This is a genomic window from Bordetella holmesii, from assembly GCF_020735985.1.
GTDB classification, from domain to species: Bacteria; Pseudomonadota; Gammaproteobacteria; order Burkholderiales; family Burkholderiaceae_B; genus Bordetella; species Bordetella holmesii.
Genome location: NZ_CP085973.1, coordinates 2,848,757 through 3,076,287 on the forward strand (window position 1 = coordinate 2,848,757; position 227,531 = coordinate 3,076,287).

Genomic DNA, 227,531 nt, shown 5'->3' on the forward strand with positions numbered 1-227,531 from the left:
CGTAGAAAAACGCCTGTTCGTCGACCTCCTCGGCATTGTCGGTATGCCGGATGAACACCACCTCGACTGTCTCGTACTTACGCGAAAGAAAGAGATAGAGCAGCGTAAAAAACCGTTTGGCTAGATCTTTCTTGCCCTCGTCCATGGAGCCGGATACGTCCATGAGGCAAAACATCACGGCGCGGGCCACCGGCGTGACCACCGGCACCCGGTTGCGATAGCGCAAGTCCAGCTCGTCCAGAAATGGCACCCTCGCCGCCCGCGCGCGGCACTCTTCGAGCAAGACGCGTAACGGCGCAAGTTGCGCCTCACTCTCGTGTTCATCGATGGCTTGTTGCAGGCGCGACTCGGCCTGCCCGACCTCGCTGCGGGCATTGAGGCCCAGCGCCACTCTGCGCGACAGCGACGCGCGCAGTGTTCTGTTGACCGACAGCAGACTGGGCGAGCCCGTCGTGGTGTAGCCGGAGCGCTGCCATTTTTTCTGCGAAACATCCCCCAGTTGCGTACGCACCAAATGCGGCAGTTCCAGATCATCAAAGAACAGATGCAGAAATTCCGCCCGGGACAGGCTGAACGTGAACTGGTCCACCGACTCGCCCTCGCCGGGCTCGCCGCGGCCGCCTTCGCCGCCGCCGCCCTGCGGCCGGTCAAAGGTGTCCCCCTTGGCAAACTCCTTGTTACCCGGGTGCACCATCTCGCGGTCACCGCCCTCCCCATGGCGGAAATACGGCTCGGAGATGTCACGCGCGGGCAGATTGATCTCTGCTGACTGATCCATGTCCGCGATGGATCGATCGCGGACCATATCCTGCACGGCCTTGCGGATTTGATCCTTATAGCGGCGCAGAAAACGCTCGCGATTCACTGCGCTCTTGTTGCGGCCGTTCAGGCGACGATCGATGAGCGAATTCATGATCCACCTCAGCTCAGGACGACTTCCTCACCCGCAGATACCACTCGCACAGCAGGCGGACCTGCTTCTCGGTATAGCCCTTGTCGACCATGCGATCGACGAAGCTCTGATGTTTGCTCCTATCCTCGGCAGAAGCCTTGGCGTTGAACGAGATCACCGGCAACAGATCCTCGGTGTTGGAGAACATCTTCTTCTCGATCACCTCGCGCAATTTCTCGTAGCTCGTCCAATTTGGATTGCGCCCGCCATTGTTGGCGCGGGCCCGCAAGACAAAATTGACAATCTCGTTGCGAAAATCCTTGGGATTGGCGATGCCGGCAGGCTTTTCGATCTTCTCGAGCTCGTCGTTGAGCGCACTGCGGTCGAAGCTCTCTCCGGTCTCGGGATCGCGGAATTCCTCATCCTGTATCCAGCAATCGGCAAACGTCACATAGCGGTCAAAGATGTTCTGACCGTACTCGGAATAGGACTCCAGATAGGCCGTCTGGATCTCCTTGCCAATGAACTCGGCATAGCGTGGCGCGAGGTAGCCCTTGATGAAGTCCAGGTACCGCCGCCGCACATCCTCCGGAAAATCCTCGCGGCCGATGCGCTGCTCCAGCACGTACATCAGATGCACCGGGTTCGCCGCCACCTCGGTCTGATCGTGATTGAACACGCTCGACAGGATCTTGTAGGCAAAGCGGGTCGACACGCCATTCATGCCTTCATCGGTGCCGGCGTAATCCTTGTACTCCTGCAACGCCTTGGCCTTGGGATCCACATCCTTGAGGCTCTCGCCGTCGTAGACGCGCATCTTCGAGTAGATGCTGGAGTTTTCCGGCTCCTTCAGCCGCGTGAGCACGGAGAACTGCGCCATCATGTCCAATGTGCCTGGAGCGCAAGGCGCGCGCGACAGCGAGCTGTTGCGCAAGAGCTTTTCGTAGATGTGGATCTCTTCGGTTACCTGCAGGCAATACGGCACCTTGACGATGTAGATACGATCCAGAAACGCTTCGTTGTGCTTGTTGTTGCGGAAGGTCTGCCACTCGGATTCGTTGGAGTGTGCCAGAATCGCGCCGTTGAAAGGGATGGCCGAAAAACCTTCGGTACCCTTGAAGTTGCCTTCCTGCGTGGCGGTCAACAACGGATGCAGCATCTTGATCGGCGCCTTGAACATCTCCACGAATTCGAGCAGGCCCTGATTGGCCAGGCACAATCCGCCCGAATAACTGTAGGCATCGGGGTCATCCTGCGAGTAGCGGTCGAGCTTGCGTATATCGACCTTGCCCACCAGCGAAGATATGTCCTGGTTGTTTTCGTCGCCCGGCTCCGTTTTTGCAATGGCGACCTGACGCAACACCGAGGGGTTGAGCCGCACGACGCGAAATTGCGAAATGTCGCCGTCGAACTATTTCAGTCGCTTTACGGCCCAAGGCGACATGATGCCGCTCAGATAGCGCCGTGGAATGCGGTATTCCTGCTCCAGCGTATCGCCGAAACGCTCGGGGTTGAACAGACCAAGCGGCGACTCGTTGACGGGTGAGCCCTTCAGGGCGTAGATGGGATGGGCCTCCATCAGGACTTTCAGCCGTTCGGCGATGGAAGACTTGCCCCCGCCCACCGGCCCCAGCAGATAAAGAATCTGCTTGCGCTCTTCGAGCCCCTGCGCGGCGTGCTTGAAGAACGACACGATCTGATCGATGACGTCCTCCATGCCATAAAACTCCCGGAATGCCGGGTAGCGCCGGATCATCCGATTGGAAAACAGACGTGAGAGGCGGGAATCATTGCGCGTATCGACAAGCTCTGGCTCCCCTATGGCTGCGAGCATGCGCTCGGCCGGACTGGCATAAGCCATGGGATCCTGCTTGGCCAGCGTCAGATACTCTTCCAACGAGAGTTCTGTTTCCTGGTCACGCGCATACTGCGACTTGAAGCCTTCGAGGATGCTATGCACGGCAAACCCTCCTACAGTACTGAGAGCACGGGTCCAACACGCGGGTCCGTTGGGCCATTGTGTTCCTCCTATACCTGCCTCGCCAGTCATTATTGCGATCGCACAACACACATCATGTGGCCGTCGTACTTTCACCACACACAATAGGCAGGATAGAAGACCTACGATTTACTTAGGGTCAGCCTGTGCGCAACAAGTTCCGCACGATTGGCGTACGCACGAGAAAAAGGCCATCGCTGCGATGGCAGCCATGGCCTTGGAGTGCTAGCAATCGGGGTCAGCCCACGTGCATATTCATGCACGATGCACGCATAAGCTTATGTCCTCATGTACGCACACGCAGGGGTTCTACAGCCAAGCTGGCGCGCGGCCATCGACTGCACCGGAGGCGCTGAGCATGCGCTCGACATAGCGCGCGATCATGTCGATTTCGAGATTGACTTGGTCGCCGGCATGCACGTTGCGCAAGGTGGTGACGGCCTGGGTATGAGGAATGATGTTGATGCTGATCTCGCAGCCATCGGCGCCATCTTCGACGTGATTGACGGTCAGGCTGATGCCGTTGACAGTGATCGAACCCTTGTAGGCCAGAAAGCGCGCCAAGGCCCTGGGTACGGCAATGACGAGCTCGCGCGACTCTCCCGCATCGGAAAACCGCAACACTTCGCCCAGGCCATCGACATGCCCTGACACCAGGTGCCCGCCGAGCTTATCCCCCAGATCCAGGGACTTTTCCAGGTTGACTTCGCCCTCGCGTTGCAAACCCACTGTGCGGTTTAAGCTTTCGCGCGACACGTCCACCTCAAAGCCCTGACCCGTCAGATTGACCACGGTCATGCACGCGCCCTGCACGGCGATAGAGTCTCCGATGGCGACGTCCTGCAGCCCCAGATCCCCCGCGTCGATATCCAGACGCACACCCGCATCCTCGCCGGCCAAGGGCTTGACCGAAACAATACGGCCAACCGCAGCCACCAAACCCGTAAACATATGAATCTCCCAGAGATGTGACTATTGTTCGGAGGCGCGCCGTGCGCTGGCCAGAAGCGCCAGCCAGCGTGCGTGATCGCGCGCCTGCAGGCGCACGTCTTCGCCCACCCGGACAAGATCGGTAAAACGAAAGCGGCGTGCCGCATCCAGATGCTCGAGCATGGGCATCTGCACCATGCCTGCCGCATCGCTCAGCATCACGGGCGCCAGGTAGACGAGCAATTCGTCCACGCAATCGGCAGCCAGCAACGCGCCCGACAATCCCGCACCCGCCTCCACATGCACTTCATTGCAATCCTGGGCCGCCAGCCAGCGCATCATGGCGGCGAGATCCACGCGCTGGCCGCCAGCATCGGGCAGGCACACGACCTCGACATTCTTGTCTGCCAGGCGCGCCGCCTTGGCGTCGTCCCGGATCGCGGTAAACACCCAGGCCGGTGTGCCATCGAACAAGCGCGCGTGCTCAGGCACCTGAAACCGCCCATCCACCACGGCTTTGCGCGGCTGACGCGGCGTCTGCACGGCGCGCACCGTCAACTGCGGATCGTCCTTCAACACCGTACCCATACCGGTGAGCACGACATCGGCGCGCGCGCGCCAGGCATGCCCGTCCGCACGCGCGGCCTCGCCGGTAATCCATTGCGACACGCCGTTGTGCAGTGCGCTGCGGCCGTCCAGCGATGCAGCAAGCTTAAGCCATAACCAGGGCGTGGCCCGGCTCATGCGCGCCACGAAACCGGCATTCAGGGCCAATGCCTCCTGCTCGCAGATGCCCGAGGTGACCGCGATGCCTGCCGCGCGCAGGCGTGCGAAGCCCTGGCCCGCCACACGCGGATTGGGGTCGCCCAGCGCCACCACCACCCGCGCCGGAGCGGCCGCCACCAAGGCGTCGACGCAAGGCGGGGTCCGGCCGTAGTGGCTGCAGGGCTCTAACGTGACAAAGACCGTGGCGCCGGCCAGGTCATGCCCTCCGGCTTGCGCCGCACGCAGCGCCATGACCTCGGCATGCGGTCCGCCCGCAGGCTGCGTCGCCCCCTCGCCCAATACCTGTCCGTCGCGAACGATGACGCAGCCCACGCGTGGGTTGGGCGACGTGGTGTAGATCACGCCCCGGGCAAGCTCCAGGGCGCGGCGCATCCAGTAGATATCTTGGGGGTCGCTCATGGCAGCGATTGTATCCGCCCGCCGCGCCCAATGCGGCGCTGCGCCTGCGACCAGCCATCCCGGCATAGGATTGTCCGTTTCAGGCCCATCCTGGTCTTCGCTGGCATGGCCCCAACGGTGATCGACGCGCAAAATGGGGCTACTCTCTCCTCAACGACAGGTTGACCATGAAACAAGCGCTTCTCTTTATCGACGTCCAGGAATCCTTCCGCCAATGTCCGTTTTGGGATGAAACCGAACTGACCGTCTTTGCACGTAATGCCCAGAGCCTGGTCGATGCCGCGCAGGCACGCGGCATCGACGTGCTGCAGGTCTTTCATGTCAACACCACCAACCCCGAGTCTGTCTTTGCCCCCGAATCCGGCTACGTCCGCACTCTGGCCGAGGTCCGCGTCACACCCACGGCCATCTTCCACAAAAACGTGCACTCCGCACTGTTTGCGCGAGATGCCGAGGGCAACACCCTGCACGCCTGGCTGACCGGACATGGCATCGAAGAGGTCATCATCGCCGGCATCCGCACCGAACAATGCTGCGAGACCACGGCACGCCACGCCTCGGACAGCGGCTACAAGGTGCGGTTTGTCACGGACGCTACGCTGACCTTCGCCATGCAAAGCCCGGCTGGTACCGCGTACACGCCCGCCCAGATTCGAGACTGCACAGAGCTCGTCCTGGCGACACGCTTCGCCCGCATCGTGCCGGCCGCCCGGGCGCTGGAGGACTGATGACGAGCACGCCGGTCTACTTCGTCGTCCAGGAGGACATCGTGCTCCTGGACCTGGCCGGCCCTGCCGAGGCCCTGCGCATCGCCAACCACTACGTACCCGGACGCTATGCACTGCATTACTGCGGCCCGCAGCAGGAGGTGCAAAGCGGTTTGCAGGGGCTGTATCTGTCGCGCCTGGCGCCGCTGCCTCAGAGCCTGCCATCGCACGCGCTGGTGGTGATCAGCGGCCAGGTCAACGCGCGCCACGCGCTGGAGCGCCCCGACCGCCAGGCGCTCATCGCCTGGCTTGCGCGCCGCGCTGCGGCCGATGGCTTCGGGCTGATGTCCGTCTGCGCCGGGGCCCTGATGCTGGCTGCGGCCGGCCTGCTGGGCGGGCGCGAATGCACTAGCCATCACAGTTGCCTGGAAGCCCTGCGCGCGCTGGCACCCGATGCACGCGTGCTGGAGAATCGCATCTTCGTCGAGTCCGCCGGCCTGTGGACCAGCGCGGGCATTACCGCCGGCATCGACCTGGCCCTTTACCTGGTCGCGCGCGACTGCGGCGCGCGCGTCGCCAGCGCCGTGGCGCGCGAAATGGTGGTCTATATGCGCCGCGCAGGCAGCGACGCCGCACTCTCGCCGTGGCTGGACCACCGCAATCATCTGCACCCCGGGGTGCACCGCGTTCAAGATGCAGTGCTGCGCGAGCCCGCTGCGCAGTGGTCGGCGCAGGGCCTGGCCGAGCTGGCACATACCAGCGCACGCCACCTGAACCGGCTGTTTGCCGAGCATGCGGGCTGCACGCCCATGGACTATGTCTATCAGGTTCGCCTGACCCTGGCCAAGGAGCTGCTACGCGAGACGCGCCTGGATCTGGAACGCGTGGCCGAACGAACCGGATTCAGTTCCGCGCATCATTTGCGCCGTGTCTGGCGCCGCCACGAGGCCGGCCCGCCCAGCGCCGTTCGAGCCGGGCCATGATGGATCATTCCTTGCGCAGCTTTCCGCTGCCCGGCCGCAAAGGCCCCTGCATTTCCCGGATGGCTTCGACGAACTCGCCGATATCCTCAAAGCTCTTGTAGACCGACGCAAAGCGTACGTAAGCCACTTTATCCAGGCGCTTGAGCTCATTCATGACGAGCTCGCCGATGTGTTCACTGGGCACCTCGCGCGCGCCGCTGGCCAGCAAGGTCTCTTCGATGCGGGCCACCGCCGCGTCGACCTCTTCGGTACTGACCGGACGCTTGCGCAAGGCCAGCGCCAGACTGCCGCGCAATTTGGCGGCATCGTAATCGCTGCGGCTGCCATCGCGCTTGACCACCGTGGGCATGGCCAGCTCGATACGTTCATAGGTGGTAAAGCGCTTGTCACAGGACAGGCAGCGCCGGCGCCGCCGTATGGTGTCGCCCTCTTCGGATACCCGGCTGTCTACCACCTGAGTATCTGCATTTCCGCAAAATGGGCACCTCATGTCGCGCTCCCCCGTGCCTGTAATCGCCGTATTGTAATGACAGCGGCGTCTGCACCGCGTGCGGGCGGCAAGTTTTGTTGCATCGGAGCACGCGCCGCAGGCCCGTCCAACGAAAACGGGCCCCCGCAGGGGCCCGTAGATACCGCAATGCCGGCAGGAATTACTTGGTGCCGTAGACGGGCAGACGCGACGTCAGCTCGTTGACCTTGGCGCGCACGGCGGTAATATTGGCCTCGTCGCGCGGGTTCTCCAGCACGTCGGCAATCAGATTGGCGGTCAATTCCGCCTCGGCTTCCTTGAAACCACGAGTCGTCATGGCCGGCGTACCCAGACGAATGCCGCTGGTTACGAAGGGCTTTTCCGGATCGTTGGGGATGGCGTTCTTGTTGACCGTGATGTGGGCCTGGCCCAGCACCGCCTCGGCTTCCTTGCCGGTGATGCCCTTGGCGCGCAGGTCGACCAGCATGACGTGGCTTTCAGTACGACCCGAGACGATGCGCAGCCCACGCTTGACCAGGGTTTCGGCCAATATCTTGGCGTTCTTGACGACCTGGGCGGCGTATTCCTTGAAATCGGGCGACAACGCTTCCTTGAAGGCCACGGCCTTGGCGGCAATGACATGCTCGAGCGGACCACCCTGGATGCCCGGGAAAATAGCCGAATTGACGGCCTTCTCGAACTCGGCCTTCATCATGATCACGCCGCCGCGCGGGCCGCGCAGCGATTTGTGCGTGGTCGAGGTGACAAAATCCGCGTGCGGCACGGGGTTGGGATATTGGCCACCCGCCACCAGACCGGCGTAGTGGGCGATATCGACCATGAACAGCGCGCCATTATCGTGCGCGATACGGGCCATGCGCTCGAAGTCGATATGCAGGGCGTACGCCGATGCACCTGCGACGATCAGCTTGGGCTTGTGCTCTTTGGCCAGCGCCTCGACCTGGGCATAGTCGAGGACTTCGTTCTCGTCCAGACCATAGGGCAGGAAGTTGTACAGCTTGCCCGAGGCATTGACCGATGCGCCGTGGGTCAGGTGGCCGCCTTCGGCCAGACTCATGCCCAGCACGGTATCGCCTGGCTTGAGGACAGCCATGTAGACGCCCTGATTGGCCTGCGAACCGGAATTGGGCTGCACATTGGCCGCTTCGGCGCCAAACACCTGCTTGAGGCGGTCGATCGCCAGCTGCTCGACGATGTCCACGTACTCGCAACCGCCGTAATAACGCTTACCCGGATACCCTTCAGCGTACTTGTTGGTCAACTGCGTGCCCTGAGCCTGCATGACGGCCGGGCTGGCGTAGTTTTCGGAGGCGATCAGCTCAATGTGCTGCTCTTGGCGGACGTCTTCTTTCTGGATGGCGGCCCAAAGGTCGGGGTCCACCTTGTCGAGGGTGAGCTTGCGGTCGAACATGGAGGGGGTTTCCTGGAACGGAGAAGAAGCAAAAACAATGCGCTTAGTGTACCCCGTCCAGCGCCGTTTCCCTTGCCGCAAACGAGGCAAAACCCCGTGAACCGTTGGTAAAAACCGCCAACCCGACGTTTACTGGAGCGCGACTCATGACAGGCATGAGCCACGCTCATATCGTACCGGCGCCACAGCGCCGGCCCCGCTCATCAGGATGCCGAGGTCGCGCCAATCTGGCGCGGCGCCAGAGCGGGGTTGAGCGTGTACGTCCCCGTGACAGCCGCCTGCGCCAGCACATGGCCTTGCATTGCCTTGAGCGCGTCGGCGCCGGTGAACTTGCCATGCACGTTCAGCTTGGCGACGTCCAGCGCGTACAGCGTGAAAACATAGCGGTGCACGATGGCGTCATTCCAGGGCGGGCAAGGGCCGTCATAGCCGAAATAATCGCCACTCATGTCGCGATCCGCGGCAAACCAACCGGTGTAGTCGTTCAAGCCCTGGCGCGCTTCGTGGGGCGCCAATGGCCCGCCCTTGCCCCGGGGGGTAATGCCATCCGAAAAGGCGCCTTCCTGGATTTCACGTAAATTGGGGGCCAGGTCAATCAGCACCCAATGAAAAAAATCCACCCGCGGCAGCGCGGCAGGCACTTCTCGGCCATCCTGATTGACGTCGTCGGGCTTGGAAGGCACGTCCGGGTCATGGCATAGCAGGGCGAAAGACTTCGTTCCTTCGGGGACATCATCCCAGGAGAACTGCGGATTGAAATTATCGGCCAGGGCAATACGGGATTGCGGGTCGATCCTGCCGAAGGCATAGCGCTCGGGGATGGACTCGTTATCGGTAAACGACAGGCTCGCGAGTTTCATGATCGTGCTCCTTAACAAAACCGCTGGCGCCAGGCCAGTCACGCTACCAAGTTAACACGCGCAAACTTCCGTTTGCCCACTTGCAGGACATAGGAGCCCGGCTCCAATTGCAACGACCGGTCTTCGATCTTGACGCCGTCGACCTTGACCCCGCCCTGCTCGACGGCGCGCTGCGCCTCGGAGCTGGACGCGCACAGGCCGGCCTCACGCAGAATGCGCAGCACGCCCATGGGCGCGCCGGCCAGCTGGACCTCGGGGATATCGTCCGGGATGGCGCCGTCCCGGAAGCGCGCCTCGAAGTTGGCCAAGGCCTGCTGGGCATCCTGCTGGCTGTGAAAGCGGGCAATGATCTCCTGAGCCAGCGCCACCTTGGCGTCGCGCGGATTGCGCCCGCCTTCGACCTCGGCCTTGAGCGCCGCAATGTCCTCCAGCGACCGGAAGGACAACAGATCGAAATAGCGCCACATCAGCGTATCGGAGATCGACATGAGCTTGCCGAACATGGAGTCCGGCGACTCGGAGATCCCGATGTAATTGCCTTTGGACTTGGACATCTTTTCGACGCCGTCCATGCCCACGAGCAGCGGCATGGTCAGGATGCACTGCGGCTCCTGGCCATACTCTTTCTGCAACTCGCGGCCCACCAGCAGATTGAACTTCTGATCGGTGCCGCCGAGCTCGAGATCGGCCTTGAGCGCGACCGAGTCGTACCCCTGCATCAGCGGGTAGAGAAACTCGTGCACGGCGATGGGCACGCCAGACTTGAAGCGCCGGGTGAAGTCCTCGCGCTCCATCATGCGGGCCACTGTGTAGCGGGAGGCAAGCTGGATCATGCCGCGCGCACCCAGGGGATCACACCACTCGGAGTTGTAGCGTATCTCGGTTCGGGCCGGATCCAGCACCAGGCTGGCCTGGGCGTAATAGGTTTTGGCGTTGTGTTCGATCTGCTCGCGCGTCAACGGCGGGCGGGTGGAGTTGCGGCCGCTGGGGTCGCCGATGGTCGAGGTGAAGTCGCCGATCAGAAAAATGACGTTATGCCCCAGATCCTGCAACTGGCGCATTTTGTTCAGGACCACCGTGTGGCCCAGATGGATGTCGGGAGCCGTCGGATCCAGCCCCAGCTTAATGCGCAGTGGCACGCCGGTGGCACGGCTGCGGGCCAGCTTGCGGGCGAACTCTGACTCGACCAGGAGCTCATCGCAGCCGCGCCGCGCCACGCGCAGATCTGCTTCGACTTCGGGAGTAATGGGAAATTCGGCTTGCGGCATGATGATGAGCCCCGGAAGACGGGAGTTAGGCGAAAAAAAGGTGTAAAAACTGTAGAAATTGGTCGAAAATTCTAGCTTATTCCGCTAGGATACTGCCCTAATCATACGCAACTGTCATATTCATGGCCGTTGACGTCCCTGCTAGCCGCTCCGTTCTTCCAAAAGTATTTCCACGATATCGCCACCCCGGCGCAACCTGCCTCCGGCCCACAGGCCTACAGGGGGAATAGCCGCGGTCAGGCGCCATTCGTGCATCTGTACCCATCTAAGGTCCGCCCAATGAATCGAGGCTTCAACAGTCTGGTGCGCAGCCTGAGCCGCAAGGTTGCCGCCCTGTTTACTCCTGCCGTCGAAACCCGCTCGTCCCGTGGCGGCTCGCTAATGCGCCGCACTCTGGTGGTTTGCGCTCTTGGCCTGTTTGCCGGTGCTGCCGCGCTGGGCATGGTGCAGCAACCCGACCGCACCGAACTGCCCCCTCTGCGCCTGATCAACAGCGAACTGCCGCTGCTGCCCGAGCAGCTTCAGGTCAGCGCCAGCGCCCCGGCGCCCTACATCAGTGAAACCCGCATCCGCTCTGGCGACACCCTGGCAAGCGTGCTGCAGCGCCTGGACCTCGACGACAGCAAGCTGCAGACCTTCCTGACCCACGAGGCCAGCGCTCGCAGCATCTACCGCCTGTATCCGGGCCGCGCGGTGCAGGCCGCCACCGACGAAGAAGGCAAGCTGGTGTGGCTGCGCTACATCCATACGCCGGGCAACGAAGTCGACGGACAGGTCTACACCAAACTGCTGAACGTGCAACCGGCCGGCGACAGCTTCAAGACCGAAGAAATCACCGAAAGCACCGATCTGCAAACCCGCGTGGCCGTGGGGACCATCCGCTCTTCGCTGTTTGCCGCCACCGACGCGGCCGGCATCCCGGATTCGATCACGATGCAGATGGCAGACATCCTCGGCGCCAAGATCGACTTCCTGCGCGACCTGCGCCAGGGCGATCAATTCCGCGTGGTCTACGAAGTACGATCGCATGACGGCCGCTATGCCGGCGCGGGCCGCCTGCTGGCCGTCGAGTTCGTCAACAACGAAAAGGTCTACAGCGCCGTCTGGTTCAGCGCCGACAACAAGAGTGGCAGCTACTACGACTTCGACGGCACCAGCCTGCGCGGCGCCTTCCTGCGCACGGCCCTGAAGTTCAGCCGCATCAGCTCCACGTTTGGCATGCGCATGCATCCCATCCACCGCACCTGGACCGGTCACAAAGGCGTCGACTACGCCGCTCCTTCAGGCACGCCCATTCACAGCACCGCGGATGGCACGGTGGAATTCGCCGGCTGGCAAAACGGCTACGGCAACGTGGTCATCGTCAAGCACTACGGCAAATACTCCACGCTCTACGCGCACCAAAGCAGCATCCGCGCTGGCCTGAAAAAAGGCGACAAAATTGCGCAAGGCGACCTGCTGGGATACGTGGGCGCGACCGGGTGGGCCACCGGACCGCACCTGCACTACGAATTCCGCATCGACAATCAGCCGGTTGATCCGCTGTCCGTGGACCTGCCCGTGGCACGCAAGCTCGAGCCCGCCGAGGCCCGTGCTTTCGCCACGACCGTGGCACCGTTCAAGCAGCAGATCCAGTTGCTCACCGAATTCCAGCACACCCTGCCGGAATCCATGACCAACGTGGCCAGCCGCTGAGCGCCCCAATGACGCCCCCCATCGACGGCCCGAGCAGTTCGCTGCCGGGCCGTTGTTTCATCGGTCTGATGTCAGGCACCAGCATGGATGGTGTGGACGGCGTGCTGCTGCAACTGGAACCCGGCCTGCGCCTGCTGGCCACCGCGTCCCTGGACATGCCCCTGGACTTGCGCGGCGCGCTCCTGGCCTTGAACACCAGCGGGCCTGATGAGCTGCACCGTGCGGCCTTGGCGGCCAACGACCTGGCCCGCCTGTACGCGGCGATAGTCGAGCGCCTGTTGGCCGCCAGCGGCCTGCGCCCTGAACAGGTCCGCGCCATCGGGGCACATGGGCAAACCGTGCGGCATCGCCCCGATCTGGGCTACACCCTGCAACTCAATGCCCCCGCCCTGCTGGCCGAGTTAAGTGGCATCGATGTCGTGGCAGATTTTCGCAGCCGCGACGTCGCTGCGGGTGGCCAAGGTGCACCGCTCGTGCCGCCCTTTCATGACGCCATGTTCAATCGGGGCGCACCGCGCGCCGTGCTCAATCTCGGCGGCATCGGCAACGTCACGCTGCTCGGACCGGGCCGCGCTCCACGCGGCTTCGACACCGGCCCGGCCAATGTGCTGCTTGACGGATGGTGCCAGCAGCATACAGGGCAAGCCTTCGACCAGGACGGCCAGTGGGCCGCCGGCGGGCGGGCCGATGCCGGGTTGCTGCGCCATTTGCTCGACAGCGAGCCCTGGTTCGCCTTGCCCGCGCCCAAGTCCACCGGACGCGATCTATTCGGCCTGCCGTGGCTGCAGCGCCGCCTCGACAGCTATACGGCGACGCTGGCACCCCGGGATGTTCAGGCCACCCTTGTCGCCTTGACGGCACAGACCGTGGCGCAAGCCGTGGCTGGCGACCCCCTGCAAGACATGCTGGTGTGTGGCGGTGGCGCCCGTAATCCGAGCCTCATGGCGGCCCTGGCTCAGGCCCTGCCTTACCCGGTCGCCGCCACCGATAGCGAGGGCGTGCCCGGACAATGGGTCGAAGCGATGGCTTTCGCCTGGTTGGCGCGTGCCTTCGTCGAGCGCCAACCTGCCGGCGTCCCCGCCGTCACGGGAGCACGCGGGCCTCGCATTCTGGGCGCGCTGTACCCCGCCCGCTAGCTGTGAACTGTCAATAGGTTGTATTCGTCCAGGTTGAGTCTGGAGATGGGTACAGCGCGCCCGATGCCTTGGTGGGGTCGATGCTAGTTGTAGTGGTGTAGCCAGGATTTCATGGCATCGGCTCGGTGTTGGGAGTTCTGGTAGGTGTGAGCGTAAGCCCACTCACGCAAGGCCGACTGGATGAAGCGTTCGGCCTTGCCATTGGTCTGTGGGCGGTAAGGTCGGGTAAAGCGGTGCTTGATGCCCAGCTCATGGCACAGCGCGGCGAAGGCGCGGCTGCGAAAGGCCGAGCCATTGTCGGTGAGCAAGCGCTGGATGGTCACGCCCAGGCGCTGGTAGTAGGCCACTGCGTCCTTGAGGAACTGGACGGCGCTGGGGAAGCGCTCGTCGGGGTGGATGTCGGTGAAGGCCACGCGGGCGTGGTCATCGATGGCCACGAAGACGAAGTCCCAGCCGGCCCCCTCAACGGTATCGCGTCGGTTGCCCGTGACCCGGTGGCCAGGGCGCTGGATACGTCCCAGCTTCTTGATGTCGATGTGCAGCAGATCGCCGGGGGCCTGATGCTCGTAGCGCACCACCGGCTCGGCCGGCTCCAGGTCGGCCAGGTGCGACAGACCGGCGCGGGCCAGGACGCGGCTGACGGTGCTGGCTGACACGCCCAGCGCCTGGGCGATGCGCGCTTGGGTCAGCCGCTTGCGGCGCAGCTCCACGATAGCCAGCGCCTTGGCCGGCGCAATCGCTCGGGGCGAGACCGTCGGGCGCGAGGACGCATCGGCCAAGCCCGCCTGGCCCTGAGCCAGGAAGCGGCCCAGCCATTTGCGCACAGTCGGCGCGGTGACCCCATAGGCGCGGGCCGCTTCAGGCACACAAACTTGATGGGCGATCAATTGCTGGACCATTTCGAGGCGACGTAGGAAGGTCAATCGGGCATGCTTATGGGTGTTCATCCGGCCGGGCTCCTTGAGTGAACTGGGGGGTTGGCGATTTCCAGTTTCTCAAATCCGGTTCGGATGAACCATGCATACAACCTATTGAATCTTCACAGCTAGCCCGCCAAACAAAAAACCCCCGAAGGGGCTTGATGTACCGGGCAGCGCGCCTTAAACCGAGAACGACGAGCCGCAGCCGCAGGTCGTGGTCGCATTGGGATTGCGAATGACGAACTGTGCGCCTTCGAGGTCTTCTTTGTAGTCGATCTCGGCGCCGACCAGATACTGGAAGCTCATCGGATCAACCAGCAACTGCACGCCTTCTTTGTCGAGCACGGTGTCATCTTCATTGACGACCTCATCGAAGGTAAAGCCATACTGAAAGCCGGAACAGCCCCCGCCTTGGACGAACACGCGCAGTTTGAGCTCGGGGTTGCCCTCTTCGGCCAACAGATCCTTGACCTTGGCGGCAGCCGAATCGGTGAAGACCAACGGCACCGGCGGAGGGGCTTGGAGATCCACGGTTTCGGTAACAGCATTCATGATTACACTCCTGGCCGCGAGGGCCGAATTCCGGATGGCGGCCGAGGCCGCACGAATAAGATCACTATAGCGCAGCCAGGCCGCGCGTCAAAATTCCAATTTGACATTTCTCGTGGCACGCACCGTGCCTTCTTCGAGAACCGTCACGGTCACACTTTCGGGGACAAATCCCTCAGGCAGCGCCAACACTCCCTGACTGCGCTGGAACTGGTCAAAATGCAGGGCCAAGACTCCCGCCCCACTGGTGCCATTGGGCGGGGCCAGGGCGGCCGTGCCGCCAGCTTTGCTGGTGGCGGCCTCATCGCCGGGCAGCGCGTGAGCCGCGGCAGGCGGCAGAACAGCCACAGGCGCAGCCGCCTCGTCCGTCTTGACCTGCTGCGGGCTGAGCTCAACGGTCACCGTCTGTCCTTGCTGGATCCCGATGGCCTGAAAGCGCAATTCGCCGTTAAAGGCGCTGTCGTTGCCACGGCCGCTACGCATCAACAGTACCCGGTAGCGCAGGCCGTTACCCGCGCGCGAGAACTCCGCGCCGCGGACATCGATGGAGCCGGCCGGTCCGGGCGGAAGCTACTGCTCATAGAACGCCAATTGATCCCGCACCCGGCCCACTTCGGTCTGCGCGGTACGCAACTGGGTTTCCAGCTCTTGGCGCGCGGCACGTTCGACCGCGATTTCACCGTCCGCCGTATCGAGTTGGGCGCGCAGAAAGCGCGCCTCGGTTTCTCGCTGTCGAAGGCTGGCGTCCTGAGCGTCCACCTGCGCCTGCGTGAGCATCACCATGTGCGCCGGGCGGCCAGGGCCCAGCGCATACTGGTACCCCACCCCTACGCCCGCTCCCAAGCCCAGGCCGAGCATGAGCGCCATCCAGGCGGCGCGCCGCCAGCCCCGCTTGCGGGGCGGAACGACGAAGGCGGCGGGCTCGGGCATCGACATTCGGGGGGTCAGGGGCGTGACGGCCGGCGGCTGAGCATCAAGGAAGAATGGCGACCTGATCCAGACCGGTGGCTTCCGGCAGGCCGAACATCAGATTCATGTTCTGTACCGCCTGACCTGCTGCGCCTTTGACCAGGTTGTCCTGGATCACGAGGATGACGAGCTGGTCGCCATTGCCCGGACGCTGCACCGAGATGCGCAGGTTGTTGGAGGCGCGCACCGAACGGGTTTCAGGCAGGCTGCCAGCCGGCATGACATCAATGAAGGCCTCGCCCGCATAACGCGACTCGAACAACGCCTGGAAATCGGTGTCCCGTGCCTCGGGAAGGATGCGCGCGTAGATGGTTGAGAACATGCCTCGGATCATCGGCACCAAGTGCGGCACGAAGGTCAGGCCCACCTTGCCTGCGGCCAGTTTTTCGAGCTGTTCGGTGATCTCGGGATGATGGCGGTGACCCGCCACGCCGTAGGCTTTGAAATTGTCGCTGGCCTCGGAAAAGAGCGAGCCGACTTCGGCCTTGCGGCCAGCGCCTGAGACGCCGGACTTGCAGTCGGCGATCAGGTTCTGGGTATCGATCAGTTTTTTGCCGCCTTCGAGCAGCGGAGCCAGGCCCAGGATGACGGTTGTCGGGTAGCAGCCGGGATTGCCAATGACTTTGGCGCTGGCGATTGCCTCCCGATTAAGCTCGACCAGACCATAGGCCGAGTCGTTGGCCAGGATGTCCGGGCAGGTGTGCGGCATTTTGTACCAGCGCTCGAACACAGCGGTGTCCTGCAGGCGGAAGTCCGCCGCCAGGTCGATCACGCGCGTACCGGCCGCGGTGAGTTCCTGCGCCTGGGCCATGGCCACACCGTGGGGCGTGGCGAAAAACACCACGTCGCAATCGGTCAGGGTCGCTTTTTCTGGAGCGCTGAAGGCCAGCTTCACGCGGCCGTGCAGGTTCGGATACATATCCGCGACGGGCAGGCCGTCTTCTTTGCGCGAGGTGATGGCAGTCAGTTCGACATTGGGGTGCTGCGACAACAAGCGCAGCAGTTCGACGCCGGTATATCCGGTGCCGCCGACGATGCCGACCTTGATGCGGGAATTCGTTGCTTGGGCCATGGTAGCTTCTTCCTGGGTGTGAGGCACGCTGGGGTGCGGCACGGGGCACGACACGCCTGAATGAATTGTATCGCTCCGGCACCTGCCACCATTGCTAGAACAGGCGCAAGTTGGAACAGATCGTGTGGTCCGGAGTTCCCTGCCCGCGGGCAAGCGCCGGCCCCAAAAGCAAAAAGGCCGCTTGCGAGGCCTTTTTGCATACAGCGATTAACGCTTGCTGAACTGCTTGCGGCGGCGCGCCTTGCGCAGACCGACCTTCTTACGTTCAACTTCGCGGGCATCGCGGGTCACAAAACCAGCTTGCGACAGTGCGGGCTTCAGGGTCGCGTCGTAGTCGATCAGGGCACGCGTGATGCCGTGACGAACTGCGCCGGCCTGGCCGGTCTCACCGCCACCGATCACGTTGACTTTGATGTCGAACGATTCGAGGTGACCGGTCAGCGCCAGAGGCTGACGCACGACCATGCGGCCGGTTTCGCGAGCAAAAAACTCGTCGACGGGTTTGCCGTTGACGACGATGTTGCCCGTACCCTTCTTGATGAAAACACGAGCCACCGAGGTTTTGCGACGGCCGGTTCCGTAGTTCCAGTTACCGATCATGGCGTTTCCTTAGAGATCCAGCGGCTTGGGCTGCTGAGCGGTGTGCGGATGCTCGGCACCGGCGTACACTTTGAGTTTCTTGATCATGGCGTAGCCCAGCGGACCCTTGGGCAGCATGCCCTTGACAGCCTTCTGGATGGCGCGGCCGGGAAAACGCTCTTGCATTTTCTCGAAGTTCGTTTCGCGGATACCGCCCGGGTAGGTGGTGTGGCGGAAGTACTTCTTGTCTTGCGCCTTGGTACCCGTAACGACGATATCGGAAGCGTTGATGATGACGATGTAATCGCCCGTATCAACGTGCGGCGTAAATTCAGGTTTGTGCTTGCCACGCAGACGACGTGCGACTTCGCTGGCCACACGACCGAGGACTTTGCCCTTGGCGTCGATCACAAACCAGTCACGCTTGACTTCATGCGGCTTGGCCACAAAGGTCTTCATGATGGTTCCTAGAATGAATAGAAAAAGTTTGCCCGCCAGAACATCCTGGCCGGGTTCTTTCCCTTGCGGCAAACCCGAAAGCGCGCTTCTGGCGCATCAGGTACTGGCCCCCTGTCTAAGCGTTATTACCCGCCCGTACTGGTGCCCTAGCCAACCTCTGGCGCAAAGCCAGATAAAGGGAAAGCTAGCTAGTTTAGCACGCCTGCTCAATTTTTGTGCAAAACCCGGCCGCAAGGGGTTCCGGGCCCCGCCCGAATATCAAGGGACGGATACACGGAGCCCGAGCAGGCCGGACGGATCAAGCGCCGGCGATGGACATCTGCTCGATCAGAATGGAGCCCGTCGTCTTGGTGCCGCGCGACAGCGTGTCCGCACCCACGGCCACGATCTGCCGGAACATGTCAGCCAGGTTGGCGGCGATGGTGATTTCTTCCACGGCGTGCTGGATCTGGCCGTTCTCGACCCAGTAACCGAAGGCGCCACGAGAATAATCGCCGGTCAGGTAGTTCACGCCCTGGCCGATGAGCTCGGTGACCAGCAGGCCAGTGCCCAGCTTTTTGAGCATGGCGCGAAAATCATCCGTGGGACGCGTCAGCCGGGAGGTCAAGGAAAGATTGTGCGAGCCGCCTGCGTTGCCGGTGGTGCTCATGCCCAGCTTGCGCGCCGTGTACGACGACAGGAAATAGCCTTCGAGCGTGCCGCCGGCCACCACGCGGCGAGCCTGCGTGCGTACGCCTTCGTCGTCAAAGGCCGACGAGCCCATGCCGCCGCGCACATGCGGATCTTCCTGCACGTCGATGTGATCGGCGAATATCGGCTTGCCCAGCGAATCCACCAGAAAGGTCGCCTTGCGGTAGAGCGCGCCCCCGCTGACGGCTTGCACAAACGCGCCCAGCAGGCCCAGAGCCAGCGGCGCCTCGAACAACACCGGCGCCTTGGTGGTGCGCAAGCGCCGCGCCGACAACCGGGCCAGGGTGCGCTCGGCGGCGTAACGCCCGACGTCTTCCGGCGAAGCCAGCAAGGCTGGGTCGCGCTCGGAGGTGTACCAGTAGTCGCGCTGCATCTTGCTGCCGCGCCCTGCAATCGGCGCCACCGACAAGCTATGCCGGCTGTAGGGATACCCCCCCATGAAGCCGCGCGTGTTGCCCATGACGAACTGGCCCTCGTAGGTGTTCACCCCCGCCCCATCGGTATTGGTGATGCGGCTGTCGACCGCGCGCGCCGCGCGCTCGCCGCGCAGCGCCAGCTCGGCGGCCGCCGCGGTGTCGATGACCCAGGGATGATGCAGGTCCAGATCGAGGTGTTCGGTCGCCAGCATTTCGGCATCAGGCAGGCCGGCGGCCTCGTCGGCGGCTGTATGGCGCGCGATATGCCAGGCGGCCTCGACGGTCTGGCGCAGGGCCGCCTCGGAGAAGTCGGAGGTCGAGGCCGAGCCCCGGCTCTGGCCGGCGTACACCGTCAGGTCCAGCGAGCGGTCGCGGGTCTGCTCGACCGTTTCGATATCGTTTTTGCGTACCGACACCGACAGACCCAGACTTTCGGAGACTTCGGCAACCGCATCGCTGGCGCCGATCTGGCGCGCATAGCCCAGAACCTGTTCGACGAGTTCGGAAAAACGCGCGTGATTCGCCGCGATCGGCAGGGAGGAAGAGGAAGTGACCATTGCTGTCCAATGTGCAGAGACGGTTATCATAGCCAAGTCCGTCTTTTAGCAGTGTCCCATGAGCTTTCCAGATTCCGAAAATACCGTCGACGACGACGGCTACGATGAAAACGGCTATGACCGGCCCAGCAAGTCCCAGATTAAGCGTGATATGCACGCCTTGCTGGACCTGGGTAAGCAGTTGATCGAGCTGTCTCCCGAGCGCCTGCGCCAGTTGCCCATTGAAGAGCGGCTGTACGAGGCCATCCGTGAGGCCCAGCGCACGACCAGCCGCGAAGGCTTGCGCCGCCAGACCCATTTCGTGGGCAAACTGATGCGCGCTGCCCCTGCCGACGAAATCCGTCACCAGCTCGATGTCTGGGAGAACGGTTCCCGCGAGGAAACCGCCTCCATGCACCGCCTGGAAGGGCTGCGCGAGCGCCTCATCCAGGACGACAACGCCCTGACCGAGCTGCTGGAGCGCTATCCCGTGGCCGACGTGCAGCATCTGCGCGCCGTCATCCGCGCCGCACGCAAGGAAGCGCAGCACAACACCGCGCTGCTGCAGGGCCAGGAGCCGCAGCGCAAGCAATACCGGGCCCTGTTCCAGGCGCTCAAATCCCTCACGAAATAAGGCCCCATGAGCCAAGATCTGCTGGAATGCATCGAAGTCGAAACCGGCGCCAACCCGACCCATGCGGTGATCTGGCTGCATGGATTGGGCGCCGACGGCAATGATTTCGTCCCCATCGTGCCCGAGCTGGGCCTGACCCAGCCGGTGCGCTTCGTTTTCCCCAACGCCCCGGTCGCGCCCGTGACGATCAACGGCGGCATGGCCATGCGTTCGTGGTACGACATCCTGGTCATGGACCTGGTGCGCCAGGAAGATGCTGCGGGTATCCGCGCTTCGCAGGCTGCCATCCAGAAGCTGATTGCCCGCGAAAATGCGCGTGGCATTCCAACCTCGCGCATCGTGCTGGCCGGCTTTTCGCAAGGCTGCGCGATGACGCTGCACACCGGCTTACGCCTGGCCGAGCCATTGGCCGGGCTGGTGGGTTTGTCTGGCTATCTGCCGCTGATCGATATGGCCGAGACCGAACGCCACCCGGCCAATGCCCAGACGCCCATTTTCATGGCCCATGGCCTGTACGATCCGGTGGTGGCACTGGCGCGCGCCGAAGCCTCGCGCGACAAACTCCAGAGCCTTGGCTATGCGGTCCAGTGGCACAGCTATCCCATGCCGCACTCGGTGTGCCTCGAGGAAGTGCAGGACATCGGCAAGTTTCTGCGCGCGGTCCTGCGCTGATCAATACGTCTCGAAATGCATGCGGCCTTCGCGCCGCAGCGTTTCGGATAGCACCGCCCAATCATGGCCGCCGTCCTGCGCGATATCGGCCATGACCTGCAGCACGCCCTGTTCCATGCCTTTGAGGCCGCACACATAGATATACGTGTCGCCCGAGGTCAACAACCCGAGTACCTCCTGCGCCCGTTGCCGTATGGCATCCTGCACATAGCGTTTGGGCTGGCCCGGGTCGCGTGACAAGGCCAGATTGATGTCGATGAAGTCCGCGGGCAGCTTCATCAGCGGCCCGAAGTACGGCAGCTCGCGTTCGGTTCGCGCACAAAAAAACAGCATCAACCGGCCCAGCCCGCCCTGGGCCAGGCGACGGCGGCTGTTTTCGGTCATGGCGCGCATCGGTGCCGCCCCCGTTCCCGTACAGATCATCATCAGGTTGGCGCCCGGATGATTGGGCATGAGGAAGGTATTGCCGAACGGCCCGATGACCTGCACGACGTCGCCTTTGACCAGGTCGCACAGATAATTGGAGCAGACCCCGCGCACGGCCTGGCCATCATGCCCTTCGGTGACGCGCTTTACCGTGATGGAGAGATTGTTGTAGCCGGCGCGCTCGCCGTCTCGCGGGCTGGCCAGCGAGTACTGGCGCGCATGATGCGTACGACCATGCACGTCCGTGCCAGGCGGCAGAATGCCGATGGACTGCCCCTCGAGCACCGGAAACGGCTGCGCGCCAAAGTCCAGCACGATGTGCCGGATATCGCTGTCGGTGTCCGTGCCCGTTACCCGGTAGTTGCCCACCACGGTGGCCGTCACCGGCGCTTTGTGGGTGTAGAGGTTGACATAGGGGTGAGCCGCCGACCAGGGCGGCACCGTTGCACTCGGGCCGGCTGCCGTGGCCATCGGGAGCTCGGCGGCGACGGCAGCAGCAGCCATCTCGGACGCTTCGGTCAGCGGCTGCTCGGCCGGCAGCTCGTCCCACCCCAATTGCTCATCCAATCCATAGGCCTGCGCCCGCGCCACCAGACGCCAGCTGTCGATCGCGCCGGTCGGACATGGCGGCACACAGGCCATGCACCCATTGCAGATATCCGCGTCGACGACGTAGTTGCGGCTGTCGTGCGTGATCGCATCTATCGGGCACGTCTCCTCGCAGGTATTGCAACGGATGCATATCTCGGGATCGATCAGGTGCTGTCTCAACAGCTCGGCGGCCGCATTCATGGCGGGACTCAGCTGAAACGGACGTACTCGAAATTCACCGGCTGGCGATTGACCCCCATGACCGGCGGCGCGATCCAATTGGCGAACTTGCCCGGTTCGCTTACGCGGCCCATCAACGAGGCCACGAATGCGCGGTCCTCGGGAGTTGGCAACCACTTGTCGCGATTGGCCTGCCACTGGCTTTCGCTGAGCACTTCGCCCTCGGGCGAGACACGGATACCGGCCAAGGTGCCGATCTGGCGGTTAAAGGCTTTGTGCGGCACCGACAGGCGGAACGGGATGCCGTTTTTTTCGATCACTTTGTTCCAACGGCCCACCCCGGCCATGGAGTCGCGGATGAAGTCGTCACGCAGCACCTCGTTGAGGGCGTTGAGCATGGGCACTTCGATTTCGCGCAGGCGACCGTCGGTCACGCTCAGCACGCGGTAGGTGTCGTTCTTGAGTTGGTGATCGTCATTGCGCTTGCCCTCCTCATAACGGCCCTTCAGTCCTGAGCTGTAGAAGATGGCGGCGTTGGACGATTGATCCGCACCGAACAGGTCGATGGTCACGCTGTAATGGAAGTTCAGGTAGCGCTGGATGGTGGGCAGGTCGATTACGCCGGCGGCCCGGATGGCAGCCGGATCGTCAGTCTTGAGTTGATTCATCACTTCGCAGGTGCGCTGAATCACCCGCGAGACGCCGGACTCGCCGACGAACATATGATGCGCCTCCTCGGTCAACATGAACTTGGTGGTACGCGCCAGCGGATCGAAGCTGGACTCGGCCAACGCGCAGAGCTGGAACTTGCCATCGCGGTCGGTGAAATAGGTAAACATGTAGAACGCCAGCCAATCGGGCGTTTTCTCGTTGAAGGCACCCAGAATGCGCGGATTGTCTTCGTCGCCGGAGCTGCGTTGCAGCAAGGCATCGGCCTCCTCGCGGCCATCACGGCCGAAGTAGCGATGCAGCAGATAGACCATGGCCCAAAGGTGGCGTCCCTCTTCCACGTTGATCTGGAACAGATTGCGCAGGTCATACTGCGACGGCGCGGTCATACCCAAGTGGCGCTGCTGCTCGATCGACGCCGGCTCGGTATCTCCCTGGGTGACGATGATGCGGCGCAGATTGGCACGATGCTCACCCGGCACGTCCTGCCAGGCGTCGCGGCCCATGTTTTCGCCGAAGTGGATCTTGCGCTGCCCATCTTGGGGCGCCAGAAAGATGCCCCAGCGGTAATCCGGCATCTTGACGTGGTCGAAATGCGCCCACCCATCAGGTTGCACGCTGACGGCCGTGCGCAGGTAGACGTCAAAGTCCTGCGAGCCGTCCGGCCCCATGTCGCGCCACCATTGCAGGTAGTTGGGCTGCCAGTGTTCGAGCGCGCGTTGCAGCGCGCGGTCGCCCGACAGATTGACGTTGTTGGGAATTTTGTCGCTGTAGTTGATACCGCTCATGTCTGTCTCCTGAGGGCGGCGCCTGGCCGCCGGATGATTCCGCTGCCGGTCGGGTCAGACCCGGTTCCAGTCGAAGTTGGCCTGCTCACCCTTGCCATAGAGCTTGAGCGCGCCCTTTTCTCCGGCGGCATTGGGGCGGTTGAAAATCCAGTTCTGCCAGGCAGTCAACCGTCCGAAGATGCGGGTGGCCATGTTTTCTCGACCGCCAAAACGCAGGTTGGCCTCCAGACCGGTGAGCGCATCGGGCGACAGCGCACGGCGCTCTTCCAGGGCCAGGCGCATCTCGTCGTCCCAGTCCAGACTATCGGGCGTAAACGTCACCAGGCCCAGATCAAGCGCCTGCTGCGGCCCTATCGGCTGACCCGCGGCCGCCCGCACAGCTTCCAGAGGGCCCGCCTCTTCGTAGAAACGACGTTGCAGGCGCGACTGACCGTTGACCATGGGATAGGCGCCGAAATTGCGCTCGTTCAGCGTAAGTGCCACTGGCTGATCGTCGTCGTCCAGCATGTAGACGCGGTCGGCGGCCAACGCGAGCTCGAGCAACGTTCCTGCAAAGCAGGATCCGGGCTCCACGCAGGCATACAAGGTGCGCGAGGTCACGTCCAGGCGCGCCAGCGTGCGGCGCAACATGCCGGCGGTCTCGCGCACGAACCAGTGTTCGGCATGGCGCTGGAGGACATCGTCGGCAGCCAGCACGGCAGCCGCATCGCCCTCGGTCTTGATCACCCAGGTGCCGATGTCCAACTCATTGGTGCGCATGTAGAGAATGGCGTCGTCCAGCTCGCGCGCCATGGCCAGCGGCCACCAGTCCGCGCCTGCGGCAAGGATGGCATCGATCTCGGTCTGCACGGGAGCAGCGGGTGCGCGCACCACCCAGGTGGCCAGACGCTTTTCACGATCGATGCTGACGTCGACATGGCGATAGCGCAGACCCTGCGGCCCCTCTTCGCGCTCCAAGCGTTTCAGATGCACGCCGGCGCCGCCAGGCCTGTCGCTGCCGGCGGCCAGCTCACGCACGCGTGCCTGCACGGCCTGTTGGAATTGGGCCGGTTTGACCACCGCATCGACCAGCCGCCATTCCTTGGCGCGCTGCCCCCGCACACCTTCGACCAGTGTGCAGAAGATGTCGGCCAGATCGTGACGCACCCGGCGCTTGTCAGAAACCCGCGTCAATCCCCCGGTGCCGGGCAGCACGCCCAACAGGGGCACTTCGGGCAAGGCAACGGCCGATGAGCGGTCATCGACCAGAAAGATCTCGTCGCAGGCCAGGGCCAGCTCATAGCCGCCGCCGGCGCAGGCACCATTGAGCGCGGCAATGAATTTCAGACCGCTGTGTGCGCTGGCGTCTTCCATGCCGTTGCGGGTTTCGTTGGTGAACTTGCAGAAATTCACCTTCCAGGCGTGCGAGGACAGGCCCAGCATGAAGATGTTCGCACCCGAACAGAAAATGCGGTCTTTCATGCTGGTGACCACGACGGCGCGCACTTCAGGGTGCTCAAAACGTATGCGCTGCAAGGCATCGTGCAATTCGATGTCCACGCCCAGATCGTAGGAATTGAGCTTGAGCTTGTAGCCCGGGCGCAGGCCGGCATCTTCGGAGACATCCATGGCCAGAGTGGCCACATCGCCTTCGCAATTCAAACGCCAATGACGGTAAAGCTGGGGTTCGGTCCGAAAATCCACCGCGGGGGTGCTCATGCTCTGTCTCCTCAAAACCTTCCGGATCTGCGTGTTGGCCCGGGTGGCTCACGCATAATACTGCATATGATGAATTAAAATGCAGAATAGTGCAGAAAAAAAATGCACGTCAATATCGACGTGCACTAAAACGCAGTTTTTGAAGAAACGTCAGAGCGGCAGACTGCAGGCTTTGCGCACCTGCGTGCGCAAGCCGCCAAAACTCTCCGGCAGACTCAGGTCACTGGTCACCCAGGTCAAGTCCGCCTTGGCGTAGAAAGCCTCACGTCCGGCCAAGATGCGCTTGAGGTCGGCCATGGCCTCGCCATTGCCCGACATGGGGCGGAAATCCCCCTGCGCCATGACCCGGCTCATATGCTCTTCGGGCGTGGCACGCAGCCACACGGTGTAGCAGTGCGCCAGCAGCAGATTGAATGTGGCAGGTTCGGAGACCAACCCCCCCGGCGTGGCCAGCACCATTTCCGGGTAGATCTGCACGGCCTCCTCCAGCGCGCGGCGTTCGTAGCGGCGGTAGGCGTTGGGGCCATACAGATTATGAATTTCGAGAATGCTGCAGCCGGCCACGCGCTCGATCTCGCGGTTGAGCTCGATGAAGGGGTAGCCCAGATCATCGGCCAACATCTGCCCAAGCGTGGATTTACCGGCGCCGCGCAGGCCGATCAGCGCCACCCGCTGGTAGCGGTTGGGACGTTGTGCGCCAGCGCCCACGCCAAACAATTGGGACAAGGACTCGCGGGCCCGCTGCAGATCGGATTCGCTGCGGCCGCTCAATAACTCCCGGATGAGCAACCATTCGGGTGACTCCGTCGTGACATCGCCCACCAGTTCGGCCAGCGCACAGTTAAAGGCACGGGCGATCTGCAGCAACACCAGGATGGAGGCGTTGCCCACCCCATGCTCCAGATTGGCGAGATGGCGCTCCGAGACACCCGTGGCCTGCGAGAGGCTTTTGCGCGTCATGCCGCGAATGGCGCGCAGCCGCCTCACCCGCTCGCCCAGGGCAATCAGAAATAGGTCACGTCGCGGCTCCTCCGCGATCGGCTCCAGCGCTGGCTCCATAGTCTGCGACTCCGCACTAACCCTTAAGAAAATATGAACTATAGTGCTTGACGCTTGCGATATAAAGCACTATTTTTCCATCAACAGGAGCCAACTACCGTTTGCCGCTGTCAGCCCCGCCGGCCACACGCACTCTGATGCATGTTGCCAAGGCGCGGGACGATAAGTGTATAGGACGACACCATGAGTACACCTGAACAGTTCCATGCGCTGATGCGCGAGGTCACCGAACAGATCGGACCCGCCGATCTGGATCAGGCCCTGGAGGATCGCCTGAATCGCGACCTGGGTGCAGGCAGTGACCTCTACCAGCGCATATTCGAAGCCTGTCGCCAGGGGGCGGCTGCGGGCTGGATGTGCCAATACGAAGGAGGAGGCATCCGCTACGGCCGGGTCTTCAAACCCGACCCCGCTCTGTCCGGCTACTCGGTCGACGTCGTAGACATGAACGATCTTGCCGGCCCTCATCATCGCCATCCCCAGGGCGAGATCGATCTGGTCATGCCGCTGAGCGGCGAGGCCCGTTTCGATGGCCGCGGCGCAGGCTGGCTGGTCTACGGGCCGGACTCGGCGCACCGCCCTACGGTAAGCGGCGGCCAGGCGCTGGTGCTCTATCTGCTGCCGGCCGGCTCCATCGAGTTCACTCGTCAGACCGCCTGAAGGAAGCACCATGCATATTCTGGAGAACTACGTCGCCGGACAATGGCGCCGGGGAGAAGGACAGCCCGCCACGCTGCGCGACCCGGTGCGAGGTACTGTCCTGGCGGGCGCGAGCAGCGCGGGCCTGGACCTGCCGGCCGCGTTCGCCTGGGCGCGCGAGCAAGGCGGCGCGGGCTTGCGCGCGCTGAGCTACGCGCAGCGCGCCGCGCTGTTGAGCCGCGTGGGCGAGGTGCTAAGCGCCAATCGGGAAAAGTACTTCGACATCGCGCTGGCCAACAGCGGAACGGTGCAGGCTGACTCGGCCATCGATATCGATGGGGCCATTTACACGGTGGGATATTACGCCAAACAGGGCTCCCGCCTGACTGAGGATGCCTGGCGCATGGATGGCGCGGCCGAGGCACTGGCGCGGGACGACGCCTACGCCGTGCGCCACGTCTGGACTGCGGCGCGCGGTCTGGCGCTATTCATCAATGCTTTCAATTTTCCCTCCTGGGGCTTATGGGAAAAAGCCGCCCCGGCGCTGCTATCGGGCGTGCCCATCGTCATCAAACCGGCTACATCGACGGCCTGGCTTACCCACGAGATGGTCGCGGATGTGGTCAAGGCCGCAGCACTGCCGGAAGGCGCGATCAGCCTGATATGTGGGGGCTCGGCAGGTCTGCTCAATGCGCTGCGCCCCCTTGATCTGCTTTCGTTTACTGGCTCGGCCGACACCGCCGCCCAACTGCGAGCCCATCCCGCGTTGATGCAAGGCGGCGTGCGCCTGAACGCCGAGACCGACAGCGTCAACAGCGCCATCCTTGGCCCGGACGCCGCTGTCGGCAGCCCGGCCTTCGATGCCCTGGTGCGGGAAGTCGTCCGCGAAATGCGCGCCAAGTCCGGCCAGAAATGCACGGCCATCCGGCGCATTATGGTGCCAGCCGAGCACTATGACGCGGTGGCGCAGGCCGTCAGCGCCCAATTGGCCCGTATCACCGTCGGTGACCCGCGCAACCCCGACGTGAAGATGGGCTCGCTGGTCAGCCGCGTCCAGTTCGATCATGTGCAGTCAGGTCTGAGCACTCTGCGCAGCGCCACGCACGTCCTGTTTGACGGTGCGACCCAGCCACTGATCGATGCCGATCCCGCCATAGCCGCCTGCATGGCGCCCACCCTGCTCGGTTCACGCGAGCCCCAGGCGCTCCTGCACCGCACCGAGGTGTTCGGGCCGGTGGCCACCCTCATGCCTTACCGCGACACGGCGCAGGCCTGGGCCATGGCAAGACAAGGCGAAGGCTCGCTCGTCGCCTCTTTATATAGCGACGACACCACGTTTCTGGCCCAGGGCGCGCAAGCCTTGGCCGAGAGCCATGGTCGGGTGCATCTGGTCACTCCGGAAGCCGCCAAAGCCCATACCGGCCACGGCAACGTCATGCCGCAATCGCTGCACGGCGGGCCTGGCCGCGCCGGAGGCGGCCAGGAACTGGGCGGCCTGCGCGCCATGGAGTTTTACCACCGCCGCAGCGCGGTGCAGGGCGCTCCCGCCAGGCTGGAGGCATTGCCCTCGGCCCGAGTGCAGGAGTTTGCCAGCTAGCCACGTTACACCGCCCAGCAGAGCCATCAGGCCGCGGGCCCGCCTCTCGAGGAGACTGACATGCATGACTGCCCCGCCGAGCTGAATTTCGCCAGCCACTTGGCCGCATTGAACGCGCCCCGCGCCGCCAAGACGGCCTATATCGATGATCGGCGCGAGCTAAGCTACGGCGAACTTGCCGAGCGCGTGGCCCGCTTTGGCGGCGCGCTGCGCAGACTCGGCCTGCGCCGCGAAGAGCACGTACTGATGGTGATGCACGACACGGTGGACTGGCCGGTCGCCTTTCTGGGCGCGCTGCACGCGGGTGTGGTCCCGGTCGCCGTCAACACCCTGCTCACGCCGGATGACTACGCCTACATCGCGGCCCACTGCCGGGCACGCGCGCTGGTGGTGTCCGAAAGCCTGCTGCCGCAACTGCAGCCCACGCTGGACAGCGGCCAGCACGACATCGAACACGTCATCGTCTCCGAGCCCACGCAGACCGCTGCCGGCAGGCTGGGATTTGAATCGCTGTTGGCCGACGCCCCCATCGTTGCGGCAGCGCGCACGCTGGCCGACGAGATCGCGTTCTGGCTGTATTCGTCAGGCTCGACGGGCAAACCCAAGGGCGTGGTCCACACCCACGGCAACCTCTGGCATACCGCCGAGCTCTACGCCAAGCCGGTGTTGGGCATCCGCGAGGAAGATGTCGCGTTCTCGGCCGCCAAACTGTTTTTCGCTTACGGCCTGGGCAACGGCCTGACATTCCCGCTATCCGTGGGTGCGACGACCATCCTGATGGCAGAGCGGCCCACGCCCCAGGCGGTATTCAAGCGCCTGACGATGCATCGCCCGTCGGTGTTCTATGGCGTGCCGACGCTGTATGCCAGCATGATGGCTTCGCCCGATCTGCCAGCGCGCGACACCGTTGCCATGCGCATCTGTGCGTCGGCGGGCGAAGCGCTGCCGCGCGACATCGGCGAGCGCTTTACCCGCCACTTTGGCTGTCAGATCCTCGACGGCATAGGCTCGACGGAGATGCTGCATATCTTCCTGTCGAATCAGTTGGGCCAGTTCCGCTACGGCACCACCGGCAAACCCGTGCCCGGCTATGAGGTGCAGCTGCGCGACGACGCCGGATCACCCGTGGCCCCGGGGGCCATCGGCGACCTCTACATCAAAGGACCCAGCGCGGCGCTCATGTACTGGAACAATCGCGACAAGACGCGGCAGTGCTTCCTGGGCGACTGGCTCAAGAGCGGTGACAAATATAGCTGCGATGAAGAGGGCTATTACGTCTACGCCGGTCGCAGCGACGACATGATCAAGGTCAGCGGCCAGTATGTCTCGCCCGTCGAGGTCGAAAACGTGCTGGTGCAGCACGAAGCCGTGCTGGAAGCCGCCGTCATCGGCGTGCCCGACCACGACGGCCTGATCAAAACGAAAGCCTATGTGGTGCTGCGTCCAGGCTATGCGCCCGATGCATCGACCGGCGCGGCGCTGCAGGATTACGTCAAATCGCATCTGGCGCCCTTCAAGTACCCACGCCAGATCAACTTCACCGAAGAACTGCCCAAAACGGCAACGGGCAAGATTCAGCGGTTTCGCCTGCGCCAGATGGAAGAGGCCAGCCTGTGACCATGCCGGCCACCTCGCGAGTCGCCATCTCGGCGCATGGGCAGCAATTCGACCTGGAATATGCCTGGATCGACACACACCGGCGCGACCGCCCGTTGCTGATCTTTCTGCACGAAGGACTGGGGTCGGTGGCGATGTGGCGCGACTTCCCGGCACGCCTGTGCGCTGAAAGCCGCTGCCGGGGTCTGGTCTATTCGCGCCGTGGCTACGGCCAATCGACCCCTCGACCGAAAGATGAGCCATGGCCGGCCGACTTCATGCATCGCGAGGCCGACGAGGCGCTGCCCGCTTTACTGCACGCATTGCAACTCGATGCGCAGCGGCCTGTGCTGTTTGGCCATAGCGACGGCGGCTCCATCGCGCTGCTCTATGCCGCCCTGAACCCGCAACGGGTAAGCGGCGTCGTGGTTGCCGCGCCGCACATTTTTGTCGAAGCCGTCACGCTACGGCATATCGCCGCGGCACGCCAAGCCTACCAAGATACCGATCTGCCCCAACGCCTGGCACGCTATCACGCCGACGCAGACGGGGTCTTCTGGGGGTGGAACCGGGCCTGGCTGGACCCCGGCTTCGGACAATGGAGTATCGAAGATCACCTCCCTGCCCTGCGCTGTCCCGCTCTGGCCATACAGGGCTTGGAAGACGAATACGGCAGCCTGGCGCAGATTGAAGGCATCCAGCGTCTTGCGCCGCAGACGCAGTTGCTGACGCTGCCGCAGTGCCGTCACTCCCCTCATAAAGATCAACCCCAGGCCGTCATCCGGGCCGTCGCCGACTTCGTCGGTGGCCTGGCCGGCCACTGATAACACGCCCAGGAGACTCGCGATGCCATCCACCCCCCTTCTCCGCGCCCGGCTGGCCGGCGCCGCTTTGCTCGCACTTGCCGCCTGCCAGGCGCAGGCGGCCGACCCCATCAAGGTCGGCTTCATGCTGCCATTTAGCGGCACGTATGCCGCATTGGGTACGGCCATCGAAAACGGCTTCAAGCTCTATGTGCAGGAGCAAGGCGGCAAGCTGGGCGGCCGCGAAGTCCAGTATTTCAAGGTCGACGACGAATCCAACCCGGCCAAGGGACCGGAGAACGCCAATCGCCTGATCAAACGCGACAAAGTCGACGTGGTCATCGGCACGGTGCACTCCGGCGTGGCCATGGCGCTGGCTAAAGCCGCCAAAGACAGCGACACGACGCTGATCGTTGCCAATGCCGGCGCCGACGCCATTACCGGCCCGATGTGTGGACCGGGGATTTTCCGCACGTCGTTCACCAATTGGCAGCCCGCCTACGCCATGGGCCCGGTCGCCGCGGCCAAGGGCCACAAAACGGCGATCACCGTCACCTGGAAGTACGCCGCTGGCGACGAAGCCGTGGCCGGCTTTCGCGAAGGATTCGAGAAAGCCGGCGGCAAGGTCGTCAAGGATCTGACGGTACCCTTTCCGAATGTGGAGTTCCAGTCCGTGCTGACCGAGATCGCGGCCAGCAAGCCCGATATGGTCTTCACCTTCTTTGCCGGCGGCGGCGCCGTCAAATTCGTGCAGGACTATGCCGCTGCAGGCCTGGGCAAAAACATCCCGCTGTACGGATCGGGATTTCTGACCGACGGGACGTTGCAGGCTCAGGGCGAGGCCGCACAGGGGCTGCTGACCACGCTGCACTATGCCGATGGCCTGAACACGCCGCGTGACCAGGCCTTCCGCGCCGACTACAGCAAAGCCTACAAGCAGACCCCCGATGTTTACGCCGTCCAGGGGTATGACGCGGCGCAGTTGCTGCAGGCAGGGCTGAAGTCCGTGCAGAGCGACACCACCAGGAAGGCGGACATGCGCAGCGCCATGCGCGCGGCCACCATTGACTCGCCACGAGGTCCCTTCACGCTCTCGGCTGCCGGCAACCCTGTTCAGGACATCTATCTGCGCAAGGTCGATGGCCTGGAGAACAAGGTCGTCGACGTTGCCGTCAAGAAACTGGCCGACCCGGCCCGCGGCTGCAAGCTCTGACCCGGACGCTGCCATGGATCCAGGCATTTTCCTCATCCACGCCCTGAACGCACTGCAGTACGGGCTGCTGCTCTTTCTGGTGGCCAGCGGACTGACGCTGATCTTCGGGATCATGGGCATCATCAACCTGGCGCATGGCAGCTTCTACATGATCGGCGCGTATATGGCGTTCGCGCTCGGGCCGCTGGTGCAGGCCCATCTGGGCGGCGGTTTCTTCGTCACGCTGGCCGTTTGCGTGGCCGCCGCGGTCCTGTACTGGGTCGTCACCCGGACCCGCATCGGCATGATGGTGCGCGCCGGAGCGAGCAATCGAGAAATGATCGGCAGTCTGGGCGTGAACATCAATCGCCTCTACCGCTGGGTGTTTGCCGTCGGCGTGGCCATGGCTGCGCTGGCTGGCGCGTTGGCGGCACCGGTCTCCTCGGTCTATCCAGGCATGGGTCAGGGCGTACTGATCATCTGTTTCGTCGTGGTGGTGATCGGCGGCATAGGCTCGATCCGCGGCACGTTTCTGGCCGCCATGCTGGTGGCTGCGATCGAGACCTTCGGCCAAGTACTGTTTCCGGCAGCAGCCGGCGTGCTGGTCTATCTGCTGATGGCAACCATCCTTCTGTTCCGGCCGGAAGGCCTGTTTCGCCAAGGCTGAAGGAGATTTCATGCCGCATCCATCAACCAGCCGTTTCGTGCACCAAGGTCTGCCGTTGCTCTGCCTGCTGGGCCTAGCTGTGAAGATTCAATAGGTTGTATGCATGGTTCATCCGAACCGGATTTGAGAAACTGGAAATCGCCAACCCCCCAGTTCACTCAAGGAGCCCGGCCGGATGAACACCCATAAGCATGCCCGATTGACCTTCCTACGTCGCCTCGAAATGGTCCAGCAATTGATCGCCCATCAAGTTTGTGTGCCTGAAGCGGCCCGCGCCTATGGGGTCACCGCGCCGACTGTGCGCAAATGGCTGGGCCGCTTCCTGGCTCAGGGCCAGGCGGGCTTGGCCGATGCGTCCTCGCGCCCGACGGTCTCGCCCCGAGCGATTGCGCCGGCCAAGGCGCTGGCTATCGTGGAGCTGCGCCGCAAGCGGCTGACCCAAGCGCGCATCGCCCAGGCGCTGGGCGTGTCAGCCAGCACCGTCAGCCGCGTCCTGGCCCGCGCCGGTCTGTCGCACCTGGCCGACCTGGAGCCGGCCGAGCCGGTGGTGCGCTACGAGCATCAGGCCCCCGGCGATCTGCTGCACATCGACATCAAGAAGCTGGGACGTATCCAGCGCCCTGGCCACCGGGTCACGGGCAACCGACGCGATACCGTTGAGGGGGCCGGCTGGGACTTCGTCTTCGTGGCCATCGATGACCACGCCCGCGTGGCCTTCACCGACATCCACCCCGACGAGCGCTTCCCCAGCGCCGTCCAGTTCCTCAAGGACGCAGTGGCCTACTACCAGCGCCTGGGCGTGACCATCCAGCGCTTGCTCACCGACAATGGCTCGGCCTTTCGCAGCCGCGCCTTCGCCGCGCTGTGCCATGAGCTGGGCATCAAGCACCGCTTTACCCGACCTTACCGCCCACAGACCAATGGCAAGGCCGAACGCTTCATCCAGTCGGCCTTGCGTGAGTGGGCTTACGCTCACACCTACCAGAACTCCCAACACCGAGCCGATGCCATGAAATCCTGGCTACACCACTACAACTGGCATCGACCCCACCAAGGCATCGGGCGCGCTGTACCCATCTCCAGACTCAACCTGGACGAATACAACCTATTGACAGTTCACACCTAGCCGCCTTCGCCTTTGTGGGCGGCGACTATTACACCGGCCTGGTGCTCAAGATCATGATCTACGGCATTTTCGCGCTGGGCCTGCAACTGCTGGTCGGCAGCGCGGGCCTGGTGAGTCTGGGGCAGGCGGTGTTCTTTGGTCTGGGCGCCTATGCCGCGGCCCTGCTCTCGCCTGCCGGGTCTGCGGCTTCGTTATGGTGGCTGCTGCCCGCAGCGCTTGCGGCCGCCGGCCTGTATGCGCTGATTACCGGCGCGCTGGTGCTACGCACCAAAGGCATCTACTTCATCATGGTGACACTGGCTTTCGCACAGATGGCCTACTACGTCATGCACGACACCAAACTGGGCGGTGGCAGCGACGGCATCTATCTCTACTTCCGGCCGCAGCCATCCATCGGTGGCTGGCTGCCGTTTGACCTTAGCGACGCACGGACGTTTTATTTCTTTGTGCTGGCCTGCCTGGCCATCAGCTGGGTTTTCCTGGCGCTGCTGCGCCGCTCGCCTTTCGGGGCCGCGCTCACCGGTATCGGCATCAACGAGCAGCGCATGCGCGCGGCCGGCTATTCCAGCTATCCCTACAAGCTGGCCGCCTATGTCATCGCCGCGATCCTGGCGGGACTGGCCGGCTTTCTCTATGCCCTCAAAGACGGATTCGTCACGCCGGAACTGCTGGCCTGGGAACAGTCGGCGCTGGTGCTGCTGATGGTCATCCTCGGCGGGCAGACCCGCCAGGCAGGCGCCGTACTGGGCGCGGCCGCCCTGCTGCTCATGCAGGAAGCGTTTCAATCGCAGGATATTTTCGGCGACTTCGCCGACCACTGGCATCTGCCGCTGGGCATTGCCATCATCGCCCTGGTGGCCTGGCTACCCCAGGGCCTCATCGGCCTGGTCAGCCCGACCCGGCCCAAGCCGATCCAGGCCGCCGACCCGCTGCCCATCTCGGGAGACTCTCATGCCTGACATCCTGCTGCGCGGCCGCGACATTACACGGCGCTTCGGCGGCCTGGTCGCCGTTAACGCCGTGTCCCTGGATCTGCCGCGCGGCACCGTGCACGCCGTCATCGGCACCAATGGCGCTGGCAAATCCACCCTCATCAACATCCTGTCCGGCGAGCTGGCCGCCAGTTCGGGCAGTGTCGCCCTGGGCTCGAACGATGTGAGCGCCTGGTCCCAACCTCGCCGCGCTCAAGCCGGGCTGGGGCGTACCTATCAACGGTCCACCATTTTCCCGTCGCTGTCCGTGTTTGAGAACTGCCGCCTGGCCGCCCAAACCCGCCGCCAACGCTTCTGGCACTGGACGGCCAAGGCGGCAGGCTGCGCCCACAGTGCCGCGCACGCCGATGCGGCCTTGGCGCGCACCGGCTTGCGCCAGGCCGCTGACCGCCCCGCCGGACTGCTGCCCCACGGCCACAAACGTCAACTGGAGATCGCCATGTGTCTGGCCGGGCTGCCAACCGTCCTGTTGCTGGATGAACCACTGGCCGGCATGGGCCCCGAAGAGACCGAACGCATCCTCGCTCTGCTGCAGGCCCTCAAGACCGATCACGCGATCCTCTTGGTCGAGCATGACATGGACGCCGTGTTTCGCGTCGCCGACCAAGTGACCGTCATGGTCAACGGCACCGTGCTGGCCAGCGGCGAGCCGGCCGCCGTGCGAGCCGATCCTCAGGTCCAGACGGCCTATCTAGGAGATCACGCATGACCGCGCCCCCCTTGGTGCAGGCGCATGACCTGCATGTGCATTACGGCGCCAGCCACGTATTGCGTGGCGTCGATATGGCGATCCAATCGGGTGAAGCGGTCGGGTTGCTGGGGCGCAACGGCATGGGTAAGACCACCTTGATCCGCAGCCTGGTCGGACTGCTGCGCCCCACGCGCGGGTCGGTCCGCGTGCAAGGCCAGCCCGCAGGCGCTGCCCATGCCATCGCGCGCCAGGGCCTTGCCTATGTGCCCGAAGGCCGAGGCGTGTATCCCAACCTCAGTGTGCGTGAGAACCTGCTGGTGGCAGCCCGTCCGGGCAAACGGCGGGCCTGGGACTACGAGCGCGTGCTCAAAACCTTCCCCCGGCTGGCCGAGCGGCTTGGCCATGGGGGCCATCAACTCTCGGCTGGCGAGCAGCAAATGCTGGCCATCGGACGCGCACTGATGACCAACCCGGACCTGCTCATCCTGGACGAAGCGACCGAAGGCCTGGCACCGCTCATCGTCGCCGAGATCTGGAGCATCATCGCGTTGATCCGCGCCTCGGGCATGTCTACCCTGGTGGTCGATCGCAATTTCCGCGCGGTGCTCGCCCACACGGACCGCTGTGTCGTGATGGAAAAAGGCCAGCTGGTCGAGGCTGGCAACAGCGCCGAACTCGCCGGCCAGCCCCACCTGCTCACCCGCCATCTGGGCGTTTAATCCGCTCCGTCTACGTCGCCCCCGGCCTCGGTATCCGGGTCCGGCCGCAGAAACAGCCAGACCCGCCTCATGGTCGGGTCCTCGGGGTCGACGTCATTGACAAACCCCAGCCGGGTCATCAGCGTCAGCATGGGTCGGTTGGTCGACAGCACCAGTCCGTCGATGTACTCCAGCCCCTGCGCGCGCGCTTCGGCAATGAGCGCACTCATCAGTTGCCCGCCCAGACGCATGCGCTGCCAGTCATCACCGATGACCAACGCGTACTCGGCCCCACGCCCATCCGGATTGCGCAGATAGTGCGCAAAGCCGATGATCACCTCGCGCGGGTGGCCGCGATTGGCCGGATTGGGCACTTGGGTGGCGGCCACCAACGCCAGCTCGCGGTGGTAATCCACCTGCGTGTACCGGGCGACCATGCGGGGCGTGAGCTCACGCATCATCGACACGAAGCGCATATAACGCGAGCGCTCCGACAGCCCACGGATGAACTCCTGCAAAGACTCCCCATCCTCGGGACGGATAGGCCGGATCATCCAAGGCGTGCCATCGTCGAAGCGACGCATCTGCACCAGGCGCGCCGGATAAGGATGGATGGCCATATGCGGGTAACCGGACGTCTGCGGCGATGCGCATGCCGGCGACTCGGTCAGCGTCACGCGCACACCCCCGGCGCGCAGGCTGCTTTCGCCGGCGTATAGCGGGTCGATGTCCAACGACTCGATGTCGGGCATTTCGCAGACCAGCTCCGAGACCTGCACCAGCGCATGCTGCAACGCCTCGGTGGCCGCACCGCTGACCTGTGGCGCCAGGACCCGGCGCCAGATCCGGCTGCGCTCGACCAACTGCCGGGCCAGGAAGTTGTTCAGAGGCGGCAGATCCATGCCCCGCTCGGCCACCGACAACACCGCGTCGGGCCCACCCGCGCCAAAGCGGATCACCGGGCCAAACGCGGGGTCCGTGCGCATTCGGATGGCCATGGGCCGCGACTCAGGCTCTACTGGCCGGATATCCATGGGGCCTTCGCGCAAGGGAACGTGGAAGGCATCGAGCAGTATCCTGCATTCGGCCGGGGTCAGATCCCGCCTGCCCGCGCTGCGCGCCGCCTCGATCACCGTTCGGGCGACGTGTACGTCGGGCAGCCGCCCGGGCGGCTCGGGCGGCTGAGTCTGCAGCAACAACTGCTGGTTGTAGTAGTGCGTGGCCAATACGCCAAATGCATCAGCGGCCGATTCCGGTGTACGAAACGCCGGCGTGCCCGCGTCATCGAGCATGCGCCGCAACGGCCGCATGCCCGCATCCCCCATGAAGCAACTCACCACGGGTTTGCGCGCCTTGGGTGCGATTTGCGCCAGCTGGCGTGCCACGGCTGGCATGTCTGCCAGCGCGTCGGGCGCCAGCAGCACCAGCACGCCGTCGACGCCGCCATCGTCGAGCAGGCAGTCCAGCAACTGCTGCAGCCGCTCGGGCGTGAGCGGAGGATAGGTGATGACCGGGTTGCCGGCGGCCGCGTCGGGCTCAAGCAGGCCGGCCAGCGTGCGCTGCGTCGCCGGCGACAGATCAGCCTTCAGTACGGCGGCCTCGGGGCCGATGAGATCGAGCGCCAATTGCGGCGGGCCGCTGCCATTGGACAGCAAGGCCACGCGGCGCCCCCGCGGGCGCCGTGCATAGCCGAGCACCTTGACCGCCGAGAACAACTGCACGAAGTAACGCACACGCACTGCCCCCGCGCGGCGCAGGGCGGCGTCGAACACCGCGTCGGCGCCACCCGGCTCGCTACGCCCAGCCTTGAGCACGATGACCGGCTTGACGCTGGCTGCCGCTCGCAACGCGCTCATGAACTCGCGCGCCGGCCCGATGTTCTCCAGGTAAAGCACGATACTGTCGCTGCGGGGATCGCTGGCAAGATAGTCCAGCACCTGCGTCGGGCCCACCACGGCCTCATCGCCCAGCGACACCGCCAGCGAAAAACCGATGTGCACGTCCTCGGCCCAATCCATGACGGACGCCATGATGGAGCGCGACTGCGCCACCAACGCTACGCGTCCGGCGCGCGCCAATGTCGGGTGCTGGCTGAGGTTCAGCCCGGCGTGCGGCCGCTGCGCGCCAAAGGAGCGCGGCCCCAGCAACGGGCAATCGTGCTCGCGTGCCCAGTCCTCGCACAAAGCCAGGGTGCCGCGCGGATACGGGTCGGGCAACTCATGGGGCAGCAGGATCAGCCCGCGTGGGGCCAGCGGCGTGAGGCGGCGCAGCGTCTCGGGCAGCACGGCGGGAGACACGCACACCAGGGCCAGGTCGACACGCTCGCCTTCGGCCAGCCCGGTACAGCGTTCGGGTAGCTGCGGAGCTTCGCCTGGCGGGCTGTCGACCAGCGTGGTGCGGGCACGCAAAGGACCCGGCAGCACAGCCGTGGCGGGAAGATTGCGATCGGCCACGATCAGCAGGGACCGGGGCTCGAAAAGCGGTGCAAGCACGTGTCTGAGCATCGGGTTTTGGCGCTATTCTAAAATGCTGTCATCGTAACAATACAACCAGCCCACCATCCACGGTGAACCGAGCGCGCCTAGCGCCATTTTTATGGAGGGCCGCCGCGGCCAACGCGGCGCCAACATCGGCTTATGACTTCCGCCAAACCCGTTCGTACCCGTTTCGCCCCATCGCCCACCGGCTTTCTGCATCTGGGCGGCGCGCGCACGGCGCTGTTCTCGTGGGCTTTCGCCCGCCATCACAAGGGCACCTTCGTGCTGCGCATCGAAGATACCGACGTGGAGCGCTCTTCCGATGCCGCCGTTCAGGCCATCATCGACAGCATGGATTGGCTGGGCATGCAGCCTGACGAAGGTCCCTTCTATCAGATGAAGCGCCTGGACCGCTACGCCGAAGTCCTCAAGGACATGCTGGCCGCCGGCACCGCTTACCACTGCTACTGCACCCCAGAAGAGGTGGAGGCCATGCGCGAAGCGGCGCGCGCCAAAGGGGCCAAACCCCGTTACGACGGCACCTGGCGTCCGGAACCGGGCAAAACGCTGCCGGCCATTCCGGCAGACCGCAAGCCAGTGATCCGCTTCAAGAATCCGCAAACCGGCGTCACGGCATGGGACGACATGGTCAAAGGGCCGGTCAGCTTCGACAACGAAGAGCTCGACGATCTGATCATCGCCCGTCCCGACGGCACGCCCACCTATAACTTCTGCGTGGTGGTCGACGACTGGGACATGGGCATGACGCACGTCATCCGCGGCGACGACCACGTCAACAATACCCCGCGCCAGATCAATATTCTCAAGGCGCTGGGCGCCGAAGTGCCGCAATACGGCCATGTGCCCATGATTCTCGGCCCCGACGGCCTGAAACTGTCCAAGCGCCACGGCGCGGTCAATGTGATGGAGTATGACGACGAAGGCTATCTGCCCGAAGCCATGGTCAATTACCTGGCGCGTCTGGGCTGGAGCCACGGCGACACCGAGCTGTTTAGCCGCGAATCGTTCGTCGAATGGTTCGACACCCGCCACCTGTCCAAGTCGCCCTCGCAATGGGATCCCAAGAAGCTGAACTGGGTCAACGCCCATTACATCAAGGGCATGGACAACGCCGAACTGGCTCGCCGCGTGGCCCCGCGCATTGCCAAGCGCGGCGGCGACACCACGCGCGCCGATCTACCCGAGATCATCGGCCTGTTCAAAGACCGCGCCGAAACCCTTGAGCAATTGGCCGATGACGCCATGCTGTTCTGCGGCGCCTTCAAGCCGGCAGAAGCTGACCTGGTCGCGCAGCACCTGACACCGGCCGCGCGTGAAGCCCTGGCGGGTTTTGCCGCGGCCGCCAGCAGCACGGAATGGACCCGCGACGCCGTCTCGGCCCTGATCAAGACGCAACTGGCTGAGCGCGGCCTGAAAATGCCGCAATTGGCCATCCCGCTGCGGGTAGCCGTCGCCGGCCGCGCGCAGACGCCGGCCGTCGATGCCGTCCTGGTGCTGCTGGGCAAGGACGTCGTGCTCGAACGCCTGGCCAAGCTGCCTGCCTGAGTCCGGACCTCGCTGCTCAGGCGGTCGGGCAAAAAAGAGCCCAAGCAACGGCAGGCCCGCGGCCGCCAGGGCGAACAGGGCGTGCGCGCCCACCGCGTCAACCAGGCTGCCCGCCAGGGCCACGCCGGCAGCCTGCCCCATGAACAGGCAGGACGCAAACCACGCCACTGCCGTGCCCCGGACATCGGGCACCATCTGCGTGGCATTGGTCTGCAAGGTCGCGTGCAGCAGGTAATAGCCAAAGCCGGCCAGCACGCTGGCCACGATCGCCCACCCCCAGGCCGGGGCCAGCAGATAAATCAGAAACGCCAGACTCAGCACGAATCCGCCGGCCATGGCCAACCCGCGCTCGCCCAGGCGGCGTAACACCCGGCCCGCCACCACGGTATAGATCAGGCCGCCCACCGCATACAACGCCACCAGGGCGCCGGCCATGGTCAGCGACACATCGAAACGGACATGCAGATAGGCCGGCGCGAAGGCCAGCGTGCCAAAGACCAGCATGCCTTCGAAAAATACCGTCACCAGCACCACGCGGGCCCAGCGCACGCTCAAGACGCGCCGCGCCTGAGCCAGAAAGCCCTGCCCGGCCGTGCCGCGCTGCACGAACAATCCTTGAGCCCGTTGCCGGCGCAACTCGACCAGCAGGCACACGCCGACCACGAGATAGCCCACCACCAGAACCAGAAAGGCGCGCCGCCAGCCGATGGTGTCTGCAAACAGCCCCCCCGCCAGGCTGCCCGCGGCCATGCCCAGAATGGTCCCGGTCAGAAAGCGCGCCAACGTGGCCTGGCGCCGCTCATAAGGCACGTTGTCACCGATCCAGGCCATGGACAGGGGCACGATGCCCGCGCCGGCCGCTCCCGACAGCATGCGGCAGATCACCAGCATGTCCAGACTGTCGGCCATGGCCGCGCCCGCACTGCCGATGGCACAGGCAAACGTCGCCACGCAGACCACGCGGTACTTGCCATAACAATCGCCCACCGGGCCGAAGAACATCTGCAACAGACCGTACGCCACGGCAAACGCCGTCACGGCGTGACCTGCCTGTCCTGTCGTGGTGGAGAACTCCTGCGCCAGTTGAGGCAGCATGGGATCGCAAATGCGGAAAGCGCTGGCGCTGACGAAAGCGGCCAGCGCCAGGAGAGCGATGGCTCGTCCCTCGGAATGGGCGGCGGACATAGCGACTAATAAAGGAGAAAGTCCGAAACCTTACTCCACGCCCGCCGCCTTGGCGACCTGGGCCTGCCAGGCGCGGATACGGCGCGAGCTCAGTTAGGCAAACGGTAACCGGCCGGCATGCGGCGCGCGGTGAGCTGCTGCCCGCCGTTTTTGAGCTCACGCAGCATCAAGCGTGTCTGATCCACACTTTGCACCTGATAGCGAGTCTGGTAGATGGGGTCATCGGCATCGACCGGCTCACCGTTGGATTTCGTGGTCTGCAGCGTATAGATCCCGTTGGCCACGGTCCAGCAGCCGCTTTCACGCAACGCGGGCCGGATACGCTTGCCGACCTTGAGCTGGGTTTCGTAGGTCATGCTGCCATCGGCGGCCAAGATCGTCAGCGTCTGCAGATCCCCACCAAAGCCGCGCGGCCGCGACACGGAATACCACGTTCCCACCATCTGGCTGCCCGCCTCGGCGGGGGTGCACGCCACTTGCTTGGGCGCGGGCGCCTGCGCCGGCGTCTCGGCGGAGGACGGTTTCTTGGCAGCGCAACCGGCCAGCGCCCCCCCCACGATCAAACCGCCGCAGATAGCGCGCGCGAACGACACATACGAATACATCATGACTTCCTCGAAATCTCCCCGGCACGATACGCCGCGCACGCCTGATGATGCGCATGCCGCGACTGCAGGCACTCTAAAGAGCGCCCCGGCACAATGCAATGCGCACCTGCGGCCTAGTGCATTTGCGCAACACTCATGGTCGCAAACCTGCGTGTAATCGCCGTGCGACCGCAGTTTCGCGATCTCTGCCACCCGCTTACATAGAGGCTGCAGGCCGCTCACAAGGGCAGTCGCACCTCGTGCTTGATCTCGCGCAACGCCACGATGCTGCGCGTCTGCCGGATCCCGGGCAGGTTGAACAGAAAGCGATGCAGAAAACGATCGTAGTCCTCGGGGCTTTCGACCAGTATCTTCAGCAGAAAATCCGAGTCACCGGTCACCGAATAACACTCCAGAATTTCCGGGGCGTCGCGCACCGAACGCTCGAAGTTGGCCACGGTCTCGGCCGAATGCCGCTCCAGGCTGATCTGCGCGAACACGCAGCCGCCCAGTCCCACCTTGCTGCGATCGACCTGGGCGCTGTAACCCTGAATGACGCCGGCTGACTCCAGCGCCTTGACCCGCCGCCACACCGGCGCGGGCGACAAGCCCACCTGGTCGGAGAGTTGCTGCGCCGAGGCCCGGCCATCTTGCTGCAGCGCACGCAGGATGGCAAAGTCGGTTTTATCCATCGTGATGTCTCCCCTTCTTCCCAAAACGAAATGTTTATTTCAAATTATAGGGAATGCACGATCCTATAACGCAAAAAAACCGCATGCCCGCGCTCCTATCATGGTCGAAATAAAGGAGCATTCATGGACGGCACCCCCGCGGTCGACCCTCACATCGATCTGGACTACCAACTCGCAGACAACCTCAGCCGCCGCCAGGGCCGCATTTTCCTGACCGGCACGCAGGCTTTGGTGCGCCTGATGCTCGCGCAGCGGCAGGCCGACCGCGAGCGCGGCCTCAATACCGCTGGCTTTGTCTCCGGCTACCGCGGCTCGCCCCTGGGCGGCGTCGACATGGCCATGTGGAAAGCCCCAAAAGCGCTCGACGCCAACCAGATCACCTTCATGCCGGGCATCAATGAAGATCTGGCCGCCACGGCCGTCATGGGCACGCAGCAGGTCGGCACACGCGACGATCGCAAGGTCGATGGGGTCTATGCCATGTGGCCATGTGGTATGGCAAGGGACCGGGCGTGGATCGTGCCGGCGACGCCCTGCATCATGGCCACGCGGCCGGCGCCTCGCGCCACGGCGGCGTGTTGATGGTCGTGGGCGATGATCACACCGCCGTGTCCTCGTCCATCCCCCATGCCAGCGAAACCTCGCTCATCGGCTGGCATGTGCCTATCGTGCATCCGGCATCGATCGACGAGTACGAGACCTTCGCCCTCTGGGGCTGGGCATTGTCGCGCTACAGCGGCGCCTGGGTGGCGTTCAAAGTCACCTCGGAGTCGGTGGAAACGGGCCAGTCCTTCGACGTCCGCCCTGCCGAGCACTACGACATGCCCGATGACGCCGAGGCAGCCGAGCGCCACTACAACGCCGGCGACTTTTTGTCTCCGGCCATCGAGACGCGAATGGCGCGGCGCCACCGCGCGGTGGCCGCCTTCGCCGCGCGCCACAGCATCGACAAACTCATCTCCGCCGCGCCCGAGGCGACAGTGGGCATCGTCACGGTGGGCAAGTGCCACCTCGACGCCATGGAGGCACTGGACCGCCTGGGCGTGGACCTTCGCGGGGTGCGCGTCTACAAGCCTGGCCTGGTGTGGCCGCTGGAGCGCGAACGCCTGCTGGCCTTCGCTCAGGGCCTGCAACACATCCTGGTCATCGAAGAAAAAGACGGCATCGTCGAAGCACAGATCAAGGATCTGCTCTACAACCAGCAGCAGCGCGCGTCTGTCTGCGGCAAACAGGGCTTCGACGGAGAGACCCTCATTCCCGCCGCCGGCCAGCTTCGCCCTTCCATCCTGGCCGCCCCGCTGGCCGGTTGGCTGCGACGCACCAGCGGCCTGGCTCTGGCAGCCGACCCCGCAGCGTTCGCCTGTACCGAGGCACTGTCCAACGCGGCCGACGGGATGCGCCGCCGCCCCTATTTCTGTTCGGGTTGCCCGCACAATAGTTCGACCAAGGTGCCCGAAGGCAGTCAGGCCCGCTCCGGCGTGGGGTGCCATTACATGGCGGCCTGGATGGACCGCGATACGGGCGGTCTGACCCAGATGGGCGGCGAGGGCGTGGACTGGATAGGCGTGGCGCCCTACATCGAAGCGCCCCATGTGTTTCAGAACATGGGCGAAGGCACTTACTACCATTCCGGTTATCTGGCCATCCGCCAGGCCGTGGCCGCGCGCGCCAATATCACCTACAAGATTCTGTTCAACGACGCAGTGGCCATGACCGGCGGCCAACCCGTCGACGGCCCGATCTCCGTGCCGCAGATTTGCCAGCAGTTGCGCGGCGAACACGTCGCCCGCATCGTCGTGACGACCGACGAACCGGAAAAGTACCGCGGCATCGACCTGGGCCCGGGCATCGCCGTGCATCACCGGCGCGAACTCGACGCCTTGCAGCGCGAACTGCGCGAGACCGCCGGCGTCACCGTGCTCATTCACGATCAGACCTGCGCGGCCGAAAAACGCCGCCGCCGCAAGAAAAAGACCTTCCCCGATCCGGCGCGCCGCATGTTCATCAACAGCGCCGTGTGCGAAGGTTGCGGCGACTGCGGCACCCAGTCCAACTGCCTGTCCATCGTGCCGCTGGAAACGCCCTATGGCCGCAAACGCGCCGTAGACCAGTCCAGCTGCAATAAAGACTACTCCTGCGCCGAAGGCTTCTGCCCGAGCTTCGTATCGGTCGAAGGCGGCCAACCGCGCAAACGCCGTGCCGCGGCCCAGGACGACTGGCAGGCGCAGCTTGCCAACGTACCGATGCCTCGCATCGACGAGGTGCATACGCCCTATCGCCTGCTGGTCGCCGGTATGGGCGGCACGGGCGTCATCACCATCGGCGCGTTGGTCTCCATGGCCGCTCACCTGCAGGGCCTGTCGGCCTCGGTGCTCGATCTGACCGGGCTGGCTCAGAAAGGCGGCACCGTGATCAGCCACATCCGCTTGGCGCCCCCACACACGCCCGCCGGCCCCGCGCGCCTGGATTGGCAGCAGGCCGATGCCGCCATCCTCTGCGACCCGGTGGCGGCCGTCTAGCTGTGAAGATTCAATAGGTTGTATGCATGGTTCATCCGAACCGGATTTGAGAAACTGGAAATCGCCAACCCCCCAGTTCACTCAAGGAGCCCGGCCGGATGAACACCCATAAGCATGCCCGATTGACCTTCCTACGTCGCCTCGAAATGGTCCAGCAATTGATCGCCCATCAAGTTTGTGTGCCTGAAGCGGCCCGCGCCTATGGGGTCACCGCGCCGACTGTGCGCAAATGGCTGGGCCGCTTTCTGGCTCAGGGCCAGGCGGGCTTGGCCGATGCGTCCTCGCGCCCGACGGTCTCGCCCCGAGCGATTGCGCCGGCCAAGGCGCTGGCTATCGTGGAGCTGCGCCGCAAGCGGCTGACCCAAGTGCGCATCGCCCAGGCGCTGGGCGTGTCAGCCAGCACCGTCAGCCGCGTCCTGGCCCGCGCCGGTCTGTCGCACCTGGCCGACCTGGAGCCGGCCGAGCCGGTGGTGCGCTACGAGCATCAGGCCCCCGGCGATCTGCTGCACATCGACATCAAGAAGCTGGGACGTATCCAGCGCCCTGGCCACCGGGTCACGGGCAACCGACGCGATACCGTTGAGGGGGCCGGCTGGGACTTCGTCTTCGTGGCCATCGATGACCACGCCCGCGTGGCCTTCACCGACATCCACCCCGACGAGCGCTTCCCCAGCGCCGTCCAGTTCCTCAAGGACGCAGTGGCCTACTACCAGCGCCTGGGCGTGACCATCCAGCGCTTGCTCACCGACAATGGCTCGGCCTTTCGCAGCCGCGCCTTCGCCGCGCTGTGCCATGAGCTGGGCATCAAGCACCGCTTTACCCGACCTTACCGCCCACAGACCAATGGCAAGGCCGAACGCTTCATCCAGTCGGCCTTGCGTGAGTGGGCTTACGCTCACACCTACCAGAACTCCCAACACCGAGCCGATGCCATGAAATCCTGGCTACACCACTACAACTGGCATCGACCCCACCAAGGCATCGGGCGCGCTGTACCCATCTCCAGACTCAACCTGGACGAATACAACCTATTGACAGTTCACATCTAGCCCGAAGCCCTGGGGACCTTGCGCCGCGGGTACAGCCGCGTGACGGCCAATACCTACGTCGCCCCGGTATCGGATTTCACACGCCAGCCCGACGTGCCCATGCGCGGCGACGCCCTGCTGGAAAAAATCCGTCATGCCGCTGGCAGCGAGCAGACCGCCGCGCTGGATGCGCATGGCGCCGCGCTCACCCTGTTTGGCGACAGCATCCTGTCCAACATTTTTCTGCGGGGCTATGCCTGGCAGCGTGGCGACGTACCGTTGACGCTCGCCGCGCTGACCCGCGCCATCGAACTCAACGGCGTGGCCGTGGCCAGCAACCGTGCCGCCTTCGACGCCGGCCGGCTGGCCGCGCACGCGCCGCAGACCCTGGCCTTCGCGCTCAAGCCGCCGGCTCAGGTCATCGCGCTGCATCGCCCCGAGCGGCTCGACGACGCCGTGGCGCGCCGCGTGGCCGATCTGACCGCCTACCAGAATGCGGCCTACGCGACGCGCTACCGCCGGCTGATCGAGGAGGTCGCGGCCCGCGAGCGGGAACTGGGTGCTACGCCCGGGCGCCTGGCATTGGCCGTCGCGCGCGGCCTGTTCAAGTTCATGGCCTACAAGGACGAGTATGAAGTCGCCCGTCTGTACACCGACGGCAGCTTCGCGGCGCAACTGAAGGAGCAGTTCGAAGGCGACTACCAATTGCGCTGTCACATGGCGCCGCCCCTGCTGGCGCGCAAAGACCCGCGCACCGGCGTGCCGCGCAAAATGGCGCTGGGCCCGCGCACCCTGTCGGCGCTGCGCTGGCTGGCGCGCTGCAAAAGCGTGCGCGGCACCTGGGCCGACCCCTTCGGCTACACCGCCGAGCGGCGCATGGAGCGCGACCTCATCGTCGAGTACGAAAGCCTGGTCAAACGTCTGCTTGCCGGCCTGACAGTGGACAATATCGGCGCGGCGGCTACAATCGCTGCCCTTGCGGAAAATGTGCGCGGCTACGGTCATATCAAGGCCGCGGCAGTTACGCGCTTTCGCCAGGACCGGGACCGTCTTCTGGAAAGCTATGAGCAGCCTGGCTTTGCGCCGAGCGAGGTCCGAAGAAGCGCGTAAATCCTCACGCTGAGCACTCACTTCGGCGGGCGCGCCTTGATCGGCGCGCCCTTCGCATTTCGTAACAACTAAATTTGAACATCACCCAACCCCCAGACTTGTCCAGCGTACCGAGCCTCACTAGAATTAGTGGCACGCGAGGGGGTGGTACACTATATCTTGTGGTCGATTTGATCAGCCGTTGAACCGCTGACCACTGTCTCAGGGCCGCGCGCCCGGACGATTCCCCCCCCGCAAGACCGAATTCTTTCTGATCCGACATGGCTCGGCCATGTCTCGTTTCCGCTATTCGCACAGGAGCTTCCATGCAGACTTCGATCGCCTCTGTGACTCGGCCCACGGCCGTGCCGCCCGAATCCAATGAACACCAGGCCAATACCGGCCAGGCTGGCCAATGGGCCAGTTACAACATCATCCGCCGCAATGGTTCGGTCGTCGGCTTTGAGCCGGGCAAGATCGCCATCGCCATGACCAAGGCCTTCCTGGCGGTCAACGGCGGCCAAGGCGCCGCCTCGGCGCGCGTGCGCGAACTGGTCGAACAATTGACCGTGCAGGTCGTCAGCGCCTTGGTGCGCAATCGTCCCAGCGGTGGCACCTTCCATATTGAAGATGTGCAGGACCAGGTCGAGCTGTCGCTGATGCGCTCGGGCCAGCATGACGTCGCCCGCTCCTACGTGCTGTACCGTGAGCGCCGCGCCCAGGAGCGCGCCGCCGCGGCCGATCTGCAGGAAAAATCCGCACCCGACGCCCAGGAAAGCACGCTCAGCGTCAATGACGGCGGCGTGCGCCGTCCGCTGGACATGGCGCAGTTGCGCGCCACCATCGAAGCCGCCGGCGTCGGCCTGACCGAGTTCATCGACACCGAAACCATCCTGAAGGAAACGGTCAAGAACCTGTACGACGGCGTGCCGGTCGACGAAGTCTTCAAATCCGCCATTCTGGCGGCCCGAGCGCTGGTCGAGAAAGATCCGGCCTACAGCCAGGTCACCGCCCGCCTTCTGCTGCACACGATCCGCAAGGAAGTGCTGGGCCAGGAAGTCTCGCAGGCCGACATGGGCCAGCGCTATGCCGACTATTTCCCGACTTTCATTCAGCGCGGCATTGAGGCCGGTCTGCTCGACGCCAAGCTCGCCGAGTTCGACCTTGCGCGCATCGCCCGCGCGCTGGACGCCAGTCGCGATCTGAAATTCGGCTACCTGGGTCTGCAAACGCTGTACGACCGCTACTTCCTGCACGTGCGCGGCACGCGCATCGAACTGCCGCAAGTCTTCTTCATGCGCGTGGCCATGGGGCTGGCGCTGCGCGAAGCCGATCGCGAAGCACGCGCCATCGAGTTCTACGAGATTCTGTCGTCCTTCGACTTCATGAGCTCGACGCCGACGCTGTTTAACTCCGGCACCCTGCACTCGCAGTTGTCGTCGTGCTATCTGACCACGGTCTCCGATGACCTCGAAGGCATCTACGACGCCATCAAGGAAAACGCGCTGCTGGCCAAGTACGCAGGCGGTCTGGGCAATGACTGGACGCCGGTGCGTGCGCTGCGCAGCCACATCAAGGGCACCAATGGCGAGAGCCAGGGTGTGGTTCCTTTCCTGAAGGTCGTCAACGACACCGCAGTGGCCGTCAACCAGGGAGGCAAGCGCAAGGGCGCAGTGTGCACCTACCTCGAAACGTGGCACCTGGATATCGAAGAATTCCTGGAACTGCGCAAGAACACCGGCGACGAGCGCCGCCGCACCCACGACATGAACACGGCGAACTGGATTCCCGATATGTTCATGAAACGCGTGATGGAAGGCGGAGACTGGACGCTGTTCTCGCCCTCGGACTGCCCCGACCTGCACGACAAGTACGGCCGTGAATTCGAGCGCGCCTACCTCGGCTATGAAGCCAAGGCAGCCAGCGGCGAACTGAAGCTGTTCAAGAAAATGCCGGCGCTGTCGCTGTGGCGCAAGATGCTGTCGATGCTGTTCGAAACCGGCCATCCGTGGATCACGTTCAAGGATCCGTGCAATATCCGCTCGCCGCAGCAGCACGTCGGCGTGGTGCACAGCTCCAATCTCTGCACCGAGATCACGCTGAACACCAACGAATCCGAGATCGCCGTGTGCAACCTCGGCTCCGTCAATCTGGTCGCTCACATGAAGCCCACCGCCAACGGTAGCTTCGAACTCGATCACGACAAGATCAAGCGTACGGTGAGCATCGCCATGCGCATGCTCGACAACGTCATCGACATCAACTATTACGCCGTGGAGAAGGCGCGCAACTCCAACATGCGCCATCGCCCTGTCGGCATGGGCATCATGGGCTTCCAGGATTGCCTGCACATGATGCGCGTGCCGTACGCGTCGCAAGCCGCCATTGAGTTCGCTGATCGCTCGATGGAAACCGTGTGCTATCAGGCGTATTGGGCATCGAGCACGCTCGCCGAAGAGCGCGGCCGCTATCAATCGTATGAAGGCTCGCTGTGGTCGCGTGGCATCCTGCCGCAAGACTCGATCGCGATGCTGCGTGAAGAGCGTGGTGGCAATGTCGATGTCGATGAATCGAGCGCACTCGATTGGAATACGTTGCGCGCGCGCATCAAAGAACACGGCATGCGCAACTCGAACTGCATCGCCATCGCCCCAACCGCGACGATTTCCAATATCATTGGTGTATCTGCGTGCATCGAACCCACTTTCCAGAACTTGTACGTCAAATCGAATCTCTCCGGCGAGTTCACGGTCGTAAACGATTATCTCGTTCGTGATCTGAAGAAACTCGGTCTGTGGGACGAAGTCATGGTCGCTGACCTCAAGTACTTCGACGGCAGTCTGTCCCGCATCGATCGCGTTCCAGCTGAACTGCGCGAACTCTATGCCACGGCGTTCGAAGTCGAACCGAGCTGGCTGGTTGAGTGCGCCGCGCGCCGCCAGAAATGGATCGATCAAGCCCAATCGCTGAACATCTACATGGCAGGCGCATCGGGCAAGAAGCTGGACGACACGTACAAGCTCGCATGGCAGCGTGGTCTCAAAACCACCTACTACCTGCGCACCATGGGCGCCACCAGTGCCGAGAAATCCACGGGCCGCGGCGGCGAACTGAACGCCGTCAGCGCTGGCAATCACAACGCCTCGGCCTCCGCATCCGCAGCACCTGTTTTGCCCGAACCCGAGATCGTCGGGGCGGTTTGCACGATGCGGCCGGGTGACCCCGGCTTCGAAGAGTGCGAAGCCTGCCAGTAACGACTATCGGAGAATTCGATCATGCTTAATTGGGAAGACGACAATCTAGCCGCGCAGGCCGCCAAGGCTCCCGCCACCCATGCGGGTGCCGGCGGCGCTGCCCCCGAGCCGCTGCGCCCCTCCACGGGTGTGTTCGGCGATTCGGCAATGCCCACCGCCGCCGCGCCGCAAAGCGCCGCGGACCTCAGTGGCACGACGGCACGTCGTGTAAAGGTTGCCGACAAACGCATCATCAACGGCGAAACGGACGTCAACCAGTTGGTGCCGTTCAAGTACAAGTGGGCGTGGGAAAAATACCTCGCCACGTGCGCCAACCACTGGATGCCGCAAGAAATCAACATGTCGCGCGACATCGCCCTCTGGAAGAACCCCAACGGGTTGACCGAGGACGAGCGCCGCATCGTCAAGCGCAACCTGGGTTTCTTCGTGACGGCCGACTCGCTGGCCGCCAACAACATCGTGCTGGGCACCTATCGCCACATCACGGCCCCCGAGTGCCGCCAGTTCCTGCTGCGCCAGGCCTTCGAAGAAGCCATCCACACCCACGCTTATCAGTACATCGTTGAAAGCCTGGATTTGGATGAGTCGGAAATCTTCAACGCGTACAACGAAGTCCCATCGATTCGCGCTAAAGATGAGTTTCTGATTCCGTTCATCGAGGCCATTGCCGATCCCAACTTCAAGACGGGCACGCCCGAAGCCGATCAAACGCTGTTGAAGTCGCTGATCGTGTTCGCGTGCCTGATGGAAGGCTTGTTCTTCTACGTCGGCTTCACCCAGATTCTGGCACTGGGCCGGCAGAACAAGATGACTGGCGCGGCCGAGCAGTACATGTACATCCTGCGCGATGAATCCATGCACTGCAATTTCGGTATCGACCTTATCAACACCGTGAAGCTCGAGAATCCTCACCTGTGGACGCCGGAATTCCGCGAAGAAATTCGCGAACTCTTCCGCAAAGCAGTCGAACTCGAATACGCTTACGCAGAAGACACCATGCCGCGAGGCGTGTTGGGGCTGAATGCGCCGATGTTCAAATCGTATTTGCGCTTCATCGCCAACCGTCGTTGCCAGCAGATCGGCATCGAGCCGCTGTACCCACAGGAAGAAAATCCCTTCCCGTGGATGGCGGAAATGATCGACCTGAAGAAGGAACGCAACTTTTTTGAGACTCGCGTGATCGAATACCAAACCGGCGGTACGCTGAGCTGGGAGTAAGTGGCAGGGCCTGGTGGCCCGCCATGGTTGTGCTCCCGGTTATGGTGTATTCGGACACGTAGGACGTAACGGTAGGCTGCCGGTTCGCTGGCGCCTACCGATGCCATTTGAAATGGCTCGCGCTCCGCTTATGGCGGGGGCCATATCAAATGGCTGTGCTGAATTCATTAGCGCAAGCCGTAAAGCACTGCCGCCCGCAAGGGGCAGTGGCATGCGCCGATGAATAGCCCGGGTGCAGTTCGCCGTTGGCGTTCTGTGACACGGGTTTAAGTTCTGGGACCCCTGAACCTAAGGAGCATAACCATGGCAACTGCCAAGAAAGCCGCCAAGAAAGCGGTGAAGAAACCCGCCGCCAAGAAGGTCGCCGCCAAGAAGCCCGCAGCCAAGAAGGTAGCCGCCAAGAAACCGGCTGCCAAGAAAGCTGTCGCCAAGAAGGCCGTGGCCAAAAAAGCCGTAGCCAAGAAGGCCGTCGCCAAAAAAGCGCCTGCCAAAAAGGCTGTCGCCAAGAAAGCCGTAGCCAAAAAGGCCGTCGCCAAAAAGGCCGTCGCCAAGAAGGCCGTCGCCAAGAAGGCGCCCGCCAAGAAGGCTGCAGCCAAGAAGCCGGCGGCTAAAAAGCCTGCTGCAAAGAAGGCTGCCCCCAAGAAGCCCGCCACGCCGCCGTCCACGACGGCGGCCCCGGGTGCCAAGACCGTGCTGAATCCAGCCGCGTCGTGGCCCTTCCCCACGGGTGGCCGTCCTTAAGGGACAGGCCAGCCTGAGGCAGGCATCAAGCCGCCCGACGAAAGTCGGGCGGCTTTTTCATGCGCCGACCCGTCGCCGGCATCATGCCGCCTCCATCACGACAAGCGCATTGTTTTCACATCATCATGCGACAATAGAACGCGTTACTTCTGGTAGATAGTTCATGATCGGCGATATCCTGCGTTTTCTTATCGACATTCTGTTCACGCTTTTCGGAGCGGCCCTGCTTCTGCGCGCCTGGATGCATGCGGTGCGGCTGCACCCCTTCAATCCCCTGGCGCGCGCGATCTACCAGGCCACCAACTGGCTCATTCTGCCATTGCGGCGCGTGATCCCGGCCACGGGCAGCGTCGACTGGACCAGTCTGTTTGCCGCCTGGCTGGCGGCGCTACTGTTCTTTGTGCTGGTCATTCTTGTCACCCTCGGCATGCTGCCGCCGGCCAGCGCGTTGCCGCGCATCCTGCTGACCGCGCTGTTTACCGAGATGCGCTGGGCGCTCAATCTCATTGTGTGGCTGACGCTGATTCAAGCCGTGCTGTCCTGGATCAACCCCATGTCGCCCCTGATGGCCCTGCTGCAAACGTTGACCGCACCGCTGCTCGATCCCATCCGCCGCATCCTGCCGCGCACGGCCATCGATTTCTCGCCGCTGGTGTTGCTCATCGTGGCGCAGATCGCGGCGATGATGCTCACTCGCCTGTCTTATGGCGGCATCTGACCGCTGAACGGACACGAAACAAGGGCGCCGTGGATTCGCACGGCGCCCTTTTTTATCGACAACAGTCCTCAAAGGCTGGCGTAAATTTCCAGCAGCTTCTTGCGGTCCGTCTTGTGATTGTTGGAAACAGGCAAAGACGGGCACAACACCCACTCGGTAGGCACCATATAGGGGGGCAGGCGTTCGGCCAGCAGACGTTTCCAGTCTGCCTGGACATCGGCGCCGGCATACGCAGGCGCACTGACGTCCACATCCAGAAAACCGATCAACCGCACCGCGGTGCCGTCAGGCCGGCGCAGCACCGCGCAGGCACCGCCGCGCACGCCGGTCAGGCCATGCAGGGCAGCGTCGATCTCCGAGAGCTCGATGCGATAACCATTGAGCTTGATCTGGTCGTCCATGCGGCCGCGGCAGAACAGCAAGCCGCCCTCACCCTGCTCGCCGAGATCGCCGGTGCGAAAACCGCGACGGCCGTCGGCGGCGCGAAAGCATTTCGTCTCGTTCAGGTCGGGACGGTTGAGGTAGCCACGCATGACGTGATCGCCCACGATGCACAGTTCGCCCTCTTCCACATAAACACGCGAATCCGGCTTGGCATAGCCGATGGGCAAGGGGTCGTGCGCGGCAATGACCGCATCGTCGACCACGATGGCCGTGGTGGCCACCGTCGCCTCGGTCGGCCCATAGGTGTTGATAATGCGAGCCAGCGGAAAACGCTGACGCAGTTTTTTGGCCAGCGCCACGGTCAGGGGCTCGCCGCAAAAAAGAAACGTATCCAGCGCCGGCAAGGTGGCCGGCGAAAAATCGCGATTGACCAGCTGTTGATGCGCAAAGGACGGCGTCGACACCCAGCACCGGATGCCATGCGCGGCCAGGCGCGTGTACCAGTCCGCGGGTGCGGCGATCTGCTCGCGGGCGCTGAGTACGCACGTGCCACCCAATGCCAACGTCCCGAAAACCTCATACATGGACAGATCGAAACTGAACGGCGCCTGGTTCATGAAGACCGGGGCATCCCCCAGACCGAAGGTGCTCATCCACTGCCCTAGCAAGGCTACGCTCTCGCGGCCGATCTGCACGCCCTTGGGGTCGCCCGTGCTGCCGGAAGTGAAGATCACATAAGCCAGGCTCTTCTCATCGAGCGCTCGTGGCTGCGCAGCACCCGGCTCGAACCGATCGGCGGCCGCATCATAGACCGTACCGGCACCGACAATCTCGACGATGCGGCGCAGGCGCTCGGCCGGATAGATGGTATCCACCGGCACGAAGGGTGCACCCAACATCAGTGCGCCGACCATGGCCACGAAAAACCCGGTCTGCTTATGGCCGTAGACCACGACCGGCACATCGGCGGTAATGTTGCGCGCACGTGCCCGTTCGACCCAGGCTGCGGCGGCCTGCTCCAACTCGGCCCAGCTCAACTGGCCATCCGCGCCGACGACTGCCAGCGCCTGCGGGTCACGCTCCGAGGCGACGAATTCGAAAGTACTCAGATCAAAACGCATGGCAAAGGGACTCAGATCGGGCTGCGGCCGCTGAAGACGTAGAGTGCCAGCGCGGCCAGGATAAGCGTGATGACGCGGCCGGCAAACTTGACCCAGGCATGCGCCAGCCAGGCAGCCAGAGGCGGACGACTGCGCGCAGCATTGATGAGCAAGTTATGGCCCACGGAATACGAGCCGAACATCAGCCCGCTGACCACATAATGCCAGGTCAGGCCATTCCAGATACCCATGGCCAGCAGCGTGGCGAAAATGCCGACATTCTGCGCCGCCAGACGGTGACGTCCGAAAAAAGCCGTTTTGGCCAGGGCTTTGTAGATGGGCATGAAGACCACATCGCGCAGCCACTCCGACAGGCTGATATGCCAGCGGCGCCAGAAATCCTGCGGATTGGCACTGGCCAGGGGATTGCGGAAGTTGGTCGGCAACACGAACCCGAACAGCATGCCGATGCCGATGGCCATATTGCTGTAGCCCTCAAAGTCAAAGAATAAATAAAAGCTGTAGAGCGTTGCGTTGGACACGACACCCGTGAACGAATAGTCGTGCGCGTCCAGCGTCGACAAGCCGTAGCGCCAGATGGCTTCGGCCAGGCCGAACTTCTGAATGATGCCCAGTAGCGTCAGCTCCAGACCACCGAGCCAGGTATCGAGCTTGACCCCATCGTAGCCGCGCCTCAGATCGGCCTGAAAACTGCGCCAGCGGTACATCGGGCCGGCCAGTAAGGTCAGCGGGAAGAACAGATAAATGAAGTAATCGAGCGGCGACAGAGGCTCGTCGCGATGCGCAAACAGCAGCACATCGATGGCGCGAAACGTTGCAAACGACAAGCCCAGCATGGCAGGCAGATGGGTCGTGCCCGTCTTGACCAGCAGTAGCGGCGTCATCGTGATGATCACCGCCATCCAGGTGCGCAACCAGCCGCGGCGGGTGGCCCACAGAGCCCCCCCGGCGATGAGGAACAAGGCCGCAGGCTGCCAAGGACGCACGCCAAACACCGCCAGCCAGATCAGCACGGACAAGCCCGCGATGACGTGGCGGTACCCCAGGCGCCAGGGCGCGGCCAGCGAGCGGTAAATCAACAGGCCCAGGCCACCGATGATGGCGCCGCCGAAGAAACTCAGGCTACCGAACAATTCCATGGCAGCCTCAGAACTGTTGGTATTGAAATTCGACTTTGATCGGCCAGCCGCTACCCGTCGTGGGCTGCGCTTGCAGGATGAACACCAGAATCAGGCCAAGATAGAGGCAAAGATGCCAAAAAAAACGCTTCATCGCGAGAAGAACTCCGCAATGCCCCGGTCTGCCAGGGCCCAGCCCACTTCGGCCAGATGCATGTCGTCACGCACCATTCCCGGCTGGAAAGGGATGCTGTAGAGATCCAGACAACCCATGTCATAGCGTTCGCACATGCCCATGATGGCCGTCACCACGGGATCGAAACGCTCGACGTCCAGAATCAACTTGGGATTGAAGGGCTGGATGACGAAATAAGCACGTACTTTTCGCTGCTGCAACAAGGCCATAACACGCGCCAGATCGCCCAGCTCGGGACGGGTCATGGGCGGCACATCCGGAAATTCATTGCGCGCCGGCGATGGCAGCATCGCCAGGTATTTCTCGTAATAGTCGTCGCGTACGTCGTAGGGGTTCTTGCTGCCCAACTCGCGCTCGACATCGGTCGCCTGATCGATCAGCTCGCTCCAGTGCTGCCCCGACAGGCGTGCCGACGACGGCCAACTGACGAACTTGTGCGCGGGTACCGCCAATGCGCTGCGCGGCATATCAAGCTGAGGCTGCGCGCGCGCGTGCCACCAGGCCGCGACCTTGTCCTTGAACTCCGAGACCTGCCCATTGGCCAGCAGCCACAGCAGCCCCCAATTGGCGTTGTCGCTGATCCAGGTCTGCATCTGCTCGCGGGTGGCCTGGCGATTCCAGAGCCTGTCCCAGACCGGGCCGGTGACATGCTCGGCAAACGCCGAGCGCGGCAACTGCCCGCCGGAGGCAAACCAGGCAGGCGATATCATCACCACCAGACGCGTATTGGGTGTGAGCGAGTCGGCCACCGACTCCAGCACACTCACTATCCCGTACGACTGAAACATGGCGTGCCCGTAGGCCAGCGTCGGTACTTTCAGTTCGCGCGGAAAGAAGTGATAGGGGACAAACCGGAGGTCGTGGCTGGACAACTCGGACGACCCCAGCACGACGAGCGTGCCGTCGCTCAGTGCACGCGACAGACGGTTCAGGTTGACGTGCTGCGTGCCCCAATCCGGGCCCAGATTGGGCAGGTAGTTGTCCGTGACCGAAGGCGCATTGGAGATCGGCTGGACGTTACTGTCCAGAAAACGATCTGCTATCCAGTAAAGCGCTGCGGCCAGCACACAGGCGGTGAAGGCCGCCGCGATATGCGACAGCAGCCGGCTGTTACGTATGAGCAGCGACATAGTCGGCGAGCGTGCGGACCGACTGCATGTGCTCAGCGATTTCGGGCGCCGGAATGCTACAGCCGTACTCGGACTCGACAGCCAGAGTGATATCCACCGCGGCCAACGAGTCGACCAGGCCAGATGCGATAAGGGGAGTATCGGCGGTAACTTTTTTCAGAACGATCGATTCGACGATCTCGGCGATACGGGTATGGAGTTCTTGCTCAGTATGCATAGTCTGTGTTGCTGTGCCGCCTCAGCGAGGCCGATTACCCCCGCCCCCGGAGTTAGCAGCGCGACTATACCAAGGGATGCTGACGGCGTTCTTAAAATCTTGAAACTTTTTTCCGAACCCCGCCCGCTTTGTCGGGCGGCCGCAACAGTAGGCCCGGCAGCCAGTCGTTACAGCAAAACACCCCCCGGGCGTTGCCGCCCGAGGGGTGTGGAAGGTCTACCTGCCGCCGAGAACGGCTTAGTAAGGCACGACGCGGGTCGGGCCGCTGCCGCTGATGACCTGCACGCGTTGACCAACGCTGACCGGCACATCGGCTTCCTGAGCGACGACGCGGGTTTCGCCGTTGTCCAGTCGCACCGTGATTTCATAGCCGGAATTCTTGCCGACCCGGTTTTCCACCGCGTTGCCCGCCAGGGCACCCAACAGGGCGCCGCCGACCGTGGCGATCGTGCGGCCCGTGCCGCCGCCGATGGCGTTACCCGCCACACCGCCCAGGGCACCGCCGGCCACCAGACCGACACCGCTGGATTTGTCATTCTGAATGGTGATCGGGCGCACGCCTGTCACCGTACCCGTGCGAACGATCTGCTCGCGCTGGGCCTGATCATAGCTATAGACACCGGCCGACGCACTGCGATTGGCGCAACCGGCCAACGTCACCATGCCAGCAGCCAGCGTCAACACGACGATTCCGCGAGCAATGCGGCCAGCCGAAACAGACGAAGAAATAGTTGTGCTCATTGAGACTCCTCGATCGGGATGTACCGACACATTCGATAATACTCCCCCGCAACACGTTTCGTTGCCGGGCGAGAAACAGGGTGCAACCAAAATCAGGGCCTGCGGGCCCTGTGCCCTGCTCACAGTATAAAAGGACGCCGCAGCCGCCGGGGCGGTCACGGCCGAAGACACTCAAACCGGCAAGGTCAGTCCATAGGCTTGCTGCAGGCGGCGGCTGATCTCGGCGCGGTCTGGCGCATGATTCTGCGGCCCCTTCGAGGCGATTTTGAAAGCGCCCATCAGATTGGCCAGGCGCGCGCTGTCGGCCCAGCTCCAACCGGAGATCAGGCCATAGAGCAAGCCGGCGCGGTGCGCATCGCCGCAGCCGGTCGGATCGACCACGTCTTCGGCCTGCACCGGCTCGATCTGGATTTCCTGGCCGTCGGTGTAGAGCGTGGCGCCGTGCGCACCACGCGTGACGATGACCGCGCGCAAATGGCGGGCAATGTCGGCCATCTTGCGGCCGGTGCGTTGCTCGACCACGCTGGCCTCGTAGTCATTGACCGTCAGGGCCTGGCACAACCCGAGCATGCGCTCGAGATCGGCGCCGTCGAACAAGGGCATGGCCTGCCCCAGATCGAAGATGAACGGAATACCGCGCGCAGCCAGCGCCTGGGCATGGGCGAACATCCCCTCTTTGGCGTCCGGCGCGACGATGGCCCAGGCCGCCTCGGCCTGGCTCAGGTCATTCTGGGCCGAGAAAGCCATCGCTCCCGGGTGAAAGGCGGTGATCTGGTTGTCATCCAGATCGGTGGTGATGAAGCACTGCGCCGTGAAGGTTCCCGGCACGGTCTTGACGCGGCTGGTGTCGATGCCCAGGCCCGACAAGCGCTCGAGGTAATCACCGGAGTCTTCGCCTACGGTGGCCACCGGCACCGGTTGGCCGCCCAGCAGTTTCATGTTGTAGGCGATGTTGCCGGCGCAGCCGCCATATTCCTTGCGCATACCCGGCACCAGAAACGACACGCTCAGCGATTGGATGCGATCAGGCAGGATGTGATCCTTGAAGTGGCCTTCAAAGACAGCGATGGTGTCAAACGCCATCGAACCGCATACCAGCACAGAAGAAGCCATGATCATCCTTCAGGGGAAAAATTTATCGAGTTGGTAACCGTTGACATTGATGCCCTGTATCTCGATGGGCACGGCCAACGTGACCTCGGCGCCCGCAGCAAACGGGCCTGCGGCCTGGGCGGAGTCGAGGTAATCCTGGGGCATGAGCACTTTGCGCGCCACCACGGTATCTGAAATATCGGTCAACTCCAGGACCAGCGCCGGCCACGGTTGGGGCTTGTCATAGCGATTGCGCATGACGACATTGAGCACCATGAGCGAGCGGCCTTCCGAGGCGCTGGAGGACGCACCCTGGGGTGTGCGCAGCGACGAAGAGGTAATGGCAATGCGCTCGAGCCGCCGGCCGTAACCCACCGTGCATCCCAGCGGTTTGCAAGCGACCTCCAGGACGGGCCGCAGCCAGGGCACGGCGCTAGCCACGCTGCTGCGTTGCACATAAAGCAGCTGCAAGCCCAGCGCCAGCGCGGCCAGCAGGCAGGCCAGCGCCCAGATACGGCGGCCCACACCGCGCGCACGCTGGCGGTCATCGTCAAGAAACTCGGGCGGCGTGCGGCCACTGCCCGTGGCACTCGAATAACGCGTGCGCCGCTCCCCCGGAATCGAGGGCTCCTGCTCGTTGTCCAGCGCCGGTTCATCGTGCAGCGACTCGGCCGCCTCCGCGCCCAACCCAGGCTCGCGCGGCACGCGCCGCCAGACTTGCGGCTCGGCGCTGAGCGCCCAACCCTGCGAAGTCGTCTCACGACGCTCACCGCGCAGCGCATGGCGCCAGCCATCCGCCTGCGGCGTCTGGCCCGGCTCATCTTCCGCGGCGTCATCGCCGGTGTCATCGGCCTGGCCTGGCTCGACGTCATCGTCATGCCATGGAACTTGAGCCGGTTCAGCCTCGCGCATGGCCTGACGGGTGCGCAAAACGGCCGGCGGCTCGACAACGGCAGCAGGCTCGACGGGTGCCGCGGCCAGGCGGCTCTCCACGGTCGTGGCTGCACGGGTAGCCGGTTCGGGTTCGGGTTCCACCGGCGCCGGCCAGACCGGCAGCGCCACGGCCTGCTCGACGACGGGTAAAGGTGGACGATGAGCCCCATCGGGCTCGCCGGGTGTCACCAGGCAGGCACGCCCGTCAAAAACCGTATTGCAGACGCCGCAACGCACCAAACCATTGCGAACTCGCAACTGGTCGGCGACCACTTTGAAGGCCGTGGCGCAGTGGGGGCAACGTGTCACCAAGGACATGATCTTGCCTCGGTCCGTGGATCAGGCCTTGCGTCCGTGCAGGCAGACCCACCCGTCGCGTTCTCGCCAGACCGACATCGACATCCAGGGGGCATAGGCTGCGGCGACTTCTTCGGCCTGCCGCTGCAACACGCCGGACAACACCAGATCGCCCCCCGGCGCGACGCGTCCGGCCAGCATGGGGGCCAGCACCTTGAGCGGATTGGACAGGATATTGGCGACCACGACCTGGAACTGACCGTCGATGAGACCCTCGGGCAATTGGGCCAAAAGGTCGACCTGATTGACCAGGGCGTTGTCACGTGTGGATTGCACGGCCTGCGGATCGATGTCGACCGCCGTGGTCTGGCCGGCGCCGAGCTTGCGGGCCGCGATGGCCAGAATGCCGGAGCCGCAACCGTAATCGAGGACGTCGGCGCCAGCAGGCAATTCGGCCTCCAGCCACGCCAGGCAAAGGTGGGTGGTCGGATGGCTGCCGGTACCGAAGGCCAAACCCGGATCGAGTTCGATGCGGATCCCCCCTTCGGGCGTCTGCACGCTATCGTCGTCGCGATGCCAGCTTGGCACGATCCACAACTGGTCGGAGATGCGGATAGGGCCGAACTGCGATTGCGTCAGGCGTACCCAATCGGCGTCCGGGACATCGCGCAGACTCCAATCGGCAAACTCGGCCACGTCCAGGCTGACCGACTGGGCCGCCTCTTCGAGCAGCTGCGCCGGATCCGCCCCATCGGGCAGAAGCGCCACGACACGATTGCGATCCCAGGCTTGCACGGTTGGCTCGGTGCCTGGCTCGCCAAACAGCGGGCGTTCGTCGTCCGTGCCCAGATCGGCGTCTTCAACGGAGACTGACAACACGCCAGCTTCCAGCAGTGCGTCGGACAGTGCCTCGGCCTGGGCCTCGCGGCAATAAAGGACCAATTCACGCATGTGTGCTTCTTCCTTGCAGCAAGGCCCGCGTCACGCGGGCCCTGTCGCCATCAATACAAAAAACGGGGCCACGTGGGCCCCGATTGCCGCTCAGGGACGCTGAGCCAGCTTGTTTTCCAGATAATGGATACTCGTGCCGCCCTCGATGAAGCGGGCGTCCTGCAAAAGCTCGCGATGCAGCGGGATGTTGGTCTGAATGCCTTCGACCACCATTTCCGACAGCGCAATGCGCATCCGGGCCAGGGCCTGCTCGCGGGTGTCACCATAGGTGATGACCTTGGCGATCATCGAATCGTAATTGGGCGGCACGAAATAGCCGTTGTAGGCGTGCGAATCGATACGCACGCCCGGGCCGCCCGGTGTATGCCAATTCGTGATCCGGCCAGGGCTGGGCACGAAGCGGAAAGGATCTTCCGCATTGATGCGGCACTCGAGCGCATGGCCCTTGAAGGCCACGTCACGCTGACGCAGGGTGAATTTCTCGCCCGCGGCGATCAGGATTTGCTGCTGGACCAGATCCACGCCAGTGATCAGTTCGGTCACCGGGTGCTCGACCTGGATCCGGGTGTTCATTTCAATGAAATAGAACTCGCCGTTTTCGAACAGAAACTCAAACGTGCCGGCGCCGCGATAACCCATTTTGCGGCAGGCATCCGCACACCGATCACCGATGCGCTCGATCAGACGACGGGGGATACCCGGCGCCGGCGCTTCTTCGATGACTTTCTGGTGGCGGCGCTGCATGGAGCAGTCGCGCTCGCCCAGCCAGACGGCATTGCGTCCGCCGTCGGCCAGCACCTGGATTTCCACGTGACGCGGATTCTCCAGAAACTTCTCCATATAGACTTCGGGGTTATTGAAGGCCGCGCCCGCTTCCGAACGCGTCATGTTGACCGCGTTGATCAGCGCCGCCTCGGTGTACACCACGCGCATGCCACGGCCACCGCCGCCGCCTGCAGCCTTGATGATGACCGGGTAGCCGACCTCGCGGGCAACGCGCATGATTTCCTGCGGATCGTCCGGCAATGCGCCTTCCGAACCAGGCACCACGGGCACGCCGGCTTCGATCATGGCGTGCTTGGCGCTGACCTTGTCGCCCATCAGGCGGATGGTTTCCGGGCGCGGGCCGATGAAGACGAAGCCGCTTTTCTCGACACGATCCGCGAAATCGGCGTTCTCGGACAGAAAACCGTAGCCAGGGTGTATGGCCTCAGCGTCGGTCACCTCGGCAGCCGAAATGATGGCCGGCATGTTGAGGTAGCTTTCGCGCGACGGGGCCGGCCCGATACACACGGATTCGTCCGCCAGCCGCACGTACTTGGCTTCACGGTCGGCTTCCGAGTGCACGACCACGGTCTTGATGCCCAGCTCACGGCAGGCACGCTGGATGCGCAGAGCGATCTCGCCGCGGTTGGCGATCAGGATTTTCTCAAACATTTTTCGCTATCAGCCAATAACGAACAGCGGTTGACCGTATTCGACCGGTTCGCCGTTCTCGACCAGGATTTCTTTGATCACGCCGGATTTGTCGGCTTCGATCTCGTTGAGCAGCTTCATGGCTTCGATGATGCACAGCGCATCGCCTTCCTTGACGGTCTGGCCGACATCCACGAAGGGCGCGGAACCCGGATTGGGCGAGCGGTAGAAGGTGCCAACCATCGGAGCCTTGACGACATGACCCTGTACAACAGGCGCGGCGGGCGCAGCGGGCGCGGCCGCAGGCGCGGCAGCGGCCACGACGGCAGCGGCCTCGGGGGCCTGATAGGCGACCGGCTGCAGCGTCTGGGAGAACTTGACGATGCGAACCTTGCCTTCGCCTTCGGTGATTTCAAGCTCGGCAATGCCCGATTCCGCCACGAGGTCGATCAGGGTCTTGAGTTTTCGGAGGTCCATGGAAGCTGCTTCCCGATAATGTTGGCGGCACCCGTGCTGGACGAGTGCTCGTGATGTTTTGCTAAGGAAAAACGTGGGTCCGAGTGAGTTTCAATGCCGTGCTGCGTAGCGCAAGGCTGCCTCGTAGCCGTTCGCTCCCAAACCGCTGATAAGGCCAATGGCGATATCGGAAAGGTAGGAATGATGCCGGAAGGATTCGCGCTTATACAGGTTGGACAAATGTACTTCAATAAATGGGATCGCCACCGCGGCCAGCGCATCGCGCACCGCCACGCTCGTATGCGTGTAGGCTGCCGCATTAATGATGATGAAATCCGTACCATCGCGAGCTGCCGCCTGGATACGATCCACCAAGGCCCCTTCATGATTGCTCTGCAACGCGGACAAGGTAACGCCGAGTTCCGTCGCCACGGATTCGAGGCCTTCATTGATCTGGGCAAGCGTAAGGCTGCCGTAGATCTCGGGCTCTCGTGATCCGAGGAGATTCAGGTTCGGGCCATGCAATACCAGTATGCGTCGCGCCATTTGGCCTGCCAGTTGCTGGCAAAACAATCGATAAACCGCCTTTTTACGCCAATTTGAACTATTTGTGCAACTAGCTCAGGCAGGAAGACTCAGAATTGACTTTTCCAGCGCGGCCGGGTCGATTTGATCGAGCATCTTCTGCCTAATGCTGCCATTTGCATTCAAAACCAGGGTAAACGGCAGGCCGCCCGCCGGATTACCCAGCCCGCGCAGCACATCAACAGCCCCTGCGCCCATCACCAGCAAAGGGTAGGAAACCGGTATTTTCTCGACAAATTTTCGCATGTTGTCGGCAGTATCGACGCCGATCCCGACAAAGCGCACGTTGGGCGTCTTTTTCTGGAGTTCGTCAAGTTCGGGCATCTCCTTGACGCAAGGCGCACACCACGTCGCCCAGAAATTGATCACCATGAGTTGCCCCCGCCATTGCGACAGCGCCTGGGCATTGCCGTCGAGGTCGGGCAGCGACATGGCCAGCAACGCGGCCAGCGGGTCGGGCGCCGCAGGCGCTGCGGCGGCAACGGCCGGGGGGGTGCTGCGCGAGCGCGTATAGAGATAGCTGCCCGCTGCCGCCGCGGCGGCAGCCACACCCGCACAAACGAAGATACATCGGTTCATGGCGTCCATCATATACCGCCCGCCTCCACGCCGGCCACGGCCATCCCCTCTACAATGCCTGCAGGAGAACCCCATGCATCTACATATACTTGGCATTTGCGGCACCTTCATGGGCGGCCTGGCGTTGATCGCGCGCGAGGCCGGCCATAAAGTGACGGGCTGCGATGCAGGCGTCTACCCGCCCATGAGCACCCAGTTGACCGAACAGGGCATCTCTCTGATAGAGGGGTTCGGGGCGGATCAACTGTCGCTCAAGCCGGATTTGTTCGTGATTGGCAACGTCGTCAGTCGGGGAACCCCCCTGATGGAAGCCATCCTCAATAGCGGAGCGCGCTACGTTTCTGGCCCGCAATGGCTGGGCGACACGATTCTGCCCCACGCGCACGTGCTGGCCGTGGCCGGCACGCACGGCAAGACGACGACCAGTTCGATGCTGGCATGGATCCTGGAAGACGTGGGCCTGACCCCCAACTTCCTGATCGGTGGCGTCGCCCCCGGACTGCAGGTCTCGGCGCGGTACCGCGCCGGCGTGCGCCCCTTTGTCATCGAGGCGGACGAATACGACACCGCGTTTTTCGACAAGCGCTCCAAATTCGTGCATTACCGGCCGCGCACGGCCATCCTGAACAACCTCGAGTACGATCACGCCGATATCTTCCCCGATTTGGCGGCCATCGAAACCCAGTTTCATCATTTGGTACGCACCATACCCTCTGAGGGCCAAATCGTTCTTCCCACTCGCTGCGAGGCGCTCGAGCGCGTGCTGGCGCGCGGGAACTGGTCCCGCACGGTGCGCTTTGGTGCGGGCGGCGCCTGGCAGGCAGGGCCGCCTGACGACGATGGCGCCTTTACCGTGCTGCGTGACGGCCACGGCGTCGGCACAGTGCACTGGACGCTGGGCGGAGAGCACAACCGGATGAACGCGCTGGCGGCATTGGCCGCGGCCGAAGACATCGGCGTGCGGGCTGCCGACGGCGTGGCGGCGTTGAGCCGCTTTGCCGGTGTCAAACGGCGCATGGAACTGCGTGGCACGGTCAACGGTGTGGCTGTCTACGACGATTTCGCGCACCATCCCACCGCGATCGCCACCACTGTCGAGGGCCTGCGCCGGCAGGTCGGATCGGGCCGCATCCTCGCTGTCCTCGAACCGCGCTCCAACACCATGAAGTTGGGCACCATGGCGGCCCGGCTGCCGCAGGCCCTGGCAGGAGCCGACCTGGTGTTCTGCTTCGGCGCGCACGAAGGCAAGTATGCCCTGGGCTGGAATCCCGCCGACGTGCTGGCGCCACTGGGCACACGGGCCAGCAGCTACGATGACCTCAACACCCTGGTGCGGGCCGTGAGCCAGGCCGCCCGCCCGGGCGACCATGTCCTGGTCATGAGCAACGGCGGCTTTGGCGGCGTGCACGACAAACTGCTCGCCGCCCTGGCGCATCCGCAATGAGCCCGGCCGCCGTATCCGAGGCCAAGATCCTGTATCTGCATGGATTTCGGTCGTCACCGCTATCCTTCAAGGCGCAACTGATGGGGCAGGCCATGGCCGATCTGGGCCGCCAGCAGGATTACGCCTGCCCGGCGCTGCCTGCCAGTCCGCGTGCGGCCGCCGAACTGGCGCAGCAAACCGCACGGCAGTTGGTCGGCGATGCCGCGCCGCAGCAGTTGACCGTGGTTGGCTCATCGCTGGGCGGTTATTACGCGATCTGGCTGGCCGAACGGCTGGACTGCAAGGCGGTACTGATCAATCCGGCCGTCAACGCGCCGCGGGACCTCGCCACCCAGGTAGGCGAACACACGATGTATCATTCGGCGGCCCCCTTCGTCTTTCTGCCCGAGTACGTGCAAGAGCTAAGCGAGCTGCATGTCCCGGGTTTGACCCGTCCGCAGAGATATTTCCTTCTGGCGGCCACCGGCGACGAAGTCCTCGACTGGCGCGAAATGCGCGACCGCTTCGAGGGTTGCCGGCAACGAATTATTCCGGGCAGCGACCATGGCCTGTCCGACTTCGCGCATTGGCTGCCCGAAGTGCTTGATTTTGCCCTGGTTCACCCCCACTGATTAAACTCCCGCTTTGCCCGGCAGCGCCTGGCCCGATGGACTGATATATGTACGTGTTTTACGAAGATGACGGCAGTTTCAAAGCCGGCAATATCCTGTCGGAAACCGACGCCAGCCTGCAGGTGGAGTCGGAGTCGGGCAAGCGCAGCAAAATAACGCGCGCCAATACGCTGTTCAACTTTGCCGCGCCCGAGCCGGCCGTGCTCATGCGCGAGGCCTCCGCTCTGGCCGAAGGCATCGATCTGGCGTTTCTATGGGAATGCGCGCCCCAGGAAGAATTCGACGCACCGGTGTTGGCTGCCGATTATTTTGGCCACGCCCCCAGCGCCGTCGAACAGGCGGCCCTGCTGATGCGGCTGCATGGCGCGCCGGTATATTTTCATCGACGCGGCAAAGGCCACTACCGTCCGGCGCCGCCCGACATCCTTCAGGCGGCGCTGGCTGCGCTGGATAAAAAGCAGCGCCAGGCCGAGCAGCAGCAAGCCTGGGTCGACGACATGGCCCAGGGCAAGCTGCCCGAAGAAATCGGCCAGATGGCCGAAGCCCTTCTGGTGCGCCCGGACAAGAACACCATGCAATGGAAGGCGCTGGATGCCGCTTGCGCCCGCTTGCAGAAAAGCCCCGACCGGCTGCTGCTGGAGCTGGGCGCCTGGCCCAATGCGCTGGCGCTGCACAAGCAACGCTTTCTGGCGGTCAATTTCCCGCGTGGTGTGGGTTTCCCGGAGATCAGCATCCCGCCGGTGCAGCAGGACCTGCCGCTGGCCGACGCCGAGATCTATTCGATCGATGACGTCACCACCACCGAGATCGACGATGCGCTGTCGGTGACGCGCCTGCCCGATGGCCGCGTGCGCGTGGGCATCCACGTCGCCGCGCCGGGTCTGGCGGTCACGCGCGGCAGCGACCTGGACAAGCTGGCGCGCCAGCGCCTGTCCACGGTCTACATGCCGGGCGACAAAATTCCGATGCAGCCCGACTCGGTCATTCAAACCTTTTCGCTGGACGCCGGACGCGAAGTTCCGGCGCTGTCGCTCTACGTCACGGCCGACCCGGTCACCGGCGAGATCATCGCGTCGGACACGCGTGTCGAACGTATCGTGGTGCGTGAGAACCTGCGCCACAACCAGCTCGACACCCAGGTCACCGAGGCCGCACTGGCCGATCCCGACGCCGCATTGCCCTACGGCGACTGGCTGCGCCCCTTGTGGCAACTGGCTCAGGCTCTGTCGGCGCAACGCGAGATCGTGCGCGGCAAGCCCGAGAACAACAGCCGCGTCGAGTACAGCTTCTACCTGGATGGCGACCCCGACAACCCGGATACCCCGGTGCGTCTGGTGCCGCGCCAGCGTAATGCGCCGCTCGACCGCATGGTGGCCGAGTACATGATCCTGGCCAATAACCTGTGGGGCGGTTTGTTGCACCAACACGGTGTACCGGGCATCTATCGGTCCCAGCAAGCCGGCCGAGTACGTATGAGCACCCAGGCGCTCCCGCACGAAGCCATCGGCGTGCCGCAGTACGCCTGGAGCACTTCGCCGTTGCGCCGCTATGTTGACCTGGTCAATCAATGGCAATTGATCGCTGCCGTGCAGAACGGCGTCTCGGCACGATTGGTCGCGCCCTTCAAGCCCAAGGACGCCGACCTGTTTGCCATCATCGGCGCCTTCGACGCGCAGTACGCCGCCTGGGCTGACTTCCAGAACGCCATGGAACGCTACTGGTGCCTGCGCTGGCTGCGTCAGCAAAACATCAGCCGAGGGGTCGCCCATGTGCTGCGCGACGATCTGGTGCGGTTGGGCAATGCGCCGCTGGTGACACGCGTGGGCGGCCTGCCCGAGCTCGAGCGCGGCGCCGCCGTGGAGATCGACATCATGGGTATGGACGAACTCTCGCTGGAGCTGGACTGCCGCTACCTCGGTCCGGCATGACGCCAGCCTGAGCGAGGAGTGGGCGGTTCACCTAAAATGCACCGGTGCACCGCCCCAACCTCCCCTCCTCCTGGGTGTCCGACCGGCGCTATCTGCTGGTGGCCATCGCCATTTCGCTACTAGTCCATGCCGGTCTGCTGGCCTGGCGCTTCACCGCGCCGCCTCTGCGGCGATCGCCGGCTGCCAGTCTCGAAATCACCCTGGTCAATGCCCATACCGACACGGCACCGCTGCGAGCCCAGGTCCTGGCTCAGGCCGCCGTCGATGGCGGCGGAAATGCGTTGGCCGGCGTGGCCAGCACGCCCCTGCCCCGCACGGCCGACTCGCCCGACACCATCGTGCTGCAGGCCATGCGCAAGCGGCAAGCCCAGTTGGAAGCCGAGCAGGCCCGCCTGTTGACCCAATTAGCTGCGGCCGCCGCAGCCGGCGCGCCACGCGAGCCCGTCCATCCCTGGGACGAAACGCAAGACCCAGGCGATAGCGTCGAAGATCAGGCCGGCACGGTGCAGAATGCCCAGGTCGCCACCCTGGCCCATCGCGTGCAGGCGTACAGCGCCTTGCCGCGCAAGACCTTCGTCGCGCCCGCCGCACAAGCCTCGCCTCACGCCGCCTATCTGGATGCCTGGCGCACACGCATCGAAACCATCGGTACGCAGCATTTCCCGGCTCAGGCTCGCGGCCGCGTCTATGGCAGCCTGCGCATCACCGTGAGCATCCGCCCGGACGGCAGCCTGGCCGGCTTCGATATCGATCAGCCCTCGCCGCATGCCGTGCTCAATCAGGCTGCGCGACGCATCGTTCAGATGGCGGCCCCCTTTGCCCCGTTTCCGCCCGAGCTGGCCCGCGACACTGACGTGCTGGTCATCACGCGGACCTGGCATTTTGTAAACGACACCCTGGAAACCTCCGCACCATGAGCCTTCCGCAGGCCGGCGCACCGCTGCGCTATGCCGTCATCGGCAACCCCATCTCGCATAGCCGCTCGCCGCAAATCCACGCGATGTTTGCCGAACAGACTCGCATCGTCATCGACTATGCACGGCTGGCTGCGCCCCTGGATGGTTTTCGTGAAACCGTAAAAGACTTCTTCCTGCAAGGCGGGCGCGGGCTCAATGTCACCGTACCCTTCAAGCAGCAGGCCTACGCATTAGCGCAGGAAAATCTGTCGACCCGTGCTCGCCTGGCCGGCGCGGTCAACACCCTGACCTGGCGCGATGGTGTCGTGCAGGGCTGCAATACCGACGGCGTGGGGTTGGTCGATGATCTCAAGCGCCTGGGCGCCGCGCTGCAAGGTGCCCGGCTGCTGCTGGTCGGTGCGGGCGGCGCGGCCCGCGGCGTACTGCACCCTCTGGCCGAGGCCGGCTGCGCCGAGATCCGCATCGTCAACCGCAGCCCGGCGCGGGCCACGGAGCTGGCGGCAGCCTGGCAGGCCGCTGGCCTGAATCCCGCGACACGCGTGAGCGCCGGCGGCCTGCCCGAGGCAGCCCGGCCCGGCGGCTGGGACGTCGTGATCAATGCCACGGCCAGCAGCCTGCTCGATGAAGCTCCCGCGCTGCCCAAGGGGCTGTATGCCGGCGACGCGCTGGCCTACGATATGGTCTATGGGACCCGCCCGACGGCGTTCATGCACCAGGCCACGGCTGACGGTGCCGCGCGCACAGCCGACGGCCTCGGTATGCTGGTCGGCCAAGCTGCGGAAAGTTTCTTCATCTGGCACGGCCTGCGCCCCGACCCTTCGGCGGTGTTGACGGCGCTGCGCGCCGAACTGCTGGCCGAGGGCTAGGCCCGACAGGAGATTCGCATGGCTCGTCCCCGCTCCTGGTTTCGCATCGTCACCGGCGCCATCATGGCGCTACTGAGCCTGCTGCTCATCTATGAGCTGGCGATGTTTTCGATGGTGGTCTGGTATGCCTATCGCGACCCGGGCAGCAGCGCCATCATGCGCCAGGAGCTGTCCCGTCTGCGCGACGCCAACCCCAAGGCCGAGCTGAGCTATACCTGGGTCCCGTACGACCGCATCAACACGACGCTCAAGCGCGCCGTCGTCGCCTCGGAGGACGCAAACTTCACCGAGCACGACGGCGTAGAGTGGGACGCCATCCGCAAGGCCTGGGAGTACAACCACGAGCAGCAGGTCGAGGGACGCGGCAAACTGCGCGGCGGCTCGACGATTACTCAGCAATTGGCAAAAAATCTGTTTCTGTCCAGTTCGCGCAGCTATGTGCGCAAAGGACAGGAACTGGTACTTACCTATATGATCGAACACGTCATGTCCAAGGAACGCATTCTGGAGCTCTACCTGAATGTGGCCGAATGGGGCATCGGGGTGTTCGGCGCGGAAGCGGCGGCGCGCCACTACTATGGAACCAGCGCAGCCAATCTGGGCGCCTCCCAATCGGCCCGGCTGGCCGCCATGCTGCCCAATCCGCGCTACTACGACAAGCACAGAAACACCAGCTATCTGAACTCCCGTACGGCAACACTGTTGCGCCGGATGCGCATAGTGGACATTCCGTAACACCCAACGGGCGGCGCTGGCCTCATATTTGTTAAAGTTTTGTGTTTTACGCGCCGCAAGAAGCGCCCTGAAGGTTTTCAAGATTCATGCGTACAGCCCGCCGCTATCTGGCCCGCGAGATTTATCGCTCCTGTGCAGTGGTTCTTTTGGCCCTGCTGGGGCTGTTCACGTTCTTTGCCCTGGTCGATGACCTGGACAACGTGGGCGACAAATTCAGCATGCTCGCCCTGCTCTACATGCAGGCGCTGGCTCTGCCCACTCGCCTGTACGATCTGCTGCCGATCGGCCTGTTGATCGGCGCCATCCTCGCGCTGGCCGGCCTAGCGCAACGCAATGAGTTGGTCATCCTGCGCGTATCCGGTGTCAGCGGTATGCGCCTGATGCGGATGTTGTGGACGATCACCATCCCGTTGATGATCGGGGCGACGCTGCTTTCGGAGTACGTCACTCCCATTGCCGAAATCAAAAGCGGCGAGGCCGACCTCACCTTCCGGGGCAAGGCCGGCGGCGGACGCCTGAACAGCGGCTATTGGTTCAAAGAACCAACCCGCGACGGCGGCACGCGCATCATCAATATCAAAACGCTATTGGCCGATGGACAGGTGCGCGACGTCACGCTCTACGAACTCAAGCCCAATCTCGAACTCGAATCGCTGTCGACGGCAGCTACCGGCAAGTTCACCGGCGGCGATCTGGTCCTGACCGACGTCGTGCAGACGCGTATCGATGAGAAGGCCGCCGAAGCGCTGGCCAACGCCAAACCGCCCGCAACGCCGCCAGCACAGGTGAACAAGCAGGCCAGCCTGCGCCTTGACACCACGCTCAGCCCCGAACGGCTGCTGGCACGGGTGCTGACACCCGAGCGCATGTCGGCCGTGACCCTGCTGGACTACATCGACTATCTGCACCACAACCAGTTGCAAGCCGACCGGCAGATCGTCGCCCTGTGGCGCAAGTTCGTCTATCCCTTCACGCTGCTGGTGATGATTACTATCGCCGCGCCTATCGCCTTCATGCAGACCCGCCGTGGCGGCGTGGGCGTGAAGGTGTTCATCGGCATCCTGATGGGCGTGGCCTTTTTCATGATCAATCAGCTCTCTCTCAACGTCGGGATGCTCAGCCGCTGGCCGCCCTGGCTGACGGCGCTCGGGCCCAATGCCGCCGCCATGCTGCTGGCACTGGGTGCGCTGGTCATGATGGAATACCGGCACGCGTTTACGCGGTACAGACAACAACGCAAGGTTGCCTGAGAGCAGCCCTTTCACGAAGACTCCTCAACGCGGAGATGAGCGTCGGCATGACGACTGGCAGCATCTGGATGATCGGTGACGTGCAAGGGTGCTGCACGCCACTGCAACAACTCTTGGCGCACCCGGATATCGCAGGCGATCCGGACTCGCACTTCTGGTTCGCGGGAGACCTGGTCAACCGTGGCCCGGAGTCTCTCGCGACGCTGCACCGCATCATGGCCCTGGACGAGCGCGCCGTAGCCATTCTCGGCAACCACGACCTGCATCTGCTGGCCGCGGCGGCGGGGGTTCGCAAACCCTCGCGCTCGGACACGCTCAATGACATTCTCAATGCGCCCGACGCCGCCGATCTGATCGACTGGCTACGCCACCGTCCGCTGGCGCACTATGCACACGATCACCTGATGGTGCACGCCGGGGTATTGCCCAAGTGGGATGTCCAGAAAACGCTGGCTCTGGCCGCAGAGGTCGAGGCGGCGCTGCGCGGCCCGAACTGGCAGAAGGCCCTGCAGAAAATGTATGGCAATGAACCGGTCACCTGGAAAGACGATCACAAAGGCGGCAAGCGCTTGCGTGTGATCATCAATGCTCTGACCCGCATGCGGCTGTGCACGCCTGCCGGCCATATGGAGTTCGACACCAAGGTCGCGCCCGGAGCCTGGCCGCAGGGCCTGGTGCCGTGGTTCGATGTCCCGCGCCGTGCCACCCGCGATGTGACCATCGTCTTTGGCCACTGGTCCACCCTGGGACTGCTGATCCGACCGCATCTGATCTGCCTGGACACCGGCTGCGTCTGGGGTGGCGCGTTGACCGCGATGCGTCTGCAGGATCGCAAACTGGTGCAGATCAAATGCAGCCAGTTCCAGGACCCTCTGTCCGAATAACGCTTCAGAGCTGCGTGAGAATGGCCTCGCGCGTCAGGCGCGAGAGCTCCAGGCGCGTATAGGGCGTGCCGTCTTCGCGCACGGTGGCCACCGGCGGCAAAAACACCACGTCGACCGCAAGCCCCGTCGCGCCCAGGACGCGCCAGAGATTGGCCACCAGGCTCTCTTCGCCGACGAACGCGGCAAAACCGCTGCGTTTGCCGTGATGCAGATAGCGCAATGCCACCGGCTGGATATCCACGCCATCGGCGCGGGCCGGCTCGAACAGACTGGCATGAAAAGGCTTGAGATCCAGCCCTTCGGTCGTGGTGCCCTCCGGAAACAGGCCCACCGCGTCCCCACGAGCGAAACACTCATGTATGGACTGCCCCATTGCGTGCACGGCATGGCGCTGGGTGCGCTCGATGAACAGCGTGCCGGCACCGGCAGCCAGCGAACCGATCACCGGCCAGCGGCGTATTTCGCTCTTAGCCACGAACGAGGTGGCGCGCACCGCATTGACCACGAAGATATCGATCCACGATACATGGTTGGCCGCCCAGAGTACCGCCGCTTGCATGCGCGGCTCGCCACGGATGGTCAGCCGCACGCCGCACAGCCGCATCAGCCAGCGTGACCAGAACCGGTTGAGCGCAGCGCGCCTGGCAATCGACAGCGCCCGGTACACCACGCTCACGCAAAATAGCCCGAACAACAGCCAAGGCAGCACCAGCAAGGCGCGCAGTACAAAGCGCAAGAGCTTCAAGCCGGTATCTCCCAAAGTAGGTTCCCGCCAATCACGGTGGCACGGACATGGCCGGGCAGCATCATACCCGTGAACGGGGTCTGTTCGCTGCCGCTTTGCAGCCCCGCTACCGCCCGCTCCGCCTCCAGATCCACCAGGCACAAATCGGCAGCACCTCCCGGCTTGAGGCTGGGTGCGGGCAGGCCCAGCACCCGGGCAGGCCCCAGCGTCAGGCTTGCCAGCGCACGCGCCGGCGCCATCGCCCTGGACCGCGCCCACTTCAGCACCGCCGGCAAGAGCAGCTCCACGCCGCTGGCACCGGGCGTCGTGCCCGCAAACGGCCCGGCCTTCTGCTGCGCACTCACCGGCCGGTGATCCGAGCACACCGCATCCAGCGTACCGTCGGCCAGGCCTTGGGACAGCGCCTCGCGATCACGCTGCCCACGCAAGGGAGGCCTCAAATGGCAACGGCTGTCGTAGAAACCAATGTCCAGATCGGTCAGATGCAAATGGTGCATCGACACATCCGCAGTCACCGGCAACCCTTCTGCGCGGGCCGCCCGCAGCAGGGCCACGCCGGCGGCGCTCGTCAAACGGCACAGGTGCAGACGCACGCCACTGGCGCGCTGCAAGGTAAATAGGGTGTGCAGCGCAAGGACTTCGGCCTACTCGATAATGCCGGGCAGGCCCAGGCGCGTCGCGTAGGCACCCGCGGCCATGACACCGCCGCCGGCCAGGCCCGCATCCTCGGGGTTCAACCACAAGGTGGCATTCAGCCCGGCGGCATATTGCATGGCGCGCCACAGCAGGCCGCTGCCAGGCAGGGGCTCGTCGCCCTGAGCAATGCCCACACATCCCGAATCGAGCCAACCCGCCATATCGGACAGGCCACCCGTCGGGGCGAGCAAGGGCCCCAGACGCAGACAGTAAGGCATGCCGTCCTGCTGCGGCGTAGCGTGGGGCAACACCAACCGCACAACCCCTCCCGACAATGCCGCGCGGCCCTCCTGCTCGGGGTGCTGTCCCAATTGAGCCGCGATGTCGGTCAGCCCCGGCAGCACGGCCAGCCCGGTCGCTTCGATCGTCCGGTCGGCACGAAAATGCTCCGGCATCTGGCCACGAGCAAGAATCCGGCCGTCGGCCAGAAACAGATCAACGACCTCATCGCTGCCATCGGCAGGATCGATCACGCGGCCCGCACGGATATGTATCTTCATGCCATCCCGGCCATCAAGTGGCTCAATACGGCTCGCGACGCCATATCCAACGCGTGGCGATCGATCGCCCCGACGCGAAGCACGCCATCGGCCAACGGCCCGACCGCCCAGCGGCGCGCGTAATCCGCCGCCGATGGTAGTACAGACAACGCGGCTTCGGTCAGACCCAAATCGACCACGACGTCCGCCCCATCGAGGGCCTCGGCCAGGCTTGCGCAGGCGCGCAGGCCCAGTTGCGGCAGGCCGTCAGGCAACAGCGCGCGGGGCCCGGCCGCGCGCAGCTCGGGCGCGCCCAGCGTGGTCAGGGCGTGCGCTAGCGAACGCGCGCGCCCTGAATGGGCGAAATCGCCGACAAACGCGACGCGCAACTCGGTAAAGCCCCCTTTTGCCTGCCGGATCACCCGCAGATCGGCCAAGGCTGCCAGCGGCTCCGCTGGCGGGATGGCGCAACACATGGAAATCGGCCTGACTCGATGCCGGCGCCGCAGACAGCCGCTGCGTGCGAGCGCCCAAGGCCTGAGCGGACTGCTCCAGCCCCTGCAAAGCGGTGCCGTCCGGGCCGATCAGGCAGACCTGACAACCCGCCAGACGGGAAAGGGTGTCGTCGGCCAGCAGCGGCTCGAGCAGGCGCTTGGGCAGCCCTTCGGTCGACAACAAATGCAGCAGCTCGCCGCGTGGGCTCAGTTGAGGGTTGAACATACGCCTTAAAGCAGCCGGTCGAGAAAACGCTGCAAAATAATGGCGGCTGCCATGGCATCGTCGGGCGCGTGGCTGCCCAGCTCGGCCTGCGCCTCCATGCTGGAGCCGCGCTCGTCGACCAGTTCTACCGTCAGGCCAAAGCAGCCGTGCAACTGGTTGGCAAACCGGCGGCAACGCTGGGTGGCGGGCTGCTCGCCGCCGTCGCTGGCCAAGGCCAGACCCACGACCACGCGCTGCGGCTGCCACTCCTTCAGGAGCTGTTCGATCCGGCCGAAACGCTCGTCGCGACGCTCGGAAAAAATGATTTCCAAGGGCCTGGCCTGCCGCGTCAGGGTGTTACCGATGGCGACGCCGATTTTCTTCTCGCCAAAATCAAAGGCCAGCAGTGCTTCCTCAGGCATGACCTGCTTCGCCAGCCAGCATGATCGGGTCGATTCCCAGCAGTTTCATGGCAGCGGGGTAACGCTCCTGAGCGGGCACGTCGAAAATGACGGACGGATCGGCTGCGACGCTGAGCCAGGCATTCTGGCTCATTTCACTTTCGAGTTGGCCGGCGCCCCAGCCCGCATAGCCCAACGTAATCAGCATGCGCGCCGGCCCGTTGCCGTCGGCCACAGCCTGCAATACATCGCGCGAGGTGGTCAGGGCGAGCTCGCCCAGTTTGATGCTGGAGCTGTAATCGCCCACAGGCGCGTGCAGGACAAAGCCGCGATCGGTCTGCACCGGCCCGCCAAAAAATACCTTCTCGTCCCCCACGGGCCCGATTTCGAGTTCCAGCTCGATGCGCTCGAACAAGGAGGCCAGCGTCAGATCAGTAGGCCGGTTAATGACCAGGCCCAGTGCCCCGCGTGCGCTGTGCTCGCAGATGTAAATCACCGTGCCGGCCAGATTTTCGTCGACCATGCCAGGCATGGCCATCAGAAACTGATTGGCAAAACCCGGCGAGGATGTCTGGACGCCGTCGCCGTCCTCGGGAAGCGGAATTTCATTCATGGGCGGTCTCCAGAACCTGCATGTAGCGGCCTGCCAGGCCACCTGTTAGGCCAGGGACCGGGTCAGATTTCCATCAGTTCGAAGTCTTCCTTGCGCGCACCGCACTCCGGACAGACCCAATTTGGGGGTACATCTTCCCAACGGGTGCCCGGCGCGATTCCCTCGTCCGGCAGACCTGCCTCTTCATCATAGACCCAACCACAGATAAGACACATCCAAGTACGCATAGTTCTCTCTAGTTCACGGAGTGCTTGACCCCGATCGGGGTCAGGCACGAATGGCATCCATTAGAATGGGCATATCTTACCGAAACCCTGTCGGGATGCCGTCTGATGCAAAGCAAAGAAAGCATCTCTTCCTGCCCAGTCCAACCCTCCGTGACCGCTGTTACTCCCCCTCTCGTACTCATTCTGGGTCCCGTGGACCCCACCGGCGCCGATGGCCTGCCGGCCGACGCCGTGACCTGCGCGCAGCTGGGCTGTCATGGCCTGGCCACCGTCACGGCCGTTACGGTGCAGGACACCGCCGGCATCGAAGACATCCACCCCGTGTCGCCGGAGCTGCTGGACGACCAGGCCCGCTGTCTGCTCGAAGACATGCCCGTACAGGCGATCAAGGTCGGGGGCATGTTCTCGCCCGAAATCGCCAGTGTGGTCGCGCAACTGGCCGCCGACTACAGCCAGGTGCCCCTGGTGCTGCACCTGGGGCCGCGCGCGCTCACGCCGCAGGACGCCGTCGAGCAAGACAGCGCCGAGGAGCTTCTGGCTGCCACACTGGAGCTGGTACTGCCGCAGACGGACCTGGTCGTGGTCGAACACATGCGCCTGGCGCAATGGCAATCCGACGGCAGCATCGACACCTCCGGCTCACCGTCGCCCGCCCACGCCCTGCTGGCCGGCGGCGCACAGTGGGCACTGGTGCTTGCCAGCCCGGTACGTCCGGGCCACCTGGCCAATGTGCTCGTGGGCCAGGACGGCAGCAGCTACAGCTGGCCCTGGCAGGCGCCCCCGCCCCGTAGCGGCGACACAGGCGGCTTGCTGGCCGCTGCCGCGGCCGCTCTGCTGGCCAGCGGCAAAGACATCCCGGCCGCGGTCGAACAGGCGCTGCCCCATGCCGAGCGCGGCCTGGCCGCCAGTTTCACAGCGGGCATGGGCCGCCCGCTGCCCAACCGCCTGCCTCAGCCATGAGCCAGACCCGCTTTCCGGCCGGCTTGTACGGTGTCACCCCCGAGTGGGACGACACGGCGCGCCTGCTGAAGGCCGTCCAGGAGGCTGCCGCCGGCGGCATGCGGGCCCTGCAATTGCGCCGCAAGCATCTGCCGCAGGCCGAGCGACGGGCGCAGGCGCGCGAACTGGCAGCCCTGTGCCGCGAACTGGGCGTGGTCTTTCTGGTCAACGACGACTGGCAGACGGCGCTGCACGTCGGCGCCGACGGCGCCCATCTGGGCCACGATGACGCCACGCTGGCCGACGTGCGTGCGGCCGCCCCCGGCCTGATCCTGGGCGTGTCCTGCTATGCGGATCTGAACCGCGCTCGTGACCTGATGGACCAGGGCGCGGACTACGTTGCCTTTGGCGCAGTGTTCCCGTCATCCACCAAGCCCGAGGCCGTCCATGCCCCCCTCGCCCTGCTCGCTGAGGCAGCCGCCCTGACGCGCACGCATGGCCAGCCCCGGCCAGCCGTGGTCGCCATTGGCGGCATCACCCCGGCCAATGCCGGGCAGGTCGTCCGCGCCGGTGCCGACAGCATCGCGGTCATTACCGGCCTGTTCGAGGCCCCTGACATCCGTGCCGCGGCCCAGGCCTGCGCCGCGCCCTTCCCTTCTTCCCGAGGCTGAGCCATGTCCCAAAACGCTGAACTCTTCGAACGCGCCTGCCGCAGCATTCCCGGCGGCGTGAACTCGCCCGTTCGGGCCTTTCGGTCGGTAGGTGGCACCCCGCGCTTTATCAAACGCGCGCTCGGCCCGCACATCTGGGACGCCGAGGGCAAGCAATACATCGATTACATCGGCTCATGGGGGCCGGCCATTCTGGGTCATGCGCATCCTGAAGTCGTGCGCGCCGTGCAGGATGCCGCCACCGGCGGGTTGTCATTCGGCGCACCGACCGAGGCCGAAATCGAATTGGCCGAACTGCTGATCGAGCGGCTGCCATCCATGCAACAGGTGCGTCTGGTCAGCTCCGGCACCGAAGCCACCATGACGGCCATCCGTCTGGCCCGAGGCGCCACCGGACGCAACAAGATCATCAAGTTCGAAGGCTGCTATCACGGACATTCGGACAGCCTGCTGGTCAAAGCCGGCTCGGGCCTACTCACGCTGGGCAACCCGAGTTCCGCGGGCGTTCCGCCGGAGTTTGTCTCCCACACCATCACCCTGGACTACAACAACCTGCCCGCCGTGCAGACGGCCTTTGCCGAGCATGCCGCGGACATCGCCTGCATCATCGTCGAACCCGTCGCAGGCAACATGAATCTGATCAAGCCGGCGGCCGGGTTTCTGCAGGGCCTGCGCGATCTATGCACCCAGCACGGCAGCATCCTGATTTTCGACGAAGTCATGACCGGATTCCGCGTCGGCCCGCAGGGAGTGCAAGGCCTGACTGGCATCCAACCCGACCTGACGACGCTGGCCAAAGTCATCGGTGGGGGCATGCCGGTCGGCGCTTTCGGCGGCAGCGCCGAACTCATGCGCCATATCGCTCCGCTGGGAGGGGTCTATCAGGCGGGCACGCTGTCGGGCAACCCCGTCGCGGTGGCCGCCGGTCTGGCCACCATGCGCCTGCTCGGGCAGCCGGGCTTTTATGAGGACCTGTCGGCACGCACGCAACGCCTGGCCCTTGGCCTGACCGAACGCGCCCGCGCCGCGGGCGTGCCCTTCAGCGCCGATGCCATCGGCGGCATGTTCGGGCTGTATTTCATGCCCAGCGTGCCCAGCACCTTCGCCGAAGTGTCCACCGCCGATACCAACGCGTTCAAGCGTTTTTTCCACGCCATGCTGGATCGTGGCGTGCATTTCGCCCCCTCGGCCTTCGAGGCCGGTTTTGTCTCGGCCGCTCACGATGACACGGTCCTGCAAGCCACGCTGGACCACGCCGAAGAGGTGTTCAAGCTGCTCAAACAGCCGGCCTGAACGGCCCCGCCTCACCTCCCGCCCTCGGCTGCTGCCGGGGGCATTTTTTTGGTTCATCGAGGAATACCGGGGAATGCAGACCGGATCTTGAGGAAGAAGTACTCCTGATCGCGGTAGCCGTAGGCGCGGCGCTTGATGACTTTGATGGTGTTGTTGATGCCCTCGACGATGCTGGTGTTGAGCCGGTGGCGACAGCGAGACAGAATCCCGTGCAGATAGGCTTTTAGCTTGAGCGCGAAGTGAGCCAAGGCGGCGATGCCGCTGCCCTGAGCCTGTTGCAGCCAGTGATCCCATGCCTGGCGGGCGTAGCCGGGGTGTTGGTAGAACCACAGCTGTTTGAGCTCATCGCGCATCAGATAAGCGGTGAGCAAGGGCTGGTTGGCCTGGAGCAACTCGTCCAACTTTACCGATTGGCACGGATCGAGGTTTTTGCGATTGCGCAGCAGTAGCCAGCGACTGGACTTGATCACCCGGCGGGCCGGCTTGTCGTGCCGCAACTGGTTCGCTTGGTCTACACGCACCCGGTCTATCACTTCACGGCCGTACTTGGCCACGACGTGGAACAGGTCGTAGACGATCTCGGCGTTGGGGCAGTTGGCCTGGATCTCCAGCTCATAGGCCGTCGTCATGTCGATCGCTACGGCCCGGATCTGCTGGGCAACCCCAGTTGGCAGTTGTTCGAAGAAGGCTCTGGCCGTCTCGCGCGAGCGGCCATCACCGATCCATAGCACCTGACGGCGGATCGGATCGACAACGACCGTGGCATAACGATGGCCCTTGTGTAGAGCGAACTCGTCCATCGCTAGGTAGTGGATCTGGCTCCAGTCCGGCTCTTGGATCGCCCGTCGCAGCAGGGCCTTGTCCAGCGCCTTGACCGTGTGCCAACCCAGTTGGAAGAAGCGCGCCACGGCCAGAATGTTGCTGGACTCAAGCAACTGGCTGACCGCCTCGGCCAGCCGGTCGGTCACTCGCTGGTAACGGCCCAGCCAGCTCAGCCTCTCCAGATGCGGTCCACCGCACTGCTCGCACCAGACCCGCCGACGCGGCACTACCAGCGTCACTCGCAGCGCCATTAGCGGCAGATCCCGCACCCGGCGCGTGGTCGTCTCATGCACCTGCCGACATCGGTTGCCGCAGTGCTCGCAGTGCATCGTTCGCGCTGAAGGCTTCAGGTAAATCGTGACCGTCCGGCTCTCACCTTCAGGCCACACGACCCGCTCCACCCGATAACCTTCCCACCCACCCAACCTCTCGATCGTCTTGCGGTCCAGCATGATCCCGGCCTTGATCCTTGAAAAATCAAGGATCAAGCGTAACGGCAATCAAGCACGGCTCCACGCTATTCCGCGATGAACCATTTTTTTGGGCGCATTCGGCATCGGGGGTCTCGAAGACCCCTATGAAAAAGCGCTTAACTGGCAACATCACATAGCCTAATATGTCCTTATATTTCTAGTTATTGCTTATCGAGAGCGCCTATCCAATCGCGCAGCCGATTCGAAGCCCGCGCCACCTAGGGGAAAGACATGCCGCCCGTCGAACACGCTTTTCGTCTGGAACTGGACGAGAACACTCGCGCCCTGATCGCCAGCTACGTCCCCGCCGACCACGATGCGCAGCCGCCCTCCTGGGACACCCTGACCCGCGTGGCGCAGGCGCAGGGATGGGGCAGCGAGGCGTTGGATCACGCCAGTGCGGTGAACTTCATCGAAGCCTGCCGCGAGGCCAAGGAACCGGTGCTCGCCTCGGTGGACGAGGTGCGTGACGGCGGCTTTGAGCTGGACCTCTCGCCAGACCGGATGGCCGCGGTGCTTGCCGTCAGTCCGCCGCGCGGCGGCCGCCGTGTGACACTGGCTGATGTCCAGGCGCATTTGCTGGAAGTGGGCGTGGTTTACGGGGTGCGCGAAGACGCCATCCAGAACGCTGTCTCAGATCGACGGACCAATACCGTCATGATTGCCCAGGGCACCCCGCCCACCCGCGGCACGCCGGCTCGCTTCGAGAGCCTGCTCGACGCACTCAGGGTCCGCGAACAGGAAGACGACGACAATGCCATGGTGGACTACCGCGAGCTGGGAAATCTGGACCTCGTGGCTCCCGGCATACCGCTGATGCGCCGGATCCCGGCCGTTCAGGGCAAGCCGGGCCTGAACGTGCTGGGCGAATCGGTACCGCCGGCGCACGTGCCGGACACCCAGTTCGCCCGCAATCTCTCGGGCGTGACGGTCGATGAGCATGATCCCTGTCTGCTGCGTGCGGCCCAGTCAGGCTCACCCATGGTGGTACCGCAGGGGGTACTGGTCAATTCACTGGTCGAGGTCGACCGCGTGGACCTGTCTACCGGCAACATCATTTTTGACGGCACGCTCAAAGTGCGCGGCGACATCACCGCCGGCATGCAGGTGCGTGTCAGCGGCGACGTCGTGGTCAGTGGAACCATCGAGGCCGCCCAGGTGCAGGCCGGCGGCAACATCAGCGTCAACGGCGGGGTCATTGGTCTGGCAGCGCCCAGACAGCCCGCGTTGCGCGGCCAGATCAGCAGCGCTCATCCCGTACAGATGCGCACCGCCCAGCTTACCGCCGGCGGCACGGTCAAAGCCCGTTTCATCGAAAACGCGGTGGTCAACGCCGAACGCAATATCGCCGCCGAGCGCGAAGTCCGTCAAAGCCGACTCTATGCTGGCGAAAGCGTGACCGTCGGGCCACCCAAATCCAGCCTTGGCGTGATCACCGGAGGTGAAACCCATGCCACCAAATCGGTTCACGCCGGAACCATCGGATCGATGGCGGGCATACCCACCGCCGTCAGCGTAGGCCTGCACCCGCATGGGCAAGCCAAACGTGCCTCACTGCATCAACGTCGCGCCACGCTGCAGGAAGAACAGAGCAAGCTCGAAAAGCTCATCGTCTTCCTGCACTACAATCCGGCCAAAAACGTCAACGGCATGACCGACCGGGCTCGAAGCACGTACGCGCGCGTGACCGATGACCTCAATCTTCTCGAAAGCGAAGAGGAGCAACTGAACGACGCGCTGCAACCATTCGCCAGCGCCACTATCGTGGCCTACAAACGGTTTTGTTGCGGTGCCAGTCTGCGTATCAATGGCAAGCTGCTCGAGGTCATGGAAGACGTCCCGGGTGGCCACGCCGTGCTCGATCCCGAGCTCGGCCAGGTACGGCTGAGCGCCCGCGCCGGGCACTAGCCTTGCACCACCGCCGTCACCTCGATTTCGACCTTGGCGCGGTCTTCGACCAGATCGGCCACCTCCACGGCGGTCATGGCCGGGAAGTACCGGCCGATCACCTCGCGGTAATGCTTGCCGATCTCCGGATAGGCCGCCACGTACTCCGCTTTGTTCTTGACGTACCAGGTCATGCGCACGATGTGTTGCTGACCGGCGCCGCCTTCCTGCAGGATGGCGACGATATTCTCCAGCGTCTGGCGAACCTGTAGCGCGAAATCATCGGTCTCGAACTGCTGCTGGCCATTCCAGCCTATCTGGCCGCCGACAAACAGCAGGCGCGAGCCGACCGTCATTTCGGTCATCATGCCATTGGAATAGCCGCGGGGCGCCAGCCAGTCCGGCGGTTGGAGAATTTTCATGTCAGTATCTTCCTTTGGTAATTACGCTTGCGCGGGCGACAAAAATTCCTGCATGGCCGCGCGCAAATCGTCCGGCAATGCCGTGGCGCGCATACGCGCCAGATCGACGGTGACGATGGTCACCTGGGCGCTCAAGCGCATTTTTCCGTCCTGCCCTTCGAAGCGCACCTGCGCCAGAAAGGACGACCCACCGATATGCTGCAGCTCCAGCACCTGGCGCAGGCGCTCATGCCAGCGGCTAGGCAGCTTGAAGTCGCATTGCACCGCAGCCGTCGGCGTGCCGATGCCCCGCTCGGTGTGCAAGGTGTGAAAACTCACCCCCAGGCTCTTGTCGAACCACTCCTCGATGAAGTCATTGATCATCTCGAAGTAACGCGGGTAGAAGACGATGCCCGCCGGATCAAAATGCCGGAACAGGATCTCCACCTCGCTGACATAGGACCGGGACATCAGCGCCCTCCCGAGGCGAGTTGGCGCAGCACGAAGCGCTGCAGCTTACCGGTTTCGGTGCGCGGCAGCGCCACGACAAACCGGATCACGCGCGGGTACTTATACGGCGCAATACTTTCCTTGACATAGGCCTGCAAGGCGGCGGCCATCTGAGGCGAGTCGGCGCAGCCCGGTTTGAGCACAACATAAGCGGCCACCACCTGGCCCCGCTCATCGTCGGGCATACCGACCACACCACACTCGGCGACGGCCTCATGGCGCATCAATGCGTCCTCGACCTCAGGGCCGGCGATGTTGTAGCCCGCCGAAATGATCATGTCGTCGTTGCGTGCCTGGTAATACAGGTAGCCCTCGGCATCCTGCACAAAGGTGTCGCCAGGCAAGTTCCAGCCCTGCTGCACGAACTTCATCTGCCGCGGATCGGCCAGATAGCGGCAGCCCGTTGGCCCCTTGACGGCCAAGCGGCCCGGCGTGCCGTGCGGCACGGGCTGCATATCATCATCGACCACTTGCGCGATGTAGCCCGGCACCACCCGGCCGATGGCTCCCCGCCTGACGGACTCCGGCGGGCTGGAGACGAAAACATGGATCATCTCCGTGCCGCCGATGCCGTCTATCATCTCTATGCCTGTGGCGCGCTTCCAGAGCTGACGCGTCGCGTCCGGCAGCGCTTCGCCCGCCGAGACGCTTTTTTGCCGGCTGTCGAGCCGGAACCGGCTCGTCAGCGGCGCCATTTGCCGGTAGAAGGTCGGGGCCGTAAATACGATGGTGGCCCGGAAGTCCTGAATCAGCTGCAACAGCGACTCCGGCGTGAGTTTCTCGGCCAACACGGTGCTGGCACCGACGCGCAGGGGAAAGCACAGCAAACCTCCCAAGCCGAAGGTGAAAGCCAACGGCGGCGTGCCGCAAAAAACATCCTCCGGGCCGGGTCTGAGGACATGGCGGGGAAACAGATCACACATGGCCAGCACGTCGCGGTGAAAATGCATGCACCCTTTGGGTGCGCCAGTCGTTCCACTCGTAAAGGCAATCAGGCACACATCATCGGCCGCCGTATCGCAGGCAGCGAAATGCTCGGGCTTGCCGGCCGCCAGACGATCCAGCGCATCGGGCGCGTCGTCGTTAAACAGCACGATCTGCTTGAGCGTCGGGCAGAAGTAGTCGCTCGCGGCGTCCTGGCAGTCGAGCGCTTCGTCTTTCAACCTGACGTCGCAGAGCATCGCCTGCACCTGCGCCTTGTCGATGATCTGCTTGAGTTCTTTGGCGCGCAGCAGCGGCATCGTCGGCACGGTGACCAGGCCGGCTTTGATGGCACCTAGCCAGGCCGCCGCCATCATGGGATTGTTGGGGCCGCGCAGCAGGATCCGATTGCCTGCCGCCAGCTTCATGTCTTCCACCAGCACGCGCGCGATGCGGTTGGTCAGCGCCTGTAAACCGGCATAGCTCATACTGCCCTGGCCGCTCTTGTCCGGCCATCGTAGTGCGATGCGCTCGCCGTGGCCCTGGCGCACCATGGCATCGACCAACTCGACTGCGCAGTTGAGCCGCGCCGGATAGGCGGTGTCGGGTTGATCCAACAACAGTTGTGGCCACTGCTGCGCGGGCGGCAGATTATCGCGGGCGAATGTATCCGAATGTGCTGATGCTTCCATGGTGTTCCCCTGTCGCTATAGGTGTCGCGTCAACCGGAATCAGTTTTTCAACAATTCCCGGGCAATGATCAACTTCTGCACTTCGGTGGCGCCTTCGTAGATGCGCAACGCTCTGATGTCCCGATACAGCTTCTCGACCGTCTGGCCGCTGACCACTCCTGCGCCTCCAAACATCTGCAAGGCGCGGTCTAACACCTGCTGAGCCGACTCGGTAGCAGCCATCTTCGCCATCGCCGCTTCTCGCGTACTGCGCTCGCGGCGCACATCCCGCGTCCATGCTGCGCGATACGTCAGCAGGGCCGCGCTATCAATGTCGCAGGCCATATCGCCTAACGCAGCCTGTGTCAGTTGCAGATCAGCCAGTGTCTGGCCAAACATGCGGCGAGTCCGGGCGCGGTGCAGACCTTCATCCAGAGCGCGGCGCGCAAAACCCAGCGCGGCGGCCGCGACCGAGGCGCGAAAGATATCCAACGTCATCATGGCCAGCTTGAAGCCCTGGCCGGCGTCACCGAGCCGTTGCGCTGCCGGAATACGGCATTGCTCGAAAACCAGGGTGGCCAGAGGATGAGGGGCCATCAGATCGATGCGCTCAGCAATGCGTAGCCCAGGGGTATGGGCATCAACCACGAAGGCACTGATGCCACGTGCGCCAGGCGCCTCGCCGGTGCGCGCGAACACGCAATAGAAATCGGCGATCCCCCCATTGGATATCCAGGTCTTGGTGCCGTCGAGCACATAGCTGTCGCCATCGCGCCGGGCCGAGCACTGCAGAGCCGCCACGTCGGAGCCGGCGTCGGGCTCGGACAGCGCAAAGGCGGCAATGGCCTGCCCACTCGCCACACGAGGCAGATAGCGCTGGCGCAATTCAGCCGAGCCCATCAGCGAAATCGCCCCACTTCCCAAACCCTGCATGGCCAGCGCGAAATCGGCCAGACCTTCGTGACGCGCGAGGGTTTCACGCAAAATGCAGACTGCACGCGAATCCACGTCGGGCAACTTACCTCCCCAGGCCCCGCCGGGGCCGGCGGGCACGCAATAACGCAGCCAGCCCGCCTTGCCCAGCGCAGCCACCAACTGGCGGCAAGCCGCATCCGTGTCCTGGTGATCGATGCCGGGCAACTCGCGCGTGCACCAGTCATCCAGCTCACGGGCCATGTCTGCGTGCCATGACTCGAAAAACGGCCAGTTCATCCACGTGGTATCGGGCACGGCTCAATCTCCTTCGAACACAGGCTTGCGCTTATCCACGAATGCCTCATAGGCACGACGGAAGTCATGGGTCTGCATGCAGATAGCCTGTGCCTGAGCTTCGGCTTCGATCGCCTCATCCAGGCCCATATTCCACTCCTGGTGCAACAGCTTTTTGGTCATGCCATGCGCAAACGTGGGGCCTGCAGCCAACTGCCCGGCCAAACGGGCAGCCGCGTCATGCAGCTCTTCCGGTGCATGCAAGGCGTTGAAGAATCCCCAGGCCAAACCTTCGTCGGCACTCATGGCGCGGCCGGTATACAGCAGATCGGAGGCTCGGCCCTGACCGATCATGCGCGGCAACAACGTGCATGCGCCCATGTCTGCACCGGCCAGGCCCACCCGAGTAAACAAGAACGCCGTGCGCGTGACCGCCGTCGCCAGCCTCATGTCGGCAGCCAGGGCCATCATGGCTCCGGCACCGGCACACACGCCATCGACCGCCGCCACGATGGGTTGCGGGCAGGCGCGCATGGCTTTGACCAGGTCGCCGGTCATGCGCGTGAAAGCCAGCAGTTCGGGCATGCTCATGCGGGTGAGCGGCCCGATAATTTCATGCACATCGCCGCCGGAGCAAAAATTGCCGCCCGCCCCGGCCAACACTACGACTTTGATGTCCGTGGCGTAGACCAGCCCGCGGAACAGATCGCGCAACTCCGCGTAGGAATCGAAGGTCAATGGGTTTTTGCGTTCGGGGCGGTTCAAGGTGATGCTGCCCACCTTACCGTCAGCGCTGACCTCCCAGCGGAAGTTCCGCGCCTGGTAGCCGGCCCATGGCTGGGTATGATGTTTCATGCTGTGCACGTCGTTCGTCATGCTGTCTCCTTTGTGCTTAGGCGGCCGCTTCGCCGCCGTCGACCGCGATGGCCTGGCCGTTGACCGACGCGCTGGCAGGCAACGCCAGCCAGGCCACCGTGTCGGCGACCTCGGCCGCGGATACCAAACGCCCCTGCGGGTTGCGTTCGGCCAGCCGCGCACGCGCGGCGGTCTCGTCCATTCCGGTCTTCTTCATGATGTTGTCCACGGCTTGGCGCACGATGTCAGTCTCGGTGTAGCCCGGACATACAGCGTTGACAGTGATACCCTTGCGCGCGACTTCCTGGGCCAGTGCGCGCGTCAGGCCGACGACGCCGTGCTTGGCCGCACAATATGCCGTGACGTATCCATAACCGATCAGGCCCGCCGTACTGGCCACATTGATGACGCGCCCCCACCCCCCTTGCAGCATGTCCGGCAGCGCCGCCTGGGTGCAGTGAAACGTTCCGCTGAGGTTGACCTGCAGCATCTGCTCCCACAACTGAGCCGAGGTGCGCTCGAAGCGCTCGCTCACGGCCTGGCCGGCGTTATTGACCAGGATCTGGATGGGACCGTGCGCTGCACGCGCCTGCTCGAAAGCAACGGCGACTGCATCGGCTTGCGTGATATCGGCCGCGACCACTCCCGCCTCGATGCCTTCGCCAGCCAGGCTGGCGCGCGCGGCCTGTAGTGCCTGTTCATCACGCCCCAGCAAGGTGACCGCCGCTCCCCGAGCGGCAAGCGAGCGGGCGCATGCCAGGCCTATACCCCGTGCCCCACCGGTGATCAGCGCGTGCCGCCCCTGAAGTTCTGTCGAGTCGCTCATTACATATCCCGTTGCGCCAAGCTGGCGGCGCGTTCGAAATGGGTCTCAAGCTGGCGCTTGCCAGCCACATACTGACGCGGCCACGCCACGTCGCGATATCCCACTTTTGCGGCCTCATGCAGCGTCCAGGCAGCGTCGGCAAGATGCGGACGCCCCACCGCGCACAGATCGGCGCGGCCCGAGGCGATGATGCCGTTGGCATGGTCGGCCTCGGAGATCGCCCCCACAGCAATGGTCGGAATTCCCGCTTCATTGCGCACCCGGTCAGCGAAAGGCGTCTGATACATGCGCCCATAGACCGGTTTCTGTTCCGGACTGACCTGCCCGGACGAGCAGTCGATCATGTCGGCGCCAGCCAGCTTGAACAGGCGCGCGATCTGCACCGCCGCGTCAGCGTCGACACCGCCCTCGACCCAGTCGTGGGCCGAGATCCGGACCGACATCGGCCTGTCGGCGGGCCACCGCTGGCGCACGGCGCGAAACACCTCCAGCGGATAACGCAGGCGGTTATCCAGACTGCCGCCGTACTCGTCGGCGCGCGCATTGGTCAACGGCGAGATGAAGCTCGATAACAGATAGCCATGAGCGCAATGCAGCTCCAGCCAATCGAAGCCGGCCTCGGCAGCCCGTCCGACCGCGGCCACGAACTCGTCGCGCACCGCGTCCATGTCAGCGCGTGTCATCTCGCGCGGCACCTGGGACACGCCCGGCAGATAAGGCAGCGGCGAGGCCGACAGCAACGGCCAGTTACCCTCCGGCAACGGATGATCCATGCGTTGCCAACCCAGTTGCGTCGAACCTTTGCGCCCGGCGTGGCCGAGCTGGATACCGATGCGAGCCGGGCTGTTGGTGTGGACGAAATCCACGATCCGGGCGAAAGCGCGTGTCTGCGTGTCGTTCCACAGCCCCGGGCATCCCGGAGTGATACGCGCCTGCGGCGAGGGGCAAGTCATCTCCACCATGACCAACCCCGCCCCACCCATGGCGCGCGCGCCCAGATGCACCAGATGAAAGTCACCGGGCACACCGTCCTGGCAGGAGTACATGGCCATGGGGGAGACTACGATACGGTTGGGCAAGGTGACCGAGCGCGCCCTAAAGGGGGTCAACATGGGCAAGGGCGGGCGCGTGCCGTCATGCGGCGTCGCGGCGTCCTGCCCGGCCAGCCAACGCTCATATCCCTGCAACCAATCCGCGTCGCGCATGCGCAGATTCTCGTGCGAAATGCGCTGCGATCGGGTCAGCAGCGAGTACGCAAACTGCTCGGCAGGCAGATCCGCATAGCGCGCCACATTCTCGAACCATTCGGTGGAGTTGCGCGCTGCGTTCTGGATTTTCAATACTTCGACGCTGCGCACCGCCGCATACTGCTCCAGCACGGCAGGCAGGTCGCCAGGCGCGGCATCCATGCAGCGGGCCAGTTCGATGGCGTCTTCGAGGGCCAGCATGGTGCCTGAACCGATGGAAAAATGCGCCGTATGCGCGGCATCCCCCATCAACACGACGGGGATATCGCGTACGCCACGAGCCGTCTCAAGGGTATTCCAATGCACCCACGTGTTGCAGATGACTCGCGGAAAGCGTATCCAGATAGCTGATCCGCGCAGGTGCGAGGCATTGCTAATGAGCGGATTGCCGTCCAGCCAGGGCGCGAAAAGATTTTCACAATAGGCAATGCCCTCTTCCTGGCTCATCTTTTCGATACCGGCAGCCTGCCAGGTCTCTTCCGGGGTTTCGACGATAAAGGTCGACAGGCCGTCTTCGAAGCGATAGGCGTGCGCCTGGAACCAGCCGTGCTCGGTCTGCACGAAGGCAAACGTGAAAGCATCGAAAACCTTGCGCGTGCCAAGCCAGACAAACCGGTAGCGCCGCTGATCGATGTCCGGTTCGAAGGTACTGGCGTAGCAGCTGCGCACGACACTGTTGATACCGTCAGAAGCGATGATCAGGTCAGCGTCATACTGGCGCGCGATCTCCTGGTCATCCTGCACCAGCGTCTCGAACACCAGCTTCACGCCAATCTCCTCACAACGCGCCTGGATAATATTGAGCAGATGCTTGCGGCCTATGCCAATGAAACCATGGCCACCACTGCGTACCATCTGGCCCTTGAAGTGGATGTCGATGTCATCCCAGTGATTAAAGACATCGCTGATCGTGCGCGCCGAGACAGGATCGGCCTGGCGCAGATTCTCCATCGTGGCGTCGGAGAACACGACGCCCCAGCCAAAGGTGTCGTACGGTCGATTACGCTCGATCACGGTGACATCGTTGTCCGGGGCGCGCAGCTTCATCAGCAGACCGAAGTACAGCCCGACCGGACCACCACCAATGCATACGATCTTCATCGCCTCTACTCCTTTCGGCCCACCGCCATGACGGTAGTTTTTTTAGGCCTTGATAGTTTAGGCTTGAAATATATACCGCAAAGAACACCGGCGCCAGTGGGGAAAATCCCCCGGTAACATTCAGGGACGGGATTGCCAGGCCGCGAAGCAGATCAACGCGCGGCGCCGGTCAACGCGACGCGGTCGCGGCCATCGTGCTTGGCCAGATACAGCGCCTGGTCTGCCCGGCTCAGGGTCTCGGACAGACTTTCGCCCATTTGGTGATCAGCCATGCCAATGCTGACCGTCAGCCGCAGCACGTCGCCACTGACGCCGATGCTCAGCGCACGCACCGCGCCAACGACTCTGTCCATGGCCAGTTGGGCGGCAGCAAGATCCGTATCGGGCAACAGCAGGAGAAACTCCTCTCCGCCCCAGCGTCCGCAATGATCGCTGTCGCGCATGCTTTGCTGCAGAACCCCGGCCAGCTCCACCAGCACCCGGTCCCCGGTCTCATGCCCAAAACGATCATTGACCGATTTGAAATGATCGACATCCAGCATCGCGATCACGAACGTCCTGCCGCTGGCATCCGAACGCTCGACAGCTGTGCGGATGATGTCCATGAGCGCACGGCGGTTGAACAGACCGGTCAGGGGATCGCGCCGCGAGGTTTCCTCCAGCGTATGGTTCAGATCTCGCATCATGCTCTGGTAGTGATCAGAGATGCGTGCGATGCGGGCCAGCCGTTGCAACTGGCGGTCAAAACGCTCGTACAGCCCCTGCTCGCGCTGCAGGGCCATTGACTGATAGGCATCGGAGATCTGCGTAACCCGCTCGATACGGACCATATGCTCGTTGGCCTGTTTCCAGAGCGCCTCCAGCGCCACGCGCAGAGGATGGCCCTCATACGCCGGGTCCGCCAACAAATCGGCAATCTGCCGGTCGAGGTCGGACTTGGCGGCCATCATGACCGCCCGACGACCGAGAACGGAAAGGTGCAGTCTTCCTTGAATTCTTCGGCCAGCTCGCCCACCCGCTCATTGCGCGTGTCGTAGTACCAGGTGACAGCCACGCTGTGCCCTTTCTGGTGGAAGGATTCCAGGATGTCGAAAATATCCATGACCGACTTTATGCTGCTCGTATTCAGATACAGCAACTCCAATTCGAGGCGCAAGGGTTGGCTGGTGCCGGTCAGGAAGTTCTCCACCCATTCGATCACCGGCCCGAAAAGCTCAAACGAGTTTTCAGGATAGGAGTCGCCGGCCATGACCAGCAACCCGGCGCTGCTGTCCGTACGGATAGCAGGCGTGGACTGAGTCCCGGCGATGTTCAAGTCACTACTCATAGATCGCTCCATAATTGCTTGCGAGGGCGCTTGCATGGCCTCAGATCTCCACGCTGAGACTGAAGAAATCCCAGCCCTGCTGCGCACTGGGACTGAGGCTGGCCCGCAGCGGGGCGCCAGCGCGACGCGCAATATCTATCAGGCCAAGGCCTGCGCCGCTGGCCGCGCCTGGGTCGCGCGGCTTATGCAACTGCGCCTTGTAGGCGGCTTTCAAGGCGGCCTTGTCCAGGGTTGCCAACTCGGCAATACGGCGCACCAGCGCCTGCCCGTCTTCGGATCTCACCAGGTTGCCCGCCGAGACTTCATAGCGATTCTCTCCGCCTCGACCGATGACCACCGTGGCACGGGCCTCGGCCGCGTCATTGGCGGCCGCATACTGACGTATGTTCTGGACCATCTCGATATAGACCGAGAATACATCCATGGCCTCCGCCGGCCGCGCATGCTCGGCACTCAGGTAGTTCTTGAGCGCATTGCCGATCTCTTCGATCAAGCTGCGGGAGATCGGACCGTTGAAGCACAGGAGGACGCGGTTCTGATCGAACCGCTCACCCAGCGCATAGAGATCGGCAGCGTTCATGCATTACCCCAAGAAAAAATTCAATCGAAACGGAAAGACAACAAAGTGATGTCGTCTCGCTGCGGCAGCTCTCCCTGATACTCGGCAAGAACCTGGGAAAATGCCTGAGCCTGCTCGTCCATCGAGCGTCGCGCATGGCGCTTGAGCATGGCCGCGAAGCGGGTATTACCAAATCCGAAACCAAACTCGCCGCCGGCCTGGTCCAGAAAACCGTCGGTCACCAGGTAGTACGTCCAGCCCGATTGCAGTGGCAGCTCGAGGTTCTCGTACTCTCCGATGCGCTTGTCTCCCAGAGCCCGGCGCGCGCCGTGGACCTCACGCGCGTCCTCGCCATTACTGGCATACAGGGAGATCTTCGCGCCAGAATAAATAAGGCGGCGGTGTTCGCGGTCAATATAAACCAGTCCGGCGTCCGTATTGGTCGCCAGCGCCCGCGGCAGTTGCGCGTCGGTCAACATGGCGCGGATGGCCCCATCGGTGCGCTTGAGAATGGCAGCCGGGTCTCGCGGCCCGGCTTCGCTGACCGCAAGATCGATGGCTGCCCGCGCCAGCATCGTCATCAGGGCACCCGGCACGCCATGACCGGCGCAGTCCATGATGCCCAACAGGCAATTGGCGCCGTCGGAGCGAAAGACGTAGAAATCACCGCCGACGACATCGCGCGGCTTCCAGAGCACAAAATGGTGTGCCCCTAGCGATTGCGTCATCTGACGATCCGGCAAGATGGCCCGTTGTATCAGGCTGGCGTAATCGATCGACGCATCGATCTTCTTGCGCGCCGCAGCCATTTCCCGATTGGCCATCTCCAGCGCCGAGGTACGCTCGCGCACCTTGCTCTCCAGCTCGGCAGTGTGCTTGCGCACCTTCTCGGCCATCACGCCGAAGGCCCCGCTCAGGTCGCCGATTTCGTCCTGACCACCGGGCGGCAGGCTTACCTCATAGCTGCCGTCGGCGATGGCGCGCGCCGATTGCTGCAGACGCCGCAGCGGCCGCAGCATGAGGCGCTCGATGGCAAACCCGAAGCAAAGCACCAGCGCTATGAACAGCGCCGCCAGGCCGATGATACCGGGCCACAGCCATCCCGGATCCACCAGGCGGGCCGCGCCAAAATCGACCAGCGTGACGGCATGCCAGCGCAGCTCCGGCATATAGGCCACGGCCACCAGTTGGCGCACGCCGTCTATCGTGGCCCAGGTTATGGCCACGCCGTCGGGCTCCTCCTTGGCCTGCTGCATGGCCGCCTCGAGATTGCGGCGGCTATCGCCTGCATCGAGCAGGCTGAAGATCTGGCCGTGCTCCTTGGCCTGCCCCTGCGCGCCCGAGTTGTAGGCGATGCGCGTGGCGTCCTTGTAGGCTTGTATGGCGCCTTGTTCATCAATGATGACAGGTGTGACCCCGGCTCTGCCGCTGTCGACGAATTCGCGCAGAAAGCCCCCCACATCCAGCCCCGCTCCGCTCAGGCCCAGCACCTGATCACCGTCGCGGATCTGCACATTGATCCACACCTTGGTGGTCTTGATCTTGAGGTCGGGGTTGACGTTGATGTTGTAGCTGTCGGGCGACTTCAGCGAGGCGTAGAACCAGCCGTCATCCGTGGCATCCCGGCTCAGCGTGTAGCGGGGCAAGTCGGATTGTCCGGTGGCGTCGCTGTAGTAACAATTGCCGCTGTCGGCGCTGGCAATGAAATAGGCGTGGCCCATGAAATCACGCCGATAGCCCTCTGCTTCGCGAAAGAAAAGCTCACGGGCGGCCGGATCGTTTTCATTGTGCAGCCAGCGCCGGGTCACTTCGCTATTGGCCAGCCGCGTGGACAAAGCCATCTCGCGCGATACCGGCGCCAGAATGCGCTGCCGGCTCAGCTGCGTGAAATTCTCGGCGAAAGCGCGGCCAAAGTGATCTCGCACGCCATCGAAGACAAACCAGGTGATCAAAATCGCCGGCGCGAGCATCACGATGCATGCCAGCAGCAGCGCCATGAAGGACTTCTTACGCAAACCCCACTTCGCCATACATTCTCCGAGCGGCCACCAAAACCTGCCACGGCGGGGACCGTCGGCCGGGCCTGCCTATATCCCCACCTACGTTGTGCCTGCGCGATTTGACCGCTAGGTGTGAAGATTCAATAGGTTGTATGCATGGTTCATCCGAACCGGATTTGAGAAACTGGAAATCGCCAACCCCCCAGTTCACTCAAGGAGCCCGGCCGGATGAACACCCATAAGCATGCCCGATTGACCTTCCTACGTCGCCTCGAAATGGTCCAGCAATTGATCGCCCATCAAGTTTGTGTGCCTGAAGCGGCCCGCGCCTATGGGGTCACCGCGCCGACTGTGCGCAAATGGCTGGGCCGCTTTCTGGCTCAGGGCCAGGCGGGCTTGGCCGATGCGTCCTCGCGCCCGACGGTCTCGCCCCGAGCGATTGCGCCGGCCAAGGCGCTGGCTATCGTGGAGCTGCGCCGCAAGCGGCTGACCCAAGTGCGCATCGCCCAGGCGCTGGGCGTGTCAGCCAGCACCGTCAGCCGCGTCCTGGCCCGCGCCGGTCTGTCGCACCTGGCCGACCTGGAGCCGGCCGAGCCGGTGGTGCGCTACGAGCATCAGGCCCCCGGCGATCTGCTGCACATCGACATCAAGAAGCTGGGACGTATCCAGCGCCCTGGCCACCGGGTCACGGGCAACCGACGCGATACCGTTGAGGGGGCCGGCTGGGACTTCGTCTTCGTGGCCATCGATGACCACGCCCGCGTGGCCTTCACCGACATCCACCCCGACGAGCGCTTCCCCAGCGCCGTCCAGTTCCTCAAGGACGCAGTGGCCTACTACCAGCGCCTGGGCGTGACCATCCAGCGCTTGCTCACCGACAATGGCTCGGCCTTTCGCAGCCGCGCCTTCGCCGCGCTGTGCCATGAGCTGGGCATCAAGCACCGCTTTACCCGACCTTACCGCCCACAGACCAATGGCAAGGCCGAACGCTTCATCCAGTCGGCCTTGCGTGAGTGGGCTTACGCTCACACCTACCAGAACTCCCAACACCGAGCCGATGCCATGAAATCCTGGCTACACCACTACAACTGGCATCGACCCCACCAAGGCATCGGGCGCGCTGTACCCATCTCCAGACTCAACCTGGACGAATACAACCTATTGACAGTTCACAGCTAGGCAAAAGGCGCCGCTAGTGTAGATGGCTCAAACGGGTATGGAAACATGCGAACACAATAACTGTTGACTATATCAAGTTATTGCGCAAAAACTGGCTCAAAGCCGCAATTGTTTCGTTAAATATCAGATTTAAACGATTTTTTCGCCCACCGGGTCATCCGTTCTCAAACCCCCAGATAGCGTTCCCAGAGCGTACGATCCGCGTCCAGCGCGCGCGAGTCCCCACTCCAGACGACCTTGCCGCGCTCGAGGATGACATGGCGGTCGGCCAGCGCCAGCAAGCGCTCCACATATTTGTCGATGACCAGAATGGTTTGTCCGGCAGACCGCAATCGCGCCAGGCATTGCCAGATCTCTTCGCGGATTTTCGGCGCCAGACCTTCGGTGGCCTCATCGAGGATCAGCAGCCGGGGGTTGGTCACCAGGGCGCGACCAATGGCCAGCATCTGCTGCTCGCCACCCGACAATTGATTGCCCATGTTGCCTGCGCGTTCAGCCAGACGCGGAAAAAGCTCGAAGACGCGTTCCGGCGTCCAGGGCAGACCGATGTCCGGATTGCGGCGCGCCACGAATGCCGTCAGGTGCTCGCGCACAGTCAGATTCGGGAAGCACTGCCGCCCTTCGGGCACCAGCGCCAGCCCGCTGCGTGCGACACGGTCCGGACTCCAGCCGCTCACATCGCGGCCGGCGAACTCGATGCTGCCGGCCCGCAAGGGGAGCTGGCCAAAGAGTGTGCGCAACAATGTCGTCTTGCCCATCCCATTGCGGCCCAGCAACGTCACCACTTGGCCCGCGCCTATCTGCAAATCCACGCCAAACAACACCTGGCTGGCACCATAACCACTGGCTGCTGCGCGAATGTTCAGCATGTCCTCTCCTGCGCGTGCTCGCCGTCGTCACCCAAATAGGCCTGGCGCACCTCGGCGTTGGCGCGGATTTCGTCGGGAGTGCCTGTTGCGATGATGCGGCCATAGACCAGCACCGAGATCCGATCCGCCAGCCGGAACACCGCCTGCATGTCGTGCTCGACCAGCAGCATCGCCGCCTGGCCGCGCAAGGATTCGATCAGCTCCGTCAGGCGCAACGTCTCGTCCGGCCCCATGCCCGCCATGGGTTCGTCCAGCAACAACACACGCGGTTTCGCCGCCAACGCCAGCGCGAACTCCAGCTTGCGCTGTTCGCCATGGGGCAACGTGCCAGCCTGGCGATCCATCAGGCTGGCATCGATGGCGCATTGCAGGGCAAGGGCGTTTGCCGCCTCCTGAAGACCGGGCTCGGCCTGACGTGGACGCCAGAAACGGAAGCTACTGCCGGCGTGCGCCTGCACGGCAAGCAGCAGATTCTCTCTGACCGTAAACGCGCGGAAAATATTGGTGATCTGGTATGAGCGCGACAGACCGCTGGCTACGCGCTCATGCGCCGAGAAGGACGTCAGATCGGTGTCACCCACCATCAGGGTGCCGGCATCGGTGGCCAGGGTGCCCGACAGCAAATGGATGAGCGTGGACTTGCCCGCTCCGTTCGGGTCTATCAAGGCATGGATCTCGCCCGGCTCCAAGGTGAGGTTGACGTTATCGGTGGCCAGCAAGGCGCCGAAGCGTCGCACCAGCCCCGTAGCGCGCAACGCGGGGGTCGTCTGCAGGGTCATGATGGTGCCTTCGATTGGCGGCTGGCAAACCACGGTGCGGCCAGGCCGGCCAGACCGCGTGGCGCACCGAACACCACGGCCAGCAGCAACAGGCCCAAAGGCAGATGCCAGTACTCCGTCCATTGACGCAATACCTCTTCCAGCACCAGCATGACCGTTGCCCCTGCCACGCCGCCATAACGCAGGCCGATGCCGCCGACCAACACCATGATGAGCAGGTTGGCGGATTGGGTCCAGTGCATCAGAGTGGGGGAGATGAACAGGTTGTGATTGGCCAGCAACGCCCCGGCCAGACCGGCCGCCGCGCCGCTCAATACAAAGGCGGTGAGCTTGATGCGGTAAACGGGATAACCCAGTGCTTCCATGCGGCCTTCGTTTTCGCGTACGCCCTGCAACGCCATGCCGTAACGCGACGCCACCAGCCGGCTAAAGCCGGCCATCACCAGCATCAGAACGGCCAGCACCACGTAATAGAACACGACGTCATTGCTCAGGTCCAAGCCGGGCAAGGTCGAATAACCGCTCAAATTGAGGCCGTCCTCGCCACCATACTGCCGCAACGAGATGAAGATGTAGTACACCATCTGGGCAAAGGCCAGCGTGATCATGATGAAGTACACACCGCGCGTGCGCAGCGAGATCGCCCCTATCACCCAGGCCAGTAGCGCGGCCAGCAGCATCGCCGCTGGCCAGACGATCAGCGCGGACATGACACCGGCGGCACCCAGCATCCCCACGGCGTAGGCGCCAGCACCGAAAAAGGCCGCGAGCCCCAGCGCCACCATGCCGCCATAGCCCAGCACCAGATTCAGGCTGGTGGCCGCCAGGGCATAGATGAGCACGCGGCGTACGAAGGAAATGTAAAAATCCAGGCCCAGGGCCGGAGCGACCAGCGGGAAGACGGCCAAGGCGGCCAGAAGCAGCACACTGCAAATCAGGCTTCTGCTCATCATCAGCCCCGCGCCGGAAACAGACCCGATGGACGGAACACCAGAATCGCGGCCATCAGCACGTAGATCAATATTGCCGCCAGCGTCGGTCCGACACTGGAGGCGACCGCCGGCGAGAAAACCTGGCGCAGCAGCATGGGCAGAAAGGCCCGGCCAGCCGTATCCACCATACCTACCAGCAAGGCGCCGACAAAGGCGCCGCGTATGGATCCGATGCCGCCGATGACGATGCACACCAGCACGAGGATCAGAATTTCCTCGCCCATGCCGATCTGCACGGCGGTCACCGGCCCCAACAAGGCGCCAGCGACCGCGGCAAGCATGGCCCCCAGTGTGAAAACGCCCAGAAACAGTACCGGTACGCGCACGCCCATCAGCGTCGCCATCTGCCGGTTGGATGCCCCGGCGCGCACCAGTATGCCGGCGCGAGTGCGGGTGACGAACCAATAAAGCCCAGCGGCCGCGGCAAGCCCGAAAACGATGATCATCAGGCGATAGGCCGGATACAGCAGGTCGGGCAAGAGGCGCACCGGGCCGGACAAGGCAGCAGGCATGTTGAGCATCATGGGCGCCGGGCCCCAGATCATTTTGACCAAATCATTGGCGATCAGGATGACGGCATAACTGCCCAGCACCTGAGCCAGGTGGTCCCGCACGGCCAGCCGGCGGATGAGAACCAGCTCGAGCAAGGCGCCGACCACGCCGGTGGCAATGGCCGCCACCGCCACGGCAGCGGTAAAAGAACCGGTACGCTGCATGGTTTCAGCGGCGACATAAGCGCCCGCCATGTAGAGCGAACCATGCGCGAGATTCATGATATCCATGATCCCGAACACCAGCGTCAAGCCTGCCGCGATCAAAAACAACATCAACCCGAACTGGAGACCATTGAGCAGCTGCTCGACGACCAGCGTGAACGTCATGAACCCTTTCCCCGTGTGCCGCGAGCGGCGGTCACGCCGCCCGCTTTCCTCCCCTTATGGGATTACAGCTTGCACTCGCCGACGTAGACGTCCTGGTAGTTGTCGAACACCTTTCCGGCGAGTTTGTTGGTAATGCGGCCATTGCCATCCTTGTCGACCACGCGCACGTAGTAAGACAGGATGGGATAGTGGTTCTTGCCGTAAGTGAAGGGACCGCGCACGGAAGAGAAATCGGCTTTCTGCAGGGCGGCAACCACCGCATCACGATCGCTGGCCTTGCCGCCGGCCTGCTTGACTGCGGCGTCCATCGCCATGATGACGTCATAGGCCTGGGCGGCATACACCGAGGGATAACGCCCGTTGTATTCCTTGCGGAACGCCTCGACGAATTGCTTGTTCTGCGCATTGTCGAGGTCGTGAGCCCATTGCGCCGTGTTGTACATGCCGAGCATGGGTTCGCCCACGGCCTGGATCACGTCCTCGTCGGCAGAAAAGCCCGGGCCGATCAGGGCCGTGCCCTGGGCCAATCCTGACGAGACGAATTGCTTGACGAAGTTGATTCCCATCCCGCCGGGCAAGAAGATGTAGACCGCATCCGGCTTGGCCGCACGGATCTGCGCGATTTCGGCGGCATAGTCCAGCTGGCCCAACTTGGTGTAGAGCTCTTCGCCCACCGCGTTCTTGTAGCCGCGCTTGAAACCGGTCAGCGCATCCTTGCCGGCCGGATAGTCCGGCGCCATGATGAATACCTTCTTGAAGCCGCGGTCGGCGGCGACTTTTCCTGCCGTCTCATGGAAGGCATCGTTCTGGTAGGACTGTCCAAACCAGTAGCGATTGCATTGCGAGCCGGCAAACTGGCTGGGGCCGGGATTGTTCGACAGATACGGGACCTTGGCGGCAAACAGCGCCGGGCCAACGGCCAGCGCAACGTTCGAGCCGATCGGACCGGTAAAGAAATCGATTTTGTCGCGTTGCAGATAACGCGTGACGAGCTGCCGGGCCTGATCGGGATTTCCGCCCATGTCGGTCTGCAGAAACTCGGCCTGCTGTCAGCCCAGCTTGCCGCCGAGTTGCTTGATGGCCAGATTGAAGCCGTCACGGGCCTCGGCGCCCAGCGCCGCGAACGGGCCGGAAATATCATTGGCGATACCGACCTTGACACTCTCGGCCGAAGCCAGAGCGGGCACCAGCATGGCAGCGGCCAGAACGGAGGGGAGAAAACGCATGGTGGAGCTCCTTGCGCCTGAGCGCGGCAGAGATATTGTTCGCGGCGTTCGAATGGTTGGGCGAGTCTTGCGGCAATGCCCGCAGCGCCCGCGTTGCGATCCCCGGGGCGGCCCTCCGGGCGGCAATCCCGGAGAAAAACTGGCATCCGGCATAGTTTAGGTTTAAAGTATTCGACAAAACAAGTCTAGGGTTTGCCCGAAGACTCGGCAGATTTCCCTGCCCCGAGACCCGCCTTCAATGCCAGGTACACGCGCCGATGAACATGCTCTACCGTAACTACGACCGCAGTGCACTGGACGTGCAATACAACGCACGCGCGACAGTACCCGACATCCAGGCGATACTCAAGCAGTACACCGACGAAAGCCGCCAAGCCAGGCATGCCCTGCACTGCCTGGCAGACATTTCTTACGGACCTCATCCCGACGAGCGGCTCGACATCTTCCCAGCCGCGCAATCAGACGCTCCGGTGTTCTTCTTCATCCATGGTGGATACTGGCGCGCGCTATCCAAGGATGACTCCTGCAATATGGCGCCAACCTTCACCGCCGCAGGAGCCACCGTCGTGGTCCTGAACTATTCGTTGGCGCCCAGCGTCACGCTGGATCGCATCGTGGATCAGACGCGGCGCGCACTGACCTGGGTGTACACCCATATCGCGCAGTATGGCGGCGACCCGCGGCGCATACATATCTGCGGCAGTTCTGCCGGCGGCCATCTGGTCGGTATGCTGCTGGCGGCTGGCTGGCAGAACGCTCATGGGCTGCCCGACGACGCCATACACGGCGCCTGCGCCTTGTCCGGCCTGTACGATTTGCGGCCCCTGATCCACACCCATATCAATGCCTGGATGCACATGAGCCAGGCCGACGCCGAACGCAACAGTCCCGCGCTCTTGCCGCTGACCGTGCGTGGCTGCCCCCTGATCGTCGCTTACGGCGAATCCGAAACCGATGAATTCAAACGCCAGAGCCGCAACTATCTCTCACAATGGCAAGCTGCCGGCTATCCCGCGCACTACGTCGACGTGCCCGATAGCAATCACTTCGACCTGGTGCTCAAGCTCAACGACGCGCAAGCGCCTCACACCCGCGCCGTGCTTGAGCAGATGGGTCTGCGTGCATAGCCAGCAGAACTCTGACTTTCCGCCGAGACTCCTATGACAGATACGCCCGATCTGGAAAGCCGCGCCGCGCCGCAAGACCATCATGCCCTGCGGTTGTGGCTGCGCATGCTGACTTGCTGCAACCTGATCGAATCGGAGATCCGTAGCCGCCTGCGCAACGAGTTCGACACCACGCTGCCGCGCTTTGACCTGATGGCACAGTTGCAGCGCGCGCCCAAGGGCATGAAGATGGGCGAACTGTCACGCCACATGATGGTGACCAACGGCAACATCACCGGCATCACCGATCAGCTCGAAAAGGAAGGCTTGGTAGTGCGCACCAAGGTCGAGACGGACCGGCGCAGCTCCCTGCTCAAACTCACTCCGCAAGGCAAACGGGTGTTCGCCCGTATGGCCCGTGCGCACGAGAACTGGGTCAAGACCATGTTTGGCGACCTGCCCGAAGGCAGCCGCGATGCCCTGTACAAGGCACTGGGCGAACTCAAACTTCAGGTCGTGGCGCGGCAGGGGCAACAATAGGGCCGACTGCCGCTGCCCACACCGGCAGACGGCAAGCAAAAAAGCGCATAATGCCCCGCATGATTCCGGTATCCCTGCCTGGCGGTAATTTCTATGTGACCATGGGTTTGTCCCTGGTCTGTCTGGCGACCCTGCTCACCTGGGGGGCCACGCTGGTGCGCAGTCTCGACGCACGCCTCTGGCTGGCTGACCACCGCCGGATCGGCGCGCTGCTCATGGCACTGTTGGCCGGCGTCGGCGCCATCTTCCCGTATCAACAGCTCAGCAACTGGGTCGAGGGACAACGCGAGGCGCGGGCCGAGGCAGCACGCCGCACCGTCCTGGAGCAGGCGCGTGATCTGGCCGGCGTGCACATGCCGGCCGGCACTCAATTGCGCCTGCGTACGGCCGGCCAGCCAGACAGCTTCGATCAGGCCATTTTCCCGGCGCCGACTCCGGTAGCCGGAATCAAGGCAGCGCAACTCGTACGGCACTTCGATGCCGATGGCACGGCCACATCCTGGTCAATCGGGTTGGCCGGCGACGCGTCAGTTTCAGGCTGGACATGCAGCCGCGGCCACCGGGTTGAATTTCGCGTCGACCACAACACCCCGCAATTTGCCAGTTGCCATCTGGCCTCCGGCAATGAGCTCGACGCCCAGAAGCTGCCGACTGGCACCTGGCTGCAGTCCACCCCCGAAGGCTGGCTGTTGCGCACTGATGGCAGCGAAGCGTTCCGCGTGGACGGTTTGGATCTGCTCAAGACCGATGTCCGCCTGGCCCCGGATCGTCGCCGCATTGGATTCGAAGGCCTGCTGGCCCATGAATCCGCGCGGGGTGAGATGACCTACCCCGCGGGCACCCGCGTCACGCTGGCCGGCACCCACGTCCCCGGCGCCCAACCCGGCGACCTGCTGTTTTCGCCATCGCGCGGACGCAGTGCGCGCCGCAGCGGCGGCAGCGACGTGGCCGCGGGCCAGTCGGTGCTGCAAGCCCCGGATGGCCTGGTGCGGGCGGTGCTGGACAATCGCGCCGCAGGCGTGCTGGATGTCGCCAGCATGCGCGTAGGCCCCTGACGGCCCCCGTCTTCCAGCGATGGGATAATAATGACTTTGACCGCCGCCCCCTTCGGGCGGCCGCAACCGCCCAGCCCAGCGAGACGTACCCATGGCCGTTAATCTCCAGATTCCTCCCGAATCCGAAATCTTTCCCGTTGCCGGTGTCGAAATCGGCGTAACCGAAGCCGGCATCCGCAAAGCCAACCGCCGCGATTTGACCGTCATGCGTCTGGCGCCAGGTGCCACCGTGGCGGGCGTTTTCACGCGCAACCGCTTCTGTGCGGCCCCCGTTCAGGTCAGCAAGGCCCATCTGGCCAAGGCCAGCGCCATCCGGGCACTGGTCATCAATACGGGCAATGCCAATGCAGGCACGGGCGAGCCCGGCCTGAAGAACGCCGAGGACACCTGCGCCGAACTGGGCAAACTGCTGGGCGTGTCCCCCGATCAGGTACTGCCGTTTTCGACCGGTGTGATTCTCGAGCCCCTGCCGATGGACCGCCTGCTGGCCGGCCTGCCCAAGGCCGTGGCGGCGCTGGGCCCGAATGAGTGGTTCAACGCCGCCCACGGCATCATGACCACCGATACGCTGCCCAAGATCTTCTCGCGCCGCGTTCAGATCGGCGGCAAAACCATCACCATCACCGGCATCAGCAAGGGCGCCGGCATGATCCGCCCCAATATGGCGACCATGCTCAGCTTTCTGGCTACCGACGCAGGCATTGTCCAGCCGTTGCTGGACACGCTGGCGCTGGATCTGGCCAATCAATCGTTCAATCGCATCACCATCGACGGCGACACCTCCACCAACGACTCGTTCATCGTCGTGGCGACGGGTCAGTCCGGCCTGCAGATCGACTCGGCCAGCGATGCCGATTACGCCGCGCTGCGTCAGGCGCTGACCGAAGCAGCGGCCGATCTGGCCCAGAAAATCGTGCGTGACGCCGAAGGCGCCACCAAGTTCATGACCATCCGCGTCGAAACGGCGGGCAATACCGAAGAGGCCCTCAAGGTCGCCTATGCGGTCGCCCATTCGCCTCTGGTCAAGACGGCCTTCTATGCCTCCGACCCCAACCTGGGCCGGATTCTGGCGGCCATCGGCTACGCCGGCATCGAGGACCTCGACGCCAGCAAGATCCAGCTCTGGCTCGACGATGTGCTGGTCGCCAAGGACGGCGGCCGCAATCCCGAGTACCGGGAGGAAGACGGCCAGCGCATCATGAAGCAAGCCGAAATCCTGGTCCGCATCGCCCTGGGTCGCGGCCAGACCTGCGACACCGCATACACCTGCGATTTCTCGCACGAGTACGTCAGCATCAACGCCGACTATCGCTCCTGATCCGCTTGCGCAGAACGGGCTCCAAGCCTGTTCTGCGCGCGTCGCACGACCCGTGCAGCGCGCGCTCGCCGTCGCGTCCTTTGCAACCTCCTGGCCGGCGCCGGCGTCCTCATCAGACCCGCTGTGGACACCTCCCAGCGCTGCCCTCCTAGGAAACACCGTGACCGCAACTGACTTCACTCAATTGATCGCCCGCGCCGAGCGGGTGCTCGCGCAACTGGAGGCGTGGCTGCCGCCCGCTCCGCCCGACATCGACTGGAGCGCCCAGGCGTTTCGCTGGCGCAAGCGCGGCTCCCGTGGCTGGCTCGATGCGGTGCGCCATGTCGCACGCATCCAGAAAGACGACCTGCAGCACATCGAACGTCAAAAAGACATCATCGATCGCAACACACGCCAGTTTCTCGACGCCAAACCGGCCAACAATGTCCTGATGACCGGGGCAAGGGGCACCGGCAAGAGTTCGCTGGTCAAGGCCATGCTGGCCACTTATGGCGAACGCGGCCTGCGTCTGATCGAAGTCGACAAAAGCGACCTCGGCGACCTTCCCGAAATCGTCGAGCTGGTGGCCAACCGTCCCGAGCGCTTCATCGTATTCTGCGACGACTTGTCGTTCGAAGAAGGCGAAGCCGGCTACAAAGCGCTCAAGTCCGTGCTCGACGGATCCGTGGCCGCAGGCGGCGACAACGTGCTCATCTACGCCACCTCCAATCGCCGCCATCTCATGCCCGAGTACATGAGCGAAAACCTTCAGGCCAAGCACCAGGCCGATGGCGAAATCCATCCTGGCGAAACCGTCGAAGAAAAGATTTCGCTCTCCGAGCGATTTGGCCTGTGGCTGTCTTTCTACCCGTTCAAGCAGGACGACTATCTGGACATCGTGCATCATTGGCTGCGCGAACTGAACTGCCCGGCCGATCAGATCGAGCCGTCGCGCGCCGAGGCCCTGCAATGGGCGCTGGAGCGCGGCTCGCGCTCCGGACGCGTGGCCTATCAGTTCGCCCGCGACTGGGCCGCCCGCCATGTCTGACAACATCATCGACGTAGCCGCGGGCCTGATCCTGCGGCCAGACGGCCAACTGTTGCTGGGGCAACGTCCTGAGGGCAAGCCCTGGGCAGGCTGGTGGGAACTCCCCGGCGGCAAACTGGAGCCGGGCGAGACGGTGCTCCAGGCGCTGGCGCGCGAGCTGCAGGAAGAACTCGGCATCACCGTGACCGACTCGCGGCGCTGGGTCTGCTACATCCATGCCTACCCGCACACCACGGTGCGGCTGGCCTTCTGCTTCGTCACGGGCTGGACAGGCGAGCCGCGCGGACTGGAAAACCAGCGCCTGGCCTGGGTGGACCCGCGCCATGCCGCCCAGGTGGGAGAGCTCTTGCCGGCCACCCTGCCCCCCTTGCGCTGGCTGCGACTGCCCCAGACGTATGCCATCAGCGCCGTGGGCTCACCCGAAGCCATGCCGACCTTCACGCAGCGCCTCGAACGCGCGTTGGCAAACGGACTCAAGCTCCTGCAGTGGCGCGAACCTGCCTGGCCGGGCGGGCCGGCGGCGTCTCGTGCGGGCTTTGAAACGGCCCTCGATCTCTGCCGCCGGGCCGGCGCGCAACTGCTGGTCAACAGCGTGCATCCGCAGGACTGGTGGCAGCAGGCGCACGGCGTGCATCTGCGCGCCAGCGACGCGGCGGCTCTGCATAGCCGCCCGCTGCTGCCCGAGGGCAGTCTCGTCGGGGTCTCGGCGCACAACCACGCCGAGATCGTTCACGCCCGAGAGCTCGGCGCCGATTTTGCCGTGCTGGGCCCGGTGGCCGACACACTCAGCCATCCGGGCCAGACTCCACTGGGCTGGGCGGGCTTTGAGGCTGCCAACCGTGATGCCGGGCTACCCGTCTTCGCGTTAGGCGGCCAGTCGCTGGCGACGCTGGACCAGGCCCAGGCACATGGCGCTCACGGCGTGGCAGGCATACGCGGCTTGCTAGGCTGACGCGGCCGCGTCCGATTCGACACGGGGCGGCCTCCCTTGAGGTCGCGGATTCAGCGAGGCTTTTCCGCTGTTTCCGAACCCCGCTGCGGCCATACTGGATTGCCCAACGGTTAGACAGCAATGAAAAAACCATGCAATCCGCAATCCGCAATCCGCAATCCGCAATCCGCAATCCGCAATCCGCAATCCGCAATCCGCAATCCGCAATCCGCAATCCGCAATCCGCAATCCGCAATCCGCAATCCGCAATCCGCAATCCGCAATCCGCAATTGAATGCGTGAAGTACGTCGCCGCCACGTTGGCGATCATGGGCATGATGCCCACCCCCGCGCGCGCAGTCGACGGCACCATCACCATCAATGGTGAGATCACCGATCAGACCTGCAAGATCAACAACGCCGACCCGCCGCACAATCTGATCGTCAACCTGCCCAAGATTGGCACCAAAGCGCTCAAAAACACCCATGACACCGCGGGCGCCACGCCTTTTATCATCCAACTCACCGATTGCCCGCAAACCTTGAACAACCAGAAGGTCAAAGCCTTCTTTGAATCCGGCTCAACGACGGATTACGGCACAGGCAATCTCATCGCCTACACCGAAGCCAATGCGCAAACCAATGCCGCATCCAGCATCCCGGATCGCACAGGCGCGACCGTCTTCAACAATGTGCAGATCCAATTGGCCAACCCGACGGGCACGACCATCAAGGTGGGTCAACCCGAAGCCTCACAGGCGGCACAGGACACGACCATCACCAACAACAAGGCCACCCTGCAGTATCTGGCGCGCTATATCAAGACCGGCAGCAGCGCCATCAGCGCGGGAAAATTGGTGAGTTACGTCCAATACTCCATCGTATATCCCTGACCATGGCGGGGCTCCATGCCGATGATCTTATTCCGCCGGCAGCACACACCTCGTTGGGGCCGGAACTGACGCCATCCTCGGCCCCTTCCGAAGCCACGCTGCGGTGAAATCTGCATCTGGTCACTCGCGACATGAAGGAATCGCTTCTTGAACCTAGCCCCCGCAACTCGTCTACAAACACGCGGCGTCTGGCTGATGGCGGCCCTGTGCATCGCGCCCGCTGCGCAAGCCGTCGATGGCACCATCACCATCACGGGCGAGATCACCGACCAGACCTGCAAGATCGACAGCAAAGATCCGCCGCATGACCTTGTGGTGACCTTGCCTCGTATCGGCCCGCTGGCCCTCAAGGAGATCAACAGCACGGCCGGTGCAACGCCTTTTGCCATCCGGATTTCAGATTGCCCCGACTCGTTGAGCGGTACAGTAAACGCCTACTTCGAACCGGGTGCCACCACCGACTACGGCACGGGCAATCTGATGGCCTATAACGAGGTGCTGCCTACCGGTATCCCCAGCAGCATCCCCGATCGCAGCCAGGCCATCCTGTTCAACAACGTCCAGATACAGTTGACCAATCTGAATGGCAGCGTCATCAAACTGGGCCAACCGGTCCAAGAGCAGAACGCGCAAAGCGTTCCGCTGTCGGGCAACACGACCAAGACTGCCACCCTGCGCTACCTGGCGCGCTACATCCGGACCACGGCCAACCCACTGCACGCCGGCAAACTGCTCACCTTCGTGCAGTACAGCGTCGTCTATCCCTGACAGCGACTTCAGGGCCGGCCCGGCGGGCCGGATTCGGTCGGCGTCAGGCCATCCCAGCCGCCGCCCAGCGCGGCGACCAGTTGCACACTGGCGATCAAACGATTGCCCAGCAAGCTGATGGCATTGCGCTCGCTGGACAAGGCGGTGGCCTCGACCACGGCCACGCTCAGATAGTCCACGAGCCCGGCCTCGTACTGGTTGCGCGTCAGGCGCATGGACTCGCGCGCAGACTCCAGCGCGCGACGCTGCACTTGCTGTTCCTGCTCCATGACGCGCAACTGCACCAGATAGTCCTCAACCTCGCGCAGTGCGGTAAGCACCGACAGCCGGTAAGCCGCTGCCTGGGCGTCATAGCTGGCGCGCGCCGACGCAATCTGCGCCTCGCGGGCGCCGCCATCGAAAATCGTCAGCGCCAGCGCCGGACCTAGCGACCAGAAGCGAGCCGGTGCAGTCAACCAGTCAGCGAATTGCCCGCTGCGAAAACCACCCGATGCAGACAAGGTCAGATCAGGAAACCAGGCTGCCGTGGCTACGCCGATCTCGGCATTGGCGGCCGCGGCACGCCGCTCGGCCGCGGCGACATCCGGGCGGCGCTGCAACAACGCGGCGGGCAAACCTACCGGGATCTGCGGCAATTGCTGGGTAAAAGGTGCCACCGCCAATGAGAACTGCGAGGGCGCCGTACCAATCAATACGGCAATCGCGTTTTCATATTGGCCGCGTTGCCAATCCAGATCCAGCGATTGCGCGCGCGTGCTTTCCAGCTGCGTCTGCGCCACCGCCACATCGGCCTTGCCGGCCACGCCCGCCTCATAACGATTGCGGGTCAACGTGAGCGAGCGCTCATAGGCCTGCACCGTTGCCTGGAGCAAACGCTTCTGCTCATCCAGCACGCGGACCTGCAGGTAGTTTTGCGCCAGGGCGGCCTGGGCCGACAGCCGGGTCGAGGCCAGATCCGCCGCGCTGGCCGTTTCGCTGGCACGGCTGGACTCCAGCTCGCGCCGCACGCGCCCCCAAAGATCTGGCTCCCAGCTCACGCTACCACTGAGCGCGTATTGGTTGCCCACCGTGGTGGCACTCGAAGATGAACCACCTCCGGATCGGGTCAGCCCCGAGGACGCACCCACCGTCGGGAAAAAGCCGGCCCGCGCCGTTCCGACCAGAGCCTGAGCTTGACGGTAATTGGCCTCGGCCTGGGCGATGGTCTGGTTGGCCTGATTCAGCCGCTGCATCAGACCATCGAGCACCGGGTCGCCATAGATCGACCACCACTGGCCACGCACCACGCCATCGGCGGGCTGCGCCTGCCGCCAGCCTGGCACCGTCTGCTGGCCCTCTTTGAAGGAAACGCCCACGTCGATCTCGGGCCGCTTGTAGTCGGGACCCACGGCGCAGCCTGCCAGCAGGACAGCCAGCGCCAAAGGCAATACTCGCGCAGGAAGGAGCTTAGGCATCATGAATGTTCGGGTTCAGGACGGGCCGCACGCTGGCGATTGGCCCAGATACGAAAACGGTCGAGATAAAGGTAAACAACCGGCGTGGTGTAGAGCGTGAGCACCTGACTGAGCACCAGGCCGCCGACGATGGTAATACCCAGCGGCCGGCGCATTTCCACTCCGGCACCGGTGGCCAGCACCAGTGGCAATGCGCCAAAAATGGCCGCCAGCGTCGTCATCATGATCGGCCGAAACCGCGTCAGGCAAGCCTGATAGATGGCGTCGCGTGGCGTCATAGCCTGCTGGCGCTGCGCCGCCAACGCGAAATCGACCATCATGATGGCATTTTTCTTGACGATGCCGATCAGAAGAAATACGCCGATCAGTGCGATGAGGGTGAACTCAGTATTCAGCGCCATCAAGGCCAGCAGCGCACCGATCCCGGCCGAAGGCAGCGTCGACAGGATGGTGATCGGATGGATATAGCTCTCGTAGAGCACGCCCAGCACGATATACATGGCGACCAGCGCGGCCAGGATCAGCCAGGGTTGGCGCGCCAGGGTTTTCTGCAGCTCGGCCGCCGTCCCCTGAAAACCTGCCTGAATCTGATCTGACGGCAATCCGATCCGGGCCACCGCCGCATCGATGGCTCGTGTGGCCTGCTCCAGCGAAACACCTGGCGCGGTGCCAAAAGAGATCGTATCGGCCACGAACAGGCCCTGATGGCTGACGCTCAAGGGGGCATTACCCACCTCCAGCCGGGCAAACGCGGCCAGCGGCACACGGCTGCCGTCAGCGGCCACGACCGTCAGCTGCTTGAGCGACTCGGCATCCTCGGCAAACTTCTGATCCACACCCATGACGACGTGATACTGATTGAGGGGCCCGTACATCACGGACACCTGACGCTGGCTGTACGAGTTGTTCAGCACGGCGGCGATGGTCGCCATATTGATACCCAGACGGGTGGCACTCTCGCGGTCGATGACCAGGTTGATCTGCCGCCCCTTGTCCTCGACATCGGCATCGACATCGGTGAGCTCCGGCAACTCGGCCATGGCACGCTGCACCTTGGGCATCCAGGTGCGCAGCAGGGCCAGATCGCCCGACATGAGGGTGTAGTCGTATGAACCGGTGCTTTGCCGCCCGCCAATGCGAATATCCTGCTGCGATACCAGAAACACCTGTGCGCCGGGCTCGCGCTGCAGCCGGCCCCGCAGGCGATTGATCACCTCTTCGGAGCTGACGCCCCGCTCCGATTGCGGCTTGAGCTGAATCTGCATGAAACTGGTGTTGCTGCCGCCACGCCCGCCCGCATAGGCGGTCAGACTTTGCACGGCGGGGTCCGCCGTGATGATCTTGCGGAAATACTCCAGTTTGGGCACCGTGGCCTGAAACGATGTGCCCTGGTCCACCCGGAAAAAGCCCAGCAGTTGCCCCGTATCCTGTTGCGGCAGAAACCCTTTGGGGATGACGGTATAGAGGTAGACGTTCAAGGCGATCGTACCCAACAGGATCGCGATCATCAGCCTGCCGTGGTTGAGCGCCCACTGCAGGGAACGGGCATAACCGTCGTGCAGCCCATCAAAAAAGCGTCCGATGGCAGCACCCGCGCGCCCGACGGGCTTTTTCGCCTCGGGCGACTCGGCGCGCAGCAAACGCGCGCACATCATCGGCGTCAGGGTCAGCGACACCACCAGCGACACCAGAATCGCCGCCGACAGCGTGACGGCAAACTCTCGGAACAAGCGCCCCACCACGCCGCCCATCAGCAAGATGGGGATGAATACCGCCACCAGCGACAGGCTCATGGACAGCACCGTAAAGCCAACTTCCCGTGAGCCGCGCAGCGCCGCCCGCATGGGCGAGGCGCCCAACTCGACGTGTCGCATGATGTTTTCAAGCACGACGATGGCATCGTCAACCACGAAGCCGGTGGCCACGATGAGCGCCATCAACGAGATGGTATTCAGCGTATAGCCGCACAGATACATGATGCAGAACGTCCCGACCAGAGACACGGGCACGGCCACCGATGGGATGATGGCCGCGCGCCAGCGCCTCAGAAACAGCAGCACCACCAGCACCACCAGCCCCACGGCAATCACCAGGGTAGCCTCGGCCTCGTGCAATGAGGCCCGGATGCTGGGCGTACGGTCCTGAGCCACCAGGAGATCCACATCGCCAGGCAGCAACGCGGCCAGTTGCGGCAACTGCGCGCGCACGGCATCGACGGTCTCGATAATGTTGGCGTCGGCCTGCCACCGCAGAATCAGCAAGATGGCCTGACCGTCGTTGTAGAACCCGGTCTGGAACAGATCTTCGACCGAATCCTCGACCGTCGCCACATCCGACAGCCGCACCGCCGCGCCATTGACCCAGGCGACGATGAGCGGCCGATACTGCTCGGCGCGGTTGAGCTGGTCACTGGCCAGGATCTGCCAGTGATACTCGTCGTTCTCCAGAACACCCTTGGGCCGCAAGGCATTGGCGTTGGACAGCGTCTGCCGCACCTGGTCCAGCGATACGCCCCGATTGGCCAGCGCACCGGGATTCAGACTCACGCGCACGGCCGGTAACGAACTGCCGCCCACCGTGACCTCGCCCACCCCGTTGACCTGGGCCAGCTTCTGCGCCACGATGGTCGAGGCCAGGTCATACAGCTGGCCCTGGCTGAGCGTCTTGGACGTCATGGCCAGCGTCATGATGGGCGCGGCCGACGGGTTGGTTTTGTGATACGTGGGATTGCTGCGCAAGCTGGTGGGCAACAGCGAACGCGCGGCATTGATCGCGGCCTGCACATCCCGTGCGGCGCCGTCGATATTCCTGTCGAGATCGAACTGCAGCGTGATCCGGGTCGAACCCTGCGTGCTGCGCGAGGTCATCTCGGTCACGCCAGCGATACTGCCGAGCGACCGCTCCAGCGGCGTGGCCACACTCGAAGCCATGGTCTCGGGGCTGGCGCCCGGCAGACTGGCCGACACAGAAATCGTCGGGATATCCACCTGAGGCAGGGGCGCGACCGGCAACAGCCGGAACGCCAGCGTACCCGCCAGCACCACGGCCAGCGCCAGCAAGGTGGTGGCAACCGGCCGGACAATGAACGGCGCCGACAGAATCATGGCTGGGCCCGCGCCTGCGTGTGCGCGCCGCGCGGCCGTGACAGGCGGTCAAACATCAGATAGATCACCGGCGTCGTAAAGAGCGTCAGCACCTGGCTCACCAGCAACCCGCCCACCATCACCAGCCCCAGCGGCTGGCGCAGCTCAGCGCCGGTGCCGTTCGAGAGCATCAGAGGCAAGGCGCCGAACAGCGCGGCCAGCGTGGTCATCAAAATAGGCCGAAAGCGCAGCAAGGCAGCCTGATGGATGGCTTGGCGCGCTGGCAGGCCCTGCTTGCGCTCGGCCTCCAGCGCGAAGTCGATCATCATGATCGCGTTTTTCTTGACGATACCAATCAGCAAGATGATGCCGATGATGCCAATCATGTCCAGCTCGGTGCCGGAGATCATCAGCGCCAGCAAGGCGCCCACGCCCGCCGAAGGCAGGGTCGAGAGAATCGTGATCGGATGGATGTAGCTCTCGTAGAGCACGCCCAGGACGATGTACATCGTCACGATGGCCGCCAGAATCAACCACAGTGTGCTGGTCAACGAGTTCTGGAATGCCAGGGCCGCGCCCTGGAACCGCGTCTCAATCGCCGTCGGCATGCCGATATCGCGCTCGGCGGTCTTGATGGCTTCGACAGCCGATGACAACGAGGCCCCCGGCGCCAGGTTGAAGGACACCGTCACCATGGGAAACTGATCCAGCCGGTTGATGGCCAGCACCGTATGCCCTTCCGAGATACGCGCCACTGAAGACAGCGGCACCTGCCCCCCGCTGGAGGTCGGCACATGAATCTGATCCAACGCCGAGGCATCACGCCGGAATTGCGGCAGCACCTCCAGCACGACCAGGTACTGGTTGGACTGGGTGAATATGGTCGAAATCAACCGCTGCCCGAAGGCATCGTAGAGCACCTCATCGATGGCCGAGGCCGTAATGCCCAGCCGCGAAGCGGCATCGCGGTCGATGTCCACCCAGGTCATCAGCCCCTGGTCCTGCAGGTCATGCGAGACGTCGGCCAACTCGGGCAGTGTGCTGAGCCGGTCCACCAGCTTGGGCGCCCATTCGCTGAGCTGGGCCAGGTCCGGGTTCGACAGCGTCAACTGGTATTGCGTGCGGGCCACACGGTCCTCGATCGTCAGGTCCTGCACCGGCTGCAGATAGAGGGTCACGCCGTTGTTCATGCTGTTTACGGCATGCTGCAGCCGCTGCATGATGCTCTTTTGATCGGCGCCACGCTCGGCCTGGGTCTTGAGCGCGATCTGCATGCGCCCGGCGTTGACCGTGGCGTTGCTGCCGTCCACACCAATGAACGACGACACGGCGGCGACGTCAGGGTCCTGGGCGATGCGATCGGCGATCTGCTGTTGGCGTTGCGACATCGCCGCGAACGAAATCGACTGCGGCGCCTGCGTGATGCCCTGGATGAGCCCGGTGTCCTGCTGCGGGAAAAAACCCTTGGGGATCACGATGTACAACAGCACGGTCAGGGCAAAGGTCGCCAACGCGACCAGTAGCGTGGCCGTCTGATGGCGAAGCACCACCGTGAGCATGCGGTCATAGCTGGCGATGATGCGGTCGATGAGACGGCCGGTCCATTGATGAAACCGCCCGTAATGCTGCGCCGACTCGGGTTTGAGCAGGCGCGCGCACATCATGGGCGTGAGGCTCAGCGACACCACCAGCGAAATCAGAATGGCCACGGCCAGCGTCACCGCAAACTCGCGAAACAGCCGCCCCACCACCTCTTGCATGAACAGCAACGGGATCAGCACGGCAATCAGCGAGAACGTCAGCGAGATCAGCGTAAAGCCAATCTGCGAAGCGCCTTTGAGCGCCGCCTGCATGGGGGACTCCCCCTCTTCGATATGCCGCGCGATGTTCTCTATCATCACGATGGCGTCGTCGACCACGAAACCGGTGGCGATGGTCAGCGCCATGAGGGTCAGGTTGTTGATGCTGAACCCGGCCAGATACATGATGCCGAACGTGCCGACCAGCGACAGAGGCACCACCACGCTGGGGATGAAGGTCGCGGTGGCGCTGCGCAAAAACACGAACGTCACCATCACCACCAGGGCAATGGCCATGAGCATTTCGTGCTGGACATCCTTGACCGAGTCGCGGATGGTCTGGGTGCGGTCGGACACCACCTGCATGTCCAGGGTGGCAGGCAGGGCGGCCCGCAACTGCGGCAGCATTTCGCGAATGCGATCTACCACCTCGATGACGTTGGCGCCCGGCTGGCGTTGCACATTCAGCAGAATCGCCGGCCTGTCGCCCGCCCAGGCCGCCTGGCGCGTATCCTCGGCGGCCTGCACGGCTTGTGCCACGTCCGACAGGCGCATGGGTGCGCCGTTCTTATAGGCAATGATGAGGTCGTTGTAGTCCGTAGGCGACTTCAACTGATCATTGGCGTCTATGGTGGTCGAGCGCAGCGGGCCGTCCAGATTGCCTTTGGGCTGGTTGACGTTGGCTCCCACCACCGCCGTGCGCAGATCGGACAAGCTCATGCCCGCTGCGGCCAGGGCCTGGGGATTGACCTGTACCCGCACGGCAGGGCGCTGCCCGCCCGCCACACTGACCAATCCCACGCCTGGCACCTGCGACAGCTTCTGCGCCATACGGGTGTCGACCAGATCGCGCACCTGCGGCAACGGCATGGTTGGCGACGAAATCGCCAGCGTCAGCACGGCCGCATCGGCCGGATTGACCTTGTTGTAGACCGGCGGCACCGGCAGGTCGCTGGGCAGCAAATTGGACGCGGCATTGATGGCCGCTTGCACCTGCTGCTCGGCGACATCGAGCGGCAGACTCAGGCTGAACTGCAGCGTAATGACCGACGCGCCGCCTGAGCTGGTCGATGACATCTGGTTCAAGCCCGGCATCTGCCCGAACTGCCGCTCAAGCGGCGAGGTCACCAGCGACGTCATCACATCGGGGCTGGCCCCAGGGTAAAGCGTCACGACCTGGATGGTCGGATAATCGACCTCAGGCAGCGCCGAAACCGGCAACAGGCGATAGGCAATCAGGCCGGCAATCAGAATGGCCACCATGGACAGCGTGGTGGCGACGGGCCGCAGGATGAACAGGCGTGAAGGGCTCACGGCGCGTTACCTGGCGGCGTGAGGGCGGCCGGCCTGCGCCGCTTGGGGTTGGCCCGCGGCAGCAGGCGCACGATTGGGCGACGGCGTGTTGATCTGGACCTTGGAGCCGGCGCGCAGCCGGTCGGTGCCCTCGGTCACCACTCGATCCCCTGGCGCCAGCCCTTCATTGACGGCTACCCACCCGGCATTGATCGCGCCGAGCTTCAACGGCTTGACGGCCACCGTATCGTCGGCAAGCACCTGAAATACAAAAGAGCCCACCGACCCTTGCTGCACGGCGGCCGTGGGAAGGGCGGTCACGCCGCTGCGCGTCTCGACCAGCAGATGCACGTTGACGAACTGATTCGGAAACAGCGTCTGATCCGCGTTGTCGAAACGCGCCTTGAGTTTGACCGTACCCGTGGAAACATCGATCTGGTTGTCGATGGTTTCGAGCACCCCGGAGGCGATGCGGCGGGTATCCGCACGGTCATATGCCTGGACCGGCAGGGTCTTGCCTGCCCGGACCTGCTCGAGCACCTGCTGCAACTGCGTCTCGGGCAGGGTGAACACGACAGAAATCGGTTGCGTCTGCGTGATGACGACCAGGCCGTTGGTATCGCTGCTGGACACCAGATTGCCCTGATCCACCTGGCGCAGACCCAGCCTGCCGCTTATTGGAGCCGTGATACGCGAATAAGCCAGATTCAATTTGGCGCTGTCCACGGCAGCCTGATCGCTTTTGACCGAGCCTTCATATTGACGCACCAGCGCGGCCTGCGTATCGAGTTGCTGCCGTGCGATGGAGTCCTGCTTGAACAAGGTCTGGTAGCGTTGCAGATCGCGCTTGGCGTTTTCGAGTTGCGCCAGGTTCTGCTGCTGCTGGCCCTGTGCCTGAGCCAGCGCGACCTCGAAGGGACGCGGATCGACCTGGGCCAGCAGATCTCCGGCCTTGACCATCTGCCCTTCGGTGAAGGCGACCTTGACCAGCTCGCCGCTGACCTGCGGCTTGACCGTAACGGTGTTGTAGGCCGTCACCGTACCCAGCGCGCGCAACACGATATCGATGTCCTGCGAACGTGCCTCGGCCACCTTGACCGGAATGGCCATGTTCATCATTCCGGCTGCACCGCCGGGCCCCGGACCGCCGGGCCTGCCCATCCGATTGGCCTGCTTGGCCGGTTTGAGCACCACCCATGCCACCGCAGCCAATACGATGACGACCAGCGCAATGCCGATCCAGCGGCGACGGTGCGAGGCGGGGAGGGAAGATTCATGCATAGGACGGGCCCAGGATGCGAGAAATAAAGAAGAAGGGACGGGAGCGGCTATTCTCCCTCAGACCCGCGAGAAAAGGCAGTGTGGCAGCGGGCATCTGAAATCTCGCGCAACATCTTCGACCCGGGGAAAATAGGGAGCCCCTACTTATTGGGGACAAACCAATTGGCAGCGCCCGCTCAGGCTGAGCACAACGACATTTTGAAGTCGACGTCCCGACCCAGCTGCTGCGGTTTGAGATCGCCATCCTGGGTGGAAAAGCGTATCCAGACCATGTATTTATTGGCGCTGATTTCCGGGAAGCAGCCGGTCTGCGGATCGACCCAGACCCGCAGCAACTGGAAGGTCTTGCCCCCCAGCATCTGCTGATAGGCACCCTGCTCGGCCAGGGCATCGCTGCGCCGGCCGGCCTCGCGCAACAGACGCAAGGCCAGGCTCAGCCCCTCTTGCAAGGGCTGAAAAGGCTGCATCCAGCCTTGCAGATCCGCCAGGCGTACGGCTTCGGCTTTGTTCTGCCAGGCGTAGTAAGAAGGCATGTCGACCTGCGTAGCGCCACCGGGCACGGCCAGCCGGCCGCGCAGGCTGGCCAACCATTCGTTCTCGCGCAGCCCTTGCCCTGTCTTGCCAACCACGGACAACGCCCCGAACACACTGTCGATCTCCCGCAGCATGGCCTCCAGCGCATCCTGATCGACGCTGGGATGATCCCGCAGGCCATTGAGGGCCATGCGCTGGCGCTCAAGATCCTGCAGCACCGCGCCTTTCATGTCCGTACGCTCGCAAGCATCCAGAATGTCGAACAGCGAGGTGACCGCGACCTGGTGCTGACGCGCATCGCCTTCACGCGCAAAGAAAGCCAGACGGTCGAAAAGGTACTCCAGCCGCAGATAGGCCCGGATGCGTTCGTTGAAGGGGTATTCGTACAGAATCACGCTGGCTACAGGCCCGTCTTGTATCGGCCGCAAGGCCGAGGTTGGTCAAGGATTGCCGGCGGCGGTCTGTCCGGGCCGGTCCTGCATGCGCGCCAAATCCAGATAACGCTCGTGCAGACGTCTTGTCCGCGCGAGCAAGGCTTCTGCCGTGGTGGAGCCATCGTTATTGATGACATCATCGGCGGCCTCCAGCCGTGTGGATCGCGCGGCCTGTGCTGCCATGATACGCCGGATGTCGGACTCCGTCAGCCCACTGCGCTGCTGAACCCGAGCAATCTGAGTGTCGGGATCGCAATCAACCACACATATACGATCAATCCGCTGGCGCCAGCGTCCGGACTCGACCAGCAGCGGCACCACGAACACCAGATAACTGCCCTGGGCGTCATCGGCCGCGGCCTGCGTCTGCGGGCCAATCAGGGGATGCAGAATGGCTTCGAGACGTGCCCGCGACGAGGGGTCGCGAAAGACCCGTGCGCGCATCCAATCGCGATCCATGGCGCCGTCGGGTCGGGCCGATGGCGGGCCGAACTCCTGCAAGATGGCTGGCATGGCCAGGCCGCCGGCCTGCGTCAGGGCGTGAGCGATGGCGTCGGTGTCGATCACACATGCCCCCCATTGACCCAGCATATCGGCCACTCGCGTCTTGCCTGATCCTATACCACCGGTCAAACCGATCTTGAGCATCCCGTTTCCGTTCAAAAGAACCCGTTCCAGTGGGGCGGCCACATCAAGGCCATGATGCCAGCCAAGGCCAGAAAAGGCGCGAACGGCTGGGGCCTGTCGGGCCCGCCGCGTAGCCTGCCGGCCACACCGACGACCAGGCCAGCGACGGCCGCCAGCAGCAACAGCGGCGCCAACTCGCCCACGCCCAGCCACGCTCCCAGCGCGGCGGTGAGTTTGAAGTCGCCAAACCCCATGCCCTCGCGGCCCGTGAACCACTTGAACACATGATAGAAAATCCACAGCACACCATAACCGACGACAGCGCCCAGCACCGCGTGCGGCAGCGGCGTCAACACCCCGTCAAGGTTGACCAGCAACCCCGCCCAAAGCAGGGGCAGTGTGAGGATATCGGGCAGGATATAGCTGCGGCTATCGACCCAGGCCATCAGCACCAGAGCCAGGCAATACCCCATCGCGCTTGCCGCCAGCCAACCCGGTCCGAAGCGCCAGATGCACGCCATGAACAGCGCCGCCAAGAGCAATTCGGGCCACGGGGTGCGCCAGGCCGCGGTCTGCCGCGTTGCCGCGCGCGACGCCAGGTACCAGCCTATCACCGGCCACAGACGACGGCGCGCCCGCAGGGGCAGGCTCAGCTGCTCAGACCGGCCTCGCCAGGCACGCCGCAGGTGCAAGGGCAGATAGTGGCTGACCACGGTCGCGCACCCGCCCAGCGCCAAGCCCGCCAAGGCAGCCAGGAGATAAACGGCGGGAAGTGACATGCGGGCAGCCTTATGGACGTATCAGAGACAGAAAGCGACAAACGTGATCCGCCAGTGTATCGAACCGAAATGTACTCTGACGTACACGCAGGCGTCGTAAAACGCCGTCAAAGCTCCATGCCGGGCAGTGCACCGTATCGAATCACGGCAATCCTGCGTAAAATCAGGACAGACCAACAAACTCCGGACACGCTGCCATGTCAGCCCTCACGCTTGCCTCCCGACTCCGCCCCCTTACCCTGGCCAGCACGCTGCTGGCTGCGGCACTCATGGCCGGTTGCGCGCAACAGCGCACCGAGGGCTACTACAACCCGCCGGCCGCCAGCACGGTCACGGACGCCCAGGCTCAGGCCCAGGCCGCCAACTATCGCACGGTCTTCAACGCCCCGTCTCAATTGCAGATCGAGCTCAAACCGCGCCAGCCGGGTCGCCAGCAGGCCGTGCAACAAGCCACGGCCAGCAACGAGCAAGGGGTAACGGCACCCAGCTACGACGGCGCAGAAAGTGCCGACGCGGCCGCGCCAGCCACGGCCTCGACCGCCGCGCGTGAGCTCATCCCTCAGGCTCAGACGTATCAAGGCACGCTGCCCTGCCTGCATGCCGACATGAACTGCACCGCGCAACTGGTGACGCTGACGCTGGCCCCCTCCGGCCAGTGGCGCGCTCGCATCTCCTACCTCAATGGCCACCCCAACGCTGGCAAACCGGCCTTCGAACAAGGTTGCTGGAGTGCCCTGCACGAGCGCCCGCCGCGTGTGCTGCTGATGGAAGCCAACGGCAACGTCCGTGCGGACTTCACAGTCCCGGCCAACAATACGCTGCGGGTGCGCGCCGTCAACGGCCATATGCCCAACCTCAACTACACCCTGACCCGTCAGCCGGATCTGAATCCGGTGTCCGAGCTGGACAAACAGCCGGCGCCGCACTGCGGACAATAAGCCCCAGCCTGAAGCACGCCGGCGCGGGCTCAGCCAGCGCCGGCCGGTAGGGGCAGAGGTGGCACACCAGCTCCAGCACATTACGCACCCCGAGCTTACGGAAGATACGCGCCCGGTGCGCATCGAGATGCCCAGTTCGATGGCGATGACCTTGTTTGCCTGGCCGCGCGCCAGATAGGCCAGAACCTCGCGCTCACGCGGAGTGAGTGCGGGCGTTGAAGAACACTCGGCAGAAAAATCAGCTCGCATGACAACCACCTGCAATCCAGCGTTGCAGGCAGTGTGTCAGCAGTGCCCGGCCCGGGCCATCTGATTGTTCCGAGGCCCGAGCGGTTTTGCGACAGCGCTAGATTTCGAGATTGTCGATCAACCGCGTCGCACCCAGCTTGGCGGCGGCCAGTACCACCAGGGGCTCGCGCAGGCGGAAATCCTCGGCGCCGGGCGCCTTCAGGTCGCGCTGCCGGCGCAAAGACACATAATCGACGTTCCAGCCATGCGCAGACAACTGCGTCACGGCCTCCTGCTCCAGTGTTGCGAGGTCGCTCGCGCCATCGAGCACACGTTGGCGCAGTGCACCCAGCACCGCATACAGGCGCGGTGCCTCGGCGCGCTCTTGGGCCGACAGATAACGATTGCGCGAGGACAGCGCCAGGCCATCGGCAGCGCGCACGGTTTCATGCGCCAGAATTTCCACCGGCAACTGAAACTGGCGGCACATGGCGCGCACGATCATGAGCTGCTGATAGTCTTTTTTGCCGAATACCGCCACACGCGGCTGCACGCAGGACAGCAGCTTGAGCACGACCGTGCATACGCCCTGGAAAAACCCCGGCCGAAACTCCCCTTCGAGGATGTCGCCCAGATCATCGGGCGGTTGGACCCGGTAGCTCTGCGGCTCGGGATACATTTCGCGCTCGTCTGGCGCGAACACCATATACACGTCGCGGTCGCGCTCCATCTTCTCGACATCGGCCTGCAGGGTGCGCGGATAACGATCGAAATCCTCGTTCGGGCCAAACTGCAGGCGGTTGACGAAAATACTGGCCACGACGGGATCGCCGTGCTGGCGAGCCAGCTTCATGAGCGCCAGATGGCCCTCATGCAGATTGCCCATGGTGGGCACGAACGCAATACGATTTTGACCGCGCAAATGATCGCGCATGTCCTCGATGGTATGGACGACTTTCAAGAAACTCTCCGGAGTCTAGGCTGCGGCGGTCGCGCTGGTATAAGCCAGGCGCACGTAGATAGGCGCGTAGGGTTCGGCCTGAGTGATATCCAGCAAGGACTCGCGCGCGAGTTCCAGCATGGCGATGAAATGCACCACCACCACCGCCACCGGAGCCCCTTCGGTGATGCGCTCCAGAAAGAGGTCCGTGAACTCGATGAAGCGCACATCGTTGAGGCGGCGCAGGATGTGCGTCATGTGATCGCGCACCGAGAGCTGCTCGCGGGTGATGTGGTGATGCTGGTTCAAGCGGGCGCGCTTGATGATGTCGGCCCAGGCGCTGCGCAGATCGTCGAGACTGACCTCCGGCAGGGCGCGCTCGACGCTGATGTCGGCCACGCCCTGGGCGCGCTGGAAATCGCGGCCCAGTTGCGGCAAGGCGTCCAGCCGCTGCGCGGCCAGCTTCATCTGCTCATACTCGAGCAGGCGGCGCACGAGTTCGGCGCGTGGATCCTCGGGCTCTTCACCGGTGTCGCTCTTTTTGACGGGCAGCAACATGCGCGACTTGATCTCGATCAGCATGGCCGCCATCAGCAGGTACTCGGCGGCCAATTCGAGATTGTGCGTGCGGATCTGGTCTACATAAGACAGATACTGCCGCGTGACATCCGCCATGGGGATGTCCAGCACATTGAAGTTTTGCTTGCGGATCAGGTAGAGCAGCAGATCCAGCGGTCCCTCGAACGCCTCGAGAAAAATCTCCAGCGCGTCGGGCGGAATGTACAGATCGGTCGGCAGCTGAAACAACGGCTCGCCGTAGAGGCGGGCAAAAGCCACGCTATCGACGGTATCGGGCGTGCTGTCGACAGGCGGCTGAACCAGAGCCTGCAGATCCTCGCCCGGGATCATCGTATTTTGCGCCATTCGGGCCCGCTGCCGGCCAGCCTCAGTCGGCCTGATACACGTACGGCTTCTGCGGCACACGGGCCGAGCGGAAGCCTTCGAGCAGTTCGGTGTCCTGCGGCTTATCCCAGAGCCGGGCACGGCCTTCACGCTGCCCCTCTTCGGTGCCGGGGTGGCTGGCCTTGTAGTCTTTCAGGAACTTGGTGATTTCGGATTCGTAATTCTTGGCCATGGCGGAGCAAGCAGATAGTTTACGGAATAGTACATAGTGTACTGTAGCCAGACCGGGCCGCCTGCGTCGCCGGCGGTACAATCGTCCGGCACATTGCCACCCGTCTCCCATGCCCGCCGAACCCGCCTCAGCCGCTTCGTCTTCCCTGACCGATCCCAAGGCCGCCCGCGCGGCACGCATGATCCCCTTTATCGTCGGCTGCGCGCTGTTCATGCAGATGCTGGACTCCACCGTCGTGGCCACTGCCCTTCCGGCCATGGCGGCGGCGCTGGGCTCGACCCCCGTACGGCTGAACGTGGCCATTACCTCCTATCTGCTGGCGGTGGCCGTCTTCGTGCCCATCAGCGGCTGGGCCGCCGACCGATTCGGCGCACGCCGGGTTTTTGTCAGTGCAATCGCGCTGTTCGCCCTCAGTTCGGTCGCCTGCGCACTCTCGCAAAACCTCGCTCAACTGGTTGTCGCCCGCGTGGTGCAAGGTCTGGCTGGGGCCATGATGGTGCCGGTGGGGCGGGTCATTCTGTTGCGTACCGTGCCCAAGCAGGACCTGCTCAAGGCCATGTCCTTTCTGTCCATTCCCGCGTTGCTGGGGCCGGTCATCGGGCCGCCGCTGGGCGGCTTCATGGTCACCTACATGTCCTGGCATTGGATTTTCCTGATCAATGTGCCCATCGGTATCATCGGCATCTACCTGGTGTTGCACTTTGTCGAAGAGATCCGCATGGATGACACGCCTCGGCTCGACGGCATCGGCTTTATCCTGAGCTCGGTCTGCCTGGCCGGTTTGGTCAGCGGCTTCGAAGCCCTCGGCCATGGCCTGCTCAGCCCGGCCATGCTGGCGCTGCTGCTGATCGGCGGCCTGGCTTGCGGCGTGCTCTACCTGTGGCACGCCAGGCGCGTGGCGTATCCCATCCTGGATCTGACGCTGTTGCGCATCCCGACCTTTGCCATTTCCACGCTGGGCGGAAACCTGTGCCGTTTCGCCGTGGGTGCGGTGCCGTTTCTACTGGCGATGCTGCTGCAGGTGGGTTTCGGCCTCTCGCCCTTTGAGGCGGGCATGATCACCTTCGCGAGCGCGGCTGGCGCATTGCTGATGAAGTTCGTCGCCACCCCCATCGTGCAGCACTTCGGTTTCCGCCGCGTGCTGACCATCAACGCCGTGCTGACCGGCCTGTTCATCATGTGCTGCGCGCTTTTCACGCCGCAAACGCCGGTCTGGCTGATGATCCTCATTTTGCTGATCGGCGGATTTTTCCGTTCGCTGCAATTCACCGGCGTCAACACCCTGTCCTATGCCGACATCCCGGCCGAAAAAATGAGCCGCGCCAGCAGTTTCTCAGCCATGGCGCAGCAACTCGGCATCAGCCTGGGAGTGGGCGTGGCCGCCATCACGTTGAATCTGAGCATGCGCGTGCGCGGCGACGACCACCTGGCCGTGCCGGACGTCATCGTGGCTTTCGTCACCATAGGCGTGCTGTGCGCGCTTTCCACATTGTCCTTCCGCCGCCTGGCACCTGACGCCGGCGCGCAACTCAACCGGAACAAGGTGCAACGTGACGACGAGTGATTATGTGCTTGCGCTGGACCAGGGCACCACCAGCTCGCGAGCGATCGTTTTCGACCGCAAAGGCGCCGTGCGCGGCGTCGGCCAGCGGGAGTTTCGCCAATACTATCCACGCCCGGGCTGGGTAGAGCACGATGCCCTGGAGATCTGGAGCAGCCAGCTCGAAGTCGCGCGTGAAGCCATCCGCAATGCCGGCGTGAGCGCCGCCGACCTGGCAGCCATCGGTATTACCAATCAGCGTGAAACCACGCTGCTTTGGGAGCGCAGCACCGGGCGCCCCCTGGCGCGCGCCATCGTCTGGCAGGACCGCCGTACCGCACCCCTGTGCGAGCACCTGCGCCGCGACGGCCACGCCGACTGGCTGCAATCGCGCACGGGACTTGTCGTGGATGCGTATTTTTCCGGTACCAAGCTGGCCTGGCTGCTCGACCATGTGCCGGGTGCGCGTCAGGCGGCCGAACGCGGCGAGCTGGCTTTCGGCACCGTGGACACCTGGTTGATCTGGCAACTGACCCACGGCGCGGTTCACAGCACCGATCCCAGCAATGCCTCGCGCACCATGCTCTTTGATCTGCACACGCAGGCCTGGAACGAAGACATCCTGGCCTTGTTGAACATCCCGCCGTCCGTATTGCCCCAGGTCGCGCCCAGCAGCGCCGTCATCGGCCAGGCGCACCCCCAGTGGCTGGGGGGCCCCATCCCGATTGCCGGCGTAGCGGGCGATCAACAGGCGGCCACCTTCGGCCAGGGATGCTTTGCGCCAGGCATGGCCAAAAACACCTACGGCACAGGGTGTTTCATGCTCATGAATGTGGGCGACAAACCCGTGGCTTCGCACAACCATCTGTTGTCCACCGTCGGTTGGGGCCTGCCCGATGGCGACCGCTAGCTGTGAACTGTCAATAGGTTGTATTCGTCCAGGTTGAGTCTGGAGATGGGTACAGCGCGCCCGATGCCTTGGTGGGGTCGATGCCAGTTGTAGTGGTGTAGCCAGGATTTCATGGCATCGGCTCGGTGTTGGGAGTTCTGGTAGGTGTGAGCGTAAGCCCACTCACGCAAGGCCGACTGGATGAAGCGTTCGGCCTTGCCATTGGTCTGTGGGCGGTAAGGTCGGGTAAAGCGGTGCTTGATGCCCAGCTCATGGCACAGCGCGGCGAAGGCGCGGCTGCGAAAGGCCGAGCCATTGTCGGTGAGCAAGCGCTGGATGGTCACGCCCAGGCGCTGGTAGTAGGCCACTGCGTCCTTGAGGAACTGGACGGCGCTGGGGAAGCGCTCGTCGGGGTGGATGTCGGTGAAGGCCACGCGGGCGTGGTCATCGATGGCCACGAAGACGAAGTCCCAGCCGGCCCCCTCAACGGTATCGCGTCGGTTGCCCGTGACCCGGTGGCCAGGGCGCTGGATACGTCCCAGCTTCTTGATGTCGATGTGCAGCAGATCGCCGGGGGCCTGATGCTCGTAGCGCACCACCGGCTCGGCCGGCTCCAGGTCGGCCAGGTGCGACAGACCGGCGCGGGCCAGGACGCGGCTGACGGTGCTGGCTGACACGCCCAGCGCCTGGGCGATGCGCGCTTGGGTCAGCCGCTTGCGGCGCAGCTCCACGATAGCCAGCGCCTTGGCCGGCGCAATCGCTCGGGGCGAGACCGTCGGGCGCGAGGACGCATCGGCCAAGCCCGCCTGGCCCTGAGCCAGGAAGCGGCCCAGCCATTTGCGCACAGTCGGCGCGGTGACCCCATAGGCGCGGGCCGCTTCAGGCACACAAACTTGATGGGCGATCAATTGCTGGACCATTTCGAGTCGACGTAGGAAGGTCAATCGGGCATGCTTATGGGTGTTCATCCGGCCGGGCTCCTTGAGTGAACTGGGGGGTTGGCGATTTCCAGTTTCTCAAATCCGGTTCGGATGAACCATGCATACAACCTATTGAATCTTCACAGCTAGCGCAGCACCTACATGCTCGAGGGAAGCGTCTTTGTCGCCGGCGCAGCGGTGCAATGGCTGCGCGACGGGCTGGGCATCATCCAGCATGCCGAAGACATCGAGCCTCTGGCCGCGAGTGTGGCCGATACGGATGACGTCTTCATGGTGCCAGCCTTTGCCGGACTGGGCGCCTCGGAATTGCGGGTCGATGGAGGCGCGGCGCGCAACGATCTGCTGATGCAGATGCAGGCCGATCTGCTGGGCGTGCCGGTGGTGCGCCCCCGTATTGCCGAATCCACCGCCCGAGGCGCAGCCGGCCTGGCCGGGCTGGCGGTCGGTTTCTGGAGCGATCAGCAAGAATTCGCCGCCCAGTGGCAGGCCGAACGCCGCTTCGAGCCGCGCTGGCCAGCCGATGTCCGCCTGGCGCGCATGCAGCGCTGGCGTCAGGCCGTCGAGTTGTCCAAGCATTGGACGCTGCCGGCCTGATGCACCTCAGAAAAATGGCTTGGCCACGGCCAGCGTGATCGCCAGCGCAGTCAGCAGAAAGACCGTGGCACCCGCCAGACTCATCCACTCCGGCGCGCGATACTCCTGCTTGTCGAGCATGCGGGTCAACACCCGGGTCTGCCACAGTTGCAGCAAGGTCAGCAGGACCACCAGAGCCACTTTCACGTCCAGCCACAACTGGCCAAACCAGCCCACCATGCCGCCCATGACCAGGCCACAGCACCAGGTCAGCGCCATGGCCGGCAGCACCAGCCGATGATTCCAGCGCGCCATCCGGCGCAGGCTGGCCGCCGAAGCGGCCGAAAAGCCCGTGACCGACGATAGCCAGAGCAAGCCCAGGACCCAGACGGTAATCGCCAGCACATGCACGATCTTGATGACGGAATACAACTCCATCGTCTGCTCCAAGCCTGATGGATCAGTTCAGGCTGGCACCCGAGATACTGACGATCTCGCCGTACTTGTCCTTTTCGGCCTTGACGAAAGCGGCAAAGTCTTCCGCACTCATCGGCGCCTGCTCCGAACCCATGGTCAGCAGACGCTGACGCACCTCGGGACGATTGAGCGCATCGGTGTAGGCCTTGTTGAGTTTGGCAACGACAGGAGCCGGCGTGGCGCCTGGCACGAACACGCCAAACCAGGTGCCCAGGTCAAACCCCTTCACGCCCGACTCTTCCACCGTCGGCACATCCGGCAGCAACGAGGAGCGCTTGGCCGTCGTCACTGCCAGCGCCTTGACTTTGCCATCCTTGATGAGCGGAGCCGAGGCGGCCAGATTGTCGAACATGAAGTCCGATTGACCGGATAGCAAGGCCAGTTGGGCCGGCGCGGCGCCCTGGTAAGGGATATGCTCGGCGGCGATACCGGCGCGCGCCTTGAGCAGCTCACCGGACAAATGGCCCGCACTGCCATTGCCGCCCGAGCCGTAGTTCAGACGACCAGGATTCTTCTTGGCGTAAGCGACCAGATCAGCCACGTTGTTGATGTTGTTCTTCTGCGCGAAGTCGACGTTCATGACCAGCACATTGGGCACCGACGCCACGATGGTGATGGGCGCGAAGTCCTTGACCGGATCGTAGGGCAGGTTGGCAAACAGGAAGGGATTGATGGCGTGCGTGGCTACGGCCCCCATCACCAGGGTATAGCCATCGGGCGCGGCCTTGGCCACCAGATCTGCGCCGATATTGCCCCCCGCGCTCGCCTTGTTCTCGACGATGACGGGCTGGCCCAGGGAGTCGCGCACCTTTTCGGCCAGCAGGCGAGCCATAGTGTCGAGCGGGCCGCCGGGCGGATAAGGAACGATGAAACGCAGGGGTTTATTCGGGAAATCGGTCTGTGCCGCAGCCGGTGCGAGCAGCGACAGGCCTGCAGTCAGGGCGAGGACGCCACCGAGCAGCGCTCGGCGCGAGGTGGACACGAGGGAACGGGTCATGAAAGTCTCCGGACAGGGATGTTTTATATGCGTACGTTGCGTTTGGCCCGTAGCATAACGCAGCCATCCCGTCCGGGAGAGCATGCGCACGGCCGACTCCGGCCGCGCGACGCGTCAATGAAGGATCTGGCTGAGGAAAAGCTGGGTGCGCTCGTTTTTGGGGTGGTCGAAGAACTCGTCGGGCGTGTTTTCTTCGATGATCTCGCCGCGGTCCATGAAGATGACCCGATTGGCCACCTTGCGCGCAAAGCCCATTTCATGGGTCACACACAGCATGGTCATGCCGCTTTCCTGGGCCAGGCTGACCATGACATCGAGCACCTCCTTGACCATTTCAGGGTCCAGCGCCGATGTCGGCTCATCGAACAACATGATCTTCGGGCTCATGCACAGCGAACGCGCAATCGCTACCCGTTGCTGCTGCCCGCCAGAAAGCTGGCCAGGAAATTTGTGCGCCTGGTCAGGGATTCGCACCCGTTCGAGATACTGCATGGCCGTGGCCTCGGCCTCGGCGCGTGATTTCTTAAGCACCCAGACCGGCCCCAGCGTCAGGTTCTCCAGCACCGTCAGATGCGGAAACAGGTTGAAGTGCTGAAACACCATTCCGACATCCTTGCGGATGGTTTCGATCTGCTTGAGGTCGTTGGTCAGCTCCGTACCGTCGACGATGATCTTGCCCTGCTGATGTTCTTCGAGGCGGTTGATGCAGCGGATCATGGTCGACTTGCCCGAACCCGAAGGGCCACAGATCACGATACGCTCGCCGGATGCCACGTCCAGATTGATGTTGCGCAGGACGTGGAACTGGCCGTACCACTTGTTGACGTCCTGCAGGCGGATGATGGCATTGGACATGCCTGTACTCCCGAAAAAGTGACCGGCCAGCGCGAGGTTGGCCGGCGCGTTTCTATCGTTGATGACCGGTCGCCAGGCGGCGCTCCAGCCGCTGGCTGTATTTGGACATCGAGAAGCAGAAGACGAAGTAGATCAGCGAAATAAAAATATAGGCTTCCACGCTGAAACCCCGCCAGGCCGCATCCGACAACGCCGCCTTGGCCGCCAGGGTCAGATCGAAGATACCGATGATCACCACCAGCGAAGTGTCCTTGAACAGCGCGATGAAGATGCTGACCAGGGGCGGAATGACGATCTTCAAGGCCTGCGGCAGGATGATCTTGCGCATCTTCTGCCAGTACGACAGGCCAAGCGAATTCGCTCCCTCGTATTGCCCTTTGGGAATGGCCTGCAGACCGCCCCGCACCGTCTCGGCGATATACGCCGCCGCAAACATGATGATGGCGATCTGCGCGCGCAGCAGCTTGTCTATCGAAAAGCCTTCGGGCAGAAACAGCGGCAGCATCACCGACGACATGAACAGCAGGCTGATGAGCGGCACGCCACGGATGAGCTCGATGTAGACCACGCAGAGGGTCTTGATGGCCGGCATATGGGAACGACGCCCCAACGCCAGCAGCACGCCGATCGGAAATGCGAAAGCGATACCGAAGGTCGACAGTATCAAGGTCAGCGGCAGGCCGCCCCAGCGGCTGTTCTCAACGTAAGTCAGGCCCAGGACACCGCCCCACATGAGCACGGCGACCAGGGTCAGGCCGACGATCCACACCAACGCCAGCGCCGGCCTCCAGAAGCGGCGCATGCCACTGATGATGATGACCGCGATCAGGATGAGGCTGGCGATCAGCGGCCGCCACTGTTCATCGTAGGGATACGTACCAAACAGGATGAGCCGGTGCTTCTCGACGATAAACGCCCAGCAGGCGCCGCCCGAGGCACGGCACTCCTGCGCCGAACTGGCCGTGAAGTCGGCTTTGATGAACGCCCACTCCACCAGCGCGGGCACCGCCATGATCAGCAGCCAGGCCAGCAGCACCGTGGCCAGAATGGATAGCGGCGAGGAGAAAAGACGCGTCTTCATCCAGGCCCAGGGGCCGACGTGGTGGGACGGCGGCGGCAAGTCGGAGCGCGGGGTTTGCGTAGTGCTGCTCATATCAACGCTCCACCAGCGCGATGCGCTTGTTGTACCAGTTCATGAAGATGGAGATCGACAGGCTGACCGTCAGATAGGCAGCCATGATGATGAGGATGCCCTCGATGGCCTGCCCGGTCTGGTTCAGCGTGGTGTTGACCACCGACACGATGTCCGGATAGCCGATCGCAACGGCCAGCGAACTGTTTTTGGTGAGATTGAGGTACTGGCTGGTCATGGGCGGGATGATCACGCGCAGCGCCTGCGGCAGCACGACCAAACGCAGTACCTGCGAGCGGCGCAAACCCAGCGAGCTGGCCGCCTCCCATTGACCGCTGCTGACGGCCTGGATACCGGAACGCACCACTTCGGCGATGAATGCCGAGGTGTAGATAACCAGACCGGCCAACAGTGCGGCAAACTCGGGAGTCAGAGTCAGGCCGCCCTGGAAATTGAATCCTTTGAGTTCCGGCAGCGACAGCGACAACTGCATGCCGCTGACGATCCACCCCACCAGCGGGCAAGCAATCAGCAGCGCCACCGCCACACGGCCCAGCGGAAACACCCGTCCGGTTTCATGTTGGCGCTTCTTGGCCCAATGTCCCAGCACCAACGTGGCGATGATGGCCAGGCCCAGCCCAAGCAGAATCCAGTCCAGCGAGGCGCCGACCGCTTCGGGCACTTTGACGCCACGGTTGGACACGAAAACCCCAGGCAACGGGTTGTGCGCCTGACGCGGCCCCGGCATGTTTTCGGTGATCAGTGCATACCAGAAGAAAAGCTGCAGCAGCAGCGGCACATTGCGCATGACCTCGACATACACCGACGTCAAGCGCGCGACCAGCCAGTTCTTGGATAACCGGCCGATCCCGATCAATGTACCCAGGATGGTGGCCAACACGATGCCAAGCACGGCCACGCGCAGCGTATTGAGCAGCCCCACCAGAATGGCGCGGCCGTAGGTATCCGAGGGGGAATAGGAGATGAGTGTTTCGCCTATCGCGAAACCTGCTTCACGATTGAGAAATCCAAAGCCGGTGGATATGTTGCGTACAGCCAGGTTATGCAAGGTGTTCGACACCAGGAACCAGACCGTCAGCGCCACCAGCCCCACTGCAACCACCTGGTAAATCACGGCACGAAAGCCGGGGTCATTCCAGCTGATCCGACGTCGCGGCGCCTGGGCCGGGGCGTTTTTCTGGGTTGTCGCCATAGATGCTTCTGCCAATAACGGATTCAAGGCGGCGTCATGCCGCCCGTAGCTACCCGCTCCGCACGGGCTCGGCCGGGTGCGCTGCACCCGGCCGTGATGCCTGCGCTTAGCGCACCGGCCAGCCGTACATCAGGCCGCCCTGCTTGTAGGAAGCATTGAGGCCACGATCCAGCTTCATGGGACCGTTCTTGCCCAAGGTGGACTCGAAGCTTTCGCCATAGTTGCCCACTTGCTTGATGACGTTGTAGGCCCATTTGTCATCCACACCCAGGTTCTTGCCCATGCCCGGGGTCACGCCCAGGATGCGCTGCACGTTGGGGTTGGAGCTCTTGAGCTGCTCGTCGACGTTCTTGGAGGTGATGCCGTATTCTTCGGCCTCCAGCATGGCGTTGAGCGCCCAGCGCACGACGTTGAACCACTGCTCATCGCCCTGGCGCACCATGGGGCCCAGCGGTTCCTTGGAGAAATCTTCCGGCAGGATGATGTACTTTTCCGGATTCTCGAGCGTCGTGCGGGTCGAGGCGAGTTGCGACTTGTCGGTCGTGAAGGCGTCGCAACGGCCGGCCGAGAAGGCGCGCACGATTTCATCGTACTTGTCGATGACCACGGGCTTGAATTCGATCTTGTTGGCGCGGAACCAGTCGGCCAGATTCAGTTCGGTGGTGGTTCCCGGCTGCACGCAGATAGTGGCGCCGCCCAGCTCCTTGGCGCTCTTGACGCCAAGATCCTTCGACACCATGACGCCCTGGCTGTCGTAGTAGTTCACGCCCACGCCAATCAGGCCCAGGGTGGTGTCGCGCGTCTGGGTGACGGTCGTATTGCGGGTCAGCGCATCGATTTCACCCGACTGCAGCGCGGTGAAGCGTTGCTGAGTGTTCAGGGGAGTGACCTTGAACTTCGTCGCATCGCCAAACATGGTCGCGGCGATGGCGCGACACAGATCGACGTCGATACCTTTCCATTCGCCCTTGCTGTCTGCGATCGAAAAACCAGGAATACCGGTAGACACGCCGCACTGGACATAACCCTTCTTTTTCACGTTGTCGAAGGTTGTGCCGGCGTGCGCGGCCGAACTCGCGGCCAGCAATGCAGCACCCAGTGCGGCAAATTTCAGTGCTTTCATGGTGATCTCCGTGTAAGGATGACATCGAAGCGCCAGCCTGGTGGGCCAACGTGCTTTGGCGGATGGTAAAGGTTGGTTAAATTTGGGGACATGGGGGAAATCCCTTTCCGTATTTTCCTTATTTAAGGGACACAAACCACGGATCCGCAACCCTTGCCGGAGCCCGCCTCTGGCCACTGACCGCAACGCGTCTTCCATCCTGGCATGGTAAGATAGGGCGGAGTTACTATTGCAGCTTCTTCTGCCTGCTCGCCATGATCGAATTCCAGCACGTATTCAAATCCTATGGTCGCGGCCGGAACATTCTGGCCGACATCAACTTCCGCGTGGACGCGGGGGAATTCGTCTTTGTTTCGGGCCCGTCGGGCGCCGGCAAATCCACCCTGCTCAAGCTGATCGCCGGCCTGGAACCGCCCAGCCGCGGCTCGATACAGGTCCATGGCCAACGCCTGGACAAACTCTCCAGCCGCGCGCGTCCCTACTTACGCCGGGCCGTCAGCGTCATCCTGCAGGATACGCATTTGCTCTATGACCGCAGCGCGCTGGCCAACGTCATGTTGCCCCTGTCGGTGATAGGCCAGGCGTCCGACGCCGCCGCGGGCCGGGCGCGGGCCGCCCTGGACAAAGTCGGTCTGGCCGGCAAGGAAGACCTCAACCCCATCGAGCTATCCGGCGGCGAGCAACAGCGTCTGGCCATCGCCCGCGCCATCGTCAACCGTCCGGCCATCCTGATTGCGGACGAGCCCACTGCCAATCTGGATGACGACAACGCCCAGCGCATCATGAATGTGTTCCGTGACTTCAACCGGGTAGGGGTCACCACGCTGATCGCTTCCCACGACCAACAGCTCATGGCACGTTACACGCGGCGCACACTGCGCATTGATCACGGCAAATTTCACGACTCCCAAGGAGAGGCCGCATGAAGGCCTGGTTGCGGCAGCACCGTTACGCTCTGGCCATCACCTTGAAACGCCTGGGGGCTCAACCTTTCTCCTGGCTGGCCAACCTGCTGGTCATGGCGCTGGTGCTGGCCCTGCCCCTGCTGGGCAGCGCCGTGCTGGTCTCCGTCCAGCCGCTGGCGCGCCAGATTTCCGTCACGCCCGAGCTCACCCTCTACGTGCAACCAACGGCCCCCGCCGGCACGGCCGCCGCCATTACCGAGCGTATCGGCCGGGAGTTCGGCGACCAGATTGCCGCGGTGCGGCTGATGCCGCGCGATCAGGCGTTGAAGACACTGCGCCAGAATCCTGCCTGGTCAGGCGCGCTGGCCGTTCTGCCTGAAAATCCCCTGCCGGACGCCGTGGTGGTCACACTGGCCGGCGGCGACGACCTGGCTCAGCGCGCGGGTGTGCTGGCCGACGGTTGGCGCAAATGGCAATACGTCGATCAGGTACAGCTCGACAGCGCCTGGGTCCAACGCCTGGAGGCCATTCTGCGGTTCGCCAGTCTGGGACTGGGGTTTCTGGCGATCTGCGTAGCCGTGGTCGTGCTGGCCACCGTCTTTAACACCGTGCGCATGCAGGCCCTGACCCAACGCGAGGAGATCGCCGTGGCGCGCTTGGTTGGCGCCACCGAATCCTTCGTCCGGCGGCCCTTTCTCTACCAGGGCGCCTTGTCCGGCGCACTGGCCGCCCTGTTGGCCATCGCCGCGGCTGCGGCCGCATTGGTGCCGCTGAACCAGGCCGTGCTGCGCCTGGCCCGTAGTTACAGCACCGAGTTTGCGCTGCATCTGCCAGAGGTGCCTGCTCTGGCGGCCGCCGTCATCGCCGCCGGCGTGCTGGGTGCGCTCTCGGCGCGCTGGTCAGTCACGCGCAGTACCCGCTTTTAAGCTTCTTGATCCCCGAAAAGCCCGCGCCCGTTCGGCACTACAGTGCCTGAACGGGCGCTTCGCTTTGTGGCCCGGACGCACCACGCCATCCAGTGCAAGACAAAGGTCATGCTTGTACGGCAGAATATTGCGAACGACGATAACAATTTGAAACCTGGCCCCGTTTTGCGGTCCGAACCCGCTGAGTCTGCCCTATGACAGCCCGCCTCGACGCCCGCGCCTCCCGCCACTACTACGACAGCACCTTCGGCAGCCATGCCGTCAAAGTTCTACCCAACGAGTACTTCGTCACAGCCGGCGAGGACATCATGCTGTCCACCGTGCTGGGCTCCTGCGTGGCGGCCTGCCTGCGCGATCCGGTCACCGGCGTGGGCGGCATGAATCACTTCATGTTGCCCGAAGGCGATGCCCAATCGCCCGCCTCGGCCACCATGCGCTACGGTGCGTTCGCCATGGAGGTGCTCATCAACGAACTGCTCAAGGCCGGCGCCGCCCGCGAACGATTGCAGGCCAAAGTCTTCGGCGGCGGCGCCGTCCTCAGCGCCATGCAGCAGATGAACATCGGTGAGCGCAATGGGCGTTTCGTTCTGCAATACCTCAAGACCGAGGCGATCCCGGTACTCGCCCAGGATCTGGGCGACATTCATGCGCGCCGCATCCACTACTTCCCGCGCGAAGGGCGGGTGCTGGTGCGCAAAATGCCCGCGCATCATGCGCGCGCCGAAGAAATCATTGCCCACCGCGAACACCTGGCCGCTCAGTCCGCCCGGGACAAGGCGCGCTCAGCCCCGCGTGTCGAACGCTTCGACCGGCCCAAAATGAAGGTCGAACTGTTCAATATGCCGCGGCGCCCGGTCGGGCAGGCGTAGCGGAATCGGGAGCCAGGGTGCTGGGTTAGTCGTCCAACGCGGTTTGCGCTCGACGACATGCCCGCGCGAATAGCGCACGCATATTCGTGCGGTAACAGGCCCAGTAAAAAGCTTGTTCGGGCAAGAAGAGCCCGGCACCTGACATGGCATCAGGGCCGGGCCCGGCTCAGGCCGCGCGCGCGCCTCCCAGAGGCAACACGGCCGCGCTGAACTCACGCAGCAACAGCTCGCGCTTGTGCGCGGCGCGGGCCATCGCGGCCTCCTTGACATGACCGTAACCGCGAATCTCCTGCGGCAGGCTGGCCAGCGCCACGGCCTGCTCCAGGTTACCGCGATTCAGTTTGCCCATTACCGCCGTCATGTGCTGGGCATACTCGCGGATCAGCTCGCGTTCGGCACGGCGCTCTGCACTATGGCCAAAGACATCCAGAGCCGTGCCCCGCAGGAAACGCAGGCGCGCCAGCAGCGCGAAAACCCGCAACATGCCGGGGCCGTAGGCCCGTTTCTGCAAATGCCCCTGCTCATCCCGCTTGGCCGTCAGTGGCGCAGCCAGGTAGAACTTTAGCTTCCAATCCCCTTCGAACTGCGCGGCAACTTTCTTGAGAAATTCGCCGTCGCTATACAGCCGGGCCACCTCATACTCATCCTTGTACGCCATGAGTTTGAAATAGTTGTGGGCCACTGCCTCGGCCAGGCGCGTGGTGCCCGTGGCCGTTCGTTCGGCTTGCGCGACCTGATCAACCAGGTCGGTATAACGCTTGGCGTAGGCAGCGTTCTGATACGCCGTCAGAAAATCGCGCCGGACTTGAACCCGCTGCGCCAGCTCGTTTGCCGGGCGCTTGAAGTCCACTACGGCGTTGTCGCCACGCCGCACCTCAACGATCTCGGCCTGCGGCTTGGCCGCAGCCAGGCCGATAAGCGCCTGCACCGCGGCCAGATCGGCTGCCGCGCGGCGGCCCCACGCAAATGCCGCCAGGTTGTTGGGTACCTGCTGCCCGTTGAGCTCGATGGCTCGCAACAACGCTTCTTCGCCCAGGGGCAGCCAGCCCTTTTGATAGGCATAGCCCATCATGAGCGGATTGGCATAGATGGCGTCGCCCAGCAATCCGACGGCCAATGCCGCGGCATCGATCTGGGAGACGGTGGCGCAAACCCGGGACAGGTCGCCCTGGAGATCGGAGCCCGGCAAGGTCCAGTCGGGATTGTGGACAAAGGCCGCAGTGGGAGCGACATCAGTATTGACAAGCGCGCGCGTGCGGTCCGGACGCATGCGCGCAACCGCTTCCTGGCTGGTTCCCACCACCAGGTCGCCGGCCAGCACCAGATCCGCCTCGCCCATGGCCACGCGGGTGTTCATCAACTCGCCCGGCGTGGGAGCCAGCACCACGTGGGAATAGACGGCGCCGCCCTTTTGGGCCAGGCCCGCCATGTCCAGCACCGAGCAGCCCTTGCCTTCCAGATGGGCCGCCATGCCGATCAACTGCCCAATGGTGACAACGCCAGTGCCGCCGACACCGGCAATGAACACGCCGTAATGGCCCTCGATGCTGGCCGGGCGCGGTTCGGGCACGCCCGCCGCGATATCCCCTTCGGAGGCCAGCGCGCGAGGCTTGCGCAGCTTGCCGCCCTCGACGGTCACGAAGCTCGGGCAGAACCCTTTGAGACAGGAGAAATCCTTGTTGCAGCTGGACTGGTTGATGGTCCGCTTGCGACCGAACTCGGTCTCCAGCGGCTCGACCGACAAGCAATGCGACTTCTCGGAACAATCTCCGCACCCTTCGCACACACGCTCGTTGATGACTACGCGACGCGCGGGATCGGGATAAGCATTGCGCTTGCGGCGGCGCCGCTTTTCGGTGGCGCAGGTCTGGTCGTAAATGAGAACGGAAACATCCGGGTACTCGCGCAGTTCGCGCATGACGCCATCGAGTTCATCACGATGCTTGACCGGCACGCCCGGCGCCAGTCCGGTGACGCCCTGATACTTTTCCGGCTCATCGGTGACGATGATGATTCTCTGAATGCCCTCGGCCGCCATCTGCTGCGTGATCATGGGCACACTGATGGGACCGTCGACAGGCTGCCCCCCGGTCATGGCCACCGCGTCGTTGAAGAGAATTTTGTAGGTGATGGGTGCCTTGGCGGCCACCGCCGCCCGTATGGCCAGCAAGCCTGAATGGAAATACGTGCCATCGCCCAGATTGGCGAAGACGTGTTTTTCTTCGGTAAACGGCGCCTGCCCCAACCATGGCACGCCCTCGCCGCCCATCTGCGTAAAGACCTGGGTATTGCGGCCCATCCAGGTCACCATGTAATGGCAACCGATACCCGCCAGCCCGCGCGATCCCTCCGGCAGGCGGGTCGACGTATTGTGGGGGCAGCCTGAGCAGAACCACGGTTTACGATCGACCACCAGACGCGGTTTGGACAGCGCCGTCTCGCGCTCCTCGATGAAGGCCAGTCGCGCCTGGATGCCAGCGCGTACGTCTTCGGGCAACTCCAGGCGCAGCAGGCGCGCGCCTATGGCCTTGGCCACCATGGCCGGTGAGAACTCATAGTGAGCCGGCAGGAGCCAATTCCCCTGCGGCACCGACCATTCGCCGCCGTCCTTGTCGTCGAACTTGCCGACCACGCGCGGGATTTTCTTGCCCGTGCCGATCCAGGAAAACAACTCTTCCTTCAACTGATACTCGATGACCTGGCGCTTTTCTTCCACCACCAGGATCTCATCCAGACCCTCGGCAAACTGCTGCACCCCGGTGGCCTCCAGTGGCCACACCATGCCTACCTTGAACAGCCGCAGGCCGATGCGCTGACAGGCTTGCTCTGACAGACCGAGATCCGACAAGGCCTGCCGTGTATCCAGATAAGCCTTGCCCGAGGTGATGATGCCAAAACGTGCGCGGTCCTGCGGCACGCTCCAGAGTTCGCGATTGAGTTTATTGGCGCGCGCATAGGCCAGCGCGGCGTAGAGCTTGTAGTCGAGCAGCCGCGCTTCCTGTTGCAACGGCGTGTCAGGCAGACGGATATTCAGGCCGTCTGGCGGGAGGATGAAGTCCTGCGGCAACACGATGCTCACCCGGTCGCTGTCGATATCCACCGAGGCGGAGACTTCGACAATGTCCGTGATGGTTTTCAAACCCACCCACACCCCGGCATAGCGGCTCATGGCCCAGCCATGCAACCCGAAATCCAGCACCTCCTGGACGCTGGACGGAAACAGCGCGGGGATCATGCACGCCTTGAGGATGTGATCGCTTTGATGCGGCAGGGTCGACGACTTGGCAGGATGGTCGTCACCGGCTACCACCAGTACCCCACCATGGCGCGAGGTGCCTGCAGCGTTGGCGTGCTTGAACACGTCGCCACAGCGGTCCACACCCGGCCCCTTGCCGTACCACATGCCGAATACGCCGTCGTACTTGGCGCCGGGAAACAGATTCACCTGTTGCGAGCCCCACACTGCGGTTGCGGCCAGATCCTCGTTGATACCCGGCTGGAATTCGATGTGATGCTCTTTCAGGTACTTGGCGGCCTTCCACATGTTCTGGTCCACACCACCCAGGGGCGAACCGCGATAGCCTGAAATGAAGCCCGCGGTGTTCAGGCCGGCGCGGACGTCTCGCTCGCGCTGCATCATGGGCAGGCGCACGAGGGCATGGATGCCGCTCATCCAGGCACGGCCGGTTTGCAGGGTGTATTTGTCGTCCAGATGCACGGACTGTAGCGCGGCGCGCTGCGCCGGCGTGAGAGGGGCATTCATGTCTACTCCGTTGGTGAGGATTGCCGACACTAGCGCTCGAAACAGCCCTTATGGGGCACACGGACCGCTGCGTCGGGCGCTTACGCCTTTTGTTTTCTCCCTTAGTACTCGTCCCCAACCGTCCCCGCAATAGGGCAATGCGATAATCCCCCCATGGAATTCGCCGCTCTCATCGCCGACTGGCAGGCCCGCCACGGCCGCCACCGCCTGCCTTGGCAGAACACCCGGGATCCCTACCGCATCTGGCTGTCAGAGATCATGCTGCAGCAAACCCAGGTCGCCACGGTCATCCCTTATTTCGAACGCTTTCTCGGCCGATTCCCCGACGTCGCGGCGCTGGCCGCCGCCAGCCAGGAAGACGTGATGCCGTATTGGGCTGGCCTGGGGTATTACGCCCGAGCACGAAATCTGCATCGTTGTGCGCAGGACATCGTGGCGCGCTGGGCGGGCCGCTTCCCGCCAGATGCGCAGACCATCGCCACGCTGCCCGGCATCGGGCGGTCCACTGCGGCGGCCATTGCCGCCTTTGCTTATGGCGAGCGCTCGCCCATCATGGACGGCAACGTCAAGCGCGTCTTCACGCGCCATTTCGGTATCGAGGGCGATCCGTCCAAACGCGAGCTTGAGCAGAGGCTATGGCGCCTGGCTGAAGACCTCGTCAGCGCTGTGCCCGGCCTGGACATGACGGCCTACACACAAGGATTGATGGACCTGGGCGCGACACTGTGCACACGCGGCAAGCCTGCCTGCGACCGCTGCCCGGTTGCTGCATCCTGTATCGCGCGCCGCGACGGGCGCCAGCAGGAGCTCCCCACCCCCAAGACACGCCGAGCCGTGCCCGAGCGGCAAACCGCCATGCTGGTGCTAGAGCATGACGGCGCAATATTTCTGCAGCAGCGGCCGTCGCCAGGAATATGGGGAGGGCTGTGGAGCCTGCCGGAGTTCGACGCCGGCGGCGACGCCAGGCTGGCCTGCCGCGCGCTCGGCCTGGAGCCGCAAACCCATTACGAACTGGCCGCCTTCGCGCATACGTTCTCGCATTACCGGCTGCACGTTCGTCCCTGGTACGTGACGGCCGCCCCGGCTGGCCTGCGTGCCGGGACGCTGCCCGAACGCTGGGTGCCGTCAAACGAGCTCAACGCCATCGCGCTGCCGGCTCCCATCAAAAAGCTGTTGCTCGGGCTGGCCGAAGCCGGGCTGCCCGGCACGCTGCCGCTGCAACCCTCGATCCTGGATCGCTAGGCCGGTGTGGCTGGGTCGTTCTCTGTGTCGCGCAGCAACATCACCAGTTTGAGTTCGGGATGGGTCGCCAGGCGGAAGGTGACTTGCTGATAGCGCAGCAAGCCGCGCGCCGGATGATTGAAGTCACGCAGCCCTCCCTCGCGATCCACCACGGCATGGCGCGTCCACCAGTGCGCAAACACTGCGCTGGAGCGTTCGAGCTCATCGATCAGGCCACGCACGTCCGGTTCATCGAGATGCGCGCCGGCGTCGGCGCGAAACTCGGCCACCACCCGTCTGGCGCGCTGCTCCCAATCCACGACCAGCGAACGCGCCGCCGGATCCAGAAAGATGTAGTGCAGCAGGTTGGGCTCGGGGTCACGCGCGGGCCAATGATCGAATAACTCGCGCATGGCAACGTTGCTGGCCAGGACACGCCATGCGCGGTCGAGCACGTAGGCTGGCGCCATGACGGCGTCCACACAGCCTTGCAACAGCAGACCCGCCGCCCCGGCAGGCTCATCGCGGGGATGCTGGGGATCGGCGCACTCGGCCAACTCGAACAGATAAGCCCGCTCGGCGCGCGCCAGCTGCAGCACGTTGGCGATGCGCGACCACACGGCCGGTGACACCGACACTTCCCGGCCCTGCTCGATCCACGTATACCAGGTCACGCTGATGTCGGAAAGCTGCGCCACCTCTTCGCGGCGCAAGCCTGGCGTGCGGCGGCGCGATCCGGCCGGCAGGCCGGCCATTTGCGGGGTGATGCGTGAGCGGGCACTACGCACGAATTCGCCCAGATTCTGTCGGCGCAGGGATGAGCCCGGGGTGGCACTATTCATACCAGGATGATCTATGGTCTTGTACGGGTACTGTCGATTGCCTATCTTAGCCCGCATCCTCCACCCCCGCAGCAAGGAAACACCATGACCGCACCCAGCCACGACGCTGCCGTCCAACGCCAATTCAGTCCGCAGGCTTCGGCCTACCTGACCAGCGCCGTCCACGCCCAGGGCGAAGATCTCAAGCAGATAGCCGGCATCGCCGCAGCTCACCCACAGGCCAGGGTGCTGGATCTGGGCTGTGGTGGCGGGCACGTCAGCTTCAACGTAGCGCCCCTGGTGGCCTCGGTGGTGGCCTATGACCTGTCACAGGCCATGCTCGATGTGGTGGCGGCCGAAGCGGCCAAACGCGGCCTGGCCAACCTGGGCACCTGTCAGGGAAAGGCCGAGCGCCTGCCTTTTGACGATGGCGAATTTGACCTGGTGATGAGCCGCTACTCGACGCATCATTGGGAAGATCCTGGCCTCGGCCTGCGCGAGGCGCGCCGGGTGCTCAAGCCGGGCGGCATCGCGGTCTTCACCGATGTGGTTTCCCCCGGCCAGGCGCTGCTCGACACCTGGCTGCAAACCATCGAAGTGCTGCGCGACACCTCGCATGTGCGCGACTACTCCCAGGCCGAATGGATCACGCTGCTGACCGATGCCGGCTTCGTGCTGCAAGGCATGACCTTGCGCCGCCTGCCGCTTGAGTTTGCGTCCTGGGTGGCGCGCATGCGCACTCCGGAGGTGCTGATGCGCGCACTGCGCGACCTGGGCGCCATAGCGCCCCAGCCGGTGAAGACACACTTCGAGATCCAGGACGATGGCTCCTTTACGAGCGACAACGCCGTCATCGTGGTCTACAAGCCCTGAGGCCACGCGCCGCACGGTATTGCTGCGGCCCGTCAGCCGCGGCAATACCGCCGTCTCAATTGCCCAGGTTGGGCGCCAGCGTGCGGCGCACGTCTTCCTCGCTGCGGCCACTGCGGGCCACATAATCGGCCAACTGGTCTTCGCCGATGGTGCCCACGTTGAAGTACTGCGAGTCCGGATGGCTGAAATACAAGCCCGACACACTTGAGGCCGGGAACATGGCATAGCTGTCAGTCAGTTCCATGCCTATTTCCTCGGCCTGCAGCACGCGGAACATATCCGTCTTGACCACGTGCTCCGGGCAGGCCGGATACCCCGGCGCCGGGCGTATGCCCACGTATTCTTCAGCGATGAGCGCAGCGTTATCGAGCTGCTCGTCAGCGGCGTAACCCCAAAGATCGCGCCGCACGCGCGCATGCAGGCATTCGGCAAACGCCTCGGCCAGGCGGTCGGCCAGCGACTTGAGCATGATGCTGGAGTAATCGTCCAGCGCGGCCTCGAACTCGGCCTCTTTTTTCTCGATGCCCAAGCCCGCGGTGACGGCAAACACGCCGATGTAATCCAGCTTGCCGCTGTCTTTCGGCGCGATGTAGTCGGCCAGGCACTTATTGCTCACGCCTTCACGCTTGACACCCTGTTGCCGCAGATTCCGGTAGGTGAACAGGACCTCGCTGCGCGACTCGTCACGATAGACCTCGATATCCTCGTCGTTGATGCGATTGGCCGGATAAAAGCCCACCACGCCATTGGCGGTCAGCCAGCGGCCTTCGACGATGCGCTTGAGCATGGCCTGCCCCTCGGCAAAGACCTTGCGCGCCTGCTCGCCCACGACCTTGTCGTCCAGGATGGCGGGGAAAGCGCCAAACAGGCTCCAGGTCATGAAGAACGGGCCCCAATCGATATAGCGGGCGATCTCGGCCAGGTCGTAGCTTTTAAACGTGCGCCGCCCGATGAACTTGGGGCGCGGCGGCGTGTAATGGGCCCAATCGATTTGCGGCCGTGCCGCGCGCGCTTCGGCCAGCGGCATGAGCGACGTAGCCTTGCGATTGGTGTGGCGGCGGCGCACGTCTTCGTACTCCTGCGCCAGCTCATCCAGATAGGTCTGCGCCTGATCAGACATGAGATTGGTGGCCACGCCCACCGATCGGCTGGCGTCGGGCACGTAGATCACCGGGCCTTCGTAATGGGGCGCAATCTTCACCGCGGTATGCACGCGGCTGGTCGTCGCGCCACCTATCATCAGCGGCGTCTTGCGTTCACGGAAGTACGCATCGCGCTGCATTTCGGAGGCGACATAGGCCATCTCTTCGAGGCTGGGCGTGATCAGGCCGGACAGCCCGATGATGTCGGCGTTTTCTTCCTTGGCCAGAATCTGGGCGCACGGAACCATCACGCCCATGTTGACGACTTCGAAGTTGTTGCACTGCAGAACCACCGACACGATGTTCTTGCCAATGTCGTGCACATCGCCCTTGACCGTGGCGATGACGATCTTTCCCTTGGCGCGAACGTCGCCGCCGGCCGCGGCGATCTGGCGCTTCTCTTCCTCGATGAACGGGATGAGGTGCGCGACGGCCTGCTTCATCACGCGGGCGGACTTGACCACCTGCGGCAGGAACATCTTGCCGGCGCCAAACAGATCGCCCACGACGTTCATGCCGTCCATGAGCGGCCCTTCGATGACCTCGATGGGTCGGCCGCCGCGGTCGGCAATCTTCTGGCGGACTTCTTCGGTGTCTTCGACGATGAAGGCGGTAATGCCATGCACGAGCGCATGCGACAGGCGATCTTCGACCGGCCGCGCACGCCAGGCGAGGTCCTCTTCCTTCTTGGCGCCAGAGCCACGCACCGTCTCGGCAAACTGCACCAGCCGCTCGGTGGGCGTCCGTTCGTCATCGGCGTCTTTTTTGCCCACCGGCTCGGCCCGATCCAGAATGACATCTTCGACCAGATCACGCAGCACCGGGTCCAGATCGGCATACACGCCCAACTGCCCCGCGTTGACGATGCCCATGGTCAGGCCTTCGCGGATCGCGTAGTACAGGAAGACCGTATGAATGGCCTCGCGCATCGGTTCGTTGCCGCGGAAGGAAAAACTCACGTTGGATATGCCACCGGAGATGCGCGCGTGCGGCAGGTTCTGGCGTATCCAACGCGTGCCTTCGATGAAATCGACCGCATAATGATTATGCTCGTCGATGCCAGTGGCCACGGCGAACACATTGGGATCGAAAATAATGTCTTCGGGCGGGAAACCCTCTTCCTCGACCAGGATGCGATAGGCGCGGCCGCATATTTCCTTGCGCCGCTGCAGCGAGTCGGCCTGACCCTGCTCGTCAAACGCCATCACCACTACGGCCGCGCCATACAGACGGCACAGGCGCGCGTGTTCACGAAAGGGCGCTTCGCCTTCCTTCATGGAAATCGAGTTGACCACCGGCTTGCTCTGCACGCACTTCAGGCCCGTCTCGATGACCTCCCACTTGGAGCTGCCGATCATGATGGGCACCCGCGCGATGTCGGGCTCGGAGGCGATCATGTTCAGGAACCGGTGCATGCAGGCCACCGAATCCAGCATGGCTTCATCCATGTTGATATCGATGATCTGCGCCCCGTTTTCGACCTGTTGACGCGCCACGGCCAGCGCCTCGTCGTACTTCTCTTCGCGGATCAGGCGCGCGAACATCTTCGAACCGGTGACGTTGGTGCGCTCGCCCACGTTGACGAAGAGCGTTTCTTCGTCGATGTTGAGGGGCTCGAGGCCAGAGAATCGGGTCTTGACCGCCACCTGCGGCACGACGCGCGGGGTCAGGCGCTCGATCTTGTCGGCGATGGCCCGGATGTGCTCGGGTGTGGTGCCGCAGCAGCCGCCCGCCATATTGACCAGACCGGATGCGGCAAACTCTTCCAGCAGCGCCGAGGTATCGGCCGGCGTCTCGTCAAACCCGGTTTCGGCCATGGGATTGGGCAGACCCGCGTTGGGATAGACGCAGACGTACGTATCGCAGATCTTGGACAGCTCGGCTACGTAAGGCCGCATCAGCGCCGCGCCCAAGGCGCAATTCAGGCCCACGGTCACCGGACGCACATGGCGCACCGAGTTCCAGAAGGCCTCCACCGTCTGGCCGGAGAGGATGCGGCCGGACGCATCGGTCACCGTGCCGGAAATCATCACCGGCAAACGCACACCGCGCTCGGCGAACACCTGCTCGACCGCAAAAATGGCCGCCTTGGCATTGAGGGTGTCGAAAATGGTTTCGATCAGGACGATATCGATGTCGCCGTCGAGCAGTCCGTTGAGCTGCTCGACGTACGCCAGACGCAACTCGTCGAAGGTCACGTTGCGCGCGCCCGGGTCATTCACATCCGGCGAGATCGACGCTGTCTTGGGTTGAGGGCCCAGGGCCCCGGCCACGAAACGCGGCCGCTCGGCAGTGCTGTACGCATCACAGGCTTGCCGCGCCAGTTGCGCCGACACCAGATTCAGCTCATAGGCCAGTTCGGGCAGGTCATAGTCGCCCTGCGCGATGGCGGTCGCCCCAAAGGTGTTGGTTTCGATGACGTCTGCGCCGGCCTCGAGATACTGGCGGTGGATCTCGGAGATCACATCCGGGCGCAACAAGGACAGCAGCTCGTTGTCGCCCTTGAGATCCTTGTGGTGCTCCGCGAAGCGTTCGCCACGGAAGTCCGCCTCGCTCAACTTGTAGCGCTGGATCATCGTTCCCATGGCGCCGTCCAGGATGAGGATGCGCTCGCTCAGAAGACGAACGAACTCAGCGCCGCGTGTATAAGCGTCCAGCGGATAAGGCATACGAGGATAAGACACTACAAGGTCCCAGTGTGGCAAAAAGGCAAAAAACGCCCGAAATAGACCCTAGATGGTAACAAAACGGGGCTATTTCCGGCAGGACGGTGATACAGTTCCGACCTCGAACCGGTACTTGCCGCGTCTTCCAGGCGCGCAGGATTAAACGGGAAACAGGAAGGCCGAGCCGCATGACGCCCGCCCAGCCTGTGCTGCCCCCGCAACGGTCCCCACGGCATATGTCCCGTGGCAGCCCGATACCGGCCGGTTCGCCAGCCGGGCCATGTCTCTTACGAGCGTGGCCCATATCCCGAGAACGACGTGCGGGGTCGCGCGTCAACCGAGAGCCTGTCCATGTATACCCGCTCCCTCCGGCGCTACGCCGGTGTCATTGCCGTGGCCGCCCCTGTTGCCGCCGGCGCCCAGCAAGTTGCCAACCCGACGCCCGAGCTCGCGCCTGTCGTCGTCACTGGCAGCCTTACCCAGCAAGATCAGAAGAACGTCCTCGGCGACGTCAGCGTCATCGATCGCGCCACCATCGAACGCGCCGGCCAAAGCAGCGTGGCAGATCTGCTGCAGCGCCAGCCCGGCGTGGAAATCAACAGCAACGGCGGCCCGCAAACGGCCACCAGTGTCTTTCTGCGCGGCGCCAACTCCAATCAGACACTGCTGCTGATCGACGGCTGCCGTATCAACACCGCCACCCTGGGCAGTGGCGACTTCCAGGGCATGCCGCTTGGCAATATCGAGCGCATCGAAATCCTGCGCGGCACGGCCAGCAGCCTTTACGGCGCCGACGCCATCGGTGGGGTGATCAACATCATCACGCGCAAAGGCGGTGGCGATCGCCCCCTGAGCGTCTACGGCAACGTGGGCTACGGCACGCATGACACCAGCCGCGTAAGCGTAGGTCTGGACGGCGCCGCCGATAGCTGGCGCTATGCCCTGAATGCCGGCTACGGTCACAGCCGCGGCTACAACGCCACCAGCAAGACCATCGGCGGGGCCGCCAACTGGAGCTACAACGCCGATCGCGACGGCTACGAGCAGAACGATGTGTCGGGCTCGGTGGGCTACACCTGGGCTGCCGGCCAGGAAATCGCCTTCGATTTCTACCACACCAAACTCAACGGGCAATTCGATGCCGGCGGCGGCATGCCGCCCATGAACGAATACGACGACCGCCTGCGTCAGATCATCAATCTGTACACGCTCAGCAGCACCAATCAACTGAACGACTGGTGGCGCAGTACGTTGCGCCTGAGCCAGAGCAATGACACCCAGCGCAACCTCGTGGCGCCGGGCAGCTATGGCTACCCGGACGACGGCCGCACACGCTTCCGGACCCGCCACCGCCGGCATCGAGTATCTGTGGTCCGGCTCGCGTTATAGCGATGCGGCCAATAACCAGGAACTCGGCGGCTATGGTCTGGTCAATCTCACCACCTCCTACGAGGTGAACAAGAACCTGACCGCCCAACTGCGCTGGAACAACGTGTTCAACAAGGACTACACCCTCGTGCGCGGCTACAACACCCCGGGCTCGACCGTGTTCCTCAACCTGGCCTGGCGCATGTAAACCGGGCCGAGTAGGATGGCAGCGCCTCTTCCCCCTGCGAGCCCGAGCTTGTTCAGTGCCATCCTTCTCGCCGCCCTGGCGCTGGCCGGTTCTCCGGCCGGCGCGCAGCCAATCAGTCTGACCGATGACGCCGGACGCCACGTCCGGCTGCCGGCCCCGGCTCGGCGGGCGGTCACGCTTACCCCTCATGCCACCGAATTGGCCTACGCCGCTGGCGCGGGCAGCTATCTGGTCGGCTCGACCCGGGGCAGTAACTACCCTCCCGCCGCACGCGCGCTGCCCAGTGTCGGCGATGCCTTCCAGCCTGATCTCGAACGGCTGCTGGGCCTGCGTCCGGACCTGTTGATCGCCTGGCAACCCTCGGCGGCCGGCTCCCTGGCCGGGCTGCCCGCCAAATGGGGCATACCGGTCTACTACAGCGATCCGCGCAAACTCGACGATATCCCGAGCGCCATCGAACACTTCGGCACGCTGTTCGGCACCGAGTCCATCGCCCGGGCCGAAGCCGGCCGGCTTCGCGACCGCCTGCAACAGTTGCGCCAGCGCTACGCGCACAAAACACCCGTGCGGGTATTCGTCCAGGCTGGCGTGCGGCCGCTCTACACCATCAACGACAACAGCATCATTGGCGATGCCCTGCGGTTGTGCGGGGCCGTCAATGTCTTTGGTGCCTCGCAATTGCTCGCGCCACAGGTCAGTATCGAAGGGGTGCTGGCCGCCGCCCCCGAGGCCGTGATCGCCGGCGTGGACTCCGCCCGGCAAGCTCAGGCCCTGCAACAGGACTGGCGGGCCACGGGGCTGCCCTCCGCGCGCGCCGGACATATCTACGCGCTGGATGCCGATACCCTGTACCGTCCGGGTCCGCGCCTGATCGAAAGCACAGCGACACTTTGCGAACAGATCGACCGGGCCAGGCGTTGACGCCGCCCTCTGTCTTGGGGGAGCACCGGGCGGTGCTTTATCATTGGGGCATCCTTTGCCAATTCAGGCGCTCCGGGCCATGCCCGACGCCTCGTCCCGCACAGCCATGAGCTCACAAGACCTTCTTACCATCGCCGGCCAACACTATCAGTCCCGCCTTCTGGTGGGCACCGGCAAGTACAAAGACTTCGAACAGACCCGCGCCGCGCTGGATGCCAGCGGCGCGCAGATCGTCACCGTGGCCATCCGCCGCACCAATATCGGCCAGAACCCCGGCGAGCCCAGCCTGCTGGACTATGTCCCGCCGTCACGCTTTACGCTTCTGCCCAACACCGCCGGCTGCTACACCGCCGAAGACGCCGTACGCACCCTGCGCCTGGCGCGCGAACTCCTCGACGGCCACGACCTGGTAAAGCTCGAGGTTCTGGGCGACCCGACCAATCTCTTTCCCAACATGCCCGAGACGCTCAAGGCCGCCAAGACCCTGATCGACGATGGCTTCAAGGTCATGGTGTACTGCACCGACGATCCCATCCAGTGCCGCATGCTCGAGGATCTGGGCGTATGCGCCATCATGCCGCTGGCCTCGCTGATCGGTTCGGGCATGGGCATCATCAACCCCTGGAACCTGCGCCTGATCATCGACCAGACCCAACTGCCGGTCATCGTCGATGCCGGTGTGGGCACCGCCTCGGATGCCACCATCGCCATGGAAATGGGCTGCGATGCGGTCCTGATGAACACCGCCATTGCCGGCGCCCAAGACCCGGTGCTGATGGCCAGCGCCATGAACAAGGGCGTTCAGGCCGGCCGAGAGGCATTCCTGGCCGGTCGCGTACCGCGCAAGCTCTACAGCGGTGCCCCCTCCTCCCCGACCGAAGGCATGATCGCCGCCGCCAAATGAGCCCGACCTCCGCATCGGCCCAGGAGCGCCGCATCCCCAATGCCCTGACCATCGCCGGCGTGGACCCCTCGGGGGGAGCCGGCATCCTGGCAGACGTCAAGGCCATGAGCGCACTAGGCGCGTACGGGTGCGCCGTCATCGCCGCGCTCACGGCCCAGAACACGCAAGGGGTAACGGGCATCCTGCCGGTCGACCCCGCTTTCGTCGGCCTGCAGATCGATACCCTGTTTACCGACGTGCGCATCGACGCCGTCAAGATCGGCATGGTGGGCCAGGAGCCCGTCATCCGCGTCGTGGCGGAAAAGCTCGCCCGCTGGACGCCGGCGCATGTCGTGCTCGACCCAGTCATGGTCGCCAAGAGCGGAGATCTGCTGCTCGAGCGCGGCGCAGTAGGTGCCATGCGCGAGTCCTTGCTGCCGCAGGCGACGATGCTCACGCCCAATCTTCCCGAAGCCGGCGTGCTGCTCGAAGAGCGCCCCGTCGAGACCATCAAGGAAATGCGCCGCGTCGCTGAAAAACTGCGCAACAAGCTGGCCTACTCCGGCCAGCGCTGGGTACTCCTGAAAGGAGGCCACTTGCCTGGCAACGAGACCGTCGATCTGCTGCACGACGGCGACCGCATGCTCGAGCTGCCCGGGCGCCGCATCGACACCGCCAATACGCACGGCACCGGCTGCACCCTGTCGGCCGCACTGGCCGCGCTTCTTCCCCAAATCGGGGACGTACCTGAGGCGGCCCGCCGCGCCAAAACCTATCTGACCGAAGCCATCCGGCACGCCGACAGGCTGTCGGTCGGCTCGGGACACGGCCCGGTCCATCACTTCCACGCCTGGTGGTAACACTGCCGGCCCCCGCCCCGGGGAGCCGGTACAATGAGCCATTAGTTCACTGTCCATTTTTTTCAGCCGTCATGAACGCTTCAACCCTGCCCGACGTAGAACAAGCCCGTTTCAACATGGTGGAGCAACAGATCCGCCCCTGGAATGTCCTGGATCCGCGCGTCCTGGATGCCCTGTTCACCGTGCGCCGGGAACAGTTCGTGCCGCCGGCACTGCGTGCGCTGGCCTTCTCCGATCTGGAGCTGCCGCTGGAAATCAACGCCGTGGACACCCGCCAGAACATGCTCGCTCCCAAGATGGAAGCCCGCCTGGCCCAGGAACTGCAACTGCAGCCCACGGACTGCGTACTCGAAATCGGCACCGGCTCGGGTTACCAGGCCGCGCTGCTGGCGCATCTGGCGCAACAGGTCACCACGGTCGAAATCGACAGCCGGCTGGTTGCCTTCGCGCAGCAGAACCTGCAGCTCAACAACGTCATCGACGTCAAGATTGAAACCGGCGACGGCCGTAATGGCTGGGGCTCGACCGAGTACGACGCCATCCTGCTGACCGGCTCCGTGCCTGTCGTGCCCGATGCGCTCAAGTACCAGTTGCGCGTGGGCGGCCGTCTGGTCGTGATCGTGGGCGAAGCCCCCGTCATGACCGCCTGTCGCATCACCCGCAGCACGGCAGCCAGCTTCGAGACCGAAGAGCTCTTCGAAACCGTCATCAAACCGCTGCGCGGCACTGCCGTTTCGCACTTCAAATTCTGACAGAATGCGCGTCCGGACCGTTGCGGCAGTACTGACCCTGTTCTGCGCCACGGCAACCGGCGCGTCGGCCCAGGACCTGATGCAGGTCTGGCGCGATGCTCTGGCGCGCGATCCCATCTATGCGGCCGCACGCGCCGCCTACCGGGCCAACAACGAAAAACTGCCTCAGGCCCGTGCCGGCCTGCTGCCGCAGCTCAACGCAGAGGCCGGCGGCCTCTACAACGAAATGCGCAGTACTCGCAGCCTGTCGTATGACAGCAGCGGCGGGCGCGGCACCTGGGATCTCGTCCTGACCCAGCCTCTATTCGACTGGAGCCGCTGGCAGCGTTTCGAGCAATCCAAACTGGTCGTGGCCGATGCCGAAGTCCAGTTGCAGCAATCGCTCCAGGGACTGCTCCTGCGCGTGGCCGATGCCTACTTCGGCATCCTCAGGGCGCAGGATGCCTTGAGCGCGACCGAAGCCGAAAAGGCGGCCATCGCCGAGCAACTGGCCGCGGCGCAGCGCAAGTTCGAACTGGGCACCGCCACCATCACCGATACCTATGAGGCCCAGGCACGTTACGACCTGGTGATGGCCGAAGAATTGCGCCTGCAAAACGCCGTGCAGAACCAACGCGACGTCCTGGCCAAAATCGTCGGCCAGGCCCCAGGTGCTCTGGCCGAGCTGCCGCCCACGGTTGCCCTGCCTGCGCCGGTGCCCGCGCGTCTGAGCGACTGGTCGCAACAAGCCCAGGATGCCTCGCTCGACGTGCTGCGCGCGCAACTGCAGACCCGTATTGCCGGCCACGATATCGAGATCGCCCGTTCGGGCCACTATCCCACGCTCAACCTGCGCGCCTCCAGTGGCAGTGCGTCGGATGGCGCACTCAGAGGTCCTGGCCCCGGCCGGCCCATCGACAACAGTGTAGGAGTGACCTTGTCCATTCCTCTATACGCTGGCGGTGGTGTGTCCTCTCAGGTAATAGAAAAAGTCCAACTTGAACAAAAAGCTCGCCAGGACTACGAGACCGCCCGGCGCGAATCCCTACGCGCCGCGCGCGAATACTTCAATGGCGTGATTACTGGTCTGGCGCGCGTGCGCGCACTGGAGGCCGGCGAAAAATCGAGCCGGGCTGCCGTGCAGGCCAACCAGACCGGTTATGAACTGGGCGTACGCATCAACCTCGATGTGCTCAACGCCCAGCAGCAGCTCTACGCCACGCAACGTGACCTGGCTCAGGCGCGCTACCAGACCCTGCTGGACGGGCTGCGGCTGAAAGCCACCAGCGGGATGCTGGTCGAAACCGATCTGGACGCCATCAACCGGCTGTTGCGCTCGCCGTCGCCTTGAGCGAGGCGCGGCTCACGTGCCGCGGATCTTGCGCACCAGGTTGGTGGTGGAGCGCTCGAACTGAAACGGTATTGCCACGGCTTCGCCACCCCAGCTGCGCACCAGCGCCGATTCGGGCAGCTTGTCCATATCGTAATCCCCGCCCTTGACGATGATGTCCGGACGCAGCTCGGCAATCAAGGCTTCGGGCGTGTCTTCGCCAAACGCTGTCACCGCATCGACGCATTGCAGCGCAGCCAGCAATGCCGCGCGGTCGGCCTCGGTATTGAGCGGACGCTCATCGCCCTTACCCAACCGCCGCACCGACGAGTCGGTGTTGACGGCCACGATCAGGCTGGCGCCCAGACGGGCCGCCGCGTCCAGATAGGTGGCGTGCCCGCGATGCAGCAGGTCAAACACGCCATTGGTAAACACCAGCGGACGCGGCAGCTTCCCGGCAGCCACTGCGGCCACCAGGTCTGCACGCGCATAGATCTTGGATTCGAATCGGGCTTGGGACATGGCGCCATTGTAGCGGGCGGGCCGTGCTGCGCTCTCAAACCCCGATCAGCACACCTTCGTCAGGCTCGCCACGCACCGAACGCACCAGCCGGGTCGACAGATCTTTGCGATAACGATTCAGATCCTTGACGCTCTCGAACGAACTGTCGAGCAGCTTGGACAGGATGTGCAGGATGCGGCTGCTCACCTTGTTTTCCCATTGCCCGTCAAAGCGGATCTGCGTGTCCAGCCAATGCTCCAGCCAACCGGGTTCGGGCAGCCGCGATTGCACCGTATCGTTCGGAAAGAGCGCCTTGTTGACGTGCAGATTGGTCGGATGCATGGCCTGGTTGCTGCGATGCGCCGACGCCATCAGCACGCCAATCTTGGCAAAGGCGTGACGGGCATCGCCGCTGACCGACTCGCCCCGATCATGCAAGGCGCGGCGCATATATTGCAGATAGGCGCCGGCGTGACGCGCCTCGTCCTGAGCAATGGTGCGGTAGACGGCCTGAATGACCGGCTCGGTGTGCCAGCTCGCAGCGCAGCGGTACCAGTGGTTCAGTCGGATCTCGCCACAAAAATGCAGCATCAGCGTCTCCAGCTCCGGGGCCGGGTCAAACTCGAAGCGAACTTTGTGCAGCTCTTCCTCGGTGGGCATCAGGTCCGGGCGGAATCGACGCAGATACTCCATCAGCACCAACGAATGCTTCTGCTCTTCAAAGAACCATACCGACATGAACGCGCAGAAATCGCTGTCGCCGCGATTGTCGCGCAGGAACATTTCAGTGGCAGGCAGGGCTGCCCACTCGGTGATGGCATTCATCTTGATAGTGAGTGCCTGTTCTTCGGACAACTTGCTGCGATCAAAGTCGTCCCAGGGAATGTCGGTCGCCATGTTCCAGCGCACGGCTTCCATGGTCTTGAAGAGTTCAGGATAAATGACCTGCCCCCAGATTTAGTACGGCACCGACATAGAGCCCAGGGGTAAAAGGCCTTCTTTCTGATGAGCCTGCACGAATTGCGCCGGCGTTAAATATCCGAGCGCGCTGTGAGGCCGATCGGTGTTGTACTCGACTCGCCAGTTTTCGATCAAGCTTTTAGCCTGTCGCAGGGACAAGAACCAGTGCTAGTTAAGGCATTCGTCGCGGAACTTGCCGTTGAAACTTTCGATATAAGCGTTCTCCACCGGCTTACCCGGCCGAATAAACGACAGCTTTACGCCTGCTTGGTAGGCCCCCAGGCGTCCAAGGCTCTTCCGGCGAACTCTGGCCCGTTGTCCACGGTAATAGATCGCGGCAGGCCACGCATCTCCGCCAGCCGTTGCAGCACCATGGCAACACGCAGTCCCGGCAACGACGTATCGACCTCGATGGCCAGGCATTCGCGAGTGTAGTCATCGACGATAGTCAAACAGCGGAATCGGCGGCCATAGGCTAGGCCGTCGGCCACAAAGTCCATTGACCAACTCTGATTCGGCGCGATTGCCGCTGGGCGAACCACGCGCTCGGTCGCCGCGATTCGCTTACGCTTTCGTTTTCGCACGCTTAACCCTGCCAGACTGTACAGCCGCCAGATTCGCTTGTGATTTGCTTGCCAGCCTTCGCGACGTAAGAGCACATGGATCCTCCGATAGCCGTAGCGTCGTTTCGCCACTGCCATCTCTTTCATGCGCTCGGTCAGCGCAGCATCGCCTGAGCGTGTGCTCTCGTAGGCAAACAGCGACCGCGAAATTCCTACCAGCCCACAGGCCCGGGTAACACCCATGCTGCGCTCGGTCATTAATGTCCTGACCGCCTCGCGTTTGGCCTGCGGGCTGACTACTTTCGGCTTAGCAGATCCTGAAGCGCCGCCTTGTCCAGCATCGACTCGGCCAACAGCTTCTTGAGCTTGTTGTTCTCCTGCTCCAGCTCCTTGAGCCTCTGAGCGTCCGACACCGTCATGCCACCGAACTTCGCCTTCCAGTTGTAGTACGTTGCCTCGGAGATTCCGTGCTTGCGGCACAACTCTGCGGGCTTGGCACCTGCATCGGCTTCCTTGAGCACGCCGATGATTTGCTCTTCCGTAAATCGTTTCTTCATTGCCATTCCTTTGGGAACGGACTCTACATCGATTTCGTACTAATCACGGGGAGCAGGTCATAAAGCATGAGTCGCCCTTTTTGGATTTCCCGCAGAAAGCTCAGGATGTGGGAGAGACGCTCAGGTCGAGGTCTGCCCTGTTCCACAGATTTATAAAAATGGTTCTAGTTATCGCTCGTCAACACGAAGCTGTCGTGACAACTCAATGACGAAGATATGACAGTGCAACAGCGACAACACGTGCACCGCCCTATCTCGTCAGCGCCCACAGCGCCACCGCGATCCCCACGGCGAGCACCGCGGTCAGTGCGGCTACGAGGCGATTGCCCTGCTCCTGCGCACGGCGCAGTCGCCGCGTCTCGGCCAGCATTTGCGGCGAGACATCGGGGCGATTCAGATAGTCGTGCATCAAGCGAGGCACGGCCGGCAATATCTGCGACCACTGCACCGCCTCCTTGGTCAGGCTGCGCTTGAGGCCGCCCCAACCCACCCGATCGCGCATCCAGCGCTCCAGATAAGGTTTGGCCGTCTTCCACAGATCGAGGTTGGGATCCAACTGACGTCCCAGGCCTTCGACATTGAGCAAGGTTTTCTGCAACAACACCAGCTGAGGCTGGATTTCGACATTGAAGCGTCGCGAGGTCTGGAACAGACGCAAGAGCACCTGCCCCAGAGAAATCTCGGCTAGCGGCCGATCGAAATAAGGTTCGCAGACGGCGCGCACGGCGCCTTCGAGTTCTTCTTCGCGTGTGTCAGCCGGCACCCAACCCGACTCGATGTGCAATTGCGCCACACGCCGGTAATCCCGGCGGAAGAAGGCCAGAAAATTCTGCGCCAGATAGTTTTTGTCGAACTCCGACAACGAACCCACGATGCCGAAATCCAGGGCAATATAGCGCCCCAGCGTGGCCGGATTGTCGGAAACATAAATGTTGCCCGGGTGCATATCGGCATGGAAAAACCCATCCGCGAACACCTGAGTAAAAAAGATCTCCACGCCGCTACGCGCCAGCGTCGGGATGTCGATGCCTGCAGCCCGCAGACGGTCGATCTGCCCCACGGGCACACCATACATGCGCTCCATGGTGAACACCGTACTGGCGGTGAACTCCCAGATGACTTCCGGCACGATCAAGACATCGCCGCGGCCGGACTCGGGGCCGAAATTACGCCGTAACTGGCTGCAATTGGAAGCCTCTCGCACCAGGTCCAGCTCATCGTGCAGGTAATTGTCGAACTCGGCCACCACTTCACGCGGCTTGAGCCGACGCCCGTCCGGCCCCAGCCGCTCGATGATGCGCGCCACGATGCGCAGCAACGCCATGTCTTTCTCGATGACGTCACGCATCCCTGGACGCAAGACCTTGACGGCCACTTCGCGCCCGTCATGCATCACGGCGAAGTGCACCTGGGCGATGGATGCCGACGCCACGGGATCGGTCTCAAACTGCGCAAACAATTGCGTCGGCGGCGCGCCCAGTGCCGCCTCGATGGAAGCGGCGGCCTGCGCCGACGGAAACGGTGGCACACGGTCCTGCAACAACGCCAACTCATTGGCGATGTCCGCCGGTATCAGGTCCCGCCGGGTCGACAGTACCTGACCAAACTTCACGAAAATCGGCCCCAGCGACTCGAGCGCCCGGCGCAGGCGCTCACCGCGTGGCGCGCTCGGCCGCGTCCCCAGGCGCATGACGCGCAGCAAACCGTTGGCCAAGGGGTGATTGAGACTGGAGAGCACCAGCTCATCCAGACCGTAGCGTAACGACACGCAGATAATGCGCAGCAGCCGCAGAAACGTCATCATGGGTGGGCACCTCGTGCCGCCATGCCCGCCAAGCGGCCCTGCAACGCGGCAATCGCGCGCGCCACCCGGTCCGTCTCGCGCTCCAGATCAGCCTGATCCAGACGCCACTGCTCCAGCGCTGGCCGGCCGGCCAGCACACCGCTTTCTTCAGCCAGATACTCGGCTGCGTTGCCGGCCAGCCGATCGGCGGCCTGCCGCGCCCCTTGCACCAAGGCTTTTGCACCCGAGATCAGGCGCAACGCAGGAATATCGCCCACCAGGCGAGCCAGATCGTCCTCGGCGTCCCAGCGCAGATCGCGCGCCAGATCCGCCACCACCTGCGCCAGGGCGGCATCGCCCGAAATATGCGTAAGTTCAGCCAGATCAGGTTTGTCCGAACCGGGCAAAAAGCGCAGCAGGTTGAACCGCTCCGGCACCGCCGACAGCGTTACGTCGGGCACGATGGCAGGATCGGCCTGCTGCAGATGCCCCTCGCTATCGATGGTCAAGGCAGCGCCGAAGCCGCCCAGCGCAAAGCGCAAGGTCTTGCCGCTGTGGCGAGCCAGGCGATCGCGGGCCCAAGCCTCGCGGTCAAGCAAGGTGTTCAAGGCACGCAACGCGAAACGCGTGGGAGTAGGCAGGACGGAAAATGGCAGCATCGACAACGACGGAACGGACAGGCTCGCTGGGCGAACATTCCAGCAGTTTACCGTTTTAAGGCGCCGACGGCCTGTCGCCGGTCTCCTAGCGGCTGGCGCGGGCCATCACACTGTCCAACACCTGCAGCCGATGCCCCGCCTCCGCCTCGGTCAGACCCGGATCCACAGGGAACGCCACGCTGCACAAACCCAGCTCCCGTGCCACCGGCAGCGGCGCGCGCGGCGCCAGGCCGGCGCGGCGAAATGCCACCTCACGATAGATCTCGGGGCAGGAGCCCTGAAAAACACGCACCCCGCCAGCCTGCAATGCCCGCAACAAACCGTCGCGCGACCAACCGGGCCGCAAGGCATGAGGCCGTACGAACACGTAGCAACGATAGTAGGCGTGGCCGATATGCTCAGGTGGCCGCGGCACCCGCAAGGCAGGATAGCGGGCTGCGGCATCCAGCAGGCGCTGCGCATGCTCGCGTCGGCGGGCCACCCAGGCCGCGCACTTGCGCAACTGGATGCGTCCGATGGCCGCCTGCATGGCCGTCATCCTGGCGTTGCTGCCAAACGCCTCATGCAACCATTTAAACCCGGGGCCGGCGCTGGCCGCCTGGATCGGCAGCTTGCCGTGATCCTTCAGGCTCCAGACACGCTGCCACACCGCCTGCGAGGCCGTGGTGACCATGCCGCCCTCGCCACCGGTCGATATGATCTTGTCCTGGCAAAAGGACCAGGCGGCTGCATCACCCAGGCTGCCGGCAGGCGCGCCACGGTAACTCGCGCCATGCGCCTGGGCGCAATCCTCCAGCGTGCGGATGCCGTGCCTGCCCGCCCAGGTCAGGATCTCATCCATCTCGCACATCCATCCCGCCAGATGAACCAGCACCGCCGCTCGTGTGCAGGGGGTACGCGCGGCCTCCAGGGTCTGGGCGGTGACATTCTGGCTGTCCGGATCGACATCGGCGAACACCGGCCGGGCGCCCACGGCGACGATGGCGCTGGCCGACGCCACGAAAGACCGGGCGGTCACCAACACGTCATCGCCCGGGCCGATCTCCAGGGCCCTTAACGCCAGCTCGAGCGCGACCGTGCCATTGGACAGCGCCACGGCATAGGGCCGGCCTACCTGCCGGGCGTAATCCTGCTCGAAGGCCGCCACATCCGCCCCCGACCAGGCGTTGCCCTGCCCGCGTCGCAGGACATCGGCCACCGCGGCGATCTCATCGGCGGCATACACCGGCCAACTCATGAGGACTCTCCGGTCTCCTGTTGGCCCCTGAACTCCTCGCCGGTGGCCTGACCGGGCGACCCTATCCCCACGCCGCCGAGCACCACCCAGATCGTGCGCCACAGGATGAGCAGATCCAGCCGCCAATTGTGATGATCGACATACCAGACATCCAGTTGCAACCGCGTGGGCCAATCCAGCGCATTTCTCCCGTGCACCTGCGCCCAGCCCGTCACGCCGGGCGGCACCAGATGCCGGCGCTGCTGCTCGGCGCTATAACGCGGCAAATAAGCCAGGGGCAAAGGCCGCGGGCCGACGAAATGCATCTCGCCACGCACGATATTCCACAAACCCGGCAACTCATCCAAGCTGCTGCGGCGCAGCCACCGACCCAGCCGCGTGAGGCGCGCCTCATCCGGCTCGCCGTCGAACCGAGGCTGTCGCATCGTGCGGAACTTGCACAACGCAAACGCCGCGCCGCCCCTGCCGGCCCGCCACTGGCGGAAAATGACCGGGCGGCCCAAGGTCAGCATCAAGGCCAGCGCCAGAGCCGCCATAAGGGGCGACAATGCCACCAGGCACAGCAGAGCCAGCGTCCGGCGCGCCAGATTGCTAACGCAACACACGGATGTCGTCCGCCACCAGCGAATCCCGCACGACCCCAGCCTCCAGGTCCTGCCGGATGGCCAGCGTGTCATAGACCACCACGCCACGCCCGAGCTTGACCGATGTCGACTCGCCGCGATAACCATGCACCCCGCCCACCACGCAGCCATCGGCCAGATAACTGCCGCTGCCGATTTCGCTGCCGCGCTTGACCACGCAATGCGCACCGATAAAGCAGTTGTTGCCGATCGTGACGCCGTCCTCGATGATGGTTCCCGGACCGATGATAGTGTTGAAGCCGATCACGGCCTTGGCATCCACCACGCAGTGCGGATACAGAATGGAGCCCGTGCCAATGCGTGCGTCCGGGCTGACCAGCGCCTCATCGAATACCGCCGTCCCCAACGCCAACCCCAAGGCCTTGAGGCGGGTGAAAATCGCCGTGCGGGCAGAGTTGGAGAACACCCCATCGCCAAAGAACAGACAGTCCTTCTCCGGGCACTCCAACGTCGCAATGGCTGCCGGGTCCGGCCCTAAATTTGGCAGGCACTCGATCTCATGCACCGAGGCCTCGGGATGACGAGCGGCGATAAAGCGTCGCACCATGCCGGGAAGATAGGCTTGAGCAAGAAAGATGTGCATGATGATCAGGCCTGACACGTTTGGTTTTCTTGGTAGACGGCACCTCCCATGTAGCGCATGAACTGCATGATGGGCGTTTCATAGTCGCCTTGCGTAAAGCGGAAGCGATGCTGAGCCATCGCCGTAAGATTCTTCTGTACACGGCGCAAAATAAGGCTGTCCTCTTCGATTACGTAGCGTTCTGAACGCGCGATCGACAACAACAACGAGCTAGCGTCAAAAGGTCGCAGCATCCGCGGCATAGCTAAAGAGAGGCGATAGTGAAAATCGGACGCTGATTTGGGCAAATACTGCTGCATGCCGTAGTAACGGCCAGCTACCGAGTAAAGATTTGTATTTGGAAAAAGCACGATCTGCAGAAAACTCTCTTTCGGCATCGAGCGCTCCACTAGATCGTCATACCAATAGCTCCCTTCATCGATATGGCTATTCGTGGTGAGGGAGAGTCTGTGCAAAGAAGGTACATCAGGAACAAACGATTCGTACAAGCAGGAAGGGGTTTCCTGCACGCGCTGCACGCGATCATCGTGGATCAAGCTCAAAGCATCAGGCATCACCTCCGAGAAGGACGATGGATGAACAAACAGAACATGTAGCGCATCCCGAATATTTTCGGCATTCAGCTTCCAATTGAAGCCACCAGGAAACTCAGCCTGTATCGCCGAAGATGTACTCCCCATGCGACGAACCCAGCCGAGAATCTCTTCGCTAAACTGCGCGTCGATAGGCAGAGGGTTTTCACTGAGGTTCACAAAGATGACTGGCCCGACAATCTGAACGGCCACCCGCTGTAGCGACCGCCCACATGATTTTCCGCGTAAATTCTCATCGGCATCAAAATCGCGGGCCATAGGAATACCAGTAAGCGCACCACCGCTTCTGAAAGCCCAACCGTGGTATTTGCAGACTGGTCGAGTATTCCCGTGACCCGAAGTGACCATCACCCCACCTCGGTGCGGGCATATATTCAGATAGGCAACGATATCGTTGCGCAAACGATGGACAACGATTTCTCGGCCGTAAACCGAAAATGTAAAGTAGTCGCCATCGTGCTTCAGGGTAGACACGAAACCCGCCGTGAGCCACAGCTTCTCGAATAGATTCTTGCGCTCCATCTCCGCATAACGCGGGTCGCAATACCACTGTGGCTCAAAGACAGCTTCTTTCATCCAACTCTCCTTGCGGGATTTCCTACCATGACCGCCTCGGCCGGCACGTCCCGCAGGACCACCGCGCCCAGACCGATCTCGGCCCCCTTTCCTATGACCACACCACGGCTGATACAGGCTCGGGGATGAATGACGACGTCCTCTTCGATGCGGCACTCTCCGCCGATGAAAACGCCTTCGCCGATGTGGCAATAGGCACCGATCTCGGAGTCGTGCCCCACCACCACACCTGCCGACAGGTGCACATAATCTGCCACCCGGCAGTCTGGCGACACACGCACGCCGTCAAAAGCACAGGACACGCCGAACTCGCTGCGCGCGCCCAGCATGCGCGGCGGCAGGGCCAGCATGTGGCCGCCACGCGCCAGAATGCCGGCCACCAGAAGACGCTTGATTCGTGGGCTGCCGACCGCGCACAGGAAACTCAAGCCGTCAGCGATGGGCACGTCTTCCGGCCGCCCCAGGATCGGCAGGCCGGCGACCTCCTTGCCCTGCATCTCGTCGCGCGTATCGACAAAGCCAACTACGTGCTCGTCCAGCCAGGCCTGAATCTCCCGGCCCAGCCCTCCGGCGCCCAACAGGCAAATGCGTTGTGTCATATCTCGACCACGCCCCCTGTCATCAAAGTGTCCCAGCCCGTAATCTGGGCGGCCTCGTCGGACAGCAGGAAAAGCACCAGCGCCGCCACATCGTCGGGCGACGCCACGCCCATGGGATAGCGCTCACGCGCCATGGCGTCCAGGTTGAATACGTCGCTGCCGGCGGTCATCTTGGTTCGCACCATCGCGGGCGAGACCGCATTGAGCCGGATCTGGCGGCGCTGCAACTCCAGCGCGAGGTTGCTGACCCCTGCCGACAATGCGGCCTTGGACATGGCGTAGGGGCTCACGCCTTCGGTTGCCGTATGCGCACTGATCGAGGACAACACCACGATGGACGCGCCGGCGTTGAGCTTGCGGCCCCGCAGCAGTGCGGCCAACAAGGCGACGAAACTGCCGACATTGATGTCCATGACACGGCGTACGGCGTCGCGGCTCAACATGTGGGCGGGCATGAGCAAGGCCTGCCCGATGCAGAACACCAGCCCGTCGAGCGGTTGCCCGAGCTCACCGACCCAGCGCTTGAGATCCTCGTCGTTGAGCAGATCGGCCACCGCCACGGCCGGGTCGTCCTGGGCCTGTCGGGACACCCCCTGCATCACGGCGCCCAGCGCCCGCGCGCCTTGGGCGGTGGCCTTGCCGATATCCGAACCGGCGCCCGCCACAAGCAGACGCTTGCCCTCCAGGGACATGAAAGGATGCGTGATCATGACATGGGCACCTTGCGTAAGCGCTGACCCCGGTCGGCCACAATGAGGCTGCCCGTCATCCAGCGCGAGGCGTCGCTCAGCAGAAACAGCACCGGACCGGCATCGATGTCCTGCCCACTGAGGAAGTTGACGCGTAAGCCGGCCTGCAGCAATTCGCGCCGGCCATGGAAAAGCGCGTGCTGCAGGCCGGCAGATGCCGCGGCGGCGGCCAGGTCGCCGCCTTGAGCATCAGGCATGCACAGCACCAAGGAGGCGCCTGCCGCGAGCCGGCCTGCCGCGGCGAGCCCCTGTATCAGCTGCAGTGGCAGCAGAGCATGACTGTCCAGCCGCTCGCGCCAGGCTGCGTCGTCAGGCCCCAGCAACGTGGCCGGACTGACGTGCCAAGGGGCGATTACGATGCCCTGGAGCACCCGGTCGGAAAGCTCTTCGACCAGCTTGGCGGCATCTCGCTCGGCAGGCGCGCCGAGACGACACGCCTCAAGGCGGGGCTCAAGGGCCTGCGCGCAGGCCACGTGCACGATCGCCTCCAGGTCGAGCAGACGACGCGCCGCCGCCATCGCCGGGCCGCAGGGGCTGCCGAGCACCAGGTAGCGACGGTCACGAAATCCGAGTCGGCTGGAAATCATAGCGATGCTCCAGAACAAAGGGTTCGGGTGCGTAGAAAGGCTCGGTCTGAAGATAGAGCGTGCCCCAGCTCAGCCCTATACCAAAGCCGCACAGGATCCAGTGCAGCGGGCGCTGTTGCGCCTCGGCGCTCAACTGACTGGATATGGTGACCGGAATGCTGGCCGAGCTCGTATTTCCGTACTGCTCCAGCGATGACGGCCACTGCGCGGGCGACCCGCCCACCTTCTGCCGTATCGTGTTGTTGATCATGCGATTGGCCTGATGCATGACGTAGTAATCAATGTCGGCGACGTCTTTGCCAACATGGCCCAGCATGCGGCGTATCGCCTCCGGCGCACGCAGCGTGGAGAAGGTGAGAATGGCCGGCCCGTCGAGCCAGACATCGTCGGCGCGGCGCATCACGCCGTCGGCGCACAGGCGTGGTTGGCGACTGCTGTCATTGGTGGGATAACGCTTGCCGCCATGGGGGATGATGATGGCCTCGTAGCCGGAGCCATCGGAAAACCCCTCAAAGTAGATGGGCTGCGCCGTGGGGTCATACTCCAGAGCCGTCGCCGTGCACGCGTCGCCAAACAGAATGTCGCGGCCGTTGTCCAGACCGTCATTGGACGCGGCCTGATCACCCACCAGCACCAGCACGCGGCGGAATCGCTGCTCGCCAACCATGGCCGCAGCGTTGAAAATGCCATAGGTATAGCCGGAACACCCGAGGTTGATGTCAAAGGCGCTCACCCCCAGCGGCAGCCCCAGCCTGTCTTGCAGGATGATGGAGGTCGCAGGGATGGAAAACTCCGGTGACTGGGTCACCAGGATGAGCGCATCGATGGAGGCCTTGTCCCAGCCCAGGCCATCTATCAGCTTCTGGGCAGCATGCTGCGCCAGATCGGAGAAGATCATGCCATCGGCACAACATGGCCGCCAGCGCACGCCGACGTTTCTGACCAGTCGCTCGCGCTGAGCGAGTTGGTCCGGCGCCACGGCCAGATTGTCGACGCGACCGGGCGGCACGGCGCTGGTGATGCCGCGCACCGCCACATGATCCAGACGCACCACACCCATCATTGCTCTCCCTGAGCGTAAGCGTGCAGCGCCGAGATGTTGCCCAGAGAGAAGACCTTGTCCGCCGTAATCGGCCGTCCGTACTCGCCTTCCATCATGATGATCACGCCCAGCATGGCCAGGGAATCAAAGTCGGGCATTTCGTCAAATCGGGTGTCGCCGGTCACCCTGACCTCCTGGACAAAGTCGCAGGCCGTCAGGAACGACTCGATAAATTCTTCCAGATTCGGTTTGTGCATTATTTCCCTCAAAAAGATGCGAACGATGACGTCGAGACTTCCTGCAGACGGCCCGAATCCAGAACGAAGATGCGATTGCAATACCGCCGCAGAAGGTGTTGATCGTGAGAGGCCAGCACCGTGATGTGCGTGCGGTCCATCATCTGCCGCAAGCGCCCCAGACTCTTTTCCTGGAATTCGGCGTCTCCCGTCGAGAACCACTCGTCGAGCAGCAGAATCTCGGGCGTGACCGCCGTGGCCACGGCAAACAGCAGCCGCATGCGCATGCCGCTGGAGTACACCCCAACGGGTACATCGCGCCAATCCTCCAGACCGCTGAAAGCCAGAACTTCGGGCGTCAGAGCACGGCATTGCGCCGCAGGCAGGCCCATGATGAGCCCCAGATTCAGGACGTTCTCTCGGCCACTCAACTCGGGATCCAGCCCCGCCTCGATATCGAAAAGCATGGCCGCCTGGCCGTGCACGATGACCTGGCCACGCTGTGGTTGATAGACACCGGCCATGGTGCGCAGCAAGGTGCTCTTGCCTGCGCCGTTATGGCCATAAAGCCCCACTCTGTCGCCCTCGACGATTTCCAGATCGATGTCGCGCAGCGCGTCGATGGCGCGCACCTGGCCGCCACGGTGCCTCAACAGGCCGAACGACAGCCACTTGGCGATCTGGTTACGCAGGAAAGAGGCCTGCAGGTCAAACAAGGGATAGGTCAGAGACACCCCTTCGAACCGGATCATCGCCATGTCAGATCCAGAACAGGATGCGGCGGGGATTGCGCCAGTAGATGGCCGCGCAGACCAGCAGCATGACCGCCAGGAAAATCAACCCTCCCTCGTAGACCCAGCCGGCCGGACGCACCGGCCCGCCCAATGTGGACAGCAAAGGCGTGCGCACCATTTCGATGAGGTAGGAGATGGGATTGAGCCAGATGTATTCGTCAACGAGGCTTTCTGGCCGAAACAACACCGGGCTGACAAAGAACAACAGCGGCAGGCTGACCTCGATGGCATAGCGCACGTCCCGGTAGCGCGCGCCCAGCGCGGCCAGCGCCAGGCTGAGCAATGCACAGATCGCGATCACCAGCAGCAGTCCCGGCAGGAACCACACGAGCCCGGCACTCGGTTGCGCACCGAAGTAGACGAGCACCGCCGCAACCAACAGAAGGTTGTGCGCGAGATTGATGAGGTTGTAGCCCTGAATGCGGACCACGAAAAACCACACCGGCACGCACAGATTGCGCATCACGGTGGCGTTCTGGGTGTAGGCGGTGACCGCCGAGACCAGACAGCCGGAAATGTATTGCCAAAGGACCAGGCCGACCGTCAGGGACGGCACGAACACGGCACGATCAACGCGCAGCAGTTGGGCCCAAACCGCACTGAAGCCAACGATGGCGATGGTATTGCCCAGCGTCAGCCACAAGGGGCCCAGGACGCTCTTGCGATAACGCGTGCGGACATCGACCCAGCTCAGATGCAAGGCGTTTCGAACGTAGCGAAGACACCCGACTCCATCCCGCTTCACGCGCTGACCTCCACGAATCACCCTTTTTCTGGCAGTGATAAACATGGATGCAGTCTAAAGAGCCATACCCCTGCGGTCTGTCAGCCGGCAGCGCTGTGCCTGGAGCCGATTTCCTGTAGACACGCCCCACGAAGCCCGGGCCGGATGCAGGAAATTTCCGTGCCGGGACTGCACCATGGGCAAATCCCTGCCCCTGCCTGCGCCTGTCGGGTGACGTGACTAGTCTGCCTCGCCGCCAGGCCTCTGCCTGTCAGGCTTTTCGCGCATAGGCCGTGCCGGTTTCGCTGCTGTCGGTAAAACGCGGGTGCCCCCCCCCCCCCCCCCCCCGGAAAGAAAAAAGGTTCATCGCGGAATAGCGTGGAGCCGTGCTTGATTGCCGTTACGCTTGATCCTTGATTTTTCAAGGATCAAGGCCGGGATCATGCTGGACCGCAAGACGATCGAGAGGTTGGGTGGGTGGGAAGGTTATCGGGTGGAGCGGGTCGTGTGGCCTGAAGGTGAGAGCCGGACGGTCACGATTTACCTGAAGCCTTCAGCGCGAACGATGCACTGCGAGCACTGCGGCAACCGATGTCGGCAGGTGCATGAGACGACCACGCGCCGGGTGCGGGATCTGCCGCTAATGGCGCTGCGAGTGACGCTGGTAGTGCCGCGTCGGCGGGTCTGGTGCGAGCAGTGCAGTGGACCGCATCTGGAGAGGCTGAGCTGGCTGGGCCGTTACCAGCGAGTGACCGACCGGCTGGCCGAGGCGGTCAGCCAGTTGCTTGAGTCCAGCAACATTCTGGCCGTGGCGCGCTTCTTCCAACTGGGTTGGCACACGGTCAAGGCGCTGGACAAGGCCCTGCTGCGACGGGCGATCCAAGAGCCGGACTGGAGTCAGATCCACTACCTAGCGATGGACGAGTTCGCTCTACACAAGGGCCATCGTTATGCCACGGTCGTTGTCGATCCGATCCGCCGTCAGGTGCTATGGATCGGTGATGGCCGCTCGCGCGAGACGGCCAGAGCCTTCTTCGAACAACTGCCAACTGGGGTTGCCCAGCAGATCCGGGCCGTAGCGATCGACATGACGACGGCCTATGAGCTGGAGATCCAGGCCAACTGCCCCAACGCCGAGATCGTCTACGACCTGTTCCACGTCGTGGCCAAGTACGGCCGTGAAGTGATAGACCGGGTGCGTGTAGACCAAGCGAACCAGTTGCGGCACGACAAGCCGGCCCGCCGGGTGATCAAGTCCAGTCGCTGGCTACTGCTGCGCAATCGCAAAAACCTCGATCCGTGCCAATCGGTAAAGTTGGACGAGTTGCTCCAGGCCAACCAGCCCTTGCTCACCGCTTATCTGATGCGCGATGAGCTCAAACAGCTGTGGTTCTACCAACACCCCGGCTACGCCCGCCAGGCATGGGATCACTGGCTGCAACAGGCTCAGGGCAGCGGCATCGCCGCCTTGGCTCACTTCGCGCTCAAGCTAAAAGCCTATCTGCACGGGATTCTGTCTCGCTGTCGCCACCGGCTCAACACCAGCATCGTCGAGGGCATCAACAACACCATCAAAGTCATCAAGCGCCGCGCCTACGGCTACCGCGATCAGGAGTACTTCTTCCTCAAGATCCGGTCTGCATTCCCCGGTATTCCTCGATGAACCAGAAAAAATGCCCGCGCAAAGCGCGGGCATTCAAAGTACTACGGAGCCTGGCGAATCAGTTGGCGTACTCGACCGGGATCTGTTGAATGCCGGCCAGCAACCATCCGCCACTGGTGGGTTTGAAGAGGTTCCAGACCTCTTCAAAACGGAAGGCTTCGGCGCCCGGGGTTTCGCGCAGCATGCCGGAGAAGCGCACGCTGGCCAGATGGCCGTCGGAGACGGTCTCGATACCCAGCAGCTCAGCGTTGAGCAGCACGACTTCGGTCTTGTTGACTTCGGTGCCGCGCGCTTCGAGTTGCGGCTTGAACTCGGCGATCAGGTCATCGGTGAGCAGATCGCGCAAGTTGTCGACGTTGCCGCTGTCCCAGATGCCCTGGATGCGGACGAATTGCTCTTTGGCCTGCTGCAGAAAACGCGGCGTGTCGAAGTCACCCGGGATGAACCAGTTACCGTCGTCGCCCGCCTTGGGCAGGGACGCGGCCACTGGCGCGGCAGCTACGGAGGCAGCAGGTGCTGCCGCCGGGGCCGCAGCCAGGCTCTCGCGCCAGGCGGGCTGCGAGTTCTGTTGTGCGGGCGGACTGCCTGCGGAGCTGTAAGCGCCCTGCATGGCCTGACGTGGCGCGGCGCCGCGCAGGCGGCGAACGAGGAACAGAACCGCAAAGATCACCAGGCCGATCAGCAACGCGCTGCCGAGGAACTCAGCCAACGCGCCACCCAGACCGAGGCTGGAGAACAGCGCGGCCAGACCCAGCCCGGCGGCGATGCCGGCGATGGGGCCCAGCCAGCGCGACGCGCCGCTCTTGGCGGCGGCGGCCGACGTGGCGCCAGCCGTGGTGCCCGCACCCGGAGTAGCCGGTGGCTTGGTGGCCTGCCGCTGGGTGGTGACGTTGGAGGATTGGCGGCCGGCGCTGGAGCCGCCGCCGGCGCGGCGCGCTTCCGCGTCAAAGGACGCCGTGATCAGCGCGGCGCCGGATACGGCGATCAACGCCGCAGCCAGCACTCGGGAAAGGCCAAACTTGATGGACATGACGATAATGCTCCTCGTGTATTCGCCCCCCCGCAGAGGCGAGTGGCGGCTAGGTGTGAACTGTCAATAGGTTGTATTCGTCCAGGTTGAGTCTGGAGATGGGTACAGCGCGCCCGATGCCTTGGTGGGGTCGATGCCAGTTGTAGTGGTGTAGCCAGGATTTCATGGCATCGGCTCGGTGTTGGGAGTTCTGGTAGGTGTGAGCGTAAGCCCACTCACGCAAGGCCGACTGGATGAAGCGTTCGGCCTTGCCATTGGTCTGTGGGCGGTAAGGTCGGGTAAAGCGGTGCTTGATGCCCAGCTCATGGCACAGCGCGGCGAAGGCGCGGCTGCGAAAGGCCGAGCCATTGTCGGTGAGCAAGCGCTGGATGGTCACGCCCAGGCGCTGGTAGTAGGCCACTGCGTCCTTGAGGAACTGGACGGCGCTGGGGAAGCGCTCGTCGGGGTGGATGTCGGTGAAGGCCACGCGGGCGTGGTCATCGATGGCCACGAAGACGAAGTCCCAGCCGGCCCCCTCAACGGTATCGCGTCGGTTGCCCGTGACCCGGTGGCCAGGGCGCTGGATACGTCCCAGCTTCTTGATGTCGATGTGCAGCAGATCGCCGGGGGCCTGATGCTCGTAGCGCACCACCGGCTCGGCCGGCTCCAGGTCGGCCAGGTGCGACAGACCGGCGCGGGCCAGGACGCGGCTGACGGTGCTGGCTGACACGCCCAGCGCCTGGGCGATGCGCGCTTGGGTCAGCCGCTTGCGGCGCAGCTCCACGATAGCCAGCGCCTTGGCCGGCGCAATCGCTCGGGGCGAGACCGTCGGGCGCGAGGACGCATCGGCCAAACCCGCCTGGCCCTGAGCCAGGAAGCGGCCCAGCCATTTGCGCACAGTCGGCGCGGTGACCCCATAGGCGCGGGCCGCTTCAGGCACACAAACTTGATGGGCGATCAATTGCTGGACCATTTCGAGGCGACGTAGGAAGGTCAATCGGGCATGCTTATGGGTGTTCATCCGGCCGGGCTCCTTGAGTGAACTGGGGGGTTGGCGATTTCCAGTTTCTCAAATCCGGTTCGGATGAACCATGCATACAACCTATTGAATCTTCACAGCTAGGCGGTGCCTGCCGCCACTTTCTTACATTAAACTGAACAACCTTAAGAATAACGGACAAGGTCATCCACCACAAGTTCCCGCAGTAGCGACAAATACTCCCCCAGGCAGGACTTGCACCCCTAGCTCAGTCGCACCCCTTCGTGCAGGGCGGCCACGCCAGCGGTCAGGTTGAAGTACTGCACACGGTCCAGGCCGGCGGCGCGCATCATGTCGGCAAGCGTGTCCTGGTCGGGGTGCATGCGGATGGATTCGGCCAGGTACCGGTAGCTCGCTTCGTCATTGGCGACTTTCTTGCCCAACCAGGGGAGCACGTTGAAGGAATACCAGTCATAAGCCGGCGCCAGCGGTTTGGCGACCCGTGAGAACTCCAGCACCAGCAACTTGCCGCCCGGCTTGAGCACACGGGTCATTTCGGCCAGCGCCCGATCCTTGTGCGTCATGTTGCGCAAGCCGAAGGCCACGCTCACGCGATCGAAGTGGCCATCGGGAAACGGGAGTTTTTCCGCATCACAGACCGCGACCGGCAGGATGAGACCGCTGTCTGTCAGGCGATCGCGTCCGACGCGCAGCATCGAATCATTGATATCGGTCAGCCATACCTCGCCGGTGGGGCCGGCGCGCTTGGCAAAGGCGCGGGCCAGATCGCCCGTGCCGCCCGCGATATCCAGCACTTTCATGCCAGGCCGCACGGCGGCACGGCCGATCGTGAAGGCTTTCCAGATGCGGTGCAAACCGCCTGACATCAAGTCATTCATGACGTCATAGCGCGAGGCGACCGAATGAAAGACTTCGGCAACTTTGCGCGCCTTGTCGCCTTCGGCTACGGACTGAAAACCGAAGTGGGTGCTGCCGGAAGGGGACGTATCGGAAGGAGAGGAAGGCTTTTGCATGGTGAAATCCCGGGATATGGTCCAATGGTAGCCGATTGGCGCAGGCAATCCGGCCGCAAGCTTGGTCACATACCTGAAATATTGCGGCCATACTATGGCAACGTTCGCGCCATGTGGCGCACTGCTGCGTAACCATCCCTATGTCTAGCACTATTCTTGTCGTCGAAGACGAACCCGCCATCCAGGAACTGATCGCGGTCAACCTGTCTTTCGCCGGCCATAAAGTCCTGCGTGCTTTCGACGCCGAACAGGCCCAGACCCTGATCCGCGCCGAGCTCCCCGATCTGATCCTGCTGGACTGGATGCTTCCGGGCATGTCCGGCCTGTCGCTGGCGCGCAAACTGCGTGATGACGAGCGCACCCGCAACGTGCCGGTCATCATGCTCACGGCCAAGGGTGCCGAACAGGACAAAGTCGACGGCCTGGAAGCCGGCGCCGATGACTACATTACCAAGCCCTTCTCACCCAAGGAGCTGATGGCGCGCATCAAAGCGGTGTTGCGCCGCCGCGCGCCTCAACTCACCGACGACATCATCGATGTCAGCGGCCTGAAGCTGGATCCGGTCACTCACCGCCTGTCGGGCAATACTCAGCCCTTGCAGATCGGCCCGACCGAGTTCCGTCTGCTGCATTTCTTCATGACGCACCCCGAGCGCGTGTTCTCGCGTTCGCAATTGCTCGATCAGGTCTGGGGCGACCACGTCTTCGTCGAGGAGCGCACGGTCGATGTCCATATCCGCCGCCTGCGTAAGGCGCTGGAGCCCAGCGGCCATGATGCGCACGTCGAAACCGTGCGCGGCAGCGGCTATCGATTCACCTCTCAGGTGCCGGCACGGTAGAAACCCACCACGATGATCTGGCTGCGTACGCTTTTGCTGATCGTCCTTTGGGCGGTGATCAGCCTGCTGCTCCATGCGCTGGCGGGCTCGCCCGCCGGCTGGGTGTTGTTTTCCGCGGCCATGACGGCCATGGTGCTATGGCGCAGTTGGCGCTTGCAACGCGTCTCGGCCTGGGCCCATGACCCGGATACGGCGCCGCCTGCCGGCGTGGGCCCCTGGGAGGACATTCTGGCCCCGCTGTACCGCTACACCCGGGCCCGGCGGCGCGAACTGGCCGAGCTGCAGGACACCATGCAGGGCATGCTGGCCGCCGCCCAGGCCCTGCCCGATGGCGTCGTGACCCTGAACGAGGACTACCAGATCGAATGGGGCAACCGCATGGCCCGACGTCACCTGGGGCTGCGTCTGCCCGCGGATCGCGGACAGAATCTGATGAATCTGCTGCGTTCGCCCGAGTTCGTCGCCTATGCGCATCGCAGCAACTGGCCCGAACCCATTCTGGTGCGCGTGGGCCAGTCGGGCCAGGAGCGCGTCATGATGATTCAGCTGGCCACTTACGCCTCCAGCCGCCGTCTGCTGATCACGCGCGATGTGACCCAGATCGAAAAACTCGAGACCACACGGCGCGATTTCGTGGCCAACGTGTCGCATGAGCTGCGCACACCACTGACGGTGCTGGCAGGTTTTCTGGAAACGCTGCACGACATGCCGCCAGAGGCGCTGGGCGAAGAACAGCGCAGCCAGTATCTGGCCATGATGCTGGAGCAGGCGCAACGCATGCAGGCCATCGTCGAGGATCTTCTCACCCTCTCGACGCTGGAGTCCTCCCCCGGCACGGACCCGGTAGCCGTCAATATCCAGGCGTTGCTTCAGACCGCACGCCAGCAGGCCGAGGCGCTGTCAGGCGGCCGGCATCATTTCGAATGGCAGGTCGATGCCAACCTGGACGTTCTGGGCAGCGGCTCGGAGCTGGCCTCGGCGCTGTCGAATCTGCTGACCAACGCGGTGCGTTACACCCCCGAGGGCGGACATATCACCGTGAGTTGGCAAGGCACGCCCGACGGCGGCGCCCGCTACAGCGTCAGGGATACAGGTATCGGTATCCCCGCACGCCACATCCCCCGCCTGACCGAACGCTTCTACCGTGTCGACCGGGGCCGCTCGCGCGCCGTCGGTGGCACGGGCCTGGGCCTGGCCATCACCAAGCACATCGTGCTGCGCCACGATGCCGAGCTACTGATCGAAAGCGAACCCGGCAAGGGCAGTACCTTCTCGTTGTTGTTCCCGCCTGATCGCGTGGTCCCCGCCGAGCCAGCCTGAGGGAGCGGCCCGAGTCGGGAGAGAACGGGGCAGCCCGCGACGCGGCGTGAGGCCCCACTGCCGCCAAGGGTTTGTGCGCTTGCAGCATGAATCTGGTCCACAATTGGGGTGTCGGTGCCCACTGGCACCGCTCCGGGACACCCCGGGCCACTCTTTCCTTACGGCAAGCATCCATGGCTCAAATCGTTTTTTTCGAGAACGTTCACCCCAGCGCCCGCGCGGTCTTCGAAGCCGCCGGCTACTCCGATATCGCCACGCACAGCACCGCGTTGCCTGCGGCCGAGTTGCGCGCCGCACTGCGCGGCGCCGAAGTGGTGGGGATCCGTTCTCGTACCCATCTGGATGCCGAGCTGCTGGCAGAGTTTCCCGACATCCGCGTGGTGGGATGCTTTTGCATCGGCACCAATCAGGTCGATGTGGACGCCGCCATGAAGCGTGGCATTCCAGTCTTCAACGCACCGTTTTCGAATACCCGTTCCGTTGCCGAACTGGTCCTGGGCGAGGCCATCTTGCTGTTGCGCCGCATCCCCGAGAAGAATCTGCGGGTGCATCAGGGGCACTGGGACAAAAGCGCTGCTGGCGCCTTTGAGGCGCGCGGCAAGACGCTGGGCATCGTCGGCTACGGCAATATCGGTTCGCAGATCAGCACGCTGGCCGAAGCCATCGGCATGCGGGTGGTGTACTTCGACGTCGAAGCCAAGCTGCCGCTGGGCAATGCGCGAGCCGCTGCGTCACTCAACGAGCTGCTCAGCCAGTCTGATGTCGTGACACTGCACGTGCCCGGCGGCAAAGGCACCGAGAACATCATCAACGCCGAAGCGCTGTCCCAGATGCGCCGTGGCGCCATTCTGATCAACGCCTCGCGCGGCGCGGTCGTGGATATCGACGCCCTGAACACGGCGTTGCGCCAAGGCCATCTGGCCGGCGCGGCGCTGGACGTTTTCCCGTCTGAACCCAAGGGCCCGGACGAGCCCCTGGCCAGCCCGCTCATCGGCCTGCCCAATGTCATCCTGACCCCGCACATCGGCGGCAGCACCCAGGAGTCCCAGGAAAACATCGGCCGCGAAGTCGCCGAAAAGCTGGTGCGCTTTCTGCGGGCCGGCACGACCAAGACGGCGGTCAACTTCCCCGAACTGGCTTATGTAGAGCCGGCGGGCGCGGCGCGCATTCTTCACGTCCACCGCAATGCGCCAGGCGCCCTGGGCACGCTGGACAACCTGCTGGCCGAACATGGCTTGAACATCGTCAGCCAGACCCTGCAGACCCGTGGCCAGATCGGTTATGTGGTCACCGATGTCGACGGCACCGTCGACGACACCGTCATGAGTGCGCTGCGCAGCCACCCCATCACGGTACGTTGCGATCGCCTTTGACCGGTGTGGCGGCCGGACCTGCGGGTCCGGCCTGCTCCGCGCTGGCCTGCTGCAGGCAGACTCCCATTTTTTCGAGTATGGCCGAGCGTGACAGGCGCCCGATCAGGCCGATCTCCCGCACAAAATCGGGCTCTCCGAGTTCGATGAGACGCAGCCCGGTGCGGTTGAGCCAGCGCGTATGCGGCAGGATGGCAACGCCCAGGCCAGCACGCACCAGATTGGCCAGCGCATCGATTTCATCGAGTTCGACCGCCTCTTGAACCTCGATGCGGTGGCGGCGCAGGAACCGATCGACCAGCCGCCCGCCAAACGATGAGCGCTCATACCGTATGAACGGTTCGGTTTCGAGCAGGTCGCGCCAGGGCCGCAGCGGCATCGTATCCTTGACCGCCAGCACCATCGGCTCGCTGAGCAGCGCCTGCCAGGCCAGTTCGGGCGGCAAGGCGAAGGGCGGGCGAATCTGCACCACCAGATCCACCTCGCCGGCGTCGACCTGGCCCAGCAGTGACAGCGACACCCCTGGCACCACCCGCACACGGACATCGGGATAGGCTGCTCGAAAGGGCTTGAGTGCACGCACCAGCAGATCCTGCTGAACCGAGGCGATGGCGCCAATACGCAACACCCCGCTGACTCGCCCTCCCCCCTGCTTGACCATTCCGTCGGCCAGTTCCAGCAGCTCCTCGGCTTGGGGCAACAATGCCCGCCCCTGGGCATTGAGCGCCGCCGCCTTGGCGCTGCGGTCAAACAGCGTCACACCCAGATGATTCTCCAGACGCCGGATCTGGGCGCTGACGGCCGATTGCGTCAGGCCGAGCTGACGACCCGCCCCGGTGAAGGTACCGTCACGGGCCACGGCGACGAAGGTTCTGAACTCACGAAGCATGAATTAAATAGGGGCGAATTAGCACACCAGAACGAGCACAAAAATAATTGATCCTAAGTCCCAAAAATATCGTTTTTCGATCAAAAAAACAATCCGTAAACTATGTCGCTCGCAGCATGGTGCTGCCCTGTCTGGAAATTTTCATCATGACCGCTCAAACCGCCATCCCCCCTTTCCACCTTGCCTTCCCGGTACGTGACCTGGCCGAAGCCCGCGAGTTCTATGGCGAACTGCTGGGCTGTTCGGAAGGGCGCAGCTCGCCCGAGTGGATCGATTTCAATTTCTACGGCCACCAGATCGTCGCTCACCTTGCCCCCCAAGAATGCGGCGCAAACGCCACCAATGCCGTAGACTCTCACAACGTGCCGGTGCGTCACTTCGGCGTGGTGCTCTCGATGGAACAATGGGAAGCCATGGCCAAGAAACTGACGGATGCCGGCACCGATTTCGTCATCGAGCCCTACATCCGTTTCAAGGGTGAAGTCGGCGAGCAGGCCACCATGTTCTTCCTGGACCAATCGGGCAATGCCCTGGAGTTCAAGGCGTTCAAGAACATCGAGTCGCTGTTCGCCAAATAAGCCCTTGCCGCCCAGCAGGATTGCCGTTGTCCGAGACTCAAGAAGCCCCTACCGGTCATCCTGACTGGCGCATACAACCCCAGGGCGACCGCTGCCTGCTGGTCATCCTGGGCGACACCATTGCAGAGGCCACGGGCCGTCTATGCCTGGGACTGGCGCGCCAGATTCGCCTGGCTCGCTGGCCGGGCGTGGTCGACGTGGTGCCGTCCTTTACCACCGTGGCCGTGCACTACCGCCCGGTGCCACAAGGCGGCCTGCGATTCGCGGAACTGGCCGATCGCGTGCGCGAACTCCTGGCGCAGGACATCGTGGCCGACACCCGCGTCAGCCGCGAAGTCGACGTGCCCGTGTGCTATGGAGGCAAACACGGCCCGGACCTGGCCCAGGCAGCACAAAGCTGTGGACTGACCGAGCAGGAATTGATCGCGTTGCATGGGCAAGCCGGCAGCATGGTCTATATGCTGGGATTTGCCCCCGGTCACAGCTACATCGGCGTGCACGACGAGCGCTTGAATCTGCCGCGGCGCGACTCCCCACGCACGGAAGTGCCTGCCGGCTCGGTGGCCATCGCCAACCGCCAGACGGTCATCTATCCCAATCGCCTGCCCGGAGGCTGGAGCATCATCGGCGCCACGCCGCTGGTCATGTTTGACCCGGCACGCGAGCCCGCATCGCTGCTGCAACCAGGCGACCGTATTCGCTTCGTGCCCATCGATGAGGTTACTTTCGACCGCCTGCGCGCGGAGCAGCCATGAGCATCACCGTACTGAAACCGGGCATGCTGTCGACCTTTCAGGACGAAGGCCGCTACGGTTACCAGCATCAAGGCATCCCCGTGGCCGGCGCCATGGATGAACGGGCCCACCGGCTGGCGAACCTGCTGGCGGGCAACAGTGCGCAGCCGGCCACCCTGGAAATTACCCTTACCGGCCCCACCCTGCGTTTTGACAGCGCGGCCTGCTTTGCCTTGGCGGGCGCGGATCTGGATGCGACGCTCGACGGCAAGCCGCTGTGCATGCATCGGCCGCTGATCGCGCGGCCGGGATCCGTGCTTGCCTTCGGCGCGCCGGTTCAGGGCGCGCGCAGTTATCTGGCCGTCTATGGCGGATTTGCGCTGGACCCCGTCATGGACAGCAGCAGCACTTACCTGCGCAGCGGTTTTGGCGGCTGGCAGGGACGCGCGCTGCGCAAAGACGACCGCGTCGGCCTGGCACGGCCCTTGCGCGCGCAGTCAGATGTCCTCGATCCCCTGGCGCAGGCGCTCTGGGATACCCGGATTTACCTGCCTGCGACGTTGCGCAATACGCCGCGCGACGTCCTGCGCGTCTTACCCGGCCCGCATTGGGCCGAATTTTCCGAACGCACCCGCACGGATTTTCTGAGTCAGGCTTTCCGTATCAGCGCGCAGTCCGACCGCATGGGCTACCGCCTGCAGGGCCCGTCTCTGCTGATGGAGCAACCGCGCCAAATCCTGTCCGAAGCGACATGCTTTGGCACGATACAGGTGCCGGCCGGCGGCGAGGCCATCGTGCTGATGGCCGACCGCCAAACAACCGGCGGTTATCCGAAATTGGCGCAGATCGCCAGCGTGGATCTGCCTTCGCTGGCGCAGCGCATGCCCGGCGAGCAAGTCCGCTTTGCCCTGATCGAACTCGAACAGGCGCAAGAGCTGGATGCCGCGCGGGCGCGAGCCTTTGATGAGCTGCATGCCGGCCTGCAGAGCCTGCGCGATCCGCTGCTGCAGTCCATCGCCCTGAAGGAAGCCCGTACATGAGCAAGACCCTCGATCTGAATTGCGATATGGGCGAGAGCTATGGCGCCTGGCCCATGGGCAATGATGCCGCCGTGTTGCCCTTGGTGAGCTCCGCCAACATTGCCTGTGGTTTTCATGGCGGCGACCCCGGCACCATGCGCCAGACCGTGATGCTGGCTCGCGACAATAACGTGGCCGTGGGCGCGCACCCCGGCCTGCCGGATCTGCCCGGCTTTGGTCGCCGGGTCATGCAAATCAGTGCCCAGGAAGCCTATGACATGGTGGTGTACCAGGTAGGCGCCATGGCTGGCGTGGCTGCCTCGCAAGGTGTCCGGCTGCATCACGTCAAAGCGCACGGGGCGCTCTACAACATGGCGGCCAAGGACGCCGTGCTGGCCCGTGCCATCTGTACCGCCGTACGCGATGTCGATCACCGGCTCATCGTCTATGGCCTGGCCGGCAGCCACTGGGTCACCGAGGCAGAGACACTAGGCCTGCGTTGCGCGCAGGAAGTCTTTGCCGATCGCTCCTATCAGGATGATGGCAGCCTCACGCCACGCACCCAACCTGGCGCGATGATCACGCAAGCCGATCAGGCCGTGGCCCAGGTCTTGCAGATGGTGCAACGCGGCAGTGTGACCAGCGTCAGCGGCAAGACGGTCATGCTGGCTGCCGACACCCTGTGCATCCATGGCGACCAACCCAACGCTGTGCAGTTCGCAAGCGCCATCCGCCAGGCGCTACAGGCCGCCGGCATCGCGATCAGCGCGGCATAACCATCTGTCGATTCAGGCCGGGTCGGCAACGGCCTCGTAGCACTGCACCATCTCGGGCAGGTGGTCCATGATGTGGCGGCGTGCGGCCTCGGCTGCCTGATCAGGCGCCCCCCCTCCAGGGCCAGCAATACGTCGCGGTGGAAGGCGTCGTAGGCCAGCTTGGCCAACGCGTGGCGCAGCACGATGTACCGCATGGGTTCGACCTGCTCGTAGAGCCTCGCCAGCACATCTTCGAGCGGCTTGTTGCCGGTGTGTCGCACCGCAATCAAATAGAACTGCCGCAGCGCGTCGGCATAGCGGCGCAGATCCTGCGCGGCATGCATGCGGGCCATCTCGCCGTCACAGGCCCGCAATTGTTGCAACAATTCAGCCGAAATCAGGCCATCGAGCTGGCGGATGCTGTAGCCCGCCAATTCCGCCCGCAAGGCGCACAGCTGCTGGATTTCGATCTTGGTGTAGCGCCGCACCCGGACCCCCCGGCGTTGCACATGGGCGACCATGCCGGTGAGCTCCAACAGGCGCAAGGCCTCGCGTATAGGGCTGCGGCTAGTGCCGAAACGCTGCTCCAGGTCCTGTTCGCGCAAGGGCTCGCCCGGCGCGAACGTGCCGTCGATAATCAGCTCCCGGATCTGCTCCTGGAGAAAATAAGGAATCGTGGCAGGCGCCTTTACAGGCGTGCGGAAATCCGACGACATGAAAAAATGTTGCAATGAATGGGGCGCTCATTGAAACATAAAAAAACCCCGCTCATCCGGCAACATTCCGCGGTTCGGGATGCTGCCGGATGAGCGGGGCTTCGTCGCGTGGCGTTCTTAGACCAGGACGCGCTCGATACCGCCGGTATTGGCACGACGCACGTAGTCCTCCATCCAGCTCGCGCCCAGAATGTGGCGCGCCATCTCGACGACGATGTAGTCGGCTTGCATACTCGTATCGCCTTCGTAGCGCGACAACCCCTGCAGGCAGGACGGACACGACGTCAAGACCTTGACCTCGCCATCGAAGCCATCGGCGCTTACGGCCGAGCGGTTCTTGAGCAGCTCTTCCTGCTTGCGAAAGCGCACCTGGGTAGAGATGTCCGGACGGCTTACGGCCAACGTCCCCGATTCGCCGCAGCAGCGATCGCTCTTGATGGCCTGCTCGCCCACGAGCGAACGCACCGTCTTCATCGGATCCTGCAGCTTCATGGGGGTATGACAGGGGTCGTGGTACATGTAGCGCACACCCTGAACCCCGTCGAGCTTGATGCCTTTTTCGAGCAGATACTCATGGATGTCGATCAGACGGCACCCAGGGAATATCTTGTCGAATTCATACCCGGCCAACTGGTCATAACAGGTGCCGCAGCTCACCACCACGGTCTTGATGTCCAGGTAGTTCAGGGTATTGGCCATCCGGTGGAACAGCACACGGTTGTCCGTGATGATCTGCTCGGCCTTATCGGTCATGCCATTGCCGCGCTGCGGATACCCGCAACACAGATAACCCGGAGGCAGCACGGTCTGCACACCCGCATGCCAGAGCATGGCCTGGGTGGCCAGACCCACCTGAGAGAACAACCGTTCGGAGCCACAGCCCGGGAAATAGAACACCGCTTCGGTATCGGCTGTCGTGCTCTTGGGATCCCGGATGATGGGTACGTAATTGGCGTCTTCGATATCGAGCAATTTGCGCGCGGTCTGCTTAGGTAGCCCACCAGGCATCTTCTTGTTGATGAAGTGCACCACTTGCTCACGCAAAGCGGGCTTGCCCACGGTGGCCGGCGGATGATCGGTCTGTTTGCGCGCCACGCTCGCCAGCAGATCGTGCGCGGCGCGTTGCACCTTATACCCCACGCCCACCATGGCCTTGCGCGTGGCGTTGATGGTGGCCGGGTCCTTGGCGTTCAGGAAGAACATGGCTGCGGCCGTACCGGGATTGAAGGACTTGCGGCCCATGCGGCGCAGTAGCGCCCGCATGTTCATCGAGACATCGCCGAAATCAATATCGACCGGACAAGGCGTATAGCATTTGTGACAGACCGTGCAATGGTCGGCCACGTCCTCAAACTCTTCCCAATGCCGCAGGCTCACGCCACGGCGCGTCTGCTCTTCATACAGAAAGGCTTCCACCAGCAAAGAAGTAGCCAGGATCTTGTTGCGCGGGGAATACAACAGATTGGCACGTGGCACATGCGTGACACAGACCGGTTTGCACTTGCCGCACCGCAGGCAATCCTTGACCGACTCCGAAATCGCGCCAATATCGCTTTGCTGCATGATGAGCGACTCGTGCCCCATCAGGCTGAAGCTGGGCGTCCAGGCGTGACGCAGGTCCGCGCCAGGCATGAGTTTGCCGGCGTTGAAGTGACCGTTGGGATCGACGCGGCGCTTGTAGTCCTGGAAGGGAGCCAGCTCCTCGTGCGTCAGAAACTCGCACTTGGTCAGGCCGATGCCATGCTCGCCCGAGATCACCCCGTCGAGATCGCGCGCGATCTGCATGATCCGATCGACGGCCTCATGCGCTTCGCGCAGCATGCCGTAGTCATCGGAGTTGACCGGCAGATTGGTGTGGACGTTGCCGTCGCCGGCGTGCATGTGCAGCGCCACGAAGACACGACTCTTGAGCACTCGCGCATGGATGCTCTTGATTTCATCCAGGATGGGTTTGGCCGCTGCCCCGGAGAAAATGCCTTGCAGACCGGCCAACACCTCGGTCTTCCAGGACACCCGCACCGTGCGGTCCTGGACGATATCGAAGACTCGCGCCTGCGGCTGGGTTTGCAGACGCGTGGCGAACACGTCCGCCATGCTCGTCAGACCGATATCGGCCAGATGCGCTTGCGCCTGGGCCAGCGGCAAATCCAGGTTATCCAGCAGCCACTGCCAGCGACGCCGCGCGTCGGCCAGCAAGACCACGGCCTGCTGCGTGCGCTCGGCCAGCACCTCGGCGCGCGTGAGCGCGGCATCCTCGGCGTCTTCGGGCTTGCCCACCGGCAGCGGCTGCGCGAGATACTCGTCCAGCGCATCGATCAAACGCAGCTTGTTGCGCGTGGACAGCTCGATATTGATGCGCTCGATTTCATCGGTGTACTCACCCATGCGATTGAGCGGAATCACGACGTCTTCATTGATTTTGAAGGAGTTGGTGTGACGGGCAATGGCCGCTGTGCGCGAACGGTCGGCCCAGAATTTCTTGCGGGCTTCGGCGCTGACGGCAACGAAACCCTCGCCATGGCGGGTATTGGCCAGACGCACCACTTCACTGGCCGCTGCAGCCACGGCGGCGTCGTCGTCGCCGACGATGTCGCCAATCAGAACCATCTTCGGCAACACACCGCGCTTGCTCTTGGTGGCATAGCCCACCGCGCGCAGGTAGCGCTCGTCCAGATGCTCCAGCCCGGCCAGGATGGCGCCGCGTTCACGGCCCTCGCCGTCCAGATAGCCTTTGACCTCGACGATGGACGGAATCGCATCGCGCGCCTGGCCGAAAAACTCCATACAGACCGTGCGCGTATGGCGCGGCATGCGGTGCACCACCCAGCGGGCAGAGGTGATCAGGCCATCACAGCCCTCTTTCTGCACGCCCGGCAACCCTGCCAGGAACTTGTCGGTGACGTCCTTACCCAGGCCTTCCTTGCGGAAAACGCGCCCAGGGATCTCGAGGATCTCGGTACGCAGCAGCTTCTCGCCGGCCTTGGCAGCACCGTCGAACCACCTGACCTCAAAGCGCGCTACCTCCACGTCATGGATCTTGCCCATGTTGTGATCCAGACGTGTGACTTCAAGCCAGTTGCCGTCCGGATCCACCATGCGCCACCAGGCCAGGTTGTCCAGCGCAGTGCCCCACAGCACGGCCTTCTTGCCGCCGGCATTCATGGCGATGTTGCCGCCCACACACGAGGCTTCGGCAGAGGTGGGGTCCACGGCGAACACGAAGCCGCCACGCTCGGCGGCTTCGGCCACGCGTTTGGTGACCACGCCGGCGCCGGTGGCAATCACCCCGACCTCGTCGTCACGGCCCGGCAGGCGCGTGAGCGCAACCTCGGCAATCTGGTCGAATTTTTCGGTATTGATGACCGCGGACTTCCAGGTCAGCGGAATGGCCCCACCGGTATAACCCGTACCACCCCCGCGCGGCACGATGGTCAGCCCCAACTCGATACAGGCGCGCACCAGGGCGGCGATTTCTTCTTCGCCGTCAGGGGTGAGCACCACGAAGGGGTACTCGACGCGCCAATCGGTCGCATCGGTGACGTGGGCCACGCGCGACAGACCATCAAATTTGATGTTGCCCCGCGCGGTAATGCGCCCGAACACCTTCTGCGCCTGCTTGCGCAGTTGGTCGGTCAGGTCGAATTGCGCCTCGAACTCGGCCACCGCCGCATGGGCGCGCGTGAGTAACTCCCCGACTTTGGCGTCGCGCTGGGGGTCATGCCCCTGGGCGGCGGCCGATTCGGGTTCGCGGCGCTTGTCGATTTCTCCCAGGCGATGGTGCAGGGCTTCGATCAGCAGCTTGCGGCGCTTGGGGTTATCGAGCAGGTCATCCTGCAGATAGGGGTTGCGACGCACCACCCAGATGTCGCCCAGCACCTCATAGAGCATGCGCGCCGAACGCCCAGTGTGCCGCTCGCCGCGCAGGTCGGACAGCAACTGCCAGGCGTCCTCCCCCAGCAGTCGGCCAACGACCTCACGATCGGAGAAAGACGTGTAGTTGTAGGGGATTTCGCGCAAGCGCGCGCCGGGTGCAGGCGGCATCGCCGCAGTCAGGATTTGGCTGGCGAGGGGGGCATTCATGGAGGCAGCGGGAAGGGGCCCTAAAAAAACATTTTAAGACATTGCCGGCCCAAGGCCCGTAATCCCCCCAAATCCTCCTCGGATAGGCTTTCAGATTACGGTCAACTCACCGCTCAGATGGCCCAGAGCAAGCCGGCGGTCAGCAGGGCATAGCGCAGCAACTTGCCTGCCGCCATATAGGCCACGCAAGGCCAGAAGGACAGCCGCAACCAGCCTGCCACAGCACACAATGGATCGCCCACCCCGGGCAACCAGGACAAGAGCAGGGCGGCCGGCCCCAGGCGATGCAACCACTGGCGGGCATGGGTGTTCCAGCGCCCGGCCATCCGACGCGAAAAACCACCTTGCTCTTGGGGTGCATGCGGGTGCTTCTCGCGCCAGCGTTCGAATGCACGCTGTGCGCCGAAACCCATGGCATAGCTGATGACACCGCCGGCCGTATTGCCCAATGTGGCCACCACGACGGTGGGCCAGAACAAGTCTGGCTGTAATTTGATGAAGCCAAACACCACCGCTTCGGACCCCAGAGGCAGCAGCGTGGCCGAGAGCAGGCAGATCAAAAACACAGCGGGCAACCCGACCGATGGCAGCGCCAGCGCGGCCAACATCCAATGCACGGAGTCGAGCAACCATTGTTCCATCCGGCGCAGTGTACCTGCCCGCTACGCAGCATGCGCAAAGGGGGTTCTGCCCCTGTGTTAATCTGCCCGACGCTACTTTTTTACGCACTACCACTGGCTGTTCCATGTCCACTGACTATCTGAAACGCATCCTGACCTCCAAGGTCTACGACGTCGCTGTCGAATCTCCGCTCGAGCCTGCACCGCTGGTGTCGCAGCGAATTTCGAACACCGTCCTGCTCAAGCGTGAAGATACCCAGCCCGTGTTCAGCTTCAAGTTGCGCGGCGCCTACAACAAGATGGCAAATCTGCCGCAGGCATCTTTGAGCCGTGGCGTGATCGCCGCATCGGCCGGCAATCACGCCCAGGGCGTAGCGCTGGCGGCTCGCCGTCTGGGCTGCCGCGCCGTCATCGTCATGCCGACCACCAGCCCGCAAGTCAAGATCGACGCCGTGCGGCGCCTGGGCGGCGAAGTCGTCCTGGCGGGCGAGAGCTTTACCGACGCCTATCAGCACTCGCAAAAGCTCGAAAAAGACCAGAAGCTCACCTTCGTGCACCCCTTCGATGATCCGGACGTCATTGCCGGCCAGGGAACGGTGGGCATGGAGATCCTGCGCCAGCACCCCGGGCCCATCGAGGCGGTCTTCGTGGCCATCGGCGGCGGAGGTCTGATTGCCGGCGTCGCGGCCTATATCAAGCAGTTGCGCCCGGAGATCAAGATCATCGGCGTGCAGACGGAAGACTCCGACGCCATGGTGCGCAGCGTGCGCGCCGGCCGCCGCGTCACGTTGAGCGATGTGGGTCTGTTTTCCGATGGCACCGCCGTCAAGCTGGTCGGCGCCGAGACATTCAAGCTCACGCGGCAGTACGTCGACGACTTTGTCGTCGTCAATACAGATGCCATCAGCGCGGCGATCAAGGATGTCTTTCAGGACACGCGCAGCGTGCTTGAACCGGCAGGCGCCCTGGCGCTGGCCGGCGCCAAGCACTATGCCGCCCAGCACAAACTAAAAGGCAAGACGCTGATTGCCATCACCAGCGGCGCCAACATGAACTTCGACCGGTTGCGCTTCGTCTCCGAACGCGCCGAGGTGGGAGAGATGCGCGAGGCGGTCTTCGCCGTGAGCATGCCCGAGCAGCGCGGCAGCTTCCGCCGCTTCTGCGAGCTGGTGGGCGATCGCAGCGTCACGGAATTCAATTACCGCATAGCCGACACGGATCAAGCCCATGTCTTCGTAGGTCTGCAGGTCAGCTCACCGGCCGAGCCGGACAAGATCGCCGCGCATTTTCGCAAGCACGGCTTTCCGACGCTGGATCTGACGCATGATGAAATGGCCAAGACCCACCTGCGCCATATGGTCGGAGGACGCTCCTCGCAAACCAAGAACGAGCTGCTCTACCGGTTTGAGTTTCCGGAACGCCCCGGGGCGTTGATGCGCTTTCTCAATGCCATGAACCCCGACTGGAACATCAGCCTGTTCCACTATCGCAATCAGGGCGCGGATTACGGCCGCATCCTGATAGGCATCCAGGTGCCGCCCACCGACAAGAAACAATTCCGCAGTTTCATCGCCGAGCTGGGCTACCCTCACTGGAACGAAACGGAGAACCCGGCCTACAAGCTGTTTCTATAGCGTCGCCGGCTCGGCTTGCGCGACGGACATGAAAAAAGGCCTCCCTTTCAGGAGGCCTTGCTTCTTTGCGTTCGAGACGTCCGGCGGCAAACTTCGGGTTCGTGTCACTCACGGTCTACGGAGATAGGTACCGCAAATTCCTTCAACTTGGTGCCGGACGTCTAAAGCGCTTAGAACCGGTGACGAATACCGACCGCGAACGCCATATCCTTGGCGTCACGTTGGAAGGCGTAGTTGTCGCCGTACGAAGCGTAGGCGTACAGGTTCGTACGCTTGCTCAGGTCATAGGTGTAACCCAGGCTGTACACGTTGAACGTTGCGTCATCGCCCGTGAGCTTGTCGTTGTTCGGGGTGGCGCGCTGCCAGGAACCGAACACGGCGTGACGACCCAGGGGCACGGTGGCGCCGATCATGTACGAGTTGGCGCGGAAGCCGTCAGCACCACGGAAGGAGTCGAATTTTTCCATGCCGGTCGGGGTCGTGCCCATATCCTGGCCGACGAACCAGCCGTCGCGGGTCTGGCCGAAGGCAGCAGCCAGCTTGACCACTTCGAGATCGTACGAAGCGCCGATGGCGTAGGTCTGCACCGAATCAGCCGTCTTGCCGCCGGTGGTGTTGTTGCTCAGGTTCAGACGGTCGTAGACCACCGCCACATTCAACGGACCATTCAGGTACTGAAGGCCAGTCGTCAGAACGCGGTTGTTGTCGTTGGTCTGGAAGCCCTTACGGCCGTTGCTGTCTTGCGTATCATCGGCGTTGAAGGCGTAGCCGATACCGAACTTGAAGCCGCTCATGCTCGGGGTTTGATACAGGACCATGTTGTCCAGACGCATCGTGTTCGCGGAGCTGAACGTGGTACCCAGGTTAGCGGTGTTGTAGCTGATCGAGAACGGATCGATCGAACCGAGGAACTTGGATGCCATGTTGGTTGGCGGCCGAATTCCAGACGACCCCAGTAGTCGCTATCCAGGCCAACGGTAGCTTGACGACCGAACAGGCGGCCGTTTTGCTGCGAATTGCCGTTCAACGGGCCGAAGCCAGCTTCCAGGTTGAACACGGCGCGCAGGCCGTCACCCAGGTCTTCCACACCGCGCATACCAAAGCGCGAACCGCTGCTCACGCCCTGAACAGCGCCGAAACGGCTCTGCTTGTCGCCGTTGAATTTAACTTGCTCGTAACCGATACCGGCGTCGATCAAACCGTACAAAGTGACCGAGTCAGCCGCCTGCGCCGCGCCGGCGAAACCGGCCAGCAACGACACAGCCAATAGCGTCTTTTTCATGATGAGTTCCCATTGCGGAAGGACTTGAAAAGGCTTGCGCGCGCTACGCTTTTTGCGTCTTCCCCTCCGCTTTTTCAGGGCCTCAGGGCGGCGCGCACAATGAAAGTTTCAGCCGTGTAACGATACGGAGTAACCCTTGTTTCGGAGAACACCTTTCCATATATGGAAATATAAATAACGAAAACTCAACTTGAACCCATAGCTGGAATCGACGCGCCTGGACATTCCCCCAGGAGAACATCGACCGACACCAACATTTTCAGCCGCGGAATCACCGGCTGGCGGCATGAGCGCCGATGGATTCGGCCACATGGAAAGTTACTTTCCCTGGCGCCCAGGCTGTTGTAATTACGCAGCACTTCGAACCTCAGATCGCGGCCGGCGTCCGCACGCGCACACGCGTGTCACCAAAAATCCTCGCAAAAATGGCAGCTTTACGCTGATGGAAGGCCATGACATCAACCGCGGCATCCGATCCGGCATTCGGCCCATGCCGTGCGCAGACCCGAGCCATACGTCTCCCACGCCTGCCGATGCGCGATGCCGCGCCCGACCAGGATTACCCGCCGCAGCGGCAGGCTGGTGGAGTATCCTTGTGATAGTGATTAGTAGAAACCCTTAATTTGAGGATCTTTTTTTCCACCAGTGAGAGAGTGTCCACAAAACAGGTCAAAACACTGCCAATTACAGAACAAAAAATCTGCCCATTCAGTTCGCCGAAAGGGGAATATGAAAAGCAGATTTCCAAATGCGCAATAATCAGGCACGTATCATTGGTGCGCCCGCAGACTTACCCAGGAAGACATATGGACATCCAGCTCAACGACATCGCCTTGTTTGTCGAAGTCGCCAAGCGCAAAAACTTCAGCCACGCGGCCGAGGGCTTGGGTATCCCGACGTCCACCCTGTCGCGCCGCGTCAGTGAACTGGAGCGCAATATCGGTATGAAGCTGCTCAATCGCAGCACACGCCGCATCGACCTCACCGAAGCCGGAGCGGTGTACTTCGAGCGCTGCCGCCACATCGTCGAAGAGGCACGCGTGGCACACGAACAACTTCAGGACATGGCCGCCCAACCCAAGGGCCGCCTGCGCATCTCGATGCCGACCAGTCTTGCGCAGTTGTTCCTGCCCATCGTGATCCGCGATTTTCGCGAACAGTATCCGGACATCGAATGCGATTTTGATCTGAGCATGCGGCCCATCGATCCCATCAGCAATCCGTTCGATCTGGTGCTGCGCTTCGGGCCGCAACCGGACTCCAGTCTCATCGCCAAGCAGATCGTGCTCATGACGCAGCAACTCTATGCGTCGCCCCAATACCTGGAGCAGCATGGCGAGCCGCGCGTGCCCGCAGACCTGGGGCATCACGAATGCCTGCGCCCGGCCATGAATGAAGCGTTCTCATATTGGGTGCTGCATTCGGGCGACAAAGTCGAACGTGTGCAGGTCACAGGCAGGCTGGCCGCCAACAATGTAGGCATGCTGGGCCGCCTTGCCAGTCAGGGCATGGGCATCACACCGCTATTGGTGTTTGACGCCATGGAGCGGGCGATCGCGCAAAGCGGCCTGGTTCGGGTGTTGCCGCAATGGAGCCTGACACCCATGCCGCTGTTCGCTTTGCTGCCCTCGCGGCGCATACCCGCCAAGACGCGGGCATTCCTGGACTTTATCCAGCCGCGGCTCACCGACGCCTGAGCGGCTACTCCGTCTGCGAAAACTGGCAGACCGTATAGAGTGGCGTGCCGGTACCGGCGATATGTTGCGAGCCGTTGAGATATGGCAGATCGATCACCGCAGCGGCCTCTACCACATTGGCACCCAGTCGCTGCAGCAGCTTGATGGCCGCAACCATCGTCCCGCCCGTCGCGATCAAGTCGTCAATCAGGACCACGCGCTGGCCGGTGCGCACCGCATCGGTATGCATCTCGACTGTGGCGTTGCCGTACTCGAGCGTGTACTCCTCGGCGACGGTGCGGTAGGGAAGCTTGCCTTTCTTGCGCACCGGAACGAAACCCAGATTCAGCTCATAAGCCAGCACGCTGCCTAGAATGAAGCCGCGCGCGTCCACGCCCGCCACCAGATCCAGCCGTTGACGCATGTAGCGGTAGACGAACAGATCGATCAAGGCGCGGAAGGTGCGTGGATCCTGAAGCACCGGCGTGATGTCACGAAAGGTGACCCCGGGAGCAGGCCAATCAGAGACGCTGCGTATGGTGCGCCGTATGACCTCGGCATAATCGGTCTGCATAATGGAAACTCCCGGTTCAAAGCAAGGCGAACTATAACCGCGCCCGGCCCTCGAAGCCAGGACCGTCAGATCAAATGTCCATCCTGCAGCGCGAGAACACGATGGACTGCGCCTTCGGGCAGGCGTGCATGCGTGGCGAGCACCACGGCGCGGGATGCGCAGGCGTGAGCCAGATCCCCCAGAAAGGCCTCTTCATTGGGACGATCCAGCCCCGCAGTCGGCTCATCCAGCAAAATGATATCGGCCGCCGACAACAAGACCCGCGCCAGGCACAGGCGCCTGGCCTGACCGGCCGACAGCCCCGCCCCGCCTTCGCCCACCCAGGTATCCAAGCCCTGGGGCAGCCCTCGGGTGAAGTCTGCCAGACGCGCCGACGCCAGCGCCTGCCACAACGCGGCCTCGTCAGCCTCGGGCGCACCTATCAATAGGTTGCTGCGCAGACTGCCCAGAAAGACGGGGGAGTCTTGTGACAGAAGCGCAATGCGCCGGTGAATATCGGCCTGGGCGGCGTGCCGCAAGTCGCAGCCGCCGAGCGTTACCGCGCCGGCTTGTGGATCTTCGAGCCGTAACAGCAGATGCAGCAAGGTGGACTTGCCACTGCCGCTTGGCCCGACGATGCCGATACGCTCTCCGGGTGCGAGCATCAGGTCCACCCCATCGAGAACGGCTTGCTCGCGGCCAGGGTAGGCAAACCGCAATCCCTGAGCACGCAGTTCGCCATGCTCGGGTAAGGCCTGCGGCTCGGCCGGGTCGCGCAGGTCAGGTTCGGCGCGCGTGAGCTCGCCGATACGACGCGCGGCAGCACGCGCGGCGCCCAGGCGTGACACACCACGCATGATGGGTCCGGCCACCTCGAAAATCCCCAGCGTGGCCAACAACAACCCTGCCAGCAGCGGGCCGGAGACCTGACCGGCAGCCAAGGCCGGCAGGCCAAACCACAACACGGCGACCACCGCGGCTCCCGCCGCCGCCTGAACCAGCCACAGCCCATAGGCGGCCAGCCGGGCTTGTCCCCCTCGCGCCTGCTGCAACTGGCCACAGAAAACGGCAAAGTGTTCGCAGGCCTGCGACTGAACATGCAGGGCGGCAATATCCACATGGCCTTCGACGGTCTCGATCACGGCGTGACGCAGGGCGGCCGCACTGGCTTGAGCCTGTTCACCCGAGCGACGCGCCACCCGGCCGAGCCACCAAGGCACCAGCACACTGGCCACCAGCAACGCCCCCGCCACCGCCAGGCCGGCCCCCGGCAGGTGATAGCCCAGCACCAGACAGAAGATGGCTCCGCCCACCAGGGCCGTCGCCACCGGCATGATGACAAAGAGAAAGACGGCATCCAGCGCGTCAACGTCGCCCGTCAGGCGCGCCACCAGATCACCGGCGCGGTAGCGCGACAGCTGCCTGGGCGTCAGGCGCAGGAGCGAGCGGAACACCGAGCCGCGCAGATCGGACAACAAACGCAAGGTCGCCGCATGCCCGGCCAGGCGTTCGGCATAGCGTGACGCGATGCGAATGAATGACAGACCTCGCACCAGCGACGAAGGCACAAAGAGATTGAATATCGCACCGGCGCCTGCCAGGGCGGCACCGGTCAGAAACCACCCCGATACGCCGAGCAAGCCAACCCCGGCGGCCAAGGTCAGCAAGGCCAGAAAGAATGCCCCAGCCAGGCCACCGCGCCGGCGCACATAAAGCTTCTTCAGCAGGCCCCACATGATCAGCGAGCCTCCAGATGACCGTTGGCCAGATGCCAGCAGCGTGGCAAACGCCGGACCACCGCGCTGGCGTGAGTCGCCACGATCAGCGTGTGCCCCTGGGCAAAAGCCAGAATCTCATGCAGCACTCGCTCCTGCGTGGCCTCGTCCAGATGCGCGGTCGGTTCGTCCAGAAGGATGAGCGCAGGGTCACGCAGAAACAGACGCGCCAGTGCTACACGCTGCGCCTGCCCGCCCGACAGACCTTGCCCGCGACCGTCCAGCCAGGTCTGCAAACCTTCTGGCCAGGTCTGGGCAAACTCCAGCACGCAGGCGCGGCGCGCGGCTTCTTGCACCGCGGCGTCATCGGCGCCCGGCCGCGCCAGACGAATGTTGTCAGCCAGGGTCCCCGCATGCAGATAGGGCCGCTGACCGATAAAGGCCACGCGCTCACGCAGGGCCGCTTCGTCCCAGTGCGCCAGCGCGTGACCATCCAGCAGAATCTCGCCTTCGGGCACAAGGCCCAAGCGGCTGACGGCCTGCAGCAGGCTGGACTTCCCCGCGCCACTGGCACCCATGAGGGCGACATGCTCGCCGGGGTGCAGGTCCAGGCTCACGCCATCGAGCACGGCTTGCGGGCGGCCGGGCATCCGCAGCGTCAGCCGGCGCGCGCTGAGACTGGCCGCAACCGCCGAAGTCTGCGCAGGCTGTGGCGTAGCCGGGACGGCGGGCTCGCTGGCAAGGTCGCCGAACACGGCGTGCAACTGATGCACGGCCGCGCGCGCCGTGCCGCGGTCATGGTAATGGGCCGCGAACTGGCGCAATGGAGCATAGACCTCAGGCGCCATGAGCAGGCAGAAAAATCCGGCCTGCAACGTCAGGGGGGTAAAGCGGATGTCGATATAGCCCAGATAGGTCAGGCCAATGTAGACGGCAACGCCTGCCACGCCGAGCGCGGCGAAGAATTCAAGTACGGCGGAAGACAGAAAGGCGATGCGCAACACCGATAGCGTGCGCCGTCGAAGGGCTTCACTGGCTTCGACCACGGTCTGCGCTTCGGCCTGCGCGCGGCCAAACAGCTTGAGGGTGGACAGCCCACGCAGACGGTCGGCAAAGAATCCCGATAAACGTCCAAATGCCTGCAAATGCCGGCGGCTGGCCGATTCCGCCCCCCAACCCACCAGAGCCATGAACAGCGGAATCAGCGGCGCGGTGACCAGCAGCAGCAAACCCGAGACCATGTCAAAAGGCAGCACGGCCACCGAAAAGGCGACCGGCAACACGGCCGCCGCCCCCATGGCCGGCAGATACTTGGCGAAAAATCCGTCGAGGGCCTCGACCTGCTCGAGCATGGCACTGGCAAGTTCGCCCGAAGCGCGCTCGCGCGACCACTGCGGGCCGTTGGCCAGCAGCCGCGCGAAAAGCGCCTGACGCACCTGCCGCTTGATGGACTCGGCCGCGCTGGCCCCGGCGCGTTCGCCCACCCACCCCAGGCAGGCCCGCAACAGAATGAGCAGCGCGATAGAAAGGATAGGTGTGATCAGCTCGGCGCGCGGGGCCTGGACCACGATGGCTTCATGCAGCACATGCGCCAGCAACCACGCCTGCACCACCAGCAGCGCCCCCGCGAGAAGCGGCGCCGCGGCGGCCAGGCCGATGGCCCGGCCCGCCAGCCGCGTTCGGGACATCAACCAGCGCGACTGCTCGCGCGGCAGCTTCAGGAGCACGGCCGAAGGATCGTGCTCCACTCCGGACGGACCGCTCACTCGTCGGCCGGCCTTCTGAACGGATCGTGGGCATGGCCCTCGCGCAGTTCAAACCACATTGCATTGAGAATGGCAAAGGCGCAGGCCAGGCCCAGGCCGAGAATCCACGAGAAATACCACATGACCGGGCTCCTTGATCAGTAAGAGTTGGGCGTGCCGCCGACCGATTCCTGCGTGACCTTGCCGCGCATGACGCGATACACCCAGGCGGTGTAGAGCGTCACGATGGGCAGGAAGATGACCACGGCGATGACCATGATCCACAGGGTAAGGTGGCTGGACGACGCATCCCAGATGGTCAGACCGGCGGCGGAGTTCACCGAGGACGGCATGATGAAGGGAAAGAGCGCAAAGCCCACCGTCAGGATGATGCCGGCAATGGCAATCGAGGAGGCGATGAAGGACAGCACATTGGCACGCATGGCCAGCAGAGCAATCGTCAGCAGCGCGCCAGCCACGCCCAGCGCCGGCCCGATCCAGAACAGAGGCCACTTGGCAAAGTTGTTCAGCCAGGCGCCTTGTTCGACGGCTACCGTCTTGAGCATGGGGTTGGACGGACCGTTCGGATCGATGACGCTGGTGATGACCTGGCCGTCGAGCTTGGCCACCCAGAAACCGGCCGCCACGAACAACACCGCCGTCAGCAAGGCCGTAATCTGCCCCATGCGCCGTGCGCGGCCGGAGATCGGATCTTCGGTCCGCCACGCCAGGAGCACGGCGCCATGCATGACGAGCATCAGCACACTGATCACGCCCGCCAACAGAGCAAAGGGCGTAAAGAGCTGGAAGAAATGCCCCTCCCAACTCGGGCGCAAGGTGATGGGGTCGAAATTCTGCGGCACCCCGAGAATCACGTTGCCCATGGCCACGCCAAACACCAGCGCTGCCACGACACCGGAAAAGCACAGCACATAATCCCAGTTGTTGCGCCAGCGCGGGGTCTCCATCTTGCTGCGGTACTTGAACGCCACCGGCCGCAGGATCAGGGCCAGCAACAGCAGCAGCATGGCCAGATAAAAGCCCGAGAAGGACGCCGCGTACAGCACAGGCCAGGCCGCGAAAATCGCGCCACCGGCGGTGATGAGCCAGACCTGGTTGCCTTCCCAGACAGGGCCGACAACGTTGATCACGACGCGACGCTCCGCGTCGTTCTTGGCCACCACGGGCAGCAGAGCAGCCACACCGAGGTCAAAGCCATCCATCACGGCAAAACCGATCAACAAGGCGCCAAGCAGCACCCACCAGATCACGCGCAGCGTGGCCAGATCGAGGGGAATCAAGGTATCCATATGCGTTCTCCGGCTCAGGCGTCAATGGCCGCGCTTACAGGGTTGCCCGCCCGGCTCGTCGGAATAAGTGGCTTGTCGCGTTTGGGGCCGGCCTTGATGGCATGCGTCATAACCTTGATGCCGATGATGAGCAGCACCGTGTAGAGCACGATGAATACCGTCAGGCTGACTGCCAGATCCACCAGGGTCAGACCCGAGGCGGCGTAATAGGTCGGCAGCACACCTTCGATCACCCAGGGCTGGCGGCCATACTCGGCCACGAACCAGCCGCACTCGATCGCCAGCCAGGGCAATGGCAGGCTCCAGAACGCGATCTTGAGCAGGCGTGGGTAGGTGTCGAGACGGCCGCGCGTGGACAGCCAGAAGGACACGGCGAAAAAGAGGATGAAGTAAAAGCCCAGCGCCACCATGATGCGGAACGTCCAGAACAGCGGCGTCACCGACGGGATGGTATCCAGCGCAGCAGCGTGGATATCGGCGTCGGTCACCTTGCTCAGGTCAGGCTGATAACGTTTGACCAGCAACGCGTAGCCGAGATCCTGCCAGGTGCGGTCAAATGTCAGGCGGGCCTCCGTATCCTTGGGATTGGCGCGGATACGTTCGAGCGCCGCGTTAGCCACCATACCTTCACGGATGCGAGATTCGGCGCGGCGCACCAGATCGTCAATACCCAGCAGTGGCGTGGTGAGCGAACGCGTGCCGATCAGACCCATGACATAAGGCACGGAGATCGCGAAGTCATTCTTGCGCTCGGCCTGGTTGGGCCACGCGATCAGGTTGAAGCTGGCCGGAGCGGGCTCGGTGTGCCACATGGCTTCGATCGCGGCGATCTTCATCTTCTGATGTTCGGTGGTGAGGTAGCCGCTTTCGTCACCCAGCACCACAACCGAAAGCGCCGAGGCCAGACCAAAGCTGGCGGCGACGGCCATGGAGCGCTTGGCCAGATCGATGTGCCGGCCGCGCAACAGATACCAGGCGCTGATAGCCATCACGAACATGGCACCACAGACGTAACCGGCACTGACGGTGTGCACAAATTTGGCTTGACCCACCGGGTTGAACAGCACCGCGGCAAAGTCGGTCATTTCCATGCGCATGGTGTCGGGATTGAACACCGCACCAACGGGGTTCTGCATCCAGCCGTTAGCGATGAGAATCCACAACGCAGACAGATTGGTGCCCAGCGCCACCAGCCAGGTGACGATCAGGTGCGACACCTTGGACATGCGGTTCCAGCCGAAGAAGAACAGGCCGACGAACGTCGCTTCCAGGAAGAACGCCATGAGGCCTTCGAGCGCAAGCGGCGCGCCGAAAATGTCGCCCACGTAATGGCTGTAGTACGACCAGTTCATGCCGAACTGGAACTCCATCACCACACCGGTAGCGACGCCCAGCGCAAAGTTGATGCCGAACAGCGTGCCCCAGAACATGGTCATCCGCTTCCAGATCTGGCGACCGGTCATCACGTAGACGCTTTCCATGATGGCAATCAGGAAAGACAGACCCAGCGTGAGGGGAACGAAGATGAAGTGGTAGAGGGCGGTAGCCGCGAACTGAAAACGCGACAGGTTGACGACGTCGAGGTCAATCATGAGTACGCTCCCGAACGGGCGAGAGGCTGGTACAGCCGACATGGCCTCCCGGCACGCTCGCAAGCCATGATACGGCCCTTGTATGCAAGTTCATAGATTTATTCCCGAATGCTAGTGGGCAGGCTCTTATCCCGGCTCCGCAACTTACCGGCAAAATCCAACACCTTCTGTACCTTGGACCCCAGCCGCATCAGGTTCTGCAGGGTCTCGGGCGGCAGGTGTTGCACCTCATCAAACCAGCCGGTCGACAGTTCGATGAGTTCCAGCATTTCGTGCATGCGATGTTGCGCATACTTTTCACCCCCGTCACCCGAACCCGCCAGCAGCGTGTCCCGCAACAGGGTCAGGGTGGGGTCGATTTCACGTTTGCGCTTCTCCTCCATCAGGATGCGGAAGATCTCCCAGACATCCTCAGGGGTTTCGAAGTACTCCCGCCGGTCGCCCACCTGATGAATCAACGTGACCAACCTCCAGGACTGCAACTCTTTCAGGCCCATGCTCACACTCGAGCGCGAAAACCCGAGCGCCTCGGCGATGTCATCGGCATTGAGCGGCTGCGGTGACAGAAACAGCAAGGCGTACATCTGCCCCACCGTACGGTTGACCCCCCAGCGGCTACCCATCTCGCCAAAATGGAGAACAAAGCGCTCGATCTGCGGAGACAATGCCACTGAAAACCTTTGTTACTTCAATTTCAATAATTGCCGAAATTATCGAATTGCGCCAAACAAAAGGCAAGCCCCTTGTTCCCGATGTTGCAGCCGTCACTACCCACGGGCGCAATTGTGGGGCCGCCGAATGACAAAAAAACACGCGGCCGATCCGCTCCTTTGATCTGGAGCAAACCGGCCGCGGATAGCGGTATTGAAAAGGGATTAGAAGCGCAGGGCCATCGTGGCCACGAGGCTGCGCGGCTCGCCAGGCTGGATCTGTCCGGCACTGGTGGCCGAGCGGAAATAACGCACATCGGCCAGGTTTCGTATGGCAAGCCGGGCCTCCCAACGCGCATGGCGATAGCCCAGAGAACCGTCCCAGCGGGCGTAGCCTGGCAACGTCACCTGGTTTGCGCTGTCGGCATAACGGGCCCCCACCAGCGTCAGCCCCGTCTCGGCGAACCATCCCGCCGCCGCGGTGTAACCGACAAACAGACTGCCGTTGTAGCGTGCAACATTGCTGACACGGCGGCCCGCCAAGCCGGAACCATCTCGCACGATCGTGGCTTGTTGCAGACCCAGGCCGCCACGCACATGCCAGTGCTCGGACAGGCGTCCCGACAGGGTGAGCTCCACCCCGCGCGAGCGCTGCAGACCGCGCAACACGATACGCGTGGGATCGTCGGCGTCGCGCGTGCGGCGGTTATAGAGCTCGAGCTGATACACCGCCAAAGTGGTGCCCAGCCGCCCGCCCAGCCAATCGCTCTTGATGCCCGCCTCGTATTGACGGCTGAACTCCGGCGCCAACGTGTTTTCCGCGGCGCCCGGCGTAATGCCGATCAAGGCGCCGCCGGCGGGCGCAAAACTCTTGCCGTACGAAAGGTAAAAAGCCTGTCCGTCCAAAGGAGTCCAGACCACGCCCAGGCGCGGGCTGAAACTATGGTTGCTGCGCGACTCGGCCCGCTGGCGGAGGCGATCGCGGGTGTGCACGCGGAATTGGTCGAGGCGACCTCCCAGCAGCACGCGCCAGCTCTCGCCCAGCGCAAGCTGATCCTGAACATAGAGCGCGGCGCTTCGCACCCGATGATGATTGTCGCTGCGCAACGCCAACCCGGCCCCATGCTGCTGCGACAGATCCGGATCGTAAAGATCCAGACTGGGCACATTGCCGATTGCCCGGCTGAGTCGAGGTTGCCGCTGCTGAGCTCCCGTCTCCAGACCCACCAACAGAGTATGGGCGATGCGGCCTGTGCCCAACCGGCCTTCGAGCTCCAGCGTGTTGTACACATTGCGCGTACGCAGTTGCTGGGCCCAGCGCTGGCGGCTTACCTGCCCCCCGCGCTGGCCGGTCAGGTAAGTGTTGTCGAAATCGCTGTGCAGGGCAAACCAGGACAGCGTGTGGCGCAGCTCCCAGCCCGGAGCCAGACGCCAGCCCAGCCGTGAACGCAGGCTGCGGGTCTGGTCGTCAATGTTGTCCCGCCCGGGATCGCCATAGACGGTGCGGTGCGGCACGTCCGCCGGCCGGCCGCCAACACTGGGGATCCCCCGGTCGGGCACGCGGTCGTAGCGGCTGTACTCATATTGGAGCAACCAATTCAGCGTGGGCGAAACGCGCCAGGCCAGTGCCGGTGCGAGCAGCTGCCGCTCGCCCCGGATACGGCGGCGAAAACTGCCCCAGGATTGCGCGCCGGCGTTGAGCCGCAGACTCAGGGACGTTCCTGCATCGAACGATCCGTCCAGATAGCCACTGCGCAGGTCATGGCTGCCCGCCTGCAGCGCCACGCTGCTGGCGCGGCCTGGCTCAGGCACTTTGCTGATGCGGTTGACGATCCCGCCGGGCGCGCCACGCCCATAGAGCGCGGCGGCCGGCCCCTTCAAAACCTCGACCCGCTCGACGTTGTGCAGATCGCGCACATACTGGCTGTCATCGCGCAGACCGTCGAGAAAGAAGTCGCTGCCCGAACTAAAGCCCCGGATGCGCAAGGCATCGAACCGGGTGTCCTGCGCGTCGCTGACATTGGGCAGCCCCTCCAGGGCCTGGCCCAGAGTGCGCACGCCATAGACCTCGGCCTGGGCGGGATCCACGAGGTCCAGGGTCTGGGGCACCTCGCGCAGCGGTGTATCGGTGCGGGTGCCTGAACGCGTCGCCACGCCGCTGCGCGACTCGGTGACCTGAATGGCAGGCAGGTCGGCCACCTGCGCTGCGACCGGCTCGGCTCCAACGGCCAGCGGCAGGCCATACAACAGTGCTCCGGCCAGCCCGCGCTGGCATGGCCGGGCCAAGAATGAGACAACCACCGGACTTCACCCCCCAAGAAGAGAAAAACGCATTCTCTTTTTGGGACGAGGTGCCCGATGCCCCCGGCGATCCGAATCGGATGTTTTCCTTCAGCCTGCCTTGACGGCCACTGCCGCCGACACCCGGAGCGCCTTTTCACGTGCCGCCTCGACCGTCTCCGCCACCGCCAGGCCCACGCCCATGCGGCGCTTGGTAAAGGCCTCGGGCTTCCCGAACAGACGCACATCCGTGCCCGGTTCGGCCAGGGCCTCGGCCACCCCATGGAACGTCACGCCACGATCATCCAGCCCGCCGTAAATGACGCTGCTGGCGCCAGGCTGACGCAGTGTGGTGTTCACCGGAAGCCCCAGCAAGGCACGCGCGTGCAGCTCGAATTCGTTCTGGGCCTGGGTCGCCAGAGTGACCATGCCCGTGTCATGCGGCCGCGGGCTGACTTCGGAAAACCATACCTCGTCGCCCGCCACGAAAAGCTCGACACCGAAAATGCCCAGACCGCCCAGCTCGCCCGTCACGCCCAGCGCGATCTCCTGCGCACGCTCAAGTGCCCGAGCCGACATGGGGTGAGGCTGCCAGCTCTCGACGTAATCACCATCGACCTGCTTGTGCCCGATGGGCTGGCAGAACTGGGTTTCGATTTGACCATCGGCACGCCGCGCGCGCACCGTCAGCAGCGTGATCTCGTACTCAAAATTGATAAAGCCCTCGACGATCGCGCGGCCACCGCCCACGCGCCCGCCTTCCTGGGCGTAGCGCCAGGCCGCGTCGACGCCGGCCTCGTCGCGGATAACCGATTGCCCCTTGCCCGACGATGACATGACCGGCTTGATCACGCAGGGGTAGCCAATGGCCGCGATGGCCTCGCGCAATTCGTCGAGCGTGTCGACAAACCGGTAGGGCGAAGTGGGCAGACCCAGGGTTTCGGCCGCCAGGCGGCGGATACCTTCGCGGTTCATGGTCAGGCGGGCAGCGCGCGCCGTCGGCGTGACACGGACCGCGCCCGCGGCCTCCAGCTCGACCAACAGGTCCGTGGCAATGGCCTCGATCTCGGGCACGATGATGTGCGGACGTTCGGCATCGATGACCGCACGCAGGGCAGCCGGATCCGTCATGGACACGACATGCGCCCGATGCGCGACCTGATGGCCGGGCGCGTCGGCGTAGCGGTCCACGGCGATGACTTCGACGCCCAGGCGTTGCAGGGCGATGATGACTTCCTTGCCCAGCTCGCCGGAGCCGAGCAGCATGACACGGGTGGCCGATGGGGACAAAGGGGTGCCGAGCACCGGAGCGGGGAAGGTGGACATGGAGAGAGCGACCTGGAGCAGAAAAAGACAGCGGGTGGCCAAGCGTCACCCGCCCGCCAGAATGCCATAGGGCGGCCCCCCCGGGCAAATGCGCCTGCCTGTCGTTTAAAATCCCCCCATGACGAACCGTGTCCCCACTTCCGCCGACGCCCAGGCCTCGGCACGCCGCAGTCTGCACATCGAGGCTCAAGCCATCCTGGATCTGGCCGCGCGCCTGGACGACAGCCTCACCCGCGCCGTGGACATGCTACTGGCCTGCCAGGGCCGGGTGGTCGTCAGTGGCTTGGGCAAAACGGGTCATATCGCACGCAAGATCGCCGCGACACTGGCTTCGACCGGCACGCCGGCCTTTTTCATGCATGCCGCCGAAGCCGCGCATGGCGACCTGGGCATGCTGACTGGCCAGGACGTGCTCGTAGCGCTTTCCTATTCCGGTTCGGGGCAGGAGTTGCTGACCATCCTGCCAGTGACCCGCCGCCTGGGCGCCGAGGTCATCGCCATCACGGGTAACCCGGCTTCCGAATTGGCCCAACTGGCCGACGTCCATCTCGATGCCAGCGTGGCGCACGAAGCCTGCCCGCTCAATCTTGCTCCCACCGCCAGCACGACGGCATCGCTGGCCCTGGGCGACGCCTTGGCCGTGGCCTGTCTGGAGGCTCGCGGATTCGGGCCGGACGACTTCGCCCGCTCGCACCCGGGCGGTGCGCTGGGCCGCCGCCTGCTCACTCACGTGCGCGATGTCATGCGCCAGGGTCAGGCGCTGCCCACGGTGACCGTCTCTGAACCCTTGTCCCGCGCGCTGGAAGAAATGTCCGCCAAGGGCATGGGCATGACGGCCGTGGTCGACGATAATTTTCATCCCGTCGGCATTTTTACCGATGGCGACCTGCGCCGCCTGATCGAACGCAAGGGCGATCTGCGCGGTCTGACGGTGGCCGAAGGCATGACGCGCAATCCCCGCAATGTCGACCCCGATGCCCTGGCCGTGGAAGCCGCACGCATCATGGACGAAAAACGCCTGAGCCAGATGCTGGTCATCAATGATGACGGCGTGCTCATAGGTGCCCTTCACATGCACGATTTGATGGCTGCGAAAGTGGTATGACGATGCCTTCCCGACTCCCCCACCCCGCCGAAGCTCTGGTGCTTGCCCGTATCCCGGCCCCGGTCCGAGAGCGCGCCACCGCCGTGCGCCTGATGGTCTTCGACGTCGACGGCGTACTGACCGACGGCAGCCTGTATTTCGGCGAGCATGGTGAAATGTTCAAGCGCTTCAACGCCCTGGACGGACATGGCCTGCGGCTGCTGATGGAAAGCGGCATCCGGGTCGCGCTGATCACGGGCCGCTCGGGCCCCGTGGTCGACCGGCGCGCCGCCGAACTCGGGATCTCCGAGGTGTTGCAGGGCATACGCGACAAGGGCGCGGCCCTGACTGAACTTGCCCAGCGCCAGGGCGTCCAACTGGATCAGACCGGTTATATGGGGGACGATATCATCGACCTGCCCGCCATGCACCGCGCCGGCTTTGCCGCCAGCGTACACAATGCCCCCGCCTACGTGACGCAGGCCGCTCACTGGGTTTCGGCCTTGCCGGGGGGCAGTGGTGCGGTGCGCGAATGCTGCGATCTGCTGTTGGCCGCCCAGGGCCGCCTGGCCGCTTTTCTGACTTCGCCCGTGGGCCTGACCGGCCCCGGCGCCATTCAATAGACCCATGAAAGACCGTTTCCCCGCGCTGATCGCTCTCTTTCTGCTGGCCTGCCTGGTGGTGGGCACCTGGTGGGCGGCCGATTATGCGCAGCGGGCCATCCCGATCGATCCGCCGCGCCGCATCACCCACGAAAAAGACGCCTGGTCGCATCATTTCGTCATGCTGCGCACAGACCCCGAAGGCAAGCCCATCAACCGCATGGAAGGCGTCTACGGCGAGCATTTCCCCGATGATGACTCCTACCATGTGACATCGCCTCGCGCCATCGGGCAGCGCCCCGGCAACCCCATTACGGTCGGCACGTCCAAGACGGCCATCATGGAGCAAGGCGGCAAACGCATCGTCATGAATGGCGACGCCCATGTGCTGCGCAATGCCGACGCCAACAACGACAGGCTGGACGTGCGCAGCCAGCAGCTCATCCTGCTGCCCGACGACGATATCGTGCTCACCGACCTGCCCGCCCAGGTCATCAAGGGCAATTCGCGCATGAACGGCACCGGAATGCGTTACAACAACAAGACGCGGCAGTTGGAGGTGCACTCCGCGACTGACGTCGAAATAGCCGGCGGCGCAGGCCGCAAGCAGGCCCCCGCGCCCGCCAACACAAACCAGAACAAACCATGACCGACACCTTCTTCGCGCATCGCCTGATCGGTTCGCTGCTGCTGGCCGCTGGCCTGTGTGCCCCCGCGCTGGCCCAGCAGGCCGCCCAGCCCGAGGATCCCAGCACGCTGATCCTGTCCGACTCGCTGCACTACGACGACATCAAGCGCCAGAGTGTGTTCACCGGCAACGTGGCCCTGACCCGTGGCCTGATGACGCTGAACTCCGACAAACTCGAAGTCCATGAGGACGCGCAAGGCAACCAGTACGGCACCGCCACGGCCAACAAGGGCAAGCTGGTGCGAATTCGCCAGGAGCGTCCGGAGAACTTCGAAGTGATCGAAGGCGAGGGCCTGCGTGCCGAGTACGACGGCACCAAAAGCCAGTTCGACTTGATCGGCCAGGCCGTCGTGACGCGTTTTATCTGTGGCAAACCCTTTGACACCATCCGCGGCGACCGTGTGCGTTACAACGAAAAGACCGGCACCTACCAAGCCGAGGGCGGACCCAACTCGTCGGCGCCCGGCGGGCGCGTGCGCTCCTTCTCGCCCCCGCGCGCCAAGGCCGATGCCGCCATCGCCGAGTGCCGCGCAAGCAAAAAGGCTCCGGCCCCCGCGAAGAAGTAAGGCCGCACCGGCCCTTGTTGCACACAGGACTCCGCTCTCGATCCATGACGCCCTCCATTCCCACCTCCAGCACGTTGTCCACTCTGCAACAGGGCAATTTGCGCTCCACCGGCCTGCGCAAGACCTATAACGGCCGCACTGTCGTCCAGGACGTTTCGCTTTCCGTCGAAAGTGGCGAAGTCGTGGGTTTGCTCGGCCCCAATGGCGCCGGCAAGACCACCAGCTTCTATATGATCGTGGGGCTGGTGCCGGCCGATGCCGGGCGCATCGAAATCGATGGCAACGAGATCACCTCCATGCCGATTCACAAGCGCGCCCGCATGGGGCTGTCCTATCTTCCCCAGGACGCCTCGGTGTTCCGCCGCCTGACGGTCGAGCAGAACATCCGTGCGGTGCTGGAACTCCAGGTCGACGCTCAGGGCAAGACGCTGACGGCGGCCAAGATCAACGAAAATCTCGAATCTCTGCTCGAAGAGCTTCAGATCGGCCATATCCGCAGCAACACGGCCATCTCGCTGTCCGGCGGCGAACGCCGTCGCGTGGAAATCGCCCGCGCCCTGGCTACCAACCCACGTTTCATTCTGCTGGACGAACCCTTTGCCGGCGTGGATCCCATCGCCGTGATCGAAATCCAGCGCATCGTGCGCTTTCTGAAAAGCCGGGGCATCGGCGTGTTGATCACCGACCACAACGTGCGCGAGACGCTGGGGATCTGCGATCGCGCCTACATCATCAGCGAAGGCAAAGTGCTCACGGATGGCCACCCCGACGAGATCGTGGGCGACCCGGCGGTGCGCCGGGTATATCTGGGCGAACATTTCCGCATGTAACCCCCCCCTGGCGCCGTGTCAGGGCTGCCAGGGGTTGCCGCCGGCAGCCGATATCAGACTGCAGCCACTCCAGCTCGGCGGCCCGGCACCGGCACGTCAGCCGGAATCGGGCACACATATGGCTGGCCGCCACGGCGCTCCAGCAATTCCTGCTGTGCCTGCACCATCAGTTCGGGTTCATCGAGCAGCGCGATCCCGGTCGCGGCAAGAATCCTGCTCGCATGGACCATCCCGGCATGCGCCAATCCCAACTGCCCCTGCGACACCATCTGCCAGGAGTGCAGCGGTGTGCCGAATGCATAGCATGCCACCCAGGCCTGCGCGGTGGGCGTGACCCAGCTCACATCGGCCACATCGGTCGAACCAAACAGGGTTTCGTCGGCCAGCGGGTCATAAGGCACCAGGCCGTCGAAGATCGACGGCACCTTGCCGCGCAAGACGCTGGCCAGCGGACGGCTGACCTGCTCGACATCCGAGGCATCGAGGGTAGCCTGGAACTCTCCCGCCAGCCGGCGCTGCTCCGCGTCGACGCTCAACTGCCCCAGCGCCTGCATCTGCGCATACATGACTTGATTCAGCGTGCGGTTCTGCATCAGGTTGGAGCAGGCCTTCTCAAACACGACCTCGAGCCGGCACTCGGTCATCAGTTCCGCGCCACGCGCGATGTTCCTGACCCGGCGATAAAGATCGGCCGCCTCGTTGTTATTGCGGGCCCGGATCAGGTACACCACCTCGGCTCGCGCCTGCACCACATTGGGTGACAGGCCTCCAGCGTCGGTGATGGCGTAATGCACCCTGGCATCGGTCGGCATATGCTCACGCAGATAATTCACGCCGACATTCATCAACTCGACCGCATCCAGCGCACTGCGCCCCAGATGCGGTGAATGCCCCGCGTGAGCGGCACGCCCGTGAAAGATAAAGCGCACTTGTATGTTGGCCAGAGTGGCCTGACTGAACAGGCCCGTAAAGCTGCCCGGATGCCAGGTCAGCGCCGTGTCCACATCATCGAACACCCCGGCGCGCGCCATGAAGGTCTTGCCCGCCCCCCCCTCTTCGGCGGGGCACCCGTAATAACGGATGCGCGCTTTTGCGCCGGATCGGCGCAAATGCTCCTGCACGGCCAGCGCGGCAAAGTGTGCCGACGTACCCAGCAAATGATGGCCGCAACCGTGGCCGGCCATCCCCGGGCTGTCCACCGAGGGCGTGCAGACCAGAGCGCCGCTTTGCTGATTCAGGCCCGACAGCGCGTCATACTCGCCCAGAAAGGCCAACACGGGCCCTTCGTCGCCCCATTCGGCCATGAAGGCGGTGGCGATGCCAGCCACCTCGGATGTGATGCGAAAACCGGCAGCCTGCAGCGCCTGCCGGTGCAGGTCTGCCGATGCCGTTTCTGCATAGCGCAACTCCGCCAGCGACCAGATCTTGTCGGCCAGCCCGGTCATGCGCGGCGTCTCGCGCGCGAAAAAGTCATCGAGCAGGGCCAGGGATTGAATTGCCTTGGTCATCAGGGCGTCCTCACTCCGGTTTGACGTTCAGTTTGTTCAGCAGCGCCTTGTTGCGCTGCAGTTCGGCGGCAATCTGCGCAGGAAACTGCGCCTGATCCATGGTGACGGCCACCGCGCCGAGCGACTTCAGGCGTTCCTGCACCGCCGGTGAGCGGACAGACTCCAGCGCCGCATCCTGCAGTCGCCGGACCACGGGCTGCGGCGTACCGGCTGGCACCACCAGCCCAAACCAGCTCATGCCAAGGTCATTGAGTTCGGGGTAGCCCAACTCTTTGAACGTGGGCACCGTCGGCAAATCCGCCGAGCGCTCTTCGGCAGCCAGTGCGAACGGCACCAGCTTGCCACCCTTGATGTGCGGCATGGCAGACGGCAGTTGATCGGCCATGACCTGCACGGTGCCTCCCAACACGTCATTGAGCGCCGGGCCGGAACCACGATAGGGCACGATCTCCAGGTCGATCTTCAGCGCGTCATTGAGCGCGGCCATCATCAAGTGGCCCAACGAACCCAGGCCGGGCACGGCAGCGCTGTACTGGCCAGGTTGCTCCTTGGTTTTGCCCAGGAAGGTCTGGAAGTCGGTAGCGCCCATTTGGGGGTTGGTCATATACACCGACGGCATGCTCACCAGCTTGGCGACCGGCTGCAGTTTCCCTTCGAGTTTGGCCGCACGCGTAAACAGACCGGGGTTGACCGTTGCGGTGCTGACCGTCGACATCCCGATGGTGTAGCCATCGGGCGCAGCCTGAGCAATGTTCTCGGTGCCTAACAGACTGCCCGCGCCGGCCTTGTTCTCCACGATGACCGATTGTCCCAACGGCCCTCTCATCCCCTCTGCGACCACACGCACGACGATATCGGTGGACCCACCCGGAGCAAACGGCACCACGAGCTTGATGGGTTTGACAGGATATGCCTGTTCGGCGTGGGCCTTCCCCCAACCGGCACTGGCGATAGCCGCCGCGGCCGTGCAGGCCAGAAGGGAGAGCGAACGGCGACGGACACGCGAAGACATCGAGACAAACATGGGGGCCCTTGAATCAGTGGAGTTGTCATGGCTTTGCAAGCGCAAACCTCGCAAGCAAAAGTCCATGACAAATGTAGAAAAAACCACGCACGCCGACATCGCGGAAATCTTGCCAAGGTATAAGCAATTCCGATAGCCAGAGCCCCATGCCGACCCCTGCCCGCCCACCCGACGACGAACTGCTCGAACCTGCCGCTCAAGCGCAAGGCACCGTGCTGTTTGCCCGGCTGCTGAAACACATGCGCCTGCGGCAATTGCAACTTTTAGTGGCGCTGCAGCAAAGCGGCTCGGTGGTCAAGGCCGCAGCGCTGCTGCATATGAGTCAATCGGCCGCCACCCAATCGCTGGCGGAAATGGAGCGCATCCTCGGCATCAGCCTCTTTGACCGCCACGCTCGGGGACTGCGGCCGACACTGGCCGGTCACACATTGGTCGATACGGCCCGCGGCATCCTCGCGGCGCTGGAGGAATCGGCGGAGTCGCTGGCCGCGATCCGCCGCGGGGCCAGGGCCGCGCTGCGCCTCGGCACGACGCCAGCGGCTTCGCTGTCGGTGCTGTCACCGCTGCTGTCCGAGTTCTACGAAAAGCATGCCGATTTGCACATCGACGTGCATGAAGACACTGGCGAGCGGCTGCTGCCTCAGTTGTTCAAAGGCGGGGTGGATGCGGTGTTTTGCCGCAAACCCGCTTTGCTGCCGGCGTCGTTCGTATTCAAGGCCCTGCAAGAGGACCGGCCCGTTGTCATCGCCAGCATCCATCATACACTGGCCGGACGGCCAGATCTTTCGCTGCAAGCGCTCAAAGACTCGCGCTGGGTGTTTCCCACGGCGCACCTTGCCGTGCGTGACATCTTCGAGCGCGAAGTGCTGACCGCCTTGCCCGATGCTCTGCGAGTGCCGATTTCAACGGTTTCACTGGCGATTTTCTCGCGGTTTCTGAACAAACCCGATGCAGTTGCTCTGATGCCGCAAAGCGTCACGCCCGGCATGCCTCTGGGCAGCTCGCTATCCCAACTGAGCGTGCAACTGAAAAGCCCTCTGGCGCCGCTTGGCGTGGTCTTTCACAAAGATCAGGCCCCAGCCCTGTTGGGGCAGATGCTGCGTCGCTGGCGCCGGTAAAAAGTTCCCCTGCCTGCACCCCGGGAATATCCCTAGTCCCACAGTCATAAAACCATACGGTTTTGTGGGCTAGACCATCTTGAAATCGGACGCAGAGTCTATACACTAATCAACAAGAGCTCGCGTTTTTCACAACGCTTTTTCGAGAAGGAGGATGCCTGACGTTACACAAAGCGCAATCGCGCAATTGTCTATCTCATCTCTTTTTCTGGAAGGAGAGCGCACTATGAACCTGAGCATTAGCGGTCGTCGCCTCGATGTCACCCCGGCCGTCCGGGAATACGTCATGAACAAACTGGCGCGAGTGTTGCGGCATTTCGATCATGTGATCGACACCCAGGTCATGCTCTCAGTGGAGCCCCTGCGGCATAAAGCCGAAATCACGATGCATCTGAGCGGCAAGGATATTCATTGCGAAGCCGTCGATGAAAACCTGTATGCGGCCATCGACATGCTTGTCGACAAGCTGGATCGTCAGGTCATCAAGCACAAGGATAAGGTCCAGAGCCACGCCAACGAGTCCGTGAAGCGACAAAGCGCCGCAATAAATGCGTCGCAACCCTAGTCCCGCGCTTCGCAAGCACTCAAACCCTGCTTGATCCAAGCCAGACCTGATATAGGTCACCTCGGATCCGATGTCCCTCAAGGCCCGCTTTGACGGGACATCGGCATCAAAGCCCGTCCCCTATACTGCCCCATGTCTGAATCAGGCTTCCCACGACCGCCTACACAGACTATGCTTGCCTGCCCGGTGCAAATTCTGGCTTTTTTTGCGCTGCGTCATAAAACTCTATAATGGTTCGCATGAATCACTTGTCGCGCATTCTGCCCGCCGGCAACGTCGTGCTCGATATGCTTGCCACCAGCAAGAAGCGGGCATTCGAACAGGCCGGTCTTCTCTTCGAGAATCACAATGGTTTGGCTCGATCCGTCGTGTTCGACAGTCTGTTCGCTCGCGAACGGCTCGGATCGACGGCATTGGGACAAGGTGTCGCGGTGCCACACGGTCGGGTCAAGGGCTTGGAGCAAGCCGTTGCCGCCTTCGTCCGCCTGGCGCAGCCCATCCCGTTTGATGCTCCCGATGGTCAACCCGTCTCCATGCTGCTCTGTCTGCTGGTGCCGGAAACCGCCACACAACAGCATCTGGACATTCTGGCCGAGCTGGCCCAACTGATGTCCAACAAGGCCCTGCGCGAAGCGCTGGCCACGGAAACCGACCCGTCGATCGTGCATCGCATGCTGACCACCGGGCAACTCTGACGCAGAACCCCATGCTCACCGTCCAGGAACTGGTCGACGACAACGCCGACAAAATCCCCTTCAACTGGATAGCCGGGCATGGCGCGGCCGATCGGGCCATACCCGATGACGGCATGGCTGCGGCCGATCTGGTCGGCCACCTCAATCTGATCCACCCGTCGCGCATCCAGGTTTTCGGCCAAGAAGAGCTCGCCTACTACACGCGCTTTGATCTGCGCCGTCGCATGCACCACATGGACGAGCTGCTCATCGGCGGTGTTCCGGCCATTCTGCTGGCCGACGGCCTGTCCGCGCCGCAGGATCTCATCGATCAATGCGATCAACATCAAGTGCCACTGCTGTCCACGCCGGTGGCGGCGGCCCAGTTGATCGATCTGCTGCGGATCTACCTCGGCAAAAAGCTCGCGCCCACCACGACGGTGCACGGGGTGTTCCTCGACGTGCTGGGGCTGGGCGTGCTCATTACCGGCGAATCCGGCCTAGGCAAAAGTGAACTGGCGCTGGAATTGATCTCGCGCGGCCATGGCCTGGTCGCCGACGACGCGGTGGAGTTTTCGCGTACCGCGCCCAATATGATCGAAGGGCACTGTCCGCAGTTGTTGCAAAACCTGCTCGAAGTCCGCGGCCTGGGTCTGCTGGATATCCGCAGCATCTTTGGCGAAACCTCGGTGCGCCGCAAAATGCGGCTCAAGCTCATCGTGCATCTGGTGCGTGCCACCGCCCAGGATAAATTCGAACGTCTGCCACTGCAGGACATCACGCAGGACATGCTGGGCCTGCCGGTGCGCAAAGTGATGCTGCAGGTTGCAGCCGGCCGCAACCTGGCCGTGCTGGTGGAAGCCGCCGTACGCAATACCATCCTCAAACTGCGCGGCATCGACACGCTGGGCGAATTCATGGAGCGCCAGGCGATGGCGATCCTGCAAAGCAGCAAATAGCCGCACGCCCCCATCAGGGGCGCGGATCCTGACGGGCGCGTTTGACCTCCAACGGGGTCACCGCGCCCGCGTTGTTTCCCCAACTGCTGCGGATATACGTCACCACAGCGGCGATATCGTTGTCATCCATGAACGGGCCGAAGGGAGGCATGCCATGAGGGCGCGGATTGGCTGAGGTGGCCGGTGCAAAACCGCCATCGAGCACCATGTGGATGACATTCAACGCCGATGCTGCCGTCACCGACGAATTCATGGCCAGCGCCGGCCAGGCCTGCCCATGGCCGCGGCCATTGTCCTGATGACAAGACGCGCACTGCTGCACATAAAGCCGCTCACCCTGGCGCAGCACGGCTGGCGCCGGCGCCAGCTTGCTGGCCGGCAGGGTCACGGCAGGCGGCAAGGATTTCAGATACAGGCCGATGGCCTGCGCATCGGATTCGGTCAGATGCTGCGTACTGCCTCTGACCACCTCGGCCATGGGGCCTGTGGCCACAGAGGGCGCGGCCGTCCCATGCCGCAACAGGGTGGCGATATCCTCGGCACTCCAGGTACCCAGACCCCGCAAGGCGTCGCTATTCAATGGCGGCGCATGGCAGGCCGCGCAATGCCCCGGGCCTTGCACCAGATACCGGCCTCGATTCCATTGAATCGATTGGGTCGGATCCGGCTGCAGTTCACCCGCACGAAAATTCAAGGCCCGCCAACCCGCCAACAGCGCGCGCTGATCGTAAGGCCAGTCCAGCTCCGGCGCACGACTGGCCTGCCGCACCGCGGGCAGGGTGCGAAAATAGGCAAACAGCGCGTCCACATCCTCGCGCGGCATGCGGGTGTACTCGGTGTATGGAAACGCCGGATACAGCAACCTGCCACCGGGCCCCTTGCCTTCGTGCAACGCACGCCAGAAATCCTCGGCGCTCCAGTTGCCGATACCGGTCTGCACGTCGGGCGTGATGTTCGGTCCGTAGAGCGTGCCAAAAGGCGTAGCGATCGGCCTGCCGCCTGCATAGGGTTGCCCGTCGCGCGCCGTGTGACAGCCGGCGCAATTGCCTACCTGCGCCAGATAGCGGCCGCGCTCGATAAGCGTGGCCGAATCCGCCCGCACGGCCGGCGGCATGGCCTGCTCGCGGGTGCCGAGCCAGTAGGCCAGGCTACCGGCCACGATCACCAGCGCCACCCCAACCAGGCTGCCATACGCCAACCATTTTTTCATGGTGCACCTTCCTGCTGGCTGCCACAGGTCATGGGCAAAGACGTCCCGCCCGGCTCGGGATGGTAGTCCTGCGGTACGGCTTGCGCGGACAACCAATACGACAGCGCACCGACCTCCTGCGGGCTCAGCTTACGCGCCACGGCCGCCATGCAGTCGGGCTCGGCGGCATGCCGCAGCCCATTTTGCCAACTGCCGATCTGCGCCACGATGTAGTCACGCGGCAGGCCGAGCAAGCCCGGAATCGCCGGCAACCTGCCTCCCAGGCTCTGGCCGTGACAGCTTGCACAGGCCGGCAAGCCGCGCAGCGCATCCCCCTCGAATACCAGTGCGCGACCCAATGCATCGTGTGAGGTGCCGTCTTGAGCGGGTGCCGGGTATGGCACGCTCTGCTGTGCAAAATAACTGGCTATCTCGCGCAGATAGTCATCGCCAAGGCCGGTGAGCAAATGCGTCATGGGAGGATATTGCCGCTGTCCGTCGCGAAAGTGCAGCAGTTGCTGGTACAGATAGCTGGCTGGCTTGCCTGCCAGGCGCGGGTAGTAACCATCGGGACCGGCGCGTCCCTGCGCACCATGACAGGCCGTACAGGCAGCCACCCGCGCCGCCATCGTGCCAGGCTCCAGGCGCCCCTACTGCGCCACGGCCACCAGAGGCATCGCCAAATGCACGATGAGCAAAAACCGTACTGCAATGTTGCTGAGAGAATTGGGAGCTAACATCTCGTTATCGTTATCAGCGGCAGTGACGCGGTTGACAGAGACAGACCCAGGTGACGCTCTCATCCAACCGCGCCACCATGACGGGTGATACCGACCATCGCCGGCAAAACCATGCCACAATCATAGCCATGTTAAGAGTCGTGCTCATCACTGGCATTTCCGGCTCTGGAAAGTCAGTTGCGCTACGCATGCTGGAAGACGCAGGTTTTACCTGCGTGGATAATCTCCCCTTGCGTTTCCTGACCGAGTTCGTCGCCGCCTCCCGCGATGACGGCATGGAGCGCGTGGCGGTGGCCATCGACGTGCGGTCGCCAGGCGAGCTGGCCGAACTGCCCAATGCCATTACGGCCTTGCGTGCCATGGGCACGGACCTATCGGTCGTGTTCCTGGACTCCAATACGGATACGCTGGCGCAACGCTATTCGGAGTCGCGCCGCCGCCATCCGCTGACCGATCGCGTCTCTCGCGGCGGCAAAGCGGCCTCCCTGACGGACTGCATCGCCATGGAGCGCGAGTTGCTGGCTCCCCTGCGCGACCAGGAACACGTCATCGACACCTCGGACCTTACACCCGGCCAGTTGCGCGCCTGGATACGCGACCTGATCAAGGCCGACCGCGCTCCCCTGGTGCTGACCTTCGAGTCCTTCGCCTACAAGCGGGGCGTCCCCAGCGACGCCGACCTGGTGTTCGACGTGCGTTGCCTGCCCAATCCCTACTACGACCGTAATCTGCGCCCGCTGACCGGGCGCGACCAGCCGGTTGCCGATTGGCTCTCCGGATTTGACATCGTCCAGCGCATGATTGATGACATCGATGCCTTCATCCGCCGCTGGCTGCCGCAATATACGCTGGATACGCGCAACTACCTGACCGTAGCCATTGGTTGCACCGGTGGGCAACACCGTTCGGTGTATGTTGTCGAAGAACTGGCCCGCCGCTTCAGCGATCATGACCCGTTACTCGTGCGTCACCGTACCCAACTGCCAGAAGAATCCGCATGAGGTCGCCGCGTGCCCTGATGATGCTGTTACTGCTGGCCGTCGTGCTGGCAGGTTGCAGCACCCCAGGCAAGCGCGGTGGCGGGTACTACAAGGATGACGGTCCGGATGCCAACCCGCCGGCCAACCTGGACAGCATCCCTGACGCCGTACCCCGCCTGGAGCCTCTGGCCAGCGGTGCCAACCGGCCCTATGTGGTGTTCGGCAAACGCTATGTGCCGGACCTGACTGAGCAAGCTTTTCGGCAGGAAGGCATCGCATCCTGGTACGGCAAAAAATTCCACGGCAACTCGACGTCCATCGGCGAGCCTTACGACATGTACAGCATGACGGCAGCGCACCCGACCATGCCGGTGCCCAGCTATGCTCGGGTGACCAGCAAGGTAAACGGCCGCAGCGTGATCGTGCGGGTCAACGACCGTGGCCCCTTTCACAGCGACCGCATCATGGATCTGTCCTATGTGGCCGCCCACAAGCTGGGCATCATCGGCCCAGGCAGCGGTGCGGTCGTGGTCGAACGCATTCTGCCCAGCGAAATCCGCACGATGATGGCCAATGGCGGCGCCGCGTCTGCGGTCAACGGCATGGAGCCCGTCGCTCTGGCCGATCTGCCGGCAGCCACACCCACGGCCCTGCCGTTGCCTGCCCCATCGCCCCAGGCTTCGCCTCCTGCGCGGCGCGCCGCCCCGGGCAGCATTTATTTGCAACTGGGCGCGTTCAGCCAGGCGGCCAACGCGCACAACGTAGTGAATAAAGTCAACGGCATGATGACGGGCGAACCGGCCGCCACGGTCGAGCCGGCCAACTCGCTGTATCGCGTACGGATGGGGCCGTATGCCTCGCGCGAGGCTGCGCTCGAGGCCGTCAGGCGTGTCTCCGATCGCACCGGAATTTTGCCCAGCCTGGCTGCGCAATAAGGCAAGCGGCTCGCCGTTACCAGGGCAAATCCATCTGTCCGTCACAGACGCGCCGCGCGCGCGGCGAATGCCCCGGGTAACGATGGCCTTCGAGCGATAGCAAGGCGCGCTTGCGCTTCAGCCCGCCCCCGAAACCTGTCAGCGCCGTGTCATAGCCGATGACGCGATGACAGGGAATGATGATGGAAATAGGATTGCGCCCCACCGCCTGCGACAACGGCCGGATGGCGCGCGGCCTGCCGATTCGCTGCGCCAGTTGGCCATAACTGACCGTGCCTCCAAAAGGCAGGGCGAGCAAACCGTCCCACACCGCACGCTGAAATACCGTGCCGCGCGGCGCCAAGGGTAGATCAAAATCTTGCCGTTGGCCCTCGAACCACTGCCTCAATTGCTCGTGGGTCAGGCGCAGGACCTCGGCCTCGGCCGCGGTAGCGTGCTCACGTGCGGGCAGCTCCAGATCATCCAGGTCGAGAAACCAGGCTCCACAGAGAAACGCACCACTGGCCAACAGGCGCATCCCGCCCAAGGGCGTGTCGATATCGAGCGCGGCACTGTCCTCCATGACACGGCTCATGCCTGTTCCTTGCGCGCCAGCGCACGCTGATACAGCGTATCGCGCGGCAGGCCGGTCGCCTTGGCGGCGATACGGGCCGCATCACGCACCGACACGCTTTCGAGCAAGGCGTCCAGAAGGCGGTCGGTGGCCGGGTCGCTGGCCACGTCGTCCTCGCGCCGAGCTGCCGCATGCAGAATCAAAACAAACTCACCCTGCTCGCGATGGCTGTCGCCGGCCAACCAGGCAGCGCCATCTGCCAGCGCAAAGGTCACGATCTCTTCGAAGCGCTTGGTGAGTTCGCGTGCGACGGTCAGTTGCCGCTGCGGCCCGCAGACCTGCAGCAGATCCGCCAGAGTGGCCGCCAGGCGATGGGGCGACTCAAACAGAAGCACAGGCGCGGGCAAGGCGCCCCATTCCGCCAGCCAGCGCTGACGCGCCGCCGCTTTCGGGGGAGCAAAGCCGGCGAAGGCAAACGCCGGATTCTCGTCAGTGGTCACCCCGCTACCCATGAGCGCCGTGATGACGGCGCTGGGGCCGGGAATGGGCACCACGGTGTGGCCGGCTTCGCGCACGGCACGCACCACGCGCGCGCCGGGGTCGCTGACGGCCGGTGCGCCCGCATCAGACACCAGCGCCACGCGCTGGCCCTGCGCCAGACGCTGGCAGATGGCGTCGGCAGCCTGAGCTTCGTTGTGCCGGTGGGCAGCCATCAAGGGCGTGGAGATGCCCCAGGCATCGAGCAACGTGCGGCTGGCGCGCGTATCCTCGGCCGCGATGACATCGGCGCGCGCCAGCGCCTGCCAGGCCCGAAGACCCAGGTCGCCGAGGTTCCCGATGGGCGTCGCCACAACGTAGAGCGCGCCCTCGGGCCAGTGTTGGGCGGCCACCCTTTCGGCAACCCGGCGCCAGGATTCGCCGACATGGGCACTTGTGACTTCTTGATTCATAAGGGGGAACGCGGCGGTGAAAACTCTGCCAGTGTAGCCCCATGCGATGCCTCTCTTTGCTGCTGCGCTTATGCCGGCGCCCGCCCCCCTCCGACACGCGCCATCGACAAGGCAAGCGCGCCGAAGACGACGCACTGCGTCTGCTGCGGGCCCACGGATTGCGGTTGGTCGCGCGCAATGTGCGCAACCGCCACGGCGAGCTGGACCTGGTCATGCGCGACGGTGCGCTGCTGGTGGTGGTTGAGGTGCGCTGGCGCGCCAGCCTGGCCTTCGGTGGCGCCGCCGGCAGCATCACCCCAGCAAAACAGTCGCGGCTGGCACGCACCGCCCTGTACTGGCAGACGCAGGCCCGCCTGCACGGGCAGGCACTGCGCTTTGACGTGGTGGCGTTTGAGCGCGGCCGGCCGCTGTGGCTGCGGGCGGCCTTCGAGCCGGACATTCCGTCACAGCCGTTACGCAGACGCCGTGGCCCCAGACGGCCATCCCAGGCAGCACCGTGAGATAATCCGCGCCATGGATATGACCTCTCGCATGACGTCGCACTTTCGCGATGCGATGGCGCTTTGCGAACAAAGCATGCATGCCCTGTCCGAGCCGCTGGCGGCCGCAGTGGAGCTGCTGTTCGCGGCCTTGGCCAACAATGGCCGGATTCTGGCTTGCGGCAACGGCGGCTCGGCCGCCGACGCCCAGCACTTCATTGCCGAACTGGTGGGCCGCTTCGAGCGCGACCGCCTGCCGCTGGCCGGCATAGCGCTCAATACCGACACGTCCATCCTGACGGCCGTAGCCAATGACTATGGCTTTGACGAAATCTATGAGCGCCAGGTCAATGCCCTGGGCCAGCCCGGAGATGTCCTGGTGGCAATTTCCACCAGCGGCAACTCTCCCAATGTCGTGCGCGCGATGGAAGCCGCGCGCGACCGCGAAATGCACGTCATTGCCCTGACAGGCAAAGGCGGCGGCGTCGTCGGCGAACTCATCACCCCGAATGACGTCCATTTATGTGTTCCGCACGACCGCACCATGCGCATCCAGGAAGTCCACATCCTGCTGCTGCATGCTCTGTGCGATGGTATCGATGCCCTACTGCTTGGAGACACCGAATGATGATGCCCAACGCGCAACGCGCTGCCCGCCCTCTCGTGCTGGCCTTGGCCCTGGCCACGGCCTGCGCCTCATTGACGGCCTGCATCCCTCTGGTCGTAGGTGGCGCGGCGGCAAGTACCGCTGTGGTCGCCACCGACCGGCGAACCTCTGGCACCCAGCTCGATGACCAGAACATCAATTTCCGGGTAGAGCGCCAGATCAGCCAGAAACTCGGCGAAGCCGCCCGAGTCAACGCCATGGTCTACAACGGCCAGGTGCTGCTGACCGGCGACGTGCCGACCGAGGCCGACAAGGCGCAGGCCACGACAATCGCGCAAGGCATCGAAAAGGTCAAAAGCGTCAGCAACCAACTGACGGTGGGGCCGGCCGCCGCCTTCTCGACCCGCTCCAACGACACCTGGCTGACCTCCAAGGTCCGCACCGCCCTGATCAACGCGCAGTATGTGCCCTCGCGCACCATCGCGGTCACCACTGACAAGGGCGTGGTCTATCTCATGGGTATGGTCACCCAGTCCGAGGGCGATTACGCGGCCAATGCCGTCGCCAGTGTTGGCGGCGTCACAAAAGTGGTAAAACTGTTCGACATCATCAGCCGCGAAGAGGCGGTTCGCCTCTCGAACAACAACAATGCCAAGGACGCCCCCATTGAAACGGGCGCATCCTCGTCGCAGGACGGTGCCGCATCGGGTGCAAGCACCTCAGGCAGCAGCGCAAATACCGAAGGCGGCATCGAACTCATGCCCATCAAATGAAGAAACTCATTCTTGCCCTGGCCCTGGCTGTCATCGCCGGCATCGGCGCGTGGTTCGTGTGGCGGCCGGCGCCAGACGCGCCGCAGGTCGTCTTTACGACGCTGCAAGGCAAGAAGGTCGCGATGCAGGACCTCAAGGGCAAGGTGGTGCTGGTCAAATTCTGGGCCACGAGCTGCGTGACCTGCGTCAAGCAGATGCCGGACACCATCGAGGCCTACAACACGTATGCGCCCAAGGGTTATGAGGCCATCGGCGTGGCCATGCAATATGACCCGCCCAATTACGTGCTCAATTTTGTTCAGAGCCGCAAGCTGCCCTTCCCCGTCGCGCTGGACACCAAGGGTGAGATCGCGCAGGCTTTCGGCAACGTGCGCCTGACGCCCACCGCCTTTCTCATCGACAAGCAAGGGCGCATCATCAAACGCTATCTGGGCGAGTATGACGTGGCCGAATTCCACGCCACGGTGGAAAAAGCCCTGGCCGCCGGATAAACTCGCAACCAGGGCCTGATCGGGGGGCCGTGCCTGCCTCAGAAGGCCGGCACCACCGCGCCCTTGTACTTCTCGACGATGAATGTGCGCACGGCGTCGCTGTGCAGCGCCTGCACCAGTTTCTTGACGGCGGGCGAGTCCTTGTTGTCCTCACGGGTGACGACGATGTTCGCGTAGGGTGAGTCCGAGCCCTCGATGACCAGGGCATCCTTGGTCGGCACCAGGCCAGCTTCCAGGGCGTAATTGGTATTGATCAAGGCCAGGTCAACGTCGTCCAGCGAGAGCGGCAGCATGGCGGCCTCCAGTTCGCGGAATTTCAGCTTCTTGGGATTTTCGACCACGTCGATGGGCGTAGCCACGATGTTGGACGGATCCTTCAGCTTGATCAGGCCTTGCTTTTGGAGCAACAGCAGCGCTCGGCCGCTGTTGGACGGATCGTTGGGGATCGCCACCGACGCGCCAGACTTCAACGCATCCAGCGTCTTGATTTTTTTGGAATACGCGCCAAACGGCTCGACATGCACCAGGGCCACCGGCACCAGATGGGTTTTGCGATCCTTATTGAATGTGTCCAGATAGGGCTTGTGCTGGAAAAAATTGGCATCGAGCTGCTTGTCGGCCACCTGCAGATTGGGCTGGACGTAGTCACTGAACACTTTGATATCGAGCTCGACGCCCTCCTTGGCCAACACCGGCTTGACCACCTCGAGAATCTCGGCGTGGGGGACCTGGGTGGCGGCGATCGTCAGTTTCTCGGCATGGGCCTGGGCTGCGCCCAGAGCCAGGGCGGAAAGCAGCATTGCCGAGCGCAGGAGCTTGAATGTCATCACATTGCCTCTGGTATCGTTGATCTTTAGGGGGCCAGGCCGCCTGAATCGGGCCAGGCCGTTGCAAAAACGCCCCCAATTTACTTGAAACCTGCCCGTTTGTCGGCCATATGAACATCGCGCCGAAGCATATGCCTACGGTCTTGACTACAATTCGGACTGTGCTTGCCGCCATGCCGTTTCCCGCCATGGGCGCAGGCACTTTTTCCATCTTTTTTTATTAGGTTCCTAACTTTTGCCATGACCGACGCCCCCGACCCTGCCGCCGTAATGTCTCCCGCCGTCAAAGCCGCCGTTCTCTCCGAAGCCTTGCCTTATATCCGACGATTTCACGGCAAGACCATCGTAGTGAAATACGGCGGCAATGCCATGACGGAAGAACGATTGCAGCGCAGCTTCGCCCACGACGTGGTGCTGTTGAAGCTGGTCGGCCTGAATCCGGTAGTGGTCCACGGTGGCGGCCCGCAAATCGACGACGCACTGCGCCGCATCGGCAAGCAGGGCACGTTCGTGCAGGGCATGCGCGTGACCGACGCCGAAACCATGGAAGTGGTCGAATGGGTGTTGGGCGGTCAGGTACAGCAGGACATCGTCATGATGATCAATGAGGTCGGCGGCAAGGCTGTCGGTCTGACGGGCAAGGATGGCATGCTGATCCAGGCCCGCAAGAAACTCATGAGCAACAAGGAAAATCCCACTCAACCGCTGGACATCGGGTTCGTGGGTGACATCACCCGCGTCGAGCCGGCGGTGGTCAAGGCGCTTCAGGACGACCAGTTCATCCCCGTTATTTCGCCCATTGGTTATGGCGAGGATGGCACGGCCTATAACATCAACGCCGACGTGGTCGCCGGCAAAATGGCCGAAGTGCTCGGCGCCGAGAAACTGCTGATGATGACCAACACGCCCGGCGTGCTGGACAAGAGCGGCAATCTGCTGCGCAGCCTGTCGGCTCAGACCATCGACGAACTGTTCGAAGACGGCACCATCTCGGGCGGCATGTTGCCCAAGATCTCGTCGGCCCTGGATGCCGCCAAGAACGGCGTGAACTCCGTTCACATCGTCGATGGCCGCGTGCCTCACTGCCTGCTGCTGGAAATCCTCACCGACCGCGGTGTGGGCACCATGATCAGTTCACACTGATGCTGGCGCGCCGGCAGTTGACGCGGCCGGCGGCGCGCATGCGCCGCTCGCGCCGCGAGCAGGCCGGTGACGGCCTGCTGTGGCTGTTCGACCTGGACAACACCCTGCACGACACGTCCCACGCCATCTTTCCCAAGATCGACGCGGGCATGACGCGCGCGGTCTCGGAGATGCTGGATGTCGACGTCGATGCTGCCAACGAGTACCGCACCCGTTACTGGAAACGCTATGGGGCCACGGTCATAGGCATGGTGCGCCATCATGGCGCGGATCCGCATCGCTTTTTGCACCGCAGCCATGATTTCGATGTCAAACCGCTGGTGCGCGCTGAAAAAGGCTTGGCCAACAAGCTCAAGCGGCTGCCTGGCCGCAAAGTGCTGCTGACCAACGCTCCGCTGCACTATGCGCGTGCCGTGCTGCGCCACCTGGGCATCCTGCAACAATTCGACGCGCTCTGGGGCATCGACCAAATGCGGCTGCACGGGGAATTCCGTCCCAAACCATCGGCTGCGCTGCTGCGTTATGTGCTGGCCCACGAAGGGGTACCGGCGCGGCGCGCCGTGCTGGTCGAAGATACGCTGGACAATCTGCGCGGCGCCCGGCGTGCCGGACTGCGCACCGTGCATGTCTACCATCCTGGCACACCTTTCGCCCGCGCTCACCGGCACCGGCCTGGCTACGTCGACTTGCGGGTAAACTGCGTCACTGACTTGCTGTTGCGCCGCCGCCCTCTGCGGGGCTGACAGTCAACCCGCCCTGACCACGGCCCTGTCATGTCGACCAAACCTGGCGAACGAAAAACCCAGATCCTGCAGATGCTGGCCGAAATGCTGGAGCAGCCGCACGCCGCACGTATCACCACGGCGGCGCTAGCTGCGCGCCTGCAGGTCTCGGAAGCCGCGCTCTATCGTCATTTCGCCAGCAAGGCGCAGATGTTCGAAGGCCTGATCGAATTCATCGAAACGACGCTGTTCACCCTCATCAACCAGATCGCCTCGGCCGAGCCGCAAGCCCTGCCGCAAACCCGCAAAACGGTTTCGATGCTGCTGGCTTTCGCCGAGCGCAACCGTGGCATCACCCGGGTGCTGACCGGCGATGCGCTGGTCACCGAAGACAACCGTCTGCAGGAGCGCATCAATCACATCAATGACCGTATTGAAGCCACACTCAAACAGTGCCTGCGCAATGCCGTCAGCGAGGGCAGCCTGCCTGCCCAGGCCAACGTGGCCGCGCACGCGAGCCTGCTGACCCATCTGGTGATGGGCCGCTGGCTGCGCTATGCACAAAGCGGCTGGCGTGTGGCGCCCACCATGCATCTTGAAGAACACCTGCGGCTTGCATTGCCCTGAATAGAGGGCTTGCCTGACGCCGGCGGCAGAAGCATAATCTGCGGCCCCCCTGCCCACAAGCGTAAAAGCGTGCTAGCTTGATAGCCATCAATACGGGTTTCCCTCTAGTCGTTACACTTGTTTCGTCGTGGTTTTGACTCAGAAACGGAGATGGATATGACCGCGCAAGCCGCTGTCCCTGCCCCGCAAGTCCCCAAGAAATCGAGTATTCCAATAGGTTTGGTTGCGGGCATCATTGCCCTCATCCTCGTCCTGCTCATCCCCACGCCAGCCGAATTACCCGTTGCGGGTCACCGCATGCTGGCGATCCTGGCGTTTGCCGTCGTGGTCTGGGTGACCGAAGCCGTTTCCTATGAAGCAAGCGCCATCATGGTCACGACCTTGATGGCGTTTTTGCTCGGTACGGCCCCCTCGATCAAGAACCCGGAAGTGCTCATCGGCACGTCGGCGGCCATCACCATGGCTTTGCAGGGCTTTGCCAACTCCGCGCTCGCCCTGGTGGCCGGCGCGCTGTTCATCGCCGCGGCCATGACCTTCACCGGCCTGGACCGGCGTATCGCATTGGTGACACTGTCGAAGATCGGCACCACCACGCGCCGCATCATGATCGGCGCCATCGCGGTGACGATCGTGCTCAGTCTGGTCGTGCCCAGCGCCACCGCGCGCAGTGCCGCCGTCGTACCCATCATGATGGGCGTGATTGCCGCGTTCGGCGTGAACAAGCGCTCCAACATCGCCGCCGGCATCATGATCATCGTGGCGCAGGCCACCAGCATCTGGAACGTCGGTATTCAGACTGCCGCCGCTCAGAATCTGCTGACGGTCGGCTTCATGGAAAAAATGCTCGGCCAGCGCGTGAGCTGGGCCGAATGGTTGATCGCCGGCACGCCGTGGTCCATCATCATGTCTGCGGTGCTCATCTTCGTCGTATTGAAGATGCTGCCGCCGGAAAGCGATGAAATCGCTGGCGGCAAGGAAGCCGTGGAACGCGAGCTCCAGGAGCTTGGCCCCATGACGGCGCCGCAGAAACGCCTGCTTGCAGTGTCCATCCTGCTGCTGGTGTGCTGGTCTACCGAAAAGATTCTGCACAACTTCGACACCACGTCGACGACCTACTTCGGTCTGGTTCTGCTCATGCTGCCGCGTTTCGGCGTGATGACGTGGAAAGACGTGCAATCGCGGATCCCATGGGGCACGGTCATTGTGTTCGGTGTGGGTATCAGCCTGGGTTCGGCGCTGCTGTCGACGCAGGCCGGCCAATGGCTGGGCAATCAAGTGGTCACGCACACGGGGCTCGATCACGTCAGCCCGCTGGCCATCTTCGCCATTCTTTCGGCTTTCCTCATCCTCATTCACCTCGGTTTTGCCAGCGCCACGGCCCTGACCTCGGCCATGTTGCCCATCCTGATTTCAGTGCTGCAAACGCTGCCGGGCGACTTCAACCGCCTGGGCATGACGATGTTGCTGGGCTTTGTCGTCAGCTACGGCTTCATTCTGCCCATCAACGCGCCGCAGAACATGGTCTGCCTGGGTACCGAAACCTTCACGGCCAAGCAGTTCGCCAAGGTCGGGATCATCGTCACCGTGGTGGGCTATGGCCTGATGCTGCTGATGGGTGCGACCTACTGGCGCTGGCTCGGCGTTCTCTAAGGAGTCAAGGATGAAAATCGCGATTTCCGATGCGATTGCCTACGGCGAGGCCCTGCTCAGCGCGCAAGGCGTGCCGCAAAACATCGCTCACGATGTGGCAGAACACCTGACGGAGTCTGATCGTGTCGGCTACACCAGCCACGGTCTGTCCATCCTGCCCAACTACGCCCGCGTGCTGAAAGAGGGTTTTGTGCGTGCCGACGGGCGGCTGCAATTGCTCACCGACAACGGCAGCTTTCTGGCGTTCGATGGCGACAACGGCTTCGGGCAGCACGTAGGCAAGATGGCGGTGCAAGCTGCCATCAAGCGCACCAACGAACTCGGCTCGTGCATTCTGACCTTGCGGCGCAGTCACCATCTGGGCCGCATGGGTCACTACGGCGAGATGGTGGCCAATTCGGGGCTGATCCTTCTGGCCTTCACCAATGTGATCAACCGCGCCCCGACGGTAGCGCCGTATGGCGGTGCGCGTGCCTGCCTGACCACCAACCCCCTGTGCTTTGCCGGGCCGCTGCCCGGCGGACGGCCGCCGCTGATCGTCGACATGGCCACCAGCTCCATCGCCGTCAACAAGGCTCGCGTGCTGGCCACCAAGGGCGAAGCCGCCCCGCCGGGATCCCTGATCGATGCCGAGGGCAACCCCACCACCGACCCGCATGCGCTGTTCACCGACCCGCCCGGCGCCCTGCTGCCCTTTGGCGGGCATAAAGGCTACGCCATGGGCTTGGTAGCCGAGCTGTTGGCCGGGGTGCTCTCCGGTGGAGGCACCATCCAGCCGGACAACCCGCGCCAAGGCGTGGCCACCAACAATCTGTTTGCGGTACTGCTCAATCCTCAGGTGGACTTCAACGCCAGCTGGCGCACGCATGAAGTCGATGCATTCATCGAGTATCTCCATGCCTGCCCGCCCCAACCTGGCGTGGATCGGGTGCAATATCCGGGCGAATACGAAGCTGCCAACCGCGAGACCAACCGCGACGCCATCGATTTTGCGCCCGCGATCTGGGATAGCCTGAGCAAGCTGGGGCAGACGCTCAACGTCGAGCCACCGGCGGCCTACAAAGGCTGAAGGCCTGTCCGACCTGAAGCCGCTGGCGCGGCTTCAGATCACGGCCTGAGCCGCCTCAGGCCTTGACCGGTTTGGACCGGCTGATGCTCATCATGATGCCGAAGGCCACGCCCATCGTGAGCAGAGCTGTCCCTCCATAGCTCATGAAGGGTAGCGGCACTCCCACCACGGGCAGGATGCCCGTGACCATCCCGACGTTCACAAACACATAGATGAACATCATCATCGTCATCGACCCCGCCAGCAAACGGCCGAACTGATTGCTGCACCGCGATGCGATGGCCAGACCGCGTGCGATGAGCAGTCCGTAGAGCACCAACAGGGCTACGCCGCCGTACAGACCGAACTCCTCCGCATAGACGGCGAAGATGAAATCGGTGGTCCGCTCAGGGATGAAGTCCAGATGAGTCTGAGTGCCCTTCATGTAGCCCTTGCCGTACAGGCCACCGGAGCCCACCGCAATCATGGACTGGATGGTATGAAAACCCTTGCCCAGCGGATCGGAGCTGGGGTTGAGAAGCGTGCACACTCGGTGCTTCTGGTAGTCGTGCAATACCACCCAATCGACGTCCGGCTCGCAAAGCTGATCTTCGTAGTAAACCAGCGTGCCGATGGCCACCACGCCAGCCAGCACCGCCGGCACCAGCAGCTTGAAAGACAGGCCGGCAAAGTAAATCACGAAGAAACCGGCGCCGAAGACCAGCAACGCCGTGCCCAGGTCAGGTTGCAACACAATGAGCCCGAAAGGCGCCACCAGCATCAGCGCGGCGACCAGAAAATCACGGATGCGCACTTGCCCTTCATGGCGTTGGAAATACCAGGCCAGCATCATCGGCACGGCGATCTTCATCATCTCCGAGGGTTGGATGCGCGTAAAGCCAAGATTCAACCATCGCGTCGCGCCTTTGCTTGTCTCGCCGGCGAACTCCACGCCCAACAGCAGCACGATACCGACGACATAAAACGGCAAGGCGAGCTTCATCAGCGTCTGTGGCGGCACCAGAGCCATGATCCACATCGCGAAGAACGCAATGATGAAGTTGCGCGATTGCTCGGCAAATCGCCAGTCGGTGCTACCGACTGCGGAATGCATGATCGTCAGACCAAGCGCGGCAAACAGCACCAGCACCAGCAGCAAAGGCCAGTCAAAGGCCGTGAACACCCGCAGCAGGATCAACCCGAGTCGCTTCATTTAGCGCTCTCCGGTTCGGACGCAGGCGCCGGCGCTCGCTCGATCTTGTCCTGCCGCTTCGGGCCCAGCCAATAGTCGAAGACTTCCCGCGCCACGGGCGCGGCGGCGCTGGCGCCCCAACCGGCGTTCTCGACAATGAGGGCAACGGCAATGCGCGGATGATCGGCGGGTGCAAACCCCATGAACAAGGCATGGTCGCGCAAGCGTTCATCCAGTGCCGCAGCGCGGTATTGCCCTCCGCGCAGGCTGAACACCTGGGCCGTGCCCGTCTTGCCCGCCGCCTGATACGGCGCGCCGGCGAAGGCGCGTCGCGCCGTGCCGGAACGGATCACATCGGTCATGGCGCCTTTGATGACATCCAGGTTGGTCTGCTTGAGCGGAATGCGGTAGTCAGGCGTCGACGGCGTGGCCGCGAGCTCGCCAGAACGAGCGTCGCGTACAGCATGGACCAGGTGCGGCCGGCGGTACAGGCCGTTGTTGGCCAGCGTCGAGGTTGCCTGAGCCAACTGCAACAACGTGAATGCGTTGTAGCCCTGGCCCACCGCCACCGAGATGGTTTCGCCTGCATACCAGCGCTGGCGCTCACGATCTTTGTAGGCACGCCGCTTCCAATCGGTCGACGGCAGTACGCCGGTGCGTTCGCCTTCGAGATCGATGCCCGTGATCTGGCCGAACCCGAACTGCTTGGAGAAATCGTGCAGCGCATTGACCCCGATCTCCGGGCCCAGCGAATAGAAATACGTATCGGAGGAAACGACAAGGGCCTTGTGCATGTCGGTCATGCCAAAGACCGCGCCCGCGGCATTGCGGAACTTCTGGCCGCCAAACTCGAAGTATCCGGGGTCTGGCATGCGATCGGTGGCTCGGCGCTTGCCCAGTTCGAGCGCCGCCAGGCCAACAAAGGGCTTGTAGGTCGAACCGATAGGATAGGTGCCCGACAGCGGCCGGTTGATCAACGGATGATCGGGCGACTCGTTCAGGCGGCGCCAGTTTTCGACGTCGATGCCATCGACGAACAGATTGGGATCGAAGGAGGGCTGCGACACGAACGCCAGCACCTCGCCCGTATCAGGATCGAGCGCCACGAGCGCTCCGCGTCGGCCTTCGAAGGCCTTCTCGGCGATGCGCTGCAGCTCCAGGTCAATGGACAACATGATGTCCGAGCCGGGTATGGGGTCGATGCGCCGCAAGGTGCGCACCGGACGTCCGCCCGCCGTGACCTCGACCTCCTCCAGCCCGGTGCGGCCATGCAAGGCCTGCTCCCAAGTTTTTTCGATGCCTTTCTTGCCGATCACATCCGTGCCGCGATAATTGCCCGTCTGGCCGCTTTTCTCGAGGGCATCCAGATCGTTCTCTGCGATACGCCCGATATAGCCCACAACGTGAGCGGCGACTTCGCCCTGCGGATACTCGCGCACCCAACGCGCGCGCAGCTCGACTCCCGGAAACTCGAAGGCATGCGCCGAAAACCAAGCCGCCTCGGTCTCGTTGAGGTTGTTGCGCAACACGAGGTTGGCATAGCGGCTGGATTCGGCCACCCGGCGCTTGAAACGCCGTTGATCGGTCAGGCTGACATAGACGACGGGAGTCAGCCGCGCAAACAGGTCATCGATGGACCCTGCGCGGGCCGGCACGACCTCCAGCGTATACGTGCGGTAGTTGCGCGCCAGCACGACGCCGTTGCGGTCCAGCACTTCGCCACGGCGTGGGGCGATGGGCTGCACGGCGATGCGGTTACGGTCGGCGCGCTCGGACAGGCCCTCGTAGCGATCGACCTGCAACAGCCAGAACCGGCCAGCCAGTGCACCAAAGCAGGCCAGCGCGAACAGACCGCCCACCCATGCGCGCAGGCGAAAACGCTGCTTCTGCTGCTGGCTGGTCTTCTTGAACTCAAACATAGGCGCGCCGCTCAGTTGGCGGAAGGTTCGCCGTCATCATAACGACGTTGCGGCAATTGCAGCCCCCAACCGAAGATGGGCCACAGCGCCGTGGTCAACAGCACACCGACAGCCCAATCCCAGCCGGCCCAACGGCCCGCCAGCCACGCCATGATGATCTGGGTCAGCAACTGCGGCACGAAGAATATCGGCAGCATATGCATGGCCTGGCTCCAGAGATCGAAGCGCTGCAGGCGACGGCTCAGGGCCAACGCGCCATAGGCAATGAGCGTGTAGGACAGGGCATGAGCGCCCAGCAGGCTGGCATCATGCACGTCGAGCAACAGTCCGAACGTGAAGGCGGTGAACATGCCCACGCGGCGCGGCTCGTAAGCGCTCCAGAAGGCGATGACCAGCGCCAGGATATCGGGCGAGGCCGGCCACTGGCGCCAGGGCAACAACGACAGCAGCCAGACCAGCAACAAGGTCCCCCAGACGAAGGCCGCGTTGGCGGGATGCGCCAGGCGTTCGGGCTGAACGTTGCTGGGCGTGCCCAGGGTACGCGGCGCACGGTGCGTGCCGTTATTGCGGGCCGCCAAGGTCAGCCTCCTCGCGATTGGCTTCGGCACGTGCCACGTCGACCTGCAGAACCAGGAAGTGGCGATAGCGCTCGGGATGCGCCAGCGGCTCGCACAACGCACGCGCGAAACCGGAGGCCGTGTCGCGCTCTACGGACGTGACCTTGGCCACGGGCAGGCCGGCCGGAAACAGGCCACCCACGCCAGAGGTCACGATGGTGTCGCCCAGCTTGATGTCGGCATTGGCCGCGAGATAACGCACTTCCATGACACCCGGCGAATTGCCACCAAACGCCACCAGCCGCAGGCCGTTGCGCAATACCTGCACCGGAATCGAGATGCGCTCATCGGTCACCATGGCCGCTTCGGCGGTCATGGGCGTGACGCGCACGATCTGGCCCACCACACCGCCTTCATCAATCACCGGCATGCCCGGCGCGATGCCGGCTTTGCTGCCCTTGTTGAACACCAGCCTCTGGTGAAAGGCATTGGGCGGCTCGTAGAGCACCTCGACCACACTGGCCGGTTGGCCCACCGTGTCGGTCACGCCCAGCAAGCGGCGCAACTGGGCGTTTTCCGCAGCCAATTGCACGGCATGCGTCGCCACCTGGGACAGCTCAATGCGCTGGCGCTGCAGGGCTTCGTTTTCGGAGCGGATCAGATTGGCGGCGTTGATCCATTCGTCGACCTGTTGCACCAGGTCGCGCGGTGCCATCACGGCACGCTGGAACGGATACAGCACCATGGACACCGTGCGGCGCACCGGTTCCAGCAGACGCAATTGGGAATCGACGACAATCAACGCCAATGCCAGCGCGACGAAGACGGCCAGACGCACTTCGGCCGGCGGGCCGCGTCTGAATAGCGGTGGGGTGCCTTGTCGTTGCATGAATCTCAGCCGGGGCCCATGGGCCCGTTGGCGTGAGGCCGTCCAGGGCCGCGCGAAGGCGGCCCGCAGACTGGCCGGTCCAGCTTAGTCGTTGATGAAAATCGCGCCGAGCGTTTCAAGGTGTTCCAGCGCCTCGCCGCAGCCACGCACCACGCACGTCAAGGGATCGTCGGCCACCACCACCGGAAGGCCGGTTTCTTCTTGCAGCAGGCGATCCAGGTCACGCAGCAGTGCGCCGCCACCGGTCAGAGCGATGCCCTTGTCGGTGATGTCGGCGCCCAGCTCAGGCGGGGTCTGTTCGAGGGCAATTTTGACCGCCGAGACGATCTGATTGAGCGGATCGGTCAGGGACTCGAGGATTTCGTTGGAAGAGACCGTGAAGCTGCGCGGCACGCCTTCGGCCAGATTGCGGCCCTTGACTTCGATCTCGCGGATCTCGGAGCCGGGGAAGGCCGAGCCGATCTGCTTTTTGATGAGTTCGGCCGTCGGTTCGCCAATCAGCATGCCGTAGTTGCGGCGGATGTAATTGACGATGGCTTCGTCGAACTTGTCGCCGCCGACACGTACCGAACCCTTGTACACCATGCCACCCAGCGAAATGACCGCCAC

208 protein-coding genes, 13 pseudogenes and 1 riboswitch (2 of these 222 running past the window's edge) are annotated in these 227,531 nt (G+C 63.5%); of the genes and pseudogenes, 94 read left to right on the forward strand and 127 right to left on the reverse strand.

What is annotated here, in order from left to right; all coding sequences use genetic code 11:
- From LK440_RS13655 to ribD, 4 genes and pseudogenes are all read right to left on the reverse strand, one after another.
- On the reverse strand, positions 1–913 hold the 5' portion of the coding sequence (locus LK440_RS13655; RefSeq protein WP_005018621.1) for a YeaH/YhbH family protein. Its footprint begins 350 nt before the window's first position; the window shows 913 of its 1,263 coding nt (coding positions 1–913); it begins with the start codon at positions 911–913; its stop codon lies beyond the left edge, outside the window.
- A 13-nt stretch (positions 914–926) separates the two neighbouring features.
- Positions 927–2,843 (reverse strand): annotated as a pseudogene (locus LK440_RS13660) (PrkA family serine protein kinase).
- Positions 2,844–3,200: 357 nt separating this feature from the next.
- The gene (locus tag LK440_RS13665; RefSeq protein ID WP_005018620.1) at positions 3,201–3,842 is read right to left on the reverse strand and encodes a riboflavin synthase; all 642 of its coding nucleotides are present in this window, start codon (positions 3,840–3,842) and stop codon (positions 3,201–3,203) included.
- 21 nt (positions 3,843–3,863) lie between these two features.
- Positions 3,864–4,979 (reverse strand): bifunctional diaminohydroxyphosphoribosylaminopyrimidine deaminase/5-amino-6-(5-phosphoribosylamino)uracil reductase RibD, encoded by a 1,116-nt coding sequence (gene ribD / locus LK440_RS13670; protein WP_025341325.1) that lies wholly within the window; start codon positions 4,977–4,979, stop codon positions 3,864–3,866.
- Between the two features lie 194 nt (positions 4,980–5,173).
- Here ribD and LK440_RS13675 point away from each other — a divergent pair, with 194 nt between their 5' ends.
- Positions 5,174–5,734: a cysteine hydrolase family protein gene (locus LK440_RS13675; protein WP_005018618.1), complete on the forward strand. Its 561-nt coding sequence runs from the start codon at positions 5,174–5,176 to the stop codon at positions 5,732–5,734.
- Positions 5,734–6,696: a GlxA family transcriptional regulator gene (locus LK440_RS13680; RefSeq protein WP_005018617.1), complete on the forward strand. Its 963-nt coding sequence runs from the start codon at positions 5,734–5,736 to the stop codon at positions 6,694–6,696. Before LK440_RS13675 ends, LK440_RS13680 begins: the two co-directional genes overlap by 1 nt.
- A 4-nt stretch (positions 6,697–6,700) precedes the next feature.
- Here the strand turns inward: LK440_RS13680 and nrdR are convergent, their stop codons facing one another.
- From nrdR to tyrS, 4 genes are all read right to left on the reverse strand, one after another.
- Positions 6,701–7,186: a transcriptional regulator NrdR gene (nrdR, locus tag LK440_RS13685; RefSeq protein ID WP_005018616.1), complete on the reverse strand. Its 486-nt coding sequence runs from the start codon at positions 7,184–7,186 to the stop codon at positions 6,701–6,703.
- Between the two features lie 160 nt (positions 7,187–7,346).
- Positions 7,347–8,597 (reverse strand): serine hydroxymethyltransferase, encoded by a 1,251-nt coding sequence (gene glyA / locus LK440_RS13690; protein ID WP_005018615.1) that lies wholly within the window; start codon positions 8,595–8,597, stop codon positions 7,347–7,349.
- A 203-nt stretch (positions 8,598–8,800) separates the two neighbouring features.
- Positions 8,801–9,457 (reverse strand): YbhB/YbcL family Raf kinase inhibitor-like protein, encoded by a 657-nt coding sequence (locus LK440_RS13695; RefSeq protein WP_005018614.1) that lies wholly within the window; start codon positions 9,455–9,457, stop codon positions 8,801–8,803.
- Positions 9,458–9,495: 38 nt separating this feature from the next.
- Positions 9,496–10,725 (reverse strand): tyrosine--tRNA ligase, encoded by a 1,230-nt coding sequence (tyrS, locus tag LK440_RS13700; RefSeq protein ID WP_005018613.1) that lies wholly within the window; start codon positions 10,723–10,725, stop codon positions 9,496–9,498.
- 279 nt (positions 10,726–11,004) lie between these two features.
- Here tyrS and LK440_RS13705 point away from each other — a divergent pair, with 279 nt between their 5' ends.
- Both LK440_RS13705 and LK440_RS13710 read left to right on the forward strand, forming a co-directional pair.
- A complete protein-coding gene (locus LK440_RS13705; RefSeq protein WP_005018612.1) occupies positions 11,005–12,420 on the forward strand; it encodes a M23 family metallopeptidase in 1,416 nt (471 codons plus the stop codon).
- 8 nt (positions 12,421–12,428) lie between these two features.
- Entirely contained in the window at positions 12,429–13,556 is a 1,128-nt protein-coding gene (locus tag LK440_RS13710; protein ID WP_005018602.1) for an anhydro-N-acetylmuramic acid kinase, read from the forward strand.
- On the opposite strand, the pseudogene LK440_RS13715 reads toward LK440_RS13710, so the two are convergent.
- The 8 genes and pseudogenes from LK440_RS13715 to pmbA form a co-directional block, all read right to left on the reverse strand.
- A pseudogene (locus LK440_RS13715) lies at positions 13,553–14,503 on the reverse strand (IS481-like element IS481 family transposase). The gene LK440_RS13710 and the pseudogene LK440_RS13715 overlap by 4 nt on opposite strands.
- A gap of 153 nt (positions 14,504–14,656) precedes the next feature.
- Complete coding sequence (gene erpA, locus LK440_RS13720) at positions 14,657–15,028, reverse strand: iron-sulfur cluster insertion protein ErpA (RefSeq protein ID WP_005018588.1); 372 nt, start codon at positions 15,026–15,028, stop codon at positions 14,657–14,659.
- Positions 15,029–15,115: 87 nt separating this feature from the next.
- Positions 15,116–15,508 carry a hypothetical protein gene (locus LK440_RS18115; protein ID WP_017685550.1) on the reverse strand — a complete coding sequence of 131 codons (393 nt, stop codon included), beginning with the start codon at positions 15,506–15,508 and terminating at the stop codon, positions 15,116–15,118.
- A gap of 87 nt (positions 15,509–15,595) precedes the next feature.
- The gene (locus LK440_RS18120) at positions 15,596–15,955 is read right to left on the reverse strand and encodes a hypothetical protein (protein WP_370510747.1); all 360 of its coding nucleotides are present in this window, start codon (positions 15,953–15,955) and stop codon (positions 15,596–15,598) included.
- Positions 15,956–15,998: 43 nt separating this feature from the next.
- Positions 15,999–17,066: an N-acetyl-gamma-glutamyl-phosphate reductase gene (argC, locus tag LK440_RS13730; RefSeq protein WP_005018587.1), complete on the reverse strand. Its 1,068-nt coding sequence runs from the start codon at positions 17,064–17,066 to the stop codon at positions 15,999–16,001.
- Between the two features lie 207 nt (positions 17,067–17,273).
- Positions 17,274–17,666 (reverse strand): 30S ribosomal protein S9, encoded by a 393-nt coding sequence (gene rpsI, locus LK440_RS13735; protein ID WP_005018586.1) that lies wholly within the window; start codon positions 17,664–17,666, stop codon positions 17,274–17,276.
- A gap of 9 nt (positions 17,667–17,675) precedes the next feature.
- Positions 17,676–18,104 (reverse strand): 50S ribosomal protein L13, encoded by a 429-nt coding sequence (gene rplM, locus LK440_RS13740; RefSeq protein ID WP_005018585.1) that lies wholly within the window; start codon positions 18,102–18,104, stop codon positions 17,676–17,678.
- 298 nt (positions 18,105–18,402) lie between these two features.
- Entirely contained in the window at positions 18,403–19,767 is a 1,365-nt protein-coding gene (gene pmbA, locus LK440_RS13745; protein WP_005018582.1) for a metalloprotease PmbA, read from the reverse strand.
- Positions 19,768–19,825: 58 nt separating this feature from the next.
- Between pmbA and yjgA the strand changes: the two genes are divergently transcribed.
- On the forward strand, positions 19,826–20,380 hold the full coding sequence (gene yjgA / locus LK440_RS13750; RefSeq protein ID WP_005018580.1) for a ribosome biogenesis factor YjgA: 555 nt from the start codon (positions 19,826–19,828) through the stop codon (positions 20,378–20,380).
- A 6-nt stretch (positions 20,381–20,386) separates the two neighbouring features.
- Positions 20,387–21,052, forward strand: coding sequence for an alpha/beta hydrolase (locus tag LK440_RS13755; protein ID WP_005018573.1), 666 nt, complete (start codon positions 20,387–20,389; stop codon positions 21,050–21,052).
- On the opposite strand, the gene boxA is transcribed toward LK440_RS13755, so the two are convergent.
- The 4 genes from boxA to LK440_RS13775 form a co-directional block, all read right to left on the reverse strand.
- Positions 21,053–22,270: a benzoyl-CoA 2,3-epoxidase subunit BoxA gene (gene boxA, locus LK440_RS13760; RefSeq protein ID WP_005018572.1), complete on the reverse strand. Its 1,218-nt coding sequence runs from the start codon at positions 22,268–22,270 to the stop codon at positions 21,053–21,055. It abuts the gene before it with no gap.
- Between the two features lie 8 nt (positions 22,271–22,278).
- A complete protein-coding gene (boxB, locus tag LK440_RS13765; protein WP_005018570.1) occupies positions 22,279–23,706 on the reverse strand; it encodes a benzoyl-CoA 2,3-epoxidase subunit BoxB in 1,428 nt (475 codons plus the stop codon).
- Between the two features lie 54 nt (positions 23,707–23,760).
- Positions 23,761–25,404, reverse strand: coding sequence for a 2,3-epoxybenzoyl-CoA dihydrolase (gene boxC, locus LK440_RS13770; protein ID WP_005018568.1), 1,644 nt, complete (start codon positions 25,402–25,404; stop codon positions 23,761–23,763).
- Between the two features lie 150 nt (positions 25,405–25,554).
- Positions 25,555–26,463, reverse strand: coding sequence for a helix-turn-helix transcriptional regulator (locus LK440_RS13775; protein WP_005018565.1), 909 nt, complete (start codon positions 26,461–26,463; stop codon positions 25,555–25,557).
- A gap of 183 nt (positions 26,464–26,646) precedes the next feature.
- Between LK440_RS13775 and LK440_RS13780 the strand changes: the two genes are divergently transcribed.
- The 10 genes from LK440_RS13780 (at position 26,647) to LK440_RS13825 (ending at position 36,485) form a co-directional block, all read left to right on the forward strand.
- The gene (locus tag LK440_RS13780) at positions 26,647–27,123 is read left to right on the forward strand and encodes a 4-hydroxylaminobenzoate lyase (protein WP_005018564.1); all 477 of its coding nucleotides are present in this window, start codon (positions 26,647–26,649) and stop codon (positions 27,121–27,123) included.
- Between the two features lie 10 nt (positions 27,124–27,133).
- The gene (locus LK440_RS13785) at positions 27,134–28,699 is read left to right on the forward strand and encodes a 3,4-dehydroadipyl-CoA semialdehyde dehydrogenase (protein ID WP_005018562.1); all 1,566 of its coding nucleotides are present in this window, start codon (positions 27,134–27,136) and stop codon (positions 28,697–28,699) included.
- A 60-nt stretch (positions 28,700–28,759) separates the two neighbouring features.
- Positions 28,760–30,316: a benzoate-CoA ligase family protein gene (locus tag LK440_RS13790; RefSeq protein WP_005018559.1), complete on the forward strand. Its 1,557-nt coding sequence runs from the start codon at positions 28,760–28,762 to the stop codon at positions 30,314–30,316.
- Positions 30,313–31,119: an alpha/beta fold hydrolase gene (locus tag LK440_RS13795; RefSeq protein WP_005018557.1), complete on the forward strand. Its 807-nt coding sequence runs from the start codon at positions 30,313–30,315 to the stop codon at positions 31,117–31,119. The genes LK440_RS13790 and LK440_RS13795 overlap by 4 nt, the downstream gene beginning before the upstream one ends.
- Before the next feature lie 22 nt (positions 31,120–31,141).
- Positions 31,142–32,311 carry an ABC transporter substrate-binding protein gene (locus LK440_RS13800; protein WP_005018553.1) on the forward strand — a complete coding sequence of 390 codons (1,170 nt, stop codon included), beginning with the start codon at positions 31,142–31,144 and terminating at the stop codon, positions 32,309–32,311.
- 13 nt (positions 32,312–32,324) lie between these two features.
- Positions 32,325–32,957 carry a branched-chain amino acid ABC transporter permease gene (locus LK440_RS13805; RefSeq protein ID WP_005018551.1) on the forward strand — a complete coding sequence of 211 codons (633 nt, stop codon included), beginning with the start codon at positions 32,325–32,327 and terminating at the stop codon, positions 32,955–32,957.
- Between the two features lie 175 nt (positions 32,958–33,132).
- Positions 33,133–34,083 carry an IS481-like element IS481 family transposase gene (locus tag LK440_RS13810; RefSeq protein ID WP_005013747.1) on the forward strand — a complete coding sequence of 317 codons (951 nt, stop codon included), beginning with the start codon at positions 33,133–33,135 and terminating at the stop codon, positions 34,081–34,083.
- Between the two features lie 14 nt (positions 34,084–34,097).
- Complete coding sequence (locus LK440_RS13815; RefSeq protein ID WP_005018546.1) at positions 34,098–35,042, forward strand: branched-chain amino acid ABC transporter permease; 945 nt, start codon at positions 34,098–34,100, stop codon at positions 35,040–35,042.
- Positions 35,035–35,784, forward strand: a complete 750-nt coding sequence (locus LK440_RS13820; RefSeq protein ID WP_005018544.1) for an ABC transporter ATP-binding protein — start codon at positions 35,035–35,037, stop codon at positions 35,782–35,784. Before LK440_RS13815 ends, LK440_RS13820 begins: the two co-directional genes overlap by 8 nt.
- A complete protein-coding gene (locus tag LK440_RS13825) occupies positions 35,781–36,485 on the forward strand; it encodes an ABC transporter ATP-binding protein (protein ID WP_005018542.1) in 705 nt (234 codons plus the stop codon). Before LK440_RS13820 ends, LK440_RS13825 begins: the two co-directional genes overlap by 4 nt.
- Here LK440_RS13825 and LK440_RS13830 read toward each other — a convergent pair.
- On the reverse strand, positions 36,482–38,968 hold the full coding sequence (locus LK440_RS13830) for a bifunctional acetate--CoA ligase family protein/GNAT family N-acetyltransferase (protein WP_005018528.1): 2,487 nt from the start codon (positions 38,966–38,968) through the stop codon (positions 36,482–36,484). The two genes, LK440_RS13825 and LK440_RS13830, sit on opposite strands and share 4 nt — an antisense overlap.
- 132 nt (positions 38,969–39,100) lie before the next feature.
- On the opposite strand from LK440_RS13830, the gene gltX reads away from it, so the two are divergent.
- Positions 39,101–40,507, forward strand: a complete 1,407-nt coding sequence (gltX, locus tag LK440_RS13835) for a glutamate--tRNA ligase (RefSeq protein ID WP_005018526.1) — start codon at positions 39,101–39,103, stop codon at positions 40,505–40,507.
- A 27-nt stretch (positions 40,508–40,534) separates the two neighbouring features.
- Here gltX and LK440_RS13840 read toward each other — a convergent pair.
- The 3 genes and pseudogenes from LK440_RS13840 to LK440_RS13850 all read right to left on the reverse strand — a co-directional run.
- Positions 40,535–41,692, reverse strand: a pseudogene (locus tag LK440_RS13840) (MFS transporter); the annotation flags it as partial.
- Between the two features lie 89 nt (positions 41,693–41,781).
- A complete protein-coding gene (locus LK440_RS13845) occupies positions 41,782–42,297 on the reverse strand; it encodes a hypothetical protein (RefSeq protein ID WP_005018523.1) in 516 nt (171 codons plus the stop codon).
- Between the two features lie 221 nt (positions 42,298–42,518).
- The gene (locus LK440_RS13850; RefSeq protein ID WP_005018517.1) at positions 42,519–42,971 is read right to left on the reverse strand and encodes an Lrp/AsnC family transcriptional regulator; all 453 of its coding nucleotides are present in this window, start codon (positions 42,969–42,971) and stop codon (positions 42,519–42,521) included.
- 123 nt (positions 42,972–43,094) lie between these two features.
- Here LK440_RS13850 and LK440_RS13855 point away from each other — a divergent pair.
- From LK440_RS13855 to LK440_RS13885, 7 genes and pseudogenes are all read left to right on the forward strand, one after another.
- Positions 43,095–45,487: pseudogene (locus LK440_RS13855) on the forward strand (indolepyruvate ferredoxin oxidoreductase family protein); the annotation flags it as partial.
- A gap of 101 nt (positions 45,488–45,588) precedes the next feature.
- Positions 45,589–46,539, forward strand: a complete 951-nt coding sequence (locus tag LK440_RS13860) for an IS481-like element IS481 family transposase (RefSeq protein WP_005018058.1) — start codon at positions 45,589–45,591, stop codon at positions 46,537–46,539.
- A pseudogene (locus LK440_RS13865) lies at positions 46,540–47,628 on the forward strand (DUF6537 domain-containing protein); the annotation flags it as partial.
- A gap of 305 nt (positions 47,629–47,933) precedes the next feature.
- Entirely contained in the window at positions 47,934–50,861 is a 2,928-nt protein-coding gene (locus LK440_RS13870) for a ribonucleoside-diphosphate reductase subunit alpha (protein WP_005018514.1), read from the forward strand.
- A 21-nt stretch (positions 50,862–50,882) separates the two neighbouring features.
- Positions 50,883–52,079, forward strand: coding sequence for a ribonucleotide-diphosphate reductase subunit beta (locus tag LK440_RS13875; RefSeq protein WP_005018513.1), 1,197 nt, complete (start codon positions 50,883–50,885; stop codon positions 52,077–52,079).
- Between the two features lie 303 nt (positions 52,080–52,382).
- The gene (locus tag LK440_RS13880; RefSeq protein WP_005018512.1) at positions 52,383–52,820 is read left to right on the forward strand and encodes a histone H1-like DNA-binding protein; all 438 of its coding nucleotides are present in this window, start codon (positions 52,383–52,385) and stop codon (positions 52,818–52,820) included.
- Positions 52,821–52,983: 163 nt separating this feature from the next.
- Positions 52,984–53,538: a YggT family protein gene (locus LK440_RS13885; protein ID WP_005018511.1), complete on the forward strand. Its 555-nt coding sequence runs from the start codon at positions 52,984–52,986 to the stop codon at positions 53,536–53,538.
- Between the two features lie 68 nt (positions 53,539–53,606).
- On the opposite strand, the gene LK440_RS13890 is transcribed toward LK440_RS13885, so the two are convergent.
- The 13 genes from LK440_RS13890 to LK440_RS13945 all read right to left on the reverse strand — a co-directional run bounded on the left by LK440_RS13890 (position 53,607) and on the right by LK440_RS13945 (position 64,754).
- Entirely contained in the window at positions 53,607–55,043 is a 1,437-nt protein-coding gene (locus tag LK440_RS13890; protein ID WP_005018508.1) for a D-alanine--poly(phosphoribitol) ligase, read from the reverse strand.
- Positions 55,044–55,054: 11 nt separating this feature from the next.
- Positions 55,055–56,182, reverse strand: coding sequence for a membrane-bound O-acyltransferase (locus tag LK440_RS13895; protein ID WP_005018506.1), 1,128 nt, complete (start codon positions 56,180–56,182; stop codon positions 55,055–55,057).
- Positions 56,183–56,189: 7 nt separating this feature from the next.
- Positions 56,190–56,315 carry a hypothetical protein gene (locus LK440_RS17905; protein ID WP_005018504.1) on the reverse strand — a complete coding sequence of 42 codons (126 nt, stop codon included), beginning with the start codon at positions 56,313–56,315 and terminating at the stop codon, positions 56,190–56,192.
- Positions 56,312–57,487 (reverse strand): D-alanyl-lipoteichoic acid biosynthesis protein DltD, encoded by a 1,176-nt coding sequence (locus LK440_RS13900; RefSeq protein WP_005018503.1) that lies wholly within the window; start codon positions 57,485–57,487, stop codon positions 56,312–56,314. The genes LK440_RS17905 and LK440_RS13900 overlap by 4 nt, the downstream gene beginning before the upstream one ends.
- Positions 57,468–57,704, reverse strand: a complete 237-nt coding sequence (locus LK440_RS13905; RefSeq protein ID WP_005018502.1) for an acyl carrier protein — start codon at positions 57,702–57,704, stop codon at positions 57,468–57,470. Before LK440_RS13905 ends, LK440_RS13900 begins: the two co-directional genes overlap by 20 nt.
- Before the next feature lie 237 nt (positions 57,705–57,941).
- Positions 57,942–58,445 carry an outer membrane lipoprotein gene (locus LK440_RS13910; protein ID WP_025341324.1) on the reverse strand — a complete coding sequence of 168 codons (504 nt, stop codon included), beginning with the start codon at positions 58,443–58,445 and terminating at the stop codon, positions 57,942–57,944.
- A gap of 171 nt (positions 58,446–58,616) precedes the next feature.
- The gene (locus LK440_RS13915) at positions 58,617–59,558 is read right to left on the reverse strand and encodes a carbohydrate kinase family protein (protein WP_005018500.1); all 942 of its coding nucleotides are present in this window, start codon (positions 59,556–59,558) and stop codon (positions 58,617–58,619) included.
- A 9-nt stretch (positions 59,559–59,567) separates the two neighbouring features.
- The gene (locus tag LK440_RS13920; RefSeq protein WP_005018499.1) at positions 59,568–60,788 is read right to left on the reverse strand and encodes a DUF3426 domain-containing protein; all 1,221 of its coding nucleotides are present in this window, start codon (positions 60,786–60,788) and stop codon (positions 59,568–59,570) included.
- Positions 60,789–60,809: 21 nt separating this feature from the next.
- Positions 60,810–61,718 carry a 50S ribosomal protein L11 methyltransferase gene (gene prmA / locus LK440_RS13925; RefSeq protein ID WP_005018497.1) on the reverse strand — a complete coding sequence of 303 codons (909 nt, stop codon included), beginning with the start codon at positions 61,716–61,718 and terminating at the stop codon, positions 60,810–60,812.
- A 90-nt stretch (positions 61,719–61,808) separates the two neighbouring features.
- Complete coding sequence (gene accC / locus LK440_RS13930) at positions 61,809–63,155, reverse strand: acetyl-CoA carboxylase biotin carboxylase subunit (protein ID WP_005018494.1); 1,347 nt, start codon at positions 63,153–63,155, stop codon at positions 61,809–61,811.
- 9 nt (positions 63,156–63,164) lie between these two features.
- Positions 63,165–63,611 carry an acetyl-CoA carboxylase biotin carboxyl carrier protein gene (gene accB / locus LK440_RS13935; protein ID WP_005018492.1) on the reverse strand — a complete coding sequence of 149 codons (447 nt, stop codon included), beginning with the start codon at positions 63,609–63,611 and terminating at the stop codon, positions 63,165–63,167.
- A 90-nt stretch (positions 63,612–63,701) separates the two neighbouring features.
- Positions 63,702–64,136 (reverse strand): type II 3-dehydroquinate dehydratase, encoded by a 435-nt coding sequence (aroQ, locus tag LK440_RS13940; protein ID WP_005018490.1) that lies wholly within the window; start codon positions 64,134–64,136, stop codon positions 63,702–63,704.
- Positions 64,137–64,211: 75 nt separating this feature from the next.
- Positions 64,212–64,754, reverse strand: a complete 543-nt coding sequence (locus LK440_RS13945; protein WP_025341323.1) for a TlpA family protein disulfide reductase — start codon at positions 64,752–64,754, stop codon at positions 64,212–64,214.
- A 73-nt stretch (positions 64,755–64,827) separates the two neighbouring features.
- Between LK440_RS13945 and mpl the strand changes: the two genes are divergently transcribed.
- The 8 genes from mpl (at position 64,828) to LK440_RS13985 (ending at position 73,389) form a co-directional block, all read left to right on the forward strand.
- Positions 64,828–66,198 (forward strand): UDP-N-acetylmuramate:L-alanyl-gamma-D-glutamyl-meso-diaminopimelate ligase, encoded by a 1,371-nt coding sequence (gene mpl, locus LK440_RS13950; protein ID WP_005018478.1) that lies wholly within the window; start codon positions 64,828–64,830, stop codon positions 66,196–66,198.
- Positions 66,195–66,809, forward strand: a complete 615-nt coding sequence (locus tag LK440_RS13955) for a YqiA/YcfP family alpha/beta fold hydrolase (protein WP_005018474.1) — start codon at positions 66,195–66,197, stop codon at positions 66,807–66,809. The genes mpl and LK440_RS13955 overlap by 4 nt, the downstream gene beginning before the upstream one ends.
- 47 nt (positions 66,810–66,856) lie before the next feature.
- On the forward strand, positions 66,857–68,737 hold the full coding sequence (locus LK440_RS13960; RefSeq protein ID WP_005018471.1) for a ribonuclease catalytic domain-containing protein: 1,881 nt from the start codon (positions 66,857–66,859) through the stop codon (positions 68,735–68,737).
- Between the two features lie 44 nt (positions 68,738–68,781).
- Positions 68,782–69,654 (forward strand): energy transducer TonB family protein, encoded by an 873-nt coding sequence (locus LK440_RS13965; RefSeq protein ID WP_005018468.1) that lies wholly within the window; start codon positions 68,782–68,784, stop codon positions 69,652–69,654.
- Positions 69,651–70,520, forward strand: coding sequence for a shikimate dehydrogenase (aroE, locus tag LK440_RS13970; protein WP_005018465.1), 870 nt, complete (start codon positions 69,651–69,653; stop codon positions 70,518–70,520). The genes LK440_RS13965 and aroE overlap by 4 nt, the downstream gene beginning before the upstream one ends.
- 18 nt (positions 70,521–70,538) lie before the next feature.
- Positions 70,539–71,255: a monofunctional biosynthetic peptidoglycan transglycosylase gene (gene mtgA / locus LK440_RS13975; RefSeq protein ID WP_005018463.1), complete on the forward strand. Its 717-nt coding sequence runs from the start codon at positions 70,539–70,541 to the stop codon at positions 71,253–71,255.
- A gap of 86 nt (positions 71,256–71,341) precedes the next feature.
- Positions 71,342–72,505, forward strand: coding sequence for an LPS export ABC transporter permease LptG (gene lptG, locus LK440_RS13980; RefSeq protein ID WP_005018460.1), 1,164 nt, complete (start codon positions 71,342–71,344; stop codon positions 72,503–72,505).
- Between the two features lie 47 nt (positions 72,506–72,552).
- Entirely contained in the window at positions 72,553–73,389 is an 837-nt protein-coding gene (locus tag LK440_RS13985) for a symmetrical bis(5'-nucleosyl)-tetraphosphatase (RefSeq protein WP_025341321.1), read from the forward strand.
- A gap of 4 nt (positions 73,390–73,393) precedes the next feature.
- On the opposite strand, the gene LK440_RS13990 is transcribed toward LK440_RS13985, so the two are convergent.
- From LK440_RS13990 to LK440_RS14000, 4 genes are read right to left on the reverse strand one after another with little or no spacing between them, the layout of a single operon-like run.
- Positions 73,394–74,134, reverse strand: a complete 741-nt coding sequence (locus LK440_RS13990) for a lysophospholipid acyltransferase family protein (protein ID WP_017685432.1) — start codon at positions 74,132–74,134, stop codon at positions 73,394–73,396.
- Positions 74,131–74,745, reverse strand: coding sequence for an amidohydrolase family protein (locus LK440_RS17975; protein WP_017685433.1), 615 nt, complete (start codon positions 74,743–74,745; stop codon positions 74,131–74,133). The genes LK440_RS13990 and LK440_RS17975 overlap by 4 nt, the downstream gene beginning before the upstream one ends.
- 33 nt (positions 74,746–74,778) lie before the next feature.
- Positions 74,779–75,330, reverse strand: a complete 552-nt coding sequence (locus LK440_RS17980) for an amidohydrolase family protein (protein ID WP_017685434.1) — start codon at positions 75,328–75,330, stop codon at positions 74,779–74,781.
- Complete coding sequence (locus LK440_RS14000) at positions 75,327–75,785, reverse strand: aspartate carbamoyltransferase (protein ID WP_005018453.1); 459 nt, start codon at positions 75,783–75,785, stop codon at positions 75,327–75,329. The genes LK440_RS17980 and LK440_RS14000 overlap by 4 nt, the downstream gene beginning before the upstream one ends.
- Here LK440_RS14000 and LK440_RS14005 point away from each other — a divergent pair.
- Complete coding sequence (locus LK440_RS14005; RefSeq protein WP_005018452.1) at positions 75,784–76,038, forward strand: hypothetical protein; 255 nt, start codon at positions 75,784–75,786, stop codon at positions 76,036–76,038. The two genes, LK440_RS14000 and LK440_RS14005, sit on opposite strands and share 2 nt — an antisense overlap.
- Here the strand turns inward: LK440_RS14005 and ruvX are convergent.
- The 3 genes from ruvX to LK440_RS14020 form a co-directional block, all read right to left on the reverse strand.
- Complete coding sequence (gene ruvX, locus LK440_RS14010; RefSeq protein WP_005018450.1) at positions 76,035–76,430, reverse strand: Holliday junction resolvase RuvX; 396 nt, start codon at positions 76,428–76,430, stop codon at positions 76,035–76,037. The two genes, LK440_RS14005 and ruvX, sit on opposite strands and share 4 nt — an antisense overlap.
- Positions 76,423–77,022 (reverse strand): YqgE/AlgH family protein, encoded by a 600-nt coding sequence (locus LK440_RS14015; protein WP_005018448.1) that lies wholly within the window; start codon positions 77,020–77,022, stop codon positions 76,423–76,425. The genes ruvX and LK440_RS14015 overlap by 8 nt, the downstream gene beginning before the upstream one ends.
- Positions 77,023–77,084: 62 nt before the next feature.
- The gene (locus tag LK440_RS14020) at positions 77,085–77,249 is read right to left on the reverse strand and encodes a rubredoxin (protein WP_003814980.1); all 165 of its coding nucleotides are present in this window, start codon (positions 77,247–77,249) and stop codon (positions 77,085–77,087) included.
- A gap of 105 nt (positions 77,250–77,354) precedes the next feature.
- On the opposite strand from LK440_RS14020, the gene thiD (LK440_RS14025) reads away from it, so the two are divergent.
- The 3 genes from thiD (LK440_RS14025) to hemL are packed head-to-tail and all read left to right on the forward strand — an operon-like array spanning position 77,355 to position 80,152.
- Entirely contained in the window at positions 77,355–78,209 is an 855-nt protein-coding gene (gene thiD / locus LK440_RS14025; protein ID WP_005020404.1) for a bifunctional hydroxymethylpyrimidine kinase/phosphomethylpyrimidine kinase, read from the forward strand.
- Positions 78,206–78,859, forward strand: a complete 654-nt coding sequence (gene thiE / locus LK440_RS14030; protein ID WP_005018440.1) for a thiamine phosphate synthase — start codon at positions 78,206–78,208, stop codon at positions 78,857–78,859. Before thiD (LK440_RS14025) ends, thiE begins: the two co-directional genes overlap by 4 nt.
- A 3-nt stretch (positions 78,860–78,862) precedes the next feature.
- Complete coding sequence (gene hemL, locus LK440_RS14035) at positions 78,863–80,152, forward strand: glutamate-1-semialdehyde 2,1-aminomutase (protein WP_005018436.1); 1,290 nt, start codon at positions 78,863–78,865, stop codon at positions 80,150–80,152.
- A 53-nt stretch (positions 80,153–80,205) separates the two neighbouring features.
- Here hemL and LK440_RS14040 read toward each other — a convergent pair whose 3' ends face one another.
- On the reverse strand, positions 80,206–81,426 hold the full coding sequence (locus tag LK440_RS14040; protein ID WP_005011985.1) for an ISL3 family transposase: 1,221 nt from the start codon (positions 81,424–81,426) through the stop codon (positions 80,206–80,208).
- Positions 81,427–81,678: 252 nt separating this feature from the next.
- On the opposite strand from LK440_RS14040, the gene LK440_RS14045 reads away from it, so the two are divergent.
- A complete protein-coding gene (locus LK440_RS14045; RefSeq protein WP_005018433.1) occupies positions 81,679–83,355 on the forward strand; it encodes a DUF342 domain-containing protein in 1,677 nt (558 codons plus the stop codon).
- On the opposite strand, the gene LK440_RS14050 is transcribed toward LK440_RS14045, so the two are convergent.
- The 11 genes from LK440_RS14050 to siaA form a co-directional block, all read right to left on the reverse strand.
- On the reverse strand, positions 83,352–83,756 hold the full coding sequence (locus LK440_RS14050; protein ID WP_005018432.1) for a RidA family protein: 405 nt from the start codon (positions 83,754–83,756) through the stop codon (positions 83,352–83,354). The genes LK440_RS14045 and LK440_RS14050 overlap by 4 nt on opposite strands.
- A 21-nt stretch (positions 83,757–83,777) precedes the next feature.
- A complete protein-coding gene (locus tag LK440_RS14055) occupies positions 83,778–84,206 on the reverse strand; it encodes an acyl-CoA thioesterase (protein ID WP_005018425.1) in 429 nt (142 codons plus the stop codon).
- Positions 84,206–85,858 (reverse strand): AMP-binding protein, encoded by a 1,653-nt coding sequence (locus LK440_RS14060; protein WP_005018423.1) that lies wholly within the window; start codon positions 85,856–85,858, stop codon positions 84,206–84,208. Before LK440_RS14060 ends, LK440_RS14055 begins: the two co-directional genes overlap by 1 nt.
- Before the next feature lie 39 nt (positions 85,859–85,897).
- Entirely contained in the window at positions 85,898–87,067 is a 1,170-nt protein-coding gene (locus LK440_RS14065) for an acyl-CoA dehydrogenase family protein (RefSeq protein WP_005018421.1), read from the reverse strand.
- 3 nt (positions 87,068–87,070) lie between these two features.
- A complete protein-coding gene (locus LK440_RS14070; RefSeq protein ID WP_005018419.1) occupies positions 87,071–87,922 on the reverse strand; it encodes an enoyl-CoA hydratase family protein in 852 nt (283 codons plus the stop codon).
- Positions 87,923–87,938: 16 nt separating this feature from the next.
- Positions 87,939–88,727: an SDR family NAD(P)-dependent oxidoreductase gene (locus LK440_RS14075; RefSeq protein WP_005018417.1), complete on the reverse strand. Its 789-nt coding sequence runs from the start codon at positions 88,725–88,727 to the stop codon at positions 87,939–87,941.
- Positions 88,727–91,075, reverse strand: coding sequence for a bifunctional salicylyl-CoA 5-hydroxylase/oxidoreductase (locus LK440_RS14080; RefSeq protein WP_005020402.1), 2,349 nt, complete (start codon positions 91,073–91,075; stop codon positions 88,727–88,729). Before LK440_RS14080 ends, LK440_RS14075 begins: the two co-directional genes overlap by 1 nt.
- Positions 91,076–91,227: 152 nt before the next feature.
- Positions 91,228–92,022, reverse strand: a complete 795-nt coding sequence (gene siaD / locus LK440_RS14085; protein ID WP_005018400.1) for a biofilm regulation diguanylate cyclase SiaD — start codon at positions 92,020–92,022, stop codon at positions 91,228–91,230.
- Positions 92,022–92,402: a biofilm regulation phosphoprotein SiaC gene (siaC, locus tag LK440_RS14090; RefSeq protein WP_005018398.1), complete on the reverse strand. Its 381-nt coding sequence runs from the start codon at positions 92,400–92,402 to the stop codon at positions 92,022–92,024. Before siaC ends, siaD begins: the two co-directional genes overlap by 1 nt.
- A gap of 40 nt (positions 92,403–92,442) precedes the next feature.
- A complete protein-coding gene (siaB, locus tag LK440_RS14095; RefSeq protein ID WP_005018396.1) occupies positions 92,443–92,982 on the reverse strand; it encodes a biofilm regulation protein kinase SiaB in 540 nt (179 codons plus the stop codon).
- A gap of 20 nt (positions 92,983–93,002) precedes the next feature.
- The gene (gene siaA / locus LK440_RS14100) at positions 93,003–94,991 is read right to left on the reverse strand and encodes a biofilm regulation protein phosphatase SiaA (RefSeq protein WP_017685436.1); all 1,989 of its coding nucleotides are present in this window, start codon (positions 94,989–94,991) and stop codon (positions 93,003–93,005) included.
- A gap of 198 nt (positions 94,992–95,189) precedes the next feature.
- Here siaA and LK440_RS14105 point away from each other — a divergent pair, with 198 nt between their 5' ends.
- The gene (locus tag LK440_RS14105) at positions 95,190–96,140 is read left to right on the forward strand and encodes an IS481-like element IS481 family transposase (protein ID WP_005016594.1); all 951 of its coding nucleotides are present in this window, start codon (positions 95,190–95,192) and stop codon (positions 96,138–96,140) included.
- 164 nt (positions 96,141–96,304) lie between these two features.
- Here the strand turns inward: LK440_RS14105 and LK440_RS14110 are convergent, their stop codons facing one another.
- The 5 genes and pseudogenes from LK440_RS14110 to LK440_RS14130 all read right to left on the reverse strand — a co-directional run bounded on the left by LK440_RS14110 (position 96,305) and on the right by LK440_RS14130 (position 100,887).
- Positions 96,305–97,009, reverse strand: coding sequence for an ABC transporter ATP-binding protein (locus LK440_RS14110; RefSeq protein WP_005018391.1), 705 nt, complete (start codon positions 97,007–97,009; stop codon positions 96,305–96,307).
- On the reverse strand, positions 97,003–97,788 hold the full coding sequence (locus LK440_RS14115; protein ID WP_005018389.1) for an ABC transporter ATP-binding protein: 786 nt from the start codon (positions 97,786–97,788) through the stop codon (positions 97,003–97,005). Before LK440_RS14115 ends, LK440_RS14110 begins: the two co-directional genes overlap by 7 nt.
- On the reverse strand, positions 97,785–98,741 hold the full coding sequence (locus tag LK440_RS14120) for a branched-chain amino acid ABC transporter permease (protein ID WP_005018386.1): 957 nt from the start codon (positions 98,739–98,741) through the stop codon (positions 97,785–97,787). The genes LK440_RS14115 and LK440_RS14120 overlap by 4 nt, the downstream gene beginning before the upstream one ends.
- Positions 98,741–99,661: a branched-chain amino acid ABC transporter permease gene (locus tag LK440_RS14125; protein ID WP_005018384.1), complete on the reverse strand. Its 921-nt coding sequence runs from the start codon at positions 99,659–99,661 to the stop codon at positions 98,741–98,743. The genes LK440_RS14120 and LK440_RS14125 overlap by 1 nt, the downstream gene beginning before the upstream one ends.
- Before the next feature lie 62 nt (positions 99,662–99,723).
- A pseudogene (locus LK440_RS14130) lies at positions 99,724–100,887 on the reverse strand (ABC transporter substrate-binding protein).
- A gap of 257 nt (positions 100,888–101,144) precedes the next feature.
- Between LK440_RS14130 and LK440_RS14135 the strand changes: the two are divergent.
- From LK440_RS14135 to LK440_RS14175, 9 genes are all read left to right on the forward strand, one after another.
- Positions 101,145–102,014, forward strand: coding sequence for an alpha/beta hydrolase (locus LK440_RS14135; RefSeq protein ID WP_005018382.1), 870 nt, complete (start codon positions 101,145–101,147; stop codon positions 102,012–102,014).
- A gap of 33 nt (positions 102,015–102,047) precedes the next feature.
- The gene (locus LK440_RS14140; protein ID WP_005018379.1) at positions 102,048–102,533 is read left to right on the forward strand and encodes a MarR family winged helix-turn-helix transcriptional regulator; all 486 of its coding nucleotides are present in this window, start codon (positions 102,048–102,050) and stop codon (positions 102,531–102,533) included.
- Between the two features lie 59 nt (positions 102,534–102,592).
- A complete protein-coding gene (locus LK440_RS14145; protein WP_169510512.1) occupies positions 102,593–103,588 on the forward strand; it encodes a hypothetical protein in 996 nt (331 codons plus the stop codon).
- 91 nt (positions 103,589–103,679) lie between these two features.
- Complete coding sequence (argJ, locus tag LK440_RS14150; RefSeq protein ID WP_005018371.1) at positions 103,680–104,906, forward strand: bifunctional glutamate N-acetyltransferase/amino-acid acetyltransferase ArgJ; 1,227 nt, start codon at positions 103,680–103,682, stop codon at positions 104,904–104,906.
- Between the two features lie 160 nt (positions 104,907–105,066).
- Positions 105,067–105,933, forward strand: a complete 867-nt coding sequence (locus LK440_RS14155) for an ATP-binding protein (RefSeq protein WP_005018370.1) — start codon at positions 105,067–105,069, stop codon at positions 105,931–105,933.
- Positions 105,926–106,885, forward strand: a complete 960-nt coding sequence (locus LK440_RS14160; protein WP_005018369.1) for a Nudix family hydrolase — start codon at positions 105,926–105,928, stop codon at positions 106,883–106,885. Before LK440_RS14155 ends, LK440_RS14160 begins: the two co-directional genes overlap by 8 nt.
- 120 nt (positions 106,886–107,005) lie before the next feature.
- Positions 107,006–107,167, forward strand: a complete 162-nt coding sequence (locus LK440_RS14165) for a hypothetical protein (protein ID WP_227944734.1) — start codon at positions 107,006–107,008, stop codon at positions 107,165–107,167.
- Complete coding sequence (locus LK440_RS14170; protein ID WP_005020400.1) at positions 107,164–107,757, forward strand: fimbrial protein; 594 nt, start codon at positions 107,164–107,166, stop codon at positions 107,755–107,757. The genes LK440_RS14165 and LK440_RS14170 overlap by 4 nt, the downstream gene beginning before the upstream one ends.
- Before the next feature lie 147 nt (positions 107,758–107,904).
- Complete coding sequence (locus tag LK440_RS14175) at positions 107,905–108,525, forward strand: fimbrial protein (protein WP_227944735.1); 621 nt, start codon at positions 107,905–107,907, stop codon at positions 108,523–108,525.
- 8 nt (positions 108,526–108,533) lie between these two features.
- Here the strand turns inward: LK440_RS14175 and LK440_RS14180 are convergent, their stop codons facing one another.
- The 7 genes from LK440_RS14180 to LK440_RS14210 form a co-directional block, all read right to left on the reverse strand.
- On the reverse strand, positions 108,534–109,979 hold the full coding sequence (locus LK440_RS14180) for an efflux transporter outer membrane subunit (RefSeq protein ID WP_005018360.1): 1,446 nt from the start codon (positions 109,977–109,979) through the stop codon (positions 108,534–108,536).
- Positions 109,979–113,083 carry a multidrug efflux RND transporter permease subunit gene (locus LK440_RS14185; RefSeq protein ID WP_005018356.1) on the reverse strand — a complete coding sequence of 1,035 codons (3,105 nt, stop codon included), beginning with the start codon at positions 113,081–113,083 and terminating at the stop codon, positions 109,979–109,981. Before LK440_RS14185 ends, LK440_RS14180 begins: the two co-directional genes overlap by 1 nt.
- On the reverse strand, positions 113,080–116,175 hold the full coding sequence (locus LK440_RS14190; protein ID WP_005018352.1) for an MdtB/MuxB family multidrug efflux RND transporter permease subunit: 3,096 nt from the start codon (positions 116,173–116,175) through the stop codon (positions 113,080–113,082). The genes LK440_RS14185 and LK440_RS14190 overlap by 4 nt, the downstream gene beginning before the upstream one ends.
- A gap of 6 nt (positions 116,176–116,181) precedes the next feature.
- Positions 116,182–117,435, reverse strand: coding sequence for an MdtA/MuxA family multidrug efflux RND transporter periplasmic adaptor subunit (locus LK440_RS14195; RefSeq protein ID WP_005018350.1), 1,254 nt, complete (start codon positions 117,433–117,435; stop codon positions 116,182–116,184).
- 176 nt (positions 117,436–117,611) lie between these two features.
- Complete coding sequence (zapD, locus tag LK440_RS14200; protein WP_005020397.1) at positions 117,612–118,364, reverse strand: cell division protein ZapD; 753 nt, start codon at positions 118,362–118,364, stop codon at positions 117,612–117,614.
- Positions 118,365–118,409: 45 nt separating this feature from the next.
- Positions 118,410–119,051 (reverse strand): dephospho-CoA kinase, encoded by a 642-nt coding sequence (gene coaE, locus LK440_RS14205; protein ID WP_005018340.1) that lies wholly within the window; start codon positions 119,049–119,051, stop codon positions 118,410–118,412.
- Between the two features lie 11 nt (positions 119,052–119,062).
- Entirely contained in the window at positions 119,063–119,809 is a 747-nt protein-coding gene (locus tag LK440_RS14210; RefSeq protein ID WP_005018331.1) for a prepilin peptidase, read from the reverse strand.
- Between the two features lie 197 nt (positions 119,810–120,006).
- On the opposite strand from LK440_RS14210, the gene LK440_RS14215 reads away from it, so the two are divergent.
- Positions 120,007–120,747: a copper resistance protein NlpE N-terminal domain-containing protein gene (locus LK440_RS14215; protein WP_005018328.1), complete on the forward strand. Its 741-nt coding sequence runs from the start codon at positions 120,007–120,009 to the stop codon at positions 120,745–120,747.
- 159 nt (positions 120,748–120,906) lie between these two features.
- On the opposite strand, the pseudogene LK440_RS14220 reads toward LK440_RS14215, so the two are convergent.
- The 4 genes and pseudogenes from LK440_RS14220 to LK440_RS14235 all read right to left on the reverse strand — a co-directional run.
- Positions 120,907–120,996: pseudogene (locus LK440_RS14220) on the reverse strand (hypothetical protein); the annotation flags it as partial.
- A 97-nt stretch (positions 120,997–121,093) separates the two neighbouring features.
- Positions 121,094–121,936: a pantoate--beta-alanine ligase gene (gene panC / locus LK440_RS14225; protein WP_005018322.1), complete on the reverse strand. Its 843-nt coding sequence runs from the start codon at positions 121,934–121,936 to the stop codon at positions 121,094–121,096.
- Between the two features lie 15 nt (positions 121,937–121,951).
- Positions 121,952–122,839 carry a segregation and condensation protein A gene (locus LK440_RS14230; protein WP_005018318.1) on the reverse strand — a complete coding sequence of 296 codons (888 nt, stop codon included), beginning with the start codon at positions 122,837–122,839 and terminating at the stop codon, positions 121,952–121,954.
- A 22-nt stretch (positions 122,840–122,861) separates the two neighbouring features.
- The gene (locus LK440_RS14235) at positions 122,862–123,050 is read right to left on the reverse strand and encodes a DUF3460 family protein (protein ID WP_005018317.1); all 189 of its coding nucleotides are present in this window, start codon (positions 123,048–123,050) and stop codon (positions 122,862–122,864) included.
- A gap of 109 nt (positions 123,051–123,159) precedes the next feature.
- Between LK440_RS14235 and LK440_RS14240 the strand changes: the two genes are divergently transcribed.
- Together LK440_RS14240 and LK440_RS14245 are read left to right on the forward strand one after the other, a co-directional pair.
- On the forward strand, positions 123,160–124,614 hold the full coding sequence (locus LK440_RS14240; protein ID WP_005018315.1) for a DHA2 family efflux MFS transporter permease subunit: 1,455 nt from the start codon (positions 123,160–123,162) through the stop codon (positions 124,612–124,614).
- Positions 124,601–125,494 (forward strand): annotated as a pseudogene (locus LK440_RS14245) (FGGY family carbohydrate kinase); the annotation flags it as partial. The gene LK440_RS14240 and the pseudogene LK440_RS14245, both read left to right, overlap by 14 nt.
- A 2-nt stretch (positions 125,495–125,496) precedes the next feature.
- Here LK440_RS14245 and LK440_RS14250 read toward each other — a convergent pair.
- Entirely contained in the window at positions 125,497–126,447 is a 951-nt protein-coding gene (locus LK440_RS14250; RefSeq protein WP_005012067.1) for an IS481-like element IS481 family transposase, read from the reverse strand.
- Positions 126,448–126,552: 105 nt separating this feature from the next.
- On the opposite strand from LK440_RS14250, the pseudogene LK440_RS14255 reads away from it, so the two are divergent.
- Positions 126,553–127,014, forward strand: a pseudogene (locus LK440_RS14255) (FGGY-family carbohydrate kinase); the annotation flags it as partial.
- Between the two features lie 6 nt (positions 127,015–127,020).
- Here the strand turns inward: LK440_RS14255 and LK440_RS14260 are convergent.
- From LK440_RS14260 to LK440_RS14285, 6 genes are all read right to left on the reverse strand, one after another.
- The gene (locus LK440_RS14260; protein WP_005018307.1) at positions 127,021–127,431 is read right to left on the reverse strand and encodes a CopD family protein; all 411 of its coding nucleotides are present in this window, start codon (positions 127,429–127,431) and stop codon (positions 127,021–127,023) included.
- Between the two features lie 22 nt (positions 127,432–127,453).
- Positions 127,454–128,467 carry a Bug family tripartite tricarboxylate transporter substrate binding protein gene (locus tag LK440_RS14265; RefSeq protein ID WP_005018306.1) on the reverse strand — a complete coding sequence of 338 codons (1,014 nt, stop codon included), beginning with the start codon at positions 128,465–128,467 and terminating at the stop codon, positions 127,454–127,456.
- Positions 128,468–128,581: 114 nt separating this feature from the next.
- On the reverse strand, positions 128,582–129,322 hold the full coding sequence (locus LK440_RS14270) for an amino acid ABC transporter ATP-binding protein (protein ID WP_005018305.1): 741 nt from the start codon (positions 129,320–129,322) through the stop codon (positions 128,582–128,584).
- Positions 129,323–129,374: 52 nt separating this feature from the next.
- The gene (locus LK440_RS14275) at positions 129,375–130,475 is read right to left on the reverse strand and encodes an amino acid ABC transporter permease (RefSeq protein ID WP_005018304.1); all 1,101 of its coding nucleotides are present in this window, start codon (positions 130,473–130,475) and stop codon (positions 129,375–129,377) included.
- Position 130,476: 1 nt separating this feature from the next.
- Positions 130,477–131,667, reverse strand: coding sequence for an amino acid ABC transporter permease (locus tag LK440_RS14280; RefSeq protein ID WP_005018302.1), 1,191 nt, complete (start codon positions 131,665–131,667; stop codon positions 130,477–130,479).
- Positions 131,668–131,773: 106 nt separating this feature from the next.
- Positions 131,774–132,790: an amino acid ABC transporter substrate-binding protein gene (locus LK440_RS14285; protein WP_005018300.1), complete on the reverse strand. Its 1,017-nt coding sequence runs from the start codon at positions 132,788–132,790 to the stop codon at positions 131,774–131,776.
- 254 nt (positions 132,791–133,044) lie between these two features.
- Here LK440_RS14285 and LK440_RS14290 point away from each other — a divergent pair, with 254 nt between their 5' ends.
- The 3 genes from LK440_RS14290 to cheD all read left to right on the forward strand — a co-directional run bounded on the left by LK440_RS14290 (position 133,045) and on the right by cheD (position 135,490).
- The gene (locus tag LK440_RS14290; RefSeq protein WP_005018298.1) at positions 133,045–133,716 is read left to right on the forward strand and encodes a cell division ATP-binding protein FtsE; all 672 of its coding nucleotides are present in this window, start codon (positions 133,045–133,047) and stop codon (positions 133,714–133,716) included.
- Positions 133,713–134,621, forward strand: a complete 909-nt coding sequence (locus LK440_RS14295; protein ID WP_005018296.1) for a cell division protein FtsX — start codon at positions 133,713–133,715, stop codon at positions 134,619–134,621. Before LK440_RS14290 ends, LK440_RS14295 begins: the two co-directional genes overlap by 4 nt.
- Before the next feature lie 194 nt (positions 134,622–134,815).
- Positions 134,816–135,490 carry a chemoreceptor glutamine deamidase CheD gene (cheD, locus tag LK440_RS14300; RefSeq protein WP_005018293.1) on the forward strand — a complete coding sequence of 225 codons (675 nt, stop codon included), beginning with the start codon at positions 134,816–134,818 and terminating at the stop codon, positions 135,488–135,490.
- A gap of 166 nt (positions 135,491–135,656) precedes the next feature.
- Here cheD and LK440_RS14305 read toward each other — a convergent pair whose 3' ends face one another.
- Positions 135,657–139,253 (reverse strand): indolepyruvate ferredoxin oxidoreductase family protein, encoded by a 3,597-nt coding sequence (locus LK440_RS14305; protein ID WP_005018291.1) that lies wholly within the window; start codon positions 139,251–139,253, stop codon positions 135,657–135,659.
- Positions 139,254–139,406: 153 nt separating this feature from the next.
- Between LK440_RS14305 and mutY the strand changes: the two genes are divergently transcribed.
- Positions 139,407–140,495: an A/G-specific adenine glycosylase gene (gene mutY / locus LK440_RS14310; protein ID WP_005018289.1), complete on the forward strand. Its 1,089-nt coding sequence runs from the start codon at positions 139,407–139,409 to the stop codon at positions 140,493–140,495.
- Here mutY and LK440_RS14315 read toward each other — a convergent pair.
- A complete protein-coding gene (locus LK440_RS14315; protein ID WP_005018288.1) occupies positions 140,492–141,316 on the reverse strand; it encodes a helix-turn-helix transcriptional regulator in 825 nt (274 codons plus the stop codon). The genes mutY and LK440_RS14315 overlap by 4 nt on opposite strands.
- An 84-nt stretch (positions 141,317–141,400) precedes the next feature.
- On the opposite strand from LK440_RS14315, the gene LK440_RS14320 reads away from it, so the two are divergent.
- Entirely contained in the window at positions 141,401–142,168 is a 768-nt protein-coding gene (locus tag LK440_RS14320; protein WP_005018287.1) for a class I SAM-dependent methyltransferase, read from the forward strand.
- Between the two features lie 55 nt (positions 142,169–142,223).
- Here the strand turns inward: LK440_RS14320 and metH are convergent, their stop codons facing one another.
- The gene (metH, locus tag LK440_RS14325; protein WP_005018283.1) at positions 142,224–145,994 is read right to left on the reverse strand and encodes a methionine synthase; all 3,771 of its coding nucleotides are present in this window, start codon (positions 145,992–145,994) and stop codon (positions 142,224–142,226) included.
- Positions 145,995–146,086: 92 nt separating this feature from the next.
- Positions 146,087–146,256, forward strand: a riboswitch (cobalamin riboswitch).
- Positions 146,257–146,327: 71 nt separating this feature from the next.
- Here metH and LK440_RS17985 point away from each other — a divergent pair.
- From LK440_RS17985 to LK440_RS14360, 8 genes and pseudogenes are all read left to right on the forward strand, one after another.
- Positions 146,328–147,365: a TonB-dependent receptor gene (locus LK440_RS17985; RefSeq protein ID WP_025341318.1), complete on the forward strand. Its 1,038-nt coding sequence runs from the start codon at positions 146,328–146,330 to the stop codon at positions 147,363–147,365.
- Positions 147,343–147,411 (forward strand): annotated as a pseudogene (locus tag LK440_RS18125) (hypothetical protein); the annotation flags it as partial. The gene LK440_RS17985 and the pseudogene LK440_RS18125, both read left to right, overlap by 23 nt.
- Before the next feature lie 18 nt (positions 147,412–147,429).
- Positions 147,430–147,552, forward strand: a complete 123-nt coding sequence (locus tag LK440_RS18130; protein ID WP_341351977.1) for a hypothetical protein — start codon at positions 147,430–147,432, stop codon at positions 147,550–147,552.
- Between the two features lie 15 nt (positions 147,553–147,567).
- Positions 147,568–148,473 (forward strand): cobalamin-binding protein, encoded by a 906-nt coding sequence (locus LK440_RS14340; protein WP_169510511.1) that lies wholly within the window; start codon positions 147,568–147,570, stop codon positions 148,471–148,473.
- A gap of 106 nt (positions 148,474–148,579) precedes the next feature.
- Positions 148,580–149,377 carry a thiazole synthase gene (locus tag LK440_RS14345; protein WP_005018280.1) on the forward strand — a complete coding sequence of 266 codons (798 nt, stop codon included), beginning with the start codon at positions 148,580–148,582 and terminating at the stop codon, positions 149,375–149,377.
- Positions 149,374–150,216 carry a bifunctional hydroxymethylpyrimidine kinase/phosphomethylpyrimidine kinase gene (gene thiD / locus LK440_RS14350; RefSeq protein ID WP_005020394.1) on the forward strand — a complete coding sequence of 281 codons (843 nt, stop codon included), beginning with the start codon at positions 149,374–149,376 and terminating at the stop codon, positions 150,214–150,216. Before LK440_RS14345 ends, thiD (LK440_RS14350) begins: the two co-directional genes overlap by 4 nt.
- Positions 150,217–150,287: 71 nt before the next feature.
- A complete protein-coding gene (locus tag LK440_RS14355) occupies positions 150,288–150,968 on the forward strand; it encodes a protein-L-isoaspartate O-methyltransferase family protein (protein WP_005018276.1) in 681 nt (226 codons plus the stop codon).
- A gap of 4 nt (positions 150,969–150,972) precedes the next feature.
- On the forward strand, positions 150,973–152,298 hold the full coding sequence (locus LK440_RS14360) for a TolC family outer membrane protein (protein WP_005018274.1): 1,326 nt from the start codon (positions 150,973–150,975) through the stop codon (positions 152,296–152,298).
- Positions 152,299–152,310: 12 nt separating this feature from the next.
- On the opposite strand, the gene rfaE2 is transcribed toward LK440_RS14360, so the two are convergent.
- The 16 genes and pseudogenes from rfaE2 to LK440_RS14440 form a co-directional block, all read right to left on the reverse strand.
- Positions 152,311–152,799, reverse strand: coding sequence for a D-glycero-beta-D-manno-heptose 1-phosphate adenylyltransferase (gene rfaE2 / locus LK440_RS14365; RefSeq protein ID WP_005018272.1), 489 nt, complete (start codon positions 152,797–152,799; stop codon positions 152,311–152,313).
- 34 nt (positions 152,800–152,833) lie between these two features.
- Positions 152,834–153,697: a hypothetical protein gene (locus LK440_RS14370; RefSeq protein WP_005018263.1), complete on the reverse strand. Its 864-nt coding sequence runs from the start codon at positions 153,695–153,697 to the stop codon at positions 152,834–152,836.
- Positions 153,698–153,736: 39 nt separating this feature from the next.
- Positions 153,737–154,859, reverse strand: a pseudogene (locus LK440_RS14375) (IS3 family transposase).
- 250 nt (positions 154,860–155,109) lie between these two features.
- Positions 155,110–156,663, reverse strand: a complete 1,554-nt coding sequence (gene ubiB, locus LK440_RS14380; RefSeq protein ID WP_005018262.1) for a ubiquinone biosynthesis regulatory protein kinase UbiB — start codon at positions 156,661–156,663, stop codon at positions 155,110–155,112.
- Positions 156,660–157,301: a ubiquinone biosynthesis accessory factor UbiJ gene (locus LK440_RS14385; RefSeq protein WP_005018261.1), complete on the reverse strand. Its 642-nt coding sequence runs from the start codon at positions 157,299–157,301 to the stop codon at positions 156,660–156,662. Before LK440_RS14385 ends, ubiB begins: the two co-directional genes overlap by 4 nt.
- Before the next feature lie 85 nt (positions 157,302–157,386).
- Positions 157,387–158,538 carry a DegT/DnrJ/EryC1/StrS family aminotransferase gene (locus LK440_RS14390; RefSeq protein ID WP_005018260.1) on the reverse strand — a complete coding sequence of 384 codons (1,152 nt, stop codon included), beginning with the start codon at positions 158,536–158,538 and terminating at the stop codon, positions 157,387–157,389.
- Entirely contained in the window at positions 158,535–159,143 is a 609-nt protein-coding gene (locus LK440_RS14395) for a sugar transferase (protein ID WP_005018257.1), read from the reverse strand. The genes LK440_RS14390 and LK440_RS14395 overlap by 4 nt, the downstream gene beginning before the upstream one ends.
- Positions 159,130–159,765 (reverse strand): LbetaH domain-containing protein, encoded by a 636-nt coding sequence (locus LK440_RS14400; RefSeq protein ID WP_227944736.1) that lies wholly within the window; start codon positions 159,763–159,765, stop codon positions 159,130–159,132. The genes LK440_RS14395 and LK440_RS14400 overlap by 14 nt, the downstream gene beginning before the upstream one ends.
- A 5-nt stretch (positions 159,766–159,770) precedes the next feature.
- Entirely contained in the window at positions 159,771–160,934 is a 1,164-nt protein-coding gene (locus tag LK440_RS14405; protein ID WP_005018250.1) for an aromatic ring-hydroxylating oxygenase subunit alpha, read from the reverse strand.
- Entirely contained in the window at positions 160,931–161,533 is a 603-nt protein-coding gene (locus LK440_RS14410; protein WP_005018249.1) for a PglD-related sugar-binding protein, read from the reverse strand. Before LK440_RS14410 ends, LK440_RS14405 begins: the two co-directional genes overlap by 4 nt.
- A complete protein-coding gene (locus tag LK440_RS14415) occupies positions 161,530–162,243 on the reverse strand; it encodes an SDR family oxidoreductase (protein ID WP_005018248.1) in 714 nt (237 codons plus the stop codon). Before LK440_RS14415 ends, LK440_RS14410 begins: the two co-directional genes overlap by 4 nt.
- Entirely contained in the window at positions 162,240–162,869 is a 630-nt protein-coding gene (locus LK440_RS14420; protein WP_005018247.1) for a hypothetical protein, read from the reverse strand. The genes LK440_RS14415 and LK440_RS14420 overlap by 4 nt, the downstream gene beginning before the upstream one ends.
- Positions 162,841–163,932, reverse strand: a complete 1,092-nt coding sequence (locus LK440_RS14425; protein ID WP_227944737.1) for a ketoacyl-ACP synthase III — start codon at positions 163,930–163,932, stop codon at positions 162,841–162,843. The genes LK440_RS14420 and LK440_RS14425 overlap by 29 nt, the downstream gene beginning before the upstream one ends.
- A complete protein-coding gene (locus tag LK440_RS14430) occupies positions 163,929–164,168 on the reverse strand; it encodes an acyl carrier protein (RefSeq protein ID WP_005018244.1) in 240 nt (79 codons plus the stop codon). Before LK440_RS14430 ends, LK440_RS14425 begins: the two co-directional genes overlap by 4 nt.
- 8 nt (positions 164,169–164,176) lie before the next feature.
- Positions 164,177–164,905 (reverse strand): ABC transporter ATP-binding protein, encoded by a 729-nt coding sequence (locus tag LK440_RS14435; RefSeq protein WP_005020393.1) that lies wholly within the window; start codon positions 164,903–164,905, stop codon positions 164,177–164,179.
- Between the two features lies 1 nt (position 164,906).
- Positions 164,907–165,641 carry an ABC transporter permease gene (locus tag LK440_RS14440; RefSeq protein WP_005018236.1) on the reverse strand — a complete coding sequence of 245 codons (735 nt, stop codon included), beginning with the start codon at positions 165,639–165,641 and terminating at the stop codon, positions 164,907–164,909.
- Between the two features lie 466 nt (positions 165,642–166,107).
- Between LK440_RS14440 and LK440_RS14445 the strand changes: the two genes are divergently transcribed.
- Positions 166,108–167,328, forward strand: a complete 1,221-nt coding sequence (locus LK440_RS14445; RefSeq protein ID WP_005016023.1) for an ISL3 family transposase — start codon at positions 166,108–166,110, stop codon at positions 167,326–167,328.
- Positions 167,329–167,386: 58 nt separating this feature from the next.
- Here the strand turns inward: LK440_RS14445 and LK440_RS14450 are convergent, their stop codons facing one another.
- From LK440_RS14450 to ubiE, 3 genes are all read right to left on the reverse strand, one after another.
- Complete coding sequence (locus LK440_RS14450; protein ID WP_005018234.1) at positions 167,387–168,358, reverse strand: Tim44 domain-containing protein; 972 nt, start codon at positions 168,356–168,358, stop codon at positions 167,387–167,389.
- Between the two features lie 49 nt (positions 168,359–168,407).
- Positions 168,408–169,358 carry an IS481-like element IS481 family transposase gene (locus tag LK440_RS14455; RefSeq protein ID WP_005013747.1) on the reverse strand — a complete coding sequence of 317 codons (951 nt, stop codon included), beginning with the start codon at positions 169,356–169,358 and terminating at the stop codon, positions 168,408–168,410.
- A 221-nt stretch (positions 169,359–169,579) separates the two neighbouring features.
- On the reverse strand, positions 169,580–170,350 hold the full coding sequence (gene ubiE, locus LK440_RS14460; RefSeq protein ID WP_005018233.1) for a bifunctional demethylmenaquinone methyltransferase/2-methoxy-6-polyprenyl-1,4-benzoquinol methylase UbiE: 771 nt from the start codon (positions 170,348–170,350) through the stop codon (positions 169,580–169,582).
- 140 nt (positions 170,351–170,490) lie between these two features.
- Between ubiE and phoB the strand changes: the two genes are divergently transcribed.
- From phoB to serA, 3 genes are all read left to right on the forward strand, one after another.
- A complete protein-coding gene (gene phoB / locus LK440_RS14465) occupies positions 170,491–171,189 on the forward strand; it encodes a phosphate regulon transcriptional regulator PhoB (RefSeq protein WP_005018221.1) in 699 nt (232 codons plus the stop codon).
- 12 nt (positions 171,190–171,201) lie between these two features.
- Positions 171,202–172,509: a phosphate regulon sensor histidine kinase PhoR gene (gene phoR, locus LK440_RS14470; RefSeq protein WP_005018218.1), complete on the forward strand. Its 1,308-nt coding sequence runs from the start codon at positions 171,202–171,204 to the stop codon at positions 172,507–172,509.
- Positions 172,510–172,682: 173 nt separating this feature from the next.
- Complete coding sequence (gene serA / locus LK440_RS14475; protein WP_005018215.1) at positions 172,683–173,882, forward strand: phosphoglycerate dehydrogenase; 1,200 nt, start codon at positions 172,683–172,685, stop codon at positions 173,880–173,882.
- On the opposite strand, the gene LK440_RS14480 is transcribed toward serA, so the two are convergent.
- Positions 173,857–174,768, reverse strand: coding sequence for a LysR family transcriptional regulator (locus LK440_RS14480; RefSeq protein WP_005018213.1), 912 nt, complete (start codon positions 174,766–174,768; stop codon positions 173,857–173,859). The two genes, serA and LK440_RS14480, sit on opposite strands and share 26 nt — an antisense overlap.
- A 146-nt stretch (positions 174,769–174,914) precedes the next feature.
- Here LK440_RS14480 and LK440_RS14485 point away from each other — a divergent pair, with 146 nt between their 5' ends.
- From LK440_RS14485 to LK440_RS14500, 4 genes are read left to right on the forward strand one after another with little or no spacing between them, the layout of a single operon-like run.
- Positions 174,915–175,346, forward strand: a complete 432-nt coding sequence (locus LK440_RS14485; protein ID WP_005018210.1) for a VOC family protein — start codon at positions 174,915–174,917, stop codon at positions 175,344–175,346.
- Positions 175,347–175,372: 26 nt separating this feature from the next.
- Positions 175,373–176,101 (forward strand): 5-oxoprolinase subunit PxpB, encoded by a 729-nt coding sequence (pxpB, locus tag LK440_RS14490; protein ID WP_005018208.1) that lies wholly within the window; start codon positions 175,373–175,375, stop codon positions 176,099–176,101.
- A complete protein-coding gene (locus LK440_RS14495; protein ID WP_005018204.1) occupies positions 176,098–177,120 on the forward strand; it encodes a 5-oxoprolinase subunit C family protein in 1,023 nt (340 codons plus the stop codon). Before pxpB ends, LK440_RS14495 begins: the two co-directional genes overlap by 4 nt.
- Positions 177,117–177,875 (forward strand): LamB/YcsF family protein, encoded by a 759-nt coding sequence (locus tag LK440_RS14500; protein WP_005018201.1) that lies wholly within the window; start codon positions 177,117–177,119, stop codon positions 177,873–177,875. The genes LK440_RS14495 and LK440_RS14500 overlap by 4 nt, the downstream gene beginning before the upstream one ends.
- A gap of 167 nt (positions 177,876–178,042) precedes the next feature.
- On the opposite strand, the pseudogene LK440_RS14505 reads toward LK440_RS14500, so the two are convergent.
- The 3 genes and pseudogenes from LK440_RS14505 to LK440_RS14515 form a co-directional block, all read right to left on the reverse strand.
- Positions 178,043–178,570: pseudogene (locus LK440_RS14505) on the reverse strand (GntR family transcriptional regulator); the annotation flags it as partial.
- Between the two features lie 117 nt (positions 178,571–178,687).
- Positions 178,688–182,650, reverse strand: a complete 3,963-nt coding sequence (locus LK440_RS14510) for a DUF3683 domain-containing protein (RefSeq protein WP_005018190.1) — start codon at positions 182,648–182,650, stop codon at positions 178,688–178,690.
- 113 nt (positions 182,651–182,763) lie between these two features.
- Positions 182,764–183,291 carry a YqaA family protein gene (locus LK440_RS14515; RefSeq protein WP_005018188.1) on the reverse strand — a complete coding sequence of 176 codons (528 nt, stop codon included), beginning with the start codon at positions 183,289–183,291 and terminating at the stop codon, positions 182,764–182,766.
- A 104-nt stretch (positions 183,292–183,395) separates the two neighbouring features.
- On the opposite strand from LK440_RS14515, the gene ilvA reads away from it, so the two are divergent.
- Positions 183,396–184,904, forward strand: a complete 1,509-nt coding sequence (ilvA, locus tag LK440_RS14520; protein ID WP_005018186.1) for a threonine ammonia-lyase, biosynthetic — start codon at positions 183,396–183,398, stop codon at positions 184,902–184,904.
- Positions 184,905–185,074: 170 nt separating this feature from the next.
- Here ilvA and LK440_RS14525 read toward each other — a convergent pair.
- Positions 185,075–186,186, reverse strand: a pseudogene (locus LK440_RS14525) (porin).
- 806 nt (positions 186,187–186,992) lie between these two features.
- On the opposite strand from LK440_RS14525, the gene LK440_RS14530 reads away from it, so the two are divergent.
- A complete protein-coding gene (locus LK440_RS14530; protein ID WP_005018181.1) occupies positions 186,993–187,883 on the forward strand; it encodes a LysR family transcriptional regulator in 891 nt (296 codons plus the stop codon).
- A 4-nt stretch (positions 187,884–187,887) separates the two neighbouring features.
- Here the strand turns inward: LK440_RS14530 and LK440_RS14535 are convergent, their stop codons facing one another.
- The 9 genes from LK440_RS14535 to purT form a co-directional block, all read right to left on the reverse strand.
- Positions 187,888–188,436, reverse strand: coding sequence for an adenine phosphoribosyltransferase (locus tag LK440_RS14535; protein WP_005018178.1), 549 nt, complete (start codon positions 188,434–188,436; stop codon positions 187,888–187,890).
- Between the two features lie 65 nt (positions 188,437–188,501).
- Positions 188,502–190,157: a thiol reductant ABC exporter subunit CydC gene (cydC, locus tag LK440_RS14540; protein WP_032826421.1), complete on the reverse strand. Its 1,656-nt coding sequence runs from the start codon at positions 190,155–190,157 to the stop codon at positions 188,502–188,504.
- Positions 190,154–191,896 (reverse strand): thiol reductant ABC exporter subunit CydD, encoded by a 1,743-nt coding sequence (gene cydD / locus LK440_RS14545; protein WP_005018166.1) that lies wholly within the window; start codon positions 191,894–191,896, stop codon positions 190,154–190,156. The genes cydC and cydD overlap by 4 nt, the downstream gene beginning before the upstream one ends.
- Entirely contained in the window at positions 191,893–192,018 is a 126-nt protein-coding gene (cydX, locus tag LK440_RS14550) for a cytochrome bd-I oxidase subunit CydX (RefSeq protein WP_005018165.1), read from the reverse strand. Before cydX ends, cydD begins: the two co-directional genes overlap by 4 nt.
- Before the next feature lie 15 nt (positions 192,019–192,033).
- Positions 192,034–193,185: a cytochrome d ubiquinol oxidase subunit II gene (gene cydB / locus LK440_RS14555; RefSeq protein WP_005018163.1), complete on the reverse strand. Its 1,152-nt coding sequence runs from the start codon at positions 193,183–193,185 to the stop codon at positions 192,034–192,036.
- 14 nt (positions 193,186–193,199) lie between these two features.
- Positions 193,200–194,777 (reverse strand): cytochrome ubiquinol oxidase subunit I, encoded by a 1,578-nt coding sequence (locus LK440_RS14560; RefSeq protein ID WP_005018162.1) that lies wholly within the window; start codon positions 194,775–194,777, stop codon positions 193,200–193,202.
- Positions 194,778–194,875: 98 nt separating this feature from the next.
- The gene (locus tag LK440_RS14565) at positions 194,876–195,448 is read right to left on the reverse strand and encodes a GbsR/MarR family transcriptional regulator (protein WP_017685473.1); all 573 of its coding nucleotides are present in this window, start codon (positions 195,446–195,448) and stop codon (positions 194,876–194,878) included.
- A 204-nt stretch (positions 195,449–195,652) separates the two neighbouring features.
- Positions 195,653–197,713, reverse strand: coding sequence for a TonB-dependent receptor (locus tag LK440_RS14570; protein WP_227944738.1), 2,061 nt, complete (start codon positions 197,711–197,713; stop codon positions 195,653–195,655).
- Positions 197,714–197,818: 105 nt separating this feature from the next.
- Positions 197,819–199,033 (reverse strand): formate-dependent phosphoribosylglycinamide formyltransferase, encoded by a 1,215-nt coding sequence (purT, locus tag LK440_RS14575; protein WP_005018157.1) that lies wholly within the window; start codon positions 199,031–199,033, stop codon positions 197,819–197,821.
- 118 nt (positions 199,034–199,151) lie between these two features.
- On the opposite strand from purT, the gene LK440_RS14580 reads away from it, so the two are divergent.
- Genes LK440_RS14580 through lptB form a run of 5 tightly spaced genes read left to right on the forward strand, consistent with a single transcriptional unit; the run spans position 199,152 to position 202,803 of the window.
- Entirely contained in the window at positions 199,152–200,138 is a 987-nt protein-coding gene (locus LK440_RS14580; protein ID WP_005018155.1) for a KpsF/GutQ family sugar-phosphate isomerase, read from the forward strand.
- Complete coding sequence (locus LK440_RS14585; RefSeq protein WP_005018153.1) at positions 200,135–200,740, forward strand: KdsC family phosphatase; 606 nt, start codon at positions 200,135–200,137, stop codon at positions 200,738–200,740. Before LK440_RS14580 ends, LK440_RS14585 begins: the two co-directional genes overlap by 4 nt.
- Before the next feature lie 4 nt (positions 200,741–200,744).
- Positions 200,745–201,368, forward strand: coding sequence for an LPS export ABC transporter periplasmic protein LptC (lptC, locus tag LK440_RS14590; protein WP_005018150.1), 624 nt, complete (start codon positions 200,745–200,747; stop codon positions 201,366–201,368).
- On the forward strand, positions 201,365–201,973 hold the full coding sequence (gene lptA, locus LK440_RS14595) for a lipopolysaccharide transport periplasmic protein LptA (protein ID WP_005018148.1): 609 nt from the start codon (positions 201,365–201,367) through the stop codon (positions 201,971–201,973). The genes lptC and lptA overlap by 4 nt, the downstream gene beginning before the upstream one ends.
- Before the next feature lie 44 nt (positions 201,974–202,017).
- Entirely contained in the window at positions 202,018–202,803 is a 786-nt protein-coding gene (lptB, locus tag LK440_RS14600; protein ID WP_005018145.1) for an LPS export ABC transporter ATP-binding protein, read from the forward strand.
- Positions 202,804–202,856: 53 nt separating this feature from the next.
- Here the strand turns inward: lptB and LK440_RS14605 are convergent, their stop codons facing one another.
- Both LK440_RS14605 and LK440_RS14610 read right to left on the reverse strand, forming a co-directional pair.
- A complete protein-coding gene (locus tag LK440_RS14605; protein WP_017685475.1) occupies positions 202,857–204,311 on the reverse strand; it encodes a M20 family metallopeptidase in 1,455 nt (484 codons plus the stop codon).
- 10 nt (positions 204,312–204,321) lie between these two features.
- Positions 204,322–205,335, reverse strand: a complete 1,014-nt coding sequence (locus tag LK440_RS14610; protein WP_005018143.1) for a tripartite tricarboxylate transporter substrate-binding protein — start codon at positions 205,333–205,335, stop codon at positions 204,322–204,324.
- Between the two features lie 146 nt (positions 205,336–205,481).
- Between LK440_RS14610 and LK440_RS14615 the strand changes: the two genes are divergently transcribed.
- The 4 genes from LK440_RS14615 to hprK all read left to right on the forward strand — a co-directional run bounded on the left by LK440_RS14615 (position 205,482) and on the right by hprK (position 208,651).
- Positions 205,482–206,453 (forward strand): LysR family transcriptional regulator, encoded by a 972-nt coding sequence (locus tag LK440_RS14615; RefSeq protein ID WP_005018141.1) that lies wholly within the window; start codon positions 205,482–205,484, stop codon positions 206,451–206,453.
- A gap of 226 nt (positions 206,454–206,679) precedes the next feature.
- Positions 206,680–207,018 carry a ribosome hibernation-promoting factor, HPF/YfiA family gene (gene hpf, locus LK440_RS14620; RefSeq protein WP_005018139.1) on the forward strand — a complete coding sequence of 113 codons (339 nt, stop codon included), beginning with the start codon at positions 206,680–206,682 and terminating at the stop codon, positions 207,016–207,018.
- 239 nt (positions 207,019–207,257) lie between these two features.
- The gene (locus LK440_RS14625) at positions 207,258–207,713 is read left to right on the forward strand and encodes a PTS sugar transporter subunit IIA (protein WP_005018137.1); all 456 of its coding nucleotides are present in this window, start codon (positions 207,258–207,260) and stop codon (positions 207,711–207,713) included.
- Between the two features lie 11 nt (positions 207,714–207,724).
- Complete coding sequence (gene hprK / locus LK440_RS14630) at positions 207,725–208,651, forward strand: HPr(Ser) kinase/phosphatase (protein WP_005018135.1); 927 nt, start codon at positions 207,725–207,727, stop codon at positions 208,649–208,651.
- A 13-nt stretch (positions 208,652–208,664) separates the two neighbouring features.
- Here hprK and LK440_RS14635 read toward each other — a convergent pair whose 3' ends face one another.
- Positions 208,665–209,861 carry a c-type cytochrome gene (locus LK440_RS14635; protein ID WP_005018133.1) on the reverse strand — a complete coding sequence of 399 codons (1,197 nt, stop codon included), beginning with the start codon at positions 209,859–209,861 and terminating at the stop codon, positions 208,665–208,667.
- Positions 209,858–210,469 carry a c-type cytochrome gene (locus tag LK440_RS14640; RefSeq protein ID WP_005018131.1) on the reverse strand — a complete coding sequence of 204 codons (612 nt, stop codon included), beginning with the start codon at positions 210,467–210,469 and terminating at the stop codon, positions 209,858–209,860. Before LK440_RS14640 ends, LK440_RS14635 begins: the two co-directional genes overlap by 4 nt.
- 239 nt (positions 210,470–210,708) lie before the next feature.
- Here LK440_RS14640 and rapZ point away from each other — a divergent pair, with 239 nt between their 5' ends.
- Together rapZ and LK440_RS14650 are read left to right on the forward strand one after the other, a co-directional pair.
- Positions 210,709–211,581, forward strand: coding sequence for an RNase adapter RapZ (gene rapZ, locus LK440_RS14645; protein ID WP_005018129.1), 873 nt, complete (start codon positions 210,709–210,711; stop codon positions 211,579–211,581).
- On the forward strand, positions 211,578–212,495 hold the full coding sequence (locus LK440_RS14650; RefSeq protein ID WP_005018127.1) for a septal ring lytic transglycosylase RlpA family protein: 918 nt from the start codon (positions 211,578–211,580) through the stop codon (positions 212,493–212,495). The genes rapZ and LK440_RS14650 overlap by 4 nt, the downstream gene beginning before the upstream one ends.
- A gap of 16 nt (positions 212,496–212,511) precedes the next feature.
- Here LK440_RS14650 and LK440_RS14655 read toward each other — a convergent pair whose 3' ends face one another.
- On the reverse strand, positions 212,512–213,069 hold the full coding sequence (locus tag LK440_RS14655; protein ID WP_005018125.1) for a methylated-DNA--[protein]-cysteine S-methyltransferase: 558 nt from the start codon (positions 213,067–213,069) through the stop codon (positions 212,512–212,514).
- A complete protein-coding gene (rsmI, locus tag LK440_RS14660; RefSeq protein ID WP_005018123.1) occupies positions 213,066–213,998 on the reverse strand; it encodes a 16S rRNA (cytidine(1402)-2'-O)-methyltransferase in 933 nt (310 codons plus the stop codon). The genes LK440_RS14655 and rsmI overlap by 4 nt, the downstream gene beginning before the upstream one ends.
- Before the next feature lie 41 nt (positions 213,999–214,039).
- Here rsmI and LK440_RS14665 point away from each other — a divergent pair, with 41 nt between their 5' ends.
- From LK440_RS14665 to LK440_RS14680, 4 genes are read left to right on the forward strand one after another with little or no spacing between them, the layout of a single operon-like run.
- Positions 214,040–214,498, forward strand: coding sequence for a YraN family protein (locus LK440_RS14665; protein WP_005018122.1), 459 nt, complete (start codon positions 214,040–214,042; stop codon positions 214,496–214,498).
- A gap of 13 nt (positions 214,499–214,511) precedes the next feature.
- Complete coding sequence (locus LK440_RS14670; protein ID WP_005018121.1) at positions 214,512–215,105, forward strand: phosphoheptose isomerase; 594 nt, start codon at positions 214,512–214,514, stop codon at positions 215,103–215,105.
- Entirely contained in the window at positions 215,105–215,857 is a 753-nt protein-coding gene (locus LK440_RS14675; RefSeq protein WP_005018120.1) for a BON domain-containing protein, read from the forward strand. Before LK440_RS14670 ends, LK440_RS14675 begins: the two co-directional genes overlap by 1 nt.
- Positions 215,854–216,348 carry a TlpA disulfide reductase family protein gene (locus LK440_RS14680; protein ID WP_005018119.1) on the forward strand — a complete coding sequence of 165 codons (495 nt, stop codon included), beginning with the start codon at positions 215,854–215,856 and terminating at the stop codon, positions 216,346–216,348. The genes LK440_RS14675 and LK440_RS14680 overlap by 4 nt, the downstream gene beginning before the upstream one ends.
- A 38-nt stretch (positions 216,349–216,386) precedes the next feature.
- Here LK440_RS14680 and LK440_RS14685 read toward each other — a convergent pair whose 3' ends face one another.
- Complete coding sequence (locus LK440_RS14685) at positions 216,387–217,175, reverse strand: MetQ/NlpA family ABC transporter substrate-binding protein (protein ID WP_005018118.1); 789 nt, start codon at positions 217,173–217,175, stop codon at positions 216,387–216,389.
- Between the two features lie 240 nt (positions 217,176–217,415).
- Here LK440_RS14685 and argB point away from each other — a divergent pair, with 240 nt between their 5' ends.
- The 5 genes from argB to LK440_RS14710 all read left to right on the forward strand — a co-directional run bounded on the left by argB (position 217,416) and on the right by LK440_RS14710 (position 222,386).
- On the forward strand, positions 217,416–218,318 hold the full coding sequence (argB, locus tag LK440_RS14690; RefSeq protein ID WP_005018116.1) for an acetylglutamate kinase: 903 nt from the start codon (positions 217,416–217,418) through the stop codon (positions 218,316–218,318).
- Positions 218,318–219,061, forward strand: a complete 744-nt coding sequence (locus LK440_RS14695; RefSeq protein ID WP_005018113.1) for a pyrimidine 5'-nucleotidase — start codon at positions 218,318–218,320, stop codon at positions 219,059–219,061. The genes argB and LK440_RS14695 overlap by 1 nt, the downstream gene beginning before the upstream one ends.
- A gap of 30 nt (positions 219,062–219,091) precedes the next feature.
- Positions 219,092–219,667, forward strand: a complete 576-nt coding sequence (slmA, locus tag LK440_RS14700; protein ID WP_005018111.1) for a nucleoid occlusion factor SlmA — start codon at positions 219,092–219,094, stop codon at positions 219,665–219,667.
- A gap of 156 nt (positions 219,668–219,823) precedes the next feature.
- Positions 219,824–221,317, forward strand: a complete 1,494-nt coding sequence (locus tag LK440_RS14705) for a DASS family sodium-coupled anion symporter (protein WP_032965933.1) — start codon at positions 219,824–219,826, stop codon at positions 221,315–221,317.
- Between the two features lie 10 nt (positions 221,318–221,327).
- Positions 221,328–222,386, forward strand: a complete 1,059-nt coding sequence (locus LK440_RS14710; RefSeq protein ID WP_005018108.1) for an Ldh family oxidoreductase — start codon at positions 221,328–221,330, stop codon at positions 222,384–222,386.
- 55 nt (positions 222,387–222,441) lie between these two features.
- Here LK440_RS14710 and rodA read toward each other — a convergent pair whose 3' ends face one another.
- From rodA to LK440_RS14735, 5 genes are all read right to left on the reverse strand, one after another.
- On the reverse strand, positions 222,442–223,578 hold the full coding sequence (gene rodA / locus LK440_RS14715) for a rod shape-determining protein RodA (RefSeq protein ID WP_005018106.1): 1,137 nt from the start codon (positions 223,576–223,578) through the stop codon (positions 222,442–222,444).
- Positions 223,575–225,476, reverse strand: coding sequence for a penicillin-binding protein 2 (mrdA, locus tag LK440_RS14720; protein WP_005018100.1), 1,902 nt, complete (start codon positions 225,474–225,476; stop codon positions 223,575–223,577). Before mrdA ends, rodA begins: the two co-directional genes overlap by 4 nt.
- Before the next feature lie 11 nt (positions 225,477–225,487).
- Complete coding sequence (gene mreD / locus LK440_RS14725) at positions 225,488–226,054, reverse strand: rod shape-determining protein MreD (protein ID WP_005018098.1); 567 nt, start codon at positions 226,052–226,054, stop codon at positions 225,488–225,490.
- Complete coding sequence (gene mreC, locus LK440_RS14730) at positions 226,038–226,922, reverse strand: rod shape-determining protein MreC (protein WP_005018095.1); 885 nt, start codon at positions 226,920–226,922, stop codon at positions 226,038–226,040. Before mreC ends, mreD begins: the two co-directional genes overlap by 17 nt.
- A gap of 84 nt (positions 226,923–227,006) precedes the next feature.
- Positions 227,007–227,531: the 3' portion of a rod shape-determining protein gene (locus tag LK440_RS14735; protein ID WP_005018092.1), read on the reverse strand. The gene runs 519 nt beyond the window's last position; the window shows 525 of its 1,044 coding nt (coding positions 520–1,044); its start codon lies beyond the right edge, outside the window; its stop codon occupies positions 227,007–227,009.

What these genes read in the sequence shown, in the direction of transcription:
- LK440_RS13665 (WP_005018620.1), bottom strand. Translation starts at nt 3,842, where the DNA reads ATGTTTACGGGTTTGGTGGCTGCGGTTGGCCGTATTGTTTCGGTCAAG.
- ribD (WP_025341325.1), bottom strand. Translation starts at nt 4,979, where the DNA reads ATGCGCCGCGCCCTGGAGCTTGCCCGGGGCGTGATCTACACCACGTCG.
- LK440_RS13675 (WP_005018618.1), top strand. Translation starts at nt 5,174, where the DNA reads ATGAAACAAGCGCTTCTCTTTATCGACGTCCAGGAATCCTTCCGCCAA.
- LK440_RS13680 (WP_005018617.1), top strand. Translation starts at nt 5,734, where the DNA reads ATGACGAGCACGCCGGTCTACTTCGTCGTCCAGGAGGACATCGTGCTC.
- nrdR (WP_005018616.1), bottom strand. Translation starts at nt 7,186, where the DNA reads ATGAGGTGCCCATTTTGCGGAAATGCAGATACTCAGGTGGTAGACAGC.
- glyA (WP_005018615.1), bottom strand. Translation starts at nt 8,597, where the DNA reads ATGTTCGACCGCAAGCTCACCCTCGACAAGGTGGACCCCGACCTTTGG.
- LK440_RS13695 (WP_005018614.1), bottom strand. Translation starts at nt 9,457, where the DNA reads ATGAAACTCGCGAGCCTGTCGTTTACCGATAACGAGTCCATCCCCGAG.
- tyrS (WP_005018613.1), bottom strand. Translation starts at nt 10,725, where the DNA reads ATGCCGCAAGCCGAATTTCCCATTACTCCCGAAGTCGAAGCAGATCTG.
- LK440_RS13705 (WP_005018612.1), top strand. Translation starts at nt 11,005, where the DNA reads ATGAATCGAGGCTTCAACAGTCTGGTGCGCAGCCTGAGCCGCAAGGTT.
- LK440_RS13710 (WP_005018602.1), top strand. Translation starts at nt 12,429, where the DNA reads ATGACGCCCCCCATCGACGGCCCGAGCAGTTCGCTGCCGGGCCGTTGT.
- erpA (WP_005018588.1), bottom strand. Translation starts at nt 15,028, where the DNA reads ATGAATGCTGTTACCGAAACCGTGGATCTCCAAGCCCCTCCGCCGGTG.
- LK440_RS18115 (WP_017685550.1), bottom strand. Translation starts at nt 15,508, where the DNA reads ATGCGTAGCGGCCGTGGCAACGACAGCGCCTTTAACGGCGAATTGCGC.
- LK440_RS18120 (WP_370510747.1), bottom strand. Translation starts at nt 15,955, where the DNA reads ATGCCCGAGCCCGCCGCCTTCGTCGTTCCGCCCCGCAAGCGGGGCTGG.
- argC (WP_005018587.1), bottom strand. Translation starts at nt 17,066, where the DNA reads ATGGCCCAAGCAACGAATTCCCGCATCAAGGTCGGCATCGTCGGCGGC.
- rpsI (WP_005018586.1), bottom strand. Translation starts at nt 17,666, where the DNA reads ATGATCGGTAACTGGAACTACGGAACCGGCCGTCGCAAAACCTCGGTG.
- rplM (WP_005018585.1), bottom strand. Translation starts at nt 18,104, where the DNA reads ATGAAGACCTTTGTGGCCAAGCCGCATGAAGTCAAGCGTGACTGGTTT.
- pmbA (WP_005018582.1), bottom strand. Translation starts at nt 19,767, where the DNA reads ATGGTCACTTCCTCTTCCTCCCTGCCGATCGCGGCGAATCACGCGCGT.
- yjgA (WP_005018580.1), top strand. Translation starts at nt 19,826, where the DNA reads ATGAGCTTTCCAGATTCCGAAAATACCGTCGACGACGACGGCTACGAT.
- LK440_RS13755 (WP_005018573.1), top strand. Translation starts at nt 20,387, where the DNA reads ATGAGCCAAGATCTGCTGGAATGCATCGAAGTCGAAACCGGCGCCAAC.
- boxA (WP_005018572.1), bottom strand. Translation starts at nt 22,270, where the DNA reads ATGAATGCGGCCGCCGAGCTGTTGAGACAGCACCTGATCGATCCCGAG.
- boxB (WP_005018570.1), bottom strand. Translation starts at nt 23,706, where the DNA reads ATGAGCGGTATCAACTACAGCGACAAAATTCCCAACAACGTCAATCTG.
- boxC (WP_005018568.1), bottom strand. Translation starts at nt 25,404, where the DNA reads ATGAGCACCCCCGCGGTGGATTTTCGGACCGAACCCCAGCTTTACCGT.
- LK440_RS13775 (WP_005018565.1), bottom strand. Translation starts at nt 26,463, where the DNA reads ATGGAGCCAGCGCTGGAGCCGATCGCGGAGGAGCCGCGACGTGACCTA.
- LK440_RS13780 (WP_005018564.1), top strand. Translation starts at nt 26,647, where the DNA reads ATGAGTACACCTGAACAGTTCCATGCGCTGATGCGCGAGGTCACCGAA.
- LK440_RS13785 (WP_005018562.1), top strand. Translation starts at nt 27,134, where the DNA reads ATGCATATTCTGGAGAACTACGTCGCCGGACAATGGCGCCGGGGAGAA.
- LK440_RS13790 (WP_005018559.1), top strand. Translation starts at nt 28,760, where the DNA reads ATGCATGACTGCCCCGCCGAGCTGAATTTCGCCAGCCACTTGGCCGCA.
- LK440_RS13800 (WP_005018553.1), top strand. Translation starts at nt 31,142, where the DNA reads ATGCCATCCACCCCCCTTCTCCGCGCCCGGCTGGCCGGCGCCGCTTTG.
- LK440_RS13805 (WP_005018551.1), top strand. Translation starts at nt 32,325, where the DNA reads ATGGATCCAGGCATTTTCCTCATCCACGCCCTGAACGCACTGCAGTAC.
- LK440_RS13810 (WP_005013747.1), top strand. Translation starts at nt 33,133, where the DNA reads ATGAACACCCATAAGCATGCCCGATTGACCTTCCTACGTCGCCTCGAA.
- LK440_RS13820 (WP_005018544.1), top strand. Translation starts at nt 35,035, where the DNA reads ATGCCTGACATCCTGCTGCGCGGCCGCGACATTACACGGCGCTTCGGC.
- LK440_RS13825 (WP_005018542.1), top strand. Translation starts at nt 35,781, where the DNA reads ATGACCGCGCCCCCCTTGGTGCAGGCGCATGACCTGCATGTGCATTAC.
- LK440_RS13830 (WP_005018528.1), bottom strand. Translation starts at nt 38,968, where the DNA reads ATGCTCAGACACGTGCTTGCACCGCTTTTCGAGCCCCGGTCCCTGCTG.
- gltX (WP_005018526.1), top strand. Translation starts at nt 39,101, where the DNA reads ATGACTTCCGCCAAACCCGTTCGTACCCGTTTCGCCCCATCGCCCACC.
- LK440_RS13845 (WP_005018523.1), bottom strand. Translation starts at nt 42,297, where the DNA reads ATGTATTCGTATGTGTCGTTCGCGCGCGCTATCTGCGGCGGTTTGATC.
- LK440_RS13850 (WP_005018517.1), bottom strand. Translation starts at nt 42,971, where the DNA reads ATGGATAAAACCGACTTTGCCATCCTGCGTGCGCTGCAGCAAGATGGC.
- LK440_RS13860 (WP_005018058.1), top strand. Translation starts at nt 45,589, where the DNA reads ATGAACACCCATAAGCATGCCCGATTGACCTTCCTACGTCGCCTCGAA.
- LK440_RS13870 (WP_005018514.1), top strand. Translation starts at nt 47,934, where the DNA reads ATGCAGACTTCGATCGCCTCTGTGACTCGGCCCACGGCCGTGCCGCCC.
- LK440_RS13875 (WP_005018513.1), top strand. Translation starts at nt 50,883, where the DNA reads ATGCTTAATTGGGAAGACGACAATCTAGCCGCGCAGGCCGCCAAGGCT.
- LK440_RS13880 (WP_005018512.1), top strand. Translation starts at nt 52,383, where the DNA reads ATGGCAACTGCCAAGAAAGCCGCCAAGAAAGCGGTGAAGAAACCCGCC.
- LK440_RS13885 (WP_005018511.1), top strand. Translation starts at nt 52,984, where the DNA reads ATGATCGGCGATATCCTGCGTTTTCTTATCGACATTCTGTTCACGCTT.
- LK440_RS13890 (WP_005018508.1), bottom strand. Translation starts at nt 55,043, where the DNA reads ATGCGTTTTGATCTGAGTACTTTCGAATTCGTCGCCTCGGAGCGTGAC.
- LK440_RS13895 (WP_005018506.1), bottom strand. Translation starts at nt 56,182, where the DNA reads ATGGAATTGTTCGGTAGCCTGAGTTTCTTCGGCGGCGCCATCATCGGT.
- LK440_RS17905 (WP_005018504.1), bottom strand. Translation starts at nt 56,315, where the DNA reads ATGAAGCGTTTTTTTTGGCATCTTTGCCTCTATCTTGGCCTGATTCTG.
- LK440_RS13900 (WP_005018503.1), bottom strand. Translation starts at nt 57,487, where the DNA reads ATGTCGCTGCTCATACGTAACAGCCGGCTGCTGTCGCATATCGCGGCG.
- LK440_RS13905 (WP_005018502.1), bottom strand. Translation starts at nt 57,704, where the DNA reads ATGCATACTGAGCAAGAACTCCATACCCGTATCGCCGAGATCGTCGAA.
- LK440_RS13910 (WP_025341324.1), bottom strand. Translation starts at nt 58,445, where the DNA reads ATGAGCACAACTATTTCTTCGTCTGTTTCGGCTGGCCGCATTGCTCGC.
- LK440_RS13915 (WP_005018500.1), bottom strand. Translation starts at nt 59,558, where the DNA reads ATGGCTTCTTCTGTGCTGGTATGCGGTTCGATGGCGTTTGACACCATC.
- LK440_RS13920 (WP_005018499.1), bottom strand. Translation starts at nt 60,788, where the DNA reads ATGTCCTTGGTGACACGTTGCCCCCACTGCGCCACGGCCTTCAAAGTG.
- prmA (WP_005018497.1), bottom strand. Translation starts at nt 61,718, where the DNA reads ATGCGTGAATTGGTCCTTTATTGCCGCGAGGCCCAGGCCGAGGCACTG.
- accC (WP_005018494.1), bottom strand. Translation starts at nt 63,155, where the DNA reads ATGTTTGAGAAAATCCTGATCGCCAACCGCGGCGAGATCGCTCTGCGC.
- accB (WP_005018492.1), bottom strand. Translation starts at nt 63,611, where the DNA reads ATGGACCTCCGAAAACTCAAGACCCTGATCGACCTCGTGGCGGAATCG.
- aroQ (WP_005018490.1), bottom strand. Translation starts at nt 64,136, where the DNA reads ATGGCGCGACGCATACTGGTATTGCATGGCCCGAACCTGAATCTCCTC.
- LK440_RS13945 (WP_025341323.1), bottom strand. Translation starts at nt 64,754, where the DNA reads ATGAACCGATGTATCTTCGTTTGTGCGGGTGTGGCTGCCGCCGCGGCG.
- mpl (WP_005018478.1), top strand. Translation starts at nt 64,828, where the DNA reads ATGCATCTACATATACTTGGCATTTGCGGCACCTTCATGGGCGGCCTG.
- LK440_RS13955 (WP_005018474.1), top strand. Translation starts at nt 66,195, where the DNA reads ATGAGCCCGGCCGCCGTATCCGAGGCCAAGATCCTGTATCTGCATGGA.
- LK440_RS13960 (WP_005018471.1), top strand. Translation starts at nt 66,857, where the DNA reads ATGTACGTGTTTTACGAAGATGACGGCAGTTTCAAAGCCGGCAATATC.
- aroE (WP_005018465.1), top strand. Translation starts at nt 69,651, where the DNA reads ATGAGCCTTCCGCAGGCCGGCGCACCGCTGCGCTATGCCGTCATCGGC.
- mtgA (WP_005018463.1), top strand. Translation starts at nt 70,539, where the DNA reads ATGGCTCGTCCCCGCTCCTGGTTTCGCATCGTCACCGGCGCCATCATG.
- lptG (WP_005018460.1), top strand. Translation starts at nt 71,342, where the DNA reads ATGCGTACAGCCCGCCGCTATCTGGCCCGCGAGATTTATCGCTCCTGT.
- LK440_RS13985 (WP_025341321.1), top strand. Translation starts at nt 72,553, where the DNA reads ATGACGACTGGCAGCATCTGGATGATCGGTGACGTGCAAGGGTGCTGC.
- LK440_RS17980 (WP_017685434.1), bottom strand. Translation starts at nt 75,330, where the DNA reads ATGAAGATACATATCCGTGCGGGCCGCGTGATCGATCCTGCCGATGGC.
- LK440_RS14005 (WP_005018452.1), top strand. Translation starts at nt 75,784, where the DNA reads ATGGAAATCGGCCTGACTCGATGCCGGCGCCGCAGACAGCCGCTGCGT.
- LK440_RS14000 (WP_005018453.1), bottom strand. Translation starts at nt 75,785, where the DNA reads ATGTGTTGCGCCATCCCGCCAGCGGAGCCGCTGGCAGCCTTGGCCGAT.
- ruvX (WP_005018450.1), bottom strand. Translation starts at nt 76,430, where the DNA reads ATGCCTGAGGAAGCACTGCTGGCCTTTGATTTTGGCGAGAAGAAAATC.
- LK440_RS14015 (WP_005018448.1), bottom strand. Translation starts at nt 77,022, where the DNA reads ATGAATGAAATTCCGCTTCCCGAGGACGGCGACGGCGTCCAGACATCC.
- LK440_RS14020 (WP_003814980.1), bottom strand. Translation starts at nt 77,249, where the DNA reads ATGCGTACTTGGATGTGTCTTATCTGTGGTTGGGTCTATGATGAAGAG.
- thiD (WP_005020404.1), top strand. Translation starts at nt 77,355, where the DNA reads ATGCAAAGCAAAGAAAGCATCTCTTCCTGCCCAGTCCAACCCTCCGTG.
- thiE (WP_005018440.1), top strand. Translation starts at nt 78,206, where the DNA reads ATGAGCCAGACCCGCTTTCCGGCCGGCTTGTACGGTGTCACCCCCGAG.
- hemL (WP_005018436.1), top strand. Translation starts at nt 78,863, where the DNA reads ATGTCCCAAAACGCTGAACTCTTCGAACGCGCCTGCCGCAGCATTCCC.
- LK440_RS14040 (WP_005011985.1), bottom strand. Translation starts at nt 81,426, where the DNA reads ATGCTGGACCGCAAGACGATCGAGAGGTTGGGTGGGTGGGAAGGTTAT.
- LK440_RS14045 (WP_005018433.1), top strand. Translation starts at nt 81,679, where the DNA reads ATGCCGCCCGTCGAACACGCTTTTCGTCTGGAACTGGACGAGAACACT.
- LK440_RS14050 (WP_005018432.1), bottom strand. Translation starts at nt 83,756, where the DNA reads ATGAAAATTCTCCAACCGCCGGACTGGCTGGCGCCCCGCGGCTATTCC.
- LK440_RS14055 (WP_005018425.1), bottom strand. Translation starts at nt 84,206, where the DNA reads ATGTCCCGGTCCTATGTCAGCGAGGTGGAGATCCTGTTCCGGCATTTT.
- LK440_RS14060 (WP_005018423.1), bottom strand. Translation starts at nt 85,858, where the DNA reads ATGGAAGCATCAGCACATTCGGATACATTCGCCCGCGATAATCTGCCG.
- LK440_RS14070 (WP_005018419.1), bottom strand. Translation starts at nt 87,922, where the DNA reads ATGACGAACGACGTGCACAGCATGAAACATCATACCCAGCCATGGGCC.
- LK440_RS14075 (WP_005018417.1), bottom strand. Translation starts at nt 88,727, where the DNA reads ATGAGCGACTCGACAGAACTTCAGGGGCGGCACGCGCTGATCACCGGT.
- LK440_RS14080 (WP_005020402.1), bottom strand. Translation starts at nt 91,075, where the DNA reads ATGAAGATCGTATGCATTGGTGGTGGTCCGGTCGGGCTGTACTTCGGT.
- siaD (WP_005018400.1), bottom strand. Translation starts at nt 92,022, where the DNA reads ATGGCCGCCAAGTCCGACCTCGACCGGCAGATTGCCGATTTGTTGGCG.
- siaC (WP_005018398.1), bottom strand. Translation starts at nt 92,402, where the DNA reads ATGAGTAGTGACTTGAACATCGCCGGGACTCAGTCCACGCCTGCTATC.
- siaB (WP_005018396.1), bottom strand. Translation starts at nt 92,982, where the DNA reads ATGAACGCTGCCGATCTCTATGCGCTGGGTGAGCGGTTCGATCAGAAC.
- siaA (WP_017685436.1), bottom strand. Translation starts at nt 94,991, where the DNA reads ATGGCGAAGTGGGGTTTGCGTAAGAAGTCCTTCATGGCGCTGCTGCTG.
- LK440_RS14105 (WP_005016594.1), top strand. Translation starts at nt 95,190, where the DNA reads ATGAACACCCATAAGCATGCCCGATTGACCTTCCTACGTCGCCTCGAA.
- LK440_RS14110 (WP_005018391.1), bottom strand. Translation starts at nt 97,009, where the DNA reads ATGCTGAACATTCGCGCAGCAGCCAGTGGTTATGGTGCCAGCCAGGTG.
- LK440_RS14115 (WP_005018389.1), bottom strand. Translation starts at nt 97,788, where the DNA reads ATGACCCTGCAGACGACCCCCGCGTTGCGCGCTACGGGGCTGGTGCGA.
- LK440_RS14120 (WP_005018386.1), bottom strand. Translation starts at nt 98,741, where the DNA reads ATGATGAGCAGAAGCCTGATTTGCAGTGTGCTGCTTCTGGCCGCCTTG.
- LK440_RS14125 (WP_005018384.1), bottom strand. Translation starts at nt 99,661, where the DNA reads ATGACGTTCACGCTGGTCGTCGAGCAGCTGCTCAATGGTCTCCAGTTC.
- LK440_RS14135 (WP_005018382.1), top strand. Translation starts at nt 101,145, where the DNA reads ATGAACATGCTCTACCGTAACTACGACCGCAGTGCACTGGACGTGCAA.
- LK440_RS14140 (WP_005018379.1), top strand. Translation starts at nt 102,048, where the DNA reads ATGACAGATACGCCCGATCTGGAAAGCCGCGCCGCGCCGCAAGACCAT.
- LK440_RS14145 (WP_169510512.1), top strand. Translation starts at nt 102,593, where the DNA reads ATGATTCCGGTATCCCTGCCTGGCGGTAATTTCTATGTGACCATGGGT.
- argJ (WP_005018371.1), top strand. Translation starts at nt 103,680, where the DNA reads ATGGCCGTTAATCTCCAGATTCCTCCCGAATCCGAAATCTTTCCCGTT.
- LK440_RS14160 (WP_005018369.1), top strand. Translation starts at nt 105,926, where the DNA reads ATGTCTGACAACATCATCGACGTAGCCGCGGGCCTGATCCTGCGGCCA.
- LK440_RS14165 (WP_227944734.1), top strand. Translation starts at nt 107,006, where the DNA reads ATGAAAAAACCATGCAATCCGCAATCCGCAATCCGCAATCCGCAATCC.
- LK440_RS14180 (WP_005018360.1), bottom strand. Translation starts at nt 109,979, where the DNA reads ATGCCTAAGCTCCTTCCTGCGCGAGTATTGCCTTTGGCGCTGGCTGTC.
- LK440_RS14185 (WP_005018356.1), bottom strand. Translation starts at nt 113,083, where the DNA reads ATGATTCTGTCGGCGCCGTTCATTGTCCGGCCGGTTGCCACCACCTTG.
- LK440_RS14195 (WP_005018350.1), bottom strand. Translation starts at nt 117,435, where the DNA reads ATGCATGAATCTTCCCTCCCCGCCTCGCACCGTCGCCGCTGGATCGGC.
- coaE (WP_005018340.1), bottom strand. Translation starts at nt 119,051, where the DNA reads ATGCTCAAGATCGGTTTGACCGGTGGTATAGGATCAGGCAAGACGCGA.
- LK440_RS14210 (WP_005018331.1), bottom strand. Translation starts at nt 119,809, where the DNA reads ATGTCACTTCCCGCCGTTTATCTCCTGGCTGCCTTGGCGGGCTTGGCG.
- LK440_RS14215 (WP_005018328.1), top strand. Translation starts at nt 120,007, where the DNA reads ATGTCAGCCCTCACGCTTGCCTCCCGACTCCGCCCCCTTACCCTGGCC.
- LK440_RS14230 (WP_005018318.1), bottom strand. Translation starts at nt 122,839, where the DNA reads ATGGCGCAAAATACGATGATCCCGGGCGAGGATCTGCAGGCTCTGGTT.
- LK440_RS14235 (WP_005018317.1), bottom strand. Translation starts at nt 123,050, where the DNA reads ATGGCCAAGAATTACGAATCCGAAATCACCAAGTTCCTGAAAGACTAC.
- LK440_RS14240 (WP_005018315.1), top strand. Translation starts at nt 123,160, where the DNA reads ATGCCCGCCGAACCCGCCTCAGCCGCTTCGTCTTCCCTGACCGATCCC.
- LK440_RS14250 (WP_005012067.1), bottom strand. Translation starts at nt 126,447, where the DNA reads ATGAACACCCATAAGCATGCCCGATTGACCTTCCTACGTCGACTCGAA.
- LK440_RS14260 (WP_005018307.1), bottom strand. Translation starts at nt 127,431, where the DNA reads ATGGAGTTGTATTCCGTCATCAAGATCGTGCATGTGCTGGCGATTACC.
- LK440_RS14265 (WP_005018306.1), bottom strand. Translation starts at nt 128,467, where the DNA reads ATGACCCGTTCCCTCGTGTCCACCTCGCGCCGAGCGCTGCTCGGTGGC.
- LK440_RS14270 (WP_005018305.1), bottom strand. Translation starts at nt 129,322, where the DNA reads ATGTCCAATGCCATCATCCGCCTGCAGGACGTCAACAAGTGGTACGGC.
- LK440_RS14275 (WP_005018304.1), bottom strand. Translation starts at nt 130,475, where the DNA reads ATGAGCAGCACTACGCAAACCCCGCGCTCCGACTTGCCGCCGCCGTCC.
- LK440_RS14280 (WP_005018302.1), bottom strand. Translation starts at nt 131,667, where the DNA reads ATGGCGACAACCCAGAAAAACGCCCCGGCCCAGGCGCCGCGACGTCGG.
- LK440_RS14285 (WP_005018300.1), bottom strand. Translation starts at nt 132,790, where the DNA reads ATGAAAGCACTGAAATTTGCCGCACTGGGTGCTGCATTGCTGGCCGCG.
- LK440_RS14290 (WP_005018298.1), top strand. Translation starts at nt 133,045, where the DNA reads ATGATCGAATTCCAGCACGTATTCAAATCCTATGGTCGCGGCCGGAAC.
- LK440_RS14295 (WP_005018296.1), top strand. Translation starts at nt 133,713, where the DNA reads ATGAAGGCCTGGTTGCGGCAGCACCGTTACGCTCTGGCCATCACCTTG.
- cheD (WP_005018293.1), top strand. Translation starts at nt 134,816, where the DNA reads ATGACAGCCCGCCTCGACGCCCGCGCCTCCCGCCACTACTACGACAGC.
- LK440_RS14305 (WP_005018291.1), bottom strand. Translation starts at nt 139,253, where the DNA reads ATGAATGCCCCTCTCACGCCGGCGCAGCGCGCCGCGCTACAGTCCGTG.
- mutY (WP_005018289.1), top strand. Translation starts at nt 139,407, where the DNA reads ATGGAATTCGCCGCTCTCATCGCCGACTGGCAGGCCCGCCACGGCCGC.
- LK440_RS14315 (WP_005018288.1), bottom strand. Translation starts at nt 141,316, where the DNA reads ATGAATAGTGCCACCCCGGGCTCATCCCTGCGCCGACAGAATCTGGGC.
- LK440_RS14320 (WP_005018287.1), top strand. Translation starts at nt 141,401, where the DNA reads ATGACCGCACCCAGCCACGACGCTGCCGTCCAACGCCAATTCAGTCCG.
- LK440_RS17985 (WP_025341318.1), top strand. Translation starts at nt 146,328, where the DNA reads ATGTATACCCGCTCCCTCCGGCGCTACGCCGGTGTCATTGCCGTGGCC.
- LK440_RS14340 (WP_169510511.1), top strand. Translation starts at nt 147,568, where the DNA reads ATGGCAGCGCCTCTTCCCCCTGCGAGCCCGAGCTTGTTCAGTGCCATC.
- LK440_RS14345 (WP_005018280.1), top strand. Translation starts at nt 148,580, where the DNA reads ATGAGCTCACAAGACCTTCTTACCATCGCCGGCCAACACTATCAGTCC.
- thiD (WP_005020394.1), top strand. Translation starts at nt 149,374, where the DNA reads ATGAGCCCGACCTCCGCATCGGCCCAGGAGCGCCGCATCCCCAATGCC.
- LK440_RS14355 (WP_005018276.1), top strand. Translation starts at nt 150,288, where the DNA reads ATGAACGCTTCAACCCTGCCCGACGTAGAACAAGCCCGTTTCAACATG.
- LK440_RS14360 (WP_005018274.1), top strand. Translation starts at nt 150,973, where the DNA reads ATGCGCGTCCGGACCGTTGCGGCAGTACTGACCCTGTTCTGCGCCACG.
- rfaE2 (WP_005018272.1), bottom strand. Translation starts at nt 152,799, where the DNA reads ATGTCCCAAGCCCGATTCGAATCCAAGATCTATGCGCGTGCAGACCTG.
- LK440_RS14370 (WP_005018263.1), bottom strand. Translation starts at nt 153,697, where the DNA reads ATGGAAGCCGTGCGCTGGAACATGGCGACCGACATTCCCTGGGACGAC.
- ubiB (WP_005018262.1), bottom strand. Translation starts at nt 156,663, where the DNA reads ATGATGACGTTTCTGCGGCTGCTGCGCATTATCTGCGTGTCGTTACGC.
- LK440_RS14385 (WP_005018261.1), bottom strand. Translation starts at nt 157,301, where the DNA reads ATGCTGCCATTTTCCGTCCTGCCTACTCCCACGCGTTTCGCGTTGCGT.
- LK440_RS14390 (WP_005018260.1), bottom strand. Translation starts at nt 158,538, where the DNA reads ATGAGTTGGCCGGTGTATGCCGCCGATGAGATCGCCGCGGTGGCCGAT.
- LK440_RS14400 (WP_227944736.1), bottom strand. Translation starts at nt 159,765, where the DNA reads ATGCACATCTTTCTTGCTCAAGCCTATCTTCCCGGCATGGTGCGACGC.
- LK440_RS14405 (WP_005018250.1), bottom strand. Translation starts at nt 160,934, where the DNA reads ATGAAAGAAGCTGTCTTTGAGCCACAGTGGTATTGCGACCCGCGTTAT.
- LK440_RS14410 (WP_005018249.1), bottom strand. Translation starts at nt 161,533, where the DNA reads ATGACACAACGCATTTGCCTGTTGGGCGCCGGAGGGCTGGGCCGGGAG.
- LK440_RS14415 (WP_005018248.1), bottom strand. Translation starts at nt 162,243, where the DNA reads ATGATCACGCATCCTTTCATGTCCCTGGAGGGCAAGCGTCTGCTTGTG.
- LK440_RS14420 (WP_005018247.1), bottom strand. Translation starts at nt 162,869, where the DNA reads ATGATTTCCAGCCGACTCGGATTTCGTGACCGTCGCTACCTGGTGCTC.
- LK440_RS14425 (WP_227944737.1), bottom strand. Translation starts at nt 163,932, where the DNA reads ATGATGGGTGTGGTGCGTCTGGATCATGTGGCGGTGCGCGGCATCACC.
- LK440_RS14430 (WP_005018244.1), bottom strand. Translation starts at nt 164,168, where the DNA reads ATGCACAAACCGAATCTGGAAGAATTTATCGAGTCGTTCCTGACGGCC.
- LK440_RS14435 (WP_005020393.1), bottom strand. Translation starts at nt 164,905, where the DNA reads ATGGCGATGATCCGGTTCGAAGGGGTGTCTCTGACCTATCCCTTGTTT.
- LK440_RS14445 (WP_005016023.1), top strand. Translation starts at nt 166,108, where the DNA reads ATGCTGGACCGCAAGACGATCGAGAGGTTGGGTGGGTGGGAAGGTTAT.
- LK440_RS14450 (WP_005018234.1), bottom strand. Translation starts at nt 168,358, where the DNA reads ATGTCCATCAAGTTTGGCCTTTCCCGAGTGCTGGCTGCGGCGTTGATC.
- LK440_RS14455 (WP_005013747.1), bottom strand. Translation starts at nt 169,358, where the DNA reads ATGAACACCCATAAGCATGCCCGATTGACCTTCCTACGTCGCCTCGAA.
- ubiE (WP_005018233.1), bottom strand. Translation starts at nt 170,350, where the DNA reads ATGCAAAAGCCTTCCTCTCCTTCCGATACGTCCCCTTCCGGCAGCACC.
- phoB (WP_005018221.1), top strand. Translation starts at nt 170,491, where the DNA reads ATGTCTAGCACTATTCTTGTCGTCGAAGACGAACCCGCCATCCAGGAA.
- phoR (WP_005018218.1), top strand. Translation starts at nt 171,202, where the DNA reads ATGATCTGGCTGCGTACGCTTTTGCTGATCGTCCTTTGGGCGGTGATC.
- serA (WP_005018215.1), top strand. Translation starts at nt 172,683, where the DNA reads ATGGCTCAAATCGTTTTTTTCGAGAACGTTCACCCCAGCGCCCGCGCG.
- LK440_RS14480 (WP_005018213.1), bottom strand. Translation starts at nt 174,768, where the DNA reads ATGCTTCGTGAGTTCAGAACCTTCGTCGCCGTGGCCCGTGACGGTACC.
- LK440_RS14485 (WP_005018210.1), top strand. Translation starts at nt 174,915, where the DNA reads ATGACCGCTCAAACCGCCATCCCCCCTTTCCACCTTGCCTTCCCGGTA.
- LK440_RS14495 (WP_005018204.1), top strand. Translation starts at nt 176,098, where the DNA reads ATGAGCATCACCGTACTGAAACCGGGCATGCTGTCGACCTTTCAGGAC.
- LK440_RS14500 (WP_005018201.1), top strand. Translation starts at nt 177,117, where the DNA reads ATGAGCAAGACCCTCGATCTGAATTGCGATATGGGCGAGAGCTATGGC.
- LK440_RS14510 (WP_005018190.1), bottom strand. Translation starts at nt 182,650, where the DNA reads ATGAATGCCCCCCTCGCCAGCCAAATCCTGACTGCGGCGATGCCGCCT.
- LK440_RS14515 (WP_005018188.1), bottom strand. Translation starts at nt 183,291, where the DNA reads ATGGAACAATGGTTGCTCGACTCCGTGCATTGGATGTTGGCCGCGCTG.
- ilvA (WP_005018186.1), top strand. Translation starts at nt 183,396, where the DNA reads ATGTCCACTGACTATCTGAAACGCATCCTGACCTCCAAGGTCTACGAC.
- LK440_RS14530 (WP_005018181.1), top strand. Translation starts at nt 186,993, where the DNA reads ATGGACATCCAGCTCAACGACATCGCCTTGTTTGTCGAAGTCGCCAAG.
- LK440_RS14535 (WP_005018178.1), bottom strand. Translation starts at nt 188,436, where the DNA reads ATGCAGACCGATTATGCCGAGGTCATACGGCGCACCATACGCAGCGTC.
- cydX (WP_005018165.1), bottom strand. Translation starts at nt 192,018, where the DNA reads ATGTGGTATTTCTCGTGGATTCTCGGCCTGGGCCTGGCCTGCGCCTTT.
- cydB (WP_005018163.1), bottom strand. Translation starts at nt 193,185, where the DNA reads ATGGATACCTTGATTCCCCTCGATCTGGCCACGCTGCGCGTGATCTGG.
- LK440_RS14560 (WP_005018162.1), bottom strand. Translation starts at nt 194,777, where the DNA reads ATGATTGACCTCGACGTCGTCAACCTGTCGCGTTTTCAGTTCGCGGCT.
- purT (WP_005018157.1), bottom strand. Translation starts at nt 199,033, where the DNA reads ATGTCCACCTTCCCCGCTCCGGTGCTCGGCACCCCTTTGTCCCCATCG.
- LK440_RS14580 (WP_005018155.1), top strand. Translation starts at nt 199,152, where the DNA reads ATGACGAACCGTGTCCCCACTTCCGCCGACGCCCAGGCCTCGGCACGC.
- LK440_RS14585 (WP_005018153.1), top strand. Translation starts at nt 200,135, where the DNA reads ATGACGATGCCTTCCCGACTCCCCCACCCCGCCGAAGCTCTGGTGCTT.
- lptC (WP_005018150.1), top strand. Translation starts at nt 200,745, where the DNA reads ATGAAAGACCGTTTCCCCGCGCTGATCGCTCTCTTTCTGCTGGCCTGC.
- lptA (WP_005018148.1), top strand. Translation starts at nt 201,365, where the DNA reads ATGACCGACACCTTCTTCGCGCATCGCCTGATCGGTTCGCTGCTGCTG.
- lptB (WP_005018145.1), top strand. Translation starts at nt 202,018, where the DNA reads ATGACGCCCTCCATTCCCACCTCCAGCACGTTGTCCACTCTGCAACAG.
- LK440_RS14605 (WP_017685475.1), bottom strand. Translation starts at nt 204,311, where the DNA reads ATGACCAAGGCAATTCAATCCCTGGCCCTGCTCGATGACTTTTTCGCG.
- LK440_RS14610 (WP_005018143.1), bottom strand. Translation starts at nt 205,335, where the DNA reads ATGTTTGTCTCGATGTCTTCGCGTGTCCGTCGCCGTTCGCTCTCCCTT.
- LK440_RS14615 (WP_005018141.1), top strand. Translation starts at nt 205,482, where the DNA reads ATGCCGACCCCTGCCCGCCCACCCGACGACGAACTGCTCGAACCTGCC.
- hpf (WP_005018139.1), top strand. Translation starts at nt 206,680, where the DNA reads ATGAACCTGAGCATTAGCGGTCGTCGCCTCGATGTCACCCCGGCCGTC.
- LK440_RS14625 (WP_005018137.1), top strand. Translation starts at nt 207,258, where the DNA reads ATGAATCACTTGTCGCGCATTCTGCCCGCCGGCAACGTCGTGCTCGAT.
- hprK (WP_005018135.1), top strand. Translation starts at nt 207,725, where the DNA reads ATGCTCACCGTCCAGGAACTGGTCGACGACAACGCCGACAAAATCCCC.
- LK440_RS14635 (WP_005018133.1), bottom strand. Translation starts at nt 209,861, where the DNA reads ATGAAAAAATGGTTGGCGTATGGCAGCCTGGTTGGGGTGGCGCTGGTG.
- LK440_RS14640 (WP_005018131.1), bottom strand. Translation starts at nt 210,469, where the DNA reads ATGGCGGCGCGGGTGGCTGCCTGTACGGCCTGTCATGGTGCGCAGGGA.
- rapZ (WP_005018129.1), top strand. Translation starts at nt 210,709, where the DNA reads ATGTTAAGAGTCGTGCTCATCACTGGCATTTCCGGCTCTGGAAAGTCA.
- LK440_RS14650 (WP_005018127.1), top strand. Translation starts at nt 211,578, where the DNA reads ATGAGGTCGCCGCGTGCCCTGATGATGCTGTTACTGCTGGCCGTCGTG.
- LK440_RS14655 (WP_005018125.1), bottom strand. Translation starts at nt 213,069, where the DNA reads ATGAGCCGTGTCATGGAGGACAGTGCCGCGCTCGATATCGACACGCCC.
- rsmI (WP_005018123.1), bottom strand. Translation starts at nt 213,998, where the DNA reads ATGAATCAAGAAGTCACAAGTGCCCATGTCGGCGAATCCTGGCGCCGG.
- LK440_RS14665 (WP_005018122.1), top strand. Translation starts at nt 214,040, where the DNA reads ATGCGATGCCTCTCTTTGCTGCTGCGCTTATGCCGGCGCCCGCCCCCC.
- LK440_RS14670 (WP_005018121.1), top strand. Translation starts at nt 214,512, where the DNA reads ATGGATATGACCTCTCGCATGACGTCGCACTTTCGCGATGCGATGGCG.
- LK440_RS14675 (WP_005018120.1), top strand. Translation starts at nt 215,105, where the DNA reads ATGATGCCCAACGCGCAACGCGCTGCCCGCCCTCTCGTGCTGGCCTTG.
- LK440_RS14680 (WP_005018119.1), top strand. Translation starts at nt 215,854, where the DNA reads ATGAAGAAACTCATTCTTGCCCTGGCCCTGGCTGTCATCGCCGGCATC.
- LK440_RS14685 (WP_005018118.1), bottom strand. Translation starts at nt 217,175, where the DNA reads ATGACATTCAAGCTCCTGCGCTCGGCAATGCTGCTTTCCGCCCTGGCT.
- argB (WP_005018116.1), top strand. Translation starts at nt 217,416, where the DNA reads ATGACCGACGCCCCCGACCCTGCCGCCGTAATGTCTCCCGCCGTCAAA.
- LK440_RS14695 (WP_005018113.1), top strand. Translation starts at nt 218,318, where the DNA reads ATGCTGGCGCGCCGGCAGTTGACGCGGCCGGCGGCGCGCATGCGCCGC.
- slmA (WP_005018111.1), top strand. Translation starts at nt 219,092, where the DNA reads ATGTCGACCAAACCTGGCGAACGAAAAACCCAGATCCTGCAGATGCTG.
- LK440_RS14705 (WP_032965933.1), top strand. Translation starts at nt 219,824, where the DNA reads ATGACCGCGCAAGCCGCTGTCCCTGCCCCGCAAGTCCCCAAGAAATCG.
- LK440_RS14710 (WP_005018108.1), top strand. Translation starts at nt 221,328, where the DNA reads ATGAAAATCGCGATTTCCGATGCGATTGCCTACGGCGAGGCCCTGCTC.
- rodA (WP_005018106.1), bottom strand. Translation starts at nt 223,578, where the DNA reads ATGAAGCGACTCGGGTTGATCCTGCTGCGGGTGTTCACGGCCTTTGAC.
- mrdA (WP_005018100.1), bottom strand. Translation starts at nt 225,476, where the DNA reads ATGTTTGAGTTCAAGAAGACCAGCCAGCAGCAGAAGCAGCGTTTTCGC.
- mreC (WP_005018095.1), bottom strand. Translation starts at nt 226,922, where the DNA reads ATGCAACGACAAGGCACCCCACCGCTATTCAGACGCGGCCCGCCGGCC.